General features: G+C 57.8%; 200 protein-coding genes, 5 tRNA genes, 1 pseudogene and 1 riboswitch (1 of these 207 only partly in view). Of the genes and pseudogenes, 94 read left to right on the top strand and 112 right to left on the bottom strand.

Annotation, left to right across the window (positions count from 1 at the left end; translation table 11 throughout):
* Positions 1-184 precede the first annotated feature (184 nt).
* The 4 genes from ACR0DE_RS08370 to ACR0DE_RS08355 are packed head-to-tail and all read right to left on the bottom strand — an operon-like array spanning position 185 to position 3,959.
* On the bottom strand, positions 185-1,219 hold the full coding sequence (locus ACR0DE_RS08370; protein ID WP_170391784.1) for a TRAP transporter substrate-binding protein: 1,035 nt from the start codon (positions 1,217-1,219) through the stop codon (positions 185-187).
* Positions 1,220-1,270: 51 nt separating this feature from the next.
* Entirely contained in the window at positions 1,271-2,590 is a 1,320-nt protein-coding gene (locus ACR0DE_RS08365; protein WP_170391787.1) for a TRAP transporter large permease, read from the bottom strand.
* Complete coding sequence (locus ACR0DE_RS08360; protein WP_480752551.1) at positions 2,587-3,171, bottom strand: TRAP transporter small permease subunit; 585 nt, start codon at positions 3,169-3,171, stop codon at positions 2,587-2,589. Before ACR0DE_RS08360 ends, ACR0DE_RS08365 begins: the two co-directional genes overlap by 4 nt.
* The gene (locus ACR0DE_RS08355; RefSeq protein WP_170420971.1) at positions 3,168-3,959 is read right to left on the bottom strand and encodes an N-formylglutamate amidohydrolase; all 792 of its coding nucleotides are present in this window, start codon (positions 3,957-3,959) and stop codon (positions 3,168-3,170) included. Before ACR0DE_RS08355 ends, ACR0DE_RS08360 begins: the two co-directional genes overlap by 4 nt.
* Positions 3,960-4,087: 128 nt before the next feature.
* Between ACR0DE_RS08355 and ACR0DE_RS08350 the strand changes: the two genes are divergently transcribed.
* Positions 4,088-4,951 (top strand): MurR/RpiR family transcriptional regulator, encoded by an 864-nt coding sequence (locus ACR0DE_RS08350; protein WP_255611699.1) that lies wholly within the window; start codon positions 4,088-4,090, stop codon positions 4,949-4,951.
* Positions 4,952-5,795: 844 nt separating this feature from the next.
* Here ACR0DE_RS08350 and ACR0DE_RS08345 read toward each other — a convergent pair.
* Positions 5,796-6,470 carry a TIGR04283 family arsenosugar biosynthesis glycosyltransferase gene (locus ACR0DE_RS08345; protein ID WP_170401181.1) on the bottom strand — a complete coding sequence of 225 codons (675 nt, stop codon included), beginning with the start codon at positions 6,468-6,470 and terminating at the stop codon, positions 5,796-5,798.
* 73 nt (positions 6,471-6,543) lie between these two features.
* Here ACR0DE_RS08345 and ygfZ point away from each other — a divergent pair, with 73 nt between their 5' ends.
* Together ygfZ and ACR0DE_RS08335 are read left to right on the top strand one after the other, a co-directional pair.
* A complete protein-coding gene (gene ygfZ / locus ACR0DE_RS08340) occupies positions 6,544-7,281 on the top strand; it encodes a CAF17-like 4Fe-4S cluster assembly/insertion protein YgfZ (protein ID WP_480752546.1) in 738 nt (245 codons plus the stop codon).
* A 106-nt stretch (positions 7,282-7,387) separates the two neighbouring features.
* Positions 7,388-8,323, top strand: coding sequence for an ABC transporter transmembrane domain-containing protein (locus ACR0DE_RS08335; protein WP_170391799.1), 936 nt, complete (start codon positions 7,388-7,390; stop codon positions 8,321-8,323).
* 44 nt (positions 8,324-8,367) lie between these two features.
* Here the strand turns inward: ACR0DE_RS08335 and efp are convergent, their stop codons facing one another.
* Entirely contained in the window at positions 8,368-8,931 is a 564-nt protein-coding gene (efp, locus tag ACR0DE_RS08330; protein WP_170391801.1) for an elongation factor P, read from the bottom strand.
* 219 nt (positions 8,932-9,150) lie between these two features.
* On the opposite strand from efp, the gene ACR0DE_RS08325 reads away from it, so the two are divergent.
* Complete coding sequence (locus ACR0DE_RS08325; RefSeq protein WP_008757056.1) at positions 9,151-9,471, top strand: DUF6280 family protein; 321 nt, start codon at positions 9,151-9,153, stop codon at positions 9,469-9,471.
* A gap of 73 nt (positions 9,472-9,544) precedes the next feature.
* Here ACR0DE_RS08325 and ACR0DE_RS08320 read toward each other — a convergent pair whose 3' ends face one another.
* Positions 9,545-10,114 carry a cobalamin biosynthesis protein CobQ gene (locus tag ACR0DE_RS08320; protein ID WP_170391803.1) on the bottom strand — a complete coding sequence of 190 codons (570 nt, stop codon included), beginning with the start codon at positions 10,112-10,114 and terminating at the stop codon, positions 9,545-9,547.
* Between the two features lie 60 nt (positions 10,115-10,174).
* Here ACR0DE_RS08320 and ACR0DE_RS08315 point away from each other — a divergent pair, with 60 nt between their 5' ends.
* The gene (locus ACR0DE_RS08315; protein ID WP_480752544.1) at positions 10,175-11,632 is read left to right on the top strand and encodes a cobyric acid synthase; all 1,458 of its coding nucleotides are present in this window, start codon (positions 10,175-10,177) and stop codon (positions 11,630-11,632) included.
* Between the two features lie 3 nt (positions 11,633-11,635).
* Here the strand turns inward: ACR0DE_RS08315 and ACR0DE_RS08310 are convergent, their stop codons facing one another.
* From ACR0DE_RS08310 to ACR0DE_RS08300, 3 genes are all read right to left on the bottom strand, one after another.
* Complete coding sequence (locus ACR0DE_RS08310; protein WP_480752542.1) at positions 11,636-12,373, bottom strand: hypothetical protein; 738 nt, start codon at positions 12,371-12,373, stop codon at positions 11,636-11,638.
* Between the two features lie 73 nt (positions 12,374-12,446).
* The gene (locus ACR0DE_RS08305) at positions 12,447-13,865 is read right to left on the bottom strand and encodes a TolC family outer membrane protein (protein ID WP_170391809.1); all 1,419 of its coding nucleotides are present in this window, start codon (positions 13,863-13,865) and stop codon (positions 12,447-12,449) included.
* 95 nt (positions 13,866-13,960) lie between these two features.
* Positions 13,961-14,614 carry a protein-L-isoaspartate O-methyltransferase family protein gene (locus ACR0DE_RS08300; RefSeq protein ID WP_170401191.1) on the bottom strand — a complete coding sequence of 218 codons (654 nt, stop codon included), beginning with the start codon at positions 14,612-14,614 and terminating at the stop codon, positions 13,961-13,963.
* Between the two features lie 225 nt (positions 14,615-14,839).
* Between ACR0DE_RS08300 and ACR0DE_RS08295 the strand changes: the two genes are divergently transcribed.
* Positions 14,840-14,913: transfer RNA gene (locus ACR0DE_RS08295), tRNA-Cys, on the top strand.
* A gap of 62 nt (positions 14,914-14,975) precedes the next feature.
* Here ACR0DE_RS08295 and ACR0DE_RS08290 read toward each other — a convergent pair.
* The 14 genes and pseudogenes from ACR0DE_RS08290 to ACR0DE_RS08225 all read right to left on the bottom strand — a co-directional run bounded on the left by ACR0DE_RS08290 (position 14,976) and on the right by ACR0DE_RS08225 (position 40,710).
* Positions 14,976-15,146, bottom strand: a complete 171-nt coding sequence (locus ACR0DE_RS08290) for a hypothetical protein (RefSeq protein ID WP_480752540.1) — start codon at positions 15,144-15,146, stop codon at positions 14,976-14,978.
* Positions 15,147-16,098: 952 nt separating this feature from the next.
* Positions 16,099-16,407 carry a hypothetical protein gene (locus ACR0DE_RS08285; RefSeq protein WP_480752536.1) on the bottom strand — a complete coding sequence of 103 codons (309 nt, stop codon included), beginning with the start codon at positions 16,405-16,407 and terminating at the stop codon, positions 16,099-16,101.
* A 26-nt stretch (positions 16,408-16,433) separates the two neighbouring features.
* Positions 16,434-17,030 carry a M35 family metallo-endopeptidase gene (locus ACR0DE_RS08280; RefSeq protein WP_480752534.1) on the bottom strand — a complete coding sequence of 199 codons (597 nt, stop codon included), beginning with the start codon at positions 17,028-17,030 and terminating at the stop codon, positions 16,434-16,436.
* Positions 17,031-17,356: 326 nt separating this feature from the next.
* Positions 17,357-17,989: a hypothetical protein gene (locus ACR0DE_RS08275; protein ID WP_480752532.1), complete on the bottom strand. Its 633-nt coding sequence runs from the start codon at positions 17,987-17,989 to the stop codon at positions 17,357-17,359.
* A gap of 16 nt (positions 17,990-18,005) precedes the next feature.
* Positions 18,006-18,473, bottom strand: a complete 468-nt coding sequence (locus ACR0DE_RS08270) for a hypothetical protein (RefSeq protein WP_480752528.1) — start codon at positions 18,471-18,473, stop codon at positions 18,006-18,008.
* A 57-nt stretch (positions 18,474-18,530) separates the two neighbouring features.
* Positions 18,531-18,992, bottom strand: a complete 462-nt coding sequence (locus tag ACR0DE_RS08265) for a hypothetical protein (protein ID WP_480752526.1) — start codon at positions 18,990-18,992, stop codon at positions 18,531-18,533.
* Complete coding sequence (locus ACR0DE_RS08260) at positions 18,992-24,688, bottom strand: hypothetical protein (RefSeq protein WP_480752524.1); 5,697 nt, start codon at positions 24,686-24,688, stop codon at positions 18,992-18,994. Before ACR0DE_RS08260 ends, ACR0DE_RS08265 begins: the two co-directional genes overlap by 1 nt.
* Positions 24,688-33,579 carry a hypothetical protein gene (locus ACR0DE_RS08255; RefSeq protein ID WP_480752522.1) on the bottom strand — a complete coding sequence of 2,964 codons (8,892 nt, stop codon included), beginning with the start codon at positions 33,577-33,579 and terminating at the stop codon, positions 24,688-24,690. Before ACR0DE_RS08255 ends, ACR0DE_RS08260 begins: the two co-directional genes overlap by 1 nt.
* 1,415 nt (positions 33,580-34,994) lie before the next feature.
* Positions 34,995-35,279 (bottom strand): annotated as a pseudogene (locus ACR0DE_RS08250) (IS5/IS1182 family transposase); the annotation flags it as partial.
* Between the two features lie 444 nt (positions 35,280-35,723).
* Positions 35,724-36,497, bottom strand: coding sequence for a citryl-CoA lyase (locus tag ACR0DE_RS08245; RefSeq protein ID WP_480752520.1), 774 nt, complete (start codon positions 36,495-36,497; stop codon positions 35,724-35,726).
* Positions 36,494-37,681: a CaiB/BaiF CoA transferase family protein gene (locus ACR0DE_RS08240; RefSeq protein WP_480752518.1), complete on the bottom strand. Its 1,188-nt coding sequence runs from the start codon at positions 37,679-37,681 to the stop codon at positions 36,494-36,496. The genes ACR0DE_RS08245 and ACR0DE_RS08240 overlap by 4 nt, the downstream gene beginning before the upstream one ends.
* Positions 37,671-39,182: a tripartite tricarboxylate transporter permease gene (locus tag ACR0DE_RS08235; RefSeq protein WP_480752516.1), complete on the bottom strand. Its 1,512-nt coding sequence runs from the start codon at positions 39,180-39,182 to the stop codon at positions 37,671-37,673. The genes ACR0DE_RS08240 and ACR0DE_RS08235 overlap by 11 nt, the downstream gene beginning before the upstream one ends.
* Before the next feature lies 1 nt (position 39,183).
* Positions 39,184-39,666 carry a tripartite tricarboxylate transporter TctB family protein gene (locus tag ACR0DE_RS08230; RefSeq protein ID WP_170401217.1) on the bottom strand — a complete coding sequence of 161 codons (483 nt, stop codon included), beginning with the start codon at positions 39,664-39,666 and terminating at the stop codon, positions 39,184-39,186.
* Between the two features lie 66 nt (positions 39,667-39,732).
* Complete coding sequence (locus ACR0DE_RS08225) at positions 39,733-40,710, bottom strand: tripartite tricarboxylate transporter substrate-binding protein (RefSeq protein ID WP_170391824.1); 978 nt, start codon at positions 40,708-40,710, stop codon at positions 39,733-39,735.
* 108 nt (positions 40,711-40,818) lie between these two features.
* On the opposite strand from ACR0DE_RS08225, the gene ACR0DE_RS08220 reads away from it, so the two are divergent.
* The 3 genes from ACR0DE_RS08220 to ACR0DE_RS08210 are packed head-to-tail and all read left to right on the top strand — an operon-like array spanning position 40,819 to position 43,821.
* On the top strand, positions 40,819-41,487 hold the full coding sequence (locus ACR0DE_RS08220) for a response regulator transcription factor (RefSeq protein WP_170420955.1): 669 nt from the start codon (positions 40,819-40,821) through the stop codon (positions 41,485-41,487).
* Positions 41,477-42,844 carry a sensor histidine kinase gene (locus ACR0DE_RS08215; protein ID WP_170563588.1) on the top strand — a complete coding sequence of 456 codons (1,368 nt, stop codon included), beginning with the start codon at positions 41,477-41,479 and terminating at the stop codon, positions 42,842-42,844. Before ACR0DE_RS08220 ends, ACR0DE_RS08215 begins: the two co-directional genes overlap by 11 nt.
* Entirely contained in the window at positions 42,823-43,821 is a 999-nt protein-coding gene (locus ACR0DE_RS08210; protein ID WP_170512179.1) for an ABC transporter substrate-binding protein, read from the top strand. The genes ACR0DE_RS08215 and ACR0DE_RS08210 overlap by 22 nt, the downstream gene beginning before the upstream one ends.
* Before the next feature lie 124 nt (positions 43,822-43,945).
* On the opposite strand, the gene ACR0DE_RS08205 is transcribed toward ACR0DE_RS08210, so the two are convergent.
* From ACR0DE_RS08205 to ACR0DE_RS08195, 3 genes are all read right to left on the bottom strand, one after another.
* A complete protein-coding gene (locus ACR0DE_RS08205; protein ID WP_170735385.1) occupies positions 43,946-44,557 on the bottom strand; it encodes a class I SAM-dependent methyltransferase in 612 nt (203 codons plus the stop codon).
* Positions 44,550-45,557, bottom strand: coding sequence for a glycosyltransferase family 2 protein (locus ACR0DE_RS08200; protein ID WP_480562333.1), 1,008 nt, complete (start codon positions 45,555-45,557; stop codon positions 44,550-44,552). The genes ACR0DE_RS08205 and ACR0DE_RS08200 overlap by 8 nt, the downstream gene beginning before the upstream one ends.
* Before the next feature lie 114 nt (positions 45,558-45,671).
* Positions 45,672-46,658, bottom strand: a complete 987-nt coding sequence (locus ACR0DE_RS08195; RefSeq protein ID WP_480752583.1) for an NAD(P)-dependent oxidoreductase — start codon at positions 46,656-46,658, stop codon at positions 45,672-45,674.
* Between the two features lie 105 nt (positions 46,659-46,763).
* Positions 46,764-46,970: riboswitch (cobalamin riboswitch) on the top strand.
* A gap of 85 nt (positions 46,971-47,055) precedes the next feature.
* Here ACR0DE_RS08195 and ACR0DE_RS08190 point away from each other — a divergent pair.
* From ACR0DE_RS08190 to cobJ, 7 genes are read left to right on the top strand one after another with little or no spacing between them, the layout of a single operon-like run.
* Positions 47,056-47,436 carry a DUF1636 family protein gene (locus ACR0DE_RS08190; RefSeq protein WP_170391837.1) on the top strand — a complete coding sequence of 127 codons (381 nt, stop codon included), beginning with the start codon at positions 47,056-47,058 and terminating at the stop codon, positions 47,434-47,436.
* On the top strand, positions 47,433-48,488 hold the full coding sequence (gene cobW / locus ACR0DE_RS08185) for a cobalamin biosynthesis protein CobW (protein WP_170662098.1): 1,056 nt from the start codon (positions 47,433-47,435) through the stop codon (positions 48,486-48,488). Before ACR0DE_RS08190 ends, cobW begins: the two co-directional genes overlap by 4 nt.
* 5 nt (positions 48,489-48,493) lie before the next feature.
* Positions 48,494-51,787 carry a cobaltochelatase subunit CobN gene (gene cobN / locus ACR0DE_RS08180; RefSeq protein WP_480752513.1) on the top strand — a complete coding sequence of 1,098 codons (3,294 nt, stop codon included), beginning with the start codon at positions 48,494-48,496 and terminating at the stop codon, positions 51,785-51,787.
* Positions 51,784-52,911: a precorrin-3B synthase gene (gene cobG / locus ACR0DE_RS08175; protein WP_480752511.1), complete on the top strand. Its 1,128-nt coding sequence runs from the start codon at positions 51,784-51,786 to the stop codon at positions 52,909-52,911. Before cobN ends, cobG begins: the two co-directional genes overlap by 4 nt.
* Entirely contained in the window at positions 52,911-53,540 is a 630-nt protein-coding gene (locus ACR0DE_RS08170; protein ID WP_170391845.1) for a precorrin-8X methylmutase, read from the top strand. The genes cobG and ACR0DE_RS08170 overlap by 1 nt, the downstream gene beginning before the upstream one ends.
* A complete protein-coding gene (locus ACR0DE_RS08165) occupies positions 53,537-54,265 on the top strand; it encodes a precorrin-2 C(20)-methyltransferase (RefSeq protein WP_170401239.1) in 729 nt (242 codons plus the stop codon). Before ACR0DE_RS08170 ends, ACR0DE_RS08165 begins: the two co-directional genes overlap by 4 nt.
* Positions 54,262-55,020: a precorrin-3B C(17)-methyltransferase gene (gene cobJ, locus ACR0DE_RS08160; protein WP_480752504.1), complete on the top strand. Its 759-nt coding sequence runs from the start codon at positions 54,262-54,264 to the stop codon at positions 55,018-55,020. The genes ACR0DE_RS08165 and cobJ overlap by 4 nt, the downstream gene beginning before the upstream one ends.
* Here the strand turns inward: cobJ and ACR0DE_RS08155 are convergent.
* On the bottom strand, positions 55,017-55,748 hold the full coding sequence (locus ACR0DE_RS08155) for a cobalt-precorrin-6A reductase (RefSeq protein ID WP_170391851.1): 732 nt from the start codon (positions 55,746-55,748) through the stop codon (positions 55,017-55,019). The two genes, cobJ and ACR0DE_RS08155, sit on opposite strands and share 4 nt — an antisense overlap.
* Between ACR0DE_RS08155 and cbiE the strand changes: the two genes are divergently transcribed.
* The 13 genes from cbiE (at position 55,747) to mdoH (ending at position 70,449) form a co-directional block, all read left to right on the top strand.
* Positions 55,747-56,946, top strand: a complete 1,200-nt coding sequence (gene cbiE / locus ACR0DE_RS08150; protein ID WP_480752501.1) for a precorrin-6y C5,15-methyltransferase (decarboxylating) subunit CbiE — start codon at positions 55,747-55,749, stop codon at positions 56,944-56,946. The two genes, ACR0DE_RS08155 and cbiE, sit on opposite strands and share 2 nt — an antisense overlap.
* A complete protein-coding gene (locus ACR0DE_RS08145) occupies positions 56,943-57,311 on the top strand; it encodes a cobalamin biosynthesis protein (protein ID WP_170401248.1) in 369 nt (122 codons plus the stop codon). The genes cbiE and ACR0DE_RS08145 overlap by 4 nt, the downstream gene beginning before the upstream one ends.
* Complete coding sequence (gene cobM / locus ACR0DE_RS08140; protein ID WP_480752496.1) at positions 57,308-58,102, top strand: precorrin-4 C(11)-methyltransferase; 795 nt, start codon at positions 57,308-57,310, stop codon at positions 58,100-58,102. Before ACR0DE_RS08145 ends, cobM begins: the two co-directional genes overlap by 4 nt.
* A complete protein-coding gene (locus ACR0DE_RS08135) occupies positions 58,089-59,411 on the top strand; it encodes a cobyrinic acid a,c-diamide synthase CobB (protein WP_480752494.1) in 1,323 nt (440 codons plus the stop codon). Before cobM ends, ACR0DE_RS08135 begins: the two co-directional genes overlap by 14 nt.
* Positions 59,408-60,136 (top strand): uroporphyrinogen-III C-methyltransferase, encoded by a 729-nt coding sequence (cobA, locus tag ACR0DE_RS08130; RefSeq protein ID WP_170512172.1) that lies wholly within the window; start codon positions 59,408-59,410, stop codon positions 60,134-60,136. The genes ACR0DE_RS08135 and cobA overlap by 4 nt, the downstream gene beginning before the upstream one ends.
* Positions 60,129-60,872 (top strand): precorrin-6A synthase (deacetylating), encoded by a 744-nt coding sequence (cobF, locus tag ACR0DE_RS08125; RefSeq protein ID WP_480752491.1) that lies wholly within the window; start codon positions 60,129-60,131, stop codon positions 60,870-60,872. The genes cobA and cobF overlap by 8 nt, the downstream gene beginning before the upstream one ends.
* 76 nt (positions 60,873-60,948) lie before the next feature.
* Positions 60,949-61,413 (top strand): DUF302 domain-containing protein, encoded by a 465-nt coding sequence (locus ACR0DE_RS08120; RefSeq protein ID WP_170391865.1) that lies wholly within the window; start codon positions 60,949-60,951, stop codon positions 61,411-61,413.
* Between the two features lie 79 nt (positions 61,414-61,492).
* Positions 61,493-63,112 carry a thiamine pyrophosphate-binding protein gene (locus ACR0DE_RS08115; protein WP_480752489.1) on the top strand — a complete coding sequence of 540 codons (1,620 nt, stop codon included), beginning with the start codon at positions 61,493-61,495 and terminating at the stop codon, positions 63,110-63,112.
* Positions 63,099-64,283 carry a CaiB/BaiF CoA transferase family protein gene (locus ACR0DE_RS08110; RefSeq protein WP_480752487.1) on the top strand — a complete coding sequence of 395 codons (1,185 nt, stop codon included), beginning with the start codon at positions 63,099-63,101 and terminating at the stop codon, positions 64,281-64,283. The genes ACR0DE_RS08115 and ACR0DE_RS08110 overlap by 14 nt, the downstream gene beginning before the upstream one ends.
* A gap of 180 nt (positions 64,284-64,463) precedes the next feature.
* Positions 64,464-65,834, top strand: coding sequence for a tetratricopeptide repeat protein (locus ACR0DE_RS08105; RefSeq protein ID WP_480752485.1), 1,371 nt, complete (start codon positions 64,464-64,466; stop codon positions 65,832-65,834).
* Positions 65,835-65,867: 33 nt separating this feature from the next.
* Positions 65,868-67,085: an OpgC family protein gene (locus ACR0DE_RS08100; RefSeq protein ID WP_170594865.1), complete on the top strand. Its 1,218-nt coding sequence runs from the start codon at positions 65,868-65,870 to the stop codon at positions 67,083-67,085.
* Positions 67,082-68,581 carry an OpgD/OpgG family glucan biosynthesis protein gene (locus tag ACR0DE_RS08095; protein ID WP_480752483.1) on the top strand — a complete coding sequence of 500 codons (1,500 nt, stop codon included), beginning with the start codon at positions 67,082-67,084 and terminating at the stop codon, positions 68,579-68,581. The genes ACR0DE_RS08100 and ACR0DE_RS08095 overlap by 4 nt, the downstream gene beginning before the upstream one ends.
* On the top strand, positions 68,578-70,449 hold the full coding sequence (gene mdoH / locus ACR0DE_RS08090) for a glucans biosynthesis glucosyltransferase MdoH (RefSeq protein WP_480752482.1): 1,872 nt from the start codon (positions 68,578-68,580) through the stop codon (positions 70,447-70,449). The genes ACR0DE_RS08095 and mdoH overlap by 4 nt, the downstream gene beginning before the upstream one ends.
* On the opposite strand, the gene ACR0DE_RS08085 is transcribed toward mdoH, so the two are convergent.
* Both ACR0DE_RS08085 and ACR0DE_RS08080 read right to left on the bottom strand, forming a co-directional pair.
* Entirely contained in the window at positions 70,450-71,265 is an 816-nt protein-coding gene (locus ACR0DE_RS08085) for a PHB depolymerase family esterase (protein ID WP_170391879.1), read from the bottom strand.
* Entirely contained in the window at positions 71,262-71,735 is a 474-nt protein-coding gene (locus ACR0DE_RS08080; RefSeq protein ID WP_170635948.1) for a rhodanese-like domain-containing protein, read from the bottom strand. The genes ACR0DE_RS08085 and ACR0DE_RS08080 overlap by 4 nt, the downstream gene beginning before the upstream one ends.
* A 220-nt stretch (positions 71,736-71,955) precedes the next feature.
* On the opposite strand from ACR0DE_RS08080, the gene ACR0DE_RS08075 reads away from it, so the two are divergent.
* From ACR0DE_RS08075 to selD, 7 genes are read left to right on the top strand one after another with little or no spacing between them, the layout of a single operon-like run.
* Complete coding sequence (locus tag ACR0DE_RS08075; RefSeq protein ID WP_480752481.1) at positions 71,956-74,826, top strand: monovalent cation/H+ antiporter subunit A; 2,871 nt, start codon at positions 71,956-71,958, stop codon at positions 74,824-74,826.
* Positions 74,826-75,185: a Na+/H+ antiporter subunit C gene (locus tag ACR0DE_RS08070; RefSeq protein ID WP_170391885.1), complete on the top strand. Its 360-nt coding sequence runs from the start codon at positions 74,826-74,828 to the stop codon at positions 75,183-75,185. Before ACR0DE_RS08075 ends, ACR0DE_RS08070 begins: the two co-directional genes overlap by 1 nt.
* The gene (locus ACR0DE_RS08065) at positions 75,182-76,720 is read left to right on the top strand and encodes a monovalent cation/H+ antiporter subunit D (protein ID WP_170609354.1); all 1,539 of its coding nucleotides are present in this window, start codon (positions 75,182-75,184) and stop codon (positions 76,718-76,720) included. Before ACR0DE_RS08070 ends, ACR0DE_RS08065 begins: the two co-directional genes overlap by 4 nt.
* A complete protein-coding gene (locus ACR0DE_RS08060; RefSeq protein WP_170392908.1) occupies positions 76,720-77,217 on the top strand; it encodes a Na+/H+ antiporter subunit E in 498 nt (165 codons plus the stop codon). Before ACR0DE_RS08065 ends, ACR0DE_RS08060 begins: the two co-directional genes overlap by 1 nt.
* On the top strand, positions 77,214-77,483 hold the full coding sequence (locus ACR0DE_RS08055; RefSeq protein WP_170563653.1) for a K+/H+ antiporter subunit F: 270 nt from the start codon (positions 77,214-77,216) through the stop codon (positions 77,481-77,483). The genes ACR0DE_RS08060 and ACR0DE_RS08055 overlap by 4 nt, the downstream gene beginning before the upstream one ends.
* Positions 77,484-77,490: 7 nt before the next feature.
* A complete protein-coding gene (locus ACR0DE_RS08050) occupies positions 77,491-77,877 on the top strand; it encodes a Na+/H+ antiporter subunit G (protein ID WP_170401276.1) in 387 nt (128 codons plus the stop codon).
* A gap of 5 nt (positions 77,878-77,882) precedes the next feature.
* Complete coding sequence (gene selD / locus ACR0DE_RS08045) at positions 77,883-80,042, top strand: selenide, water dikinase SelD (protein WP_480752480.1); 2,160 nt, start codon at positions 77,883-77,885, stop codon at positions 80,040-80,042.
* Here the strand turns inward: selD and mnmH are convergent.
* A complete protein-coding gene (mnmH, locus tag ACR0DE_RS08040; protein ID WP_480752479.1) occupies positions 80,033-81,085 on the bottom strand; it encodes a tRNA 2-selenouridine(34) synthase MnmH in 1,053 nt (350 codons plus the stop codon). The genes selD and mnmH overlap by 10 nt on opposite strands.
* 151 nt (positions 81,086-81,236) lie before the next feature.
* Between mnmH and ACR0DE_RS08035 the strand changes: the two genes are divergently transcribed.
* A complete protein-coding gene (locus ACR0DE_RS08035) occupies positions 81,237-82,889 on the top strand; it encodes a tetratricopeptide repeat-containing sulfotransferase family protein (protein ID WP_480752478.1) in 1,653 nt (550 codons plus the stop codon).
* A 51-nt stretch (positions 82,890-82,940) separates the two neighbouring features.
* Here ACR0DE_RS08035 and ACR0DE_RS08030 read toward each other — a convergent pair whose 3' ends face one another.
* Entirely contained in the window at positions 82,941-84,518 is a 1,578-nt protein-coding gene (locus ACR0DE_RS08030) for a bifunctional metallophosphatase/5'-nucleotidase (RefSeq protein ID WP_480752477.1), read from the bottom strand.
* Between the two features lie 108 nt (positions 84,519-84,626).
* Here ACR0DE_RS08030 and ACR0DE_RS08025 point away from each other — a divergent pair, with 108 nt between their 5' ends.
* The 4 genes from ACR0DE_RS08025 to arsC are packed head-to-tail and all read left to right on the top strand — an operon-like array spanning position 84,627 to position 86,786.
* A complete protein-coding gene (locus tag ACR0DE_RS08025; protein WP_170401286.1) occupies positions 84,627-84,965 on the top strand; it encodes a DUF952 domain-containing protein in 339 nt (112 codons plus the stop codon).
* On the top strand, positions 84,962-85,393 hold the full coding sequence (locus tag ACR0DE_RS08020; protein WP_170420906.1) for a DUF1330 domain-containing protein: 432 nt from the start codon (positions 84,962-84,964) through the stop codon (positions 85,391-85,393). Before ACR0DE_RS08025 ends, ACR0DE_RS08020 begins: the two co-directional genes overlap by 4 nt.
* Positions 85,390-86,448: a quinone-dependent dihydroorotate dehydrogenase gene (locus tag ACR0DE_RS08015; protein WP_480752476.1), complete on the top strand. Its 1,059-nt coding sequence runs from the start codon at positions 85,390-85,392 to the stop codon at positions 86,446-86,448. Before ACR0DE_RS08020 ends, ACR0DE_RS08015 begins: the two co-directional genes overlap by 4 nt.
* The gene (gene arsC / locus ACR0DE_RS08010) at positions 86,445-86,786 is read left to right on the top strand and encodes an arsenate reductase (glutaredoxin) (protein WP_480752475.1); all 342 of its coding nucleotides are present in this window, start codon (positions 86,445-86,447) and stop codon (positions 86,784-86,786) included. Before ACR0DE_RS08015 ends, arsC begins: the two co-directional genes overlap by 4 nt.
* On the opposite strand, the gene ACR0DE_RS08005 is transcribed toward arsC, so the two are convergent.
* The 3 genes from ACR0DE_RS08005 to ACR0DE_RS07995 are packed head-to-tail and all read right to left on the bottom strand — an operon-like array spanning position 86,783 to position 89,041.
* Positions 86,783-88,099 carry an MATE family efflux transporter gene (locus ACR0DE_RS08005; RefSeq protein WP_480752474.1) on the bottom strand — a complete coding sequence of 439 codons (1,317 nt, stop codon included), beginning with the start codon at positions 88,097-88,099 and terminating at the stop codon, positions 86,783-86,785. The genes arsC and ACR0DE_RS08005 overlap by 4 nt on opposite strands.
* Positions 88,100-88,101: 2 nt before the next feature.
* Positions 88,102-88,620 carry a PaaI family thioesterase gene (locus ACR0DE_RS08000; RefSeq protein WP_170391910.1) on the bottom strand — a complete coding sequence of 173 codons (519 nt, stop codon included), beginning with the start codon at positions 88,618-88,620 and terminating at the stop codon, positions 88,102-88,104.
* A gap of 1 nt (position 88,621) precedes the next feature.
* Positions 88,622-89,041, bottom strand: a complete 420-nt coding sequence (locus tag ACR0DE_RS07995; protein WP_010438901.1) for a PaaI family thioesterase — start codon at positions 89,039-89,041, stop codon at positions 88,622-88,624.
* A 117-nt stretch (positions 89,042-89,158) separates the two neighbouring features.
* Here ACR0DE_RS07995 and ACR0DE_RS07990 point away from each other — a divergent pair, with 117 nt between their 5' ends.
* The 8 genes from ACR0DE_RS07990 to ACR0DE_RS07955 all read left to right on the top strand — a co-directional run bounded on the left by ACR0DE_RS07990 (position 89,159) and on the right by ACR0DE_RS07955 (position 96,763).
* Positions 89,159-89,527, top strand: a complete 369-nt coding sequence (locus ACR0DE_RS07990) for a MerR family transcriptional regulator (RefSeq protein ID WP_170391912.1) — start codon at positions 89,159-89,161, stop codon at positions 89,525-89,527.
* Positions 89,528-89,699: 172 nt separating this feature from the next.
* Positions 89,700-90,101, top strand: a complete 402-nt coding sequence (locus tag ACR0DE_RS07985; protein WP_039536426.1) for a MerR family transcriptional regulator — start codon at positions 89,700-89,702, stop codon at positions 90,099-90,101.
* 38 nt (positions 90,102-90,139) lie between these two features.
* Entirely contained in the window at positions 90,140-91,921 is a 1,782-nt protein-coding gene (locus tag ACR0DE_RS07980) for an acyl-CoA dehydrogenase C-terminal domain-containing protein (protein ID WP_480752473.1), read from the top strand.
* 53 nt (positions 91,922-91,974) lie between these two features.
* Positions 91,975-92,187: a hypothetical protein gene (locus ACR0DE_RS07975; protein ID WP_170391916.1), complete on the top strand. Its 213-nt coding sequence runs from the start codon at positions 91,975-91,977 to the stop codon at positions 92,185-92,187.
* Between the two features lie 31 nt (positions 92,188-92,218).
* Positions 92,219-92,857, top strand: a complete 639-nt coding sequence (locus ACR0DE_RS07970; RefSeq protein WP_170391918.1) for a glutathione S-transferase — start codon at positions 92,219-92,221, stop codon at positions 92,855-92,857.
* Positions 92,858-92,869: 12 nt separating this feature from the next.
* A complete protein-coding gene (locus ACR0DE_RS07965) occupies positions 92,870-94,081 on the top strand; it encodes an acetyl-CoA C-acetyltransferase (RefSeq protein ID WP_480752472.1) in 1,212 nt (403 codons plus the stop codon).
* Positions 94,081-94,569, top strand: a complete 489-nt coding sequence (locus tag ACR0DE_RS07960; RefSeq protein WP_480752471.1) for a cupin domain-containing protein — start codon at positions 94,081-94,083, stop codon at positions 94,567-94,569. The genes ACR0DE_RS07965 and ACR0DE_RS07960 overlap by 1 nt, the downstream gene beginning before the upstream one ends.
* Complete coding sequence (locus tag ACR0DE_RS07955) at positions 94,562-96,763, top strand: 3-hydroxyacyl-CoA dehydrogenase NAD-binding domain-containing protein (protein WP_480752470.1); 2,202 nt, start codon at positions 94,562-94,564, stop codon at positions 96,761-96,763. The genes ACR0DE_RS07960 and ACR0DE_RS07955 overlap by 8 nt, the downstream gene beginning before the upstream one ends.
* Before the next feature lie 53 nt (positions 96,764-96,816).
* Here the strand turns inward: ACR0DE_RS07955 and ACR0DE_RS07950 are convergent, their stop codons facing one another.
* Positions 96,817-97,593, bottom strand: a complete 777-nt coding sequence (locus tag ACR0DE_RS07950) for a Hint domain-containing protein (protein ID WP_480752469.1) — start codon at positions 97,591-97,593, stop codon at positions 96,817-96,819.
* A 209-nt stretch (positions 97,594-97,802) separates the two neighbouring features.
* Positions 97,803-98,741, bottom strand: a complete 939-nt coding sequence (locus ACR0DE_RS07945) for a DMT family transporter (RefSeq protein ID WP_480706668.1) — start codon at positions 98,739-98,741, stop codon at positions 97,803-97,805.
* Between the two features lie 146 nt (positions 98,742-98,887).
* Between ACR0DE_RS07945 and ACR0DE_RS07940 the strand changes: the two genes are divergently transcribed.
* The gene (locus tag ACR0DE_RS07940) at positions 98,888-99,901 is read left to right on the top strand and encodes a hypothetical protein (protein WP_480752468.1); all 1,014 of its coding nucleotides are present in this window, start codon (positions 98,888-98,890) and stop codon (positions 99,899-99,901) included.
* Between the two features lie 3 nt (positions 99,902-99,904).
* Here ACR0DE_RS07940 and upp read toward each other — a convergent pair whose 3' ends face one another.
* From upp to ACR0DE_RS07905, 7 genes are all read right to left on the bottom strand, one after another.
* The gene (gene upp / locus ACR0DE_RS07935) at positions 99,905-100,537 is read right to left on the bottom strand and encodes a uracil phosphoribosyltransferase (protein WP_170391930.1); all 633 of its coding nucleotides are present in this window, start codon (positions 100,535-100,537) and stop codon (positions 99,905-99,907) included.
* The gene (locus ACR0DE_RS07930) at positions 100,534-101,520 is read right to left on the bottom strand and encodes an adenosine deaminase (protein ID WP_170401310.1); all 987 of its coding nucleotides are present in this window, start codon (positions 101,518-101,520) and stop codon (positions 100,534-100,536) included. The genes upp and ACR0DE_RS07930 overlap by 4 nt, the downstream gene beginning before the upstream one ends.
* Positions 101,517-102,728 (bottom strand): phosphopentomutase, encoded by a 1,212-nt coding sequence (locus ACR0DE_RS07925; protein ID WP_480752467.1) that lies wholly within the window; start codon positions 102,726-102,728, stop codon positions 101,517-101,519. Before ACR0DE_RS07925 ends, ACR0DE_RS07930 begins: the two co-directional genes overlap by 4 nt.
* Positions 102,725-104,032, bottom strand: coding sequence for a thymidine phosphorylase (locus ACR0DE_RS07920; protein ID WP_480752581.1), 1,308 nt, complete (start codon positions 104,030-104,032; stop codon positions 102,725-102,727). The genes ACR0DE_RS07925 and ACR0DE_RS07920 overlap by 4 nt, the downstream gene beginning before the upstream one ends.
* A 4-nt stretch (positions 104,033-104,036) precedes the next feature.
* Positions 104,037-104,429: a cytidine deaminase gene (locus ACR0DE_RS07915; protein WP_170391936.1), complete on the bottom strand. Its 393-nt coding sequence runs from the start codon at positions 104,427-104,429 to the stop codon at positions 104,037-104,039.
* Positions 104,430-104,533: 104 nt separating this feature from the next.
* Positions 104,534-105,637, bottom strand: a complete 1,104-nt coding sequence (locus ACR0DE_RS07910) for a cupin domain-containing protein (RefSeq protein ID WP_480752466.1) — start codon at positions 105,635-105,637, stop codon at positions 104,534-104,536.
* On the bottom strand, positions 105,600-106,031 hold the full coding sequence (locus ACR0DE_RS07905) for a hypothetical protein (protein WP_480752465.1): 432 nt from the start codon (positions 106,029-106,031) through the stop codon (positions 105,600-105,602). Before ACR0DE_RS07905 ends, ACR0DE_RS07910 begins: the two co-directional genes overlap by 38 nt.
* A gap of 469 nt (positions 106,032-106,500) precedes the next feature.
* Here ACR0DE_RS07905 and ACR0DE_RS07900 point away from each other — a divergent pair, with 469 nt between their 5' ends.
* The 3 genes from ACR0DE_RS07900 (at position 106,501) to ACR0DE_RS07890 (ending at position 112,571) form a co-directional block, all read left to right on the top strand.
* A complete protein-coding gene (locus tag ACR0DE_RS07900) occupies positions 106,501-108,774 on the top strand; it encodes an NADP-dependent malic enzyme (protein WP_170401318.1) in 2,274 nt (757 codons plus the stop codon).
* Between the two features lie 287 nt (positions 108,775-109,061).
* Entirely contained in the window at positions 109,062-110,951 is a 1,890-nt protein-coding gene (gene prpE, locus ACR0DE_RS07895; RefSeq protein ID WP_480706678.1) for a propionate-CoA ligase PrpE, read from the top strand.
* Positions 110,952-111,131: 180 nt separating this feature from the next.
* On the top strand, positions 111,132-112,571 hold the full coding sequence (locus ACR0DE_RS07890) for an amidase family protein (protein ID WP_480752464.1): 1,440 nt from the start codon (positions 111,132-111,134) through the stop codon (positions 112,569-112,571).
* 271 nt (positions 112,572-112,842) lie between these two features.
* Here the strand turns inward: ACR0DE_RS07890 and ACR0DE_RS07885 are convergent, their stop codons facing one another.
* Positions 112,843-113,604, bottom strand: a complete 762-nt coding sequence (locus tag ACR0DE_RS07885) for an NAD kinase (protein ID WP_480752463.1) — start codon at positions 113,602-113,604, stop codon at positions 112,843-112,845.
* Between the two features lie 168 nt (positions 113,605-113,772).
* On the opposite strand from ACR0DE_RS07885, the gene glyA reads away from it, so the two are divergent.
* Positions 113,773-115,068 (top strand): serine hydroxymethyltransferase, encoded by a 1,296-nt coding sequence (glyA, locus tag ACR0DE_RS07880; protein WP_170648058.1) that lies wholly within the window; start codon positions 113,773-113,775, stop codon positions 115,066-115,068.
* Positions 115,069-115,137: 69 nt separating this feature from the next.
* Here glyA and ACR0DE_RS07875 read toward each other — a convergent pair whose 3' ends face one another.
* Positions 115,138-115,512 carry a hypothetical protein gene (locus tag ACR0DE_RS07875; protein ID WP_170391953.1) on the bottom strand — a complete coding sequence of 125 codons (375 nt, stop codon included), beginning with the start codon at positions 115,510-115,512 and terminating at the stop codon, positions 115,138-115,140.
* An 89-nt stretch (positions 115,513-115,601) separates the two neighbouring features.
* Here ACR0DE_RS07875 and ACR0DE_RS07870 point away from each other — a divergent pair, with 89 nt between their 5' ends.
* Positions 115,602-116,360, top strand: coding sequence for an alpha/beta fold hydrolase (locus tag ACR0DE_RS07870; protein ID WP_480752462.1), 759 nt, complete (start codon positions 115,602-115,604; stop codon positions 116,358-116,360).
* Here ACR0DE_RS07870 and ACR0DE_RS07865 read toward each other — a convergent pair whose 3' ends face one another.
* The 6 genes from ACR0DE_RS07865 to ACR0DE_RS07840 form a co-directional block, all read right to left on the bottom strand.
* Complete coding sequence (locus ACR0DE_RS07865) at positions 116,361-116,546, bottom strand: hypothetical protein (RefSeq protein WP_170391965.1); 186 nt, start codon at positions 116,544-116,546, stop codon at positions 116,361-116,363.
* A gap of 83 nt (positions 116,547-116,629) precedes the next feature.
* A complete protein-coding gene (locus ACR0DE_RS07860) occupies positions 116,630-117,022 on the bottom strand; it encodes a rhodanese-like domain-containing protein (protein ID WP_170420870.1) in 393 nt (130 codons plus the stop codon).
* Between the two features lie 72 nt (positions 117,023-117,094).
* Entirely contained in the window at positions 117,095-118,435 is a 1,341-nt protein-coding gene (locus ACR0DE_RS07855) for an HlyD family type I secretion periplasmic adaptor subunit (protein WP_170391969.1), read from the bottom strand.
* Positions 118,436-118,438: 3 nt separating this feature from the next.
* Positions 118,439-120,745, bottom strand: a complete 2,307-nt coding sequence (locus ACR0DE_RS07850) for a type I secretion system permease/ATPase (RefSeq protein WP_170662023.1) — start codon at positions 120,743-120,745, stop codon at positions 118,439-118,441.
* Between the two features lie 36 nt (positions 120,746-120,781).
* Positions 120,782-122,728 carry a type I secretion protein gene (locus ACR0DE_RS07845; protein ID WP_480752461.1) on the bottom strand — a complete coding sequence of 649 codons (1,947 nt, stop codon included), beginning with the start codon at positions 122,726-122,728 and terminating at the stop codon, positions 120,782-120,784.
* Positions 122,729-122,856: 128 nt separating this feature from the next.
* Positions 122,857-125,304, bottom strand: a complete 2,448-nt coding sequence (locus ACR0DE_RS07840) for a hypothetical protein (RefSeq protein WP_170391975.1) — start codon at positions 125,302-125,304, stop codon at positions 122,857-122,859.
* 613 nt (positions 125,305-125,917) lie between these two features.
* Between ACR0DE_RS07840 and ACR0DE_RS07835 the strand changes: the two genes are divergently transcribed.
* Both ACR0DE_RS07835 and ACR0DE_RS07830 read left to right on the top strand, forming a co-directional pair.
* Positions 125,918-126,679, top strand: a complete 762-nt coding sequence (locus ACR0DE_RS07835) for a helix-turn-helix transcriptional regulator (RefSeq protein ID WP_480752460.1) — start codon at positions 125,918-125,920, stop codon at positions 126,677-126,679.
* Positions 126,672-127,169 (top strand): hypothetical protein, encoded by a 498-nt coding sequence (locus ACR0DE_RS07830; protein ID WP_480752459.1) that lies wholly within the window; start codon positions 126,672-126,674, stop codon positions 127,167-127,169. The genes ACR0DE_RS07835 and ACR0DE_RS07830 overlap by 8 nt, the downstream gene beginning before the upstream one ends.
* An 8-nt stretch (positions 127,170-127,177) precedes the next feature.
* Here ACR0DE_RS07830 and ACR0DE_RS07825 read toward each other — a convergent pair.
* Positions 127,178-127,263: transfer RNA gene (locus tag ACR0DE_RS07825), tRNA-Leu, on the bottom strand.
* 203 nt (positions 127,264-127,466) lie between these two features.
* Here ACR0DE_RS07825 and ACR0DE_RS07820 point away from each other — a divergent pair.
* The 8 genes from ACR0DE_RS07820 to ACR0DE_RS07785 all read left to right on the top strand — a co-directional run bounded on the left by ACR0DE_RS07820 (position 127,467) and on the right by ACR0DE_RS07785 (position 136,731).
* Positions 127,467-128,510: a pyridoxal-phosphate dependent enzyme gene (locus ACR0DE_RS07820; RefSeq protein ID WP_480752458.1), complete on the top strand. Its 1,044-nt coding sequence runs from the start codon at positions 127,467-127,469 to the stop codon at positions 128,508-128,510.
* Positions 128,507-129,652, top strand: coding sequence for a M24 family metallopeptidase (locus ACR0DE_RS07815; RefSeq protein WP_480752457.1), 1,146 nt, complete (start codon positions 128,507-128,509; stop codon positions 129,650-129,652). Before ACR0DE_RS07820 ends, ACR0DE_RS07815 begins: the two co-directional genes overlap by 4 nt.
* Positions 129,649-130,362 carry a maleate cis-trans isomerase family protein gene (locus ACR0DE_RS07810; protein ID WP_170594782.1) on the top strand — a complete coding sequence of 238 codons (714 nt, stop codon included), beginning with the start codon at positions 129,649-129,651 and terminating at the stop codon, positions 130,360-130,362. The genes ACR0DE_RS07815 and ACR0DE_RS07810 overlap by 4 nt, the downstream gene beginning before the upstream one ends.
* Before the next feature lie 132 nt (positions 130,363-130,494).
* A complete protein-coding gene (locus tag ACR0DE_RS07805; protein ID WP_170391997.1) occupies positions 130,495-131,595 on the top strand; it encodes an ABC transporter ATP-binding protein in 1,101 nt (366 codons plus the stop codon).
* A gap of 101 nt (positions 131,596-131,696) precedes the next feature.
* Positions 131,697-132,788 (top strand): extracellular solute-binding protein, encoded by a 1,092-nt coding sequence (locus ACR0DE_RS07800; RefSeq protein ID WP_170391999.1) that lies wholly within the window; start codon positions 131,697-131,699, stop codon positions 132,786-132,788.
* Positions 132,789-132,858: 70 nt separating this feature from the next.
* The gene (locus tag ACR0DE_RS07795) at positions 132,859-134,133 is read left to right on the top strand and encodes an ABC transporter permease (RefSeq protein WP_170392001.1); all 1,275 of its coding nucleotides are present in this window, start codon (positions 132,859-132,861) and stop codon (positions 134,131-134,133) included.
* 5 nt (positions 134,134-134,138) lie between these two features.
* Positions 134,139-135,350 (top strand): ABC transporter permease, encoded by a 1,212-nt coding sequence (locus tag ACR0DE_RS07790; protein WP_170392003.1) that lies wholly within the window; start codon positions 134,139-134,141, stop codon positions 135,348-135,350.
* Positions 135,351-135,510: 160 nt separating this feature from the next.
* Complete coding sequence (locus ACR0DE_RS07785) at positions 135,511-136,731, top strand: aminopeptidase P family protein (protein ID WP_480752456.1); 1,221 nt, start codon at positions 135,511-135,513, stop codon at positions 136,729-136,731.
* Between the two features lie 30 nt (positions 136,732-136,761).
* Here the strand turns inward: ACR0DE_RS07785 and speB are convergent, their stop codons facing one another.
* Positions 136,762-137,733, bottom strand: coding sequence for an agmatinase (gene speB / locus ACR0DE_RS07780; protein ID WP_480752455.1), 972 nt, complete (start codon positions 137,731-137,733; stop codon positions 136,762-136,764).
* A 190-nt stretch (positions 137,734-137,923) separates the two neighbouring features.
* Between speB and ACR0DE_RS07775 the strand changes: the two genes are divergently transcribed.
* Complete coding sequence (locus tag ACR0DE_RS07775) at positions 137,924-139,294, top strand: DUF3179 domain-containing protein (protein WP_480752454.1); 1,371 nt, start codon at positions 137,924-137,926, stop codon at positions 139,292-139,294.
* Here ACR0DE_RS07775 and ACR0DE_RS07770 read toward each other — a convergent pair whose 3' ends face one another.
* The 17 genes from ACR0DE_RS07770 to ACR0DE_RS07690 form a co-directional block, all read right to left on the bottom strand.
* A complete protein-coding gene (locus ACR0DE_RS07770) occupies positions 139,295-140,980 on the bottom strand; it encodes a chloride channel protein (protein WP_170392011.1) in 1,686 nt (561 codons plus the stop codon).
* A gap of 92 nt (positions 140,981-141,072) precedes the next feature.
* The gene (gene recN / locus ACR0DE_RS07765; RefSeq protein WP_480752453.1) at positions 141,073-142,722 is read right to left on the bottom strand and encodes a DNA repair protein RecN; all 1,650 of its coding nucleotides are present in this window, start codon (positions 142,720-142,722) and stop codon (positions 141,073-141,075) included.
* A 36-nt stretch (positions 142,723-142,758) separates the two neighbouring features.
* Positions 142,759-143,622: an outer membrane protein assembly factor BamD gene (locus tag ACR0DE_RS07760; RefSeq protein ID WP_170392015.1), complete on the bottom strand. Its 864-nt coding sequence runs from the start codon at positions 143,620-143,622 to the stop codon at positions 142,759-142,761.
* Positions 143,623-143,748: 126 nt separating this feature from the next.
* On the bottom strand, positions 143,749-144,669 hold the full coding sequence (gene lpxC / locus ACR0DE_RS07755) for a UDP-3-O-acyl-N-acetylglucosamine deacetylase (RefSeq protein ID WP_170401357.1): 921 nt from the start codon (positions 144,667-144,669) through the stop codon (positions 143,749-143,751).
* Positions 144,670-144,883: 214 nt separating this feature from the next.
* A complete protein-coding gene (gene ftsZ / locus ACR0DE_RS07750; RefSeq protein WP_480752452.1) occupies positions 144,884-146,485 on the bottom strand; it encodes a cell division protein FtsZ in 1,602 nt (533 codons plus the stop codon).
* Positions 146,486-146,833: 348 nt separating this feature from the next.
* A complete protein-coding gene (locus tag ACR0DE_RS07745; RefSeq protein WP_480752451.1) occupies positions 146,834-147,253 on the bottom strand; it encodes a hypothetical protein in 420 nt (139 codons plus the stop codon).
* A complete protein-coding gene (gene ftsA / locus ACR0DE_RS07740) occupies positions 147,240-148,574 on the bottom strand; it encodes a cell division protein FtsA (RefSeq protein ID WP_170392023.1) in 1,335 nt (444 codons plus the stop codon). The genes ACR0DE_RS07745 and ftsA overlap by 14 nt, the downstream gene beginning before the upstream one ends.
* 8 nt (positions 148,575-148,582) lie before the next feature.
* On the bottom strand, positions 148,583-149,587 hold the full coding sequence (locus tag ACR0DE_RS07735; RefSeq protein WP_480752450.1) for a cell division protein FtsQ/DivIB: 1,005 nt from the start codon (positions 149,585-149,587) through the stop codon (positions 148,583-148,585).
* Positions 149,575-150,492, bottom strand: a complete 918-nt coding sequence (locus ACR0DE_RS07730) for a D-alanine--D-alanine ligase (RefSeq protein ID WP_480752449.1) — start codon at positions 150,490-150,492, stop codon at positions 149,575-149,577. The genes ACR0DE_RS07735 and ACR0DE_RS07730 overlap by 13 nt, the downstream gene beginning before the upstream one ends.
* A gap of 108 nt (positions 150,493-150,600) precedes the next feature.
* A complete protein-coding gene (gene murB / locus ACR0DE_RS07725) occupies positions 150,601-151,527 on the bottom strand; it encodes a UDP-N-acetylmuramate dehydrogenase (protein ID WP_170563760.1) in 927 nt (308 codons plus the stop codon).
* Positions 151,524-151,817 carry a hypothetical protein gene (locus ACR0DE_RS07720; protein ID WP_170401372.1) on the bottom strand — a complete coding sequence of 98 codons (294 nt, stop codon included), beginning with the start codon at positions 151,815-151,817 and terminating at the stop codon, positions 151,524-151,526. Before ACR0DE_RS07720 ends, murB begins: the two co-directional genes overlap by 4 nt.
* A gap of 23 nt (positions 151,818-151,840) precedes the next feature.
* On the bottom strand, positions 151,841-152,107 hold the full coding sequence (locus ACR0DE_RS07715) for a DUF2484 family protein (RefSeq protein WP_170392032.1): 267 nt from the start codon (positions 152,105-152,107) through the stop codon (positions 151,841-151,843).
* Positions 152,104-152,352 (bottom strand): DUF2484 family protein, encoded by a 249-nt coding sequence (locus tag ACR0DE_RS07710; RefSeq protein ID WP_480752448.1) that lies wholly within the window; start codon positions 152,350-152,352, stop codon positions 152,104-152,106. Before ACR0DE_RS07710 ends, ACR0DE_RS07715 begins: the two co-directional genes overlap by 4 nt.
* Before the next feature lie 4 nt (positions 152,353-152,356).
* Entirely contained in the window at positions 152,357-153,763 is a 1,407-nt protein-coding gene (murC, locus tag ACR0DE_RS07705) for a UDP-N-acetylmuramate--L-alanine ligase (protein ID WP_480752447.1), read from the bottom strand.
* Positions 153,760-154,857 carry a UDP-N-acetylglucosamine--N-acetylmuramyl-(pentapeptide) pyrophosphoryl-undecaprenol N-acetylglucosamine transferase gene (locus tag ACR0DE_RS07700; RefSeq protein ID WP_480752446.1) on the bottom strand — a complete coding sequence of 366 codons (1,098 nt, stop codon included), beginning with the start codon at positions 154,855-154,857 and terminating at the stop codon, positions 153,760-153,762. Before ACR0DE_RS07700 ends, murC begins: the two co-directional genes overlap by 4 nt.
* Positions 154,857-156,020, bottom strand: a complete 1,164-nt coding sequence (gene ftsW, locus ACR0DE_RS07695; RefSeq protein ID WP_170392040.1) for a putative lipid II flippase FtsW — start codon at positions 156,018-156,020, stop codon at positions 154,857-154,859. Before ftsW ends, ACR0DE_RS07700 begins: the two co-directional genes overlap by 1 nt.
* A 252-nt stretch (positions 156,021-156,272) precedes the next feature.
* On the bottom strand, positions 156,273-156,608 hold the full coding sequence (locus tag ACR0DE_RS07690) for a cupin domain-containing protein (RefSeq protein ID WP_170392042.1): 336 nt from the start codon (positions 156,606-156,608) through the stop codon (positions 156,273-156,275).
* Between the two features lie 193 nt (positions 156,609-156,801).
* On the opposite strand from ACR0DE_RS07690, the gene ACR0DE_RS07685 reads away from it, so the two are divergent.
* Positions 156,802-157,980, top strand: a complete 1,179-nt coding sequence (locus ACR0DE_RS07685) for a BaiN/RdsA family NAD(P)/FAD-dependent oxidoreductase (protein ID WP_480752445.1) — start codon at positions 156,802-156,804, stop codon at positions 157,978-157,980.
* Here ACR0DE_RS07685 and ACR0DE_RS07680 read toward each other — a convergent pair.
* The 10 genes from ACR0DE_RS07680 to mraZ all read right to left on the bottom strand — a co-directional run bounded on the left by ACR0DE_RS07680 (position 157,977) and on the right by mraZ (position 168,049).
* Positions 157,977-158,351, bottom strand: a complete 375-nt coding sequence (locus tag ACR0DE_RS07680; protein ID WP_255611713.1) for a glycine zipper family protein — start codon at positions 158,349-158,351, stop codon at positions 157,977-157,979. The genes ACR0DE_RS07685 and ACR0DE_RS07680 overlap by 4 nt on opposite strands.
* Positions 158,352-158,463: 112 nt before the next feature.
* On the bottom strand, positions 158,464-159,858 hold the full coding sequence (murD, locus tag ACR0DE_RS07675) for a UDP-N-acetylmuramoyl-L-alanine--D-glutamate ligase (RefSeq protein ID WP_170564422.1): 1,395 nt from the start codon (positions 159,856-159,858) through the stop codon (positions 158,464-158,466).
* Between the two features lie 13 nt (positions 159,859-159,871).
* Positions 159,872-160,402 (bottom strand): AAA family ATPase, encoded by a 531-nt coding sequence (locus tag ACR0DE_RS07670; protein ID WP_480752444.1) that lies wholly within the window; start codon positions 160,400-160,402, stop codon positions 159,872-159,874.
* Positions 160,399-161,481 carry a phospho-N-acetylmuramoyl-pentapeptide-transferase gene (mraY, locus tag ACR0DE_RS07665; protein WP_480752443.1) on the bottom strand — a complete coding sequence of 361 codons (1,083 nt, stop codon included), beginning with the start codon at positions 161,479-161,481 and terminating at the stop codon, positions 160,399-160,401. Before mraY ends, ACR0DE_RS07670 begins: the two co-directional genes overlap by 4 nt.
* Positions 161,481-162,899: a UDP-N-acetylmuramoyl-tripeptide--D-alanyl-D-alanine ligase gene (locus tag ACR0DE_RS07660; RefSeq protein WP_480752442.1), complete on the bottom strand. Its 1,419-nt coding sequence runs from the start codon at positions 162,897-162,899 to the stop codon at positions 161,481-161,483. The genes mraY and ACR0DE_RS07660 overlap by 1 nt, the downstream gene beginning before the upstream one ends.
* Positions 162,896-164,377 (bottom strand): UDP-N-acetylmuramoyl-L-alanyl-D-glutamate--2,6-diaminopimelate ligase, encoded by a 1,482-nt coding sequence (locus ACR0DE_RS07655; protein ID WP_170420816.1) that lies wholly within the window; start codon positions 164,375-164,377, stop codon positions 162,896-162,898. The genes ACR0DE_RS07660 and ACR0DE_RS07655 overlap by 4 nt, the downstream gene beginning before the upstream one ends.
* A 22-nt stretch (positions 164,378-164,399) precedes the next feature.
* Complete coding sequence (locus ACR0DE_RS07650) at positions 164,400-166,187, bottom strand: peptidoglycan D,D-transpeptidase FtsI family protein (protein ID WP_480752441.1); 1,788 nt, start codon at positions 166,185-166,187, stop codon at positions 164,400-164,402.
* Positions 166,184-166,552 carry a cell division protein FtsL gene (ftsL, locus tag ACR0DE_RS07645; RefSeq protein ID WP_170392057.1) on the bottom strand — a complete coding sequence of 123 codons (369 nt, stop codon included), beginning with the start codon at positions 166,550-166,552 and terminating at the stop codon, positions 166,184-166,186. The genes ACR0DE_RS07650 and ftsL overlap by 4 nt, the downstream gene beginning before the upstream one ends.
* A complete protein-coding gene (gene rsmH, locus ACR0DE_RS07640) occupies positions 166,549-167,541 on the bottom strand; it encodes a 16S rRNA (cytosine(1402)-N(4))-methyltransferase RsmH (protein ID WP_480752579.1) in 993 nt (330 codons plus the stop codon). Before rsmH ends, ftsL begins: the two co-directional genes overlap by 4 nt.
* Before the next feature lie 4 nt (positions 167,542-167,545).
* Positions 167,546-168,049 (bottom strand): division/cell wall cluster transcriptional repressor MraZ, encoded by a 504-nt coding sequence (mraZ, locus tag ACR0DE_RS07635; RefSeq protein WP_170401403.1) that lies wholly within the window; start codon positions 168,047-168,049, stop codon positions 167,546-167,548.
* Positions 168,050-168,946: 897 nt separating this feature from the next.
* Here mraZ and ACR0DE_RS07630 point away from each other — a divergent pair.
* Positions 168,947-169,171 (top strand): DUF1127 domain-containing protein, encoded by a 225-nt coding sequence (locus tag ACR0DE_RS07630; protein WP_480752440.1) that lies wholly within the window; start codon positions 168,947-168,949, stop codon positions 169,169-169,171.
* A gap of 375 nt (positions 169,172-169,546) precedes the next feature.
* Positions 169,547-169,837: a DUF1330 domain-containing protein gene (locus ACR0DE_RS07625; RefSeq protein ID WP_480752439.1), complete on the top strand. Its 291-nt coding sequence runs from the start codon at positions 169,547-169,549 to the stop codon at positions 169,835-169,837.
* A 3-nt stretch (positions 169,838-169,840) separates the two neighbouring features.
* Here the strand turns inward: ACR0DE_RS07625 and ACR0DE_RS07620 are convergent, their stop codons facing one another.
* A complete protein-coding gene (locus ACR0DE_RS07620) occupies positions 169,841-172,237 on the bottom strand; it encodes an ATP-dependent helicase (RefSeq protein WP_480752438.1) in 2,397 nt (798 codons plus the stop codon).
* Positions 172,238-172,530: 293 nt separating this feature from the next.
* Between ACR0DE_RS07620 and ACR0DE_RS07615 the strand changes: the two genes are divergently transcribed.
* The gene (locus ACR0DE_RS07615) at positions 172,531-175,968 is read left to right on the top strand and encodes a pyruvate carboxylase (protein WP_170420808.1); all 3,438 of its coding nucleotides are present in this window, start codon (positions 172,531-172,533) and stop codon (positions 175,966-175,968) included.
* 71 nt (positions 175,969-176,039) lie between these two features.
* Positions 176,040-176,423: an MAPEG family protein gene (locus ACR0DE_RS07610; RefSeq protein ID WP_480752437.1), complete on the top strand. Its 384-nt coding sequence runs from the start codon at positions 176,040-176,042 to the stop codon at positions 176,421-176,423.
* A 6-nt stretch (positions 176,424-176,429) separates the two neighbouring features.
* Here the strand turns inward: ACR0DE_RS07610 and ACR0DE_RS07605 are convergent, their stop codons facing one another.
* Positions 176,430-176,612 carry a hypothetical protein gene (locus ACR0DE_RS07605; RefSeq protein ID WP_480752436.1) on the bottom strand — a complete coding sequence of 61 codons (183 nt, stop codon included), beginning with the start codon at positions 176,610-176,612 and terminating at the stop codon, positions 176,430-176,432.
* A 119-nt stretch (positions 176,613-176,731) separates the two neighbouring features.
* Between ACR0DE_RS07605 and ACR0DE_RS07600 the strand changes: the two genes are divergently transcribed.
* The 3 genes from ACR0DE_RS07600 to ACR0DE_RS07590 all read left to right on the top strand — a co-directional run bounded on the left by ACR0DE_RS07600 (position 176,732) and on the right by ACR0DE_RS07590 (position 177,866).
* Positions 176,732-176,806 (top strand) — tRNA-Gly (locus ACR0DE_RS07600).
* A gap of 33 nt (positions 176,807-176,839) precedes the next feature.
* Positions 176,840-176,914 (top strand) — tRNA-Gly (locus ACR0DE_RS07595).
* An 85-nt stretch (positions 176,915-176,999) separates the two neighbouring features.
* Positions 177,000-177,866 carry a GNAT family N-acetyltransferase gene (locus ACR0DE_RS07590; RefSeq protein ID WP_480752435.1) on the top strand — a complete coding sequence of 289 codons (867 nt, stop codon included), beginning with the start codon at positions 177,000-177,002 and terminating at the stop codon, positions 177,864-177,866.
* Here ACR0DE_RS07590 and ACR0DE_RS07585 read toward each other — a convergent pair.
* Positions 177,863-178,102, bottom strand: a complete 240-nt coding sequence (locus ACR0DE_RS07585) for an Lrp/AsnC family transcriptional regulator (RefSeq protein WP_170325761.1) — start codon at positions 178,100-178,102, stop codon at positions 177,863-177,865. The two genes, ACR0DE_RS07590 and ACR0DE_RS07585, sit on opposite strands and share 4 nt — an antisense overlap.
* A 154-nt stretch (positions 178,103-178,256) precedes the next feature.
* Here ACR0DE_RS07585 and hisB point away from each other — a divergent pair, with 154 nt between their 5' ends.
* Positions 178,257-178,844 (top strand): imidazoleglycerol-phosphate dehydratase HisB, encoded by a 588-nt coding sequence (gene hisB / locus ACR0DE_RS07580; protein WP_480537012.1) that lies wholly within the window; start codon positions 178,257-178,259, stop codon positions 178,842-178,844.
* Positions 178,845-179,483 carry an imidazole glycerol phosphate synthase subunit HisH gene (gene hisH, locus ACR0DE_RS07575; protein WP_170401427.1) on the top strand — a complete coding sequence of 213 codons (639 nt, stop codon included), beginning with the start codon at positions 178,845-178,847 and terminating at the stop codon, positions 179,481-179,483.
* Between the two features lie 3 nt (positions 179,484-179,486).
* On the opposite strand, the gene ACR0DE_RS07570 is transcribed toward hisH, so the two are convergent.
* A complete protein-coding gene (locus ACR0DE_RS07570; protein ID WP_170563813.1) occupies positions 179,487-179,888 on the bottom strand; it encodes a DUF2147 domain-containing protein in 402 nt (133 codons plus the stop codon).
* Between the two features lie 134 nt (positions 179,889-180,022).
* Between ACR0DE_RS07570 and hisA the strand changes: the two genes are divergently transcribed.
* Positions 180,023-180,742, top strand: a complete 720-nt coding sequence (gene hisA, locus ACR0DE_RS07565) for a 1-(5-phosphoribosyl)-5-[(5-phosphoribosylamino)methylideneamino]imidazole-4-carboxamide isomerase (protein ID WP_480752434.1) — start codon at positions 180,023-180,025, stop codon at positions 180,740-180,742.
* Between the two features lies 1 nt (position 180,743).
* Here the strand turns inward: hisA and ACR0DE_RS07560 are convergent, their stop codons facing one another.
* Positions 180,744-181,190, bottom strand: a complete 447-nt coding sequence (locus tag ACR0DE_RS07560; protein ID WP_480439179.1) for a DUF302 domain-containing protein — start codon at positions 181,188-181,190, stop codon at positions 180,744-180,746.
* A gap of 120 nt (positions 181,191-181,310) precedes the next feature.
* Here ACR0DE_RS07560 and hisF point away from each other — a divergent pair, with 120 nt between their 5' ends.
* From hisF to ACR0DE_RS07545, 3 genes are all read left to right on the top strand, one after another.
* Positions 181,311-182,072: an imidazole glycerol phosphate synthase subunit HisF gene (gene hisF / locus ACR0DE_RS07555; RefSeq protein WP_170392081.1), complete on the top strand. Its 762-nt coding sequence runs from the start codon at positions 181,311-181,313 to the stop codon at positions 182,070-182,072.
* Positions 182,069-182,386 (top strand): phosphoribosyl-ATP diphosphatase, encoded by a 318-nt coding sequence (locus ACR0DE_RS07550; RefSeq protein WP_170392083.1) that lies wholly within the window; start codon positions 182,069-182,071, stop codon positions 182,384-182,386. Before hisF ends, ACR0DE_RS07550 begins: the two co-directional genes overlap by 4 nt.
* A 69-nt stretch (positions 182,387-182,455) precedes the next feature.
* Entirely contained in the window at positions 182,456-183,004 is a 549-nt protein-coding gene (locus ACR0DE_RS07545) for a hypothetical protein (RefSeq protein WP_480752433.1), read from the top strand.
* A 53-nt stretch (positions 183,005-183,057) separates the two neighbouring features.
* Here ACR0DE_RS07545 and ACR0DE_RS07540 read toward each other — a convergent pair whose 3' ends face one another.
* The 4 genes from ACR0DE_RS07540 to rlmB all read right to left on the bottom strand — a co-directional run bounded on the left by ACR0DE_RS07540 (position 183,058) and on the right by rlmB (position 185,965).
* Positions 183,058-183,474 (bottom strand): VOC family protein, encoded by a 417-nt coding sequence (locus ACR0DE_RS07540; RefSeq protein WP_480752577.1) that lies wholly within the window; start codon positions 183,472-183,474, stop codon positions 183,058-183,060.
* A gap of 120 nt (positions 183,475-183,594) precedes the next feature.
* The gene (locus ACR0DE_RS07535; protein ID WP_480752432.1) at positions 183,595-184,065 is read right to left on the bottom strand and encodes a CoA-binding protein; all 471 of its coding nucleotides are present in this window, start codon (positions 184,063-184,065) and stop codon (positions 183,595-183,597) included.
* Positions 184,066-184,356: 291 nt separating this feature from the next.
* Positions 184,357-184,728: a YHS domain-containing (seleno)protein gene (locus tag ACR0DE_RS07530; RefSeq protein WP_170735482.1), complete on the bottom strand. Its 372-nt coding sequence runs from the start codon at positions 184,726-184,728 to the stop codon at positions 184,357-184,359.
* 463 nt (positions 184,729-185,191) lie between these two features.
* Positions 185,192-185,965, bottom strand: coding sequence for a 23S rRNA (guanosine(2251)-2'-O)-methyltransferase RlmB (gene rlmB / locus ACR0DE_RS07525; RefSeq protein ID WP_170420794.1), 774 nt, complete (start codon positions 185,963-185,965; stop codon positions 185,192-185,194).
* A gap of 116 nt (positions 185,966-186,081) precedes the next feature.
* On the opposite strand from rlmB, the gene ACR0DE_RS07520 reads away from it, so the two are divergent.
* Positions 186,082-186,165 (top strand) — tRNA-Tyr (locus tag ACR0DE_RS07520).
* A gap of 86 nt (positions 186,166-186,251) precedes the next feature.
* On the opposite strand, the gene ACR0DE_RS07515 is transcribed toward ACR0DE_RS07520, so the two are convergent.
* The 6 genes from ACR0DE_RS07515 to ACR0DE_RS07490 form a co-directional block, all read right to left on the bottom strand.
* Positions 186,252-187,724: an ArnT family glycosyltransferase gene (locus tag ACR0DE_RS07515; RefSeq protein ID WP_480752431.1), complete on the bottom strand. Its 1,473-nt coding sequence runs from the start codon at positions 187,722-187,724 to the stop codon at positions 186,252-186,254.
* 158 nt (positions 187,725-187,882) lie between these two features.
* Positions 187,883-188,419 (bottom strand): DUF2478 domain-containing protein, encoded by a 537-nt coding sequence (locus ACR0DE_RS07510; protein WP_480752430.1) that lies wholly within the window; start codon positions 188,417-188,419, stop codon positions 187,883-187,885.
* A 72-nt stretch (positions 188,420-188,491) separates the two neighbouring features.
* A complete protein-coding gene (locus ACR0DE_RS07505) occupies positions 188,492-189,157 on the bottom strand; it encodes an NnrU family protein (protein ID WP_480752429.1) in 666 nt (221 codons plus the stop codon).
* Between the two features lie 104 nt (positions 189,158-189,261).
* A complete protein-coding gene (locus tag ACR0DE_RS07500) occupies positions 189,262-191,325 on the bottom strand; it encodes an ABC transporter permease subunit (protein WP_170625267.1) in 2,064 nt (687 codons plus the stop codon).
* Positions 191,322-192,371, bottom strand: coding sequence for a betaine/proline/choline family ABC transporter ATP-binding protein (locus tag ACR0DE_RS07495; protein WP_170401466.1), 1,050 nt, complete (start codon positions 192,369-192,371; stop codon positions 191,322-191,324). Before ACR0DE_RS07495 ends, ACR0DE_RS07500 begins: the two co-directional genes overlap by 4 nt.
* Positions 192,372-192,381: 10 nt before the next feature.
* On the bottom strand, positions 192,382-193,332 hold the full coding sequence (locus ACR0DE_RS07490; protein WP_170392106.1) for an ABC transporter substrate-binding protein: 951 nt from the start codon (positions 193,330-193,332) through the stop codon (positions 192,382-192,384).
* A 333-nt stretch (positions 193,333-193,665) separates the two neighbouring features.
* Between ACR0DE_RS07490 and ACR0DE_RS07485 the strand changes: the two genes are divergently transcribed.
* Positions 193,666-194,328: a DNA-3-methyladenine glycosylase I gene (locus tag ACR0DE_RS07485; protein ID WP_170512305.1), complete on the top strand. Its 663-nt coding sequence runs from the start codon at positions 193,666-193,668 to the stop codon at positions 194,326-194,328.
* Between the two features lie 42 nt (positions 194,329-194,370).
* Positions 194,371-195,057, top strand: a complete 687-nt coding sequence (locus tag ACR0DE_RS07480; protein WP_170635994.1) for a hypothetical protein — start codon at positions 194,371-194,373, stop codon at positions 195,055-195,057.
* A gap of 5 nt (positions 195,058-195,062) precedes the next feature.
* Here the strand turns inward: ACR0DE_RS07480 and ACR0DE_RS07475 are convergent, their stop codons facing one another.
* Positions 195,063-195,470, bottom strand: coding sequence for a c-type cytochrome (locus ACR0DE_RS07475; protein WP_170392112.1), 408 nt, complete (start codon positions 195,468-195,470; stop codon positions 195,063-195,065).
* Between the two features lie 97 nt (positions 195,471-195,567).
* Here ACR0DE_RS07475 and ACR0DE_RS07470 point away from each other — a divergent pair, with 97 nt between their 5' ends.
* Positions 195,568-196,005: a DMT family transporter gene (locus ACR0DE_RS07470; RefSeq protein ID WP_170392114.1), complete on the top strand. Its 438-nt coding sequence runs from the start codon at positions 195,568-195,570 to the stop codon at positions 196,003-196,005.
* Here the strand turns inward: ACR0DE_RS07470 and ACR0DE_RS07465 are convergent.
* Both ACR0DE_RS07465 and ACR0DE_RS07460 read right to left on the bottom strand, forming a co-directional pair.
* Positions 195,989-196,675: an ABC transporter ATP-binding protein gene (locus ACR0DE_RS07465; RefSeq protein WP_170594719.1), complete on the bottom strand. Its 687-nt coding sequence runs from the start codon at positions 196,673-196,675 to the stop codon at positions 195,989-195,991. The two genes, ACR0DE_RS07470 and ACR0DE_RS07465, sit on opposite strands and share 17 nt — an antisense overlap.
* Complete coding sequence (locus ACR0DE_RS07460) at positions 196,668-197,954, bottom strand: lipoprotein-releasing ABC transporter permease subunit (RefSeq protein WP_170401484.1); 1,287 nt, start codon at positions 197,952-197,954, stop codon at positions 196,668-196,670. The genes ACR0DE_RS07465 and ACR0DE_RS07460 overlap by 8 nt, the downstream gene beginning before the upstream one ends.
* Positions 197,955-198,346: 392 nt before the next feature.
* On the opposite strand from ACR0DE_RS07460, the gene ACR0DE_RS07455 reads away from it, so the two are divergent.
* The gene (locus ACR0DE_RS07455; protein WP_170401488.1) at positions 198,347-198,703 is read left to right on the top strand and encodes a hypothetical protein; all 357 of its coding nucleotides are present in this window, start codon (positions 198,347-198,349) and stop codon (positions 198,701-198,703) included.
* Between the two features lie 30 nt (positions 198,704-198,733).
* Here ACR0DE_RS07455 and proS read toward each other — a convergent pair whose 3' ends face one another.
* The gene (gene proS / locus ACR0DE_RS07450; RefSeq protein WP_170465087.1) at positions 198,734-200,074 is read right to left on the bottom strand and encodes a proline--tRNA ligase; all 1,341 of its coding nucleotides are present in this window, start codon (positions 200,072-200,074) and stop codon (positions 198,734-198,736) included.
* 132 nt (positions 200,075-200,206) lie between these two features.
* On the opposite strand from proS, the gene ACR0DE_RS07445 reads away from it, so the two are divergent.
* The 5 genes from ACR0DE_RS07445 (at position 200,207) to ACR0DE_RS07425 (ending at position 206,027) form a co-directional block, all read left to right on the top strand.
* Positions 200,207-201,604 (top strand): FAD-dependent oxidoreductase, encoded by a 1,398-nt coding sequence (locus tag ACR0DE_RS07445; protein WP_480752428.1) that lies wholly within the window; start codon positions 200,207-200,209, stop codon positions 201,602-201,604.
* Positions 201,604-202,578, top strand: a complete 975-nt coding sequence (locus ACR0DE_RS07440; protein WP_480752427.1) for an isopenicillin N synthase family dioxygenase — start codon at positions 201,604-201,606, stop codon at positions 202,576-202,578. The genes ACR0DE_RS07445 and ACR0DE_RS07440 overlap by 1 nt, the downstream gene beginning before the upstream one ends.
* A 90-nt stretch (positions 202,579-202,668) precedes the next feature.
* A complete protein-coding gene (locus ACR0DE_RS07435; protein WP_170392915.1) occupies positions 202,669-203,742 on the top strand; it encodes an AI-2E family transporter in 1,074 nt (357 codons plus the stop codon).
* Positions 203,743-204,432, top strand: coding sequence for an HdaA/DnaA family protein (locus ACR0DE_RS07430; protein WP_480752426.1), 690 nt, complete (start codon positions 203,743-203,745; stop codon positions 204,430-204,432).
* Between the two features lie 50 nt (positions 204,433-204,482).
* Positions 204,483-206,027: a Ppx/GppA family phosphatase gene (locus ACR0DE_RS07425; protein ID WP_480752425.1), complete on the top strand. Its 1,545-nt coding sequence runs from the start codon at positions 204,483-204,485 to the stop codon at positions 206,025-206,027.
* On the opposite strand, the gene ACR0DE_RS07420 is transcribed toward ACR0DE_RS07425, so the two are convergent.
* From ACR0DE_RS07420 to ACR0DE_RS07390, 7 genes are all read right to left on the bottom strand, one after another.
* The gene (locus ACR0DE_RS07420) at positions 206,028-206,387 is read right to left on the bottom strand and encodes a hypothetical protein (protein WP_480436234.1); all 360 of its coding nucleotides are present in this window, start codon (positions 206,385-206,387) and stop codon (positions 206,028-206,030) included. It abuts the gene before it with no gap.
* Between the two features lie 49 nt (positions 206,388-206,436).
* On the bottom strand, positions 206,437-207,429 hold the full coding sequence (locus tag ACR0DE_RS07415) for an endonuclease/exonuclease/phosphatase family protein (protein ID WP_480752424.1): 993 nt from the start codon (positions 207,427-207,429) through the stop codon (positions 206,437-206,439).
* Positions 207,430-207,432: 3 nt separating this feature from the next.
* The gene (locus tag ACR0DE_RS07410) at positions 207,433-208,113 is read right to left on the bottom strand and encodes a TerB family tellurite resistance protein (protein ID WP_480752423.1); all 681 of its coding nucleotides are present in this window, start codon (positions 208,111-208,113) and stop codon (positions 207,433-207,435) included.
* Positions 208,114-208,122: 9 nt separating this feature from the next.
* Positions 208,123-208,647 (bottom strand): N-acetyltransferase family protein, encoded by a 525-nt coding sequence (locus ACR0DE_RS07405; RefSeq protein WP_480752422.1) that lies wholly within the window; start codon positions 208,645-208,647, stop codon positions 208,123-208,125.
* Positions 208,644-209,246: a VOC family protein gene (locus ACR0DE_RS07400; protein ID WP_480752421.1), complete on the bottom strand. Its 603-nt coding sequence runs from the start codon at positions 209,244-209,246 to the stop codon at positions 208,644-208,646. The genes ACR0DE_RS07405 and ACR0DE_RS07400 overlap by 4 nt, the downstream gene beginning before the upstream one ends.
* Positions 209,247-209,355: 109 nt before the next feature.
* Positions 209,356-211,482 (bottom strand): methylmalonyl-CoA mutase, encoded by a 2,127-nt coding sequence (gene scpA, locus ACR0DE_RS07395; RefSeq protein WP_170661943.1) that lies wholly within the window; start codon positions 211,480-211,482, stop codon positions 209,356-209,358.
* Positions 211,479-212,294: a hypothetical protein gene (locus ACR0DE_RS07390; protein WP_480601169.1), complete on the bottom strand. Its 816-nt coding sequence runs from the start codon at positions 212,292-212,294 to the stop codon at positions 211,479-211,481. Before ACR0DE_RS07390 ends, scpA begins: the two co-directional genes overlap by 4 nt.
* 170 nt (positions 212,295-212,464) lie before the next feature.
* Here ACR0DE_RS07390 and ACR0DE_RS07385 point away from each other — a divergent pair, with 170 nt between their 5' ends.
* Positions 212,465-212,911 (top strand): DUF4174 domain-containing protein, encoded by a 447-nt coding sequence (locus ACR0DE_RS07385; RefSeq protein WP_480567226.1) that lies wholly within the window; start codon positions 212,465-212,467, stop codon positions 212,909-212,911.
* 76 nt (positions 212,912-212,987) lie between these two features.
* On the opposite strand, the gene ACR0DE_RS07380 is transcribed toward ACR0DE_RS07385, so the two are convergent.
* Both ACR0DE_RS07380 and ACR0DE_RS07375 read right to left on the bottom strand, forming a co-directional pair.
* Positions 212,988-215,033: an acetyl-CoA carboxylase biotin carboxylase subunit gene (locus ACR0DE_RS07380; protein WP_170512365.1), complete on the bottom strand. Its 2,046-nt coding sequence runs from the start codon at positions 215,031-215,033 to the stop codon at positions 212,988-212,990.
* A 117-nt stretch (positions 215,034-215,150) separates the two neighbouring features.
* Positions 215,151-215,354, bottom strand: a complete 204-nt coding sequence (locus ACR0DE_RS07375; protein ID WP_170392147.1) for a hypothetical protein — start codon at positions 215,352-215,354, stop codon at positions 215,151-215,153.
* 650 nt (positions 215,355-216,004) lie between these two features.
* Between ACR0DE_RS07375 and ACR0DE_RS07370 the strand changes: the two genes are divergently transcribed.
* Positions 216,005-217,156 (top strand): DcaP family trimeric outer membrane transporter, encoded by a 1,152-nt coding sequence (locus ACR0DE_RS07370; RefSeq protein ID WP_480752420.1) that lies wholly within the window; start codon positions 216,005-216,007, stop codon positions 217,154-217,156.
* 86 nt (positions 217,157-217,242) lie between these two features.
* On the opposite strand, the gene ACR0DE_RS07365 is transcribed toward ACR0DE_RS07370, so the two are convergent.
* The 3 genes from ACR0DE_RS07365 to ACR0DE_RS07355 all read right to left on the bottom strand — a co-directional run bounded on the left by ACR0DE_RS07365 (position 217,243) and on the right by ACR0DE_RS07355 (position 219,773).
* Positions 217,243-217,596: a hypothetical protein gene (locus ACR0DE_RS07365; protein WP_170392151.1), complete on the bottom strand. Its 354-nt coding sequence runs from the start codon at positions 217,594-217,596 to the stop codon at positions 217,243-217,245.
* Between the two features lie 136 nt (positions 217,597-217,732).
* A complete protein-coding gene (locus ACR0DE_RS07360) occupies positions 217,733-218,212 on the bottom strand; it encodes a DUF6497 family protein (RefSeq protein WP_480752419.1) in 480 nt (159 codons plus the stop codon).
* A 28-nt stretch (positions 218,213-218,240) separates the two neighbouring features.
* Positions 218,241-219,773, bottom strand: coding sequence for an acyl-CoA carboxylase subunit beta (locus ACR0DE_RS07355; protein WP_170392153.1), 1,533 nt, complete (start codon positions 219,771-219,773; stop codon positions 218,241-218,243).
* A gap of 181 nt (positions 219,774-219,954) precedes the next feature.
* Here ACR0DE_RS07355 and ACR0DE_RS07350 point away from each other — a divergent pair, with 181 nt between their 5' ends.
* Positions 219,955-221,160 (top strand): multidrug effflux MFS transporter, encoded by a 1,206-nt coding sequence (locus tag ACR0DE_RS07350; protein WP_480752418.1) that lies wholly within the window; start codon positions 219,955-219,957, stop codon positions 221,158-221,160.
* 64 nt (positions 221,161-221,224) lie between these two features.
* Positions 221,225-222,520 carry the 5' portion of a helix-turn-helix transcriptional regulator gene (locus ACR0DE_RS07345; protein WP_170392156.1) on the top strand. It continues 105 nt past the right edge of the window, so only the first 1,296 of its 1,401 coding nucleotides appear in the window; its start codon is at positions 221,225-221,227; its stop codon lies off the right edge, out of view.

Here is a 222,520-nt window from a genome sequence, read left to right as displayed (position 1 = left end):
CCATCAAACGGCCCTGAAGGTCAACCAAACAAACCAATACCGTATCAATCTCGCCAGACGAAACCTCAGCCTTCAAATGCTCAAATGTCAGCATGCAATACCTCTGTGATATGCGAGAATTTTCGACGAAAATTCTTTGTCCCTGTAACGACCGGCCCGCGAAAGAACGGGCCGGTCAAGTATTTTATCCGTATCGATAGGGCCGCCCGGCCTTGAGCATTTCGGCGTTGTAGCGCTTGAAGATATCCACGACCTTTGCCTTGGTCTCGGATTCCGCAGCAATTTCGTCCCAGAACTTAACAGCAGCTTCTTCAACCGTCGCCCACTCTTCATCCGGGATGGTCGTCAATTGCATCTTGGTACCGTTAACCCGCAGGTTGGCTTCGCCGCCCCAATACCACCACTGGCGGTAGTAGTGCGACTGGTCACAGCAGACCTTGAACAGAGTTTGCAGATCTTCCGGTAGCTCGTTCCAGCGATCCATATTGGCAAAGAAGTGGCCGGCCCAGGCCCCCGAAATGTTGTTGGTTAGGAAGTAGTTAGTCACATCCGCCCAACCCACGGTGTAGTCTTCGGTGATGCCCGACCAGGCAATACCGTCCAACTCGCCGGTTTGAACTGCAACTTCGATGTCTTCCCACGGCAGCGTGACGGGAACAACGCCAAACTGGCTGAGGAACCGGCCTGCTGTCGGGAAGGTGAAGATGCGTTTGCCCTTCATATCCTCCAGCGAATTGATCGGATCCTTGGTCGCAAAGTGACACGGGTCCCACGCGCCGGCGCTGATGTGTTTAACGCCAACCTTCGAATACTCTTCATCCCAGATCTCGTTCAGGCCCCACTGGTTGAACAGCACCGGCACGTCCAGCGAATAGCGCGAAGCGAACGGGAAGTAGCCGCCGAAAACAGTGACTTCGGTGGGCGAGGCCATCGAGTCATCATCCGATTGAACCGCGTCGATGGTTCCCTTCTGCATAGCGCGGAACAGCTCTCCGGTCGGGACCAGTTGATCGGCGTAGAACAGTTCGATCTGCATACGGTCACCGGCGATCTGGTTGAACATCTTGATAGCCGGGTCGATCACATGCTCGGCCAGTGCAGGACCGGCATATGTCTGCATCCGCCATGTGATCGTGCTTTGCGCCAGTGCAGGCGTTGCCAAAGGTGCCGCCGCAACCCCTACCCCCGCAGTTTTCAGAAACTTACGTCTTGTCGTCATGTCAATTTCCTCTCCGTTTAAGTTTGGGTGCCCGTGTGTCGGGCCTTCTGGTTAATTTCCGTAAACATACCCGGGCAGCCACAAGGCGATCTCGGGGAATATCATGATTATTGCGAGCGCCAGGATCATCACCCCGACAAAGGGCACGATTGAGCGGTAAATGTCCCGCAGGCTGATTTCTGGTGGAGCCATTGCGCGCATCAGGAACAGGTTGTAGCCGAAAGGCGGCGTCATATACGCGATCTGGGTGGTGATGGTGTAAAGTACACCGTACCAGATCAGATCGAAACCAAGCGCCCCCACGAGCGGCACATAGAGCGGCGCCACGATGACGAGCATTGCGGTATCGTCCAGGAACGTGCCCATGATGATAAAGCTGAGCTGCATCAGGATCAGGATCAGCCACGGTGACAGCCCCAACTGCTCGGTGAACAGGTTCTCGATGGCCTTGACCGCGCCCAGCCCGTCAAACACCGCGCCGAAGCCCAGCGCCGCAAGGATGATCCACATGAACATGCACGAGATGGCCAATGTTTGCTTGGTACAATCCTCGAAAATCTTCCACGTCATCCGACGTTTGAGGACTGACGCCACAAGCGCCGCCAACGCTCCGATGGCCGAACTTTCTACCAATGAGGTCCAACCATTCACGAACGGCAGCATCATCGCAGCGAAAATCATCAATGGCAGTGCCCCGGCCCAGAGCAGACGGAGTTTCTCGGACCTTGGGACCTCGTGCGCGTCTTCCATCGCTGGTCCCAGATGCGGCTGAAGCCGGCAACGAATCCAGATGTAGAGGATGAACAAAGACGCCATCAGCAGCCCCGGCACAATGCCTGCCAGCCAAAGTTGACCGACGGGTTGCCGCGCGATCATGGCATAAAGCACCAGAACTACCGAGGGCGGCACAAGAATGCCCAAGCTCGACCCGGCCTGAATGACCCCCGTCACCATGGTCTTGTCGTATCCGCGCCGCAGCAGTTCAGGCAGCGCAATCGTCGCCCCGATGGCCATACCTGCCACGCTGAGCCCGTTCATGGCCGAGACCAGCACCATCAGACCGATGGTGCCGATGGCAAGCCCACCGTTCACCGGCCCCATCCAGACGTGGAACATGCGATAGAGGTCATCGGCCAGACGACTTTCGCTCAGGACATAGCCCATGAAGATGAACATCGGCAGGGTCAGCAGCGGGTACCATTTCATCAGCTTCATCGCCGCCGAAAACGGAATGTCCTGCCCGCCTGTCCCCCAGAGCGCCAGTGCCGCAATGGCTGCGACGGCACCAATGGCACCAAAGACGCGCTGCCCGGTGAACAGCATCAGCATCATCGAAGCGAACATGAAGATTGCGATAAATTCCTGGCTCATGCCCGCGCTGCCCCGATCTCTTGCCCGTTGATCCGCGCAATGTCTTTGAAAAATTCTGATATCGCCTGCAGCAGCATCAGGAAGAAGCCGAAGACCATGATCGCCTTGACCGGCCAGATGTATGGCCGCCACGCGGTGGAGGATCGTTCAAGCCGTCCGACCTCTTCGCTGCCGGTCAGAAGGCCTGTGAAATAGGCGACAGGCTCATCACCCCAATAGCCCAGGCTGTACGCCGTGGATCCAAGCCCACCGTAGAACAGTACACCCAGATAAAGGATCAGCAGCAGCACCGTGAAGGCATCGAACCAGGCTTTCCGGCGATGGCTCCAATTATGGTAAAACAGATCCATCCGCACGTTCGAACCCAGTTGGATCGAATACGGCCCCCCCATGATGTAATAAGTCACCATCGCAAACTGCTCCATTTCTAGCGTCCAGAGCGAAGGCAGAAAGAAGGTCTTCGAGATCGAGGACCACAGCAGGATACCCATCATCACGAACAGGCCCCACATCATGACCCGCCCGATCCGGTAGTTCACCGCATCGACTACACGCACATATGCTGACATTGCCTTGATCATTCGCCCACCCCGCTACAGAACGGAGCAATGGTACGATTGATCCACGGGGCCAGACAATCGGCCATGACCCGCTGCTGCTCGGCTGTCTGAATCAGATCATTCCGGATCTCGATCATGACGTTCAACAATCCGTTGGGCGCTGCGTGAAGATCCAAAGTGTGCGCCACCCCGTCTGCCGCCGAATAGGGTTCGTTCAATCGAGTAACCAGGGGCAGCTCGTGCGCGGCGCTGGCCAACATCGCCTTGGCAAAGCGGGCGTCCTGGCCATGCAGCAAACCAAGCTCAACATCGCGCGGTGTTCCGCGGTATATCGGCGTGAAACTATGAACCGTCACCATGAGTTTTAGCGTGCGGTGATGACGGATCAGAACATCCTCTAGCCCTTGGCAAAACGGTACATATACGCCCTCGATCCGCTGCTGACGCGCATTGGCGCTCAGTTCAAGGTTCGCCGGGATCGGTGTGTCTTCACTGCATTCCGGCATAGCATCGGGGGCTTCGGGAGGGCGGTTGCAGTCATAAACCAGCCTCGACACCCCGCCATGCACCAGCACGCCGTTCAACTGCTGGGCCAGTGCCTGTGCAACCGGCAGCGCGCCCGGGTCCCACGCGATATGGCTGCGCAGTGCCTCGGCACTTAGCCCCATGTCCCCCAGTCCGTCCGGGATACGATGCGAGGCGTGTTCGCACACCACCACAACCGAAGGCTCTTCCGGCGCGTCGTCGATGTGAACGACGGGACCGAAATCAGGCTGAGCAGAGGTGAGAGTGGCGCTACGTGATTCCATTTGGAAAAAATTCCACAGAGGTTCTTAACCTGTCAATAAATTTCCTGTATAAAATTCTCCAAGTCAGATTGCATTGTCAAATTTTCCACATAAACATAGGTAGAAAGGGAAAGGAGTATTCCGTGCGAGTGACAGAAAGGCTCCTTGCGCATCGCGAAATGATGACACCGACCGAGCGGCAGTTGGTCAACGTGCTGCTGGATGATTACCCCATGGCAGGGCTTGGCAGCATTACCGAGCTGGCCAGTATCGCCTCGGTTTCCACCGCCACGGTTGCGCGGATGCTTCAGAAAACCGGCTTTGATGGCTATCCGCAGTTTCAGTCCGCGATACGCAGCGAAGTGAAAGAGATGATCTCGGGGCCCGTCGCCAAACGGGATGTCTGGCAGAATGACTTGCCTGAAGAACACATTCTCAACCGCTACTCCCGCCAAGCGCTTGAGAACCAGCGGCGTTCGATTGATGAGGTCGACCCGGATGAGTTTGACAGTTTCTGCCGTATGCTTTGCGATCCCAAACGGCGTGTTTTCATCACCGGCGGACGCATAACCGGGACCCTGGCGCAATATCTCTACCTCCACCTGCAGATGATCCGTCCTGATGTGAAGCTGCTGTCAGACGCAGCGTCGTGGACTCACGATCTGCTCGAAGTGCGCGAAGGCGACGTGCTGGTGGCCTTGGATGTGCGGCGCTATGAGAACACCACTTTGCTGATCGGACAGCTTTGCCATGAACGCGGGGCCGAGGTTGTCCTGCTGACGGATCAATGGCGATCCCCCATCCACCGGCTGGCCAAACACACCTTTGCGGTAAGGATCGCAGTGCCTTCGGCCTGGGATTCCATGACTTCGCTAATGGTGCTATTGGAATGCGCCATTGCCGAAATGCAGGAACGTCTCTGGGACAGTGTCAAGCAGCGCACGGACGAGTTAGAGCAGGCCTTTGACCGGACGAAGCTGTTTCGCAAGTTCGGCCAAAGCTCGGGGTCCTGACGTCAGGTAGCGACGTTTCATAAGGTACAACTGCGCGTGAGCCCTGTTGTCAGATGCTGCGCAGACCGTACACTCCGGCGTATGACATTCATCGCTGAAAACCAATTACCTCTGCTGATACTGGCCTTTATGATCGGCCTGTTTGGCACAGGATTTCTGTTCCGCAAACCTGCAGGGCATCGGGCGTGGAAACTGGCGGATCTGGTCTGGGTCGTATTGGGTGGGATCGGTGCACTGGTCGCCGTGTTGGCCGGGCTTTACACCTCGGACAGTTCGCGGCTGGACCGGCAGATCGACGTTGCTTATGCCGCCACGCTTGCATTCGACCGTGATGCCGCGCGGTTTCGGCTGAGGTTCTGTGACCCCGCTTACGACCCGGATACAGCTGTTTTGTGCGAAAAGGTAGAGTTTCTGTCCGCCTCAACCGCAAGCAATGCCGATTTACCGTTGTTTATCGCGGTCACGAACGAAGTAGCCCCGCTTCAAGGCCTGCATTTTCTATTCGGCCGCACGTCGAGTGATGACATGGATGAGGCCCGCGAGATGGCCGCGAAAGCGGATGCCTTCAGCATCGATCAATTTCTCGTCTTCACATCTCTGGACGATGATACACAAACCGCAATTGACAACATGCGGCGCAAGGTGCCTGCGATTGCTGGTGATTATCTGATCCTGGCCCAAAGCTATGACGATCTGATCGAACAGGTCGGCAAGCTCAAGGATGAATGGGAATATCTGCAGGCGAATGCGCATATTTTGGTACTGCAGATCATTGCCCTATGTCTGGTAAGTTTTGCTGCACCGTTCCGTCTGGGCAAATCCATCGTTGAACTGCGCACCGCCTTCAACGCCGATACGACTGCGCCAGCAGATGCGGATCAGCCCCCAGAAAGTACCGCGCCAGAGTCCAAAGGTTCCGCGCGCCCCGCCGAATCCAACCCTGACGGATATAGCGTTCCGCACTCGTAACCGCGTCTGCTTTCAACAGCACCGGGCGCGGCAAAGCGCGGATCAAGGCGACATCCTCCATCAGTGGCTGATCTGGGAATCCTCCGACAGAGTCATAATCCCTGCGGCGTACCAACAGCCCCTGATCGCCGTAGGGCAAACCAAACACTCTGCTACGCAGGTTGGCCCAACCAGCAACCCAGCGGGCACCAATCCCACTGACGCGAAACCGCAATCGGAAGGCTGCTGGTCTGTGCGAACGCAGATGCTCTGCCACGATGGCGCTCCAGCCTGACTGCAACTCGGTGTCGGCATGCAGGATCAGCAGCCAGTCGCCAGATGCTTTGGCACACCCCCTTTGCAACTGTCCTCCCCTTGACGCCGGACCTGTTACGATCATGGCTCCGGCTTCATCCGCCATCTCAAGTGTTGGGTCATCTGAGCCGCCATCGGTCACGATTAACTCTCGGATCAGGCCTGAATGAAGCCCTTCCATCAAAGCCTGCAGCGTTCCCGGCAGGGAATGCCCCGAATTCAGGGTCGGAATCACGATGCTGATCGGGGCGGACACGTCTGAAACCCTCTGGTCATGGCGGCGCGATTTCCTATATCACGAAGCCAGACGAATTGACGAGGATCAACCCATGTCCAATCGCCGCATTCTGCGCCTGACCGGCAACGATACTGATAGCTTTCTGCAGGGGCTGATCACAAATGACGTGCAGCGGCTGGACGACGGGCTGGTCTACGCCGCCCTTCTGACCCCGCAGGGCAAGTACCTGGCTGACTTCTTTCTCAAACGAGACGGTGAGTCGGTGCTGCTGGATGTGGCCGATGTGCTGGCCGACGGGCTTGCCAAACGACTGACGATGTACAAGCTGCGTGCAGATGTGACCATCGACCAGACCGACCTGAACGTACAACGCGGCACCGACCCCGCGCCCGAAGGCGCCCTACCCGACCCGCGGCATCCTGATCTGGGATGGCGCGCTTATTCTACCGCTCCGGAAGGTGATGATGGTACGGACTGGGATGCTATCCGCGTCCGTCACTGTATCCCCGAAACCAGCATCGAACTGACGCCAGACAGCTATATTCTTGAGTCCGGGTTCGAGGCGCTGAATGGCTTGGACTTCAAGAAGGGCTGCTATGTCGGACAAGAGGTCACCGCGCGCATGAAGCACAAGACTGAGTTGCGCAAAGGACTGCGCGTTGTCGAGATCGCGGGCACCGCTCCGGTCGGGACCGAGATTCACTCCAGTGGTAAACCCGCCGGGGTGTTGTTTACACAGTCTGGCGGAAAGGCGATCGCATACCTTCGGCTGGATCGCGCGGGGGACGAGATGCAGGCAGGTGGCGCGACGCTAAAACTGCCAGGTTGATTTTGTTGCTGAACCGGCACGCCCAATCTTTTGAAACTGTTTGCGTATTTGACGCGGCCGGGCCGCGCGGTATCACTGACTGCAATTGGCCTAACGGGATACGTGCATGTTTCGCCTCTATACCGCGATATGGCGTGTCAGCGCCGGACGGCAAATCATCCTTATTCTGCTGTCATTGGCGGTGGCTGCGCTGGCGGCTGCTCCGCTTGAGTTCCAGCGCGACATCGTCAATCACCTGACATCTGATAGCATCGAAGTGGATCGCCTGCTGTTGCTGGGCGCTGGGATGATGGGCGTCATCCTGTTGAGCCTTACGTTGAAATGGGTGCTCGGGTATCGCTCTGGAACGCTGGGCGAGGACATCATCCGACTGATCCGGGGACGGTTGCTTGCCCGATCAATCGATCTCAGCGAAGAGGGGCAAGACCTTCGTTCGGGCACGATGACAACGGCCGTATCCGCTGAGGCGGAAGAGCTGGGTAAGTTCGCAGGCGGTGCATTTTCTGACCCCGTGGTGCAAATCGGCACATTGATCAGCGTAATCGGCTACATCTCTTCCACCCAACCGGGGCTGGGCTTGATCGCACTTTCCATGATCGTTCCGCAGATTATTATCGTTCTGGCCTCTCAGCGAAAAGTGAACATCTTCGTGGCCGAGCGTGTTCGAATCCTGCGCAGCGCGACCGACCGCTTGACGCACGAGGATATTGAGGCGGCATCGCGAGCGATTGAGAAACAGTTCGACGAGATATTCGAGACCCGCCGCAAGATGTTCATCTGGAAACTCTCGGCCAAGTTCCTGCTGAGTGTCATCAATGGCGCAGGGACTGTTGGGATTCTGATGCTGGGCGGCTGGCTGGTGTTGCAGGGTAAAACCGATGTCGGCACCGTCGTGGCCGCGATAAGCGGTCTCGGACGCATTCAAGGCCCGACCGCTTTCTTGATCGCGTTCTACCGACAGGTCAGCGCCAATCGCATCAAGTACGAACTGATGCTGGAGCTGTTTGGAGATCATCCCGAGCGCTATCGCATTCGGACCTAAAAAAGGGCCGCAGAGCGACCCTTTTGCACCGAACCATCGTCCGCTTACGCGCGTTCGGAATATTCCATGGTCTCGGTATTCACTACGATCATCTCATCCTGCCCGATAAAAGGTGGCACCATGACCTTGACGCCATTGTCCAGAACCGCTGGCTTAAACGAGTTCGCCGCAGTTTGACCCTTCACAACCGGCTCGGTCTCGACGATCTTGCAAGTCACTTTTTGGGGCAGCGTGGCGTTCAGCGCCTCGCTTTCATAAAACTCCACTACGATGGTCATGCCGTCCTGCAGAAACGGGCGGCGCTCACCCAGCAGTTCCGAAGGCAGTTCGATCTGCTCGTAGGTCTCGGAATCCATGAACACCAGCATGCCATCGGATTCGTACAGGAACTGCTGATCCTTCTGCTCAAGGCGCACGCGTTCGACCTTGTCGGCCGAACGGAAGCGTTCGTTCAGCTTTGAGCCATTGCGCAGGTTGCGCAGCTCGACCTGGGCAAAAGCACCGCCTTTGCCGGGCTTTACGTGATCCACTTTGACCGCCGCCCACAGTCCGTCATTATGCTCAAGCACATTGCCGGGGCGAATTTCGTTCCCATTTATCTTGGGCATGACTTAAATCCTTCACAAACGGTTGATGCGTCAGTTCTCGTCCCTATATCTGGCGTGACCACACCTGACAAGACAACGAAACCTAGTGCTGCACCTGCAGCGAGCCATGCAAATGACGCAACGCAACTATGCATTTTAGGTGTATCCGAATCGCATGTAATAGGTCATAAGGACCGTCACGCCGAAAATTGCAAGAGCAAGAAAAACAGGAAAGACGAGATGAGAGATTTCGTTGACGGCACTGCCTTTAACAACGAACAAGGCAATCGTGCACGCAAACTTTTCGCAGCCGTTGTACTGGCTGCTCTGGATGATGCCATCGCCGACGACAAGAAGTATGGCAACGGACCGGAACAAATTGCCCGTTGGGCACGTTCGCGCGATGGGCGCGAAGTACTATCGTGCGCCGGCATCGACCCCAATGAGCGGGTTGTAGGCGGGCTGATGGAATTTGTTGGTCGCGGCGTACGGACGTCTGTCGCCCTGTCCCGCGAAGAAAGCGAACGCCGGAATGCGGCTCAGCAGGCCGAAGCTGCCTGATTGTTCCCCGCATCCGATCGAAAAAACGCGCCCTGACATCGGGGCGCGTTTTTCTTTGGGCTGATTGGTCAGATCAAAAATACATGATCCATTGCCACGCCACCCAAAGCTCGGCCGCCAGTAACAGCGCAAAGAACAGTTTTGCCGAAACCGACAGGCCGCGCTGCCAAAGCACCACATAGGCGGCAATGCAAATCGTCACTGAGATCGGCGCGATCCAAGCTGCATGATGTGTGCTGTCCCAATAGCTGATCGGACTGTGAAAGACCCATGAACTGATCGGCCAGAACTGCGGTCGGCCATCGCCTGCGTGCAATAAGAAATCCATCACCAAATGAAGTATCCCTGCGGATGCGCCAATGGTCAGCAGGTGCCAGCCGCGCCACAGCCCGAGTGCAAGTGCCACTCCCCACAAAATGAACGAGTTATCGATGGCGAATACGGTTTGCCACGCGGGTGAAAAGTAAAGCTGATCAAACACCACCTGTGCCGGGATGTTCAGGATGTGCAGCGAAACGCCGGCCATCAGGTATAGCGACAAATCCGGCAACAAGGACCCAAACAGAGCTGCCCATAGCGTCGCGCCCCGGGCCGGGCGCGCAAAAACAGCAGCACCGATCAAAAGATGCGCAGGCGTATTCATATGGGGCTTTTCCTTTGGCCTTAAATCAGGTCATCTGCGCCCGAGCATAGGAGACAGGCCATGGCGCGGTCCATCATGATTCAAGGCACCGGCAGCAATGTCGGCAAATCGGTTTTGGTGGCCGGGTTGGCCCGCGCCTATACGCGACGCGGGTTGCGCGTGGCTCCGTTCAAGCCGCAGAACATGTCGAACAACGCCGCTGTTACGGAAAACGGCGGCGAAATCGGGCGCGCGCAAGCCCTGCAGGCGCGGGCGGCCAAACGACCGACGCATACGGATATGAACCCAATCCTGCTCAAACCCGAAACTGATACCGGCGCGCAGATCATTCTTCAGGGCCAGCGCGCAGGTACAATGAAGGCGGGCGATTATCGCAAGGACAAGTCTAAGCTGCTGGGGGCGGCTCTGGAAAGCTTTGAAAGGCTTTGCAGCGACGCTGATCTGGTGTTGATCGAAGGCGCGGGTAGTCCGGCAGAAACTAACCTGCGCAAGGGTGACATCGCCAATATGGGATTTGCTTGTGCCGCACAGGTTCCGGTGGTTCTGGTGGGCGACATTCATCGGGGTGGCGTGATCGCTCAGATCATGGGGACGCAAGCCGTCTTGGAGGCCGGGGACCTTGCGATGATCCGGGGCTTTGCGATTAACCGCTTCAAGGGCGATGTCTCCCTGTTCGATGAAGGGCGCGACGATATCGCATCCCGGACCGGCTGGCCCTGCCTGGGCGTGGTGCCCTGGTTCCATGATGCATGGAAGCTGCCGGCAGAAGACATGATGGACATCCGCTCTCATACCGGGGGGGCATGCAAGATCGCTGTGCCTCAGCTTGAGCGGATGGCCAATTTCGACGATCTCGACCCGCTTTCCGCCGAACCAGGCGTTACGGTCGAGATCATCCCAGCAGGCCGCCCCCTGCCCGGAGATGCCGATCTGGTGCTGTTGCCGGGCAGTAAGTCTACAATCGGCGATCTGGCCTATTTCCGGGCGCAGGGTTGGGATATCGACCTTTATGCCCATGTCCGCCGCGGGGGTCATGTTCTGGGCCTGTGCGGGGGTTATCAGATGCTGGGCAAAACCATCTCGGACCCCGATGGCGTCGATGGACGCCCCGGTCAGGTCGAAGGGTTGGGATTGCTGGATGTCAGCACCACAATGGCCGGAGAAAAGCAGGTTATCCTGCGCTCAGCAACCGCCCTGCCCGGTCATGAACCCGTCAGCGGATATGAGATCCACATGGGCCGTACTGATGGCCCGGATTGCGCTCGGGCCTGGCTGCAGATCGAAGGTCGCCCGGAAGGTGCCGCCAGCGCCAATGGGCGCATACGCGGCAGCTATCTGCATGGGATTTTCACCTCGGACACGTTTCGCGCCAGCTATCTGGCAGAACTTGGCGTGACATCGGAAACAGCTTACGAAGACGGCGTCGAACAAGTGCTGGACGACCTTGCCGACCATCTGGAACAGCATATGGATCTGGATCTGCTTCTCGCGATGGCGCAGACGCCACGCACCAGTTAAGCCTCAGTCAGTATCCGCTGAGGCGATCGCCCGCGTGATCTCACGCCGAACCATCTTGCGCAGGTTTTTCGTGATCCGTTCGCCCAGCGCGCCCTGCAGCTCTTCCCGGACGATCTGGGCGACGAGTTCGCGCAATTCCTCTTCTCCGATTGTCACATCGGTCGGCTTCTGTGCCATATCTTCCACCACCTCCGGGTCGCGAATAAATGTGGCTTCGGATTTTGGTTCAGCCGCCTGAGACTGCGCAAAAGCTCTGTCTGCCGGCCATTCAACAGCCTGCGTCTTGGTGCCAGAGTAGTCGTCATCGCTCTCGCCATCGGGCTCCCACTGATCCTCGGTGCGCGCGATAGCAGCTTCCAAAGCTTCAATCTTGGCGCTGAGGCTTCCCGCTAGGTCGCGCTTTGGTGCGTCTGCCTTGGCGTCGACATCACCAGCGCGCACAATATCGCTGGGTTGCAGCCGCATCGGTTCGGCAGGGTTACTTGGCGCATTTGCGGCGTGCTTTGGGGTACTGTCACCCGCGCTATGCTGGGGCATCAGTTTCAAGGGCCCGGCCTTCTTGGCGATCAGCGGTTCATTGCTGACGCGCAGCGCATCCGTTAAAACCAACCGGCCCGGCTTGGCAGCCGGGGCCGTCGGAACAAATATGAATTCTGATTCGTCATGCGCGTCCTCGTCGACCATTCGCTTAACCGACGAAAGAACGTCCTGAATATTGGCGCTTACAACACGATCTGACATTATTTTCTACCGCTCTAACCTAGGCCCGATTGTAGCCAATCTGAGCCAGCGCCACAACAGGTAGCGATGCCCTTTAGTCGCGGCGCAATGCCTTGAGCACTCGATCCAGATCGCGGCTTTGCTTACTGACCTGCGACGGCGCCTTTTTCACGAGGTTGTAATACAGGGTCGGATCATAGATTTGCACTGCAAGACCCAAACGCTCTGCCGTCAACAGCCCCTGGGCCTGCAGCAGTTCATATGCCGCCCGCGACCGCTCGGTCCGGGATGCTACCTCGGCCAATTGCGCGTCCAGCAAATCCTGCTGGGCATTCAGGACGTCCAAGGTCGTCCGTGCACCCAACGTTGCTTCTTCACGAATACCGTCAAACGCCACCTGCGAAGCACGAACCCGTTCTGTTGACGCCCGCAGGCTTGCAGTTGCCGCCTGAAACGCAGCATAGCGATCGGCAACACCTTGTGTGATGTCTTTCTGAACGTTCAGAAGGTTGGCACGCGACGCATCACGAGTTGCCATCGCACGACGCACCGCTGCCGCCAGACCGCCACCGGAATAGATCGGCTGATTGAAGTTCAGTGAGATCGTCGCATCGTTGATGTAATCGTCATTGTCGTAGCTCTCGGTAATGCCCGCATCCGCATTCAGGCTGACATTCGGACCCAGATTTGCACGCTGCTGCTGCACGATCAGGTCCAGCGCACGCACCTGATGCTGTGCGGAAAGAATCGCAGGGTGGTTACGCTGAGCCAAATTCACCGCATCCGCCTCTGAACGCGGCAGGTTGGGCAGCCTTGGCTGGCCAGCCGTCCGCCCAGGTGTCTTGCCAACGGCGTTTACGTATTCAGCCTGAGCAATGCTCAGGTTACCACGTGCGACCGCCAAATCAGCCTGAGAGCTGGCCAATTGTGCCTCGGACAGGGCAACGTCTGTACGTGTAACCTCACCTACTTCAAAGCGATCCTGCGATGCGCGCAGTTCTTCCGCCGACACTTCCACGTTGTTCTGGCGGATCGCGACCGTCTCTTCCTGCAGCAGAACACCCAGATAGGCGTTCGCGGCTCTGATCAGGATTTGTTGTTCAATATCAATAAGAGACTGACGGGTGGATAGCACAGTTTCCTGCGCCGATTGCTTGCCAAGGATGGAAGCGCCACCGTCATAGATCAACTGGCTCAGCGTGAGACCGGAAAAAAAGCTCGAAGGCTCGCGCGTCGTGATCAAGCTGCTCGTGTTGGTGCGCGTGTAATCCCGGCTCACCCGCACGGTCCAGTTGATGATCGGACGCAGCGCTGAGAGCGCAATGGCGACATCTTCATCCGCTGCGCGTAACAAGGCACGGTTCTGCTCAAGCAGGCCGCTGGTGTTATACGCGCCGATGAATGCATCGGTCAGATTATCTGCCCAAACCGACCTTCCGGGCATCACACTTAATGCAACACCAGCAGCCAAAGTCAGGCCTTTGACCAGCTTTCCTGTCGTCGTCCCGCGCATAACTAAGTCCTCTCAAATCGAAATTACGCAACCACCAGCGCAGTTTGCGCCGGTGTTTTCAAGTAATCAAGGCATCAAAATACTTCTATTGCCAACTATAGCGAAAATGCACACTCAGCGCAAAATGCGGGCAAAATCGGTGCGCTAGCATTGAACGCAAATCGCCACGAGACACGGCCTGAGGACTTGAGACCCATACGAACCGTGCCAAGATCACCCTCCATGAACAGGCAAATGATCCGGCCCCCATCCTTGAGTTGATCCAGCAAAGTGTCTGAAAGCTGCTCGACCCCACCCTGAATCATGATCACATCGTAGGGTCCATGCTCAACCGCGCCTTGTTCAAGCGGTCCTTCATGAACAATAGCGTTGTCTACGTCAGCTTCCATCAGAAGCGTCTGAGCTTCAGCCGCCAATGCCGGGTCGGATTCCACGGCCACAACCAACTCTGCCATTCGTGCGGCAATTGCGGTTGAGTAACCCAGCCCCGGAGCGATATCCAGCACCACTTCATCATTGGAAATGTTGACTGCGTCCAACATCTTAGCCAGCGTCCTGGGCTCAAGCAGACAACGTCCATCACCCAACTCGACCAGATCACCAACATAGGCTGCCTCACGTTGCGCATCCGGCACGAAATTTTCGCGCGCAACGCTCAGCATCGCATCAATGATAGGGAACTTGGTCACATCCGAGGGCCTGACCTGAGTATCAACCATCGTAAGGCGCCGGGCTGCGAAATCTGTCATGTGATCGCTCATTCCTTATCAGACTGTTATCTGGCTTTTGCCACATCCGCCTGCCTGCAGCAACGGGCCAGATTGCATTTCCGGGCGCGGCAAAAACGTACCATTGGGGTATTGTCAAATTTCCAAACAAGACAGAAATAATCGCCCTCAAGGCTATGGACGTTCATCCTGAAAGCTGATAGAACGCCCCCCACACCACGGCAAGTTATTGATATTGCTTAAAAAGGCGAGTTGGCGGAGTGGTGACGCAGCGGATTGCAAATCCGTGTACACCGGTTCGATTCCGGTACTCGCCTCCATTTAAAAACAATCACTTAGATCACTCCTTGCCGTGTTTGAGGCCCCGCGTTTACAGGGGCGTTTACATTTTTGCGTCTTGAGACAGTGATTTTGCTCGATTGAGCTTGCGCAAAACTGCATCGCTTTCGTCCGGGCTAACCTGCGCATAATGCTCGATAACCTGCGCCGCGTAGCGAACCGACCACCCCATCAGAACTGCAATTTGGCGCAAAGACAGATCGGCATTCAGCAATCTTGTCGCCGCTGTCCCGCGCGTGTCAGACAGAGTCTTCTCTCTAGCTGGGTGCTGACAGGTGAACGAGACACTTTAGACGAAGCCGCATTTGATTTTTTGCAAGCTTCATTGGTCACCGGAGAGCAATTGCTGGAACGTTCGCAACCTCGAAACGCTAAACAGAAAGCTGAATACCTGATGCTCTTGATCAAACTAAGTCTTAACCAACGCAGCAGCATCAACGAAGAAGATGCCAAAGCTATCCTAAATGTGGGAAAGAACGGAAGAACTCTTTTCACTCTTCAATCGAGCAAGCAGAAATCGACGTCAGTCTCTACCCTCCTGAAGATGCTTCTAGACTTATCATGGCGCAGAAGACCCTACCTATCCGCAAAAAGTTGGAAACATTCAGGTATTATAGCACGTTGCTCCTATTGGTTTGGGCGATCATATTTGTCTCCGGCATCGGAGGCCAATTGGCAAGCCTACTGTCATTTCTTGCATGTTTATGCTCCGGTGTCGCGGCTTGGGCATTCGACGTAGTTCAGCGCAAAACCAATCGTCTGACTTAGATTGGGCAACTTGAGATAAGATTGGGACATAGCCCGAGATTCTCCGATCTCAGACATGTCCAATTTAGATGCGCGGGTTAGGTGTCAGATAGGTTGTAGTGACCGAGGCTCACTTCGGTGAAAACATCCACCGTGTGCCTTCGGTCAACATTCTTGCGCGACGGTGTCAATGGCATTGAGCGTGTAGACACCAAATTTCGAAACGCTCAGTGCCCTTGCGGAGCTAAACTTCGGTAATGGACGGAACCTGAGTTTGCGGGGGAGGGACGATTCCACCATTAATTATATCAGAAATACAGACATAACGCGCACTCTAACTTATGTTAATAGTGCATCAGATGCCTAACCAGGTACCCATCTGGCAGCAAGAGTCACCTGAAGACGCTTGGATCGCCCAATTACTCGACTCCCACAAGCTTCCATATTGGAATTGGGTCGCAGCCACCTCCGCAACACTCGCAATTCGCTGTACCGCGATCACCCTCAGACCCGTCGAACCCAGTATTCTTGAGCACAATGACAGTTCGCGGAGCACCACGCAGCACACCCAGGAGCTTTAGATTACCGTCCCGATCATCGAAGGTTCCGTCATCAACGCACAACTCACCCGAGCCATATGTCGTTTCCCAGTTTCCTGGCCCTTCGCGAACTTCGATCCTTTTTAGTCTCTGGTTAGAGTCCACGATATCGTAGATTAGTGTTGGCACGTTTATACCCTTTCTAAGACGCTATTCTAGTTTATCCCAAACAATAGATCCTCCATGTAGTACTGATAGTTATCCGCGTTTCTACGAGCTTTTCCAGGATCAGAAGTCGCTAAGGCTTGAGCGTCAGCAACCCCATATTCATGATCCACTGTAGGTGCCACCGCCTCAATATGAGTAATCTCATGTAAAATCACACCAGCGAATGAATCTTTGCCCGTCGCACTTTGTTCAAAAAACTCCGGGGCTAAGTAGATATTTCCAGACCCATCTGGAAAATATGCAGCAAGCTCATTCAAACTGAACTCGAGCTCAGGTGAATTCGCAATCGGGCACCAAACATTAGAGATACTGGAGAATGTCTGTGCGAACTCAAAAGTTCTCTTTACCTCCAGCACAGCGTTTTCAGCATTCGTTCCAAACCATCTGGCAAAACGCTGCTCGTCTGCCACATTAGAGAGTGACATTGCATCAATCGACTTCGCAATCCCATCTTGTGCTGTCTTTATCGCTTGTTCAACGATGTTTTGTTGCGCAGCAGAGCACGGGATTTGACTATCAGAAATATCTGACAGCGAAACGGTTGGGATCAAAATGATGCAGGAAAATAAGGCTGTGAACCTCATTGTTCAAGACTCCTCAGGTTAGCTTAGTTCAGGATCGTCTGTTATGAATTACAGGAGGACAAAGATGCCGTTCGCGATAATGCGCCATCTCGTTGAGGTGCCCCCAGTCTCTAATACGTTTGCCTTATTCATTTTCTTTTGTTCCGCTTCAAAGTCAACTGGCGAAAGACCTACGAGATGTTCGTCTGGCTGGCTTCTGGTGACATGGTAAAACCCAAAAGCCAAGGATTGGGCGATCATTATTTATTCTGTATTAAATCAAACTCTTAACACGAACCGAAGTTCTAGGCTTTTGACTGCTCCTCCCCGGTTAATCTAGGATAGCTCTAAGCATCCCCAGGACTCTCGCTTTGGGCGAAAAACAGGTCGTAGAGGAAGACCAGGACGGAAATCCAGGCCGTCAGGGCAAGCGCCGCCAGAATAAGCGGTTCGACAGCCGGATACCAATCAACCGACCCTTGGAGCTTACCCTTCTCGTCGATGAATCCGCCGATCTTGTGGGGTTTCGAGAAGATTTCTGAGAACGGAACGGTATCGAGTGCGGAACCGGGCGACCCTGTCTGCGAACGGAGCCAAACAGGTGCATCCAGGACCTTCCGGGCAAAATGTACAAGTGATAGCGATGGCATGATGATGAAGGCCGTCAGAAAAAAGCGCTGATGCCAGCGCCCGCCCGATGTGGACGTGTCGAGACCTTCCAGCCATACCACCGGCAGCTTTGCGTGCCACGCATCAGCGCCGCTTTGTCGCGCGTAGGCTGTCCCGATGCGGCTGAGCAAAATGGTCAGCACGGCGCAGATCGGTAGGGCCACGAGGGATCCGACGCCCGGCCCATCCTCAATCAAATCGACATCAAAGATCGGGCTTCCACCCTGACTGACAATCCAGGCGTTCGCGGCATAGAAGGCGAGAAGCGCACCCAGAACGCTCCAAAGCTTGCGAAGATGTTCTTGCGTCACTTCAGGCTCCTGCCCATCAGTCGATGTTAAAGGCCACGCAGGCTTCATGCAGGCCTTCCACAATCTCCGCCTTCAACGCTTCTTCGATATCTGCGGAGAAAGCCCGAAGCACGCCGGCTTTCAAGCCACCAAAATCGCTTAGCGTCACGGAGACTGTTGGAACATTGCAGGTATCGAGATGCACGGTCGCAGCTGCTGATATGCGAACCGAGGCGTCGGCCCGCACGAATGCCGCAGAAGACGTTTCGCACGCCAATCGACCTGTGAACGTTGCGTCAACGACATCACCTATGAGCAAGACCGCCGCCTCCTCGACGCTGACGCTCTGAAGTCGGTCGATGCCTATTGAGAACAGGCCTGCATCGAATTTCAATGCGCGACAGGGATTGTCTTCGGCGATCCTTTTCTGAATCACGGTGTTCGAATGAACTGGGGTCAAGCCAAGGGCGGAGAACACCAGGACCACAGCAATCAGAAGTCGCATAACCAGCGCTCCTCTCGATCATATGGCGTGCGCAAGGAACCCAAACTCTTTCCGCCCTTAGCAGTTCGGGTCATTGCACCTTGTCGCGAGGTCGGCGTTTACATCTTCGCCCGCTATATAGTCGGACCTCTCATCGTATTTGGGTTGTCCGTCACAAGCGAAGGCACGCCGTGCATTCACCATCCAGAAATGCGAAATCGTGCCGTCGGACAATCGCGTCTTTGAGATACGTTCGGCATCCGCATCCCATGGAATGGTCTGCCAATCACCGTTTGAAAACACCTCGATTATAGTAAAAGCATCGGGCGACTGGTTGATCCGTGCAACGCACTGAACGCCCAGGTCCAAAAGCGCCACCAGATAGTTTGGGTACTCCTTTAATAGCCGCTCTTTCTTCTCTTTTAGCGTTGCAGGAATACGCTGATCGTCGGTGCACCAGTCAGGACCGGAATTGCAGGAAGCCTGAGCTGCCCCCGCACAGATCAAGGCAACGCAAAATGCGGTTTCAAAAAATCTCATCATTTCCTCCCGTTTGGATATTCATCCGCAACAGTTTCGCAATTGACGTCTTTGCTCACGCCACCAAGCAAGCGCCCCAAATCAAGGCGCGCTGCGTAGCGGGGACCGGCAGGCCGGAAAATGTCAGTATCTGGTGACAGCGCTACGCCTGTGGGAGCCGGCTCGATCGGATAACTGGCAGGCCGAAACCATGGCCGCTCTTCGACGTAAAGCACGAAAGTCTCACCCGGTACCGGCGTTTCAAGAAGACTCATTTCCCGTGTCCAAAGGCTGATCCAGCCAGCCGGGCTGTCATTTGGCACAAGGTATCCTGCATTCGGGCGACCCAGAGGATCAGTGTCGGATTGATCCAAGCGAACTGGCGTCCTCAAGAGAATACCGCCTGGCCCTTGGCGTTCTCGGAAAACCTCATAGTGCAAACGGGGACGGTCATGCAGTCTTTCATGCGCGAACAAAGCGTCGGCCGCTCCTTCCTCCTTGGCATCCAAAACAGACCGATACGCATCTCGGATCTCTTCGCCTTGATCCTCCGACGGGTCGAAAGCCGACTTGCGGCTCAGTGCAGCCGCCCCGAACAAGCTCAGCGTGAGCCCGCCAGAATCGTTCTGAACCACGATCAAATGACGGCTTGCCATGACGTGCGCCCATTGCGTAACCGGTTCCGAGACTCGCAGGTCTTCTTTTGTATTGGGCTGATATCGGACGAGGCCGAAGCGGACCATCGCCTCAGACAGGACGCCAATATCCAGATCGACATCGACATACCATTCCTCAGTCTCGGGATCGAACAATGGTCGATAACACATGAGACCGACGGTCAATGATTTGCCTGGAACCAATGCACCGACCTCGCGCGCCTGTTCCACAGTTGGCATCAATGCATTCGCCAAATACGTCGCTTTGCGTGGATCACCGTCTTCGCGCTCAAGGTCGCGATGAAATGCATCTGGTCCAATGAAAAGACCAGGGCGGTTCGCTCGGCGCACCTGCCCTGCTCGGAACTCTACTCCGAATTTCTCTAACGGCACCTCACAGGCGAGCCCCTGCAACAACTGCTCGTCGTCCTGACCTGCAATCGGATCGAGTCCCATTCGGGACACAAAGCGCCCACCTGGCCCAAGATCATCATCAATGAAATGCGGTAGGTCCGCCTTTGGCCCCAATTTGCCTGTCATGGGGTCTGGGATGGGAACACCATCGTCGCAGAAGGGTGCTGGGTTAGTTTCGTCAAGATTGGGTGGCCAAAGCACAATGCCCAACTGTTCATCCTCGCCGGAAGAGAACCATTCCCGCGAGAGCCTGATACGCGTGACAATCCGACGGGACTGAAGCAAGCCTTTGTTTTTTCCCCTCTCCTCGATACGCCCATGCCAAGCAAAAACCGGTTCGGGCGTGGGCGGGTCGCATTTGGCAGGACGTTTGGTGGCCGGAAGAATGACTTCGGTCCAATCCCCATCCTTGTACGTCACGGCCTGCGGCAGTGTCTCCGACGTTCTGAAAGCACCGCCGCGAACATAATTCGCCGTATCGAGAAAAGCCGCTGTTCGCCCGAAGACGCGCGGTTTGATCAGGAGTTTCCGCGCCTTGTCGTCGGGGAAGACATGCTTGCGAACGACACGCCATTCGTCTGTCGTTTGTTGGTCAGCGAGAAAGAACGGTCGAAGCGGGAGCGTTGCATCCCCGCCCACTGTCTTCTTTATCTCACGCGACAGGTTTTCGACGCGCAAGAGCGGGAAGGTAACCTCGTCATGCTTTGTGACACCCTTGTCATTGATTGCAAAACCGAAAATATCCTTGCCAGTTCGGTAGAAGACACGTCCGTCGTCCAATTCGAAATTCGGCCAGTCCCCGTCGCGTTTCTTGGGAACGCTCCTACCGCGTTTCGGATCATCGAAGGCTGACGCGCCCGGCAGGATCGCCTGTCCTATCAGTTCAAACCCGTCGACCTGATCGAGCCGAAAACTGATCTGACCATCGAGCGCGAATTCAGTCGCGAGGTGATCAATGGCGTCCTTTCCGATCAATTTCCCGTCGGTTTCCAACCGACTACGTACCGGTCGCAGCACACGCATCCGCGCCGTATCAATCTCTGCAACTTTCTCTTCGAACCTAGGTCCATCCCCGCCTGCTGGAATGCTTGGTATAGTTGGCGTTCGGATCGGTCGGTTTACGGCATGTGTCACCCGGATCGAGCGAACGGAGGCAAGTTCCGGCAGCGGGCGCCTTAACATCATCTGATGAAGTTCCTGGGCGAGTGCCTGAAGCGCCACCTTGGGGGGCGTGATCTCTCCGCCCGGTCCGAAAAAACTGGTATCTGGGTCAGGGGTTGACCCGCCGCAAGCAAGACTGGACAAAGCTTCGGCGATAACTGCGGCGTTGCACGCCATCCCGAGCTTTTCCCTAGCCTCCCTCAGGCACTCATCCCCAGTCTTGTCGCCTACGATACGATCAGCGTAGATCGCGAGCGACTGGATCAATGAAAAATTCCGGCAAAGGTCCTCCGCACTCGGAACGGCCCAGCAATCCAGTTCGTAGTCTTCGCCGGGCGGCAAGGACACCACGATGCGCGACAGCAGGCGGTCGACACCGCCCGTCTCGACACGGACTTTCCGACCGGCCAAGAAAAGGCGAATATGGGCTTGTCCGGTTGCAGGTGTGGTCGCCCGCAGCAAGTCAACGACAACCGGCAACATGCGTGGATACCCAGCCTGAGGTTCGACTGCGACCGGAACAGGGTCGCCGACATAGGTACCCTCCGCAGGATGGCGCAGGGCAAACACAAGCTGCGAAGCCATGGGATCGGGGTAGTAGCGTCCGTCTGCTTCGGTAACGGTGACATCCAGAACTGCGTCGCCCGCGCCGTCACTATCGGCGTCGTTAGGATCATACGGATACCGCCGATTGACCAGATAGGCTTCGCTGTTGAAGCCACGCATTATTGCGCTTCCAACCGTCGGGAACCCCCCCTCATCCGTCTTTGACGCGCGCGGGATCAAACCCTGCGGTTTTCGCGAAAATTGTAGCTGATCGAACACGCCATGCCGTGTGGCTTCTTCGAAACTTACCTGCGGCGGCAACAGAATGCGCCGGGCCGACCTTGGTCTTTCCCGGTTGAGCAATTCTTTCAAGGCTGGAGCCCTTCGTTCGTCCCGAGTGAGATCGATCGACCTGACCAACATGTTGAGTGAGTGCTCCGGTCCCATTGGCAGGTTCAGCTTTTGGGCGTCGCCCCGCAGCATCAAAACAGTCGGTACGTCCAGTCGCGACTGACGAAGAAAGCGAAAATATGGCCGTGCGTCATTCTGGTTGGGCGGGTAGGGCGTATCCAACTGATCGTCAGCCAGCGCATTGACAGGAACGGCCGCACCGCCGGAAAACACCTGCCGCATCTTGAAGCGATAGGCGCAGCCATAGCGGAGGGGCGGCGGCAACAACGTATCGTTAAAATCGTCAGAATTCGGCAGGCTGATCGTCCGTCCGAATCGTAAGCCGGCTTCGGAAACGTATCCCGGTCGCGATGCGCTATCGGCCCCCATCGGATCGCCGTTCCATTGTGCGATGGCCTCTTCCATCACCACGTCCACGGGCTGTTTGTTCTCGCCGTCCATCTCGTCTGTCGCGATCAACCGTGCCGGAACGGTCTGCATGGCACTGTCAAGGCTCACGCGCAGTTCACTTTTGAACCGGCCCGCGATCCTTGGCAGCTTCCGATTCACAAAACGCCGGGTATTTGGATCGCCAGAAGTCCCGTAATCGACGACGCGTCCTGTTAACGACCGCCATTCTGTCACGATTTCAGAGCTGCCATCCCTATTCTTGACCGGCACACCTACATCTAACCGTGCACCGACAGTTAGATCAGCAGCGTCTAGGACCAATTGCTTTTGTGCCCCGCAAACGGCGAGATTTGATTTGATCGATGCACCGGCCAGCCTGGCAAGATCACTGCCGGCCGGAAAGTTCACCTCGGACTTAGCAATACTCGCTGCAAGATTGAGCGTGGATTGCTGGAGAACACCGCGGTCTAGCAGGGCGAGGCCGGATGTCTGAAGACTGGACGCCTCGCACAGGTCTTCCCAAAGACCGGCTTTCGCCCATTTCTCGTTGTCCTTGTCACCATCTTTGGTCTTTCTATCCTCGGCGGAGACTGCCAGCATGTTTGCGCGCCTAAGTTGGCGGCGCTGACACTCAAGTTCAGTTGCTGTTCTGATGTCGAGACTGGTGAGGTCATAGCGCAACCGATCCGGTGCTTCAGGGTCAACCGGCACCCCCATGCGAAAATGTCCGTCACGTTCTGGCGACGTCTCCTCGCACTCCCATTCTGTTTCTGAGGCTGGGTAAAACCAACTTCTTGCGCGTTCTAGCTTTGCAAGGGTTAGCGGCAGCGCGCGAAAACTGCGCTCCTCGTCTCCGCAAGAAGGATCGGGACAGGACACAAGGACGAAGCCGTCGTTGACCGCAGGAGTTTTGCCTTCAATCTCATCAAGATCGATACGAACATCGATAGCGAGGCCGAACAGCCGTGCAAGTGCAGGTGTCGACTGCAAGGTGAAGAATGCGCGCTCAGCGGCGGCAAGGACCGGGTTTGCCTCTTCATGAACCCGTTTTGGCGCTTCTCCTGGGGCCGTATCAGCATATTCCGACCAACTGGCGTATGCCGCGATTTCCTCCGCCCTCTCGAACGTGCTCTCGGCGTCATCGCCGGCAACAAACGCTTTCGGCAACTCGACCCCAGATGGACGTGCAGAGCGGACACATTTCTGATCTTCTGCCGCGTCGGCGGCAGACTTTAGCGTTTTGGTCACAGATTTGGACGCGCCGACGACTTTTTCCCGCAAGGCCTTATGTTTCGCGATGGCTGCGTCCCGGCGCTTGGTTTTGACGATTTTTTCAGGAACAATCTCGTCCGTGGGCGGCACATGCGTTTCAGTGAGCGTTTCGGCGAGACGCTTCAAACGGGCTAGTTCCGCAGCGCAACGCACGTCCCCACCTTGCTCCGCTTCCGCATAGGAGATCAGAAGCTCCTCGACCCTTTGGAATTCGATGGAAACCGAAAGGTCCGAATGTGGCACGGCAGCCATCGCTTGCACGGCACGTTCTGCGTTGGGCTCAATCTTGATTTTGAGTTGCCCGTCGTTCCCGTAAAGACGTTCGTCCTTTTTGGTCTGCTCTTCAGCGTTCAACGGCGCAGCGGCTGCTGTCGTTTGGTCCAGAGCAGTCGGATTCGCCGCAGAGCCGCCCAAGGAAGCGTCGATCTGTTTGGCAAGCGCGAGCCATTCGGTTTCATCCCCCTCGAACAAATTTCGAAGCCAGATCCGGCGCAGCTCTTCCAACTCCGTCGCGCTGAATGTGCCGGCAGCGCGCCAGGCGTCTGCTTGTACCTGACAAGATGTCCCACACTTACTGATATCGATTGGCACATTCCCGGAATCGATCCCGAAAATGGCCAGTGGAATCTTGAAATCGCTTCCCGCAAGTTTCTCAAATACATTCTTTGGCCAGCTTTGGAGCGTGTAACCCGTGGGAATATCCCCGCTTTCTCCGGACAGTTCGGGTGTCAGAAGCACCGTGGCGCGAAGGAACCTTCTGCCTCGGGAACGAACAATTCCGTTGGGGACAACCCGCGCGTAAGGGCGCGCGTAGATTGGGGTTGTGTCGACTTCTTTTACAATATTAGTTGCAAAATCACGCGCCATCAGAACAAATCCTCACACTCCATCGTCATGTCATAATATTTGCGGTGATCCCGCCAGTTGCCGTTGGGCGGATCGACCTGCACCTTGATGACCGGGTCCCGAACTGTGACAACTTCGACGAACTCATTTTCGCTTTGGAGCGAAGCAAGCTGCACACCATCATGGAGTGCGCGCCGTAGGGTCCGAAGCGATGGGTGCAGGCTTGCCTGCTGCGTCGGTTGGAATCCCTTTCCTTCCTTTTTCCAGACCTGAACGGAGAACTCGAAGTCCTTGATCCCCATCGAGAATGAGAAGGTGAACACCGCCTCACCCGACATGTCCCCGTTAACCATGCCAAGCCGGACATATAGGGAGGATGAAAAGCTAAATATCCAAATATTCGCACTTCCGCCCGCAAAGAAAGTGCCTGATATTTCAGTGACCTTTCCAACATCCGGCAAAGATGTCTGGCGGACATAGATGCCTGCCATGATTCGTCCCTGACCGGTGAGCGGACCGAAGGCAAAGGCCCCGGCGCCACCGAATTCAAACGATGCCTCGAAGCCAACGATGCCTTTTGTATTGGCCTCGATTGCGAAGAACCCGGAGCCACCATACGGCGCGATCGACACGGTGAAAGGTGAGCGCCTGCGGGAGAGCGAGGCCCCAAACCGCGCGTCCGCCCCATCGAAAGGCAACCGGGCGCTGGCGGTTATCGCAACATTAAAGAACGACGCCGTGCCGATAGATATCGTCGTCGAAGGCAGAGCGTATCCTGCCTTCAAACCCAAAGGTGAGATTGTCGGCTCGATGAAGAAGCCGCTGTCGCTTGAGAGCGTGAAGTAGGAGGCAAGCTGCTGAACGAATTCAAGCTCCTTGCCGATCTCAAAATCCACGAAGTCGACTTTGAATACTGGGTCCCGCCCATCCTCCGTGATAAACCTCGCGCCCGCGAATATCAGTTTCACGGCTTTGAAGTCGCCCACGAGATTGATGTCGAATGGACCAAGCGATCCTACCGCCTTTGCCGAAACAGACGGCGGCGCGAATTGGGGGCCGCCGTTGCCGATGCCGTCCGATACACCTGAGATTGTGTTGGAGAAGTCGATGACGATGGTGGCGTCGACTCGGAACTTGGACTTGTTTCGTGGTTCGAAGATGCCCGCTGTGGCCTTTTTCATATTCTCGGACAGCTCGGTGCCAAAGCCGTAACTCATCTCGATTTTCGATGGCACGAGTTCCAGAATGTGTTCCTCGATCTGGTCACGGACGACGTCGAGCGCAATCTCGTCCAGAAGCTGGCCCTTAAGAAGCTGGCCGAGGACTTCGGCAAGCCCTGTGAAGATCGCAACTGGCGCAGCTTCCCCATCAACCCAGCCTTGAATGAACGCGCGAAGGAACTCTCGATTGGCGGGATCAGAGATGGGTTTGGCAGTTGGTTCGAAAGCCGTCGCCAGTCCGTTGGTTGCCCAGGTCAACCTGTCAGTTGAAATACCGCCGACCACGACTTGCGGTTGCAGTTTGTCGCTCAGATCCTGAAGAAGGCCTTGTTCGTCCTTGATCGCGTCGAGAATGATTTGGCGGAGCGCTACGAGTCCAACGTAGACTTCGTGGACAAGGCCACGCGGTTGCTCTTTGGCACCCGGAGCCGTACCAAGAACACTACCGAGGTTCGGCATGTCTGCGGCTGGCGTGAGGCGTTCCGGCAAGGGGTCAGACGGGTCCAACCCAAGCGAATTTGCCGTAATAGAGTTCGGCAAAACGCCACCGATCGAAGCTCGGGTAAAATCATCGGCACGCGCGTAAATTTCGCCGACCGCATAGCCGAGGATATCTTCGCCGATACTGGCAAGAGATTTCACGGCGGCTTCGATTCCCTCTTCTTCGAGCTTGATGAACGCGTCGGCTTGATCGTTGATCCATTGTGTTGCGGCGGCGACGACCTCCTCGCGCGCGACGGCGGGCAATGCGGTCCGCTCAGCCGACTGGGCGAGATCAGTATCAATGTCTTCAAATATCTTCTGCAGCTCCTTGACTGCCTCGAAGCCGGTCTTGCCTTTGGGATATTTGTCGAGTTCCATCGAAAGGGCTTCCAGCGCCTTTCTGCTATCCTCGGCATCGCCTTTCAGTTTGGTGAAATCGATCTTGTCGATTGTCTCGGCCAGCAATTGCCGCTTGATGACGGCCTCTTGTCCGTTATCGTTTGGCGGTGGACGGAGTGCCTCGATCTCAGCAATGGCCACGTTCAAGGCTGTCTCGACTTCGGCGGCAGTCTTCGCCAACTGAGCGACAATCGGATTCAGAAGCCCGACGAGCCTTGTGGCGGCGTCCTCGGCAATTTGCTCGAACTCCTCCGTCAGGTCCTTGAACTCGTTGACGATGGTCTCCACGCGATTGCCGCCATCATCCTTGTCAAGCTGGATCAGGACGTTGAGACCTTGGACAATTCCGGCAAGTGCCAGAACCTTGTCGATATGGTCTTCCTTCAAGAAATTCCCGATGGCATCGACAATCGACTTGAAGTGAACCACCAGCGATTTGAGGAGTTCCTGCCGCCCTTTCATGAAGCTGTCGATTTGCCGGGTCGCCGGTGCAAGCTTGTTCTCTTTCAGAAGCACGCCGATCTTACAGAAGTCGCCAAGCTGCCCAAGAGCCTGCTGCACACTTGCGTCCAAAGCGTGGACCGCAAGCGCATCGTTATAGAGATCGCAAAACGCCTCTCCCGCCGCATCGCGTGTCTCTGTGAGTTCCCTCTTCAGGACGTTTGCAAAATCGACGAAGCTCTTCACACAGTCCGCAACTTCTTGCTTGCCACTTGGAACGAAGTTCTCGGCCTTGTCGTTCACCTTCTCGGCGATGTCGGCAATGTCGACGTCTTCCAGTTTCTCCAATGTCTCGGCAATATTGCCGTGGGCCTCGTGGATCGTCTTGCAAAGGTCGGGATCACCGCCTGCTGGTGGCGTGATCGAGATCTGTCCGCTCTCGTAGACGCAGAGATTATCCACTTCGGGGTCAAGCGTCAGCTCTTCGATCCGGCAGTATGCGAGCTTCTTGAGGTCGAGAGATTTGCCGATTTTGTCGAGGAGCGTCGTCCACCCGGTGAATGTACAATACTCCTCAACATTGAAATCCAGACGGCCGGTAAAGACTTCAATAAAGGCTATCAATCGGTTGGCCACAACATCGAGCCGCTCGGGTTCATCCTCTATAGTCTTCTTAAGCGCCTGCGCCGCAGTGTATGCGTTCTTCAAGCGCTCAAACTCGGTGCGCCACATCTCGGTCATGGCAGGCGGCAGGTCAGCGTTGATGAACAAGCGCGCGAGGAAGGACCGGCCTTGATCCTGCAAACCGTACATCGCCTTCAGCGAGGCCAGCTGACGGGCAAGGTCATTCGGCAACGTGCCGGCGAATTCCGCCTTCGCGACTACGATGGCTGTGTCGATCCGCCGTTTGAGCGCTTCACCTAGTTTCTTGGCGAGTATGGCGAACTCTTCCTTGAAGACGTCTTCAATCTTCTTCGGTGTCGGTGGTGCAGCGGGAGGCAAGAGCTTTGCAAGCACATTCTCGATGAACTCGCGGACGGCGTCTTGGACGGTCCGTTTGCGCAGCATTAGTGCTTGGCGAATACGCTGCAAAACTGCGTCGTCGACGCCGGTAATGCTGTCCGGGAACGGGATGGCAAACCAGGGGAACGGGTCGTTGGCGCCACCTGGACCGACGATCAGCAGGGCGAGTTCCTGCGGCAGGTTGGACGGATCGAAGGGTCCCAGAATCTCCGCGACGCCATCCGAGATGACTTTGGAGATATCTAGGTTCGCGCCACTGATCAGGTCGACACGGCTGATCAGCGTATCCGCGAATTTCTGAACCGGGTTAGCAGCTGTAACCCTTATCGCATTCAGGAAACGCTGGCCCGCCTCGTAGACCTCCGAACAGGCAAAGGTGAACTCCAGCGGGTCCTCGGTCCCAATAGCCTTGTCGATTGCGGCGCGGAGTGATTGAAGCCCGCGCCAAAGCTCGGGAAAGACCTCTTGAAGCGTCACTGAGGGAATGAGCGTCCCGCTGGCGGATTGCAACTGAGAAAGCCCTGTATCGAGTCCGGCCCAATGTTCCTGAACCGTGTCAAGCGCACCTTTCAGAGGGCGAAGCACCTTGTCTTTAACGAACTCCTGCGCGTTCTGAGCCGCTTCTTCTGCATCTGCGGCTGCGCCGGCCACCTGCCCTGCCCCGTACTGGATCATTTCCGCAAGTTCCGGTGCACCGGTCGACGGGTCTTCGAGAAACTCCTCTGTGATGAATTTGAAGAGGTCCTTGATACTGACGAGACCCAGTATTTTCGCGTCGCTTGAAAACAGGTTCTCATAAAGCTCCCGCGCCTTTCGGAGTGCTTCCGTGACATCGTCTTCAGGGTTTTGGTTAGCCCCCGGAACTGCCGGTACCGCTGCAACCGGTTTGGCCGCAATCTCGGCTTTCGGTGGGACGTTGTATTCCGCGGCAAGGCTTGGGCGTTGGACAGACACGTTGTCGGCGCCGGGCGTCGGGGTTGGGATTATCACCCAGTCATTTTCATCACCGTCGAAGTTCGTGACTGCCCCTTTCGACCTCGAGAGTGCCACGATATGCCCGTCCGGGCGGAACACAGCGCCAGAGTTATCCCCTTTGTCCCCCATGCTTTGCGCTTGTGGTGTCAGAACGCGTAAGAAAAGCTGCATTCCGTTTCCGACTTCTTTGGCCGCCTCGGCAATGGCTGCCAGCGCTTCGCTATTCTCTGTACCTTCCTCACCGGGGCGATAGAGTGGCAAGCCGTTCTTGATGTAGCGGCCGTCGAAACTGGCGATAACCGAGGTGTCGGGGACGCGTCCTGTGAGGCGTTCGTTCTGGCGCAGACGGATGTGACATGTATCAATCGCCGGATAGAACGGAGGCTGGTCTACACCCTGCAAGACAGGCGTGAACCGGAAACTGGTGTTGCGGAAGTCCACGTTCCTAATATCGGCGTTCGCGTCGTCGCCCTTGCGCTCACGCGGCACGGACCGCTCACGACCTTCGGCCATCAGCGTCCAGGCATTTGTCTCGATACTTGCGGAGCCACTCTCAAGCTCCGGCGCGTACCGCATTTTTGCGCCGCCAAACCGCAAAGTTCGCATATGTTTGATCGGATTTATGACATCGGAGCGCGTCGGAACGTCACCATCAGCCGGGGTAACGTCGGTCGGTTTCAACTTCACGTCCGGTGTTTCAATCTCATTGTAACGTCGAACCAGAATTTCCAGTGCGGCTTCGTCGTTGGCGGCTGTATTATCGACGAAGATCAGCGGCAGATCGGCAAACTGCCCGCCGATATTCATTTCAAACCGCACCTCAGTTCCCGGAAGCGCCGTCAAGCTGGGCCAGAAGGCGAGTCCAGGCCGAGGTCCGATATCAACACGCCCGCCGCCTTCATACGGGTCGGCAATATCAGGGGTGACGGTGGTCAGAAGCGTGACTTGATCGGCAGGGAAGGCTCTTCCATCATTCGCCTGCCCCACCGCTGGGTAGACCTTTTCCGGCTTCGTGCACCGTACGAACATACGCTGCCGAAGATAGGCGCGAATTTGTTCCGGTTGCAGCCGATCTCGATAGAAGGTCCGCTCGGTTACCTTGACGAGAGCGGCTCTGTGACCAAGCGGGAACAGAAATCCTTTGTAGACCACTTCAGTCGAGACATCCCTCCCTAGAGCGGTCCATTGTGTCCACTTTTCCACCGTGAGGGCATCGAACAGTGCGCCACCGTCCAACCGTCTCGCAGAGACCGGCGGAACGAAAGAGGTGTCGGCGCGCAAGGACCCGCCAAGGCTTGTCAGCGCCAGTTCGGTGACATTGAGTGTAGGCGGGATGTAAATCGCGGAACCTGGCAAAAGGTCGCCCAGGACGTGGCGAGGGTCCGGTTCGCTTTGACCAGAATTCGCAACAAGCTCACCCGTCGCCTTTCGTCGTCCGGTTACAGGGAGACCGAAGGCCGAGCTCAGCACGACGAGTTGGTGCCGGTCATTCGCGGACAGTGCCGCACGGAAAGCGCGTGCACGTTTGAGGATCTGCTTCTCCTGATCGACCGTCAGCCCGAGGCGGACGCACATGCGTCGGACGATGTCGGGCAACACCGCAGGCTTTTCCTCCGCCGAGGCAGCAAGAACAGCGGCGCAATAGGTTTCGTCGCTGGCGTAATCACCAGGTTCTATCTTCGTCGTTTTTTTGGGGTCGATTTCGAGTTCTTTGAACTCGTCTGAATTGATCGCTCGTGCACGCTCCATCAAATGTCTCGGGCCTATGCCTTCGGCATGGGTTTCCGCGCGCATCAACATCCAGGGGGCAATATTGCCGGCTGGAGGCGGGCCATACCCCGGCAATCGCGCGTAAGAAACATCGAGGTTTCTGCCAGCATCGTCGGCGGCCCCGGTCCATAAGAAACTCGATCGAAAGTCCGGAGATGCCACAGCTCGGATGCCTGGATCAATACCGCCCGTGAAAAGGCGCGCGCTGAACAACGGACGTAAATCACAATTCGGATCAACGCGTGAAATTTTGTCCGCTGATACAGGTATGTCAGAATAGACCGAGTTGAAAACACGCTTCCGAGATAGAAAAACTGCGCGATCAGATGGCGACAGGATCAATCGGGCGGGAAGTTCAATGCTCGTCTCAAGCGCCTGAGGTGAGCGCATGACACCGCGGACATCTTCAAGCCGGTCAAGCGAATTGACGTTTACTCGGAACCCGAGCGCGTCCAGTTTCGCCCCAGCGGACAGGTCCTCCGTTCGCTCACTTCGCGGATCAAGGCGACCACCGGTTCCGGGCTTCCAAACGGTTGCCGCACGGCGGGTCACTGCAAGCTCCATGGACGCCCAGTTCGTCAGTGCAGACAGGGAGAAATCCATCCGCGACTTGCCGAGTTGATTCTCCTCATCGACAGGCTGGTCGAGGCGAGAATGCGTCACACGCTCAACGGCGACGCTGTCACGACAGGTGATCTTGAACGCCAGTCGCGACGGCTCGGAGACACGCGCTTCGGCAAGACCGCCCGGAGACACTGAACCGGCCAAACGGGCGGCAATGCGCCCTATTAGCGTGGCATCGGCATTCAAAAGATGCCCGGAAATATCCTTTGCCCATGCGCGACTTGGAACGGCGCTTGGCGTGGGCTTTACGCTCAGGTCGACAAAACTGAAATTGAGCGCGAACTCAATGTTTTGCGTTTCCAGAGGCAGTGCGGCGGTTTGCTCAAGCTCCTTGATCGCCTCCTCACGCCAAAACTCGCGAACCAGCGCGTAACGCGGCACGGCAGATGCAATCTGCCGTTCCAGCGCCATGGCCGCGTCAAAATCAGTGCTGAACGCTTGGGTCTCGCGGGTCTTTTGGAATGACAAAATGCGATTGGCCGCGACACGCGCTTCGTGCAACAGTTTCTGTAGCGCGGCACTTACATCAGTATTCTTGATTGTCCTCGCCACTTCGCGCGCGATGGCAGATGCCTGCGGGTCCATCGCGAGATCGCCTATGTAGGTCAGTTGATCCTCCGGCATTTGCCGCTTTGTTAGGACAGTCTTGAACCCGAGGTCGACGGTTGCCCCGTCGTTGAAAGCCTGGGCGGTTGTGCGAAAACGATCGGCAAAAACCTCCATTTCGCCGTGCTTGTCTTTCGCAATCTTGCGTTTGAGCACCTCCTTTCGGAAGCTGATGCGTTTGTCGATACGAAGACGCGACAGTGCCAGCAAAACGTCGTCTGTGACGAACGGATCGATTTCCTTGCAGCCGTCAAGACTTGAGCAGGTGGGCGTGTATGCGGACCAATCCCAAGCGTCCCCGTCCGGGATAAGCTGGAGAAGCTCTGCCTCCTTTTCTGCTTCACTGACAGGGTCTTCGCGAGCGACGTCCGGGGGATTTGGATCCTTTGGATGGAAGAAGGCTTGCTCCAGAAGGTGTTGAGGCGGAAACTCGACAACCAACGTCGGACGATTGTCGAGAATGTCGGGGGATCTCGCATTCTCTCCCGGTCGTGCAATCACCATGCACTCGTTGGTGAGCCCCACGATCTCATGCGCGTCTCCGACGAACTCGAGCGCAAGCCCCGCAAACCGAAAGTTCAGGTTTAAGAGGTCCCAGGCCCGGGCGGCCTTCAGCTTCGCCAGGCTCAAATCGATCCGGCACCACGCGCCGTCGGCCGTCGCGCCCCGGTCGAGAACATAGTAGCTGCCACCAATCGGCTCCGAAAACCCGCTGCGGTGGTAGAGAAGTTGGAAAGCAGCATGTTCAAATGTCAGTCGACTGAAGTGCGCGTCCTTGAGCGCAAAGCCGGCTTCTATCAGTTCCAGCGCAATCTCAGCCCATTCCAGAGTGACTCTAGAAGTTGTGCCCGACCCGGTCGCAAACATTGAATATCGCACCGGCAGGCCTGCGCGATCCCGGAAAATTGATCCGTAAGCGGGACCCTCGGAGGGAACGTCACTCGCGGGTGGAGTGTCAACGATCAGCGAACCGAGCGGCGTTTCAAGTCTACGGGCCCTACGCGCACTATGCGTGGCACCGAACGTAACATCATTGCGGAACAAGAAGGGATCGCGGGTCGGACGGTCGCTGCTCCGAAGTCGAGAGATCCGTCGCAAAGCGCCGGACAGGCCAGGCAACGGACCCACGGCGTCCACTCCTATCGACAGATCGGTCGTCCAGTCCCCCAAGACATAAAGCGTGGCTTCGCGCGGCATTTTGGATTGAACGGTTTCGCCATCGCGTTCGTCTGCTCGCAAAACAATCTCGTCGTATGGCTGGCCGGCGTCTCGTGACTTCGGGTCGATTTGATTCTTTGGATCGATTTGGTACGTAAGTCCGATCTTTGGCAAAGCACCGGAGCCAAAGGTGAGCTTGCGTGTCTCGCCCACCTCTCGCTCCGGCTCTGAGAATTTGCCAAGCGCAACGACCGCGCCGCCTGGCACACCATCAAGACTGGCCTCCAACCGCCGCAAATCAGATGCTGGGACCGGGTCATTCGTTATTGGCCGCGTGACACTTGTCGAAGGCAGAGCCCAACCCATTTGCAACGTCGAAAATCGCAAATCAGAGTGACCGGCAGCAAGGGGAGCTGTCCCAAGGTCCCGCTCCTCAAGGGACCAATCGCCATCGGCCCAGAGGCCAACTTGCAAGGACGCACGTGACGATACCAGCCTGTTGAATACTCGGCGCATCGTTCCGTTGATGCGCGTCCTACTGACATCTTGAATTAGCTTCACGCTGCGGCGTGCAAACGACCGCAGGTCTACGAAACCGCCGGTTGTTAACGCATTCAAGCCAAACTGGCTTCCGGTTCGCCCCGTTGACCAGAAGTCTGTCAGGGCACGAACGCGCCAGCAAAGTCGACCGCCGATACGTTCTCGTTTGAATCTGAACTGCACAAACCGATTAAAATCACGTGCAAACCTGACGTTCCTGACACTGAGAAGGTGTTCCCGGCCATCATCTATGCTATCTGCAGAAACGGCATCGAGTTGGAAAAAGGCTTCCGGACCATATCGAAGGGAGTCAAGCTCCCACAGAAACTCTCTCTCTCTCGACGCGGCAAACTCATTCAGGAACCTTTGCTTTTCGTGGCGTAGTTTGACGGCCTCATCCTTGGTTGCCGTCTTTAGAAGCTCATCTTTGGCATCCGCTTGTCGTTTAGCTTCGAGATTGCCAAGTTCGGCATAGACACGGACAAAACGCCGGTCGTCAGATCGCTCAAAGAATAGTCCGATGTCATCAAGATCATCGCCTCTCGTAGCCAAAGCCGGGGCAGCAGTTATCGCTAGGCTAGAACCCAGAAACGTACGGCGGGAAATTTTGCACCAGTTGGTCCAGGATGCTATCTGACCTTCTTCAATAAATTCTTCATTTTTCAGAAACTCGTCCTTCAACAATTCCTCCACAAAAAAGCATTGTCTAAATTTCCGCGTACAATCAAAAAACTAGAAAAATCGTTCAAAATTCTGATAGACATTTCTACGGTTCTATATTGTGCGCGAAAAAACGCACCATAGAGAAGTCTCTGTAGGAGGCCCCCTTTCTCAACCCTCAGATTTCACCTTTGCGGTTACTAAAGGATCGCTTGAACTGATCTGACGGTACGAAGCAAGAACTCCTTTCGTCAATATTTTTGTTGGAGGTTTTACAAGGCGTTGGCGCCTAAGTTGCTGAATTAAATATGATAAATACCCCTCTTTTTCAATTTTTCTTAACCACATAGAGACGATGAATATCGAATCACATGGGCTTTGTTGCACAAATCCGGGTGTGAACGGACTGCCCCTTTCCCCGGACGGAGTTATCCTTCGAGCATGGTGAGAGGTATGCCAAGAGCGGTGTAACGGTTGAGCACTGTGATCCGAACATAGAGCTCAGCGACTTGCCGATCGAAGTCGCGGACCATGAGGTGTTGGCCAAGCAGTTTGACGCAGTTCATCTTTGTCTCAGCGCGGCTTCTTCGGTGATATCCGGTCAATTTTCGCCACAATGCTCGCCCGAGATATTTGCAGGCTCTAACTGCTTCGTTGCGCGCTATTGCGCCCGCCCTGGTTGGCTTCCAAAGTTGGGCATTTTCTCGGAAGGGGCGAAGCTCGCTCATGTCGCTCATGTCGCTCATGTCGCACCTCCCGCAAAACTGGTCGCAGTATCAGGTTCACAAGATGTTCTCGCATTGTCCTGATACCATTTTACACCTAACCTATTGTTTTTCAATAATAGCGAGACGACTTGCAAATCCGTGTACACCGGTTCGATTCCGGTACTCGCCTCCAATTCACTCTAGATCATTGACTTAGGGCGATTACGTTTTCCGCCTTGTGCGCATTTTCCTGGAAAACGACAACACGCTATGCCGGTCCTACCTGTGTCAGCTGCGACGTCATTTCTCCCAAATTATCCAGCTCCTGTACTACGCAGTTCTAGACGGTGTTGGCTGAAAAGCGAAGGCGCTGGCGACAAACTATGTCGCTGTGTTTCAGAATCTGGATAAAAGGAATCCGAAGCCATGAGGAACGACAGGCGGCATAACTCAACTTCCATTGCGTAGATATGTCCAGCGATAGTGGGGCGGCGTAGGACCTTTGTTGCGTCCGCCTTGCTGGGTTTGCTCCCAGGCATGGGCCAGAATACCGACCGACCGCGAAAGGCAAAACAAACCTCGTGCCAATGGAGGGGCAAAGCCTAGCTCTGCATAGATCACTGCCGTGACACCATCGATATTCATCGGCACCGGCTTGCCTTTCCGGCGCATCAGGTCGGTTTCCACGGCTTGCCCGACTTTCATGAACCGACCCTCGCAGGCGTCCTGTTCGACTGCATCAGCAACCAGGGCCATCAGCCGGGGTGCGCGCGGGTCCGTCGGTGTATGGAACCGATGCCCGAAACCCGGCAGTATCTTCCCGCGTTCGGCAATCCAGTCGTCCAATGCCTGTTCTGGGCCTTCGGCATGGGCGTCTACAAAGTGATAAAGCTCCATCGCCTGCTCGCCGGCACCACCATGGATGTCACCCAGCATGTTAACAGCACTCGCCATCGCGTTGTTAAGAGACAGCCCGCAGGTCACCGCCATTCGTGCAGCCGCGATCGAGGGGGCTTGCGGGCCGTGATCCACGGCGGCGACCAAAGCGGCCTCGAACAATCGAGCCTGCGCAGGTGTCGGTCTATCACCCCGCACCATCAACCAGATCATTTCAGCGAAACCCAGATTGCCGATCAGGTCTTGAATCGGCTGGCCACGCAGTTCAATGCGTCCGGGCTCCATATCGATGATGGCGGTGCGCCACCAATCGGCAACATCGCTCATATCACCCTCTCATGTCGCAACGTTTCGATCTCTGCGTCCGACAGTCCAAGCTCGGCCCAAATCGAGAGGTTGTCGGCCCCAAGATCCGGTGGTGCGGATCGTGGCATGCAGCGTGCGCCATCAATGACCACTGGGCTGCCCGCAAGGCGTAAACTCTCTCCGTGCGCCGACAGAGTTCCAATCAGCCCGCGACCTGAGAGTTGGTCGTCGGACAAAGCCTGCGGCACCGTCATCACCGGCCCGGCCGGTACACCCAACGCATTCAACTCTTGGACCCAATCACTGGCTGGACGGGTAGAAAGAGTGCGTTCCAGTTCTTGGCGCAATTCATGCCGGTTGGTCTTGCGATCCTCGCGGGTTAGGTAGTCCGGATGCATCAAAAGGTCGGCGCGGCCCAGATGTTGGGCGAGCGCATGCCATTGTTCGTCGCGATTGGCGGCGATATTTATAGGGTTGTCGGATGTGGCGAAAGTTCCGGACGGGGCCGACGTTGTGTTTTCGTTCCCATGCGGCGCAGGAGTCACGCCACCGACCAGATAGTTGGACACCACCCACCCCATGGTCGAAACCACCGCCTCGCTCATTGCGACATCAACGAATGCCCCGCGCGGGTTGGCATTCAAGGCCGCGCTTATGGCAAAGGCCGCCGTCATCCCGCCGACGGTATCTGCCAGAGGATAGCCAACCCGGTAAGGCGCGGTATCCGACGCACCTGTGATTGACATGACACCGCTGATCCCCTGCACGATCTGGTCATAGGCCGGATCGTCCCGGCGTGGTCCATCCTGACCAAACCCGCTGATGGCACAATAAATCAGTCTGGGGTTCTCGGCGCGCAGAACCTGATACCCCAGCCCAAGCCGGTCCATCACGCCGGGCCGGAAGTTCTCGACCAGCACATCGGCAGTCTTGACCAGCCGCTTGAGCAGAGCCTTTCCCCGATCAGCCTTCATATCCAAAGTCACGGATTTCTTGTCTGCATTCTGCGCCAGAAAGCTGATGCCCATGCCGGCCTTGTTCCGATCAGGATCCGCCCCCAGCACACGGGCCAGATCTCCGCTGCCGGGGCGTTCGACTTTGATCACTTCGGCCCCCATCAGGGCCAGTTGGTAGCAACAATACGGCCCGGCCAGGACATTAGTCAGGTCAAGAACCCGGATGCCTGAAAGTGGCTCAGTCGCCATCGGCCACGCCTGCCGCTCGCGCCTTGGCGCGACGTGCGCGGTAACTGGGCAACAGCACCAGAAGGAGGGCAATCACCAACAGGCCCAGCGTCATCGGACGTTCCCAGATAAAGGCGATGCCGTCATACAGCTGCATGGAGCGGGCAAAGTTATCCTCCATCATGCCACCAAGGATGAAACCGATCAGCAGCGGTGCCAGAGGGTAATCGGCAAATTTCAGTGCTGTGGCGCAGACGCCGAAGCCGACCAATATCAGCAGTTCCGTGGCATTGTTCTGCCCGATATAGGCCCCCATGAGGGTGAAGAACAAAATGAACGGAATCAGATAGTTGCGCGGTACTGCAAGCACCTTGGCGATATAGGGGATCAACGGCAGATTCAGGATCAGCAGCACCAGATTGCCAATGAACATCGACATGATGACAGCCCAGAATACCTGTGGCTCGTCGATCATCAGGCGCGGACCCGGTGTCACATTCAGCGCGATCAGTGCGCCCAACAAAATGGCCGTAGTTCCGGAACCTGGAATGCCGAGCGTCAGCAACGGAACAAAGGAACCGGTACAGGCAGCATTGTTAGCTGTCTCGGGTGCTGCCAGACCTTTGATCGAGCCTTTGCCGAACTCTTCCTGCTCTTCTTTCGGGGCAATATTGCGTTCAACCGCATAGCCAAGGAAACTGGCAATCGTTGCCCCCGCCCCCGGAAGCACACCGATAAAGAAACCCTGCACAGATTGGCGACCAACCACCGGAGCGATGGCCTTTGCCTCGGATCCTGTGATGCGCAGGTCCTTGATTTCGCCTTCGTCGCCTTGCAGGTCCTTGGGTTTGAGAACCAGAAACAGCGCTTCGGGCAGGGCAAACATCGCCATTGCAAGCGTGATGAAACCAAAGCCGGACTGCAGATCCATGATCCCCATCGTGAAACGCGGCAAGTTGAACAGCGCGCCCTCGCCGACGGTGGCCATGATCAGCCCGAGAATGGTCATGACAATTGCCTTGGCCACCTGCCCGGTTCCCGCAAAAGCGGCGATGGCGGACAGACCCACTACCATCAAGGCAAAGTACTCAGCCGAGTGGAACAGCAGTGCGACCGAGGATAATGCAGGCGCAAAGATCATCAGCAGCAGCGCGCCTATCGTACCCCCGGCGAAACTGGCGATAGCGGCAACTGTGAGCGCCTTCCCGGCTTTGCCCTGACGAGCCATCGGATAGCCGTCGAAGCTTGAGGCCACGGTTCCCGCGACCCCCGGCGCGTTCAGAAGAATGGAAGATGTCGAGCCACCAAAGATCGCGCCGTAATAGACACCGGCAAGCAGGATCAATGCGGCGGACGGATCGCCCATCGAAATGGCGACCGGAATCATAATGGCGATGATCGACATCGGCCCAAGACCGGGCAGCATGCCGATGAATGTACCAATCAGACAGCCCGCTATGACCATCAACAAGTTTTGGATGGAGAATGCCGTTTGTAGGCCGATCAACAATCCTTCAAGCATGTCAGCCTCCGAAAACGCCCGGCAAGGGTCGCATGTAGATGCCAAGAACCTCTTGCACGAGGTACCAGACTGAACCTGTAGCGATTACGGCAACCGGCAGCATGACGTGCCATTTGCGTTCGCCCAGAATGAAAGAACCGAGGATCAGGAACCCGGATGTCGAGATCAGAAATCCAACCGGACGTAGGCACAGCGCATAGGCAACCATCAAAGCCAGCAACAGCAGCGCCTGGCCCAAGTGATATTCGCCCAGCCTCCGATAATCGATATCAGCCTCTTTGGGCTCAGCCTTTTCAAATCCCAGCAGAATAATCGTTGTGGCAATTATCCCCAAAATCGACAGCACCTTGGGAAAGGTGCTCGGCCAAATGGGGTTGCGCTGCATGAAGGGGGGCAGACTGCCATCCATCGTGAACCAGGCGGTGTAGCCATATGTCAGGCATATGCCCAGCAAAACGAGCGCGATCCAGCGATCCAGCGCCATGTTTCCCCCTCCTTTGATTTATTGTTGGTTGAGGCAGAGCGGTTGCCCGCTCTGCCCGAGGTATCCTTACAGGAAACCCAACTTTTTCATCAGATCGCCGATCTGCTTTTCCTGCTGTTCCAGGAACGATTGGAAATCAGCACCCGAGTTGTGGATGTTCACCCAACCGTTACGGGCGCGGACCTCTTCCCATTCAGGTGTGTCATACATCTTGGCGATGGCTTCTTGATAAGCGACCAGCTTGTCCTCTGGCAGACCAGGAGCAGCAAAGAACCCACGCCAGTTCACGAAAGTTGTGTCGATGCCCTGCTCTTTCATGGTCTGCGCATCAGGGGCTGCATCCACGCGCTCTTCCGCGGTGACGCCAATGATCTTCACCTCACCCGCATTCGCCAGATCGACAGCCTCCGAGAAACCGGTCGACAGCGCGGCAATCTCACCGGACAGAAGCGCGGCCATCGCTTTGCCACCTGCATCATAGGGGATGTACTTCACGCCCAAAGCGTCCTTGCCTGCCGCTTCCATAACCATCGCCGCGACCAGATGGTCCATCCCACCCGGCACAGAACCGCCGCCGATGGCCGTTGTACTTGGATCGGCGTCATACGCGGCTAGCAGGTCCGCCATTGAATTGATGGGGCTGTCTTTGCCCACAACAATCGCCGCGTAATCACCGATCGTGCCCGAGACCAGTGTCAGGTCGCGGAAATTGTGCGGGAACACTCCGGTCAGAGAGCGGATCACGATCGGGGTCGAGTTGACCATGAGCGTGCCGTGGTTGCTGTCGGCGTTTTCGATCAGATATCCGATGGCTTTACCACCGCCGCCGCCCGACATGTTTTCGTAGGATGCAGTTCCCACGAGACCCGCATTCGTCAGCGCCTCACCTGTGCCACGGGCAGTGCCGTCCCAGCCGCCCCCTGCGCCACCGGGGATCAGAAAGTGGATGCTATCTACGACCTCTTCAGCGAAAGTCGGTCCAGCCAGACCAATAGCGGTCACAGCCGCGATCAGGGCGCGACGGCCCAGTTTGATTGTCGTCATGAATTCCTCCCGTTTGACAACCGGCCGCAGTGCGGCTCAGATTATTCGAAACCTAAACACATCAACCTGACATCAACCTGTCATGGGTGAAATTACTATTGGATCCCGATGAAATTCCTCTTGGTCGAAGACAATCTGGACCTCGCCAATGCCATAAGCTCGCGCATGCGGCTTGACGGGCATGTGGTTGATCACGCAGAGAAAATAGAAGATGCTGTGGCCTTTGTTGAAATCGATGAGTATGACCTGATCCTGCTGGACATCATGCTTCCCGACGGGGACGGGCGCGATTTCCTCAAACGGCATCGCGCCAGCCATCTGGACACACCTGTCATCGTTCTGACCGCCCGCAGTCAAGTGTCGGATCGAATCGGCTCACTCGATCTTGGGGCGGACGATTATGTCACCAAGCCCTTCGACCATGCCGAACTTGAGGCGCGCTGCCGCGCAGTGCTGAGACGCAAATCCGGCAAGACCAAAACGACGATTGAAATTGGCGGCGTCGTCTTTGATCCGGTTGCGGGTCATTTGACGGTGGGCGACGACATCGTCTCGCTTCGCAACCGCGAACTGCGCTTGTTGGAACTGCTGATCAACGCCCCCGGTCAGGTGTTTTCTAAGCAGAAGCTGGCGGACCGGTTGTTCTCCTACGACGACAATGTTTCGGACAATGCCATCGAGGTGTATGTTGGACGACTGCGTAAGCATCTGGAAAAATCGGACCTCAGGATCACAACGTTGCGCGGTTTGGGCTACAGGCTGGATCATGGCAATTAATCCAAATGTTTCCGGATCACTGCGAAACCGTCTTGCGCTAACGCTAATCGGCGGTGCCGCGATTCTGGCCCTCGTGCTGTTCTTTGCTGTCCGCGACTATGCAGTTCAGGTTGCCCAGCAAGGTCAGGACAACATTCTGGGTGCCTCAGTCACCTCGATCCTCGATGCCGCGGCGCTGCGTGGAGGCGAGCTTGAAGTCGATATCCCCTATGCCGCCTTTTCAATGCTGAGCACGCCGTCGGACGACCGAGTGTTTTATGCGATCTTTCAGGATGGCGAGTTCCTGTCCGGCTACGAAGACCTGACCCCAACTCAAGGACCCGCTGATGGAAAGTGGACCTTTCGCTTCGGTGAGGTGCGCGGTGAAAACGTTCGTCAGGTCAGTGCCAGCCGCACACTGGTTGGGCTGGGAAATCAGACAGAAATCGAAGTGGCCTTGGGACAGACCCAAGATGCGCTGTCGGAGACGCTGGATCAAATCTCACGCAATGCCGGCCTTTTGGGATTGGGGTTCTTTGTGCTTGCGGCTGTATTGTCCTTCTGGGTGAGTTCGGCCACCATCGGCCAGCTCGACAGATTAACGACATCCGTCACCCGTCGGGGACCGCAAGATCTCAGCCCATTCAAAAAACCAGTACCGCGTGAAATGGCGCCTTTGGTGTCATCGCTGAATTCGCTGATGGGACGCCTGGACCAGTCTCTCAGCCAATCCGAGGACTTTATCGCCGAGGCCGCCCATAGGGTCCGCACCCCGCTGGCAACGGTCAGGTCTTATGCCGAGGCGACGCTGCAACGGGTCGAGAGAGAAGACAACCGCGAGGCGTTACGATCAATGATGCGCGCCATCGACGAAAGCTCTAGGGCTGCGGGGCAACTACTGGATCACGCCATGATCACATTCCGCGCCGACCATCTGGAGCGCGAGGATATCGATCTGGTGACTCTGATCCGTGAGCTTGTCCAGCGCTTGACGCCCATCGCTGAAATGAAAGACCTTTCGCTTGCTTTGAGCGGCGATCCGCAGGTCATGTATTCGGGCGACCCCATCCTCATCCAAAATGCGGTGCGGAACATGGTAGACAATGCGCTTAAATATGCGCCAGCGGACAGTACCGTAGTCATCGATGTCGCAGGGTCACCCACAGCCCGGATCACGGTCAGTGACCAGGGGCCAGGCTTTCCGCCAGATGAAATCGAAACGCTCACAAGACGTTTCGAACGTGGTCAGAACGCGGCGGGAACCATCGGATCGGGCCTCGGGCTAACCATTGCCCAGGACGTCGCGGTCGCCCATGGCGGCACGCTGGTACTGTCAAACAAAGCGGAGGGCGGCGCATGCGTTATCTTGTCACTCTGATCCTGTGCCTGTTCGCCAGCGGCGCAGGGGCTCAGGATTGGGAAGACCGACAAATATTCAACGAAAGTGCCGACGGCCCCCGACTGCGGGTCATTTCCAGCACCGATACCGCCCTGTTTGCGCCGCTGATCGAGGATTTCGTCGCCCAGAATCCAGCGATATCGGTCGAATATCTGGTGACCGGCACGGCCGATATCGACCGACGCGTCCGAGCCACGCCAGAAGCGTTCGACGTTGTCGTTTCCAGCGCGATGGACCTGCAACTGAAGCTCGCGAATGACGGATATGCGCTGGCGCTTAACGATCTTCCGCACCCCCCTTGGGCGCAATGGCATCAAAGCCTGTTCGCCTTCACTTCGGAACCCGCAACCATCGTTGTCAACCGCACCGCGTTCGAAGGACAACCAATGCCGCAAACGCGGCAGGAACTGATCGAAGCGCTGCGCGCCCGCCCGGATGATTTTCGGGGCAAAGTCGGCACTTATGACGTGCGCCAGTCGGGATTGGGCTATTTGTTCGCGACGCAGGACGCCCGCGCCTCGGAAACCTATTGGCGCTTGATGGAGGTTTTGGGCGGCCTGGACGTGCGGCTGTATTGTTGTTCGGGCGACATGATTAACGACCTGGCGGATGGTACAATCGCGGTGGCCTACAACGTGCTTGGCAGTTATGCGGCGGTACGAACAGAAGGAAAGGATGCCCTTCAGATCATTCTGCCTTCGGATTTTCAGACGACGATGATGCGAACCGCCATGGTAACTGGCAAAAGCCGCTTGCCGGAGGAAGCGGAAACCTTTGTCCGGCACTTGACCACGCTGAATCCGGAATCAATGGCAGCACTGCCACTTCTGGACACGCAGGATTCCACGACCGAAAGCGCAGCGATAGCGCTGGACCCTGCGCTGTTGACGTTCCTCGATACGCTGAAGCGCAGAAAGTTCCTGTCTGCCTGGGAAAGTGCCGCTATTCAAAGATGATCGGACTTAGACATCAACCCTATCCGTCATCGCTGAACTTGTTGCTTAACTCTGTTGACGCTGGAAGACATCAGCCAGCCCAGGTTACTTCGCACGAATCTATAATCAGAAAAATGATCTCGGCTCAAAGTTTCTCGACGGCCACTTGCGCCCCCATGATGGCCTTGAGCCGCAGCCCCGCAGAATGTGCCCCGAGGAATTCGTGGAACGCACGCATCACGTCATCTTTCCACCACCCTCGCCTGTGATAATCGTCAAGCATGATTACGCCGCCTTCGATCATCTTGGGCAGCAAAGCATCCAGATCCGTTTTTACGCCCTCGTAGGAATGGTCGCCGTCCAAATAGGCAAACCCGATGCTTTGATCTTCAAACAGACTCAGCGCCGGTTGCGAATAGTCGCGAATGATCGAAATTTGCCCCTTGGCAATCTCGGTGCTGTATTTGCCCGTCACTGCCTCGTAAATTCGATCCATATCCTTTTGCGAGCGCGCTCCGGCAAGCGAAGCACCGCCATCCGGGTCTTGCTGTACTTGCCAGGGATCGATGAGGCACAATTTCGAGGGCTGTAGCTCTTCCAGCAGAATCCGCGAAAATTCGCCCTTCCAAACGCCAATTTCAACGCTCAGCCGTCCATGCGGCATGGTCTTGAGCATTTCGCGCCGCAGGGAATCCTTCCGCTCGCGCTGCTCAGCTTGCTTCTTGCGGCGATCCTCAGCAGATACAGCTTCACCCATAGACGTCTTCTCCGGTTGAGGAATTTTGCAACGCTTCAACCAGATCAACCCAATCCGGTCTGGCTCTCAATTCTTCGGCTTTCGACCTGTGCCACTCACATGCTTTATGATGAAGGTCTGCCAATTGCGGATCTGCCATCATCTCAGCTTTGATGTCGTGCATAGCCGGCATGTGTTCCAGAATTGAGCGATCCTCAACATCATTGTGGTTCATCATGAGCCAGTATTTGAGCCCTTGATCCTGCCCCACATGATTGGTGCGCCCACGGTCGCGCTTGACTAAAAAGCTATCAGTGCTGCGCACAGCATAATGATGAATGCGCGCGAATTCATGGCTGAAACCACGCCATGCTTTCCATTTCACTTGGTCTGCTGGGTAGAGGTTCCCGCCCGAATCCCGCCACAACACGCCTTCGTATGGCGCGTCAGGGTTCGGTGCATCTTCTGGATTGATCCTGGGACGATGGGCGCGAAAACGGCTGAATTTTCCGTTGTTGCGGAACAGCGTTTTGAACCCTTTGGTCCGGTGATGCGGATAGCCGTCTTCGGTGGCGGCCAGAAAGAAAGTCTCAGGTACAGGTCGATCAACGAAATCGTTCTGACCCGCGTTTCCGAACATGCGCCAGCAGATCGAGATCGCGTCCGCCACGCCGCTGGCCTCAACGAGGCTTCTTATATCACTATTGGGCAAACGGATATTGATATACTCGTCCACATCCAAACTGAGAATCCAATCCGAAGACAGATAGCTTGGGTGGTTCCGCGCAAGCGAAAATGCACGAACCTGCGGCGCGGCGCGCGGACCCAGTCTGTTTCGTTGGTGGTGAGCCCAGCCAAGCACTTGCAACCGTTCGCCCATGGCATCGGTACCATCAGCGCAATCATTGGTATAAATCAGAATGTCATCAAAACCGATTGCGTGGTTGTAGGCCACCCAATCGATCATGAAAGGCCCTTCGTTTTTCATCGTTGTTACGATGAGAAAGGTCTCATTCGTCATAAGTTGTTCTCTTGCCTGTGCCGGTGTCGGACTCCTGTCGACCTATTTAGAATAGCACCAGAATTTTGTCCAACCAGGTCGCCAGACAGCCGCAATGCTTGCCGATTAATCGATCTACCGATTCTGCGGGATCACCTCATAACCCGGTTCTTCTGGCTCGTCGTCCAGCATCTCGGTTGGGAACCCTGGCGCTTGGATCTCCAGTCCGGTCGCGTCCTCTAGCCGCCTGATGATGTTCGGGGACAGTTCACGCTCACCATATCGCGCGATGCCATCTTCGAAAATCTTGATCATCAATGGGTTTATCTCAAGGGGAACTCCGGCACGGTCGGCGACCTCCTGAAACAGACCGATATCTTTTTTCACCAGGTCCATGGTGAAGGAAATATCGCGCGAGCCGTTCAGGATGACCTGACTTTCGGTCTCGTGCACGAAGGATGTGCCTGACGATATCTTGATCGCCTCATAGGTGGTTCCAAGGTCCATGCCGGCGGCCTTGGCTGTCACCAATGCCTCGGCGCAGGTGATCAGGTTGGCGGTAGCCAGATAATTGGTCAACACCTTTAGAACAGAGGCCGAGCCCAGATCGCCCGTGTGCAAAATGCGCCGCCCCATGGTGGTCAGGAATGGCAGGATACGTTCAAAAGTCTCACGATCACAGCCTGCGAAGATCGAGATATTACCCGTCGCTGCCCGGTGACATCCGCCCGAAACCGGGCAATCCACCGCTGCGCCGCCTCGTTCGATGACCATTGCGCCAAGGCGTTTGACTTCGGCTTCGTCGGTGGTCGACATTTCCATCCAGATTTTGCCAGGGCCGACCTCTGGCAACATTTCCTGCATCACCGCATCCGAGGCCGCAGGAGAAGGCAAACAGGTTATCACCGCATCGCAATCACGCATCAGCTGCGCCGGACTTTCGGCGGCTTTGGCACCTTTGGCGACGAATTCGGTCACCAGATCCGGGCTCAGGTCATGAACCGTCAGATCGATACCGTTTCGTAGCAGCGATCCAGATAGCTTGCCCCCTACATTCCCCAGCCCGATAAACCCTACCTTCATGCGCGGTATCCTCCTGTTCGCATCTTGCTGCCATGCCAGCACGTCGTTGCAGAAGTATCATGCCGCCCAGCGACCCCGACAGGTCGCTTTTTATCCGCTTTTTCACGGATCGGCGCGACTCGCTTGACAAGCAACCCTGCCCTGCCGCATGTCCCTTTCGTTGGTGTCTGCGAGAGCAGATGAAAAGGGAATGCGTCAGCGGTTTTTGCCGTCAAACGCAGCCGCCCCCGCGACCGTGACCGGAGAGGGTGCCCAAAGCCACTGGCAGTATGGCCGGGAAGGCGGGACATCCGACAGAGGCCTCCTCTGACATCCGCAAGCCGGGAGACCTGCCAACGCCCGAAGATGAAACCGGACGGGGTGTTCCGGTGTGGGGCTGTGATCGGCCCGCATGAAACCCCGTCCCCCACGAAGAGGATTTGGGGGGATGAGAGACATGACCGAGACCGCACCGGTCGAACTGCTGGTTTGCACTACCTGCCGTCGTGGGCTGCCTGTCGAGGATGACGCCCAGCGCCCCGGCACGTTGCTGCACAAGGCGCTTGAACAGGCGGGCCTGCCCGAAGGCATTACATTGAAAGCTGTGGAATGCCTGTCGAATTGCGATGAAGGCTGCTCGATCGTGCTACGCGGAGGACCGGATCGCTGGACTTTCGTGTATGAGCATCTGAACGAGATCGACCATGTTGAAACCATCGTCGAAGGCGCAGCCAAATACCTCGCCACCGAGGACGGTTTGGTCAAATGGCGTGAACGTCCTGAACATTTCCGCAAAAACTGTGCGGCCCGCATTCCCCCGATTGGAGCCCTGAAATGAGCAATCTTGAGAAACTCCCCGTCACTGTGATCACCGGCTTTTTGGGCTCGGGCAAAACCACTTTGGTGCGACACCTGATGCAGAACCCGCAGGGCAAGCGTCTGGCGGTGGTCGTCAACGAATTCGGCGATGTCGGCGTCGATGGCGATATCCTGAAGTCCTGCGCCATTCCTGATTGCCCCGCAGAAAACATCATGGAACTGGCCAATGGTTGCATCTGCTGCACCGTGGCCGATGATTTCATCCCGACCATTGAAGCCCTGATGGCACTAGAGCCGCGCCCCGATCACATCCTGATCGAAACCTCCGGTCTTGCCCTGCCAAAACCCCTGCTGAAGGCGTTCGACTGGCCCGATATCCGCTCGAAAATCACCGTCGATGGCGTGATTGCTCTGGCCGATGCCGAGGCTGTGGCCGCTGGTCGGTTTGCTCCGAATGTCGAGGCGGTGGATGCGCAACGCATGGCAGATGACTCGATTGATCATGAAACTCCCTTGTCCGAGGTGTTCGAGGATCAGATTTCCTGCGCCGACATCATTCTGCTGACCAAGCCCGATCTGGCTGGCCCGGAAGGCGTTGCGAAAGCGAAAGAGATCATCGCCGCCGAAGCGCCCCGCCCCCTGCCCGTAGTCGAAGTGGCTGAGGGTGCCGTGGACGTCCGCGTCGTGCTGGGTCTAGAAGCCGCGGCCGAGGATGACATGGACGCGCGTCCCAGCCATCACGACGGCCATCACGATCACGAGCATGACGATTTCGAAAGCATCATCGTTGAACTGCCCGAGCAAACCGATCCGATTGATCTGGTCGCCAAGATTGAACGATTGGCCAACGAGTTGAATATCCTGCGCGTCAAAGGCTATGCCGCCGTTCAGGGCAAGCCCATGCGCCTACTGGTTCAGGCCGTCGGTGCGCGCGTACGTCACCAATATGACCGCCCGTGGGAGCCCGGCGAAGACCGTCGCTCGCGCCTTGTGGTCATTGCCGAGCATGACGATATCAAAGAGGCCGAGATCCGGGATATCCTCGTGGGTGTAACCGAGGCTGCCGAGTAAGACCTATGCACGTCGTCTTCCGCGAAAGCCATGGGCTCGAAGAAACCGAGACCCCGACCGATCTGGGCCAGAGCCCGGCGGATTTGGTGGTGCTGTCCTTTTCCGACAGTGACCTTGGCGCTTTCGCGGCGGGATGGCATCGTGGAGGTGGGCCTGAAGGACGCATGCCAACGATGCGGCTGGCCAATCTGACGGCGCTGAAGCATCCCCTCTCAGTCGACACCTATGTCGAGCAGACACTGGAGGGCGCAAAGGGCATCCTGATCCGTCTGATCGGTGGAGTGCCCTATTGGGCCTACGGCTTGCAGCAGGTTCTGGCGCTGGCGCAGGCCAAAGGGATTGCACTGGCCGTACTGCCCGCAGACGGTCGCGAGGATACGCGGCTGGATGATTACTCTACCCTGCCTGTCTCGACCCTGCGGCGGCTGGCGCATCTGTGCGACACCGGCGGTGAGGTCGCGGCGCAGGCCGCTCTGGCGCAGATGGCACTGGCTGCGGGGTTGTATGCAGGTCCGGTCATGGGCGCCAAGACCATCCCCGAATGCGGTGCCTGGTGCCCAGATCACGGCGTGATCCCTGCAGAAAACGCTCTGCCCGGTGATGCGAAACGTATCATCGTAACCTTCTATCGTGCTTATCTGACCTCGGCGGACACAGCCCCAATCGCAGCGCTGATCCGCAGCTTGCGCGCGCGAGGTTTTGAGGCCGTCGGCCTGTTTGCCCCGTCGCTCAAAGCACCAAATGCCGCCGATTGGCTGAGCGAGACTATTGTGGCGCTGAAGCCTTCGGCGATCGTCAACGCCACCTCATTCTCAGGCAAGGGCGCATCAGGCACCTCACCTCTCGATGTGGCAGAGGTGCCGGTCTTTCAGGTGGCGCTGGCCACCTCACGCCGCAAAGCGTGGGCCGAAGCGGAACGTGGCCTTTCACCAGCTGATCTTGCCATGCATGTGGTCCTTCCGGAAGTGGACGGGCGGATCAACGCGGGCATCGTATCCTTCAAAGAGCCGGGCAAACGCGACCCGCATCTCGAATATTCTCGCTTCGCTCATCGGGCTGAACCCGAACGGATCGAAGCCATCATCAACCGCATCTCCGGCTGGCTGAACCTTCACGACAAACCCAGAGCGGAGCAGGTTCCGGCGCTGGTACTATCGACCTATCCCGGCAAAGACTGGCAGATGGCACATGCAGTGGGTCTGGATGCGCTGGCCTCGGCCGAGGCAATGTTGCTCGACCTGCAAGGCGACGGGTATGACACCGCGCCTGCCGAGCCAATTGCTGAAACTCTTCTTGATGCCCGGATTTCATGGCCGCTAGAGGATTATCAGGCGGCGCTGGCGGCGCTACCGGAAACACTCCGCGCCGATCTCAATAAGGTTTGGGGCACTCCCGAAGACGACCCTGCTTTCACAAACGGCGCATTCCACTTCACTGCGCTGCGTCGCGGAAAGGCTCTGATCGCGCTGCAGCCCGAGCGCGGCACACCCGAACTGCGCGATGACGACTATCACGATCTGTCGCGCACACCGCGCCACGCCTACGTCGCCTTTTACTTGTGGCTGCGCAAAGGATTGGGCGCGGATGCGCTGATCCATATCGGCGCGCATGGCACGCTGGAATGGTTGCCGGGAAAATCAGTCGCCTTGTGCAACGAATGTTGGCCCGAGGCGTTAATCGGCGATCTGCCGGTGATCTACCCCTTCATAGTCAACGACCCCGGCGAGGCCGCGCAGGCCAAGCGTCGGATCGGGGCGGTTACGTTGGGCCATATCCCACCCCCGATGAAGGAAAGCGGCACACCAGATCGCATGGTGCGGCTGGAATCGCTGTTGGACGAGTTCTCGAACGCGGACGGGCTAGACCCCAAACGCCGCGATCGCCTGCAGGAAGATATCCGGGACGAGGCGCAGGCGATCGGGCTGGAAAGCGATCTTGGCCTCGATCAGGCCACCTGTACCGCCGAGGCGATCACGCGCATTGACCGATTTGTCTGCGACATCAAGGAAAGCCAGTTCGGTGATGGGCTGCATATCTATGGGCGCGTCCCCGATGAGACGGGCAATTTCGACGCTGCCCCCTCAGCCCAAGCTGAACGCTCTGCCCTGCTTGACGCTTTAGCGGGCAAACGGATCGAGGCCGGGCCGTCCGGATCCCCCTATCGCGGGCGTACGGATGTTTTGCCGACCGGGCGGAATCTATATACGACCGACCCGCGCTCGGTTCCCACGCGCGCGGCCTATACACAAGGCGTCAAGCTCGCCGAAGAGCTGGTTCGGCGGCATCTGCAGGAAGAAGGCGACTACCCCAAGGGCTTGATCGTCGATCTATGGGGTTCGGCCACTATGCGCACAGCGGGCGAGGAATTCGCCATGGCGCTGCATCTGCTGGGGGTGAAGCCGGTTTGGGATAAAGGGTCTGAGCGGGTCTCGGGCATCGAAGTGTTGCCGATCACCGATCTCAGCCGCCCGCGTCTGGACGTAACACTGCGCGTCTCTGGACTGTTTCGGGACGTGTTCCCGACGCTTTCAGCGCTGTACGGTCAGGCTGTCCGCGCATTGACCAAACGAGATGAAGCACCCGACTGGAATCCTTACGCCGGTCAGGAGCCTGCGGCGCGGGTCTATGGGCCAGCCCCCGGCAGCTATGGTCTGAACATGACTCATCTGTCCGTAACCTATACGGATGAGGCACGCGTGCAAGCGGGTGAGGCTTGGCTTGATGCCAGTTCCTTCGCTTTGGAAGGCGAGCATATAGCGCAAGATAAGGACGGCATCTCTCAGCGCGTCGCCAATGCCGACAGCTTTGTGCACCTACAGGACCTGACCGAAACCGATCTGCTGCTGGCCAACGACTATGCCACGCACGAGGCCGGATTTGCCGCCGCCAAGAAAATCACCGGCGGTACCGCACAGCTCTATCATCTGGACAATACCAACCCGGACAACCCGCGCGCCCGTACCCTGCCCGAGGAAATCAGCCGCGTCGTCTATGCCCGCGCCGCCAACCCGGGCTGGATTGCCGGAATGCAGCGGCACGGGTTTCGGGGTGCCGCTGAAATCGCGGCGACGCTGGATCATATGGCATCTTTCGCGCATCTGTCCGGCACAGTCGCACCGCATCTGTTCGATCTGTACCACGACGCCACGCTGGGCAATGAAGAGGTCGACGCCTTCCTGCAACAGGCAAACCCGCAAGCACATCAGGCCATGCAGGATCGGTTCCGGGCACTGCTGGAGGCAGGGCTATGGCATACCCGCCGGAACTCGATCCGCGCCGACCTGGAGGGGTTGGGATGAGTGCGCCCATCGTGCAGGGCTGGTGCCCCGGTGCCCATCGCCCGATGATGTCCGGTGATGGGCTGGTCGTGCGTGTGCGCCCTCGGCTGGCGCGCCTGGATGCCCAACAGGCGATAGGGCTGTGCGAATTGGCGGAACGGTTCGGCAATGGCACGATCGACCTTACCAACCGCGCCAACCTTCAGCTGCGTGGAGCAAAGGAAACCGACCATCAATCCTTGTTGGCCGCGCTTTCCTCGCTGAACCTGCTGGACGCCGAACCCGGAATCGAAATTCGCCGCAACATTCTGGTCTCGCCACTCTATGAAGCCGGTGATCTGACCGCTCGGCTGACACAGGAATTGATCCAGCGTCTGGCCGAGCTTCCGGATTTACCTGCCAAGTTCGGCTTTGCCATCGACACAGGTTCCGAGCGTTTATTGGCCGATGACTCGGCGGATATCCGGCTTGAACTCGGTTCGGGCAGCCTGATCCTGCGCGCGGACGGGGCCGAAACCGGGCGAGTGGTGTCGGAAGCTCAAGCCATCGACCAAGTGATCGCGTTGGCGAAGTGGTTTGCGCAAACCCACACAACCGAGACCCGCCGCATGGCGCGGACCGTTGCCACATATGGTTTGCCCAACGAGTGGCAAGGCAGCGCGCCCGGCCCCATTGGCGTGCCTCTTCAACCGGGAGCCTGCGTGCAGGGGACACTCTATGGCGCTGCCTTTGGGCAGCTACCGGCGCGGCAACTCCATTTGCTGATCGAAAACAGCAACGCCACTGCCCTGCGGGTCACACCATGGCGGCTGTTCCTGTTGGAAGGCGGGGCGGCGATACCCGCCCTTGACTTTGTCACAGATGGCACCGACCCGCTGAGAACAACCGACGCCTGCCCCGGCGCGCCATACTGCCCGCAGGCGCAGGTCGAAACCCGCGGTGTGGCGCGCGCCCTGGCCGCGCGCGTTGCAGGCAGCCTGCATGTATCGGGCTGCGCCAAGGGATGCGCCCGAATGGGTCCGGCCGATGTCACTTTGGTTGGCAATTCCGGACGATTTGACCTTGTCAAACAAGGCCGTGCGGGGGATGAGCCCTGCCAACGCGGCCTGACCGAAGAAACACTCATGACCATGGACTTCACCTGATGCCCTATGAATACGAAACCGACGGCGCGGCGATCTACAAGCAGAGCTTTGCCACCATCCGATCCGAGGCTGATCTGGCCCGGTTCGATGCCGATGAAGAACAGGTCGCCGTTCGGATGATCCACGCCGCAGGGATGGTCGGGCTGGAAGAGTTCGTCCATTTCTCGGACGGTTTTGTCTCGGCAGCGCGTTCCGCGCTGGAAAATGGCGCGCCGATCCTGTGTGATGCCCGCATGGTCAGCGAAGGCGTCACCCGCTTTCGCCTGCCCGCTGATAACGAAGTGATCTGCACCCTGCATGACGAGCGCGTGCGCCCTCTGGCTGCCGAAATGAGCAACACGCGCTCTGCCGCCGCGCTAGAGCTGTGGCGTCCGCATCTGGAAGGAGCACTGGTCGCGATCGGTAACGCCCCTACCGCGCTTTTCCACCTGCTGAACATGTTGGAAGATCCCGACTGCCCACGCCCCGCTGCCATTATCGGCTGCCCGGTGGGCTTCGTCGGAGCGGTCGAGTCCAAGGATGCCTTGTGGGAAGCGCAGCCCGTACCCTCCTGCATCGTCAAAGGCCGTTTGGGAGGCAGTGCGATCACAGTTGCTGCCATCAATGCTATCGCGAGCCGCACGGAATGAGCGGGGGTAAAATATACGGCGTGGGCCTCGGCCCCGGCGATCCGGACCTGATGAGTGTCCGTGCGGACCGCCTGCTGCGCAATGCCCGCCATGTGGCGTTTTTTCGCAAACCTGGCCGCACAGGTCAGGCCCGCAAGATCGTCAATGGAATGATCCCCGGCGACGCCATCGAGTTTCCAATGGAGTACCCGGTAACCACCGAAATCCCGGTGACGGATCCAAGGTATAATGAACTCCTTTCGGTGTTTTACGAAGACTGTGCCGCACATCTGAAGTCGCTTACCGAAAATGGTGAGGATGTAGTGGTCCTGTGCGAAGGCGATCCGTTCTTCTATGGATCATTTATGCACCTTTACAATCGACTACGAGACATATCTGAAGTCGAAGTCGTACCTGCCATAACCGGCATGTCCGGCGCCTGGACCGCAACCGGTGACCCGATAACTTGGGGCGACGATGTCCTCACGGTTCTTGTTGGAACCTTGCCCGAGGATACTCTGACTGAACGCATGACCCAGACCGACGCGCTGGTTGTCATGAAGATCGGGCGGAACTTCGACAAGGTAAAGCGCGCGCTGAAACAGGCCGGGCTGTATGACCGCGCGTGGATCGTCGAATACGCTCAGATGCCGAACCAACGGGTCTGCAAACTGTCTGATAATTGCGAAGGAATCACGCCCTATTTCTCAATCATACTGGTTCATGGACAGGGACGCCGACCATGAGCGGTTGGGTCAAGATCGCTGGCCTTGGGCCTGGAAACGAAGCACTGGTCACTCCCGAAGTCACTGCCGCGCTGGCAGAAGCGACGGACGTGGTTGGTTACATCCCTTATGTTGCTCGGGTGGCCGAGCGAGAGGGGTTGACCCTGCACGCCAGCGATAACCGGGTCGAGATCGACCGCTCTCGGCACGCTTTGCAAATGGCGGCCGGCGGTAAACGCGTCGTTGTAGTCTCGTCAGGGGATCCCGGCGTGTTTGCAATGGCCGCTGCGGTGTTTGAAGCGCTTGAAAACGGGCCGAAAGACTGGCGTGACATACAGATCGACGTGCTGCCGGGGATCACTGCGATGCTGGCGGCTTCGGCCCGCGCTGGGGCGCCGTTAGGGCATGATTTCTGCGCCATCAACCTGAGCGACAACCTGAAGCCATGGCCACTGATCGAAAAGCGCCTCCGACTTGCCGCGCAGGGCGATTTCGCCATGGCGTTCTATAACCCTCGCTCGAAGTCTCGACCGGAAGGGTTTGAAAAAACGCTGGAAATCCTGCGGGAGGAATGTGAGCCGGAACGCCTGATCCTGTTCGCACGCGCTGTATCCCGCGAGGATGAGGCTTTGCGGATTTCAACTCTGGAAGAAGCCACGGCAGATATGGCGGACATGCAGACCGTCGTCATCGTCGGCTCGTCCCTGACCCGCATAGTCGAGCGCAACAGCGCCCCGATCGTCTACACCCCGAGATTCACGCTGGCCAAGGATTAAGTATGCGCCAGCCAGTCCAAGACCTGCGTGACATTTGCCAACTCGGTCCGCTTCGGCAGGGTCGGACGGTCTATCATCAGAACCGGCAAGCCCAGCGCCCTGGCGGCATCCAGTTTGGCCCGCGCGCCGGTGCCACCCGCATTCTTGGATACAATCAATTGCGTATGGTGACGTTCCATCAAGGCCCGGTCCTCTTCAACAGAAAACGGGCCCCGCGAAACGATCACATCGCTTTTCGGAAGCGGCAATGCGTCCGGATCGTCTACAAGCCGCAAAAGATAGTGATGCTGAGGTTGGGCTGCGAAGTCATGAAGATGCATGCGGCCAACTGCCAGGAAGACGCGGCGGGCTGGACCGGCCAGAGCTTCAACCGCACCTTCAATATCCGGTACGTGCTGCCAGTTGTCCCCGTCTTGCGCGACCCAAGCAGGTCGCGTCAAAGCGGCCAAGGGCGTTGCGCCCCCCGCACAGGCTTCCACCGCATTTCGGCTCATCTGTGCCGCAAAGGGATGAGTCGCATCGACAACATGGCTGACGCCGTGCTCGTGAATGTACCGCGCCAGTCCCGCTGCACCACCAAACCCGCCCACGCGCATCGGCACGGGTTGCGAGCGCGGGTTATCGACACGTCCAGCGTAGGAATATGTAGCGGGAATGCCTTGATCGGCAACCGATTTTGCCAGAGCATTCGCCTCGGTCGTGCCACCAAGAATCAGGAGGTTGGGCATGTCTGAAACTCCGTGGTTGACCGTTCTGGGTTTGGGCGAAGATGGACTGGATGGCCTGTCCCCTGCAAGCCGTCAAGTGCTGGACCGCGCTGAGATTGTCATGGGTCCGACACGCCACCTGTCGTTGATCCCAGACAGCGCGGCGGAACGGATTGAATGGCCGGTCCCATTTGCCGATGGCCTGCCAATTCTGACCGCATTGCGCGGTCGGCAAACCGTTGTGCTGGCCTCGGGTGATCCGTTCTGGTTCGGGGCCGGGTCCGTTATCGCGCGTAATTTCGAAACGAACGAATGGATCGCCCTACCCGGCCAGTCGACCTTTTCGCTTGCTGCTGCGCGGCTTGGTTGGCCGCTTGAAAACACGTTGACCTTCGGGCTACATGCCGCGCCTCTGACGCGCCTTCGCCCTCACTTGGCACCCGGCCTGCGCGCGATTCTCTTGCTGCGCGACGGCAAAGCCGTAGCCGAGCTTGCGACCTATCTGGGCAAAACCGATTTTGCGGATTGTACTCTGCACGTCATGGAAGCGCTCGGTGGCCCCCGTGAACGCGCGCGCAGCGTGTCGCTGACCGAGGCGTTGCTTGGAACCTTCGAACATCCGGTTTGTGTCGGTCTTGATGTCGCGGGTACTGGGCGTGCCTTTCCCAAAGCCTCGGGAAAGCCCGATGACATCTTTGAAACCGACGGCCAGATCACCAAGCGCCCCATTCGCGCGCTAACCCTGTCGGCGCTTGCCCCTCAGCGGGGTGAGCATCTGTGGGATATTGGCGGCGGCACCGGTTCGATCAGCATCGAATGGCTGATGTGCGATCCGACGCTAACTGCAACGACTATCGAGCCGCGTGCTGATCGGGCCGAACGCATTCGCCGCAATGCCAATACGTTAGGGCAGGATCGGTTGTGCGTTGTGCACGGTTCTGCACCAGAGTCGTTGGCTGATCTTGACCGACCCGATGTGGTGTTCATCGGTGGCGGTCTGAGTGCGGATCTGCTGAACTGGCTACACGCTAATCTTCAGGCCGGCACGCGGCTGATCGCCAACGCGGTGACATTGGAAAGCGAAGCGTTACTAGCTGAATGGCACGACAAGCTCGGCGGAGACCTGCTGCGCATCGAACTGGCGCAGGCAGCTGCGCTTGGTCCACGGCGAGGCTGGAAATCTGCCTACCCAGTGGTGCAGTGGAGCCTCACGTTATGATCGTCGCGGGGTTAGGTTTCTCATCCTCTGCTACGCTGGCCAGTCTTCGTGCCGCTTTCGAGCTTGCCTCGACAGGAAAAACTGTCGATGCCCTTGCGACCGTTGCGGACAAGGACGGACACGCCGCACTTGCCGCGCTTGCAGAAGCAACTGAGCTGCCGATACATTTCATTCCGGCAAATGATCTTGCCGAACAACGCACACTTACTTGCTCAACCCGCAGTCGCGCCACATATGGCACCGGCAGCGTGGCCGAAGCATCCGCTCTTGCTGCCGCCGGACATGGCGCGCGGCTGATTTCACCCAGACAAATCTCGGACGACCGGCTTGCAACCTGCGCCGTCGCCATCGGAGGACAGACATGACCGTTCATTTCATCGGCGCCGGACCGGGCGCCGCCGACCTGCTGACCCTGCGCGGGCGCGATATCATCGCCTCCTGCCCGGTGTGCCTCTATGCGGGTTCATTGGTACCCGAGGAAATTCTAGGCCACTGCCCCGAAGGCGCGAAGATCGTAAACACCGCACCCATGGATCTGGATCAGATCATGGCCGAAATCGAAGCAGCGCATAAAGCTGGACAGGACGTGGCGCGGCTGCATTCCGGGGACCTCTCGGTCTGGTCGGCGATGGGTGAGCAAATCAGACGTCTGAAAGAGATGGGTGTCCCGGTCAGCGTCACGCCCGGTGTACCCTCGTTTGCGGCTGCGGCTGCAGCGCTCGGGACCGAGCTGACACTGCCCGGTCTGGCGCAATCAGTGGTCTTGACCCGCACGCCCGGGCGTGCGTCTTCGATGCCGGAAGGCGAGACACTGAAAAACTTCGCTAAAACAGGTGCGACTTTGGCTATCCACCTTTCGATCGGAAATCTGGATAACGTCATCGCCGACCTGACACCTGCCTATGGGGCAGACTGCCCGGTCGCCGTGGTCTACCGCGCTAGTTGGCCGGATGAGAAGATCATCCGCGCAACGCTTGCCACGTTGAAGGAGGCACTGGACAACAGCATCTCGCGCACCGCACTGATCATGGTTGGTCCGGCGCTTGCAGGTGAAGGGTTTGACGAAAGCTGTCTGTATTCCAAGACATATGACCGCCGCTATCGCCCTCAAAGCGCCGACAGTCCGTGGTCGAGCTGGAGCCATGGTGATGACTAACCCACCGGGAATACTGATTTCCGCTCCGTCGTCGGGTACAGGCAAGACCACAGTCATGCTGGGATTGCTCCGCGCGCTGGCCGAGGACGGCTTGACCGTGCAACCGTTCAAAAGCGGGCCGGACTATATAGATCCGGCGTTTCACCGCGCTGCAGCGGGCCGAGCCTCGTTCAATCTGGATAGCTGGGCGATGGGAGAGCCACTGCTAACCGCGATCTCAGAGCAGGCAACCGGAGCAGATATCGTGGTGGCCGAGGGCTCGATGGGTCTGTTTGATGGTGTCGCCAAACCCGGAGAGCTGGGGCATGGGTCGAGCGCTGAAACGGCGCTGCGCATGGGATGGCCGGTCGTTCTGGTCCTGGATGTCGGAGGACAGGCGCAATCGGCGGCGGCGACCGCGCTTGGCTTTCGGATGTATAACCCCGATCTACCTTTTGCCGGGGTGATCCTGAACCGCTGTGCCAGCCCAAGACATGAGCGGCTGACGCGGCTGGGCATGGAACGGGCTGGATTGCCGGTTCTGGGCGTTCTTCCGCGCCGAGGTGATCTGACTCTGCCCGAAAGACATCTAGGCCTGATCCAGGCGGTTGAGCATCCGGATCTGGAAACGGCAATCGCCGGATATGCCGCATTCCTGCGTGAACATGTCGATCTGGATGCGATCAAACGGGCGGCCTCATCAGGCCCTGCTGGGCCATCGTCAGCAGCGCTGCCGCGACCCCCGGCGCAGCGGATCGCACTGGCCCGTGATGCAGCGTTTTCATTTACCTACCCGCATCTGCTGGAAGGGTGGCGCAGCGCCGGTGCAGAAATACTGCCCTTTTCCCCACTGGCAAACGAAGCGCCAACTGCAGACGCTGAACTGGTCTGGCTACCGGGGGGCTATCCCGAGCTGCACGCAGGAACATTGGCGGCAGCAGATACCTTCTTGACGGGGCTGCGCAAACACGCGGAAACGCGGCCCGTGCATGGTGAATGCGGGGGCTATATGGCATTGGGGGAAGTTCTGGTCGACAAGGAAGGCGCGCCACATCAGATGGCGGGGTTGTTGGGTCTGCAAACCTCATACCAAAAGCGCAAATTCAACCTTGGCTATCGTAGGGCTGAACTTTTGGCGTCGATGCCTGGCTTTGCCAAGGGTACCGCCTTGCGCGGACATGAGTTCCACTATTCCTCGATCATCGAACAACCTGACGCTCCTCTTGCGCGAGTCTTCGATGCCGAGGGGGCCGAAGGCCCTCAGACAGGATCGCGACGTGGCAATGTCACCGGCACATTTTTCCATCTTATTGCAGAGGCCTCGGCATGACCGGTTTTGTCTCTTTCATTGGCTCCGGTCCGGGTGATCCGGAGCTACTAACGCTCAAGGCCGTAGACCGGATGCAGAAGGCCGATGCGGTGCTGTTTGATGATCTCAGCAGCGGCCCGATCCTGACCCATGCGCGTGACGATGCTGATCTGGTTGGTGTTGGCAAACGCGCCGGTCGCCCTTCGCCAAAGCAGGATCACGTCAGCCGATTGTTGGTGGAGTATGCGCAGACCGGTCAGCAGGTGGTACGCCTGAAATCCGGTGATGGAGGATTGTTCGGTCGACTGGAGGAAGAATTGGTCGCGTTGCAGGCAGCCGGCATCAAATATGAGATCATTCCCGGCATCCCCTCTGCCGTCGCGGCGGCAGCTGCCGCTGGTATTCCTCTGACCCGACGCCTGACTGCACGTCGTGTTCAATTCGTCACCGGGCATGACGTAAGTGGCAAATTGCCGACCGATCTGAACCTTCCCGCCCTGGCTGATGCTAGCGCGACGACGGTCGTATTTATGGGCAAGCGCACTTTTCCCTTGCTGGTCGAAGCCCTGAGCGCGCATGGCTTGCCTTTGGACACGCCTGCTTTGATGGCCGAATCTGTTTCAACTCCCGAGCAATCCTTGGAGCGCTCCACAATCGGAGACCTGTCCGACAAGCTGCGATCCGAGGTTGGAACCGCCCCGGCCCTGATCCTGTATGGCCCGCTGGCAGAGTTCGAAGATGTTTGAACTGATTCTGATCGGAATCGGCACGGGTAATCCCGACCACCTGACCTTTCAGGGGGCGAAGGCGATCAGATCAGCGGACCTGATCCTGATTCCGCGAAAAGGAGAGAACAAAGCCGATCTGGCCGGTTTGCGCGAAGACATCATCACGCAGGTCACCGACAAACCTGCACGGATCGCCTATTTCGACGTTCCCAAACGCCGGGCAGATGACGGTTATCTCCGAGGCGTCGATGAATGGCACGACGCAATTGCCCTGCGCTGGCACGAGGCGATTTCAGCCTACCCGGACGCGCAGAAGGTGGCGTTGCTGATCTGGGGTGATCCGTCGCTGTATGACAGTTCGCTAAGAATTGCAGCGCGGCTGGACCCGCAACCGCGAGTCCAGGTTGTGCCGGGAATCACAGCGTTACAGGCATTGACTGCAGCCCATGCGATCCCGATCAATGATCTGGGCGCGCCCTATGTCGTGACCACAGGCCGTCGCATCCGCGATGATGGATGGCCTGAAACGGCGTCGAAAGTGGCCGTAATGCTGGATGGCGAATGCTCGTTCCAGAGCCTGAAGATGACCGATTATGACATCTGGTGGGGGGCATATGTGGGCATGAAAGAAGAGATTCTGATCAAAGGCCCATTGGCGGATGTGGCGCAAGACATTCTGGATACCCGCGCGCAGGCCCGTTCTGATCACGGCTGGATCATGGATATCTATCTGCTGAAGAAACGTGCGACCTGACGCGCGCACAGGATTGTGAGCCCCGTTTCAGCGCTTTTCTGTCATCAATTCCCCAGTCAACAGGAAGGGAAAGAACATGAGGGCGCTTTGGGCTGCGATCTGCCTGCTGGCGATGCCTGCTTGGGCCAACGGCATCGAACCTCTTACTGGATGGGCGGTTTACTCCAGCGGAAAAAGCTATGAGACCCTCGTGGATGACACAAAAGCCGCGGTAAAGGAAAACGGCCTGATCGTTGTGACACAGGCCGGGCCGACCAAAGCGGCGGCCTCGCGCGGTATCAGCATTCCGGGCAACCGGGTGATTGGCGCATTCAACAACGATTACGCGGTTCGTGTTCTTGAAACCTCGACCAACGCGATGATCGAAGCGCCCATCCGCTTCTACGTAACCGAGAACGAGGACGGCACTGCAACCCTTTCTTACAAGACACCAAGCTTCGTCTTTGCCCCTTACGCAGACGAGGGCGGAGACGCTCTGCGCGAGATTGCCATAGAATTGGACGCAAAGTTTCAGGCCGTAGCGGAAAACGCCGTCAAATAGTCACACTGACGTGAACCTGCTTGCGTCCGGACGCGTCCTCCGCAATCTGCTGGCAGATAACTTTGTCGGAGCTTGATTAATGCAGGACTTGTCTCCCCGCGCTGCGGATTTGTTGGCACAACGCCTTTTCGAGGCCGGATGCCGCCATGCGTTCGGAATGCCCGGCGGCGAGGTTCTGACATTGGTGGATGCGCTGGAAAGCGCGGGCATTGCTTTCCACCTTGCAAAACACGAAAACTCTGCAGGTTTCATGGCCGAAGCGGTCCACCATCGCGATGGTGCACCTGCAATCCTCGTGGCCACACTCGGGCCCGGAGCGATGAACGGGATCAATGTGGTCGCCAACGCCCTGCAGGATCGGGTGCCGATGATCGTGCTGACCGGATGCGTCGACGCGGATGAGGCGTTGACCTACACCCATCAAGTGATGGATCACGCGCAAGTCTATCGCTCGATCACCAAAGGCAGCTTTATGCTGACGGCCGACGGGGCCGATATCATCGCCGACAAGGCGGTATCGCTTGCCAACCAAGCGCGCCCCGGCCCGGTACACATCGATGTGCCTATCTCGGTGGCCGATACGCGCGTATCAGGGGTTAAACGTCGTCGACTGGCAAAAGTTGCTCCTGTCGCGCCTGGCGCGGAATGTCTGGAAAAGGCCCGCCGCTGGGTGGCCGAGGCTGAGCGACCTTTGGCGATCATCGGTCTTGATGTTCTTTACGACGACTCGCGCTGTGTGGTGCGAGCATTTCTAGAGCATTTCAACATTCCCTTTCTCACCACCTACAAGGCCAAGGGGGTGGTGCCCGAGGATCATCCACTCTGCCTGGGCGGGGCGGGTTTGTCTCCGCTGGCCGATAAGCACCTAGTCCCGCTGGTGGAACAGGCTGATCTGGTACTGTGTTTGGGATATGACCCTATCGAGATGCGCCCCGGCTGGCGCGAGATATGGGACCCAGAAACCAAGCGCGTGATCGACATATCAGCCGTGGTGAACGATCATTACATGCATCAGGCTGGGCTAAATCTGGTCGCCGACACCGGCGCAACGCTTGAGGCCATTGCCAAGGGCAACCCTGCCGGCAAGACCTGGCCGAATGGTGAGCCTGAACAGGTCAAGGCGGCGCTGGCGAATGCTTTTCCGACAGATGAAGACTGGGGACCGGCGGCGATCATCGCAGAAACTCGTGCCGTTCTGCCACCCGAGACCCTCGCCACGGCCGACAGCGGCGCGCATCGCATTCTGCTCAGTCAGATGTGGGAGTGTTCGGAGGCACGAGGGTTGATCCAGTCCTCGGCGCTCTGCACCATGGGGTGTGCCGTTCCGATGGCGATCGGTCTGAAATTGGCCGAACCGGATCGCCCCGTGATCAGCTTTTCTGGCGATGCCGGCTTTCTGATGGTTGCCGGAGAGCTGTCGACTGCCGCCGAATTGGGTGGCAACCCAACTTTTCTGGTCTTTGTCGATGCCAGCCTTGCGCTGATCGAACTGAAACAGCGCCAGCGCCAGATGGGCAATCGCGGAGTGGACTTTGACCGCCATGACTTTGCGGCTTTAGGCCGCGCATTCGGCGGTTATGGTCACACAGTTCGTAGCCGCGACGATTTGCGGGCTGCATTGGATCAGGCGTTGAAAGCAGACAAGTTCACTGTCATTGCTGCGGAAATTGACCGTGGAGGATATGATGGCCGCATCTGAAGGACCGCTGAAAGGCGTCAAGGTACTGGACCTGTCTCGCATTCTGGCAGGACCCACTTGTACGCAGTTGTTGGGCGACCTTGGCGCTACCGTCATCAAAATCGAAAACCCGGCGACCGGTGGTGATGATACGCGGCAATGGGGCCCTCCTTACGCCGAGGATGCGGATGGCAACCGCTCAGACCTGAGCGCATATTTCATGTCCTCCAACCGTAACAAGAAATCGGTCGCATTGGATATCGCAACACCCGAAGGACAGGCAGAAGTCCGACGCCTAGCCTCGCACGCTGATATTCTGATCGAGAATTTCAAACCCGGTGGACTGGCGAAATACGGGCTCGACTACGCAACCTTGTCCAATGAGTTTCCTGACCTCGTCTACTGTTCGATCTCAGGCTACGGGCAGACAGGCCCAAACTCATCGAAGCCCGGATATGATCTTATGGCGCAAGGATATGGCGGGATCATGTCTCTGACCGGAGACGCCGACGGCGCGCCGATGAAAGTAGGCGTCGGAATTGCTGACGTGATGTGTGGTATGTATGCCTGCGTTGGTATTCTGGCTGCGCTGCGTCATCGCGACATGACTGGCGAGGGTCAGCAGATCGATCTGGCGCTGGTGGATGCACAGATCGCTTGGCTGATAAATGAGGGCGTGAATTATCTGACCTCGGGCGAAGTGCCTCAGCGGCGCGGCAACGGGCATCCCAATATTGTGCCTTACGAGGTCTATCAGACGGCGGATGGGCACGTGATTCTGGCCGTTGGAAATGACAGTCAGTTCAAAAGATTTTGCAGCTTCATCGAAAAGCCAGAGCTTGCCGACGATCCCCGATTTGCCACCAACCCGGCCCGTCTTGAAAATAGGGATGCGTTGAATGCGATCCTGCGCCCGGCAGTTCAGGCGCTGGATACAGGCAGCGTTATCGCGGGGCTTGAAGACCTGAAAGTCCCTGTTGGCCCGGTGCGGACGCTCGATCAGGTTTTTGCCTCGGATCAGGTCGCTGCCCGCCAGATGCAGATCTCGATGCAAGCTGAGCCTGGCGAGGTGCAACTGATCGGGAATCCCCTGAACCTGTCACGCACACCTGTAACATATCGCAGCGCACCACCGGTCTGTGGGGCTGACACACAGGCTGTTCTGAACGCGGAGAATCCCTTCGAAGATTGAAACACTCTGCCCGTTTAGGCGGCAAGTTGCTGAAACATGCCCTTGAATCGGCGGTTTTTTTCGCGTTTCTCACACACGGGATTTCACCAATTCGAGAGCAGGGTCGATACTGTTACGACCCGGCTGCACACTCTGTTACATCGAACAGTGTAGAACGTCGCAATCAGATTGGACCCGAGTATGAAACAAGACGTCTTTGGACAGATGAACACCCTGAACCAGCCCGCAAGCGTCGAGGCATGGGATGGTGTTCTCCTTGGGTTCATGGCGCATGCCGCTGTCACACCGCAACATCTGGGCAAGGTTCTGGAGCTTGAGCCGGACTTTGCGCTGGGCCATGCCGTCAAGGGGCTGTTCATGGTTCTGCTGGGCCGGCGCGAGATGATCGTGGTCGCTGCCGAAGCGCTGAGTGCCGCGAATGCAGCAATGGAGCGTCAGCCAGTTTCAGCCCGGGAAAGGCTATATGCCGAGGCGCTGGGTTTGTATATGGCCGACCTTCCATCACAGGCCGTTCAGAAATTTGAAGAGATTCTGCGAGCGCACCCAACTGATACTTTGGCCATGAAGCTCAGCCATGCGACGCGTTTCGTTCTGGGCGATGCTGCGGGGATGCGTCGGTCGATCGAACGGGTGATGCCAGCGTATGAACCCGACCACGCCGGACGTGGATACTTGCTGGGATGCCACTCGTTCGCGCTGGAGGAAACCGGCGCCTACGAGAAAGCCGAAATCGCCGGTCGTCAGGCCCTATGGATGGTTTCGGACGACGCCTGGGGATTGCACGCTGTAGCGCACGTGCACGAGATGACGGGCAACGCGCAGCTGGGACTGGACTGGCTCGCGGGACGTGAGGACGCTTGGGCGCATTGCAACAATTTCCGCTATCATGTCTGGTGGCACAAGGCGCTGATGCATCTGGATTTGGGGCAAGTCGATCAAGTTATAGCGCTTTACGATCATCACATCCGCCAGGACAAAACCGACGACTATCGCGATATCTCGAATGCAACCTCGCTGCTGTCCCGGCTAGAGCTTGAGGGCGTTGATGTTGGCAACCGCTGGGAAGAACTGGCCGATCTCAGCGCAGCCCGAACCGAAGACGGATGCTTGATCTTCGCCGATCTTCACTACTTGCTGGCATTGACCGGGGACAATCGTTCGGAGGCTACGGCAAATATGCTGCAGCGTATTCAAAATGACGCCCAGCGCAATCAGGGTGACACGCCGATCCGCATGTCCGACCCGGGCATTGCCGCCGCCAAGGGGCTTGAGGCCTTTGGAGAAGGCCTTTACGGTCAAGCCTTTGATTTTCTTTCAAATGCCCGGGGTGGGATGCAACTGGCGGGTGGCAGCCACGCCCAACGTGATGTATTCGAGCGTATCACCATTGATTCCGGCCTGCGCGCTGGCCGCCTGGATGCTGTCGAGCGCATCCTGGACGACCGCCGCGCCAAACGTGCCGGGGGAGAGGACAATTACGCCCTCGCCCGCCGAGAATTGATCGAGGCCGCACGCGACAGCGGCGACGCACAAAGCGTCCCCGCCGAATAACAACAATAAAAGACCAAGAAGGACAGAAACCGTATGGCGACCGCATCGCCCGCTTCTGATTTTGCTCCGGTGGCGTCTCAGGTCGCCGCCCCCGCCGCTACGCGCGATCCGCGGTTGGATTTCTATCGCGGCATCGCGATGTTCATCATCCTGATTGCCCATATTCCGAACGATCCGTGGGCCAAATGGATACCTGCCCGCTTTGGCTTTTCGGACGCAACCGAGATCTTCGTATTCTGTTCAGGCATGGCTTCGGCAATTGCTTTTGGGGGGGCGTTCATGCGCAAAGGCTGGTGGATGGGCACCGCACGCGTGAGCTTTCGCATCTGGCAGGTCTACTGGGCGCATATCTGCCTGTTCTTCTTTGTCGCGATGACAATGGCGGCCCTGAACCAGAGTGGGCTGTTCGAGAAAAACTATATCTCCTCTCTCAATCTACAGCATTTCTTCAACGATCCGGCGTCACAGATCGTCGGACTGTTCACCCTGACCTATGTGCCGAACTACTTCGATATTCTACCGATGTATCTGGTGGTACTGGCGATGATGCCCCTGTTTATGGGGCTATATCGTATCGGATTCTGGGCGGTCGCCATGGCCTCGGTCACGATCTGGCTCGTTGCACAATTCGACTACCTTGACCTGCCGGCCGAGCCCTGGTCAGAGCGCCAGTGGTTCTTCAACCCATTCGGGTGGCAATTGCTGTTCTTCACCGGCTTTGCGTTCATGCGAGGTTGGATTCCAGCGCCGCCGGTGTCGAAAACTCTGATCTGGGCGGCAGCATTGTTTTTGATCTTCTCGATGCCGTTCGGCTCGTGGAAGGTATTCACTTGGATCAATGCAGCAGCCCCTGATCTGGCTGATGAGATTCGCAAGGTCTGGCCAGTGACCAAAGAATTTCGCGACAAGACCGACTTTGGTCTATTCCGATATCTGCATTTTCTGTCGCTTGCCTATCTGGGTTGGGTTATCGCCGGTGAGCATGGCCGTCGCCTGATAGCGACCGGTCATGGGGCAGCCGCAAAGGTCTGGCAGTTCCTGCTGACCATCATCACCAAAGTGGGTCAGCAATCGCTCGCGGTGTTCGTATTTTCTATGGCAGCAGCACGACTTATCGGCGTCGGACTGGACCTGAGTGGGCGGGATGTTGCCAGTGTGTTCATCGCCAACATGATTGGCTTTGCCATGATCATCGGCGTGGCTTATCTGGCCGCCTGGTTCAAGTCACAACCTTGGAAATCAAAGAAATGAACTTTACACGTCGCGCTTTTCTCGCCTCATCAACCGCTCTGGCCTTCGCCCCAGCGGCATATGCCACAGGTGGAGAGACCCCGTTCAGCCGAGACGACGTCATCGCAATGGCCCGCGACCTGGCCAGCCGCGATTATGCAGAGCGTGAGATGGTTCCGCAGGAGTGGCAGGACCTGACGTATCAGCAATACCGTTCAATCCGGTTCCGGCTGGATCGCGCGCTGTGGTACGAGACCGAGACGCCCTTCAACGTCGATTTTTTCACGCCGGGCCTGTATTTTCCACGCACAGTGAAAGTATCGACCGTCGAGGACGGTATGACCAAGCCGGTCGCCTTTGATCTAGCCATGTTTGATAAGTCTGAAGACGTACCTGAGCTGCCCATTGACGACACGCTGGGCTTTTCAGGTCTACGCCTGCGTACTGAGATGCACCGTCCTGGCGAGACAGACGAGTTCTGCGTTTGGCAAGGGGCCAGCTATTTCCGCGCCATCGGTTTGCACGAAGTCTATGGCCTTTCGGCCAGAGGGCTCGCCTTGAAGACCGGCGATCCAGATGGCGAGGAATTCCCCGAGTTCATTCGTTTCTGGTTGGAGCGTCCAGAACCGGATCAACGTAACATGGTCGTTCATGCGCTCATGGACAGCCCAAGCGTTACAGGGGCCTATCGCTTCCACGTTACCGCCGGTTCAGATTGCGTGATGGATATTGAAGCCACCCTGTTCCCACGTACCGAACTGCCCCATGTCGGTATCGCGCCCGGCACATCTATGTTCCTGTTCGATCAGACTAATCACAGCCGTTTCGATGATTTTCGCCCCGAAGTGCACGACAGTGACGGGTTGATGATCCGCAACGGCGCAGGAGAGGTTCTGTGGCGCCCGCTTGCGAACCCGACTCGCCTGCAGATCTCGTCTTTTGTCGACACAAACCCCCGCGGCTTTGGCCTGATGCAACGCAAGCGCAAGTTCTCGGACTATGCGGATCTTGAAGCCAATTATCACAAACGCCCAAGCTTGTGGGTCGAACCCAGCGAAGACTGGGGTAAAGGCACTGTCACGCTTGTCGAAATCCCAGCGGATCAGGAGATTTATGACAACATCGTCGCCTATTGGCGCCCGATGGAACCCTACGCAGCAGGCAGCCAGATTGATCTGTCCTATCGCCTGATCTGGGGCGAGGAACCGCAGCACACCCCTATGGCCCGCGTGATCAACACCGCGATGGGCGACAACACGTTCGGCGAGGGCCGTTTGGCTGTGATTGATTTCGAAGCCAGTGAGCTGCTTGACGATCCCGAGGCCATCACGGTGTTTGTCGACTCGCCCCATGCCGAAACTTCAGAAGGCGTTCTGCAGCGTAACCCAGACACGGGCGGGTTGCGGCTGGCGTTCTCATTCGAACCAGGCGAACGCAACCACGTGGAACTGCGCGCGCAGTTGCTGAAAGACAAACAACCAGCCTCTGAAGTCTGGCTTTACCGTTGGACCATATGAACCGCGATCTTCATATCATGCCGCCCGAGGCCCCTCTAGCGATGCCAGCCCAGAACTTTGCGCAGGGATTCCGCGATGCGCAGGTACCTGCCGGGGGTCGAAATCCCTCTGTCGGGTTTTGGCGCGCGCTGGTCTTCTCACCTGCCATGGCGGCGGCTTTGGGTCTGCTCTGGGTCATGTCCGACTGGTTCAGCGCCGAAGGGATTAATCTGGTCGAAGGTATCCTGCTGACGCTAATCTCGTTCAATTTCTTCTGGATTTCTTTCACGGTCTGCACCGTGCTGCTGGGCATGGTCTCGCTGTCCCGGCAAGAGCAGCCAAAGCGTGAAGGACGCTCGCAACCGTTGCGCGTGGCGCTTTTGACGCCTGTCTATAACGAGGTGCCGTGGAACGTGCTCGGCAACGCCCGCACGATGCTGGAAGACCTGCAGAAACGCGGTGGTCAGCACCACTATGCCATGTTCATTTTATCCGACACGCGCGACCCCGAGATCGCCGCGCAGGAACAGGCCAGCGTTGAGGCGTTGCGGACCACGCTGGCACCGGGGCTTGAACTCTATTACCGCCGCCGCCCCCAGAATACGGATCGCAAGGTCGGTAATATTGCCGATTGGGTCAGCCGCTGGGGCGCGGACTGGGACGCGATGTTGGTGCTGGATGCCGACAGCCTGATGACGGGTCGCGCGATCTCGCGTCTGACCGATGCGCTAGCCCGCGATCCCGGCGCAGGCCTGATCCAAAGCTATCCGCAGCTTATTGGCGCGCAATCGGTCTTTGCCCGGATGCAGCAGTTTGCCAACGGCGTCTATGGTATTGCCTTTGCCGAAGGCCTCGCGCGCTGGTGCGGGCAAGAAGGCAATTATTGGGGCCACAACGCCATCATTCGCACCTGTGCATTTGCTTCTAGCGCAGGTCTGCCCAAGTTGCGGTCGCTCAACGGACAAGACAAACTGATCATGAGCCACGATTTCGTCGAGGCAGGATTGCTGCGCCGCGCAGGATGGGCCGTGCGCTTTCTGCCGCGCATACGCGGATCATATGAGGAAACACCCCCAACCCTCATTGACCACGCAATGCGCGATCGCCGCTGGTGTCAGGGCAACCTGCAGCACCTGAAACTGCTGGGTTCGACCGGCTTCCGCGCAGTCTCGCGGTTCCATATGTTCCACGGTGCGGTCGGATATCTGATGTCGCCGTTATGGTTCGCACTTTTGGTGATGTGGGCCTTGATCGGTCAGGGCAAGGACGCCTCGGTCCTGCATTACTTCAGCCCGGACAATCCGCTGTTCCCGCAATGGCCAGAAATGTCCGAAACACGCCATGTGCTGATCATTCTGGTGATGTATGCGATGCTATTGGCACCCAAGGTTTTGGGCGTCGCTGCTCTGCCCCTCAGCGGTGTGCGCTATTCCGATTTCGGCGGAACGCGGAAATTCTTCACTTCATTTCTGTCCGAAGTCATCCTGTCGATCCTCTATGCCCCTATACTTATGGTGCAGCAGATGATTGCAGTGTTCCGCACCACGTTGGGCATTCAAAAGGGCTGGTCCCCGCAAGCGCGCGATGGTGGCAGCTACGGGCTGCGCACGCTGATCCTATGCCACAGCCTTGAGACTATCATCGGCGTCGCGCTTAGCGTTGGCATCCTCGCCGGTCTGGTCTCGGTCTGGCTGGCCCCGATTGCGATCAGCCTGGCACTGGCGATCCCATTGTCTGCGCTCAGCGGCGTATCGGCAGGCACCGCGCGCCGTATGGTTGGTATGCGCGAAGATGTCAGTGAGCCTGCAATTACACGCTCAGCCCGGCGCTATCGCGATGAGTTGAAGCGATTGATCGAAGGCAAAGGCGTGATCACACCGGCGGAATGATCACCCGCCGGGCAAGCCTTCGTACCAGTCTACCATCATATCAGCCCAGCCGTTTGGCACCGTATGGCCGCCCGGGAACAGAGCAAATTCCAAGGCGCTACCTTCGGCACATCCCATCCAGTTGCGACGCATAAACTGGCCCGTGGTAGAAAACCCGCTGGGCTTGGTATCGGCACACTCATTGGCGACCCGCCAGATTTCCAATCCGGCAAAGATATCGCCCTGGTGGAAACGGCCTCCGCCCAAAAGGCGGCCCTCCAGCGGCACCACATTGTCCGTCCAACCATGGGTGTGGAACATGCGTACCGGACCATCACAGCTTTCGGGATGTGGCCGCCAGAACCCGCCTGAAACCGGGACATAAGCAGAAAATGAATCCGGCGCAGCGCAGGCGAGGTAATAAACCATGAACGCGCCAGCCGAGAAGCCGCCCAGCACCACGCGATCCGGGTCGATATCAAACCGGTCGGCAGCGTCCTGCACTACTTCACGAAGAAACGCGGGTTCATCCCGACCTTCCCAACCGGGAAAGAAGTTCCAGCTTTTTCGGCCGTTTCTCTCGGACCCTTCCGGTGCCATCACCGCGTAGCCGCGCGCCAGCAGTGGCTCGACCATGGATCGGTTCTTGAGCGTACCGGTGGCGCTGCCGCCATAGCCGTGCAGGAACACAACCAGCGGAGGGTTCTCCGCTTTCGGCAGTTCGATGTGATATCCGCCTGATGCGGTTTCGCACATCCCCTCGGTATCGCCACAAGCCGCAAGGCCGGGTTGCCCGGCAAAAACAAAGCACGCGGCCAACCAGTGTCTGACACTCATCCCTTTTCCTCTTCATAAGCGTTGACAGGCAACCTAGCCCGCACCCAACCGGGCCCCGCCGCAGAACCCAGCATGCCCTCGGGCACGTCGATGATATTGGTAAATCCAGCCTCGGTCAGTCGATTGCTTAATCGGGCCGAGCGCACCCCGCGTGCACAGATCAGTGCGACAGGTGCAGATCGGTCCCCCCCGAGCAGGTGGTCCAGCGCCTGCACAAAATCCTCGCGGCGCATGTCGAGCGGATACGCCCCTTCGGCAACCCCGGTCGCCCGCCATTCGCGTGGGGTTCGGATATCGATAAGATGGATCGTGCCGTCGAGAACCTGTTGATGGGCCGTGGCCACCGCAATCTGACCACCAGCATAGGCCTGCGGGATCAACCGGTATTCGCGGATTGCGAAACCCGCTGCAATGGCGGCCCCTCCGCCCAATAGGACCCATCTGCGGGTTCGGCCTTTCCCTTCTGCCATGCGGCACTCTCCTGCATTGTCAGATCGGTATTATCATATGGCAATTCGCGACGCTTTCAGGAAATCCAACCCTCAGATCAAGTTCGCGTCATAGTTACACAGGTAGATCACGTCCAATATGTGCGCTTTAGGACCTTTCGGAACCTTGCAATTTCCGGACAGTCAATAAATTATCCCTAGCAATTCAGTCATATTGACCGCACAGACCGGAGTATCGCACTTGTCCCTATTCCTTATCGCGGCCCTTCCCTTCCTCGGAGCTGTCTTTCCGGCCCTCCTGATCCGGGCAGGACGAAACGCAGCAGCATCAGCGGCTGGGTTGACCACCTTCCTCGCGTTGATGGGATTGCTGATCCACATTCCCAGCGTCATGCGCGGTGATGTTGTGACCGCGCGGTTCGACTGGATACCCGGGCTTGGACTAAACGCGAACTTCATGCTGGACGGCCTGGGTTTTTTGTTCGCCCTGCTGATCCTGGGCATCGGTCTTCTGATCATCCTCTACGCACGATTCTACTTGTCGCGCGAGGATCCGATGGGGCAGTTCTATACCTGCCTGCTGCTGTTTCAGGGCGCGATGGTGGGAATTGTTCTGTCTGACAATATCCTGCTTCTGCTAATATTCTGGGAACTTACGTCGCTCAGTTCATTCTTGCTGATTGGTTATTGGAAGCACCTGCCCGAGGGTCGTCAAGGCGCGCGTATGGCTTTGGCCGTGACCGGTTCGGGCGGGCTGGCGATGATCGCAGGGATGCTTATCCTCGGCAATATCGTGGGATCTTATGACCTGAGTGTCATTCTGCAGAACAAAGAGCTGATCCAGTCCTCGCCGTACTACCTTCCTGCGCTGATCCTGATCTTGCTTGGCTGTTTCACCAAATCGGCGCAATTCCCGTTCCATTTCTGGCTGCCGCACGCGATGGCGGCACCGACGCCGGTGTCGGCCTATCTGCACTCGGCCACAATGGTGAAGGCAGGCCTGTTCCTGATGGCCCGGATGTGGCCGGTTCTGGCGGGTACGGATGCGTGGTTCTACATCGTCGCCACTACCGGTTTGATCACCATGCTGCTGGGTGCCGTGATTGCGCTGTTCAAGGATGACCTAAAGGCGCTGTTGGCGTTTTCGACGGTGTCCCATCTGGGTCTCGTGACGATGCTACTGGGCTTTGGCACGACGATCGCCGCTGTTGCAGCCGTCTTCCACATCATCAACCACGCGACGTTCAAGGCGGCCTTGTTCATGACCGCCGGGATCGTGGACCACGAGACCGGCACACGCGATGTCAAACGGCTGGGTGGTTTGCGGCATCTGATGCCGATCACGTTTACTATCGGCACCATCGCTGCCCTGTCGATGGCCGGTCTGCCACCGCTGAATGGCTTCCTCTCGAAAGAGATGATGCTGGAAGAGACAGTCCACACGACTTGGCTTAACTCGCCTTACTTGGTACCCGGCTTGGCGCTTTTGGCTGCGCTATTTTCAGCGGCCTACTCCTTTCGCTTTGTCAGCCATGTCTTCCTTGGGCCCGAGCGGGACGATTACCCCGCGCATCCGCATGACCCGCCTGTCGGTCTTTGGTTGGCGCCGGCGTTCCTTGTGGTGCTGGTTGTCCTGATCGGTCTTTATTCCGCAGCCATCGTTGGCCCGCTTGTCGCGGTTGTCTCCAGCGCGGTGATCGGGGGCGAGAAGCTGCCTTATTACTCGCTGAAACTGTGGCACGGCTTTACACCTGCGCTTTACATGTCGGTGGTCGCGACGCTGGGAGGCCTGTTCCTGCTGTCGTTGCACAAACGCGGCGACCAGATATGGAACGCCCTGCCCCGGCCCGAGGCAAAGGTGATCTTCGAGGCAATCATCGACGCGCTGACCCGTCTCAGCCGCTGGATTACGGACGAGCTGCATAATGGTGTGCTCAGCCGGTATGCGATCATCTTCGTGGCTTTTGTCGTTGGGCTTGGCTACTACGCCTACACCACCGGCACCATTGGCGTTGAAACACGCGTACCGCTTGAGGCTCAGGTCATCCCGATCATCGGCTGGATCTGTCTGGTGGGTGCGACGCTGGCGATCATGTGGTTCCACCGCAACCGTCTGCTGTCACTGGTGTTGATCGGGGTGGTTGGCCTGATCGTTTCGATGGCATTCAACTACCTTTCTGCCCCCGATCTGGCGCTGACACAGATTTCGGTCGAAGTGGTGACGATGATCCTGCTGTTGTTGTCGCTGAACTTTCTGCCGACCGACACACCCTGGGACAGCAGCGCGGCACGGCGTTGGCGTGATGCGGCAATTTCGGTGGTTGCCGGGATCGGCTCAGGCGCTTTGATCTATGCGCTGATGATGCGGGATTTTGCTTTCCCAACGATCTCGGAATTCCATCTGGCCAATTCGTACAAGGGTGGCGGTGGCACCAACGTCGTGAACGTGATCCTCGTCGACTTCCGGGGTTTTGATACCTTTGGCGAGATCATCGTGCTGGGCATCGCAGCCCTGATCATCTACGCCCTGACCGAAGCAGTGCTGAGCACCAATGTGCGCAGTTACCTGCTGAACCGTAAACCACATTGGCCGCAGTCGGGTGACTCTCACCCATTGATGATGGTGGTCGTCACCCGCGTGATGATGCCCATCGCATTGATGGTCGGGGCCTATATCTTCTTCCGAGGCCACAACCAGCCCGGCGGCGGCTTCATCGCAGGCCTCATCGTCGCGATCGCCTTCCTGATGCAATATATGGCCAGCGGCTATACCTGGGCGATTGAACGGCAGCGGTTCTACTATCACGGCACCATCGGTTGGGGCGTTCTGATCGCCGCTGCCACTGGTCTGGGTGCATGGTTCAATGAACGCCCGTTCCTGACCAGCGATTTCGGTTATATCCACTGGCCCCCGCTGGAAGAATTCGAATGGGCCACCGCGATTCTGTTCGATACCGGCGTCTTCCTTGCGGTACTGGGCGCTGTGATGCTGGCGCTCGACAGCCTGTCGCGCTTCGCGTGGCAGCCGGGAATGGCACAAGAATTCCCGATGGATATCAACCCGCTGCGGGATAGCCCTCAGGATGAAGATAACGAGAAGGAGCAGGCCTGATGGAAGCGCTCGTAGCCTCTGCAGTCGGCGTCATGACCGCCGCCGGGATATTTCTGATCCTGCGCCGTCGTACATTCCCAGTCATTCTGGGCCTGTCCCTGATCACCTATGCGGTGAACGTGTTCCTATTCGCCACCGGGCGGCTGGCGCTGAACGCACCTGCCGTTCTGAACAAATATGAAGATGTCCCCTATACCGACCCGCTACCGCAGGCGCTGGTGTTGACGGCCATCGTGATCTCATTCGGGATGACGGCGGTGATCGTGATGATCTCGCTGTCCGCCTATCTGTCCTCGAAGGATGACCATATCGATATGAGCGCAAGCGATAGCGTGGACGCACCGGGAGAAGACGCATGAACCATTGGATCGTCGCGCCGATCGTCCTGCCCGCGATCCTGGCCCCGTTTATCATTATGGTGTTGCGATATCATTTGGACCTTCAACGCATCTTCTCGGTCGCCGGCGTCGTGGGATTGCTGGGTATCGCCTTGACCATTACCGCCCAGGCATCGGGTGGCGAGGTTCAGGTCTATGAGCTCGGCAATTGGCCCGCACCGTTCGGCATCGTAATGGTGTTGGACAAACTTTCGGCCATGATGGTGTTGTTGACGGCCCTGCTGGCCCTGCCGGTTGTCCTTTATGCCATCGGCTCTGGCTGGGATGAGAGAGGCAAACACTTCCATGCTCTACTCCATTTTCAGCTAATGGGTGTCTGCGGTGCTTTTCTCACCGGCGACGCCTTCAACCTCTTTGTGTTTTTCGAGGTCCTGCTGATTGCCTCTTACGGCCTCATGACGCATGCAGGTGGCGCAGTGCGGTTGAAGGCCGGTGTTCAGTACGTCGCCTATAACCTGCTCGGCTCGACCTTGTTCCTGTTTGCCTTGGGCACGATCTATGCTGTGACCGGCACGCTCAACATGGCTGATCTGGCCGTTCGCGTGGCCGATATCCCACCCGAAGACACCGCCTTGCTGCGGGTTGGAGCAGTCTTGCTATTACTGGTTTTCTGTATCAAGGCTGCAGTCTTGCCACTGCATTTCTGGCTTCCTGCAAGCTACGCAAATGCACCGCTGCCCGTTGCGGCGCTGTTCGCGATCATGACCAAAGTCGGTGCTTATTCGATCCTGCGGGTCTATACGCTGGTCTTTGGGCCCGATGTAGCCGCAACCGAAGGGCTAGTCGGTAGTTGGCTACAACCTGCAGCACTGCTGACATTGGCCGTTGGCGCTATTGGCATTCTGGGCTCGCAACATATCGCGCGAATGGTGGCCTTTTGCGCCATCGCATCGATGGGCACATTGCTGATTGCGATCTCGTTGTTTAGCGAGGCCGCGACGGCGGCAGCGCTCTACTATATCTTCCATTCGACGCTGGCGACGGCCCTGCTGTTCCTTGTCGCGGACATGGTAATGGAGCGCCGTGGCGGAGCCATAGCCCCTTCGAGGCCGATGCCGCAATCCGGTCTGATCTCAGCCCTGTTCTTTGTCGGCGCCATCGCGATGGCTGGCATGCCGCCACTATCGGGCTTTGTGGGCAAGCTGCTGGTACTGGACGCCTCACGTGGCGCGCCCGATGCAAATGCGGTCTGGGCCGTGATCTTGATCGGGTCGTTCGTCACAATCGTGGGTCTGGCCCGCGCGGGAACGCTGATCTTCTGGAAAAGTCACGACGCCCAACATAATGTGACGCCTGAGCCAACCGAAGAAGCCGGCCTACCAACCGCCCCCGAGCCCTATCCGGGCCTCGCCTTTACTTCGGTGTTCGGGGCAGTTCTGGGACTTGTGCTGCTGACGCTATTTGCAGGTCCGGCGCTGCAATATGCCAGCAACACGGCGGTGCAACTGTTCGCGCCGGAAGATTACATTTCGGCCGTGCTGGGAGGGGAAGAATGATGAAGCTTCTGCACCGTATATTTCCGCATCCCCATCTGACCGCACTACTTACACTGGTGTGGGTGTTTCTGGCAAACACCGGGTCTTTGAACTCGGTGGTCTTTGGCCTGCTATTGGGAATCATCATTCCGTTTATCACTCAGCCCTATTGGCCGGATCGCCCGAAACTGCGCAATTGGCCGATGGTGGCGGAATACATGTTGGTAGTCTTATGGGATATCGTGATGGCCAATATCGCGGTGGCCCGGATCATCCTGTTCAAGCGCGATGCCGACCGCCAGCCAAGCTTTGTCAGCGTCCCGCTGGAACTGCGCACGCCCGAGGCCATCACAGTTCTGGCCGGAACCATCACCATGACCCCTGGCACCGTCAGTTGCGATTTGTCCGCACAAGGGCACTACCTGCTGGTTCATTGTCTGGATGCACCGAACCCCGAAGAGGTGCGCGACCAGATCAAACAACGCTATGAGCGCCGCCTGAAGGAGATTTTCGAATGATCACCTATGCGATCTACTTTGCTTTTGCCTGCTTCGGCGCTGCGATCATGATGTGCTTGTGGCGTATCATTACAGCCGACGGTGTCAGTACCCGTGTTCTGGCCCTAGATACAATGGTGATCAACACCATTGCTCTGCTTATCCTTTACGGCTTGAGTATCGAGACCGAAATCTTCTTTGAATCCGCCATGATCATCGCCATGCTCGGCTTTGTCTCAACCGTGGCTTATGCGCGCTTTATGCTGCGTGGCAATATCATCGAATGAGCGTGGCATGACCTTTATCTTCGAACTGCTCATCGCATTCTTCCTGATCGTATCGGGCATTTTCGGCTTTGTCGGATCATTCGGCATGATCAAGCTGAAAGACCCCATGTCCCGCCTACACGCACCCACCAAGGCAACTACGCTGGGCGTGGGCGGCGTCCTGCTAGCCTCGATCGCGCATTCGGTTTTGCTTGAGGGCAAACTGTCGATGCACGAGTTGTTGATCACGCTCTTTCTGTTCCTGACGGCTCCGATCACGGCCCTTTTCATTGCCAAATGGCACATTCATCGCCATGAAAAGCCCAGCGATCTGCCAGACGCAGGCGAGGATGAGCTTTGGGCCACCCACGCGGTCGAACAGGTCGAGGACGTCCCGGACCACAGTACGAACTGAGACCCATGCACACACCTCTGCTGCCCCTAACCCGCGATCTGGTTCTGATAGGCGGAGGACACACGCACGCGCTGCTACTGCGGAAATGGGGCATGAAACCGCTGTCCGGCGCGCGGGTTACGGTGATAAACCCCGGTCCCACCGCACCCTATTCGGGCATGTTGCCAGGATTTGTCGCGGGTCACTATCAGCGGTGGGAGCTTGATATTGATTTGGTGCGTCTGGCCCGCTTTGCCGGTGCTCGGGTGATACTGGGCGCAGTTGAAGGTATCGACCCGGACACACGCCAAATCCATGTGCCCGGACGCCCGCCGGTGGCGTTTGATGTGGCCTCGGTCAATGTCGGGATCACCTCGGATATGCCAGCATTGCCGGGATTCGCCGAGCATGCCGTTCCGGCCAAGCCGCTCGGCCTCTTCGCCGCGCAGTGGCAAAGCTATATTTCAGGGACGGGCCGCGCCTCGGTCGCCGTGATCGGTGGTGGCGTTGCGGGAGTAGAGCTAGTCATGGCGATGGCCCATGCACTGCGTTCCAAAGGACGTGAAGCGCAGGTTACGTTGATCGACAGTGCAACAGCCCTTACAGCGACTGTCCCGAAGGCATCCGCTACCATCCGGCAGGCGATAGCGCACCTGGGGATCGAAGTTCTGGAAAACGCATCAATCCAGAAGATTTCTGCGGGCGAAATCGAGCTAACGGACGGTCGCCAGATACCGGCCGATTTCATCACCGGTGCTGCAGGCGCGCGGCCCTATGAGTGGATATCCAATACCGGCCTCGCGCTGCATGACGGTTTCATCAAGGTTAACGCGTCCCTGCAATCCAGTGATCCGGCGATTTTCGCCGCCGGGGATTGTGCCCATCTGTCCGAGAACCCGCGCCCCAAGGCAGGGGTCTACGCAGTGCGCGAGGCACCAATACTGTATGACAATTTGCGCGCCGCGCTAGGGTCTGGGAGTATGCGGCGTTACGTGCCGCAGAAGGATTACCTGAAACTCATCTCTCTGGGTGGAAAATCCGCACTGGCCGAGCGCTTGGGAACATCATTCAGCGGGCCGCTCATGTGGCAATGGAAAAACCATATCGATCAGAAGTTCATGAACCGGTTCCGTGAACTGCCCCAAATGCCCACCACCGCATTGCCCCGTCATCACGCAGCAGGGCTGCAAGAGGCGTTGGGAGAAAAACCAATGTGCGGCGGGTGTGGTGCAAAGGTGGGTCGAGGCGCTTTGCAGGCCGCATTGCAGGAGTTGCCGCAGCTCGACAGGCCCGACATTACACCCCTGCCCGGTGACGATGCGGCGGTGCTGCTAACCGGTGGCACACGACAGGTTATGACATCGGATCACTTACGCAGCTTCACCAACGATCCCGCCTTGATGACGCGTATCGCCGCTGTCCACGCGCTTGGTGATATCTGGGCAATGGGCGCTCGTCCGCAGGCTGCGACAGCAACGATCATCCTGCCGCGCATGTCAGCTGAGTTGCAGCAGCGCACAATGGCTGAGATCATGCATATTGCCAGCGACGTCATGCACCAAGCCGGGGCTGAGATCGTCGGCGGCCATAGCTCAATGGGTGACGAAATGACCATCGGGTTCACTCTGACCGGGCTCTGTGATGCTGAACCGATCACGCTGGGTGGCGCAAAACCTAATGACGCTTTGATCCTGACAAAGCCGTTGGGCAGCGGTGTTTTGATGGCGGCCGAAATGGCGGGCAAGGCGGAAGGCGCCTGGGTCGCGGCAGCTTTCGCGCAAATGATACAGCCACAAGGTGAGGCGTCCCGCATCCTGAAAAATGCCCATGCGATGACGGATGTCACCGGTTTTGGTCTGGCGGGTCACCTGCAAGGGGTATGCGAAGCGTCTGGCTGCGGGGCAACCCTGTCTTTGGACGCGATTCCAGCTCTGGAAGGTGCGGCAGAGCTCAGTGATCAGGGCATTCGATCTACAATCTACACCGACAACCGTGCCATCGCCCCAGGCCTTCCGACCGGCGGCAAGGCGGATTTATTATTCGATCCTCAGACTGCGGGAGGTCTCTTGGCGGCCGTCGATGCCAACAAAGCCGAGCAAGTATGCTCGGAACTACGCGCCGCCGGTTACCCTGCCGCCCTGATTGGTCACATCGACGCTACATCGGGCCTGCGTGTTCAAAGCTGATCCAGAACATTCTTGATCCGAGCCGCCGTGGCCGACAGCCCGGTATCATCAAGTGACGGTGCCTCAATCTGCGCGATCACCTCGGCACGCTGCGCCTTACGCGATTTGGCATAGGCCGGGTCGTAATGCTGTTCCATCAATGCCTGTGTCAGTCCACGCTTGTCGCCGGCATTGATCAATTCCAGCCAACCAACCACAACCTCATGACCGCGATGAATGCGCAGTGGAGACAATCGATCACGTAGCCGTTCGCTATCCGACAGAATGTCATCGTAGGCAGACACCAGATACGCGGTGCGCGCAGCAATCGGTGCTGTGATCTGGATGCGAGGTGCAGAACACAAGGCCGACCACAGGCTGGGCGGGAGGATCAGGTTTCCGATCTTGGATGATTCTGCTTCAACAACCACCGGACGCGCTGCATCCAGCTCGCCCAAGGAAGCGGCAAGCGCGGATTCAAAGGCTTTCTGACTGGGTTGCCCACCCGGCATTTCGCCCAACAATGAGCCTCGGTGATTGGCCAGCCCTTCAAGGTCCAGCACTTGCGCGCCTTGCGCCTTTAGATGGCCCAACAGGTCTGTCTTGGCCGTCCCGGTATAACCATCCAGCGCGACCAATCGATATGGCAACACTTCATCATAGAGGAACTGCTTTACCAGTCGGCGATAGCTGCGATAGCCGCCTTCAACCACCTCGGCGCGCCAGCCGATTTGTTGCAACATCCAGGTAAATGATCCTGATCGCTGCCCGCCACGCCAGCAATAGACCAGCGGTTTCCAGTCGCCCTCATGATGGCTCAGGTGAGCCTCGATATGGCCTGCCGCGTTGCGAAACACCAGCGCAGCACCCAGCTTGCGGGCCAGAAACGGGCTTTGCTGGACGTAGATAGTACCGACCCGTGCCCGTTCTTCATTGTTCAGAACCGGCAGATTGATAGCGCCCGGCATATGGTCTTCGGCGAACTCAGCCGGGCTACGCACGTCGATAATCGTATCAAACGTGTGGTTGTAGAATTGCTGCAGGCTGGAGACTTTCAAAACCATATCAACGGTCTATCCCGCATGGTGCCGGAAGAAAACCCAAGCCGCTGTTGAAGGTACCAGACCATAATACGGAACAGCCATTGCAAACCATCTTCGCTTGGGTAATGAACCATCGATACTGGTTTCTTATTGGCATGGGACGTGCGCACAAATGGCACAGCAGACCGCAAATTCCCTCAAGAGCAAAGCATTGGCCGATCTGGAGACAGGGAAGTTGCCGCAGGCCTTGAAAAAAGCGCAGCTTGGCATCAAGAAACACCCCAAGGATGCCGATTACCAAGCAATCGCAGGCTTTGTCCTGACCGAGATGAAGCGGTACAAGCAATCCATTCCACACTTCGCTGAAGCATCGCGAATGAAACCGGACGATGCTCAATTTGTCGAAAACCTCGCCAACGCGTTAATGCAGACAGGTCAAATTCCGCGTGCGCTGTCTTATGCCGAGCAGAAACTTGAACGCTTCCCGAATAACAAAGAACTGGTCCGCGTGATTGATGAAATTCAACTCAAGGGACAGAATTGGCGCCTGATCATCGACCATACGACGAAAAAACTGGAAAAAGACCCTGACAATGCAGATTTGCTTTGGTTGCGGGCCCGCGCCTACGGAGAGGTCGGATTCTCCGATCACAGCTCTCAGGACATTGCCCGCGCTTATGGGATCGCACCTGAAAATGAAAAAATCGCATTGTCAAAAGCCGTAGACTTGTATCAATCGGGCGACAAAGAGGGCTCAAAAACCATTTTGCGCGCTGTACTCGAGAGAAACAAGTTTTGCGCGGCGGCACTCTACCAAATGTCTCTAATGGTGGACAATGACCATGCCGAGAGCCTTGCGCGTGCTGTCGACACCGCAATTTCAGAAAGTGATCACGCCAACTCGGTGCTTGAATTCGCAAAGGCGCACTTGATCTCCAAACGTGATGGGCTGTTTTCGGCGCTCCCCCACTTTGCGCGGGCCAATGCCATTCAACACAACGTGAATCCCTATGACAGTACGCAAGAAGAGAAACGGTTCAAAGAAATCAGCGCGTTTTTTCCCCTGAATGTACCCCCTGCGACAGCAGGCGTAAGCGATGGGCCCAAGCCGATATTCGTGGTCGGACAGCCACGATCAGGCACAACACTGATGGAAATGATGCTTAGTTCGGCACCGGATATCGCCGGCTGCGGAGAGCTGACGATTGCAGGTGAATTATCCCAGAAGGTCAGAGAGAGCGGCAAACCGTTTGACGCAGACGCAGCTGCTGAATGTGCAGCAGAGTTTCGCAGGCTGATGCCACCCTTACCCGAAAGTTCGACCGCATTCGTTGACAAGATGCCACATAACTATCAGCGGCTCGGCTTCATATTGTCAGCGTTCCCGAATGCCCGCGTGATCAACATGTTGCGCGATCCAAGGGATGTGGGGCTATCAAAATGGATCAGGCGTTTTCATTCACCGGGTATGCGCTATGCATCCAATCTTGAATCGATTGCCCACTCGGCCAACCTGTACCGGTGCTATCTATCTCATTGGGAAAAGCTGTTCGGTGATCGTATTCTGACGGTTCGATATGAGGACCTGGTAGTCGACCCCAAAACCTGTATCCAGCAAGTCGCCGCCTTCTGCGGTATCGACTGGGATGAGCGGATGATGACCCCTGAGAAAAATACTAGGAAAGTCCGCACCGCCAGCACCGATCAGGTGCGCAAGAAAATCTCAACCGGGTCAATTGGTGGCTGGCAAGAGGTTGCGGATCAAATTCAGCCGATGTTGGATGGGCTGGATCAGGCGTTGTGGCCCGAATACAGGTTCGATTGACCAAAAAAAGGCCGCCCCGAGAGACGGCCTTTTTTTGCTTCTCCGGTCACATCACTTCTGTTTGATGCGCCCGTCCAGATAAGGCTGATACGGGGCGTTCTCGGCTAGATATTCCGCCGTAACATCCGCCAGATCAGGCCCGAAATCATAGGCGTTCTTGTCATCACCCGAGAACACAGAATAACCATCGCCGCCATTGCGGACATAGTTGTTTGTCACCACCAGATATGTCGCAGCTGGATCAATAGCTTCGAAACCGCCATCCTTGGCGACCATGACCTCAACAATCCGGCCCTCATTCGGGGCAACCGATGGATCCCAGGTAAATGTCATTCCTGCCACCTGAGGGAAGCGGCCTTTGACCTCTTCAACTTGGCTCACCCCATTTTCAAGCGCATCGATCACACCCTGACCGCTGATCTCGAAGGTCGAGAGCGTGTTCTGGAACGGCAGAACTGTCAGCACCTCACCCATGGTCACCTCACCCGGATCGATCGAGGCGCGCAGCCCACCCGAGTTCGCAATCGCAATCTGGGCGCCCTGATCGGCAACCCGCGCCAGCATGGCATCCGCAACAAGATTGCCCATCTCACATTCCTGCACGCGACAAACGGACCGGTCGCCTTCAATCGAAGCTGACGCTTCCGCGACAACCTTGTTGCGAATTTCATCCAGCGGAACGGCCAGCTCGGCGATGCGGTCCAGCGCGGCCTGATCCTCGGTCACCGCATTGTCCATGATCAGCGGCTCACCCTCTGCGGATACAACATTTCCGTCATCATCGAATGTCACATTCAATTCACCCAGAAACTTGCCATAGGCATAGGCCTGAACGATCTGCACCCCGTTTACGACGGTAGGGTACGGTCCGGCGGCCTTGTCGGATGTGTTCGAAAGATATGTGTTTGAATGCCCACCCACGATCACGTCAACGCCCGTGGTCTCCTGCGCCACGCGCTGATCGACGACATAGCCTGAGTGGCTGAGAACGATGATCTTGTTCACACCTTCGCCGGTCAGCTTGTCGACCTCAGCCTGAACGGCAGGAACTGGATCAGAGAAGGTGATGTTTGGACCGGGTGACGCGATATCGTGCGTGTCTTCCGGCGTCAGTCCGATCAGACCGATCTTTTCGCCGCCCACTTCGATCACAGCCGATTTCTTGATCTTGTCGGTCAGCAGTTCCTCATCCGCATAATCGGCGTTGGACATCAGCACCGGGAAATCGACCGTGTCGATGAAGCCGCGCAGCACCTCAGGGCCATCGTCGAATTCATGGTTGCCCACAGTCATGGCGTCATAGCCCAGCTTGTTCATGAACTCAGCCGCAACCTTACCCTTGTAGTAGGTATAGAACAGCGAGCCCTGGAACTGGTCGCCCCCATCAACGAGGATCGAGTTATCGGCCCGTCCGCGGGCCTCTTCGACTGCCGTCACAAGGCGCGCCGATCCACCAAAGCACTTGCCTTCGGCATTGTCTTCGTCGCCACAGGCGCTGTCGTACTTGTTGATCGGCTCAAAGCGCGAGTGAAAATCGTTTGTATGCAGAATCGTAAGCTTGTATTCGGCAGCCGCCATACCGGCGCTTAGCCCCAATACCGCAGCCGAAGCCAGAAAACGGGTGAACATCGTGAAACTCCCTATGATTGTTTTGCGCGATGGTGCGCGTTGCGTGGCGAAGAGTCAAAGGGGGAAATCCGGCTTGATTCTACCCGTCGTGCGGGGCATCAGGACTTCATGCTGATTTACAAGATCTTTCGCGCCGATGAATGGGCCAACCTGCAAGCACAAGGGGCTTCGGATGGTGCACCGATTGATGTTTCGGATGGATATGTTCATTTCTCAACCGCAGAACAGGCCGCTGAAACCGCTGCCAAGCACTTTGCCGGGATCGAGGGCCTGACCCTCTTGGCCTGTGATAGCCAAGCAATGGGCGATGATCTGAAATGGGAGGTTTCGCGTGGTGGCGCATTGTTCCCCCATCTCTACCGCCAGATTAAAATGTCGGATGTGGTCTGGTCACGCGATCTGCCCTTTGACGGTCAGGCGCACCAGTTCCCGCAGGAGATGGAATGACCCGCTTCATCGATCCCGAACGCGAACAGTTCGAGGCGTTTAAGGCCCTCGATCGAGACCATCCTATCGAGATGCTCAATCTGGTGAAGTTTCGCGAAACAGCTCAGTATCCGTCCGATCACGCACTGGCCGGCGCACATCTGACCGGCGCACAGGCCTATGGCAAATACGGGTCTGAAACCGCGCCTATCGTCGCCCGCATAGGAGCGTCGATCCTTTGGCGCGGCGCATTTCAGACTATGCTGATCGGTCCACAAAATGAGGCTTGGGATGCTGTGTTCATCGCCCGCTACCCCACCGCCCACGCATTTCTTGAGATGGTGACCGACCCTGCCTATCGCGCCGCGGTGATACACCGGCAGGCCGCCGTTGAAACCTCGCGCCTGATACGTTGCGCGCCGACAGAGGGTGGAGATTCCTTCGGATGAAACTGACCGAAAAACTTGGGCTCGCTGCGCTGCACCGTCTTGACCCGGAAACCGCGCATGGGCTTTCGATCAAGGCCCTGACCTCGGGGCTTGCACCGACGCCTGGGCCGGTCACATCGGACCGGCTGAAGACCCGAGTCGCGGGTCTGGATTTGCCCAACCCCGTCGGACTGGCCGCAGGGTTTGACAAAAATGGTGAAGCACTGTTGCCGCTTTCGCGTGCCGGGTTCGGGTTTATCGAAGTCGGGGCGGTGACACCCCGTCCGCAGCCCGGCAATCCTAAGCCGCGCTTGTTCCGCCTGACCGAAGATCGCGCCGCCATCAACCGCTTTGGCTTCAACAACGAGGGAATGGGGGTCATGGCCGCGCGTCTGGCGCGGCGTCCAAAGGACGCGGTGATCGGGTTGAACCTTGGGGCCAACAAAGACAGTGATGATCGCCCCGGAGACTTCGCAAAAGTGCTTGCCCATTGCGCTGCGCATTTGGACTTTGCCACCGTCAACGTATCCTCGCCCAATACCGAAAAGCTGCGGGATCTGCAGGGCAAAGCGGCGCTAACTTCGTTGCTGAGCGGTGTGATCGAAACCCGAAACGCCCTGCCCCGCCCAATCCCGATCTTCCTGAAAATTGCCCCGGACCTGACCGAGGCCGAATTGCAGGACATCGCCGATGTCGCCCGTGAAACCGGTGTGGACGCGGTGATCGCCACCAACACCACACTGTCTCGCGATGGCCTGCGCAGTGCGCACAAGGATCAGGCCGGAGGCCTGTCCGGCGCGCCGTTATTCGAGAAATCGACGCGGGTGCTGGCGCAGCTCAGCCAGTTGACGGGCGCAGATATCCCGCTGATCGGGGTCGGCGGCATCAGTACCGCAGAACAGGCCTATGCCAAGATCTGCGCCGGAGCGTCCGCAGTGCAGTTCTACACGGCGATGGTCTATGGCGGGATTTCCCTGGCCGTTGACATCGCACAGGGGTTGGACACGCTGCTGGAGCGCGACGGCTTCGATTCGGTCGCGCAAGCGGTGGGCAGTAAACGAGAGGACTGGCTATGATCGAATATTGGCACAATCCGCGCTGTTCCAAATCCCGCGCGGGGTTGGCGTTGCTGCAGGAAAACGGCGCAGATCCTGAGGTGCGCAAATACCTCGAAGACGCGCCCTCGGCCGATGAAATCCGGACGGTTCTGGCCAAGCTGAATATCCCGGCGATCAGCATGATGCGCACCGGAGAGAAAACATTCAAAGAGCTTGGTCTGGCCAAGACCTCGCCCGATGAGGAGCTTGTTCAGGCCATGGCCGACCACCCGATCCTGATCGAGCGTCCGCTGGCCATCGCGGGCGACAAAGCCGCTATCGGACGCCCGCCCGAGAACCTGCTGGACTTGCTTTAGGCGATCTGTGCCTCAAGTCGCGGATAGCGCCAACCAAGCGTAAGACCACGCGCGATGTTCAAGACCATCAGCGCGGCCCAGAGACCATGATTACCCATCGTCGGCACCAGCACGAACAACGCCACCACATACAACGCGACCGACTGGATCATCGCGTTGCGCATATCGCGGGTCCAGGTGGCCCCAATATAGATGCCGTCGAACATCCAGCTTGCCACTCCGATGATCGGTGCCAGAGCGGCCCAGATCAGATATTCGCGTGCCGTCGCCCGAACCTCGGGCGATGTTGACATCAGATCGATCAGCGCGGGCCCTGCCAGATAAAACACCAGCCCAAGCCCGATGGCCCCGCCAACGCCCCACTGCGAAGCCATGACCGACGCGCGCCGGACCTTGCGGCGGTCGCGAGCACCGACGGCTCCTCCGACAAGAGCTTCAGCCGAGAAAGCAAATCCGTCCAAAGCGAACGCGGTGATTTCGAGAAACTGCAATAACACCTGATTGGCCGCCAAATTCACGTCGCCCAGATCGGAACCGACAAACAAAAACGTGGTGAATGCTCCGGTCAACAGAACCGAGCGCACCATGATATCGCCATTCACCTGCATCATCCGGCGCAGCCGTGCGGCATCAAAAATACGCGGCCAATCCCGCCATTGCTTGCCGCCAAACGCATCACCACAAAGCCACAAACCCAGGGCAAGACCCGTCCACTCGGCAATCAGTGTCGCGATGGCAACGCCCTCGACACCCCAGCCCAGGCCAAGCACAAACCATAGATCCAGCGCTATATTCAGCCCATTCATCCATATCTGCAGGATGAATACACCTCGCGTGCGCTCGACTGCGATCAGCCAGCCTGTCACCGCATAAAGGGCAATCGTGGCTGGAGCGCCCCAGATGCGAATCTCCAGATAGGCGCGCGTCAGAGACTCGACTTCGGCGCTGGCGGGCGACAGTGCAAAAGCTCCAAGGAATACCCAAACCTGCGCGGCAATGAAGACCAATCCTGCTGTTCCGCCCAGCAGCAAGCCTCGCATGAGCAACGCTCCGGTTTCTGCAGTGTCACCTGCACCGCGCGCCTGTGCCGCTAGCCCGGTGGTGCCCATCCGCAGAAAGCCGAATATCCAGTAGATCGCCGACAGGATCACCGCACCCATACCCACAGCCCCGATGGGGGCGGCCTGCCCCATCTGACCGACAACGCCGGTATCCACTGCCCCGAGGATCGGTACGGTCGCGTTCGACAGCACGATCGGCAACGCGATTTTCAGGACGCGCCTATGGGTAATGGGCGCTGAGGCGTCCTCCATCTTTAGTCTTTCGATGTCGGAGATTGCGGCATCAGGAAGTGCCCCGTACCTTGCGCAAAGAGTTTGGCGTGATTGTCTTGCCAGGCTTCGACCCGGACAGAGGCATAACGTCGACCCGAGCGATTGATGAAAGCGCGCGCATAGGCGTCTCGCGGCAGGCCAGACCGCAGGTAGTCGACCGTGAAGTCGATGGTTTTGGGAAAGCGGATATTCACGTCAGTCAGGATGTCCTCCGCACCGATCTCACCGCTTTCAATCCTGGGAAACATATGTTCCCAACTCAGCGTGATTACGGCAGTGACTTCCAGAAACGCCGCTGTCACCCCACCGTGGATAGCGGGTAGAAAAGGATTACCGATCAACTTCTCATCGAAATTCAGAACGCCTGTCAGTTCGTCCCCCCGCCGGTCGAATGTTATATTAAGGAACCGAATATACGGCACACCTTCGACCAGCGCGGTCAATGCGGCATCACGGCGTTGCTTGACCACCTGCATAGGTTCTGGGCGAGGTCTTGCCATCTTAGCGACCCTCCACGGTGAAGGCACCTGAAGCGGTGGCAACGGGACGGTCGCTGTCATCATCCGTCGCCGTCGCCCGCACAAAAGCCACGTTGCGCGTGATGTGATAGCAGGTCGCGCGGGTCCGGATACTTTGACCCGGCGTTGCGGCCCGCATGTAATCAATACGCAGATCGATGGTGGCGGTTCCTCCCGGGGCTGAGGGGTGGCTCATCACTGCGGCACCGCAACAGGTATCCAGCATGGCCGACACAGCCCCGCCATGGATCACGCCAGTCCGAGGATCGCCGATCAGTTGCTCGTTATAGGGCATCGAGATTTCAGCCTCGCCCTCTCCGATGTGGGTCAGATCAAGCCCCAAGGCCTTGGCGTGCGGAATCGCCTCGATGAACTGGCGCGCTAAAACTGTCTTATCGACCATGGGGTTGGGTCCTGTCCTTGTACCTGCCCCTTTATGGGCCTGCGTTTACACCAAGGGCAAGCCCACCTGTTGCGCTTGCCGCAACGACGCCCTAGGTTGCTGCCAAGGAGACCCGGAATGTCCGACACCCGTTTGTCATTCAAAGAAATGTGCGCCGAGTTCGACGTGACCCCACGCACCCTGCGCTATTACGAATACATCGAATTGCTGCAGCCTGACCGTGAAGGCAGGTCGCGGTTTTACGGGCCTCGTGAATGCGCCCGGATGAAACTGATCATGCGTGGTCGAAAGTTTGGATTTCCTTTGGAAGAGATTCGCCAGTGGCTGCTGATCTACGAAGATCAGGGCAATCAGGCGCAAATGGCGACCTTTATCGAGATGGCCGATCGTCAAATGGAAGAGCTGCGCCAGCAGCGCGCGCAGTTGGATGAAGCAATGGATGCGCTTCAGCAATTGCGCGATCAGACTGTCGGCCTGCTGAAATAGCCCCTTCCCCTACGGCAAGAAAATTGCCGAAACCCCTGCTTACGCGACTGGATGTTACGTCAACTATTTTGTGACGCAGCGTCCGCATTACGTAAACGTCACTTGTGTGTTGTAAAACGCTCATCGACTGCGCAACTCAGATTGCATGACGCCAGTGATGAGAGTTTGAACCATGACCGAAGATCTGCTGACCATCCGCGAAATGTGCGAGACATATGATGTCACGCCCCGCACATTGCGGTTCTACGAGGCCAAAGAGCTTTTGTTTCCGATCCGCGAGGGCCAAAAGCGCTTGTTCACCAAACGGGATCGTGCACGCCTGAAACTGATCCTGCGCGGCAAGCGCTTTGGCTTCAGCCTCGAAGAGATCCGCCAGCTTCTGGACCTGTACCACGTGGGTGACCAGCAGCTGACCCAGATGTCCCGCACTTATGAAATCGCGTGCGAGCGCCTTGCTGACATGGAATCGCGCCGCGAAGAACTGACGCAGGCCATTGACGAACTGAAAGAGCAGTTGCGCTGGGGCGAAAAGGTTATCGCCTCGATGAAACAGGAAAAGAAGGCCGCCGAATAAGCCCGGCCTTTCGGACATATGAATTAAGGGAGCTTCACATGCCCGTCTATAACGCGCCAACCAAAGATACGCAGTTCATCCTGCACGATGTTCTGAAAGTCTCGCAGTCGGATATCCCCGGCTATGATGAACTGGAGGCCGAGTTTACCGGCGCGGTTCTGGAAGAAGCGGGCAAAGTTGCCACCAATGTGTTGCACCCGCTGAACGTGGTTGGGGACATCGAAGGGTGCCGGTTGGAAAACGGGATTGTGTACACCCCAACAGGTTTCAAAGATGCCTTCGAGCAGATGAAAGAAGGCGGCTGGACTGGCCTCGACATGCCGGAAGAGTATGGCGGCCAGAACATGCCTTATGTGATAGGTACTGCGGTAGGCGAGATGTTCTCGGGCGCGAACCAGGCGTTTGTGATGTATCAGGGCCTGACCCACGGCGCAGCCTCGGCGATCCTCGCGCATGGTTCGGATGAGCAAAAGAACACGTACCTGCCCAACATGGTCAGCTGCGAATGGACCGGCACCATGAACCTGACCGAACCGCATTGCGGTACCGATCTGGGCCTGATGCGCACCAAGGCGGAACCTCAGGGCGACGGTAGCTACAAGATTTCCGGTCAGAAAATCTTTATCTCTGCGGGCGATCACGACATGGCCGACAACATCATTCACCTGGTGCTGGCCAAAATTCCAGGCGGACCCGAGGGCATCAAAGGTGTGTCGCTGTTTATTGTCCCGAAGTTTATCGTGAACGAAGACGGTACTCCGGGCGAGCGTAATGGTGTTTCGGTCGGCAAGATCGAGGAAAAGATGGGCATCCACGGCAATTCGACCTGCGTCATGAACTATGACGAGGCCACCGGCTGGCTGCTGGGCGACGAACACAAAGGCATGCGCGCCATGTTCACGATGATGAACGAAGCGCGTCTGGGTGTGGGCATGCAAGGCCTGTCCCAGGCCGAGGCAGCGTATCAAAACGCCGTCGAATACGCCAAAGACCGCCTGCAGGGCCGCGACGTAACAGGTGTGAAGAACCCGGATGGCCCGGCCGATCCGCTGATCGTGCACCCGGACATCCGCCGCAACCTGATGGATCAGAAAAGCTTCACCGAGGGCGCACGTGCGTTCATCCTGTGGGGCGCGACCATGATCGACAAGGCGCACCGCTCGGGTGACAAGGATGCGGACGGGCTGATCTCGCTGCTGACGCCGGTCATCAAGGGCTTCCTGACGGATGAAGGTTACGACATGACCGTTCAGGCGCAGCAGGTCTATGGCGGCCATGGCTACATCGAAGAATGGGGCATGTCGCAATACACCCGCGACGCCCGCATCGCGATGATCTACGAAGGGGCAAACGGCGTTCAGGCGTTGGATCTTGTTGGCCGGAAGCTGGCGCAGGATGGCGGCAAGCATGTCATGGCGTTCTTTGAGATGGTTAAAACCTTCTGCAAGGAAAATGCCGGCAAGGATGAAGCTTATGACAAAGCGTTCATCGAACCGCTGAAGGCCGCGTCCAAGGACCTGCAAGCCGCTGGCATGTATTTCATGCAGGAAGGCATAAAGAACCCTAACAACGCGCTGTCCGGTTCGTATGACTTCATGCACATGTTTGGTCATGTTTGCCTGGGCCTGATGTGGGCTCAGATGGCGAAAGCCGCTCGCGAAGCGCTGGATGGTGGCGCCTCGGACAAAGAGTTCTATGAGACCAAGATCAATACCGGTCGCTTCTACATGGCCCGTCGCCTGCCCGCGACAGCCATGCATTTGGCGCGCATCCAAACCGGAGCGGACACGGTAATGGCGTTGGACGCAGCGAACTTCTGATCTCAGTGTGGGCTCGGGCGTCGTAGCCCGAACCCACCCTTGGAGGAGACAAGATGCCAAAACGCTTTCGCCTGACCCGCCGCTTTCCCGTCGCCATGACCGAGGATGGCTATCGCAAACTCCGCGGTTTCGCGCGAGAGGCGGGATTGGATGAAGGTGAGGCTTTGTCGTTCCTGTTCGAGAATTTCAATAGCGTGATTGATCACGAGAACCTGACGCACAGATTGCGCATCTTCAACTCCGAGCTGGACGCAAGAAAGCGCTGAACGCGCAATACGCCTTGGGAGGGGCGCCCAAATGACCATCAAACTGCATTGCTTCGGTGAAAGCGGAAACAGCTACAAAGCCGCTCTGGCGCTTGAGATGTCGGGTCTGGAGTGGGAAGCGGTCTTTGTCGACTTTTTCAACGGCGCAACGCGCACCCCTGAATTCCGGGCCGAAGTGAACGAAATGGGCGAAGCACCCGTACTGGTAGATGGCGATTTTCGCACCAGCCAGTCCGGAGCAATTCAGGCCTATGTCACCGAGAAATCCGGAAAATTCGGCGGCAAGGATCGTGACGAAAATTACGAGATTTTCAGATGGGTTCTTTGGGACAACCACAAGCTTAGCTCGATGGCCGGACTGACTCGTTTTCTGATCAACTTCCTGCCCGAAAAGCACCGCAATCCGGATGTTATCGCGTTCAATCAGGGTCGCCTCAAGGCTGCTTATCAGACACTGAACGCCCATCTTGAAGGCCGCGACTGGATCGTTGGTGGCGGCGTGACCAATGCTGATATCAGCTGCTGCGGCTACCTCTATTACCCCGAACCATTTGGCTTTGATCGCGCCGATTGGCCCAACATCGATGCTTGGCTGACGCGCCTTAGCGAACAGCCCGGTTGGAAACACCCCTACGACCTGATGCCCGGCAACCCGTCGGATCGAGCTTAAGGAGAAGACCCCATGACCGAAGCCTATATCTATGACGCCCTGCGCACCCCGCGCGGCAAGGGCCGCAAGGATGGCAGCCTGCACGAGGTAACCTCGGTGCGCCTGTCTGCCCTGACCCTGAACGCGATGAAAGAACGGAACAATCTGGAAGGCCACGCCGTCGAGGACGTGATCTGGGGCAACGTCACGCAGGTGATGGAGCAAGGCGGCTGTCTGGCGCGCTCGGCAGTTCTGGCTTCGGATCTAGATGAAGCGATCCCCGGTCTGGCGATCAACCGTTTCTGCGCCTCGGGCATGGAAGCTGTGAACTTGGCGGCAAACCAGGTCAAAGGCGGCGCGGGTGAAGCCTATATCGCAGGCGGTGTCGAGATGATGGGCCGGGTGGCCATGGGCAGCGATGGTGCGGCGATTGCCGTTGACCCGTCGTTGGCGATGGAAACCTATTTTGTGCCGCAAGGTATCTCGGCCGACATCATCGCAACCGAATATGGGTTCAGCCGCGATGATGCCGATGCTCTGGCCGTTGAATCCCAAAAACGCGCAGCAGCGGCTTGGGAAGACAACCGGTTTGAAAAGTCGGTGATCACCATCAAAGATCAGAACGGTCTGATCATTCTGGACCGCGACGAGTACATGCGTCCCGGCACAGACATGCAGTCGCTTGGCGCGCTGAACCCGTCTTTCGCAATGATGGGTGAGCAAATGCCGGGCTTCGACAAGGTGGCGATGATCAAATACCCGCATCTTGAGCGGATCAACCACATACACCACGCGGGCAACAGCTCGGGCATCGTGGACGGTGCGGCCGCTGTGCTGATCGGTAATAAGGAGTTCGGTGAGAAATACGGCCTTAAGCCGCGTGCCCGCATCAAAGCGACCGCGAAGATCGGCACTGATCCGACCATAATGCTGACCGGTCCGGTTCCGGTGACTGAGAAAATTCTGGCCGACAACGGAATGAAAATCGGCGATCTGGACCTGTTTGAAGTCAACGAAGCCTTCGCCTCGGTCGTGCTTCGGTTCCAGCAGGCGTTTGATGTTGATCCGGCGCTGGTTAACGTCAACGGCGGCTCGATCGCGATGGGTCACCCGCTGGGTGCAACCGGCGCGATGATTATCGGCACGCTGCTGGACGAGCTGGAGCGTCAGGACAAGGAAACCGGTCTGGCCACACTCTGCATCGCATCCGGTATGGGTGCGGCAACAATTATCGAGCGCGTCTGATGCCCAAACTGGATCTTTCTCAGATACCGTTCAAAGGCGGTTCATCTTATCCCGGCAAGTTAGCCGAGGCCACCGCGGGTCGTTTTGTCCAGCGCGTCGGAGATGCAGGCGGGCTGACCCAATACGGGGTCAACATCGTACGTTTGGAGCCCTCGGGGCTATCCTCGCTGCGCCATTACCACATGGAGCAGGACGAGTTTGCCATCATGCTCAGCGGCAAATGCATGCTGATCGATGATGATGGCGAGCATGAGATGCTGCCCGGTGACTGCGCCGCTTGGCCTGCAGGTGAGGCCAATGGCCATCACCTTGTGAACAAAACCGACACGCCCGCAACCTTTCTGGTGGTGGGCACCCGGACCCCGACCGAGACCGGCTATTACAGCGATTTAGATATGATGGTGAAAGATGATGAGAACGGATTCTCTTTCACTCGCAAGGATGGCAGCCCGCTGACGGCTGACCAGATTGGAGATGACAATGACTGATTTCACCCTCAGCAAAGACGCCGATGGCGTCGCCTTCATCACCTGGGACGTTCCCGGCAAATCCATGAACGTCCTGTCGCGCGAGGCCTTCACTCTGGTCGGTGATCTGATCGATCAGGCGCTGGCGGATGATGAGATCAAGGGCATCGTTATCACCAGTGGAAAAGAAGGGTCGTTTGCAGGCGGCATGGACTTGAGCACGCTCGCCACGATCCGACAGGAGGCCGGCGACGAACCCGCGCAGGCACTGTTCGATTTCGTCATGAGTGGCCATAACATCCTACGTCGGCTGGAACTGGCAGGCATGGACCCCAAGTCCAAAAAAGGCGGCAAGCCGGTCGCCTGTGCCATCAACGGCACCTGTGCCGGGATTGGTACCGAGATCGCATTGGCCTGTCATCACCGTGTGATGACCAGCAATCCGAAATCCAAGATCGGCCTGCCTGAGATTCTGCTGGGTATCTTCCCCGGTGGAGGCGGCACCATGCGCTACAGCCGTATGGTCGGCGCAATGGCGGCGGCACCCGTCTTGCTTGAAGGCAAGATGATGGACCCGAAGAAGGCCAAAGGCGCACAACTGATCGACGCGGTGGCGGATGATCCGGTTGCGGCGGCCAAGGAATGGGTACTGAACGCCAAGGAAGCCGATCTGGTAAAGCCGTGGGATGCCAAGGGCTACAAGATGCCCGGCGGCGCTCCCTACCACCCCGCCGGTTTCATGACCTTCGTGGGCGCAAGCGCCATGGTGAACGGCAAGACCCAAGGTGCCTTCCCGGCAGCCAAGGCTCTACTGAGTTCGATCTATGAAGGCGCGCTGGTTGACTTCGACACCGCCTTGAAGATTGAGGCGCGCTGGTTCACCAATGTGCTCATGAACCCGTCCTCGTCGGCGATGATCCGGTCGCTGTTTCTGAACAAGGAGGCGCTGGAGAAAGGCGCAGTGCGACCCAAGGATGTACCCGATCAGCGGGTCAAGAAAGTCGGCGTTCTGGGCGCGGGTATGATGGGTGCCGGTATCGCGTTAGTCTCGGCACAGGCCGGGATGGAGGTTGTGTTGATCGACCGCGATCAGGAGGCCGCCGACAAGGGCAAGGCCTATAGCGCAAACTATATGGATAAGGGGATCAAACGCGGCAAAGCGACGGCTGAGAAGAAAGAAGCCCTGTTGGCCCGTATCACCGCCACGCCCGATCTGGAGCACCTGAAAGGCTGCGACCTGATCATCGAAGCGGTGTTCGAAGACCCCAGCGTCAAGGCTGAAATGACCAAGAAGGTCGAGGCGATCATTCCCGAGGATTGCATCTTTGCGTCGAACACCTCGACCCTACCGATCACAGATCTGGCCAGGGCAAGCGTACGGCCCGAGCAATTCATTGGCATCCACTTCTTCTCACCGGTCGAGAAGATGTTCCTGGTCGAAATCATCAAAGGCAAGGAAACCGGTGATCGTGCTGTCGCCAAGGCGCTGGACTATGTGCGCCAAATCCGCAAGACACCGATCGTGGTCAATGACGCGCGCTTCTTCTACGCCAACCGCTGCATTATTCCTTACATCAACGAAGGTCTGCGGATGATCACCGAAGGCGTCAGCCCTGTTCTGATCGACAATGCGGCGCGTCAGTTGGGCTTCCCCGTAGGACCCATTCAGCTGAACGACGAAACCTCGATTGACCTGGGGGCCAAGATCGCCCGCGCTACTAAGGCAGCTATGGGCAACGCTTACCCGGAAAATCCGGGCGATGATCTGATCTTTTGGATGGAAGAACAAGGTCGTCTGGGTCGCAAGGCCAATGCAGGATTCTTCGACTATGACGACAAGGGCAAACGCGTCGAGTATTGGAAGGGCCTGCAGGACAAATACCCACATGCCGCAAACCAGCCCGACCTGATCGAAGTGCAGGAACGTCTGATGTTCGCGCAGGTTCTGGAAGCCGTCCGTTCGCTGGAAGAAGGTGTTCTGGAAGATATCCGCGAGGGCGACGTGGGTGCGATCCTTGGCTGGGGCTTTGCCCCGTGGTCCGGTGGCCCGCTCAGCTGGCTGGACATCATTGGTACGCCCTACGCCGCCGAGCGCTGCGATCAACTGACCGAAGCCTATGGTGAGCGCTTTGCCTGCCCGCCATTGCTGCGCGAGATGGCGGAAAAAGGTCAGAGCTTCTATGGCCGCTTCGACCCAGAAGCACAGGCTGCCTGAACAAAGACAGCAGGCGCATGAGCCCATGCGCCTGCTTCATACTCAAACACCTACTATTGCAGCTGCCATTCAGGCCGCAGGAATAGCGCAGGCATATTGGGCCGCCCCGGTCGCCCGGGTCGACGTACGCCCAATGCCGGTCGGATCGGGAAAATTGGCTCTTGCGGAATGGGTGCAGGTAACGCAGCCAACGGGTTGGTTAAAGCCGAAAGGTTCCCTTTGCCGGTCACGGCCTCGATCAGAAGATCGGCGTGTTCAGCATCCGCGACTTCATAAAACTCCGGGTTTCGACTTGACCCGGTATTCATGCGACCGGACGGGCAATAAGCCTGAAATCCGCCCTCGATAAAAACCAGCTCATCCTCGTCAAAGAATAATGACGTGACATCGAAGGACTGCGCAGGTGTGCTGGACTCAATACGCCCCACCCCGCTGAGCGTTCGAGCTGGAATGATCGAAACCCCCTCGATTCCAACACCAAGCTTGCCTTGATCCAACGCCATACCTTGTTCCGGCATCAGCCAAACAGGACGCCCATTGTATGCTGCTCGGGATGGCACAAGAACCGGCAAATGCTCGGGCCTGCGCTCGTCTCCCGCCACCACGATCCGGTCAACGCAAATGCGCCTCAATTCTTTGAACCCATGGTCCCGTGTCCGCACCAGATCGCCTGCAACCAGTCTTTCGACCCGTTTCCAGCCCCCTGTTGTGGACACTTTGGTTCCGTGCAGCAATCCTCCACGACGCGCTGATGCGGCCTGTCCCACAAAGGCCTGTCGGCCTTTCACTTCACGTTTCGAATACCCCGAAACACTCACTAACTCTAACACGTGCCGTCCCCCTGTTGGCACCTTCAAACAACTCAGAAGGTCTTTGAGTTGTGCCTCAATTGGACTTAGTTTTGCCACATTTGAGGCCAAATTAGGTCAGTTTCGCCGCAATTTACTGGTTTTGAATAAACAAATCAGTATTCCGAACGGGCTTTGATCTGCATCTCGAAACGATGCTAAGAGGGATACAAGCCGATTCTATTCCGTTCTTACTGCGCCGCCTGCTGTAGCGAGGATAACCGCCGCTCCCGCCACCCAAGCAGCACTCCGGCAGAGGCGATCATGCCAATGCCGATGATTTGCATCTGCCCGACGGACTGCCCAAACGCCACCCAGGCAAAGAGCGGGCCAAATATCATGACCGAGTATTCAAAGACTGCGACATATGATGGCTCACCCAGTTGATAGGCTTTGATCAGCATGAAAACGGCAATTGTTGAGCCCACGGCCTGAACCACAACCCAAGGCAACGCGTCTTGCATCGGCCAAACCCAACCGCGCATCGCGAAGCCATCCGGCCCGACTGGCACGCCAACCGGAAACAGGGCAAGCCAGATCAGTCCGATCGCCCCTGCAAGCCCCAGCGTGACAACCATCGCCGCAAGCAGCGCAACAGTGCTTTCGTCGGAACAGTGGGTGCGCGTTACAACAGCGCTGAGTGCGTAAAAGAAGCCACCAGCGACTGGCAGCAGCGTCTTTACATCAAACGATGTCGGGTCCGGTTGCAATACGCACAGAATTCCCGAAAACCCCAATAAAACAGCCACGATCCGCCAGGGACCTATGCGCTGTTTCAACAAAAGGGCCGAAATCAACAGCACGAATATCGGCGATGTGAATAACCCGGCAAGCGCCTGAGCGATGGGCATCAATGCCAGCGCGCTGAAATAGAAGAGCATCGCCAGCGTGATCAACACGCTGCGCACCGCGACGACACCAATCCGCCGGGGCCTCAAGGTGCCCAAACCCAATATCGACAACACCGCGATCAGCGGCAGCATCAGTAAGGCGCGACTTAGGTGAAACTGCCAAAGCCCCACGCTCTCGGCCACGCGGATCACGAAATTGTCGATCACGCCGATAATGGACATGGCCGCAACCATCAGCAACGACGCCATGATTGAATGGGTTTGTTGTTGTGACTGCATCCGCGCCTCTGCCCTTAATCAGCCCGTTCTGGCCGAAACTTACCGGCACACTCAGCACATTTCACAAACACTGCGCAACAGGTTTGCGCCGCTGGTTTTCGCCATGCTAAGCTTGGCGCAAAATAATATTCGAGCAGCATTACCCGATGACCGCACTCAAACAGTACCAGCGGATCGAAGCCACCGGTCTGTGGCGTCCCTCGCCCGATGAGCAACGGCGCGAAGTAGTCGTATCGATTGGTGAAGCCACTCTGACGATTTCTGACTTCAATGACAGCGCGCTGACCCATTGGTCGCTGGCGGCGCTAGAGCGACAAAACCCCGGAACCTACCCTGCAATATTCAATCCCGACGGCGATCCCGGCGAAACACTGGAGCTTGCAGAATCTGAAACCACAATGATCGAAGCAATTGACCGGCTGCAGCGCGCCATCGACCGTGCCAGACCACATCCCGGACGGCTGCGTTGGCTCAGCGTTGCAGGGGTTGTTCTGGCGGTCTTGGCAGTGCTTTTGTTTTGGCTACCCAGCGCACTGCAGCGCCATGTTGTTTCGGTAGTGCCAGAGGTCAAGCAACAAGAAATCGGCGATGCAATCCTGCAGCGGATCGAAAGGGTATCAGGCAAGGCTTGCTCTTCGCCTGATGCGCAAGCGTCGCTGGATCAGCTGGCGCGCCGCACCGGTGTCCGCCAAATCGTGATCCTACCAGCAGGTCTGCCTGACAGCCTGAGCCTGCCGGGTGGAACCGTACTGCTAAACCGGGCACTGGTCGAAGATTATGAAGACCCAGCCGTTGCCGCCGGATACATCATAGCCGCGCGTGCGCGGGCAACTCAGCAGGAGCCGCTGGACGATCTGTTGGACCGCACAGGCCCGAGTGCCGCATTTCGGTTGCTGACCACCGGCGAACTGACGCCCGAGATCGTGGACACCTACACCGAGCAGGTTCTATCCGGTCCACAGCCGCAGCTAAGCGATGACGTGCTGCTCGCGGTTTTTGCACAGACCGCACTGCCCTCGACCCCATACGCCTATGCGCTTGATATCACAGGCGAGTCCGTTCTTGGATTGATCGAAGCCGACCCGATGGCGGGTCGTACTTTGGAACAGGTACTGCCCGACCGCGATTGGGTCCGGCTACAGAATATCTGCGGGCAATAGCACCTATTTGGTCCCGAACATCCGGTCGCCAGCGTCACCTAGTCCAGGCATAATGTAACCCTTTGAGTTCAGCTCACGATCCAGCGCGGCCGTGACGATTTTGACATCTGGGTGCGCCTCTTTCATGCGCGCGACGCCCTCGGGGGCAGCCAGCAGGCATAGAAAGCGGATATCTTTCGCCCCCTGCTCTTTCAGCAAATCAATGGCCGCAGCCGAGCTGTTGCCGGTTGCCAGCATCGGATCAACAGCAATGACCAAACGGTCCGTCAAACCCTCGGGAGCTTTGAAATAGTATTGGACCGGCTTCAGCGTCTCTTCATCCCGATAAAGCCCCACGAACCCCACTCGGGCAGAGGGGATAAGCTCCAGCACGCCGTCCAGCATCCCGTTTCCGGCCCGCAGGATCGATACCAGCGCCAATTTCTTGCCCGCCAGAATGGGAGCGTCCATTTCTTCCATCGGGGTTTCGATATGGCGGGTGGTCAGCGGCATCTCGCGGGTGACCTCATAAGCCAGCAAAAGCGTGATCTCGCGCAGCAACTGCCGGAACACAGCGGTTGAGGTGCCTTTGTCCCGCATGAGCGTCAATTTGTGCTGCACCAGTGGGTGGTCGACGACGGTCAGGTGATCGCTCATGATGTCTCCAGTCTTTTCTTGACCCGCGCGCGGGTCTCTTCATCGCAAAAGGCCGCGTTCAGGGCTGTTTCATTCAGGGCAGCAAAATCTTCGGCTTGCCAGCCGAACGCTGCATTCAGCATCTCATATTCGCGCCGCATCGTGGTATGAAAAAACGGCGGATCGTCAGTGGATACCGTGACGTTGACGCCTGCATCACGCAATTTAGCGATGGGATGTGCGGCAAAATCAGGAAACAGGCCCAGTACCACGTTTGAACCCGGGCAGACCTCAAGCGTTATGCCCCGGTCAACTAACTCGTACACAAGATCCGGGTCTTCGATGGCGCGAACGCCATGGCCTATGCGCTCGACCCCCAAATCACGGACAGCATCCCGAACACTCTCTGGACCGCCAAATTCACCGGCATGGGTCGTCAATCGCAACCCAGCCTCGCGCGCGCAGTCAAAGGCCCATTTGAAATCGCCCTGCGTTCCGACGGATTCGTTGCCGCCCATACCAAATCCGGTAATCCAGTCACCTGCGGTTTCAGCCGCACAATGGGCGCTGGCCTTGGCTTGCTCGGGTCCAAAATGGCGCACGCAAGTGATGACACCACGCAGGGTGATCCCGAATTTGCGCTCGGCCTCGTCTGCGGCGTCCTGAATCGCAGTCAGGTAATCCTTCCATGCATGCAAATCGCCACCGCCGCAGAAATCCGGGCTAAGGAATGTTTCGGAATACACCACACCATTCGCGGCGCTCTCTTCCAGAATGGCCAGCGTCAGGCGGCGGAAATCTTCAGGTGTTTTCAGCACCTCGCACGCAGCCTCATAAACGCTAAGGAAATGGGCAAAGTCGCGGAAATCATAAGAGCCGTCGGGTTTGAATATCCCGCTCAGGTCCACTCGTTTCTCATGGGCCAGTTGGCGTATGAAGCTAGGCGGAGCGGCGCCTTCATGGTGCAAATGTAATTCGATCTTAGGCAGGTCAGCGACTGTCATATAAAAGTCCTTCCCGGCCCTTGCACCGGTATGTTCAGGTGGTGCGCGATACTGGCGGCGATATCGGCAAAGTTCACGGGACCGATCTCGCCCATGCCCTGCCCTGCGATCAGCACGGGCACTTGTTCACGGGTGTGGTCAGTGCCGCTCCAACTGGGGTCGTTGCCGTGGTCTGCGGTCAATAGCATCAGATCACCGGGGCGCAGTTTTTGTAGGATCGCGCCAATTTCACGATCGAACCATTCCAGCGCACGGGCATAGCCGCTGATATCGCGCCGATGGCCATACAGACTGTCGAACTCGACAAAGTTTGCAAATGTCAGACTGCCCTCTTCCGCCTCATCAACGAGGTCCGAAAGGTGGTGCATCAACTCTGCGTCCGAACCCTTTAGCAGCGTGTCGATCCCCTGCATTGAAAATATATCGCCAATCTTGCCCACCGCATGCACACGGCGACCGGCATCCTGTGCCCAATTCGTAAGAACGGGTTCAGGTGGAACGATGGCAAAATCCTTGCGGTTGGTTGTCCGGGTGAACCCCTTTTCGGGCGTTCCGACAAACGGCCGGGCGATAACGCGGCCCACTTTCATCTCGTGCAATCGAGGCGCAAGGGTGCGGCACATATCCAGCAGGCGGTCGAGCCCAAAGCTGTCTTCATGGGCGGCAATCTGGAATACGCTATCGGCAGACGTGTAGCAGATCGGCCAGCCGGTACGTATATGCTCGGCCCCCAGTTCTGAGATGATCGTCGTCCCCGAGGCATGGCGATTGCCCAAAATACCGTCGGTCCCTGCGGCCTTGGCAGCGGCTATACTTAGGGTTTCGGGAAATGCGGGTCGGGTGTCCGGGAAATAGTGCCAATCCCATGGCACTGGCAAACCTGCCAGTTCCCAATGCCCCGAAGGCGTATCCTTGCCGGGTGAGTGTTCGCGGGCGCAACCCCAAAGCCCCGTGGGCGCAGCCTCAAGCCCCGGCGTCGGTACGCCCGAGGCCAGACGGGTCGCCGCCCCCAGCCCCAAGGCATCCAGGTTGGGCAGTTGCAACGGTCCGCTCCGCCCTTCTTCCGCGCGCCCCTCGGCACAAGCTTGTGCTATGTGGGCCACTGTGTTCGCGCCCGTATCAGGTTTGGACCCGTTGAAAAAACGATCGGCATCCGGCGCGCCGCCGATACCCACCGAGTCCATCACCACCAGGAAAGCGCGGCTCATGCGCTGATCCTTTCATGGATTTGAGGCGGTTGTACTACCGGTTCGTCACTCAGCGAAATAGCATCCAGTACCACCGCCGCAGCCCTTTGCGCCGCATCTTCCCGCCCCGCATGAACAACCGCCAACGGAGCGCCTTTGGTCACCTTATCTCCGACCCTCAGAATGCCCGACAAGCCAACCGCCGGATCAATCTCATCGCTCTCGATCTGGCGCCCACCGCCTAGGGCCACGACTGCGAGGCCCAGCGCCTCGCCATCAATAGACGAGATATATCCGCCAAGCGGAGCATGAACTTCCCGGATCACATTGGCCTCCGGCAAAAACCGATCCCATGTGTCAACGAAATGCACCGGTCCACCCACGGCAGCCATCATGCGTCCGAACCGTTCGGCTGCACGACCATCGCGGATCACTTGGGTTATTCTGGTGTTCCCTTCCTCTGCCGTTGCGCACATACCGGCATCCGCCATGAGAACGCCCCCCAACTCGGCCGAGATTTCCGCCAAAGGTGATCCCTGCCCGCTGGTCAAAGCTTTCATCACCTCGGCCACTTCCAGCGCATTGCCAAGTGCGGAAGCGAGGGGCTGGCTCATGTCGGTGATCACTGCGGATGTACGGCAACCAGCGGCATTAGCCGTTTCGGTCAAGGCCTGCGCCAAATTGCGTGCCTCATCGAGTGTCTTCATGAACGCGCCGCTGCCCACCTTAACGTCCAGAACCAACGCATCCGGGCTAGCCGCCAGCTTCTTGGACAGGATTGATGCCGTAATCAGGTCAAGGCTCTCCACCGTCGCCGTCACATCGCGCACCGCATACAGCCGCTTGTCCGCAGGGGCGATCTGGCCCGTTGCCCCCACGATGGCTGCCCCGGTGTCTTTCAGCACTTGCGTCAGTCGCGCCTGCCCGATCTGAGTGGTCACTCCCGGTATGGCCTCGAGCTTGTCCAGAGTGCCCCCGGTATGGCCCAGACCACGCCCCGAGATCATCGGCACATACGCCCCGCATTCCGCCAAAGCCGGGGCAAGCAGCAGGCTGACGCAATCGCCGATCCCACCGGTCGAATGCTTATCGACCACCGGCCCGTCCAAATCCCACGTCAGCACCTCGCCGCTGTCGCGCATGGCAACAGTCAGATCAGCCCGCCCATTGGCCCCCAGACCGCCCATACAGACAGCCATCGCAAAGGCCCCGGCCTGCGCGTCACTGACGCCACCATCGGCCAGGCCTTGCGCGAACCACATTAGTTCGTCACCAGATGGCACCTCCTGACGGCGAAGTTTGGCGATGATCGAGCGCGCATCCATGAAGTCAGACATCCTCCATATGCGACGCGTCGAACGCACCGGGCAATAGATCGGCAATCGTGGTTTTGGTTTCCAGACCATCAACCGTCGCCATCGTAACGACCACATCCCCATTGCCGAATTCGGCCAGTTTCTGACGGCATCCACCACATGGGGGCACCGGCTGCGGGCTGCTGGCGACCACGTAGACCTCGGTCAGTTCTTTTTCACCAGCGGCGACCATTGCCGCGATTGCCCCGGCCTCGGCGCACGTACCTTCGGGGTAAGCAATATTTTCGACATTGCAGCCAAAATAGATCACACCTGAACTGGACCGGATCGCCGCCCCGACCTTGAAATTCGAATAAGGCGCGTGGGCATTTTCCCGAACGGCCAAAGCTGCATCTTTCAAAGACATGGCGAATCCCAATTTTTGATCATCTGGTCAGAATATCATACCCTACTGGAAAGCGACGGGGGAATTGAAGCCCCCTTGACGCCATTATCCACTTCTTCTTGGCCCTAACCCAACGTCGTGTTGAAGGTCCCCGGCAAAGTCACCTCAAGCAGTTCCACATCCTGCGAGGGGTCTGACAGCCGTGTTCGCATTCCCGGCGGGATGACGAAGGCATCGCCCTGTTCCAACCGATAGGGCTCCCGCCCTTCACCCTCAAGAGTCACCTCGCCGGTCATCACGAAGGTAAAGTGTATGTCGGTGTCGTGGCTGGCCCATTGAGGGTTACCCTCGCCCCGGCGCACGACCTGAACGCCCGCCACGCCTTTGGTATTCTCGGCAATCGTCGTGTCACGGCAGATGTAACCGGGCAAGCGGAATGGCAACCAGTCGCCATCATTGGCTTGATTGTAAACGAACCGCTGCCCATCCCATTCCCGATCCGGACGGAAATGCGGGGTGGGCAGTTCCATCTCATGATCAATCTCCGTGACATGCTCGGCTGGGACACCAATCTCGATCACCTGAACGTTGTCTGACGCTTCCAGCACGCGGTGGCGGATTTCAGGCGGCTGAATAAAGCAATCGCCTGCCGTCAGGCGCATCTTGTCGCCCTGATCTTCGTAGACCACATCGACCCAGCCGTGGATGCAGAAGATCAGCTGAAATCCGACTTTGTGGAAATGCACCATATCGGGCACAGGACCGCCATCTGGGATACGTATATGGCTGGCGATAATCGATCCGCCCAGCCGGTCCGGCACGAGATCGCGATAATGCATCCCTGCCCGTCCAATGATCCACGGCGCCTGATCCTTGAGCCTACGGACAACAAAAGAGTGGACCGTATCCGGCATGATCAGCGGCGGGTTCAACTCGTCAATCTCGATCCGGGTGCCGTTTGGGGCTACAAGACTTCGTTGACCTTCTGCAAAACCATCTGGATCGGATGTCAGAATGCGCAACGTTCCCGCCGCTTCAGCTGCATCTTTCTCGATCCGCAAGCGCAGACCGTGACCAGAGAACACGGCAACCCGAGGGTCATCTGCCGGATAGATCATATCCATCCGCATCCCCAGTACCTTGGTATAAAACGGGATATCGTTGCGCAGTTCCTGCGTCGGCAGTCGGATTTCAGCGCGCGTGAGGGAGTCGCCGGTATTGCTGGTCATTCTGTTTCTCTTCGGATTTTGGTTTTGGCCATCCGATCAGAACAGCAGCCAAAATGCCAATCGAAAAGTACATCTCCAGCGTTTCTTCCATCACAAACAAACGTGTAACCATCGCAACCGAAAGGTATTCGTCGAACAATCCGCTGATTTCCTCAAGAAGCTGAGCCAGCACCGCAACACTTCCGGCCAGGAAAAAAATCATCAGAAAAGGCGCGCGGATTTTAATTGCCTTAATTCCGTTCGGTATCCCATGCCAGAGCAAACCACCAATGACGATCGCAGCCAAAACGATCCTTACTGCAGTCACATCAAGCAATAAATCAACCCAGTTTAGCACCACGAAAGGCGCGCTGCCTTCTGTGTACACCTCCGCCTCCAATTCGCGCTCGGCCAACAGCAGGCAGACCACCGCGATGTAAAGCCGCGAGACGCCTCGGAAGCGTACCAACGCGACCAAACCGGCAGCCAGTAACGCAGAGGCCGATATCGTCTCAATCAACCCGCCTTCTTGGATGAAAGTTGCTGCCGGTTGGTGCCAAATCACAACTACGCAAAGAAATGAAACCGCCGAAACAAGCACAACAAAGAAGACATTCCGATTGGCACCAATCCTGATTGAAGGGTTGGCAAATTGCGCACTAGCACAAGCTTTGTCTTCATGACGCATGATAAGGTCCGCCGCTTCTGGTGTCCGTCAGGTTCCCCGGAATTGGCTGTACATAAAAACGATGCAGCAACTCTCAACCAACGTTTCGTTAACGTATCCGTGAGGCCTGTCTCTGACTGCGGTCCGAGGCGACATAGCCAAGCGCTGAGAAATAGTTTAACCATCAAACGAATATTGGAACGGAGTTGTATTACCGATGTCTGACACACCGAACCTGAGACAGGCCGCGCTTGACTATCATGCGCATCCAAAGCCCGGAAAGCTTGAGATCAAGGCAACCAAACCAATGGCAAATGGTCGGGACCTTGCGCGGGCATATTCGCCAGGCGTCGCCGAAGCCAGTCTTGAGATAAAGGACAACGCCGCCAATGCTGAGAAATACACGGCCCGCGGCAATCTTGTTGCAGTTGTGTCAAACGGCACCGCAGTTCTGGGCCTTGGGAATATAGGCGCATTGGCCTCGAAACCGGTGATGGAAGGCAAGGCCGTCCTGTTCAAAAAGTTCGCAGGCATCGATTGCTTTGATATCGAGGTGGATCAGCCTGACCCAGAAAAGCTGGCAGATATCGTCTGTGCTCTGGAGCCCACATTTGGCGCGATCAACCTTGAAGATATCAAGGCACCGGATTGTTTTATTGTCGAAAAACTGTGCCGGGAACGGATGAACATCCCGGTGTTTCATGACGATCAGCACGGCACGGCAATCGTTGTTGGTGCCGCAGCTAAAAACGCCCTGTATGTGGCAGGAAAGAGCTTCGAGGATATCAAAGTAGTTTCGACCGGCGGCGGTGCTGCCGGGATCGCCTGCCTCAGCATGTTGGTGAAGCTCGGCGTCAAACGCGAGAATATCTGGCTCTGTGACATTCACGGGCTGGTCTATGAAGGCCGCGCCGAGGATATGAACCCGCACAAAGACCAGTTTGCACAGAAAACCGATCTGCGCACTCTGGATGATGTGATCGGAGGTGCCGATCTGTTTCTGGGTTTGAGCGGACCAAATGTGCTCAAGCCTGAGATGGTCGAGAAGATGGCCAAGACCCCGATCATCTTTGCGCTGGCCAACCCCACTCCGGAAATCCTGCCACAGGCGGCGCGCGAAGTTGCCCCCGACGCGATCATTGCGACCGGTCGCAGCGATTTTCCGAACCAAGTGAACAATGTGTTGTGCTTCCCGTTTATCTTCCGAGGTGCCCTGGACGTAGGTGCGACTGAAATAAACGACGAGATGCAGATCGCCTGCGTCGACGGCATCGCCGACATGGCCCGCGCGACGACGAGCGCTGAAGCCGCGGCGGCCTATAAGGGTGAGCAGCTGACTTTTGGTCCAGATTACCTGATCCCAAAACCCTTTGACCCGCGCCTAGTGGGGGTCGTTTCGTCATCGGTTGCACAGGCGGCTATGAAGAGCGGGGTCGCAAAACGACCCATTGATGACCTCGAGGCCTACAAAGAGCGCCTGAACCAGACCGTGTTCAAATCTGCACTGTTGATGCGGCCAGTGTTCGAAGCCGCAGCCGTCGCATCGCGTAGAATTGTCTTCGCAGAAGGCGAGGACGAGCGTGTTTTAAGGGCTGCGCAAGCGATATTGGAAGAAACCACGGAAACCCCGATCCTGATCGGGCGACCGGACGTGATCAGCGCACGGTGCGAAAGGCTAGGCCTGACAGTACGACCGGGGCAGGATTTTCAGATCGTGAACCCTCAGGACGATCCCCGTTACTACGATTATTGGAATTCGTACCATCAAATAATGCAGCGTCGGGGCGTCACTCCGGATCTGGCCAAGGCCATCATGCGCACAAACAACACCGCCATTGCAGCAATCATGGTGCATCGCGGTGAGGCGGACAGCATGATCTGTGGCACTTTTGGTGAGTATCGCTGGCATCTTAACTATGTCGAACAGGTTCTGGATGATGGCGATTTGCGCCCGCATGGCGCGCTTTCGCTGATGATTCTGGAAGATGGCCCTCTGTTCATTGCAGACACGCATGTAAGACAATTGCCGACACCAGAAGAACTTGCCGAATCCACCATTGGAGCTGCTCGTCACGTGCGGCGGTTCGGGTTGGAACCCAAGATCGCATTTTGTTCGCAATCGCAATTCGGCAATCAGGCCGAGGGATCAGGCAAGCGGCTGCGGGCTGCGCTTGAGATTCTCGATTCCGAGCCACGCGACTTCAGCTATGAAGGCGAGATGAACCTTGATCTGGCTTTGGATCCTGAATTGCGTGCACGTATCTTCCCGAACTCGCGTTTGGAAGGCTCTGCAAATGTCCTGATCTTCGCCCATGCGGATGCGGCAAGCGGTGTGCGCAATATCCTGAAGATGAAAGCGGACGGGCTTGAGGTAGGTCCAATCCTCATGGGAATGGGAAACAAGGCGCATATCGTAACGCCCTCGATTACGGCCAGGGGACTGCTGAACATGGCGGCCATCGCAGGTACGCCAGTCGCGCACTACGGATAAGCCCAGCGCCTATATCATTACGTATACATGACCGGGCACCAGATTAGGTGCCCGGTTTGATTCTGTTAGCGCCAGAACATTTGCAGCAATAAATTTGCAGATTTGCAAATCTTTGCGTGTGACACTCAGAAATCTGCTCAGATCAGAGGATTTGCAAAAATTTGCAAGCCAAACTGCAAGGTTCTGCAAAGATTTTGCGATAAACTGACGCGCCGTTATGCGCATCGCTTGCTCGAAACATCCACGATGCCTAACACATAGCTCAAGGAATTTGGGAGGAGGCCATCATGGCATATCAGGACGTCTACGAGAGCTGGAAGAACGACCCCGAAGCATTCTGGATGGATGCAGCCAAGGGGATCGATTGGGTTCAAGCGCCCAGCAAAGCTCTGTTTGACGACAATGCGCCTCTTTACGAATGGTTCAGCGATGCCAAGGTAAATACCTGCTGGAACGCCGTTGATCGCCACGTGGAAAATGGTCGTGGTGAGCAAACCGCGATCATCTATGACAGCCCCATTACTCATACCAAACGCGAAATCTCATACGTCGAGTTACGCAATCGGGTTGCTAATCTGGCTGGCGCGCTCCGTGCAAAAGGTATCGAGAAAGGTGACCGCGTCATCATCTACATGCCTATGATCCCCGAAGCGCTGGAGGCAATGCTGGCTTGCGCCCGGCTAGGAGCAGTGCATTCAGTGGTATTCGGCGGCTTTGCCAGCAACGAACTGGCCGTACGTATCGACGATGCGAAACCCAAGGCGATCATCGCTGCCTCATGCGGGATGGAGCCGGGACGCGTTGTGCACTACAAACCTCTGCTGGATGGCGCGATCGATCTGGCCGCCCACAAACCCGAATTTTGCGTAATATTCCAGCGCGAGCAGGAAGTCGCACAACTAATCGAGGGGCGCGACGTCAACTGGCACGGTTTCCAATACGGTACCGAGCCCGCAGAATGTGTACCAGTCAGCGGCAATGATCCAGCCTATATCCTCTATACATCCGGCACCACTGGTGCGCCCAAAGGCGTCGTGCGCCCGACTGCCGGCCATCTGGTCGCACTGAACTGGACGATGAAAAACATCTACAATGTCGATCCTGGAGATGTGTTCTGGGCGGCTTCGGATGTCGGCTGGGTCGTTGGCCATTCCTATATCTGTTATGCCCCGCTGATCCACGGCAACACGACGATTGTTTTTGAAGGCAAGCCCGTCGGAACACCTGACGCCGGAACTTTCTGGCGCGTGATATCCGAACACAAGGTCAAAAGCTTCTTCACCGCCCCAACCGCCATTCGTGCCGTAAAACGCGAAGACCCAAGCGCAGAATTGATGGCGAATTACGATCTATCCTGCCTTAAGGCTCTGTATCTTGCAGGAGAGAGGGCTGATCCAGATACGATCATCTGGGCGCAGGATGCGCTGAAAGTTCCGGTCATCGATCATTGGTGGCAAACCGAAACTGGCTGGACCATCGCTGGCAACCCGCTCGGAATCGAAGAGCTTCCGGTCAAGCTGGGATCACCTGCCAAGCCTATGCCGGGCTATGACGTTCAGATTCTGGACGAGGGCGGCCATCCTATGAAACCGGGCGAGTTGGGCGCGATCGCAGTCAAGCTCCCGCTTCCGCCAGGCACATTGCCAAACCTGTGGAATGCCGAGGCGCGCTTCAGAAAATCCTACCTTGAGCATTTTCCCGGCTATTACGAAACCGGTGATGCGGGCATGATCGACGAAGATGGGTATCTCTATATCATGGCCCGTACCGATGACGTGATCAACGTCGCCGGGCACCGACTTTCGACGGGCGGGATGGAAGAGGTGTTGGCCGCTCACCCCGATGTGGCAGAATGCGCTGTGATTGGGGTATCTGATCAACTGAAAGGCCAGATGCCTGTCGGTTTCCTGTGTCTGAATGCCGGTTCCGATCGGAATCACGCGGAGGTGGTAACCGATGTGGTCCAGATGGTTCGTGACAAAATCGGCCCAGTCGCTGCGTTCAAGAAAGCAGTGGTGGTGGATCGTCTGCCCAAGACACGCTCGGGCAAGATCCTGCGTGGTACGATGGTGTCGATCGCGGATGGCAAGGCGTATAAAATGCCTGCCACAATCGATGACCCAGCAATTCTGGACGAGATCACGGTGGCCCTGCAAACTATCGGCTACGCGCAGTAATTTCACGGTACGATCAAGCGGAGCGCCTTACGGCGCAACCGATTTGCGCTGTCGCGCGTGTGCGAGGCTCTGCCTCGCGCTCCGAGATATTTTTGGCCAGATGAAGGTTGGATCTGTTTTGCGATTGCGGGGCTTGTCATTGGGTCCTCCTCACCTCAGTTTGAGGTGAGGAGGACGAGCATGACACAGGGCGATATCTGGCGTTTTGATGCAACAGAATTGGCTGCGCTGACCCAAGCTGGCGAGTTGAGCACAGAAGAGGTGATCAGTGATGCATTGGAGCGGATGCATCAGGTAAATCCCTCGCTGAATGCTGTCGTGGACGATCTGGGCACAGAAGCGTTAGAGCGTGCATCTGCGCTTGATCAGGCGCGCCGCAAAGGTGCCTCGATTGGGCCGCTGCACGGCGTACCGGTGACCATCAAAGTGAATGTCGACCAGAAGAACCATGCCACAACAAATGGTGTGGTTGCCTTGAAGGATGTCATTGCCCCTGATGACGCCCCGGTGGTTTCAAACTTGCACAATGCGGGGGCCATTTTCATCGGGCGGACCAACACGCCCGAATTCTCGTTCCGCGCTGACACGGATAATCCACTTCATGGGCGCACGCACAATCCTTGGGGCCGCCATATCTCGCCCGGTGGGTCGTCCGGGGGCGCGGGGGCTGCGGTCATGGCGGGCATCGGCGCACTGGCTCATGGCAACGATATCGGAGGTAGCTTGCGGTTCCCTGCTGCAGCCAATGGTGCGGTTACAGTGAAACCGGGGCTGGGCCGCGTACCGGCCTGGAACCCCAGCCAGAATGCAGAACGCGGGATGCTGGCACAATCGATGTCGGTACAGGGCTTGATCACAAGAAGCGCAAAGGACCTGCACCTTTCGATGCCCAGCCTGATCGCCCCGGACGCCCGCGACCCCTTCCATGTGCCAATGCCTTGGCGCGGCGCGGGGCCGGATGTCCCAATCAAAGTTGCGTTCACCAAAAATACGTTCGAATACGCTTTGCACCCCGAAGTGGACAAAGCGCTAAGTACCGCTCGGGAGGCGCTGGTAGATGCCGGATATATAGTTGAAGACATTGATCCGCCGGATGTGTTCGAATGCGGGCGCATCGGCTATCGCGCGCTGATGGGTGAAGTGCTGACGTTGATGAAAAACGATATCGAGGCAGCCGGGTCTCAAACCATCCGTGATATTTTCGAGGTTTATTTTCAGGAGTTTCCTCCGATCGTAGGCGACGAACTGATTCAGGCGTTGGCGCAACGCAGCCATTATGCGCGCCAATGGTCGCTATTCATGCAGAAATATCCTTTGGTCCTGTCTCCATTCCTGCCGCAGCCGTTCTTTAAACCTGATCGCGATACCGAAGGTGCCGAAGGCGTTCATGAGGTGTTAGGATGCGCGGTCTATTCTTATGCGATGAATTTCCTCGGGCTGCCCGCCGCCAGCGTTCCCGCGCGCTTGGCCGAATTGCCGAATGGGCCGCAACCGATCAATGTTCAGATTGCTGCTCGACGCTGGCGTGAGGATATGGCGGTGGATGCAGCGGTCGCGATCGAAGCGCGTGTGGGGCAGATGGCTCCGATTCTGTGGGATCGAATGAGCGCGCAAACCTGAGACATCGTCACTCAGGCCTCACAAATGAAATAGACCCCGGGATTTTGTCCCGGGGTCCGCATACTAAAATATGCCCGGATTAAGATGACGAGCGTAGCACCACCCACCCTCGCCAGCGCGAAAACTGCGCAACCATTCGAAAACACCTTTAGATGGCCACTCACTTCCACCTCGGCGTGTTCTCCGGGCAACTTGAAGTTAACAAACCCTTATCGCGTTGCATGTGAACTGGTTCACACAAGCGGTGGAAAAATGATCAACACGCTGAGATTTAAGTAAATTGTTCAGAGATCAACCGTTCTTCCAGGCCGTGGCCAGGGTCAAATAGAATACGATGCTGGATCGCAATCTCAGACCTGATCTCGACCCAAGCGATATCCGGAAACGATATGGAGTCGGCCGCAACGATAACCGGGCGTTTGTCAGCCTCGATCACATCGAATCTGACTTTCGCAACTTTCGGCAGCAAGGCGCCACGCCACCGCCGGGGGCGAAACGCGGCGATTGGCGTCAATGCCAGAACGTCCGCGCCAATGGGTACAATGGGTCCGTGAGCGGAATAGTTATATGCGGTTGAACCCGCCGGCGTGGCAAGCAATGCACCATCACACACGAGTTCGGCCATACGTACCCGCCCATCCACGCTGATCCGCAGCCGCGCTGCCTGCGGCCCCGCGCGAAGCAGCGAAATCTCGTTGATTGCAAGTGCTTGGTGCTTTTGGCCCGCCTGGTCCATTGCAGTCATCGCCAGTGGATTGATGACTTCTTCCTCTGCCTCTGCTAGCCGGGCCATCAGATCAACTTCGGCATATTCGTTCATCAGAAACCCGATGGTACCGCGATTCATTCCGTAAACCGGCTTGTCCAAGTGCTGGACGCCCTGCAATGTCTGAAGCATGAAGCCATCACCACCCAGCGCCACCACAACATCTGCGTCTCTCGGCGCTGCATTTCCGTAGCGCGCGACAAGCGCATCCCGGGCGGTCTGCGCAACCTTGGCATCGCTGGCCAGAAAGGCGATTCTCTTTGTCATGTTTTATAGTTTCCAGTGCTGCACATTTGGTTCCGAAACAAACATACCTTTCCGCAATAGGCCAGAGTTGACGCCATAGAGGGCCATTTCGTCGCTTTACAACCTTTCTGACACACGTCGTTTCCGATAGGAAATCCGCCAGATACACCCTAGCCATGCGGAGCGCACATGAACGCCAATCTTCGTGACAACGGATTTTTCACCCAGTCCCTCGCGGATCGTGACCCCGAGCTGTTCGGCTCGATCACATCTGAATTGGGCCGCCAGCGCGACGAGATCGAACTGATCGCCTCGGAGAACATCGTCTCTGCCGCCGTGATGGAGGCGCAGGGCTCGGTCATGACCAACAAATATGCCGAAGGTTATCCGGGCCGCCGGTACTATGGCGGTTGTCAGTTCGTCGACATTGCCGAGAACCTGGCTATCGACCGTGCCAAGCAGTTGTTTGGGTGTGAGTTTGCCAACGTCCAACCGAATTCGGGATCGCAGGCGAACCAAGGTGTATTTCAGGCGCTGATCAAGCCCGGTGACACCATTCTAGGAATGTCGCTGGATGCAGGTGGTCACCTGACCCATGGTGCGGCGCCGAACCAGTCGGGCAAGTGGTTCAACGCGGTACATTATGGCGTGCGCAAGCAGGACAACCTGATCGACTATGATCAGATCGAAGTGCTGGCAAAGGAACATAACCCCAAGCTGATCATCGCCGGAGGCTCGGCCATCCCGCGCGTCATCGATTTTGCCCGCATGCGTGAAATCGCCGATATGGTCGGCGCCTATCTGCATGTGGACATGGCCCATATCGCCGGTCTGGTTGCCGCAGGCGCGCACCCTTCGCCCTTCCCGCATGCGCATGTGGCCACCACCACCACGCATAAAACCCTGCGCGGCCCGCGCGGCGGCATGATCCTGACCAATGATGAAGCGATTGCCAAAAAGGTAAACTCGGCCATCTTCCCGGGCATTCAGGGTGGCCCACTGATGCATGTGATTGCTGGCAAGGCCGTTGCCTTTGGCGAGGCACTGCGTCCTGAGTTCAAGGACTATATCAAGCAGGTCGTTGTGAATGCGCAGGCCCTTTCAGATCAGCTGATCAAGGGTGGCCTGGACACTGTGACCCACGGCACCGATACCCATGTGGTTCTTGTCGACCTGCGCCCCAAAGGCGTTAAAGGCAACGCAACCGAGAAAGCTTTGGGGCGGGCACATATCACCTGCAACAAGAACGGTGTGCCGTTCGACCCCGAAAAGCCGACGATCACCAGCGGTATCCGTCTGGGCTCGCCCGCCGGAACCACCCGCGGTTTTGGTGAGGCCGAGTTCCGCCAGATCGCAGACTGGATCATCGAAGTGGTCGACGGTCTGGCCGCAAATGGCGAAGACGGAAACGGTGCGGTCGAAGCCAAAGTCAAAGCCGAAGTCGCCGAACTTTGCGCGCGCTACCCGCTTTATCCGAATCTCTGATCCAATACGGATCTTAGAACAGAAAACGGCGCCCTGATCGGCGCCGTTTTTCTTTGAGGCGTGCAGCGGTCAGATATACCCGCGCCATCGTAGTACGAACACAGCCAACGCCGCCAACACGATCAGGCCCAACGCAAGCGAACCAAGAAAGCTCAGGAACCATCCCCAACGTCGATCTGCCAGATTGATCGCGTTCAGGTGGCCTTGCACCTCGTCCGACGCTTTTTCGAGCCGGGGCATATCCAAAACCATCCGCAGTTTGGGATGCTCGGCCATCTGCTCGGCCTCTGCCAGAACCAAGGCCTGTTTATAGACCTTGCGCGGCAAACGCCGCTTTGCGCGCCGGACCGAGGCAATCAGGGTCTTGTCTTTCACGCCAAGCTTTTTACGCAGCAACCGAATGGTCTCTGCGATCCGGGTCTGGATATCGATTTCCTGTGTCATTGGCGCCTCCTGACGGGACAATGTAGCCGCGCGTCACACCGGCGACAATGGGGCTGGTTGTTCCGCGCGGTGACGCGTATCACAGAAGCATGCTGAATACGATCATCCATGGCGACCCGACCGATCATCCGCCCCTGCTGATAGCGCATGGCCTCTATGGTTCGGCGCGCAACTGGGGAGTCATTGCGCGGCGACTGTCGGACGAAAGACAGGTGATCGCCGTCGATATGCGCAATCACGCCTACAGCTTTTGGGATGCTCAGCATGGCTACCCGGAATTGGCGCATGATCTGGCAAAGGTCATCGACAGCGTTGGCGGCATCGCCGATATCGTCGGGCATTCCATGGGTGGAAAAGCTTCGATGGTGCTGGCGCTGGAATATGGCGAGCTGGTGCGCAAGCTGGTCGTCGCAGACATCGCACCAGTGGCATACAGCCACAGCCAGATTCAATTCATCGAGGCAATGCGGGCGGTCGATATGTCCCGCGTTCAGCGTCGTTCAGATGCCGAAGCACAGCTGGCCGATCTGGGCGTCGAAAAGGCGCTGCAGAGCTTTTTTACGCAGTCTTTGGATGTTGAGGGAGGCCGCTGGCGGCTGAACCTAGATGTACTGGCCAGCGAAATGCCAAAGATCATGGGCTTCCCCGAGATTTCGACCCATTGGGACGGCCCTGCTCTGTTCCTGTCCGGCGCAGCATCAGATTATGTGCAGCCCGAACACCGAGAGCAGATTCGCACCCTGTTTCCTGCAGCTCGCTTCGCCAAAATTCCCGGTGCGGGGCACTGGCTGCACGCCGAGAAACCCCGCGAATTCGAAGCTGCAGTCAGGACCTTCTTTAACGCTTAATCAAGCGCCTTGATACAGGCGTTTTGCCACCAGCCACGACACCGGCGCGGCAACAACCGCCCCTGCTGCTGCGGCGGAAACGATGGCCATCCAGGTCACCATTCCAACCGCTAGGACCGCAATCACGGCAGAACCCGCGATGGCTGTGGCGATCAAAGAATAAAGCGTGGCTGCTAGGCGTATCATGGCCAGTATCCTGTGTTTAAGCTTCTGGCCTTTACATTACAGCAACGGAATATGTGTGACTTTGATTTGGGTCAGATATGTAGCTACATCCCGCGATCCATTGGCCCGGTCGCCTCGCCGCCGCCATTCACCCAATCCGCAAACCCGCCCAGATTGTAGACGTGTAAATACCCCATATCCTTAAGCAGTTTCCCAGCCAGCGCCGCCCTGCCACCCGATGCACAATGCAGGATGATCACCCGGTCCTTGCGCAGTTCCGCGTCATGGGAAGGCAGCTCGGGATCGGCTCGAAACTCCAACATCCCGCGCGGGATATGATGCGAGCCGACCGCGCGCCCTGTCCTTTCAAGTTCAGGCGCATCGCGAATATCCAACAACAAGGCACCCTGCCCGATCAGTTCTTTGGCCCGGCTGGCATCGATACGCTCAACCACCGCGTTTGCAGCTTGCATCATGTCTTTGACCGTCAATGGCATTTGCGCCCCTCCAGGAAATGAATCCGTGAAAGGCTAACATGCAGAAAATTGAAGGTGTAGACACTCAGGCGCTTAATGTTCGCGGAAAGCACGCGACATACTGTCAACCACCGGCTTGGCGATATAGGCCGCAAAGGTGCGTTCCTCGGTCTGGATCATGATCTCGGCGGGCATTCCGGGTGTCGGCACGAAGCCCCGCACGCGACCCATCTCTTCCGTGGTCAGAGAAATGCGCGCCAGATAGACCTCTTGCGGCATACCGGCAGAATCCTCGACAAGCGAGTCAGCCGAGACGTAATAGACCTCGCCCTCAAGCACTGGGGTTGTCCGTTGATTGAGCGCGACTAGGCGCACCGTCGCGATCTGCCCGGTGACCACGCTGTCGATCTCGGTACGCGGGATCTGCGCTTCGATGATCAATGGCGCATCGGCGGGCAGAATCTCAGCAATCTGTTCGCCAGTTTCGATCACCCCGCCCGGCGTGTGGTGATGAAGTCGCACCACTGTGCCTGTCACCGGAGCACGCACAACGGCACGGGCCAGAACGCTACGGGCCTGACGGGCTTTTTCACGCACACTTTCAAGATCGGCTTCAATAACGCCCAACTCGTCCAGCGCAGCCTCGCGGTAGGCTGAGCGGGTGCGCAGAATCTGCTCTTCATACTTCAGCAGCATCTGGTTTACCTCAGCCGTTTCTGCGCGCAAACGCGCCAGTTGACCTTCGGCTTCGGCCTGCACCCGGCGGATCGTGTTCAGATCACCTTTGCGCACTAATCCTTTTTCAAACAACGAATATTTGGTCTCGTATTCTTCCTCGAGAATCTCTGATCGCCTTTCCATGCTGACCAATTGTGCTTCAAATCCTGACGCACGAATTTTCAACGCCTCCATGTTGCGCTGCAGCAAAGCAATATCGTTCAGCAGCGTCTTTCGCGATACATCAAAGCTGAGTTTCTGATTGTCGAGGATCGTCATGACCTCGACGTCGTCCGATGCTTCGATCAATCCGGGCGAAAACACGAGGGTTTCCTGTTCGCTATGCTCAGCCAGCAACCGTTCGGTCATGGCTTGAAGGCGAAGTTTGCGAATGAATAATTCGCGTTCACTCGCCTCGGCCGAGGTCTGATCCAAAGTCATCATGATCTGTCCGGCTTGAACAGATTCACCTTCCGAGACCAGAATGTTCTCGATGATACCGCCTTCCAAATGCTGCACGATCTTGTTGCGGCCGGTCGCGACAAAGCTGCCTTGCGCGATGACTGCAGCGGCCAGAGGTGCACGGAAGGACCAGACGCCAAAGCCGCCAAAACAGACAATAAGCATGATAAAGCCAATCACGATGAATTTGGTGATCGAGCGCGGAACCTCAGAGTACCAAAGACCGCCTTCATCGGTGCGTGCCACGTCGTTCATCGCTTAATCCCCCTTGCCCTGTATTTCGGGCGGTTGCTGGCGCGGCCCGTTGAGCTGTTCCAGCACCTGTTCGCGCTGCCCGAACAGCGCCACGCGCCCATCGGTCAGCAGCATGATCTTGTCGACAACATTCAACAGAGTCGGCTTTTGCGTAATCACTACAACGGTGATCTTGCTTTCCTTTGCTTGCTGAATCGCGCGCGCAAGCGCCTTGTCACCTGCCACGTCGAGGTTCGAATTCGGCTCATCCAGAACAACCAAACGCGGGTTGCCGAAGAAGGCACGCGCCAAAGCAATACGCTGCTTCTGGCCACCTGAGAGAGGTGAGCCGTCGGCGGCCACAACAGTCTCATACCCCTGCGGCAGCGTTGCGATCATATTGTGCACGTCGGCCAAAACGGCAGCATCGTGGATCTGCTCATCCGTGGCATCGGCACGCATCCGGCCAATATTGTCTTTGATGCTGCCGGGGAACAGCTGTACGTCTTGCGGCAGATAGCCAATATTTTCGCCAAACTGGCGGGGATCCCAGTTGCGGATATCCATCAGGTCCAGCCGCACACTGCCCGAGGTCGGCAGGATCGAACCCACCAGCGTTTTACCAAGTGTCGTTTTGCCTGCGCCTGAATTCCCGATGATCGCCAGAGTTTCACCAGGGTTCAGCGCAAAGGTAATCCCGTTCAGAACCACCCGCTTGGTGCCGCCTGGGACATATAGCAGGCGTTCGACATCCAACCGCCCCTCAGGTCGTGGTAGGCGCAGTTTTTCATATTGCAGGGCCGAGTTCGACAGCAGAGCCTTGATCCGCCCAAAAGCGCCGCGCGTAAGCAGGAAGGTATTCCAACCCTCGATTGATCCTTCGATCGGCGCGAAAGCCCGCCCCGCGATGATCGAGGCGGCGATGACCATACCGCCGGTAATTTCACCTTGAAGGGCCAGAAAGGCGCCCCAGCCCAGAATGCCGATCTGCGTCAAAAGACGGACGGCACGTGAAATGGCCGCGAAGATCACGTTACGATCCTGCGCCTTGACCTGCCATGTCAGCGATTGTGCGGTGTCACGCCCCCAGATGCGCACTGCCTCGGGGATCATCGCTAAAGCGTTGATGATCTGACTGTTGCGCGACATTGAATCCAGATGCTGGTTCGCCAGGGATTGCGCCTGGTTGGCCTTTGCAAAGGGCTTGGCGGTCATTTTCTGGTTGATCAGCGCGATAATCATCAGGATCACAGCGGTCGTCACCACAATCATGCCAAGTTGCGGGTGCACTAGAAAAATCATCAGTATGAATAGCGGTGCAAATGGTACATCCAGAAATGAGATCAGAGTGCCCGAGACCAGAAAGCCCCGCACCTGTTGCAGATCCCCAAGTGTCTGATATTCGCGTCCGTTGCCGTGCAGCGAGGCATGGGCCGCAGCGCTAAGAACCGGGGCCCCAAGACGGGCGGCGACCTCGACCGCTGTACGCATCAGCATGAACCGACGAACGGCATCAAATGCGGCTTGAAAAATGACTGCTCCGGCAACGATTGCCGTCAGCATGATCAACGTATCCAGCGAGCGACTAGTCAGAACCCGGTCACTGATCTGAAACAGGTAGATCGGGATCGCTAGGATCAGGACGTTGGTCGCGCAGGTCAGTACCAGCACGAAGGCCAGATTGCGCCAAATCGCGCGCAGTGAGGTACGCAGCGTCTTCTGGAAATCTTCAGGCGGCGTGCGTTTGTGGAATGTTTGGGGTGGCCCCTTGCCATCGCCACCACCCGTCCCCGGGCGCAGCAAGGGTTGGTTGGCCTTGGCCTCGATCGTGGTGCCCATGCGGTCTTTACCATCCGACGGCGCAGAGGGGGTCATGCGTGCAGTCGATTGGTCGGCGGTTTCACAATCGGGGGCTTCGGTATCGGCCACCCCAGTGTCGCCACCCGCAGGATCCTTATCTTGCGCGGGCCGCGACGACGCGCGCCGAAGGGGAGAACCAGCGCGCGGTTGTGATGTTTGATCCAACTGCTCTGCCTGGGTCTGCCCCGGATTATCCGGTTGTGTCGTCGCCTGAGGCGCTTCTGATTGCCGCGATCGTTTCGCGGGCCCGGCAACCGGGGTGTCACTTGCTTCCGGGGTCTCTGGTTTGCTTTCGGGTTCCGCCAGTTGCATATCACTTGTCAAACGCAGGCGGGACGCTGTTTTTGCAAGTTTACTTTCATTTGGTTTTGCTACCCGATTTCGGGGTTCCAGGGTCAATGGGCCTCCGCCTCCGTGCCGGTCCAATGGACTTGCAAAACGGGTGCGGCGCGACGAAAAAACGATCGACATAAACTAACCTTCCGGTCACTCGTAAATCAGGAAATATTAGGCCAGCATGGTCTGCAGGCCATCGGAGGAATTCGCCATTTCGCTTGGCGTGAGATCGTTACCGTTAGGCCCAATGCCATTGTCGTGACCTGGCATACCCGCCTCTTCCATGATGGCGGCGATTGCCTCGTTGGTCATCTCGGCGATGTCCTCATTCGTGGGCATGTCAAGCAGGCTTGCCTGATGCAGTAGCAGGTCAGAAAATGCCCCATCCTGAGCCATAACAACCGAATCCACGCCGGCCTTGGTTACATTGGCGGCGTTCAGCATCGCATTGCTGCCTGCCAGAACCTCGGTCTCGTCCGCGTGGGGACCATTCAGATATACGTCATCCTGATCGGCAAGCATCGTCGATTGCTCGGCCACGTTGACCTGAACCAGCGATCCATCGATCTTGAGGACCCGCATCTGCTCCATGCCAGCAAACATCGGATCGTTCATTAGCGCCTCTTCCAGCGCTGCCATGTCGTCCTCGCCCATGGTCATGGCGTCGGCCATGGAGTCGTGCATCGCCTGATACGTATCTTCGCCTTCTTTCTTGAGAGAAACCTCGTTCATAACCAGGTTCTCGTCCGATCCATCGATGGGTCCGGGCAATCCGCCCATCACCACATCGTCATCCAATAATACGTGCGTCTGGACAAACGCATCGACCGATATCATGTCACCTTCGATCATGATCAGGTCATAATAACTGCCAAGTTGAAGAATATTGGTGACATCAATCAACTCGTTGTCGCCTAATGCGTACAGCGTGGTCGTCGCGTTAATCTCGGTATCAATATGATCGATATCCGTTGCGTCGATGTCCTGCTTGACAAAATTAGCAACGATCAGGTCGGTCGTAATCCAATCAACATGCACATATGCCGGGGCATCGTCTTCACTTGAACCTGTCTTAAGCCAAGGGGCTGAGTTGCCTTCGACCTCGATCGTCGACGAGTGCACCACATTGGTGCCCGAGCCGCCATTCGTGCCCTTGTCTGTGTCAGATACAACGGCGACCTGGCTCACCATGGCCAGTTCGATTGCTTTTCCACCGACCGCAATATAAGGCGCATCGACCCAGGCCACAGTTGCGTTCAACTCGTTGATCGCAAGGTTGCCGCCTGCGATCACCGTGTGACCTTCGGCAAATTCGTCTTCCTCGTCCTGAGCCCATTCTGCGGGCATCATATCGGGTGTTTCGTCGTCCTCTTCCTCGTCCGGTCTATGATGCGCAGGCAGAAGATCTTCCCATTCCGGGGCTTCGTCCACATACTCACCATTGACGATCACGCCCATCGCGTCTTCGCCGTGGAACTGATAAACAACCGCGCCTTCAACTTCGACATTGATCGGGGCCAACATCGCTTCGGCCAAAGACTCGACGTATTCAACCGACAAGTAGTCCGAGATCGAGAACGAGGGCACGGCAAACGCGTGCATCGATGCTGCGACCTGCGCAGCCGCCTCGGCCAATGCGATCAACTGATCGACATCGCGGAAATCTCCCTCGCCGACAACGTCATTGTCGCGTAGGAAAATCGTCTGGAACGTGTAGGTCACAGCAGACCCGATAAGCTCTGTCACAATCTCCAGCTGCTGCTCGATCACAAACGTTGCACCTAGGCCGGTTGTCGCTTCGGGTAACGGCGGACCGTCTGCGAGTGGTGGTTCAAGTACAACGACCGTTTCAAATTCAGGGCCGTCGGTTGGGGGTGGAAGTTCAGGAGTGGCGGGGGGGGTGTCAAACCGATAGGAAAGCGGACCATATTTGCCTGGGTCCAATTCAAGATCTGCCTTGATCCGGGTCTTTGCGGGTTCTTCCAGTTCGTCCAGTTCCGCCTTGCGCCGCATGGCGGTGAACTCTTCGTACTGATCCCTCAACCGGGCTTTTTCAATCGTAAGATCAAAAGATCCAATAAAGTGTGCAATCTTTTCGGTAACACTATCGAATGACATTTCGATGATCCCTTACCCCCTTGCCGACTAAAATTTCCGGTTCGGGATTTGCTGGGCCGAGGCCACATTACGCGGCCCCGGCGATTTCATTGAACGGGGGCCGATAATGCGGCCCCCGCGAATTGGTCTTAGACCTCGGTGTCGTCGCTCGAATAAGTCGAGGTCATCGAACCGCCAACCATGGTCGTATCGACCGAGTTACCAAGCACGTTGGCACCCTGTACGATCGATTGGTTGAACGCGTTCGTATCGACGACTGCTGCTGCGGATGCATAAGACTCGCCGTTGACGATACCATCGCCACCATTATCCGAACCCCAGGTACCGCCATTACCGCCAGCACCACCGGCACCCGAATATGCACCGGATGCTTCACCACCGGTGTTCATTGCACCTGTGGTTGCACCACCAGTAGACGAGCCCATGACGTCGCCGCTGGTACCGCCAGTCGATGCCGCTGCACCACCGGCACCGCCGTCACCTGACATCGCAGTACCTGTTGCATCACCTGAAGCCATCGAGTCCGCATCATTATCGGACGAAGCATCTCCACCGTATCCGGCAATCGCTTCGGCAAGGCTTTCGGCATAACCATCGTTGGCTGAATCGGCCCATGCTTCAGAGTCACCGCCGTTTCCGGCTTCGTTGGTTGCGTCAGCTGAACCAGCACCGCTTCCGGCCGAGCTTGCCTCGGGGTTGGCCGTACCGCCAGCGCCACCAGTACCTTCGGCCGATGCCATTCCATCGCCGCTGGCGTCTGCTGATCCATTACTTGTGTTGGTACCACCATTACCACCAGAACCGTCAACGTCCTGATCATTGTCGGCAGAGCCATCGATATCACCAGGTGACTGCGTGATTACAGGGCCGGCAGCATCTTGGTCACCAACACCTTGCGCATCCGCATCCGTGTCAACGTAGCCGCCGCCTGCACCACCGGTTCCTGTACCGCCAGCACCCGGTCCGCCAGTACCTGTGCCACCAGTACCAGTACCTCCAGTACCCGTACCACCAGTACCTGTACCGCCAGTACCCGTACCGCCGGTACCTGCACCACCAGTACCACCGTCTCCGCCGGTACCGTTCGAGTTACCAGCTGCTGCAGCTTCTTCGTCTCCGTCAGGATCTTCCTCTTCCACAAGGAGTACCGGGAATGGGAAGGCTTCTTCTACCGAGCCGGAATCTCCGCCGGTGCCGTCGCCACCATTGGCATTGCCACCGGAGCCTTCGCCACCAGTGCCTTCACCGCCTGAGCCTTCACCGCCTGAGCCTTCACCGCCTGAGCCTTCGCCCCCTGAGCCTTCGCCGCCGGAGCCTTCGCCGCCGGAACCGCTACCGCCATCGGCATCATTCCAGCCCATCGCGCCAGCGCCAGCCAAACCCAAACCAATATTGCCTCCAGAGGAAGACTCGTTGGCTTCGTTGGTTCCGTCGCTAGAGTTGTCTGCCGAACCATCGTTATCGGCATCACCAGCGCCACCATCGGCACCGTCGTTGGAAGCATCGGTGCCTGCCAGACCAAGGCCAGCAGCTAATGCCCCAGATGTATTGTCACCACCGTCTGCATCGCCATCGGCGTTCGCTCCGGACAAACCAAGACCAAGACCAAGGCCAATCGATCCGGCATTACCACCGTTACCACCAGTCGAGTCACTATCGGAACTCGCTTCGCCGTGGTTGTCGGCATTGGACTCGCTGTCTGCTGCGCCGCCTTCGCCGCCGGTGCTGTCACCGTCTGCGCTGGCACTCGAATGACCAAGACCCAGGCTTGCGTTATAGGTATCACCCGAAGATGCGCCATCTCCACCTGTCGCAGCGCTATCAGCATTTCCTGAATGACCACCAAAGGCCAGCGAATGGCTGCCATTGGTGTCGCCATAGGCTTCACCACCATAGCTCATGCCGCCATCGCCAGAGGAGCCACCGTCGTTGTTTACGTCGATACCATCTTCAGCATAGGCTTCACCGCCGTTGGCGTCACCGCTTTGTGTGAAATCACCTGAATTCTCGACACTTGCTGTACCCAAACTGTCATTGTCTTCCAGGCTGGCAAACTGCTGGTTGATCGACGCGAAATCATTTCCGGGCCCGTCTTGCGAGATATCAATATTGACGTCGTCGCCGGGATCGTAGTTTACATCGTCACCGGCAGTAATAACGTCGCCGACATCACCTTCAACGTCCTCAATATCAACGTCGACTTTGTCATCGTCGCGCGGAATCCACTCTCCGCCGCCGAAGTCAATATCTACGGTCGCGGTATTGGTGTTGCTGTCGTCACCGCCATTGGTCTGTGAGTTGCTGTCGTTACCACCATTGGTGTTGCTGTCGTTACCACCATTGGTGTTGCTGTCGTTACCACCATTGGTGTTGCTGTCGTTACCACCATTGGTGTTGCTGTCGTTACCACCATTGGTGTTGCTGTCGTCGCCCTGCTGTTGTTGCTGCTGCTGTTGCTGTTGGTTCAAATCTTCAACAGCCATCTCTTCTTCTTCCAGCTGCGGTTCGTCTACAACAGGATCCTGATCGTCGATAACTTCTTGGACATCGGTGATTGGAGCTAATCTGCGTTCCATTATGAGTTCCACTTTTACTGAAGCACCAGACCGCCATTCATCTACAAAGCGGTAACAGGCGCGGTTTGAAACAGACTTTGCGCGCAACGTGTCAATCTGGACACTCGCGCGGCCGTGAAGGTCTTCTTTTTGGTTTGCCCCCCTTTCTCGGCTAAGCCGATTCCATGACCACGGAGAATTCGCAGAAATACGCGGACCGCAGGCACGTCAGGTCTAAGATCACTTCACAAATTGAAGCTTGGGCATGGTTGCAGCGATAAGGGGATGTGCATAGCTGGCCGAAAGGGCTATTTTCCGTAATTAGCTGTTTAATATATATATTTTTCGAAATCTGGCGTATTTCGCACCAGATTTGCCTCAGAAACAATCATGCGCAAACATATAGGATTATTAACCCTGAAATTTCATAAAGTTACGCTAAAACTATATACGAAAAACCTGATCAAAGGTTCTAGTACGCGGTATTGCGGAACCCGCCTTTGGTTGCTGAAACACGTACTTTCAGCTATGATAAGGTACTATTTGAGTTCAAAGTTAATGTTTCGCGCCACCCAGTTCTGTGCCCGATTTAAAGTTTCAGAGGGCGGCGTTTGTATTAGTGGGGGGAAGATCAATGAATATTTCATTGCAAGAAGACGCCCGTGATCAGATTGAATATCCCGAAGAGCTGTCGATCATTTTTATCGGCAAGGAATTGTTCTACTCGAACCAAACCCTGAGAAGTGTTCAAAGCGAATTCGGCGTTCGCGCGTCAAGATATGAAAGCCTTGACGACCTGCTTTCCGAGAGTGGGAACTCAGTTCCCTCCGAGCGCATCATTGTCGTGGATCAGATGATGCTCGAAGATCTGTTGGCGCGGCCCGCTGATTACTCCCGGCTCGCCGAGACAGGATGTCTGGCCTTCGCCTATCGCAAGAAAAGTCCGGCCCGGGTTCTGTTCGAACGCTGGGATCGTACCCGTTTCGGCAGTGTCGGGTATTTGCCAATGAACGTGGCGCCGGATGTTTGGCGCGCAATACTGCGCCTTCTGATGCACGAAGAGCTGCACCTGCCCTGCTTTCTGGCCGACAGCATGACCGCAACACAAAGTGCGCCAGGCACACCTATCGAAAAACAGCCTGCAACCAGAACCCGGTCGCCTGACAAACTGTTGCGATACTCAAAGCTGACGCGCCGCGAAAAGCAAGTCTTGAGGCTGGTATCGCAAGGCAAGAGCAACAAGACCATTGCGTCGAACCTGGGCATCACCGAACACACCGTCAAACTGCATATGCACAATGTCTCGGGCAAGATCGATGTGAGCAACCGGACTGAAGCTGCGCATTTCTACTTTGAGGTCGCGCCGAACGAAGCGCGCAACGCGCCCGTTGGATGAGGCATTCGAAACCCGGTTCGACCGGCTCATTCTGTTGGTGGGTCGGCTCAACTATATGTGGACAAACACGGAAAGCCTGCTGATCCACCTGATCGCAGGTCTGACCGGGGCCAATAAAGATGTTGCGGTCATCATATTCCTGACGCTTAACACCACACGTGCCCGTATCGATCTGGTCGAACGTCTCGCCAAGATGGAGGGTCGCCTCCGTGAAATCCGCGATCCGATTCTCGAACACACCCAGCGGTTGTCGCGCCTGTCCTCTATTCGAAACAAGTACAATCACTGCATCTATTCTTTCGATCAGGAAAGCGGAAATCCAAAGACCATCCTGATGCGCATTGCTGATCGCAAGACCGACATCAAACTTGGTCGCGAAGACACAGTTGACGACAAAGCAATGAAAGAAATCGAGGATGTTGTCACTCAGCTCTCGAATGCCAACAGGGATATCTGGAAATTGATCACCCAACTGGGTTTCCCTGTCTGAGATGGTGCTGGTGCGGGCGGTGGGACTCGAACCCACACGGCACTAAGGCCTTCGGATTTTAAGTCCGATATGTCTACCATTCCATCACGCCCGCACATCATCGTCGGAGTTTTGTCTCACCGCGCCGATGTCGTGTGCAGACACTTACAACCAACCAAAACGATTGAAAAGATACTCATTCATCAGATCCAGGGATGCATGCAGAACATGAACACAATCCTGCTGAATCAAGGCCGAGCTTGACAGCCTTCGGCCAATTCGTTCACGTCGGCGCAACACAAGATCAGGGAGCGAGCGATGAAACTAGTCAGTAACCCGTTTCGAGGTGGTTCTAAGCTTTCGGATCAGGCCCCTTATCCCTCCGTAGAGACAGATGGGTTGGGCCGGCATCGATTCTTCTGCCCTGACTTTGTCGAAACGCCCCTTGTGAATGCATCGGCGCTGGCACCCGTCGCGAATCTCTGGGTTAAAGATGAGCGAAGCCGTATGGGCCTGGGATCGTTCAAAGCGCTGGGTGCGGCTTATGTGATCGCCTGCGAAGCGAATGACATCTCGGTCACGCCAGATGGTAACACGCTCAAAGGGCGCACCTATGTTACGGCAAGCGCAGGCAATCACGGGATGAGCATGGCCGCGGGCGCGCGCACTTTCGGAGCTGATGCAGTTGTCTACATCGCAGAAACAGTTCCAGAAAGCTTTGCAGATCGCCTGCGCGCTCAAAACGCACAAGTGGTCCGGGCGGGTGCTGATTACGCCGCCAGCATGGAAGCAGCCAGTCAGGCGGCGCAGGACAATGGCTGGACTTTGCTCTCGGACAGTTCCTGGGAGGGGTATACTGAACTACCGTACTTGCTGATGGAAGGGTATCTGCAAATGGCGGTCGAAGCCGCCGAGCAATGTACTGAGGCACCAACGCACGTTCTTCTGCAAGCCGGTGTTGGCGGCATGGCCGGAGCCGTCGCTGCCTATGCGCGGGTCGTTTGGGGAGATGCTCCGCAGATCATTGTTGTCGAGCCAACCTCTGCCCCGGCGCTGCAGGCCAGTATCGAAGCGGGGCATTGTGTGTTTGCTGACGGGCCCGACAGCATCATGGGGCGACTGGATTGCAAAGAGCCCTCGCTGATCGCCTTGAACGGCTTGGCCCGAGATGCCGATCTGTTTCTGACAATCGAGGATGACACTGTCGAAGCACAGCTTCCGGCCATGGCGAAGGCCGGGTTGGAAACCAGCGCCTCGGGCGGTGCTGGCATTGCGGCCGTTCTGAACGACGCGATCCGTAGTGAACTGGGTATTGGACCGAATTCCAAAGTGCTCTGCATCTTGAGCGAGCAACCTGCATGAGAGGTTTCGCACCAGAGGAATTCGCGACCCGCGTTGCGCGCGCCCAGCATCGGATGCAAGAAACCGGTCTATCGGCCCTGTTGCTTACGACTGAGCCCCAGCTTCGCTATTTCACAGGTTATCTGACCCGTTTCTGGGAAAGCCCAACGCGGCCTTGGTTTCTGATCGTTCCGATTTCTGGCAAGCCGGTTGCAGTAATCCCATCCATCGGTGCTGCATTGATGGCACAGACATGGATCGACGACATTCGAACCTGGAGTGCACCCGACCTTGAAGATGATGGGGTATCCCTGCTGGCCGATACACTGAGAGGGTTGACGCCTGAAAACGCCTCAATCGGCTGCCCCGACGGGCATGAGACCCATGTAAGGATGCCACTGGCCGATCTAAGGCATCTCGAATCCGCAATTGGAGCGCGCCAAATTACGGGTGACCATGGCATCCTGCGGGCGCTGCGGATGGTGAAATCTGACGCCGAGATCGCAAAGATTCGAACTGCCTGTCAGATTGGTGCCCACGCCTTTGCACGAGTGCCCGAGATTGCCTCAGCTGGGACACCGCTGGATCAGATATTTCGAAACTTTCAGAGACTCTGCCTTGAAGAGGGTGCCGACTGGGTGCCCTATCTGGCCGGAGGGGCCGAGCAAGGCGGGTACTCGGATGTAATCTCACCCGCGACGCAGACCCCGCTTCGTATAGGCGATGTGCTGATGCTCGACACCGGCCTCGTCCACGATGGCTATTTTTGCGACTATGATCGCAATTGGTCCGTCGGCCCAGCGAGCAAGGCAGTACGCGATGCACATGCCAGATTGGTCGAGGCTTCGGATGCAGCGTTTGATCAAGCCCGCCCAGGCGTGACAGCTTCTCAGCTATTTCATACGATGAACACAATACTTACCGATGGCAGCGCGGGTACCGATGCCGGGAGACTGGGCCACGGGTTAGGAATGTCGTTGACCGAATGGCCTTCGCTTATTCCCGATGATCATACTGAACTGCAACCGGGAATGGTTTTGACGCTTGAACCGGGTATTGCGGTCGATGGCAAAATTCTCGTGCACGAAGAAAACATCCTGATAACCGAAGGCGCGCCCGAATTCCTCAGCCCCCGGATAGGACCGGAGATTGCCGAGATATGAGCACGTTGCCGTACACACTGGATCCTGACGATCCCTCGGCCGTACCAATGGGGCTGATCGTTTTACAGACTGACGAGACAATCGAACCTGAGTTTCGTAGCCTTTTTATCGATGACAAAAGCCCTCTTTATGTCAGCCGCATTCCCAGCGGGGCCGAGGTTAACACCGACACGCTGGCGCAGATGGAGACCGACTTGCCTGCAGCGGCTGATCTGCTGCCAAAGGCGCGGCCCTATCGAGTTGTTGGCTATGGATGTACGTCAGCCAGTTCGGTTATCGGCTCGGATCGGGTTGAGCAGATGGTCATGCAGACCTGTAATACAGCGACCGTCACCAACCCGTTGCGGGCAGCCTCCGCCTGCGCGAGACATTTGGGCGTCTCAAAATTTGCACTGCTGTCGCCTTACATTGAAGAAGTAAACACTCCGTTGCGACGCGCGTTTGCAGAACAAGGCATCTCGATGGATGTGTTTGGCACTTTTGGCGAATCCGAAGAAGCCAAAGTTGTGCGGATCTCAACCGATTCCGTGGTCGATGCCGCCGTGCGACTGGGAAGAGATTCAACAGTCGACGCCGTATTCCTTAGTTGTACGAACCTTCGGACACTGACGGCTATCCCAAGGATCGAAGCGCAGATCGGCAAGCCTGTCCTGTCAAGCAACCAGAGTTTGGCCTGGCATATGAAACAACTGAACGTGTCGCAAAATTAGGCAAATGCGGCGTTTACGCGACTCCAATTGCTTTACGGGCTTGCGACCATTTGTTAGCCTCGTCATCAATGCACGAGAAGATCAATGAGGCTCGGACCAACCGGGTAATCATTTGACGCAACAGGGGGTCTTGTGACCGACACAAATAGCGACGCCGCGTTTGTTGAATTTCAACGCGTTCAAAAGTCTTATGATGGCGAGAACCTCGTCGTCAAAGATCTCAACCTGGCAATGCCAAAGGGCGAATTCCTGACCATGCTCGGGCCGTCCGGATCAGGTAAGACGACCTGCCTGATGATGCTTGCCGGATTCGAAACCGCCACACATGGCGAGATTCTTCTGGATGGAAAACCCATCAACAATATCCCTCCGCACAAACGTGGCATCGGGATGGTGTTCCAGAACTACGCTCTGTTCCCGCATATGACTGTAGCCGAGAACCTTTCGTTCCCGCTGGAAGTCCGCAAGCTGGGTAAGTCCGAGCGCGAGGAGAAGGTCAAGCGCGCGCTAGACATGGTGCAGATGGGTGCCTTCGGCAATCGTCGCCCCGCGCAGTTGTCGGGTGGTCAGCAGCAACGGATCGCACTGGCACGTGCGCTGGTTTTCGAGCCCGAACTGGTGTTGATGGACGAACCGCTGGGTGCGTTGGACAAACAACTACGCGAGCATATGCAGTTCGAAATCACCCGTCTGGCGCATGAACTGGGCATCACCACCGTCTACGTGACCCACGATCAGACCGAAGCTCTGACGATGTCCGACCGCGTGGCAGTGTTTGACGATGGTCGCATTCAGCAATTGGCCCCGCCGGATCAACTTTATGAAGAGCCCGAAAACAGCTTCGTCGCACAATTTATCGGTGAAAACAATACGCTAGAAGGCGTTGTTAAATCGATAGACGGTGACACTTGCCTTGTACAGCTGGATGACGGTTCGGAAATTGATGCAGTTCCGATCAACGTGCACAATCCGGGTGAGCGCACCAAGGTCTCGATCCGGCCCGAGCGTGTGGAATTCAACAAGGACCGTCTGCATGCCGATGCGCATACGCTGAAAGCCACGGTCAAGGAATTCATCTATATGGGCGACGTGTTCCGCTTCCGCATGTCGGTGGCGGGCAATGACGAATTCATTGTCAAAACACGGAATGCCCCCGACGCCATTCGCCTGCAACCGGGGCAGGAAATCGAAATCGGATGGTTGGCACAGGATTGTCGTGCGCTCGACGCATAGACCAAGCCGCGCGATACAAACGTGGTTTACCGAGGGACCAGCTGGCGAAAACCCGTGCGTCAGCTGACCAAACAACAAACGGGAAGTACTGGGAGTAACACATGAAAACTACCAAAACACTGCTGACAGCAGCTGCTATTGCGACAGCGGCTGGCGGCGTTTCCGCCGAAGAGATGACCATCGTCTCGTGGGGCGGCGCCTATTCCAAATCGCAGCTCAAGGCTTATCACGAGCCCTATTCGGAGAAGACCGGCGTCACCATCCTGAACGATGACAGCTCGAACGAGGCCGTCGCCAAACTGCGCGCGATGAACGAAGCGGGCAACATCACATGGGACGTGGTTGATGTGGTTGCGGCGGACGCGATCCGCCTCTGCGACGAAGGTCTGGCACTTGAGATCGATTTCGACACTCAACTAGCCCCTGCCCCCGATGGCACGCCTGCCTCCGAAGATTTCGGTGACCTTCTGGTCAGCGACTGCTTTATCCCGCAGATCGTCTATTCAACCACCTTCGGTTATCGCACCGATCTGGTCGGTGATACTCCGCCAACCGACATCTGCGCAGTATTCGATCTTGAAGCCTATCCCGGCAAGCGCTCGCTGGAAAAGCGCCCGATCAACAACATGGAATGGGCGTTGCTGTGTGACGGCGTTGCAAAAGACGACGTCTACGACGTTCTGGCCACTGCTGAAGGTCAAGACCAGGCACTGGCCAAACTGGATACCATCAAGGACAGTGTCGTCTGGTGGTCTGCCGGTGCCGACACGCCACAATTGCTGGCTGATGGTGAAGTTGTCATGGGTTCGACCTATAACGGTCGCCTGTTCAGCGTGATCGAAGAGCAAAAGCAGCCGGTAGCGATGCTGTGGGATGCTCAGGTATTCGATCTTGATGGCTGGATCATTCCGGCTGGCCTGAGCGAAGAGCGTCAACAGCGCGCGCTGGACTACATCATGTTCGCAACTGATACGCAGCGTCTGGCAGATCAGGCCAAGTACATCTCGTACGGCCCGGCTCGTGCCTCCTCTGCACCGCTGGTGGGTCAGCACGCCGATCTGGGCATCGACATGGCACCACACATGCCGACCGATCCGGAAAACGCCAAGAACACGTTCCTGTACAACTACGAGTTCTGGGCGGATTACCGCGACGATATCGACGCCAAATTCCAGGCTTGGCTGGCGCAATAAGCGTCTGATTTCCTGAGATTGTCGGGGGCGGCCTATCGCCCCCGACCCCAAAAATACCCAAGGGGTAACGATGACTGACGCCACCCAAAATACTGGTCCCATGCTGGCCGCGGACGGCACGCCACTCAAGCAATCGCTGGCCCGGTCTCTGCGACGGCAAAAGCTGCGGGCCCTGATGCTGGTCGCCCCACTGCTGCTGTTCGTCATGTTCTCGTTCATCGTGCCTATTGCGGCGATGCTGTTCCGATCCGTGGAAAACAGCATCGTACAAGAGACACTGCCCTTGACGGTCGAAGCATTGCAAAGCTGGGATGAAACCAGCGGCGAGTTGCCCGACGAGGCCGTTTATGACGCCTTTGTCCGCGACATGGTCGTGGCCGTCGATAACAAGACACACACCCGGCTGGGTTCGCGTCTGAACTATGAAGAGACAGGCATGTCTTCGATGTTCCGCCGCTCGGGTCGGAAAATGGGTAAGCTGGACCCCGAAACCGATGGGCCGTTCAAAGACCAGGTCATCGAGATTCACGACGGCTGGGGTGAACCGCAGACTTGGGCGGTTATCAAGACGCATTCGCCCGCTGTCACCAATGGCTATTTTCTGAACGCTGTGGACATGCGCCGCACGCCCGAGGGCGCGCAGGCGCAGCCCGAGGACAAGCAGATCCTGATCAAGCTGTTCGGGCGCACTTTGTTCATGTCGCTGGTGATCACCGCGTCCTGTATCCTGCTGGCCTATCCGGTCAGTTATTTGCTGGCAACACTTCCGATGCGGGTGTCGAACCTGCTGATGATCCTCGTGTTGTTGCCCTTCTGGACGTCATTGTTGGTGCGAACCTCGGCGTGGAAGGTGATGTTGCAGCAACAGGGCGTGATCAATGAAACATTGGTCTGGCTGGGACTGGTCGCCGACGACGCCAGGCTGGTGATCATCAACAACCAGATCGGCACGATCATAGCTATGACGCATATCCTGCTGCCGTTCATGATCCTGCCAATGTATTCGGTGATGCAGACCATACCGCCCTCGTACACCCGCGCCGCAAAATCCATGGGCGCGACCAACTGGACGACATTCTGGCGCATCTACTTCCCGCAATCCATTCCTGGCATTGGCGCGGGCTCAATCCTCGTGTTCATTCTGGCGATCGGCTACTACATCACGCCTGAAATCGTTGGCGGCACCAAAGGTGTCTTTATTTCGAACCGGATTGCCTATCACATCTCGTCCTCACTGAACTGGGGGCTGGCCGCGGCATTGGGCACGATCCTTCTGGGCGTCGTACTGCTGCTCTACTGGTGCTACGACAAGATTGTCGGCATTGATAACGTGAAGCTGGGATAATCGACATGGCCGCACTTACTCCGATATCCCGCAAACCTTTGTCCATGGTTTTGCCAAGCGTTGCGCTGGCAGGCGCCTTCGCCGGTATCTTTGTCGGCGCGGGCAATGGCTCGGTCTTCCTCGGCATCATTGGCGGTGCAGCCTTGATCGCCGCTGTGGCCTGGGTCTACATCACGATACTCAAGAACGAAAAACTGGCACGATGGATCAATATCCTTGGCTTTGGCATCGTCGGTTTTCTGTTCTCTGGCCCAATGGGCGGCGTTCTGGGCCTGTTGGGTGGATGGTTCTTCGTCTGGTTTATCTTTTGGCTGTACGAAGGTCGATATCGCCAAAAACTGTTGCCCTATCTGACCGCGAAACAAGTGTTCTATCACTACTTGTTCCGGGTGATCTGCGGCGCGATCTTCGTGTTCCTGATCACCCCGATCCTCGTGGTTTTGCCGCTTTCGTTCAACGCGCAGGACTTCTTTACCTTCACGCCAGAAATGCTGCGGCTCGACCCGGAAGGGTACTCGCTCAAGCACTACCGCGATTTCTTCACCAACAATGAATGGCAGCGCAGCTTCAAGAACTCACTCATCATTGCTCCAATTGCGACGATCATCTCGGTCTCGCTGGGCACGCTGGCGGCCATTGGCCTCAGCCAGAGCCACGTTCCAGGCCGCCGCGCCATCATGGGCATCCTGATCTCGCCAATGATCGTGCCGCTGATCATTTCAGCCACAGGCATGTTCTTCTTCTACAGCGATATCGGCCGCTTCATGGAGGGAACACTGGGCATGAACAAGAATTTTGTGGGCTATGTGAAAGTGATCCTCGCTCACGCCGTTCTGGGTATTCCATTCGTCATCATCACCGTGACCGCAACGCTAGTGGGCTTTGACCGCTCGCTGACGCGGGCGGCTGCGAATATGGGCGCGGGTCCGGTGCGGACATTCTTCAAGATTCAGATGCCCTTGATCCTGCCGGGTGTGATCTCAGGCGGCCTGTTTGCCTTCATCACCTCATTCGACGAGGTGGTCGTGGTACTGTTTGTCGGCTCGGCTAGCCAAAAAACGCTGCCATGGCAGATGTTCACCGGCCTGCGCGAACAGATCAGCCCGACCATTCTGGCGGTGGCCACGATCCTCGTGGTGATCTCGATTGCGCTGCTGACCACGGTCGAGCTGCTGCGCCGTCGGTCCGAGCGCCTGCGAGGCCTTTCCCCCGCTTGACGCAGGCCTAGGTCTGATCTAACGATTCACCTGTTCATCCCAGCCGCGATGGCGTCGCGGACGCACTGGGATGATCGGCTCTCGGACCCCGAGACCGCCTGTCCTGAACGCCGGGACAAGTGGCCGGGTTTGCCGCCCGGCAATGATGAGAGACCAAGTCATGACAGACACAACAAAACGCCCCGAATTCTTCACCTGCCACAATGGCGACAAGGCGCCCCTGCCGTTCAGCAAGGGCGAATACGACCGCCGCCTTGGCGCCCTGCGCGCAATCATGGCCAAGCATGACATCCCCGCCGTCCTGCTGACCTCGATGCAGAACATCGCCTATTATTCCGGCTTTCTGTACTGCTCTTTCGGCCGCTCCTACGGCTGCGTGGTAACACAGGACGCTTGCACCACTGTCTCGGCAAACATCGACGCGGGCCAACCGTGGCGGCGCTCGGTTGAAGACAACGTCATCTACACCGACTGGAAGCGCGACAATTACTGGCGCGCAGTGGCCAGCCTGATCGGCGGGGCCAAACGGATCGGGGTCGAAGGCGACCACATGACATTGGCGGCGCGCAACACGGCGCTGGACATGCTGGGCGGACCGGAACTGATCGATATCGCACCTGACACGATGTTTGCCCGCATGGTGAAATCCGCAGAAGAGATCGAGCTGATCAAAGGCGGCGCGCGCACCGCTGACGTGGGTGGGGCCGCCATTCACGCAGCTATCCGTGAAGGCGCCACCGAGATCGAGATCGCCATGGCTGGACGCGACGCGATGGAAGAGGAAATCGCCCGCGCCTACCCGGATGCCGAATACCGCGACACATGGGTCTGGTTCCAGTCGGCGCTTAACACCGACGGCGCACATAACCCGGTGACTAAACGCGCGCTGCAAAAGGGCGATATCCTGTCGCTGAACACCTTCCCGATGATCTCGGGCTACTACACCGCGCTGGAACGCACGCTGTTCCTGGGCGAACCCGACGCCGACAGCCTGCGCCTGTGGAAGGCCAATGTCGCGGCGCACGAACTGGGCCTGAGCCTGATCAAACCCGGCGCGACCTGCTCGGGCATCACGGCTGAGATCAACCGCTTCTTCGCGGATGAGGGCCTGCTGCAATACCGCTCGTTCGGGTATGGCCATTCCTTCGGCATCCTCAGCCACTATTACGGGCGCGAGGCCGGTCTGGAGCTGCGCGAAGATATCGACACGGTGCTGGAACCCGGCATGGTCGTCTCGATCGAGCCGATGCTGTGGATCCCCGAAGGCCAGCCCGGCGCGGGCGGCTATCGTGAACACGATATCCTTGTGGTTGGTGAAGACGGGGCCGAGAACATCACCGGCTTCCCCTATGGTCCCGGCCACAACATCATCGATGCATGAAAAAACGGGTGGGGCGACAAGCCCCACCTTCTACCGCTGGGCTCGTTCGTGAAAGATGAAGCCCAGAAAGTTCAGCAATAGCTGCGCCGCCAGAATTTGGGTACTTTCCGTCGGATCGTAAGCAGGCGCGACTTCGACCAGATCGATGCCCACAACATCCCCGCGTTTGGCCAGACCCTGTAGAATTTCCAGTACATCGTAGTAGAGAAACCCGCCATGGCTGGGCGTACCTGTGCCCGCCGCGATTGAAGGGCAAAAAGCGTCGATATCTATCGTTACGTAATACCGTGCCCCCTGCGGGATACGCGCCAGCACTGCCTCGGACCCCAGTTTGCGCACCTGCCGCACAGACAGGATGTCCGACCCGCGCGCACGGGCGTCGTCATAGCCTTCCTTCGCGGTGGATGAGACATTGCGGATGCCCAGCTGCGTCATGCCTGAGACATAGTCTTTCTCAATCGCCCGCCGCATCGGGTTGCCATGTCCGGCGGTCACTCCGTGGCGTTCATCGACAAAATCCAGATGCGCGTCGATCTGCACCACATGGATCGGGCCGTTCTGCGCGCAATCCTCGGCGAAGGCATTGATACAGGGGATGTTGATCGAATGGTCCCCGCCAATTGTCACCGGCAAGGCCCCTGCTTTCAGGATCTTGCCCACCCCCAAGGCGATATTCGCATGGCTCTCGTCGGTCTTGGTATGGATAATATCCGCATCCCCCAGATCAACGATCCGCACCGAGCCATCCAGATAGGTTGCGTCATCTTCGTGATCATAAGCCCCAGCGTGGCCGAAACTGAACAGGGTCGAGGCTTCGCGCACGGCCCGAGGTCCAAACCGCGCCCCCGGTCGCCATTGGGTCCCGAAATCGAAGGGCGCGCCGAGAACGGCGATATCCGCCTCTATCTCATCCCAATTCTCAACATATGGAGATTTGGCGAAGGTTGAGATGCCGACAAAAGGCAGGTTTAGTCGCCCCGCCTTATAACCATGGTCTTGCATGGGTATTTCCTTTTTCATTGCCACTGTCACGTTCGATGACATCAATCGCAGCAGCATCTTGTGCTCAGGATGGACCAATGTCGAGATGCCCGGCGTGCAGCTTCAGAATTTCGAGCCACTCACGCGAGTGTTGCGTGTATGTGATCTGCTTTGCAGGCAAGATCGAATATGAACCCGATCGGAGGATGCCATGTCGATTCCACGTCGCAGCTTTGTCGGCCTGTTGGGGGCAAGCGCTGTAGCCCCTCGCGCTCTTTGGGCGCAGGATGACCCTGTCTACGATGCCGTACGTTCAACTTTGTATGGCAGTCGGACCGATTTCGAAGCCGGGATGGCGTTCCTGACCGAGCGCGGCAACCCGGACGTTGTGCCCGCGCTTCTGACGGCGATGCGCTATGGTAGACGGCGAGAGCGAGACATTGCCAAAGTCATGGAAGCGTTGAGCGGCGCGCGCCACGGCACAGACTGGTTCGAATGGATGCTATGGCAAGAACGGAACGCTCAGATTGTACCTCATCCATCTTTGATACCGTTCAAACGCGAAGTTCTTTTGGGCATCGATCAGAACTTCGATGTGTTCCTGAAACCCGAATATTTGCAACGCGACAACATGAAGATTCGGCTGGAAGAGATCAGTTGGGGTGGTGTGCTCAAGGACGGTATCCCTTCGCTGGACAATCCCAAGCTGATCCCTGCGGCGCGGGCGGACTACATGAAAGACGACGATCTGGTCTTTGGCGTCTCGATCAACGGCGATGTACGCGCTTATCCGCTGCGCATCATGGGCTGGCACGAGATGTTCAACGAGGTGGTCGGAGGCGTTCCGGTAGCACTGGCCTATTGTACGTTGTGCGGATCGGGGATTTTGTTTGAAAGGCAGGTCGAGGGGCGGCGGAAGCCGTTTGTATTTGGCTCGTCCGGGTTCCTGTATCGGTCGAACAAATTGATGTTCGACCGTGAGACGCATTCGTTATGGAACCAGTACACAGGTAAGCCCGTGGTCGGACCGCTGGTCAACAGTGGGATCGAGCTGAAGCAGCGTCCTGTGGTGATCACCCGCTGGGACAGCTGGAAGGCGTCGCATCCAGATACGCAGGTGCTGTCGCTCAGCACCGGTCATCGGCGCAACTATGGCTCGGGCGTTGTGTATCGCGATTATTTTGCCTCACCCGATCTGATGTTCCCGGCCTTGGTCGATCAAAGTCGGCATCGCCAGAAGGACTACGTGTTCGCCGTGCGCCAGTTCGGCGCGGCGCGGGCGTGGCCGTTGGACGCGTTCAAGGGCAAGCCGGTGATCAACGATGCGATTGGCGGGCGGGCACTGATGCTGATGGGCGACCCGGACAAGCGCAGCGTGCGCGCCTACGAGCGTGGATCGCGCCAGTTCCGCGCGACCACCGATGGCGGGCTGCTGGACGAAACGGGCAACAAGTGGCGCGTCACCGAAGAGGCACTGATTGGCCCGGATGGCGCAGAGTTGCCGCGCGTCGCGGGACATATCTCGTATTGGTTTGCCTGGGACAATTATCTGGGCGACACAGCCAGCGTTTACGGACGCTGATCAAGAATGTTCCTCGGCCGCTGTGGCGGCCAGCGCGCGGTTGTAAGCTTTCAGCGCGTCGATGTGATAGAGCGCGCCAACGGGGTTTTCACAGCCGTCCTTGTCGATGATCACCACCGGGATGCAAGGGATGTCATCGCGGTCGAAATATGGCATCGCGGCCTCAAGCGTGGCGCTGGCCTTGACGCATAGGCCTTGTTCGATCAATGCCTGCGCGTCTTCCTTGGAGATCGAACGCGCGTCCCCCAGCGGGCGCATCACCGCGCCTGCCCGCAACATTGCCAGCAGGTACGCCTGCGGCCCGGCGGCCAAGTGCACATTGCGTCGTTCCAGCTGGGTCAGGAAGAAGGACCGGTCCACAAGGCGCGAGGCCAGCGCAGTGGACATCGAGACCGAAACCATCACGGCGAGGCCGATCTGCCAGTCTCCGGTCAATTCAAACACGATGAGCGTGGTTGAGATTGGTGCGCCCAGCACCGCGGCAGCCACCGCGCCCATCCCGGCAAAGGCATAGAGCGTATGGGTGCCTGACACATCTGGCAGTAATCCGGTGGCGATCAGGCCGAAGGCCAACCCGGTCAGCGCTCCGATCATCAATGAAGGGGAAAACACACCACCACCCATGCGACCGCCCATGGTAATCGCCACTGCGACGGTTTTGATGACCGCGAACAGGATCGCGGTCGTCAGCACGAGGTCCCCGGTCAAGGCACGGATCGTGGTTTCGTATCCCACGCCGATGATGTGCGGAAACCAGACCGCCAACAGGCCGAGCATCGCGCCCGAAACACCGGGGCGCAGCCAGCGCGGCAGAGACAAACGGTTTTGAATATGCGTGCCGATATCCTCGGCGAAGAAGATCGATCGCATCAGCAGCAGCGAGACCAGCCCGCAAATCAGGCCTAGGATCAGGAAGGCGGGCAGCTCGACATAGAATTGCAACGACCCGGGCGTATCCAGCGTGAATTCGGTCACGTCACCATAAGCCAGCCGGTTGATCACGGTCCCCGCGACCGAGGCGATGACAATGGGCGCAAAGGCATGAACGGCGAAGTGGCGCAGCACAACCTCAAGCGCAAATAAAGCACCGGCGATGGGGGCGTTGAAACTGGCCGAAACTGCAGCGGCCACAGCGCAACCCAATAGGTCGCGCCCGGTGATGCCGTCGGCGTGGATACGGTCGCTGACCCAAGTCGAGATGACCCCGGCCATATGCACAACAGGTCCTTCCCGCCCCGTGGATCCGCCTGAGCTGAGCGTGATCAGCGAAGCGAAAAAAGATGCGATACCGGCCTTCTTTTCGACCCGTCCATCAGTGATGGCCGCACCCTCGATCACATCAGCTACCGAACGCACACGGCCATCATCGGTATACCTGTTCAGGATGATCCCGACGACCAACCCGCCGACCACAGGTGTAAGGAAAATCCAGAGCCAATGCAGCTTCTCAGCATGGCTGTGCAGGAATAGGATATCTTCGGTGTTGTAGAGATAAGCCTGCAACGACGAGATCGCCATCCGGAATCCCAGCGCCATGAAGCCTGCAGCGATCCCGATGACCAGAGCAATAAACCAGAACTGAATCTGGCTGGGGCCACGATGAAGCATTACCCGCCATGCATCCCGCAGCGCCGAGAGGGCTTGATTGAGCTGATTGCGCAGCACGGTGCGGGTCGATTGGGTCATTGGCCCTCGTTGGGGTGGTCGCCTGACCCTTAGTAAGCCACGCGCGCGCCTTAGAAAAGTCGGTTCACGACAAGATGCTCACAGAATGCGCGTCATGCATCCAATAGGGCACGGGCAGCGGCACGTGCCTCATCCGTAATGGTGTCGCCTGCGACCATCCGGGCGATTTCGTCGACGCGGTCGGGGTCGGCCAGCGGGATCACGGTGGACAGGGTCTGATCGCCGGTGACCTGTTTCTGCACCCGCCAGTGATGCGCCGCCCGTGCGGCCACTTGCGGCGAGTGAGTGACGACCAGCACCTGCCCGCCCTGCGCGAGTGCGGCCAGACGGCGGCCCACCGCGTCCGCCGTGGCACCGCCGACACCGCGGTCAATCTCGTCAAAGATCATCGTGCGGGCACTGTCTTCGCCCGTTAGGCAGACCTTAAGCGCCAGCAGAAAGCGGCTGAGTTCGCCGCCCGAGGCGATTTTGTTGAGCGGCCCTGACGGCGCCCCCGGGTTGGTGGCGACGGTGAAGGCCACCGCGTCGGTGCCTTCGGGGCCTGCGTCGGTCGCGGTGATCTCGGTCCGGAACACGGCGCGTTCCATTTTCAGGGGCGCGAGTTCAGCCATCACTGCGGTGTCCAACGCACTGGCGGCCTTACGGCGCGTTTCGCCGAGTGCGGTGGCCGCGTTGTCATACGCAGCTTGTGCCGCGTCCACAGCAGCGCGTTTGTTGCTGAGGTCGGCGTCACCTGCATCCAGCCGGTTCAGGCGGTCGCGCAAGGTATCGGCGAAGGTGCCCAGATCATCGGGGGCCACATCGTGTTTCCGTGCCAGCGCGCGAATGGCAAAGAGGCGTTCCTCGGCCTGTTCCAGTTCCGCTGGGTTAAAATCGAGCGCTTGCAGACAGGCGTTGACCCCATCCTGCGCCTCGCCCAGTTCGATCAGGGCGCGACCCAGCGCTGCAATGGGGCCTTCCAACTGGCCACCCGCATTGTCCGACACGCCTTCCAGCCAGCGCACGGCATCGGCCATCGCGCCCTCGGCCCCGTCGCCGTCCAGCAAGGCAAAGGCACGGGCCACGTCATCGCGAATCCGCTCGGCCCCTTGCATCATGCGGCGGCGGGCGTCGAGATCTGCATCCTCGCCCGGCTGCGGGTCAAGCTGATCCAACTCGGCAACGGAATGACGCAGGAACTCTTCTTCGGCACGCATAGCCTCCAGCGCTGCCTCAGTCTGCGCCAGAGCTTTGCGGGCGATGGACATCTGGCCCCATGCGGCACGCACGGCGGCCAACTGATCCCCTGCCCCGGCAAAGGCATCCAGCATGGCGCGATGCCCGCGTGGGTTCAGCAGGCCTCGGTCATCATGTTGACCGTGCAGTTCGATCAGAGTATCCGACAGCGCCCGTAACACTTCGCCCGAACAACGGCGGTCATTGACCCATGCAGTCTTACGTCCCTCGGCCGTGTTGACGCGGCGCAGGATCAACTCCTCGCCACCGGGCAGACCCGCCTCGGCCAGAATCGAATGGGCAGGGTGGTCGTCAGGCAGTTCAAACTCGGCCACAACTTCGCCCTGTGCGGCCCCCTGACGAACCAGCTCGGCGCGCCCTCGCCAGCCCAGCACAAAGCCCAGCGAATCCAGCAAGATCGACTTGCCCGCGCCGGTTTCACCGGTCAAAGCATTCAAGCCCGGCTGAAACGTCAACTCCAGCCGGTCGATGATCAGCATGTCGCGGATATCAAGGGCGCGCAGCATCGGGTCTTTAGCGTCCCAAGCCTTTAGCCATGGCCGTTACAACCACTCACCCTTGACGGTCTGGCGATAGATCGTGCTGAGCCAATTGTTACCTCGGCTCTTTAGATCGAGACCACGCGACGTCAGCAACGTGTACCCCGCGTCGTACCATTCCGAGGACTGATAGTTGTAACCCAGAATCGCACCCGCGGTCTGCGCCTCGTCCACCAGTCCCAGCGCCAGATACGCCTCGATCAGGCGATAGAGCGCCTCGGCGGTATGAGATGTGGTCTGAAAATCTTCGACCACCACGCGGAATCGGTTGATCGCCGCAGTGAAGTGATCCTGACGCAGATAATAGCGCCCGATCTCCATCTCTTTGCCAGCCAGATGGTCGAAGGCAAGGTCGAACTTCAGTACGGCAGATGTGGCATACTCACTGTCTGGGTAGACTTCGATCACCGTGCGCAGGGCCTGCAGTGCCTGAAAGGTCAGCCCCTGATCACGGCCAACTTCGTCGATCTGATCATAGTAGCTGAGCGCCAGAAGATACTGGGCATAGGCGGCGTCTTCGTCAGTGGGATAGAAATCGATATATCGCTGCGCGGCGGCGCGGCTTTCTTCATAGTTCTGGTCCGAATGGAATGAGAACGCCTGCATGATCAGCGCACGTTTCGCCCAATCGGAATAAGGATAAAGCCGCTCTACTTCAGAGAAATACCAAGCCGCGTCGTCCGAGCGATTCTGCGACAGCTCGTATTCACCGCGGGTGTAAATCTGTTCAGGCGTGAAACCTTCGAGGTTTTGGCTGCGGTCTGCCCCACGGTTACCAAACAGACCTCCGGCATTGCCACATGCCGTCAAAGTTGCTGCCAGAAGAAGCGCACCTGCGATTCTGACTGCCGCTTTGCTGCCAACCATTCCGCCCATCCTTGTCGTCTACTTAGCGGGAATTACCCCTGATCGGGCCTCGGTCTAGCACATAAAATTCCAGTGCAAAACGCCTTATCCACCCTCATGGCGCAAATGTCGTCAGAGTTGATCAGATCACGCAACCTGCGGGATTTCGCTTCGCACAAGGCCCTGGCCGGGCAGACGCGCGGCTTGTTCAGGGGTACAAAGGATGGGTCGCACAGCGCCCGGTGTTTCGAACAGTTTGCGCAGCAATGTGTTGGTCATCGAATGCCCCGACTTCTCGCCGACAAAGCGCCCCAGAATCGGACCGCCTGCAAGATAGAGATCACCCAGAGCGTCCAGCATTTTGTGGCGCACCGCTTCATCCGTGTGACGGAAGCCACCCGGGGTCAGGACTTCGTCGCCCTGTACGACTACGGCATTGTCCAATGTGCCGCCCAAGGCCAATCCGTTTTCACGCATCGCTTCGACATCTGTGCGGCGGCAAAACGTGCGACTGTCGCAGAGTTCACGCGCAAACGAACCATTGCGCATGTCCAAAACCTTTGTCTGGCTTCCAATGGCGTCATCTTCGAAATCGATGTGAAACTCGATCTCCAGACCTTCCGCAGGCGCGATCGATGCCTTTGCGCCCTCTCGTTCAACAGAGACGGGCTTAAGCACCTCATAAGCTAGTACCGGACTAGCCTGACGGCGAACGCCTTTGGCCATGATGCCCTGAACAAAGGCCACGGACGAGCCATCCATGATCGGGACTTCGGGACCATCGATTTCAATCAGTGCATTATGCACACCACATCCGGCAAGTGCCGCCATGATGTGTTCCACAGTCGATACCGACACATTCGCATCGTTAACCAATCGTGTGCAAAGAGGCGTCCGCTCAACAACGTCATAGATTGCGGGGATCAACGCATTGCCCAGCTCGATATCAGTCCGTTTGAACCAGATTCCATGACCTGCCGCTGCAGGCTTCAGAACCATCGTCGCAGGCTTGCCGCTATGCAGCCCAGTGCCCACAAACGTGACTGAAGATTTGAGCGTATGTTGCAATGTGAGCCTCGGTGAGTTGTGTCCAGCCTATCAGGGGCTGTGTTGCACCCTCAACTAAGGAAGCGGGCGTTAAGGCTCAACTCACCTTTTGCAACCGAATGAAACATGAATGTGACACATCGGCAAATCCCTGCTTACACCAGCTCAACACTTTGTGTTTCCACAAAAAAGGGCCGCGCGATGGCGGCCCTTCGGGATGATTTTGTTACCGCGATCAGTTGGCCTGACGCCGTAGGAAGGCGGGAATTTCGATGCGCTCCTGATCAGGATCGGCTTCATCCTGAACAGGTGCCGTTGCGTCAACCGACCGCATCACAGGCTGTTGGCGTACCGGTTGAGCGGGCGTATCGGCCGCATGGCCGGTCATCCGGTCAATCAATCGGTTGAAGCCAAAACGCGGGCGATCCTCGGTCGCTTGCTGCGGCTGAGGGGCCGGTTCGCGAGGTGCCTCAGGCGTCGGACGCAGCCGGTTCGAAGGTACTTTCTGAACTGCGGCCTGCAACCGCTGCATCGCTTCCGGAGACGGTGTACCGGGGGTCTGGGCACGCGGTGCGTCGTAGGAGTCGACTGTCTCTTCGACTTCGGGTTGCTGTTCGAACTGCGCCACCTGAGGCTGATAGGCGGGCGGAGGCAGCCCGTCATCGTCCTGCTCGGCAGCGGGTTGTTCGTCTTGCCAGCCTTCATTGAACTCGACATCTTCGATGGACTCGAAGAGCGTGGGCGCAATGTTGTCCTCAGCCGGGGCCTCATCTGCAGCGATTTGTTCAGGCGTGGAGTCTTCTGCCGAAACCGTGCGTGTCAGCGGAGCCGACATCGAACGGCGGGCGACCGGTACATCTTCGGTTTTCTCGCTGGCATCGATACCGGTGGCAACGACTGAAACGCGCATGCCGCCTTCCATTTCGGTGTCCAGGGTCGAACCGACAATGATATTGGCCTCCGGGTCCACTTCCTCGCGGATGCGGTTGGCGGCCTCGTCCAGTTCGAACAAGGTCAGATCGTGCGCACCGGTGATGTTGATTAGCACACCCTTGGCACCCTTGAGGCTGATTTCGTCCAACAGCGGGTTGGCAATGGCCTTCTCGGCTGCCTGAATGGCGCGATCTTCACCGGTCGCTTCGCCTGTGCCCATCATCGCCTTGCCCATCTCGTCCATCACGGCACGAACGTCGGCGAAGTCGAGGTTGATCAGACCCGGTCGCACCATCAGGTCGGTTACGCCTTTGACGCCCTGATACAGGACATCGTCGGCCATCGAGAACGCCTCGGTAAACGTTGTCTTTTCGTTGGCCAGACGGAACAGGTTCTGGTTCGGAATGATGATCAGCGTGTCAACGACTTTCTGCAGCGCATCAACGCCGTCTTCGGCCTGACGCATACGCTTGGCGCCTTCGAACTGGAAGGGCTTGGTGACAACGCCAACGGTCAGGACACCCAGCTCCCGCGCTGCCTGCGCGATGATCGGGGCTGCGCCGGTGCCTGTGCCGCCACCCATGCCGGCGGTGATAAAGCACATATGCGCACCCGCCAGATGATCCACGATCTGCTCGATGCTTTCTTCAGCTGCTGCAGCACCCACGGTCGGACGCGCACCTGCACCTAACCCTTCGGTGACTTTGACGCCCAGCTGCACCCGCGCCGACGAACGGCTTTGCTGCAGCGCCTGTGCGTCTGTGTTGGCGACGACAAATTCTACGCCGTCCAACTGTTTTTCAATCATGTTGTCGACAGCATTGCCCCCAGCGCCGCCAACGCCAAATACGGTAATCCGAGGCTTGAGTTCGTCGTGCCCGGGCATCGAAAGATTTAATGTCATGCTCTGTCCGCCTGTTTTTTATGTTGCCGCAAAATGCGGTTTTTCTGACCTATCCACAGTCGATTTTACTGTGTCATTTCGGAAACGTCACCAGAAAAATCGCACGAATCCACAAAATATGGAGGAAATAAGGCAGCAAACAGCGGCATTTCGCTGTCACCGCGACATGTTGCGGCGAAAGGCTCATGCGCCACTACACACGGAAAGACCCCACCCGCCTTGAGGGGATGCGAAAACTCATAGTCACTCGTTTGGTCGCGGAAAACTGCTCAATGTCCTGCCGCTGGGCCTCTGCCGGGCCTTGAACCTTATTTTGCGGCAATTTGGCAGTTGCCGCAACTGATTTCTTTAGCCTACCGGGGCACTTGAGCAATTCAGGCCATCTTCAGAGATGCTACGGACCTCTTGCATTTCGCTGCCGACGAAGCGCGCCAGCCGCACCATCAACCGGTCATTGTACAGGTAGGGCCACCAGCAGACTGGCAGGCCATCGGGCGCATCATCGTACAGAAAACAGATCTGGCCATTTGGCGTGGTGATCTGGCCATAGACACAGCCCCGCCCCTCCATCCGCCAGACCGAGAGAGTCGGGCTGAGAAATTCCTCAGTTCCGACCAACATACCGCTTCGGATTTCATGGAAGGTGATCGTTTTGCCAACGACGGCGCTCAGAAACGCCTCTGGCGTAATCAGGGTTTGAGCCGGGGCCGCAGCGGGCCCAAGGGCCGCGCCAACGGCTGCACCACGCAGGGCATTACCAATTGTCACGGAACCAGCGCACGGCGCGCTTGAACGGGCGCGCGGCATAGGTGTCGACCGGGATCTCAAAATCCCACCATTCGTCCTGAGGATGCGCCGCAAACAGGCTAAGCCCCACTGCCGAAGAAAAACCGGGCCCGGTCGCGGATTGCGGCAGGCCATGAACACGCAGCGGGCGGCCCAAACGAACACGCTGACCCAGAATCCGGCTGGCAAGCCCGTCTAGCCCCATGATCTGGCTGCCACCACCAGTCAGAACGATCTGCTGGCTTGGCAGGTGGTCGAAACCGGCAGCGTCCAGACGAGTACGCACCTCTTCGAGGATCTCCTCGACGCGGGGGCGCATGATGCCGATCAACTCGGCACGGCTGACGGTACGGCGGTCATGCTCCCAATCGCCAGTATCGCCACCGATGTCGATCAGGTCGCGATCATCGGCTCCGGTCGCGTGAACGCCGCCGTTAAAGGTCTTGATCCGTTCGGCCACCGCTGCGGGCACGCCGAGGCCCATCGAAATGTCGCTGGTCACGTGATCCCCGCCCATGCGCACGCAATCGGCATAGATCATGTGTTTCTTCATGAAGATCGAGATGCTGGTGGTGCCGCCGCCCAGATCGATACAGGCCGCGCCCAACTCCTGTTCGTCCTCGACCAATGCGGAAATGCCCGAGACATAGGCCGAGTTCGCAATCCCCGCCAGCTCCAGATCGCAGCGCTTGATACAGCGGACGATGTTCTGGATCGCCACCGCATCGACGGTTAGCATGTGCATATCCACTGCAAGGCTCTGCCCCAACTGCCCACGCGGATCGATTAGTCCCGAGCGGTTGTCGAGCGCGAAATTCACCGGTTGCGCATGCAGTACCTCGCGCCCTTCGCCGTAATCGGGCACGTCGCAGGCGTTCAGGACACGACCGACCTCGGCTTCGGTAACCAATTGGCCTTCCAGATCAACCTGCGCATCCAGCCCGTAGGAACGCGGGTTCGCCCCTGAGAAGGATGCAATCACGTGATCGACGCGGATATCGGCCATCTTCTGCGCCGCCTGCAGCGCGGTGCGGATGGCGCGCTCGGTTTCCTGCATCGCGGTAACCTCGCCGAACTGCACCCCGCGCGAACGGGTGGTCGCAGCGCCAATGACCCGGAAACCGGTTTGTCCGGCCATCGAGCCGATCGAGTTATCCTCGGACAACCGCCCCGTCCCGTCGAAGCGCAATACAAGGCAAGCGATTTTGGAGCTGCCCACATCCAGAATGGCGACGACGCCGCGTTGCATTGCCTGTCGGCGCATCTGCCGCATGGCGCGTTGGGACTGATAAAGATCGGTCATCATGGTCGTTACTGCCCGCTACTCACATCTACTTTTGTGTTCCACCAGTCTTCGCTGGCCGTTTTGTTCATTCGGATGGTCGGTCGCTGCCCCAGTCGCATGTCGACCACGGCCACGTCACGTTCCAGAAGGTCCTGAACCTCGTTCACCGCCAACACACGTTCCAGCGCGCGCGCCGGACGTTCGGTCGGCAACATGATGCGCTGGTTGCGATCCAGCACCAGATCCCAGCGCCGTTCGCCAACGCGCACCAAACCGCGAACGCGGTCGCCCAAGCTGCGGGCAGCGGTCAGGATTTGCAGCGCCTCGGGGACATGTTTGTTCGCGCCCTTCCCTGCGATCAGTGGCAGGGCTGCGTGTTCGGCGCGTGCTGAAATACGGTCAACATGGGCTCCGGTTTCATCCAATAGCTCGATCCCGTCTCGGGTGCGCCAGACGATGACCGGCTGGCGTTCGACCACGTCAACCTGAAGAATCCCGCCAGGGCGTATGCGTACGGTTGCCGATTTCACCGGGTCAAGCCCGGTGATGGTGTCGCGGATCAACTCCACATCCAGATCCCACGAACTGAGCGGGAAATCGAGCGGCACGATCTCGCGGATATCCTCAGACAGTGCGGTTCCTGCCCCGTCGATGGCCATCAGGTTGACCATGAATTCGGGGCGCTCCTGGATCGAGGTCTTGATGTCGGCGATATAGGTGCTGACCGCCTCACGACGTTCTTCGGCGGCAAAGAAGCCACCCACCAAACCAACGACGGTCAGAACCGGCAGGCCAATTTTTAGCCCGCGCCGGATGCCGGGGGTGAGCATCCAGCGCTGAAAGCGGTAGCTGAGGCGCGAGGGCGCGGGGTCCACGTTGCGCGCGCGGCCAAAAAGACGCGCCCCGCGCAAATGCAGCTTAGGTTCGGTTTTGGGCTCGGGCCTTGGCGCGGCGGTGAAATCGGCATCCGGCCCCGCCAACGGTTTGGTCCGGTGAATCACCGGCGCGCGGGTGGCGGTCAGCGGTCGCATGAGGCGTCCTCCACCATCCAGGCGCAGAGCTGGCCGAAACTGATGCCAAGATGCTCGGCCTGTTCGGGTACCAGCGAAGTCGGCGTCATGCCAGGCTGGGTGTTGGTTTCCAGCAGAAACAACCCGTCGGCACCCTTGCTGTCATCCCAGCGGTAATCGGTGCGGGACACGCCGCGACACCCCAGCGCATTATGCGCCTTAACCGCATAGTCCATGCAGCGGTCAAAGATATCCTGCGGGATCTCGGCGGGCAGCACATGCCACGAGCCGCCGGGCTTGTACTTGGCATCATAATCGTACCAACCGCCATCGGTCATGATCTCGGTCACCGTCAGGGCGCGATCGCCCATCACGGTCACGGTCAGTTCACGGCCCGCGACGTATTTCTCGACCATCACCTGATCAGGCATCGCCTCGTCCAGTTGCGGCGGGCCGTTGGCATTTTCATGCACGATATAGATGCCGACGCTGGAACCTTCGTTGTTGGGCTTGGCCACATAGGGCGGCTCCATCACATGGACCTCGACCACCTCGACCTTGGGAACGATCAGGCTGGGTACGATGGGTAATCCTTCGGCGGCGTAGACCTCTTTGCTGCGTTGCTTGTCCATTGCAAGGGCCGAAGCCAGCACACCGGAATGCGTGTAAGGAATGCGCATCCATTCCAGTAGCCCCTGCACACAGCCATCCTCGCCCCAGCGTCCATGCAGGGCGTTGAACACCACATCGGGTTGGATATCGGTAAGGCGCGCAGCAAGGTCCGGACCTGCGTCCAGTTCGACCACTTCAAAGCCTTCTCCCACAAGGGCGGCTGCGCATTCGCGCCCAGAGCTGAGAGACACCTCGCGTTCCGCCGAGGGGCCGCCCATCAACACCGCCACTTTGGGGTTTGTCCTGCTCGACATACCCAATGTGCGCCTCAATGTCCCCGGACCTTATGTGGTGGTCCGTACTGCGTTTATGCCTTTGATCCGTCGTCCTAATTTGCCTGTTATGGTCTGACGGTCGGGGCTTTATTCTTCCAGCGGATCACCGACCCGCATGATTTCCCACTCTAGCGTGATGCCGCTTGTTTCGTAAACCTTTTTTCGCACCTCTTCGCCCAGACCTTCGAGGTCTGCGGCGGTGGCGTCGCCTGTATTGATCATGAAATTCGAGTGTTTGGGACTCATCTGCGCGCCACCTTTTGTGGCCCCGCGCATACCCGCGTCATCGATCACTTTCCACGCCTTGAGGTCATGCACATCGTCCGCTCGCCCAGTCGACGAGAACCCGGCTGGATTACGGAAGGTAGACCCGGCGCTGCGGTCCTTGGTGGGTTGAGTTTCGTCGCGCTTTTTTAGCTGCGCCTCCATGCGAGCGTGCAGCTCAGCTGGATCGCCCGAGGGGCCTTGAAACGTCGCCGAGATCAGCACCGCGCCTTCGGGCAGGTCGGACTGGCGATAGCGGAAGCTGAGGTCTTGCGGGGTCAGGTCCACGATCTCTCCGGCGCGGGTGACCACGGTAGCCTTTTGCAGCACATCCGCCGTATAGCTGCCGTAACAGCCCGCGTTCATGCGCACGGCCCCGCCGATCGAGCCTGGTATCGTGCGCAGGAAAGTCAGGTCCACACCTCCATCCGCTGCTTTACGCGCCACATGCGCATCCAGCGCGGCGGCACCCGCGCTGACGGTATTGCCGTCGACCGAGATACCATTGAACCCGCGCCCCAATCGGATCACCACCGCCCGCAGACCACCATCACGGACGATCAGATTGGATCCGACACCCATAGGAAAGATGGGAACATCCGCAGGCAGATCACGCAGAAACGACTGAAGGTCTTGGGTATCGGCGGGTTGAAACAGATAATCCGCAGGTCCGCCGACGCGCAGCCAGGTGAGTTCGGAAAGAGAGCGCGCCGCGGACAAGCGGCCACGGACGTCGGGCAGTTCGCTCATGCGCCTTCCCGCGATGCAAGGCTGCGCCCGCCTACTCCACCCATGATCACCGCAAACAGGAAGGGCAGGACCGCACCGGTCAGCCAGACGAAGGGTCCGAACGCCTGTTCTTCTTCTCCTGTCCCGACACCGGCCAGCACTATGATCAGTACCAGACCAAGGGCCGAGGTCAGCCCGATCAGCCACAGCAGTGCCTTGAGGCCGATCCAGCGCGCGGCGACAAAACCCGCAAGCGTCCCGAGGATCAGGGTAATCAGCGGCAAATAGGCGAAAGTGGCGATGTCGACCATGGGGGCCTCCTGAAAATGGCCAGTTACTTGTTCGCCGCCTTCATGCCCTGCATTTTCGCCTTTGTCCAACGGGTGAGGTAAATCACCGGCCAGCGCAGTACTGACATACCTGCCGCCAGAACCAGCAGCCCGATCCATGGACCATTTTCATAGGTGACATAGCCTAGGATAGGGACGCCAACGGCGATCAGGAAATAGGCGCGCCGCCAATGGTTGTCCTTGCTGGGCAACATCGCCAACACGTTGGCGACAACACCCCACAGACCGGCAAGCGCAATCGACCAGTTCATTCCGACACCTCTTTACCCGTCCACTTGCGCCAGTAGTAGCGGATCGGGTTGCGGTACATCGAAACAAAACCGCCAGCAGCCAGGACTCCGACGAACCAGCCATAGTCTAAACTCAGCCACAGAATCAGAGCAGGCGCGCTGGCAAACAGTACAACACCCGGTGCGAATTGCAGGTGCATCGGCAGCATCGCCACAATGGTGGAAGCGAAGACCCAGACGCAGGCGAGTATGAGCGATAGCGCCACGAGGTTAGCTCGCTTTGGCGATTAACCGGTCAGGCAAACCGTTGGCCCAGGTACTGATCGTACCTGCGCCGAGGCAGACAACCATATCGCCCGGGCGGGCCTGTTCACGGACAAGGCGGGCCAGGTCTTCTTCGTTCAAGATCGCGCGCGCGTGGCGGTGGCCGTGGCGGATCAGGCCCTGCACAAGATCGTCACGGCTGGCACCTTCGATCGGATCTTCGCCTGCAGCAAAGACCTCCGCGATAGCGACCACGTCGGCGTCGTTGAAGCAGGTGCAGAAATCGTCGAACAGGTCGGACAGGCGGGAATAGCGGTGAGGCTGGTGGACGGCGATGACGCGGCCCTCGGTGGCCTGACGTGCGGCCTTGAGAACGGCGGCGATTTCGACCGGATGGTGGCCGTAATCGTCGATGATAGTGACGCCGTCAATTTCTCCAACCTTCGTGAAACGGCGGTTGACGCCGCCGAAATTGGCCAGCGCGTCGCGGATTTCACTGGCCTTCATGCCCAGATGACGGGCCACGGCCACGGCGCTCAGCGCGTTAGAGACATTGTGGTCGCCGGGCATTGGCAAGGTGCAGCCTTCGATCACCTTGTCTTCATGGCGTAGGTGGATGTCGAAATGGGCGACGCCACCCTTATAGGTTAGGTTTTCGGCCCGCACATCGGCCTGTGCGTTGAATCCATAGGTGCGCACACGACGGTCCGAGATGCGACCGACCAGAGCCTGCACCTCGGCATGATCTGTGCAGCAGACGGCCAGGCCATAAAACGGCAGGTTCGAGACGAACTCGTAAAACCCGTCCCGCAGCTTATCGAAATCGCCCCAATGCTCCATGTGTTCAGGGTCGATATTGGTGACGATGGCTATGGTTGCAGGTAGGCGATTGAATGAGCCGTCGCTCTCATCCGCTTCAACCACCATCCATTCACCCTGCCCCATGCGGGCGTTGCTGCCATAGGCGTGGATGATGCCGCCATTGATGACAGTGGGGTCGAAATCGCCCGCGACCATTAGTTCCGCCATCATAGTGGTTGTTGTGGTCTTACCGTGAGTTCCGGCGATGGCAATGTTCGAGCGCAGGCGCATGAGTTCCGCCAGCATGTCGGCGCGACGGACGACGGGCAGGCCCTGCGCGCGTGCCTCGTCCAGTTCCGGGTTCCCCGGTTTGATCGCAGTTGAGACCACGACCACGGCGGCGTTCTGCAAGTTCTCGGAACGCTGGCCTTCGAAAATCTCAGCACCCAGCCCAGCCAGCCGGTCAGTAATCTTCGAGGTTTTCAGGTCCGAACCTTGTACACGGTAGCCAAGATTCAAAAGCACCTCTGCGATACCCGACATCCCGATCCCACCGATGCCCACGAAGTGGATCGGTCCAACGTCCTGCGGCAGTTTGGTTGCTGGATTCATGAGGTCTCCTTCTGCGCCAGTTGCTCGACAAGGGCGACCAGACGCTCGGTGGCGTCCGGTGCCCCGACCGATAGCGCGGCATGGGCCATTTGCTGTGCGGCTTCGGGGTTGGTGAGAACCGTGGTCATTTGCTGTGTCAGCGCGGGAACGTCAAGGGCGTTTTCGGGGATCATGATCGCCCCACCTGCCTGAACCAACCCACGCGCGTTGGCTGTTTGATGATCTCCGGCAGCCGTGGCAAGCGGGATCAAAATCGACGGACGGCCAATCACGGAAATGTCGGCAATACTGGAGGCACCCGACCGGCTGACAACCAGCTGCGCGTCGGACATGCGGCGAGGTACGTCATCAAAGAAAGGCTGTACATCGGCGCGTATGCCGTGATCGGCGTAAAAGGCCCTGACCCGTTCACCATCCTCATCGCGGGCCTGATGCGAGACGCGGATGTACCCGCGCAGATATTCAGGCAGCGCAGCGATGGCCCCCGGCACCACGTCACTGAGGATACGTGCGCCCTGTGAGCCGCCCATCACCAGGACGGACATCGGGTACTCCCCAGGCGGGATATAGGGGGCAGCAGCGCGTTCAAGAACGGAGGCGCGAACCGGGTTACCAGTGTGTATGCCCTTGGACCCTTCAGGCAGATCGGTGGGCCAGACACCACAGGCCACTTGAGCCACACGCGTGGCAAACAGTTGGTTTACCCGGCCCAGAACGCCATTTTGTTCATGGATCATACGCGGCAGCTTCAGCAGGATGGCCGCGCCCAGCGCCGGTATCGACGGATAGCCGCCAAAGCCCACCAACACATCCGGCTTGTCACGCATCATCTGCGCAGCCATGCTAGTGACTCCAGCAGCAATCTTGGGTCCAACCAACATCTTGGCCGCTAATCCGCCTCGGGCGAAGGTGGCCGAGGATGCCTCGACAATCTCGACGTCTGCGGGGAACGCGCCGGTATAGCGCGCTCCGCGCGGGTCGGTGGACAGGCGCACACGCCAGCCTTTCTGTAGCATCGCCTCGGCCAACGCCTGCGCGGGGAACATGTGGCCCCCGGTGCCACCTGCTGCGACTAGTAGATAAGGTTTGCCCATCAGCCTCGTCCACGCAGAATGTCGCCCAGCTCGCCCTGCGGGCGGGTTCGGGTGAAGGCCAGCAACATGCCAACCGCGATGCCGCCAGCAATCAGAGACGATCCGCCATAACTGACAAACGGCAGCGTCATGCCCTTGGCGGGCAGAAGACGCACGGCGACGCCCATGTTGATCATAGCCTGCACGCCAAACATGCAGGCCAGACCAGTGCCAGCCAGACGGATGAACATGTCGCGTTCGCGCATCAGCCGCAGCAGCGAACGCACAACGATCAGCGAGTACAGCGCGATGATAATCAGCACCAGAATCAGCCCGTATTCTTCGGCCGCGACCGCGATGATGAAATCCGTATGCGCATCAGGCAGAGACCACTTGACCTGCCCCTCACCCACGCCGACGCCGAACAGACCGCCTTCGCGGATAGCATTGGTGGCATACCCAAGCTGGGTGGTCGGATCGAGTTCCTGATTAAGGAAACCATCGATACGACGGGCAAAGTGCTCGGAATTGGAATAGGCAAACATGCCGCCCAGAACGACCGCCCCGGCCATGCCGACCAGCAATAGCATCGGGGCTCCGGCGACAAAATACATCACACCCCAACCAAAAAGGATCAGGCAGGCCTGCCCGAAATCGGGCTGCATCACCAGCATTGCCACGATGGACATACACAGTGCAAAGGACCACAACCGCCCCGGCGGGCCATTGATTTCCTGTGATGCGGCCAGCAGCCATGCGGCCACCACGACAAAACCGGGCTTGAGGAACTCGGATGGCTGCAACGAGGCAAAACCCAGCGAATACCAGCGCACCGCGCCTTTGCCAAAGTCTGTACCGAAGACCGGCAGGAAGGCCAGCGCCACGAACGAGGCCAGAAAGCCCAGAATCGCCAGCCGCCGCACCAGTGTCGGCGACATCATTGAGGTCAGCAGCATCGCGACCAGCGCCAGCCCGCCAAAGATCGCCTGACGTTCTACATAGTGGAAAGGATCGAACCCGTTACGCCCCGCCAGTGGCGGCGACGAGGCCAGCCCAAGCAAAAGCCCGATGACAAACAGGATCAGAACGCAGGACATCGTCCAGCGATCAATCGTTCGCCACCACTTCGGAAGAATCGGTTCTCCGCGCTGGTCCTGGACCGCGCCATACACCATCTCAGTCATGAGATACCGCCACTATCTGCCTCGTTAACGTCCCGTTTTCGGGATCTGATTGAGAGTCTACAGGGATTTTTACATTTGGGCTAGCAGAATGACAGGCAGAACTGGAATTCCGGAACGATGAGCCGCCGTTGACAAACGCGCATGCATTCAAGCAGCGCATGCTGCCTGTTCTGATCGACGGCCCGTTGAGGCTCGGTTTGAGTTCATCCAAATATCAACCGCGCCCAACGTCATTGTTCAAAAAGTAAATCGTCAGTCTTTGATGGGGTATCTGTCAGGCTCTTCAAACACATCGATCACTCGGGAACCCGCCTTGATGCGCCCGCCATGCTCCACTCCGGCTGGGATAGAATAGCTGTCGCCGGGCAGATAAACTTTCGTCTCTCCGCCAATGGTGAGTTCAATTTCTCCTTCCACCACCGTACCCCATTGGGCACCATGTGAATGTAGTGGGAGTTCCATTTCTTTAAGAAAAGTAAAAAAGGCGACCAAACCAGCATCAGATCGAATGACTGCCGTCTGCACGACGTCTTCGGGAAATGGCACGTCTAGTCTTGGAAAGTCTGTAATGAAGTTTGGAAAGCGCATATTTTTATCCCTTTAAATGGATCTACCGGCAAGCATTAGCACAGAGCCTAGCATGTCAGGATGTACTACGACTAAAAATCCACATACCATATGGCACAAACCCAAGTGCCGCTGAGAAATTCTGTGGGCCAAACCCACACCGTTTTTGGTCTGCGCTCTTGCCATCGCTCACAATCCACGCCATGCGCAGCATATGGATTTCGAGACGATCATCCTCGGTGCTGGCGCGGCTGGCATGATGTGCGCAGCCCATTGCGGTGGCCAGGCGCTGGTGATCGACCATGCAAAAGCTCCCGGAGAAAAGATCCGCATCTCGGGTGGTGGACGATGCAATTTCACCAATATGTATGCGGGACCGGGCAATTTCCTGTCTCAGAATCCGCATTTCAGCAAATCAGCGCTGGCGCGATATACACAGTGGGACTTCATCGAACTGGTCGATCGCCATGGCATTGCATGGCATGAAAAAACGCTTGGGCAATTGTTCTGCGACGGGTCTTCGAAACAGATCGTCCAGATGCTGCTGAATGAAATGGTCAAGGCCGAGGCCGAGCTCTGGGTGCAGACGTCGCTGCGCAACTTGCGCAAAACCGAAAGCGGTTTCGCTTTGGATGTCGAACGCGATGGCAAGCACATCCCTCTGACCTGTCGCAATCTGGTTCTGGCCACGGGTGGCAAATCGATCCCCAAAATGGGCGCGACGGGGTTGGCCTATGACATCGCGCAGCAATTCGGGCTGCAGATAACCGAGACACGAGCGGCGCTGGTGCCGTTCACCTTCTCGGACGGTCGGTTCAAGGATTTGTCCGGCGTCTCCCTGCCCGCTCGACTATCAAACGAGCGCACCAGTTTCGACGAGGCTTTGTTGTTCACCCATCGCGGGTTGAGCGGTCCTTCGGTGCTGCAATTGTCTTCGTACTGGCGCGAGGGTGAGGCAATATGGGTCAACCTGATCCCCGATTTGCCTTTATACGATCTGCTTCGCGATCAGCGGCAGGCTGTTGGGCGCAAGGCGCTGACCACCGAATTGGCACACCACCTGCCCACGCGTCTGGTGGAATACCTCGCACACCATATCCCGATGAAGGGCAATCTTGCGGATCAGTCCGACACGGCGCTGTCGGAACTGATCGCCGCATTGTCCAACTGGCGGCTTGCGCCGTCGGGCACCGAGGGCTATCGCACCGCCGAGGTCACTCTGGGCGGGATCGACACTGACGGGCTGTCGTCCAAAACGATGGAGGCCAGGGATGTCCCCGGCCTCTATGTCATTGGTGAAGCGGTGGATGTCACCGGCTGGCTTGGCGGTTACAACTTCCAATGGGCGTGGTCCTCGGGCCACGCCGCCGGAAGTGCCATCGCAAGCCGTTAGCCTACGACGTTGTAACCCCGTCCGCGCATACAGTTGCGCACGATGACTTCCTTGTTCTGGTTCTTGTTGATCACGTCAGCACCTGCACCAACCAACGCACCGGCAACGGCGGCGCGACCCAGGTTGTCGCTGCTGTCCTGAACGATGCCGGTGACGGCTGCAGCACCTGCGGCGCCGATTGCGGCATTACCTGCGGTCGATCCGTCAACGCTGGCCTGCGAGGCTGCAAGTTGCTGGCACTGATACAGGTCCGAGTTGTAGTTCGGGCCTACTGGGCCATCGATCACGGGCTGATAGTTGGCCCCGGTATTGGTGCAAGCCGCAGCAGCCAGCAGCGCTGGAACGACCAGAAGAAGTTTACGGTTTGGCATATTCATGACCTCGTGTTGAATTTCCTGAAGGCAAAAACCAATGCAGGCAGTGCGTCAAGCAGATAGGCCCACAGCTTCGCCGAACCGGCGATCTATTGCAAACGCATTGCTTTCAGAGGCGTTTTTTAACCTGAACCACGAAGTCATCGCCACGTTGTTCGAAGTTGTCATACTGGTCGAAACTGGCCGCAGCAGGTGCCAATAGAACGGTTTCACCGGGCTGCGCATCGGCCATGGCCTGCATAACCGCCGCTTCCATAGTGGTGCAGACTTGCGCATCGGCCTGCAACTGCATTGCAAAGCTCGCCGCCTCACGCCCGATGACGTAGGCCTTGATTACGTGGTCCCCTGCCCCGTTCAGCGCCTCAAGCCCGCCTTCTTTCTCAAGCCCGCCACAGATCCAACGTATCTTCTTGAACGCGCTCAAGGCTTTGAGGGCGCTATCTACGTTGGTGGCTTTCGAGTCATTCACATAGGTCACGCCGTCCGCCTCGGCGATGATCTGACTGCGGTGCGGCAGACCCGGGAAGCTGTGCAGCGCGTCTTCGATCACGCGCGGAGCAAGGCCCAGCGAACGGCAGGCGGCATAGGCGGCGCAGGCGTTCTGGTGATTATGCGCACCGGGCAGGCCCTTGATCTCACGCAGGTCGATCGATCCGGCCTGTCGGCCCTTGCGGTATTCCGACAGGAAACCCTTGCGGGCAAAGACCTGCCAACCCGACCCGGTCAGCTTGCGCGCCACCGAGACGCGGATCACCCGGTCATCCGACGGCCCCTCGGCCAGTTGCCCGGCCAGAAACGCGCCCTCGGCCTCATCTATCCCGATCACGGCGCGGTCTGGGCCTCCTTCGGCGAACAGGCGACGTTTGGCGGCAAAGTAACCACCCATTCCACCATGTCGATCCAAGTGATCAGGTGAAAGATTGGTGAAAACCGCCACATCCGGCGTCAGTGCGCGGGCCAGTTCGGTCTGGTAGCTCGATAGCTCCAGTACCACGACCGATCCATCGCCACCTGGGTCGATGTCCAGCACGCCGCGCCCAATGTTACCCGCCAGTTGTGAGTCGCGCCCGGCCTCGGTCAGGATATGTTGGATCAACGCAGCGGTGGTTGATTTGCCATTCGATCCCGTCACCGCGATGACGCGCGGTGGGATGTCGTAGTTGTTCCATTCAGGGCCTGCGAAAGAGCGAAAGAACAGACCTATGTCATTGTCGACCGGAACTCCGGCTTCCAACGCAGCGGCCACAACCGGGTTCGGCGCGGGGTAGAGATGAGGGATGCCGGGCGAGACAATTAGTGCGGCAATATCGTCAAACGCCCCGTGGCGGCGCAGATCGACACACGAGAATCCCTCGACCTCTGCCGCTTCACGCGCGGCGGGGTTGTCATCCCAGCAGATCGGCTCAGCCCTGCCAGCGCGCAGCGCTCGTGCGGTGGTCAGACCCGACCGACCTAACCCCAGAACCGCTACTTTCTGCCCTGAAAACCCTTTGACCGGGATCATTGCCATACACCTTCTATCCGAGCCGTTCTTCCAGCCAGTCCGCCCGCCAAGCGACTGGCCCTTTTGGAACGTTTTCTATTACGAACCCATAGTCTGGTAACCGGTCGCACAATGCATCGTATTCCGCAATAGCTGCGGCCAAGTTGTGCCGCCGGTCATCATTCTGTTCGAATATCTCAGGCCAAGGAGGAAAGAGAAACACGCATGGGTCGTAGCCCAAGTGCAGTATCTGTTCACGCACTTTGGTCTCCAACGGAGTACCGGTTCGATCAAACCAAATCAGCGCGTCCAATGCCGAACGATCAAATAGCACAAGATCATCTTTGGCATTGCTGAAGTCAGATATCGCAAGTTCAATGATCCTGCGGCAGAATACCTCGGAGTTGACCCAAGGCAGAGCGCGACCACCACCTTGTCTTTCCTCGGCAATGACACGACGACCCGGCTCGGAAACTGTTGAATATCCGCGTCGGGCCATCTCCTCCAGCAGTGTTGATTTGCCACCACCGGAGCATCCAGAAAGCACGATGCAACGCGGGCTCATCTGACTTTCAGCGTCGCCAGCCCGATCATCGCTAAGATCAGTGAAATGATCCAGAACCGGATCACGATGGTGGGTTCAGCCCAGCCCTTTTTCTCATAATGGTGATGGATCGGCGCCATCAGGAACACGCGCTTTCCGGTCCGTTTGAAATATAGAACCTGGATGATCACACTTAAAGCTTCAACCACGAACAGCCCGCCCACGACTGCCAATACCAACTCGTGTTTGGTAGCCACGGCAATCGCGCCCAGCGCACCACCCAGAGCCAGTGATCCGGTATCACCCATGAAAACCGCCGCCGGAGGGGCGTTGTACCACAAGAATCCCAGCCCCGCACCAAACAGCGCTGAAGTGAAGATGAAGATTTCACCGGTGCCAGGCACATAGTGAACATCAAGATACTCGGTGAAGTCGACCCGCCCAACCGCATAGGCAATCACACCAAGGGTCGAGGCCGCGATCATCGCGGGCATGATCGCCAGCCCGTCCAGACCATCTGTCAGGTTCACCGCGTTGGCCGCACCCACAATGACGATCACCGCAAAGGGGATATAGAAAAGGCCAAGATTGATCAGCGTATCCTTGAACACCGGCAGAGCCAGTTGGTTTTGCAAATCGCTGGGATGGTGCAGCGTCGCCCAGAGTGACGCCAGCACGGCGATGATGATCCCCAGCGCCAATCGCATTTTACCGGAAACGCCCTTGGTGTTCTGCTTTGAGACCTTGGCATAATCGTCCGCAAAGCCGATGGCCGCATAGGCCAGCGTCACGAACAGTACCATCCAGACATATGGATTGTCCCAGCGCGCCCAGATCAGGGTCGAGGTGACCAGCGCACCCACGATCAGCAGCCCGCCCATGGTAGGGGTTCCAGCCTTGGACAGATGCGCTTCGGGGCTGTCATCGCGGATCGGTTGACCTTTGCCTTGCCGTTTGCGCAATACGTTGATCAAGGGTTTTCCGAACAAAAACCCAAAGATCAGCGCAGTCAGAAAGGCGCCCCCTGCCCGGAAGGTGATATAGCGGAAGAGGTTCCAGAAATCCCCTCCGTCCGACAGGGCGGTTAACCAATAGAGCATTACAAAACCTTTCTCACAATACGGCGGCTCTCTGGCGCGCTGCCATGCCCCATTTGCCGCAGATCGTCAACGATCTGCGCCAGAGCCATGCTGAGAGAGCCCTTGGCCATCACTACATCGCCGCTACGGATCAATTCCGGCAGATGGGCGGCCATCTCATCGCTGGTTTCCGTCCACAACCCGCGCTTGCCCTCGGGCAGAGCCTGATGCAGCGCTTGCATCAACGGGCCGATGCAATGAACCTGATCGACATGCGCCATCGCAGGCACCTCGGCCATGGCGGCGTGCATCGCCTGCTCTTGCGCACCAAGCTCTTTCATGTCGCCCAGAAACGCGATCTTGCGTTTGCCCGCCGACGCAGACAGCACGTCGAGAGCGGCCTCCATCGAGGTTGGATTGGCGTTGTAGCTGTCATCGAGCAGTTCAATCTGCCCGCCATCTGGCAGCGCGATCACCTCGCGCACACCGCGCCCTTTGACCGGAGACCAGCCGCGCAGACCGGCAATCGCCTGATCCAGATCGACCCCCAGCGCGACACAGGCCGCCAGAGCGCCCAGCGCATTCATAGCAAAGTGAGTTCCCGCGGATTGGACATCGAATGTGATGTCTGCGCCGCCGACAATACCGTGTCCCCGCACCGAGTCAGGGCCTTGGAGCACGTTGGTCAGCGCATAGTCCCGCGCCTTGTGGCCAAATTCGACGATCCTTGCACCATGCGCAGCGGCGCAGTCGCGCAAGATGCCCGCGTGTTCGATATCGGCGTTGACGATAGCGGTGCCGCCCTCGGCCAGCCCGTCGAAGATCGCAGCCTTTTCAAAAGCAATACCCGCAACCGAGTCGAAGGCTTCGAGGTGGACGGCGGCTACTGTGGTCACCAGCCCCACATGCGGTTGCGCCTGACGCGCCAGCGGAGCGATTTCGCCCGGATGATTCATGCCGATCTCGATCACCGCGAACTCGGTGTCGCGCGGCATTCGCGCCAGCGTCAAAGGCACGCCCCAATGGTTATTGTAGCTGGCGACGCTGGCATGAGTTTTGCCTTGCGTCTCCAGAATGCTGGCCAGCATTTCCTTGGTCGAGGTTTTACCCACGCTGCCAGTCACCCCCACCACGCGCGCACCTGTCCGGGCGCGAGCCGCCTGCCCCAACGCCTCTAGACCCGTCTGCACATCGTCGACGATCAACAGCGGTGCATCTTCGGGCACGCCTTCGGGAATATGCGACACAAGCGCTGCGCCTGCGCCTTTTTCAAGCGCTTGGGCGACGAAATCATGGCCGTCGCGAGCAGCCTTCAACGCAACGAACAGGTCACCCGGCTGCAGGGTGCGCGTGTCGATGGAGACGCCGTTCACCTGCCAATCGGTGGTGGCGCGCCCGTTGGTGGCCTCTGCGGCCTCGGCTGCGGTCCAGAGCGTCATGCGACCCTCCCGTCCAGCGCGGCAACGCTGATACTGGCCTGTTCCACATCGTCAAAGGGCAGGACCTGATCTCCGACGATCTGGCCGGTTTCGTGTCCCTTGCCCGCAATCAGCAGAGCGTCGCCCGGTTGCAGCGCGTCGATGCCGCGCAGGATGGCCTCGGCCCGGTCGCCGACTTCCGTGGCTTCGGGTGCGCCCAACATGACAGCACCGCGGATGGTGGCCGGGTCTTCGCTGCGCGGGTTGTCATCGGTAACAAAGACCACATCGGCGTTTTCAGCAGCGGCCCGCCCCATCAATGGGCGTTTAGTGGCGTCTCGGTCACCACCTGCACCAACAATGGCGATCAGACGTCCCATGACATGCGGGCGCATCGCCTTCAGTGCAGTGGCCACGGCATCCGGCGTATGCGCGTAATCGACAAACACCGCCGCGCCGTTGTCGCGGGTGGCAGCCAGCTGCATCCGTCCGCGCACGGTGATCAGGTGCGGCAAGGTTTCGAACACGCGGTCGGGGTCCTCGCCCGCCGCGATGACCAATCCGCAAGCCAGCAAAACGTTCTCGGCCTGAAAGCCGCCGATCAGATTCAGGCGGGTTTGATAGGCCTTGCCTTTCCATGAAAAGCGCAAATCCTGCCCGGTCGCGTCAAAGCGTTGATTCAGAAGACAAAGATCAGAACCCTCAGGGCCTACGGTGATGATATTCTGGCCGCGTGCCTCGGCGATCTTGCGCATCTCGGCACCCTTGGGATCGCTAAGGTTGACCACAGCGACCCCGTCTTCGGGCAGCACACGATCAAACAGACCCGCCTTGGCTGCGAAATAAGCTTCGAACGTGTCGTGATAGTCCAGATGATCCTGCGTGAAATTCGAGAACCCGGCAGCGGTCAGATGCACCCCGTCCAAGCGACGCTGTTCAAGCCCGTGCGAGGAGGCCTCCATCGCCGCATGGGTCACGCCATTTTCGGCAGCTTCGGCGAGACAGCGGTGCAGAGTGACCGGCTCGGGTGTTGTATGGGCCAGCGGCGCAGTCCATGCGCCCTCGACCCCAGTGGTGCCCAGGTTGACGGCGGCAAGTCCAAGCTCGGTCCAGATCTGGCGGACGAAACTGGCGACCGAGGTTTTTCCATTGGTGCCGGTGACCGCCACGATAGTCTGCGGTTGCGCGCCAAACCAAAGGGCGGCGGCCCCTGCCAGTGCCTGACGGGGGTCTTCCGTGACGATCAGCGCAGCATCGGATGCGGCCAGTTCGTCGGTGGCGATCTCGGCCCCTTTCGCGTCCGTCAGGATCGCGGCGGCCCCCATGCGCAAGGCGTATTGGATGAAGTCTCCACCATGGACTCGGGTGCCGGGAAGGGCTGCAAAGAGGAAACCGTCTTTGACCTCGCGGCTGTCAACAGCCAGACCGGTGATTTCGGGATTGGCCCCTCCCCGTGCGGTCAGGGCCAGTTCGCTGAGTTTCTTTGACCGATTGCCCATGACCCACCTTTCGCTGGACAGCCTAATTTGAGGTCAGCGTTATAGCAGCGCGCGCCTCAGGCTCAAGCCGGGGTCTGAGACCCAATAGCGGCGCCACCCGTCCAATCAGTTCGGCAGCAACGGGAACGGCAGTCCAACCCGCCGTGCGGCGCTTTTCGCCATAGGCCACGATGGACGGTTCATCCAGCGTGACGATTAGCACATATTTCGGATCATAAGCCGGGAAGATGGTGGCGAAGGTGGCAATCACCTTGTCCTCATAGTACCCGCCACGCGGCTTGGGTTTATCGGCAGTACCGGTTTTTCCCGCCACGTCGTACCCTTTGACATCACCAAAGCTGGCGGTGCCATCCGTGACCACTTTGCGTAGCATATTTTGCGCCTGCTTGGCGGTGTTTTCGGACATCACGCGAGGACCGTATTGCGGGCCATTGCGGCGCAAGATCGTGGGGCTGACATAGTACCCGCCATTGGCAATCGCTGCGTAACCAGCGGCCAGATGCATGGGGCTGGTCGAAAGGCCGTGGCCATAAGAAATCGTCACGGTGCTCAACTCACCCCATTTCTTGGGCTTGAGCGGTTGCCCGCCCTTGGCCTCGACAATCTCGAATGGGGTTGGGTCGAACATGCCTAGCGCGTTCAGAAAATCCTGTTGCCGGTCGGCCCCGATTTGCAAGGCCAGCCGCCCGGTGCCTCGGTTCGAGCTGTACTTGATTACATCCGAGACACTGATCTCACCATAATTCTTGCCGTTAAACTCGCCAATCGGGAAGCGCCCGATTTTCATTGGGCCGGAAGTGTCAATGATGGTGTTGGATTTCACCAGACCTAGCTGCACCGCCTGCGCGGCGGTGAAGATTTTGAACACCGAACCCAGCTCATAGACACCCTGTACGTAGCGATTGAACAGCGGGCTGTCCGAGGGATCGAAGCCCGAGGTCGGCGGGCGCGGACGGTCATTGGGGTCAAAAGACGGCAACGACGCGGCCGAGACGACCTCGCCCGTATGGGCGTTCATCAGAACCGCCGAGGCTCCTTTGGCGTTCATGATCTTCATGCCGCCATATAGCACCTGTTCTACCGCCGCTTGAACGGTCAGATCCAGCGACAGTTGCAGCGGCTTGTTGCCGTTGGCCGGGTCGCGCAGATAGCCGTCGAACTGTTTTTCGACGCCAGCTACGCCGATCACCTCAGCTGCGCTGACACCTTCGCGGCCAAAGCCCGAGCCGCCCAGAATATGCGCCGCGAGTCTGCCATTGGGATATAGCCGCATTTCGCGCGGGCCGAACAGGATGCCGGGATCTCCGATGTCATGCACCGCCTGCTTCTGCTCGGGCGAGATGCGCTTCTTGATCCACAGGAATTTTCGCTTACCGGTGAAGTCTTTGACCAAACGCTCTTTTTCCAGATCAGGGAAAATAGCGACCAGTTGCTCGGCTGCGGCGATCGGGTCAATCATCAGCGGTGGCTGCGCATAGACAGAATAGGTGTCCAGATTGGTCGCCAGAATACGGCCTTCGCGATCCACGATATTGGCGCGTTGCATGGCGATGGAGGCCCCCGGCGCACTTGCCAATGGTTCTTGCGCCTCGGATGTCGCCAGAACGCCCATACGAAAGCCTACGACCGAAAAGGCGCAAAAGAAGAAAAGACCCAACACCAACAGGCGGCCCTCGGCGCGTGCCCGGGCGCGGTCTTTCATGTCTTCGTGGCGTTTGCGGATGTTCTCTCGTTCAATCGCCCTGGGGTTTTCACCCTTTGCACGGGCGTCGAGGATACGGGCCAGAGGGCGAAGTGGTGTACGGGTCATGGAACCTGCACCTCGATCAGTGCCTGAATGTCAGTGACGTCCTGTATTTCAAGCGGGTCGACGATGGGCAGATCCGGGTCCTCGCCATAGGAAATCTGATCGGCGCGACCAAACTGCTCAGCCCGCAGAGGCAGCAAGCTGAGACGTTCGAAATTCAAGTCCGCCAGCTCACGCAAACGATCAGGCCGGTTTAGATAGGCCCATTCGGCATTCAGCACGGCGAGTCGCGCCTGCGCCATACCGATCTGGCCTTGCAGCGACTGCGTTTCCTTCAGCACCTGCTGCGTGCGGTAGTTCTCTTGATAAGCCCAAAGCGCCAACCCGAACACGGACAGTGCAGTCAACACATACAGAATACTCTTCATCTTGCCCTTCCCCCCAATTGCGGCATGCCGATGGCCCGGGCCTCAATTTTCCCTGCCGGGGCATCCGTTCTTTTCGCGACACGCAATTTTGCAGAGCGTGCACGTGGGTTTTCTTCAAGTTCCTGCTCATCCGGCCCAACGGCCTTGCGGGTCTTGAGTGTGAATTGCGGCTTCTCCTGCTCCATCTCAGGCGCATAACGGTTGGCGCGTCCGGTTTTGCCCGCGCGCGATTGGAAGAACCGCTTCACCATCCGGTCTTCTATGGAATGGAAAGTCACAACGGCCAGTTGCCCCCCCGGCTTCAAAGCGCGCTCGGCGGCCATAAGCCCCTGAAACAGTTCTTGGTATTCTGCGTTCACCGCGATCCGTAGCCCCTGAAAGCTGCGCGTCGCCGGGTGCGATTGGCCCGGTTTGGGGCGCGGCAGGCAGGATTCGATAATCTCGACCAGCCGCAGAGTTGTTGTGATCGGTTCTTCGGCCCGCGCCTTGACGATGGCCTTTGCTATACGACGACTGGCGCGTTCCTCACCGAAATGGAACAGGATGTCGGCCAATTGCGTCTCGGTTGCCGTATTCACCAGATCAGCTGCGCTTTCACCGTCCTGGCTCATCCGCATGTCGAGCGGGCCATCTTTCATGAAGGAAAAACCGCGTTCAGCCCGATCCAACTGCATGGATGAGACACCAAGATCCAGCACCACGCCGTCCAAATCCTGTGCATATTCATCCATACGAGAGAACACGCCCTGCTGCATCACCAACCGATCACCGTATTCCCCAGCCCAGTTAGCGGCCATTTCAAATGCCAGTGGGTCGCGATCGACGCTAATGACTTTCTCGGCCCCGGCCTCCAGCAACGCACGAGTATAGCCGCCTGCGCCGAATGTGCCGTCCAGCCAGGCACCGGATACCGGCGCCACAGCGGCCAGCAACGGGCGCAGCAGTACGGGGATATGAGGTTTGTCCGATGAGGTCTGAGCGCCGGCCATGCCGTCACCCATCCCCGATGCCATCGAGATACTGCATCGGATCGAAGTCATCTGGCAGATCGTCCAGCCATTCCTCGGTGGTGGCCAGTTCTTCGGCCTCGTATGTCTCGGGCTTCCAGATCTGGAAGGTATCACCGGCAGCGATAAAGAACGCCTCGTTCTCAAGGTCGATCTTGTTGCGCAGCTTTGCGGGCAGCACCAAACGACCCGTTTCGTCCACATTGGTCGGGAAGGACTGACCGTGGAACATCCGCTGAAGCATCCGACGCTGCATCGAGCCACGTGGCAGCGCATCGATCTTGGCATCCACCTCGTCGATCGCTTCCATGGTGTAACATTCAAGGTATTTGCGGCGGTGGTCGCCATAGACAATCACGAGTTCAGGATTGTCACCGGGTTGCCAGCTGGGGTCCGAGGCCTCAAGCACACGACGAAACGAGGCCGGGATCGAGACCCTGCCCTTCGTATCCACCTTATGCTGGCTTTCGCCTCTAAACCTGCGCGCCAAGACGACTGTCCCTTTCGCTTGCGCCCCACCTCAAAATTCACGTTCCCCCGGAAGTAAAACGGCGGGTTGATCTGCTGCCACTGATCAACCCGCCGCATTGACCCGCTTTGCGGGATGTCCAGCTGCGCGCGCCACCTGGGGGGATGTCTGCTCGCCCGCGCGCCGGATCTGTTAAGTGATGAAAGCGAGATGCCTGTATGAAACCTGTTTTTGTATTTTTGGTTCGGGGTCGTTTGGCGCCCCTCAACTGTCCTCGCCCTCATCGGGTACATAAGGGATGCCATGGGAATTCATGGAAATCAATAGGAAATTTGCATAGAGAGGCCTGATGCAGACTTCAGATCAAGACTAATGCAATCGATACTTGGATCAAATACGCCACAAATTGTGCCCCAGGTGCTTACTGACACTAAATATGTAAGAATTGACGCCTAAATTATTCCTCCCATGAATTCCCAATAATTTTCAGAATTATGGATCATTTGGCGCAGATACCCATTCTTGGCAGCCGAAGAGGACGAATCACGGTCCCCTTACAGGCCATTCCCATAGGTGACCCATGCTTTCCCATAGCACCTTCACCCCAGGCGCCGGACCTGCGGTGAGAAGATTTGCCCCTCTTGAGTTGACACAACATGCCCAAACAAACACCAATTCCGCTCAATAGATAAGCGGTCACCATCACAGGTCTGGACACACGAAACGTCAACCACACGTGAAAACCAGTATTTTAAAGACAATTATTGGGGCGTACCGGATTATCCTGCCAATCCATGCATTTGCTGCATAGCAGCATTGACGACGCGAACTATTGTGCAATCGCAGCATTTGCCTATCTTCAGTCTCAAGCAAACGCCGGACGATACCGGCAACAGTAAGAATGAACGGATCATGAAGATGGCAGTCGCAAGCACACAAACAGCCCTGAAAGGCACACCGGCATATGGAATCTCAACGCTGGTTGAGACCGTAAAAACCCGGGTTGCTCGTTATCGCCTGTACCGTCAGACAGTCAACGAATTGTCGGGACTGTCAGATCGGGAATTGGCTGATCTTGGCTTGCACCGCTCGATGATCCGCCGGCTGGCCCAACAGGCCACCGAAGAGCAGATCGCGCGGTAAGCGCAACAAGAACACCGAGATCAGGTCCGTCTTCCTCCCTTTCGGACCTGTATTTCAGCGGCAGCGTCTCTCCTCCTCCCTGACGTTGCCGCACCTAATACCGGCCCTGACCGCCGGAACCTGATACATCGGGGCTCTCCTCCTCCCTGCCTCGATGTTGAAAGCGCGCGGCGACGTCTTCCTCCTCCCTGACGTCGCCGCGTCTTCCTCATACCGGGATCAAACCCGGGTTCGGATACATCGGGGCTTCCTCCTCCCTGCCCTGATGTAGAAAAGAACGGCGGTTCCCCTCCTCCTCCCTGGGAACCGCCGTTTTTCGTTTTTTTGCGCACAAGATGTAGGCTGGGGTCGTGAACGCTTTGTCAGGAGTCTCCCATGACCGCTTATTTCATCGCCCAGATTTCCATTCATGACCCGGATGGGTACCAGAAATACCTCGAAGGATTCATGCCGATCTTTGACCGGCATGGCGGAAGGCTTCTGACCGTATCCTCAAAACCCGTTGAAGTGATCGAAGGCAGTTGGGAAGAAGATGGTATCGTCCTGATGGAGTTTCCGGATATGGCTGCCGCAAACGCGTGGAAGGACGATCCGGACTATGTCGAATTAGCCAAGATCAGGCAAAAAACGGCGACGGCGAATCTTGTGCTGGTCGAAGGGTTGTGAGCGTCAGAACGGCACGTCATCCTTGTTGGTCAGAAAGCGCGAGACCACTTTCTTGACCCCTGCCTTGTCGAAATCGACCTCGACTTTATCGCCTTCGATGCCGATCACTGCGCCATAGCCGAATTTCTGGTGAAACACTCGCTCGCCCAGCGTAAAGCTGGCCACGGCTGTCGCATCAATCACAGTATTCCGGCTTTCTTTTGGCTGAGACATGCCATATTGCCCCTGCCGCGCCTGCATCCGCTTCCAGCCCGGAGAGTTATAGACATTCGCCTCGGCTGCGCGGGTTTCGATCCCGGCTGCCTGCTGACCACCCCCATAGAGCCCCGGAGGTGTCAGCACTTCCACATGATCTTCGGGCAACTCATCAATGAACCGGGACGGCATCGAATTCTGCCATTGTCCGAACACCCGTCGGTTGGCTGCAAAGGAAATCGTACAGACTTCTTCTGCACGGGTAATACCGACATAGGCCAGCCTTCGTTCTTCTTCGAGGCCTTTGAGACCGGATTCGTCCATCGAACGCTGAGAGGGGAACAATCCATCCTCCCACCCCGGAAGGAAAACCGCGGGAAACTCCAGCCCCTTGGCCGCGTGCAGCGTCATGATCGAGACTTTGGCCCCGTCGCTGTCCTGCTCGTTATCCATCACCAGACTGACATGCTCCAGAAACCCTTGCAGGTTTTCGAAATTGTCCAGCTGATTGACCAGTTCTTTTAGGTTTTCCAGCCGCCCCGGCGCCTCGGGCGTCTTTTCGTTCTGCCAATGCGCGGTATAGCCGGATTCGTCCAAGACGATCTGCGCCAGCTCGATATGCGTATGCTCGGGCGCGCCGTATCGGATCGGTGAAACACCGTCATCAATCACCGTATCATCGTCCACCTCGATCCGAGGCCCACGCGTCATTGCATTCCACCGCGCCAACCCGTCGATCAGTTCGCGCAGCGCCTTGCCACCCTTGCCCTTGATCAGGCTGTTATCGACCGCGATCCGCGCGCCTTCGACCAAAGACATGCCATTCTCGCGCGCCACAACCTGAATCGTCTGCTGCGCTTTGTCGCCGAGGCCGCGTTTGGGCGTGTTTACGATCCGCTCGAACGCCAGATCATCCTCGGGGCTGACCACCAGCCGGAAATAGGCCATGGCATCGCGAATCTCCATCCGCTCGTAGAATCGCGGGCCGCCGATCACCTTGTAAGGCAGACCGATGGTCAAAAACCGATCCTCAAACGCCCGCATCTGGTGCGAGGCGCGCACGAGGATTGCCATCTCATCAAGGTTCATCGGCCGCACACCGCGCGTGCCACCTTGCATAGCGTCGATCTCTTCCCCGATCCAACGCGCTTCTTCCTCGCCATCCCAATGGCCGATCAGACGGACCTTTTCACCCTCTTCGCGGTAGGTCCAAAGCTCTTTGCCCAAGCGGCTTTCATTGCCACGAATGACGTTGGACGCAGCGGCCAGAATATGCGGGGTCGAGCGGTAGTTCTGTTCCAGCCGGACCACGAAGGCGCCAGGGAAGTCCTTTTCGAACCGCAGAATGTTGCCCACCTCGGCCCCGCGCCAGCCATAGATCGACTGGTCATCATCACCAACGCAGCAGATGTTCTTGTGCCCCCCGGCCAGCAGGCGCAGCCAGAGATACTGAGCGACGTTGGTATCCTGATACTCGTCCACAAGGATGTAGCGGAACCAGCGTTGATATTGTTCCAGCACATCCGGGTGGGTTTGGAAAATCGTGACCATGTGCAGCAACAGGTCGCCGAAATCCACCGCATTCAGCTCGCGTAGGCGGGTCTGGTATTGGGCATAAAGCTCGATGCCCTTGTGATTATAGGCCCCCGCATCCGCAGCAGGCACCTTGTCGGGCGTCAGCGCTCGGTTTTTCCAGTCATCGATGATCCCGGCCAGCATCCGAGCGGGCCAGCGCTTGTCGTCAATGTTGGCGGCTTGAGTAAGCTGTTTCAGCAGCCGTTTCTGATCGTCAGTGTCCAAAATTGTGAAGTTCGATTTCAGATCGACCAGTTCCGCATGGCGACGCAGCAGCTTGACGCAAATTGCGTGGAAGGTGCCAAGCCACGGCATCCCCTCAGCGGGTCGGCCCAGCATCCGCCCTACCCGCTCTTTCATCTCTCGCGCGGCCTTATTGGTGAAGGTCACCGCCAGAATCTCATTCTCACGCACCCTATGTGTCCTGAGCAGATGGGTGATCCGAGCGGTCAGAGCTTTTGTTTTGCCCGTGCCCGCACCAGCCAACATCAGCACCGGACCATCCAGCCGCTCAACCGCTTCGCGCTGCGCCGGGTTGAGATCGTTGAGGTACTCAGCCGAGGTCGCAGGCATCGCCCGCGCCGACAACGATGCGCCTTCGAAGGCGTCCATTTCGTCAAAACTGCTCATGCCGGTAAACTACGCCGGATGGGCGCGGAGGGAAAGGGTTTGTTCACGGCTTGTTCGCTCAAATCAAATAGAATCATCCCTCCAAAGGGCGCAGCGAAGATATTCGGGGAAACGGGCATAATCTGCTCTTTTCTACGAGGGATTGATGCCGCAATGCAGCATGTGCAATAAGTTTGCGCAAAAGGGCGGCGTTTGCGAGCGTTAACATGCCGGTTCTACCCAGAACTACATATGTACGTGGCCGTATTGTCCGCCTATGCACAAGGCCACAGCCATTAAGACCGGGACCTGAAATGACAGACTTCAAGAAAATCCTGATTGCCAATCGCGGCGAGATTGCCATCCGTGTGATGCGGGCAGCCAACGAGATGGGCAAGCGCACCGTCGCGGTCTTCGCCGAGGAGGACAAGTTGGGCCTGCACCGGTTCAAGGCGGATGAGGCCTATCGCATTGGCGCAGATCTGGGACCGGTTGCAGCGTATCTGTCGATTGACGAGATCATCCGGGTGGCTAAAGAAAGCGGCGCAGATGCGATCCACCCCGGTTACGGTTTGCTGTCCGAAAACCCGGATTTCGTGGATGCCTGCGTTCAGAACGGTATCACCTTCATCGGACCCAAGGCCGAGACCATGCGCGCGCTTGGCGACAAGGCCAGCGCTCGGAAAGTGGCGATTGCCGCCGACGTTCCGGTTATCCCGGCGACCGAGGTGTTGGGTGACGACATGGCAGCCATCAAGGCCGAGGCAGCCGAGATCGGCTATCCGCTGATGCTGAAAGCGTCTTGGGGCGGTGGCGGACGCGGGATGCGCCCGATCCTGTCCGAGGATGAGCTGGAAGAGAAAGTGCTGGAAGGCCGCCGCGAAGCCGAGGCCGCCTTTGGCAACGGTGAGGGCTATCTGGAAAAGATGATCACCCGTGCCCGCCATGTTGAGGTACAGATTCTCGGCGATAAGCACGGTGAGATCTACCACCTCTATGAACGCGATTGTTCGGTCCAGCGCCGCAACCAGAAGGTCGTGGAACGCGCGCCTGCCCCGTACCTGACTGAAGAACAGCGCGCCGAAATCTGCGAGCTGGGCCGCCGTATCTGCGCCCATGTGAACTATGAATGCGCGGGCACCGTCGAGTTCCTGATGGATATGAACACCGGCAAGTTCTATTTCATCGAAGTGAACCCGCGCGTGCAGGTGGAACACACCGTCACCGAGGAAGTCACCGGCATCGACATCGTGCAGGCTCAGATCCTGATCGCCGAGGGCAAGACCCTGACCGAGGCCACCGGCAAGGCCACGCAGTCCGACATTCGCCTGAACGGCCACGCGCTGCAGACCCGCGTGACCACCGAGGACCCACTAAACAACTTCATCCCCGACTATGGCCGCATCACCGCCTATCGCTCGGCCACCGGCATGGGCATCCGCCTGGATGGCGGCACCGCTTATGCAGGCGGGGTGATCACGCGGTATTATGACTCTCTGCTGACCAAGGTGACCGCTTGGGCCCCAACGCCAGAAAAGGCGATTGCGCGGATGGACCGTGCGCTGCGGGAATTCCGTGTGCGCGGTGTTTCCACCAACATCGCATTTGTCGAAAACCTGCTAAAGCACCCGACTTTCCTGTCGAATGAATACACCACGAAATTCATCGATGAGACACCGGACCTGTTCCAGTTCAAGAAGCGCCGCGACCGGGGCACCAAGGTTCTGAACTATATCGCCGACATCACTGTGAACGGGCATCCCGAAACTAAGGATCGCCCGATGCCGCGCCCCGACCTGAAAGAGGCCAGGCCCCCCGCGCCCAAGGCCGAACCGCAGATGGGCACCCGCAACCTGCTGGAGCAAAAAGGCCCGCAGGCGGTGGCTGACTGGATGAAGGCGCAGCGTCAGCTGCTGATCACCGACACCACCATGCGCGACGGGCACCAGTCGCTGCTGGCAACCCGGATGCGCTCGATCGATATGATCAAAGTAGCACCTAGCTATGCTGCGAACTTGCCGCAGCTATTCAGCGTCGAATGCTGGGGCGGTGCAACCTTCGATGTCGCCTATCGCTTCCTGCAGGAATGCCCTTGGCAGCGCCTGCGTGATCTGCGTGAGGCGATGCCAAACCTGATGACCCAGATGCTGCTGCGCGGGGCGAACGGGGTTGGCTATACCAACTATCCCGATAACGTGGTGCAGGAGTTTGTGCGTCAGGCGGCCAAGGGTGTCGACGTGTTCCGCGTGTTCGATTCGCTGAACTGGGTCGAGAACATGCGCGTCGCCATGGATGCGGTGATCGAGAACAACAAGATCTGTGAAGGCACCGTTTGCTATACCGGCGATATTCTGGACCCGGACCGCGCTAAGTATGACCTCAAATACTATGTCGGCATGGCCAAGGAACTGCGTGACGCGGGCGCACATGTGCTGGGTCTGAAGGATATGGCGGGGCTTCTGAAACCGGCCTCCGCCAAGATCCTGATCCGGGCGCTGAAGGAAGAGGTCGGGCTGCCGATCCATTTCCACACGCACGACACCGCAGGCATTGCAAGCGCCACCATTCTGGCCGCCTCCGAGGCCGGCGTGGACGCGGTGGATTGCGCGATGGACAGTTTCAGCGGCAACACCTCTCAGGCAACGCTCGGCACCGTGGTCGAGGCGTTGCGCCATACCGAGCGTGACACCGGACTAGACATCAAAGCCATCCGTGAAATCAGCGATTACTTCGAGGCAGTGCGCGGCCAGTACGCGGCCTTCGAGTCCAGCCTGCAGGCCCCGGCCTCCGAGGTGTATCTGCACGAAATGCCTGGTGGTCAGTTTACCAACCTCAAGGCACAGGCGCGTTCGCTTGGACTGGAAGAACGCTGGCACGAGGTTGCTCAGATGTATGCGGACGTGAACCAGATGTTCGGCGATATCGTCAAGGTGACGCCGTCGTCCAAGGTGGTCGGTGATATGGCGTTGATGATGGTCAGCCAGAACATGACCCGTGCGCAGGTCGAAGACCCGAACACTGATGTCGCCTTCCCCGACTCGGTGGTGGACATGATGCGCGGCAATCTGGGTCAGCCTCCGGGCGGGTTCCCCGATACCATCATCCAGAAGGTCCTGAAGGACGAGGCCCCCAACACCGAACGCCCCGGCAAGCATGTCGAAGCGGTCGATCTCGAGGCCACCCGCGCCGATTTGTCCAAACAGCTTGAGGGCAAAGAGATCGATGACGAGGACCTGAACGGATATCTGATGTATCCCAAGGTGTTCCTCGACTATATGGGCCGTCACCGCACCTATGGCCCGGTCCGTACCCTCCCCACGCGTACCTTCTTTTACGGCATGGAGCCGGGCGAGGAGATCACCGCCGAGATCGACCCAGGCAAGACGCTGGAGATTCGCTGTCAGGCCATCGGCGAGACGGACGAGAATGGCGAGGTTCGCGTGTTCTTCGAACTCAACGGTCAGCCCCGCGTGATCCGCGTGCCGAACCGTTTGGTGAAAGCATCAACCGCTCAGCGGCCAAAGGCCGAAGTTGGTAACCCCAACCATATCGGCGCGCCAATGCCGGGTGTCGTTGCAACTGTTGCCGCTGTCACAGGTCAAGAAGTCAAAGAAGGCGATCTGCTGCTGACCATCGAAGCGATGAAGATGGAAACAGGTATCCACGCCGAGCGCGACGCTGTGGTCAAGGCCGTTCACGTCCAGCCCGGAGGTCAAATCGACGCCAAGGATCTGCTGGTCGAACTGGAATAACCGGTTTAGCCTTCTAAGCTAATAAGGGCCGTTCGGGGAACCGGGCGGCCCTTTCAACATCAGGAGGCCGCATGCTGACCATCACCCCGATCTACGCCGCGTTGATCGCATTTCTGTACGTCGCACTCAGCGTGAATGTCATTCGGCAACGCCGGACGGGCAAAATATCGGTCGGGGATCATGGCGACAAGGCCATGATCAAGGCAATGCGAACGCATGCGAACTGCGCCGAATACGCTCCCTTTGCTTTGCTGCTTATCGCCATGGTCGAACTGCAAGATGCTGGCGACTGGCTTGTGAACCTGCTGGGGATGTTACTTTTGGCGGGCAGGCTTCTGCACGCTTATGGTTTTGGCAAGACCCCACAGATCATCATCCTGCGCCAGATCGGAATGGGTCTGACCTTTACGGCCATATTGCTGGCGGCCATGGCGAATCTTGTTCTGGCTGTATGAGAACGTTTAGCCCGTCAAAACCTGCGTCTCGATCAAAGGAGCATGCGGGAGGCTAGGCTGCGCCTCTGCCAGTGTTTGATCGCTCTGACTGTAGATCACGGTGGTAAGAACAATCAGCGCCGCCAATGCCGCCATTTTAATGTCTGCAATATCTTTCATTTCCTCTGCCCAATCCCTTATTTCGTTCATTGCTATATCTCTTGAACACCGCAGCCCCGAATTTCCGTCGAAAGATTTTTTGCTGTTTTTTGTGTTTTTCCGCTTGCAGCCTCGTGTGGGAATTTATACATCCCTCCTCACTCAACGGCGCGGGCGTAGCTCAGGGGTAGAGCATAACCTTGCCAAGGTTAGGGTCGGGCGTTCGAATCGCCTCGCCCGCTCCATTGAGAGGTCTACGGACCATGTAAGTATCTGATGCGGGCGTAGCTCAGGGGTAGAGCATAACCTTGCCAAGGTTAGGGTCGGGCGTTCGAATCGCCTCGCCCGCTCCAGATACCAAACTCTCCGAACATGCTGGTTCTTTCGCGATTGCTGCGGCATCTTTGCTGCACATGAAATTACGACGGAGATGCGGATATGCCCGATTACTTCATTCGCGCCTTAACAGCAGACGAACTTCAAACCGCTGTAGATTGGGCGGGACAGGAAGGCTGGAACCCCGGGCTGCACGACGCGGTCTGTTTTCGCAGTTCGGACCCCGAAGGATTCAAGGGCGGTTTCCTGGACGGCCAGATGATCGCGTCCGCATCCGCCGTGAACTACGATGATGCCTACGCGTTCCTAGGCTTCTACATCGTGCGACCCGAGTATCGCGGCTCGGGATACGGATTGCAGGTCGCCGAAGCGGTCAAGGCACATTGCCAGGATCGTAACATGGGCATGGATGGTGTGGTCGAACAGCAGGACAACTATCGGAAATTCGGCTTTGAACTGGCGTATGACAATTATCGATTCGCGGGCACCGTCGGCGGCATCCTGGATGCCCTGGGTCGCGTGGAGGACACTCGGGTTCGTCCGATCAACGCACTAACCGATGATCTAAAGTCGTATGACCGAGGCCTGTTCCCCGCCGCGCGCGACACGTTCTTGCGCGGCTGGTTGGAGGCACCCAGCCACGTTTCGCGGGTGTTTGAGGAAAATGGGCGGATCAAAGGCTATGCAACGTTGCGGCGCTGCCTGAGCGGGTACAAGGTCGGGCCTCTGTTTGCCAACAATCCACAAATCGCGCAGGCGCTTTTGGTTTCCCTTCTGACGACGCTCCCCGCCGATCAGGCAAAGGCCGAGGTATTCATCGACAAGCCTAATCCAAACGCACAAGCCATGGCATTGGCCCAACAGTTGGGGCTGACCAAGGTTTTTGAAACGGGGCGCATGTATTCCAGTCACGCGCCAGACATCGACCTTGACCGGATATATGGCATCTCGACGTTTGAACTGGGCTAGAACGCCTTGAACGTCATCGTGGTCAGCGAGCGTTCGATATTGGGAATCACCAGCAGGTTTTCGTTGATGAAGTGGCCCACATCCTCGGTTTCGGGGATGTAGAGCTTCAGCAGCAGGTCGTATTCGCCGCTCGTGGAATAAAGTTCGGAATGGATTTCACGCAGCGCGATCTCTTCGGCGACTTTGTAAGTGGTACCGGGTTTGCAACGGATCTGAATGAAAACGCAGGTGGACATGGGCCGGGCCTTGTTGGTTCGTGTTGCCCGCAGGCTGGCACGGGCCGCGTCCGGGTGCAATCCCCTGCAACAGTTTGCGACGAAGGCTTAAAGCGGTCTGGATAGGTCGCCCATCCGGGTCTATAAGCGCGCCTGTAGCAAAAGGAATTCGCCCATGCGCAGCGCTAAGATCAGCCGTCAGACCGCCGAAACCGAGATTTCGGTCGAGGTCAATCTGGACGGCACCGGCCAGTATGACAACCAGACCGGCGTCGGGTTCTTTGACCACATGCTGGATCAATTGGCGCGGCATTCGCTGATCAACATGACGATCCGTGCCAAGGGTGATTACCACATCGACGACCACCACACGGTCGAAGACACCGGGATTGCGCTGGGTCAGGCACTGACGCAGGCGCTAGGGGATAAGAAGGGTATTCGTCGCTATGGCGAATGCCATCTGCCCATGGATGACGCACAGGTGCGCTGTGCGTTGGATCTGTCGGGCCGCCCGTTCCTGATCTGGAATGTGGACCTGCCGACGCAAAAGATCGGCACGTTCGACACCGAGCTGGTGCGCGAGTTCTTTCAGGCGCTCAGCACCCATGGCGGGATCACCCTGCATATTGATCAGTTGCATGGCTTCAACAGCCACCACATTGCCGAGGCCGCCTTCAAGGCCGTTGCCCGTGCTTTGCGCGATGCGGTCGAAACCGACCCACGCAAGGCGGATGCGATTCCCTCGACTAAGGGCGCGCTGTAGATGCTGACAGCCATCATTGACTACGAGAGCGGTAACCTGCACTCGGCGGAGAAGGCGTTTCAACGGATGGCCCGCGAACTGGATGCGGGCGAGGTCGTCGTGACATCGGATGCAGATGTTGTCGCGCGGGCTGATCGATTGGTTCTGCCCGGTGATGGCGCTTTCCCGGCATGCGCCGCCGAGTTGCGCGGCCACAAAGGCATCTATGACGCTATGGTAGAAGCCGTCGAGCAGAAAGGCCGCCCGTTTCTGGGCATCTGCGTCGGAATGCAGCTGATGGCGACCAAGGGCCATGAATATGCTGAGACCGACGGTCTGGGCTGGGTCGCAGGTGATGTTGTGAAGATCGAGCCCTCGGACAGCGCGCTCAAGGTGCCACATATGGGCTGGAACGATCTGATTCTGGAAAGCGACCATCCGGTCTTTGACGGGATAAAATCAGGCGATCACGCCTATTTTGTGCACTCCTACCACTTCCGGGTGATGGATCCGGCGCAACGGCTGGCCTATGTGGACTACGGGCAAGAGGTCACGGCCGTGATTGGCCGCGACACTATGGTTGGGATGCAGTTTCACCCTGAGAAAAGCCAAGACGTTGGCCTGCGGATGATCGGCAATTTCCTGACCTGGAAGCCCTGAGATTTACTGAACCCGTGTCCAGACCTGACCCCGGCAGACCAGACCCCCAACGGCACATCCCTTAACGGTCAGTTTGTTCTGGCTGTCCAGCGTCATTTTCGAGCTATAGGTTTTGTCGCGATCCGGGGCCCAGATTTTGCCGTCGTCATAGCTGCCGTTGCCCTCGGGGATCATGTCCCAGATGATCTGCTTGCCAAGGTTTTCGTACTCCAGCTGTTGGTTACCTTGGGCATCAAATGCGCTGTCGATAGTGCCGCAGATGGCGCTGCCACATTCCGAAATCGACACATGCAAATAGCCGCCCGTGTCACCCGGAGCGGTCTTCCACAGCCCGTCTACCGGATCGGCAGCAAAGGCGGTGGTGGCCATCGCAGCGAAGACCGCTGCAAGAGAATATGTCTTCATGGTTATCTCCCTGTCTTTCCGGTCAGTCTGACCTGCCGTTCGGCACCGGGCAAGAATGACTTAGCGTCGCGTTGCGCCCCTGCCCTGCCTGTGCGATATCTCGCGCGTGTAACAGTGATATAGGGCCGCCCGACATGATCCTCTACCCCGCCATCGATCTGAAAGACGGCAACGCCGTGCGCCTGCTGCGTGGTGAAATGGATAAGGCGACGGTCTTTAACGAAGACCCTGCTGCGCAGGCCCGCGCCTTTGTCGAGGCTGGTTGCGAGTGGCTGCATCTGGTTGATCTGAACGGTGCTTTTGCCGGGGAGCCTGTTAATGCGGCACCCGTTGAGGCAATTCTGAAAGCCTGTGACGTGCCCGCTCAGTTGGGTGGTGGTATCCGGGACATGGCCACAATCGAGACCTGGATCGAAAAAGGTCTGGCGCGGGTGATTCTGGGCACCGTTGCAGTCGAAAACCCTAATCTCGTGCGCGAAGCTGCCAAAGCCTTTCCTGGCAAAGTCGCCGTCGGAATCGACGCCCGCGACGGCATGGTTGCCACCAAAGGTTGGGCCGAAGAGACCAACGTTCAAGTAACTGATCTGGCGCACAGTTTCGAGGACGCTGGCGTGGCAGCGATCATCTATACAGACATCAACCGCGACGGTGCGATGCAGGGTCCGAATATCGAAGCCACGGCGGCGCTCGCGCAGGCGGTTTCGATTCCGGTGATTGCCTCGGGCGGTGTCAGCTCGCTGGACGACCTGATCGCCCTGCGCGATTGTGGCGTCGAGTTGAACGGCGCGATCTCTGGCCGCGCGCTATATGATGGCGCGATTGACCTGAAAGAGGCCATTCGCGCCCTGAACTGAGTTATTGAGCAGCGGCGGCGGTCAGTTTCGCCAAAGCGCCGCGCATCTTTTCGATGACGGGGGATTTCTCTACTTCGTCGAGCTCGTCCATCGTCTCTTTCGGATCTTCATAAGCCAGCCAGACCTGTCCGTTTGCGTCTTCGTAGGCCTGCACCTTCAGCGGCAAGAACAGCCCCGCGCGCGGGTCGATCTGCATGGCGGGAGTGCCCAGAGCCGGGTTGCCGAAAATCAGCACCTGATTGGCCGGGATCGGCGTTCCGACCTTTTCCGCCCCCGCCGCGTGATCCACGCGGGCAAACACGGTGGCGCCCGCATTACCCACGGCGGCTTCCAGCGCGTCCAGCGCCTCGGCCACGGATTTGTTGGTTTCCACTTTGATGATGTCGTCAGCCATGGCGGACAGGGCGCCTCCGAATGTGAGAATTGAAGCCAAAAGAAGTTGTCGCATCTGCGTAATCCTTTTCATAAATTTCACCCCTAATTTCCATGGCTTCGCGACAGATCACAATCACAAGTCTGGCATCGGCGGGGCTTTGCCGGTACAGGTGCCCCGAGCAAAGGAAAGCCCATGCTGAAAACCCGCATCATTCCCTGTTTGGATGTCGCCGATGGCCGTGTGGTCAAAGGTGTGAATTTCGTTGGCCTGCGCGATGCTGGTGACCCCGTGGAATCGGCCAAGGCATACGACGCCGCCGGAGCGGATGAGATCTGCTTTCTGGACATCCATGCGACGCATGAGAACCGCGGCACGATGTTCGATGTGGTCCAACGCACGGCAGAGCAGTGCTTTGTGCCTCTGACTGTAGGTGGTGGCGTACGCACCAAAGATGACGTGCGGGCGCTGTTGCTGGCGGGGGCTGATAAGGTCAGCTTTAACTCGGCCGCCGTCGCGAATCCGGACGTCATCGCCGAAGCAGCGGACCAGTTCGGCAGCCAGTGCATTGTCTGTGCCATTGACGCCAAGACAGTCAGCCCCGGCAAGTGGGAGATTTTCACCCATGGCGGACGCAAACCAACAGGTATCGACGCCGTTGAATTTGCCAAAACCGTCGTCGCCAAGGGCGCAGGTGAAATCCTGCTAACCTCGATGGATCGCGATGGCACCAAGGCCGGGTTCAACCTGCCCCTGACCCGAGCGATCAGTGACGCGGTGGAAGTGCCGGTCATCGCCAGCGGGGGCGTAGGCAATCTGGACCATCTTGTCGAAGGTGTGACCAAAGGTGGGGCCAGCGCGGTGCTTGCCGCCTCGATCTTCCATTTCGGCGAATACACCATCCACGAGGCCAAAGAGCATATGGCCGCCGCTGGCATACCGATGAGGCTGACATGAGTATTTTGCACGATCTGGCGGCTACGATTGAGGCCCGTAAAGGGGCAGATCCAGACAGCAGCTGGACCGCCAAGCTGTTGGCCAAAGGTCCCGAGAAATGTGCCGAGAAATTCGGCGAAGAAGCCATTGAAGCAATCATCGAAGCCGCCAAAGGGGACAGGGGAAAACTGACCTCCGAGGCGGCTGATGTGCTTTATCACCTGCTAGTGATGCTGGCTGCGCGCGATGTTGCGCTGGATGATGTGCTGGGCGAACTGGCCCGTCGACAGGGCACCAGCGGCATCACGGAAAAGGCATCCCGACCAAAAGACTAAGCGGGTTTCGTGCGATGACCCGGCCCGCTATACTGCGGCTTCGGGTGCATTGAGGCAAAGGACGCGCAGATGATCAGAGCTTTGGTGTTCGCGGCAGCGCTTGCCACCCTCGCGGCCTGTGCCACCCCTCCCCCGTCTTCCGGAGATGAGGTCCAGCGGCTGGCGGCTGAAATCCAAAGCCTCGGCCCCGATATCGACCCAGCAGAAGCCACCCGCGCCGCCCGCATCGCCTATGCCTATACTGCGCAACTGGCGCAGGAATACGAGATCACCGACCCTCCGCTTATCCACAACGCCAAGGTCAACAAGGGTCTGCGTCCGCGTGGTCTGTGCTGGCACTGGGCTGAAGATATTGAGCGGCGACTGGATCAGGAGCAGTTCCGCACTCTGGAAATGCACCGCGCTATCGCCAATGCGGATAATCCGTTCCGCATCGACCACAGCACCGCCATCATCAGCCGCAAGGGAGAGAGCATGTACGAAGGCGTTGTCTTGGATCCCTGGCGCTATGGCGGAGTGCTATTCTGGTCGCCCCTGGTTGAGGACACCCGTTACGAGTGGGTTCCACGCGAAGTGGTTCTGGAAAAGCGGCGACAAGAACAAGCATCCAGCCCGTGAGACTGAGCTTCTGCGGGCAGCGATCGAAGCGCCACAGCGACCCGACGAAAGCGTTACCCGTCGCGCCCCGGCTCGTTTGGATTGCTGGAAAACAGCGCGATTTTGTTGCCCTGAGGATCGCGCAGATAGCCGACATAGAAATTCGGACCATACGAGGCGCGAAAGCCCGGCTGGCCTTCGTCAGACCCGCCTGCGGCAAGCGCAGCGGCGTGAAGGTCGCGAACCTGCTGTTGGGTGCGCGCCTCAAACGCCACCATGGACCCGTTGCCAGCCGAAGCCGCGCCTCCATCAAAGGGTGATTTTACGTAGAACTCGGGCTGAACCGGGGATTGCCCCGGCGGCACTGGCAGCGCATAGCTCAAGTCTCCGTGATACCGCTCCATCGCATAACCAAGCGCGGGCAGGAACGCCGAATAAAACCGCTCAGCGCGCGTGATATCGTCAACACCAACAGTCACATAAGCAATCATTCCGCATGGTCCTGTCATATTGGTTTGCTGAATGGGTATAGGTCAATTGGACCTCCCCCTCAACAAATGCACCATTTCTGTTCAATTCAGGCCGGGGCGTAGACACAAATGTCAGGGCTGTCACAGCTTGGACGAGATCACTCCAGTCGCAAACCCACCCATACGCAGTTCGCCAAACAGGCGCTGATATTCGATCTTGGGGCAGCGGTTCATGACTACGTCGATATCGCGGGCCTGCGCTTTGGCAGCGGCCTCGGCATGCTCAACTCCGATCTGCATCCAGATGGTGCGCAAGTCGGGAAACGCATCCAGCGCCTCGTCGACAATGGGTGGCACAGCCTCGGAACGGCGAAAGATGTCAACCATATCGACGGGCTCGGGAATATCGGACAGCGAAGCCTGCACCGTCTGGCCAAACAGCATCTTGCCTGCATGGCCCGGATTGACCGGAATCACCCGATAGCCCTTGAGCGACAGATAACGCGCCACGTAATAGCTGGGCCGCACCGGGTTCATTGAAACCCCAACCACCGCAACCACTTTGGTGCGCCTAAGGATTTGGGTCAGAACATCGTCGGAGTATTCATTCATGAGCATACCATAAGCAAGCGCATGCAAAGAAAAAAGCGCCCAGGAAACTCCTGAGCGCCAGTTGTTGGAACGAGGGACAGTGAAATGACCCGCGGCAGTTCCATTCCGCGGTCACTGTGACATTTAAGCATGAGTTTTCTAAAAAAAAGAGGTCGCGCGCATTTTTGTGATGACACATCACAAAAGGCGGAATGCCGCCGAATGAAACCGTGCGCATTTCCTTCGGCGATCATGGTCAGAACGGCTCGTTACATAAGCCGCGCGCCGATCTTAAGCCAAGAGCAATAGGCTTTATTGGTAAAGAACCGCAGGCCAATGCCCCTCGGCCTCGCGGATGTAATTGGTGACATCGCGTTCCCAGATACGTTCGATCGCTTCCGAGTGGGTCAGATATAACCGCCCATCCACAATCTGCCATGCCTTGGGATCGGTACTGCTTAGCAGACCTTTCGCCATCGCATAGGCGCAGTAACCACCAAACTGCGGGGCATAGGCGCGCGGATTGCGTTCAAATCGATCGCGATTTTCCTCTGACGCAAACCGCCAAATCGCACCCTTCCACATCAGCGCTATGTCGGGCTGACCCAACTCTGGTGCTCCAGCCTTGAAATAAGAAACCGCATCATAGCCTGAGACCGCCATCCCATCGTCCACGTAGAACATGGGCATTTCCTGCGCACCGACGACAGAGGCAAACGGGGTACAAGAGAGACTGATCAAGAAGGAACGTCGAGACAACATAGGTGATTCACTGGATTGCGGTTAGAGGGCTTAAAGATGCATATTTCAAACCGTATCTGAAACCCCCATGACGCCGATGTGAACGGGCGTGCGGTTGTTAATCGAAAACGTCTTCGATCACCTCCCAGGCTTCGTCCAACACCTTTGAGAACAGACCCCGCTTTTTCTTCTTTTTGTATTTTTTGTGCTTCTGTGCCGGCTGGTAACTTTTGATCGGCCGATCTGCCAGTTTGGCTTTTGGCACCATCTTGAGATTATGCAGGGGTGCGCCGCAGCTTGCGCAACTCAGCTCGTGCTGTTGCTTTCCCCGAAGAACCAATGCGGCACGGGTACCGCAATAGCAGCAGGTGGCAATTTTATGTGGAGTGGATATGGGGGCCTCCTGTCATCTGGGTTTGGATGCATATAGTGCGATAGCCGCGGCATTTGAGACGTTTAGAGAACCAAATCCCCCCGCCGCGTCAATTTTTACCAATTGATCGACGGTTTCTTTGGTTTTCTGCCGCAACCCAGGCCCCTCGGCCCCAAGCACCAGCGCCACCGGGCGATCACGCTTGTCACCCAGCGTGGCTTCTATCGTCTGTTCGGCCTCACCATCCAGACCCAGGACTAAATACCCCATGTTCTGCAGCTCGATGATCGTATCGGCCAAATTGCGCACGCGTAGATAGGGTTGTCGTTCCAACGCGCCGCTGGCAGTTTTTGCCAAAGCGCCGGTCTCGGGCGCTGAATGGTGGCGGGTGCCAATGACGGCGCTGGCGCCCAGCACTTCTGCCGAGCGTAGAATCGCCCCGACGTTATGTGGGTCTGTCACCCGGTCCAGCAGCAGCACACGTGGGTTTTCCTGCCCGATACAATTCTCGGCAAGCCCACCCCATTCCAGCGGCTTGACCTCAAGTGCCGCGCCCTGATGAACCGATCCCGGATCAATCGGTGCGGTGAATTTTCGCGGATCAACGATCTCGGGTACAATCTCCGCAAATTCAATAGCTTCCAGCAGTTTGTCGCGGGCATTGCGCGTCACAATCAGGCGCAGCTTCTGCCGTTTCGAGTTCATCAGCGCGTCGCGTACGGCGTGTAAACCGAACAGCCAGACGGTTTCTGCCGCAGCCGCTTTGCGCGCCTGTTCCTTCTCAACGACCCACTTTGGTTTCTTCATGATACGGGCCTCCGGGCCGGGAATTCGGTTTCCTGCGTCAAAGCGGTATTTTCCTGTTGACGCCCTTTAGACGCGCTAGTAATCACGCCTCCACGTCAGGTGCAACGCCTGACAGTGGGCGACAGGCCGCAAGGTGTGGCAGGGGACTGTAACTCCCTCGCGGAGACGCACGCCTGGTTCGATTCCAGGGTCGCCCACCACTTACTCACCGAAAAAATTGAGCCATTCGTTCAGGCCGATATCTGGGTGATAGCAACGTTCGATGTCAACTTCCATGGTCCCCGCGCTATTGCGACACAGGTCCAAATGACAGCGTCATCTCTTCGTTGTTGTCAAAGCGGTATGGCGCAACCAAGGTTTTCACCTGTGCTGGGTCGACGTCCTTCGGGACATTTCGAGCCGATTCCCAAACCCGAAGAGCAGCATTTGGCGCGCGCGGGTCCCGATCGCTGTAAACAGGCTGATCGGGCGCAAAATAGGCCATGTTTCCGGAAATCCAATTGTCAGCAACAATTGCACTTTCGGGCGTTGTTTGCGCGATTATCTCAGAGGTCAAAGTAGCGAAAGGGGCCGCGCGTTTGGCATCTCCGGCCAGATTGTGATGCAGCATCGCCAGTCCGATAAACACCGCTAGAACGGCACTGACCTGAGCAAATCGCTTTACGCCTTTACGACCTGCATTCGGTAACAACCACAAACACAGTACGGGGCCGGCATAAATCAATATCGGTTGCAGCCAGCGATCCTTCACGTTGGTGCTTCCGCTCACAAGCACTACAGCCGCCAGAAGTATCAAGGCCCAGACCAGAGTACGCGTCATCAATCGCCTCAGATCATCGCCTTTGGCGGCCACCCCTTGCCTGAGATAGATCGACCAAAGGACGCCCAGTACGATCAGCAAGAGCGATACAAACCCAGCCGACGCCAAGGCCAGCTCAACCAAGCCTTGCAGCGCGATCAATGTGGTTGGGCCATCGCTGCTCATGTCCAACTTGCGCGCGCTTGCAAATGCGTGTTCGGGATTGTTCAGAACCCATAGCATCGGTGGTGTGACAAGCAATGCGGCGACACCCAACGAAAGCAGCAGTCGAGGCGACCAGAGAGGCTTGCGCGTCTCAGATGCACTGAAAGCCGCCAGCAACATGGCCAGCAGCGCGATCGCATAGTTGTATTTTGACAAACTTCCCATTGCCACGACTACGCCCAGCAAGACGAATCCCCAAGTCGTCGGTTTGCGAATTAGCCCCCAAATCACCGCGAAGGTCAGAACCGAGCAGAGATTGGCGAGAACGGTATGCGTCAGCGCGCGTTGCGCCTCCCAACTAAACTGATAGAGCATCAGAAGTGACAGGACCGACAGCCCTGCCCACAGTGGCGCATGACGGGTTCGTATGGTCAGGTACAGCGTGACAACCGTCGCCAGCAGCATCCCGTTCTTCAGCAGTGACAGCCCTAATATGCCGGGACCGGTGATCTGAAAGATGCCCCATTGCAGCCAGGCATAAAGTGGCAGTTGCGGGCCGTAGCCCCATTCCAAGCGGCGCGCATCAAGAAGTATCTCAGCCTCATCCAGACCAAGCGCGCCGCCGGTTGCAACTCGCAATACGACATGAAGCAGAAAGTAAGCCGTGACTATGCTTAACCAGAAGCGATCTGTCGACATCAACCCATCGAGACGGGATTGCTTCGCTGCCGGGTCATCGACCCCGCAAGCGGCTTCCAGAGATCGCTCATCTGAGACGCACTGATCTTCGATCATGGATAAGCCCATTTCGTCGGCACTCGCCCAGGATACCTGGCCGCCGGATTGCAACTTTGACCGAAGCTAGACCCGATGTGTGGGCTCAAGTCCACCATTTTTGAGGCAGTTGGGCGCGTGAAACAATGCGCGCAGCTCAGCAGATGGATGCCTGGGCTTCAGCCGCCAGATGCCGCGGCGTGTTGCACGTCGGTTTGGGATATTTTGTCAAACCACTCAGTCAGGCTGCTGACATCGGGGCCGAGCGCCTCGGCTATGCCGCCGGCGAATTCCTGAAACTTTTCAATATTCAACTGATTGACGCCCACCAAGACGGGAATTTCACGCTCTAGTGCGTCGGCGACAATAGGGCGAAAGCCCCGCCCGTCCGCCTCGTGCTTTCCGAACTTGTTGATGATCAGCAATTGAGGGCCATCCTCAAGCGACCGCGTCACGAGGCCGACGGCCCGTTCCAATTCAGCCGGATCCAGACGGCAACCCCGAGCGTTCTTGCCAAGAGATTGTGAGATGCGAATGGTTTCCCCGGTCGGCATGACTTTCAGATCCATATCGCATTTATATCCGTCGGCACATTCGGTGTTGGTCTGCACAACCCCGGCAATCGGTGTTCCGGCCTGCACAAGACCATCCGCAAATTCGCTAAGCAGGCGATCGGTTGCGCCGCGATCGGTTGTCGTAACATAGGCCAGATGCATTTTTTGGACCTCAAAGTTCAATTGGTGACTTTTCAGATAGCACGCGTCGGCTTGTCCGACCACCTTCATCCATTAAGGCAACGGAGAAAGCCCGATCACCGATGCGTGCAGGTGGAGGAGAACCGCGTAAGAAGCCAAAGCAGTCAACCAGACCCAAAGGCTGGGCCAAGGGCGGGGCGCGCTGAGTGACAGGCGCGCGGTATTGCGGGAAAGGCGTACCCACTGCGTCCCCAAATTGCGCGCGGTGCGGTGATCAATGAGCGCCATGCCCATCACCGCAAAGCCAGCAAACAAGCCGAACAAGATGACATGCGACAGGCTTCCATTGACCAACAGATGTGCCAAAGCCCATAGCATCAACGCAACAAGGATCGGATGACGAGTCATGCGCAGGATTCCTGGGTTTTCGGGATCGAACGGACGGTGCCCCAACCCTCCGAACGAAAATGGATTCTGGATCGACAGGCCCGCAATGGCCAACCAGCAGACTATAGGCATGACCAGCAAAGGCACCCAGCGAAAGATCGGAAGCGGCGGGATCACTTCGACATAGGGTGCATTTGCGGCGGCGATGATCAACCAGGCCAAAACTGCTAGCGAAATCATTGAATAGCTGGCGAAATATGCGCGCTTTCCCATCGTGCCGATCAGCCAGCCGCGCACTGCGGGGCGCGCTGGAATCATGTGGCTAAGAAGGAATGTGGCAAGTGCTGCGAGGAAGAGGCCCCAACCAGTCATCGTAATCTCCGAACGTGTTGCGCCCGGTTTAGGCCGTGACAGCGCGCTGGTCTTTGTCCGAAATCAAGTGAGGGCAAAGGGGCGGTTACCCGCCCCTTTCCTGTTTATAGGCCCAGCGCCTTGCGGCGTTCCTCGGCAAAGCCCTGCACCATGCGGTCGGCGATCAGGGCAAGAATGGCCATGGCGGCACCGGCCGAGATGCCAAGCCCCACATCCGCCTGCCCCAGCGCCAGATAAATCGACTGGCCCAGACCGGTTGTCCCGATCAGTGCCGCTATCACCAGCATGGCGAAGGCATAGAGGATGGTCTGGTTCAGCCCCAGTAGGATGGTCGGTGCGGCATAGGGCGCGCGGACGTCGCGCATGATCTGCCACTCGGTCGCGCCGCTGGAGATTGCGGCTTCCATCATTTCCTCGGGTGTATTGACCAGCCCGTGTCGCGTGTAGCGGATCATCGGGACGATGGCGTAGGCGCAGATCGCCAGGAAGGCCGAGAACTCACCGATCTGAAACACCATCAGAACCGGGATCAGGAACACAAACAGTGGGATCGTCTGCAGCATATCACAGATCGGGCGAACCACTTTCCAGACCGGCCCCCAAACTGCGCTGGCAAGGCCGATCAGCCCTCCGACCACTGCGCAGGAAAACACTGCGGCACCGCTGAGGTAGAGCGACAGGAGTGCCCGCTCCCACAGGCCTGAAACGAGGATGGTACACAGCAGCCCAACCGACAGCGCCGCAAGACGCCAGCCACCCGCGACCCAACCCAGCGCAGCTGCGCCCGTCAGGACAAACGGCCAAGGCAGGTTTGATATGCCGGTTTCCAGCATGCCGATCAGGATAAGAACGATCAGACCGCCGGTCAGATGCCCGCGCCACGCCATCAGCAGAGCGATAGCCGCACCGGCGGCGAACAGACCCCAGCTCATGCTCGGGGTCCACTGGAACCCCCAGGTGAACGGTAGTACAGCCTGGTCCAGACCGATCCGCAAGGGCAACAACACATAGAACAGAGAATTGTTCTTGAGTGCGTCCAGCCAAGGCCCGTTAGCCTGCGTAAATGAGGTCAGGCCGGTGTCAATCGCCTCGGCCATCGGGTCCAGAACTGTAAGGTCAGACGGGTTCGGCAACCGGGACCAGAAGGCAGCGGTAAACAGCACTGCAAAGCCCAGCATCGCCCAGACAACGCGGCTGTCATATCGCTTGCGCTCGGTCGCCAAAGTGCCGCTCATCCGGTCGATGATCACTGCGAAGACAACGATGACCAAACCGGCCATGAGGGATTCACCGAACTGCGCCTTGCGCATGGTTAACAGAACTTCCCAGCCGATGTCGTTGAAGCCGCCGATGACGGCGGCGATGATCACCATCGACAGCGCGGCCATGAGGCATTGGTTCACACCAACCATGATCTGAGTCGTGGCAGCAGGAATTTCGACCTGAAAGAGCTGCTGCCAGCGCGTCCCACCGGACATGATCGCAGCTTCTTTGATTTCGGGCTCTACCCGTTCCAGCCCCAGCATAACGTTGCGAGCCATAGGTGGCGCGGCGTAGATGGCCGAGGCGATCAGGCCAACCACCGGACCGAAGCCAAACAGAAGCAGCAGCGGCGTCAGATAGGCAAAGGTCGGCACCGTCTGCATGATATCGAGCACGGCCTGAACAAAGGCCTTCACACGTGGCACTTCATTGGCAAGAATACCGATAGCCCCGCCCATAATCAGCGCCACGGGGACAGATACGGCGACAAGGGCCAGCGTATTCATGCTCTCGGCCCAATAGCCTGAAGCCAGAACGAAGCTGAGGCCAAAGAACCCCAGCGCCGCCATCGGCAGACCGCCCAGATACCAACCCAGCGCAGTGACGACCCCAATCAAGATCGGCCAGGGCGTGCTGCCAAGCACGTAGTTTGCAGCATTCATCGGATAAGTCATCAGGTCCGAAAACAACCGCATCGCCGGTTTAATGCCATTCAGAAACCAGTCGAGAAACGCACCAACCCATTGCGTTGCAGGCAGTTCCCATTCTTTGGGCCATGTGACCAGCCATGGGGCGACGCCTTCCAGCGCAAGGCAAACCGCGCCAACGACAAGGGTAATCAGCGCGGCCTGCGTCCCAGCCGTCAGGCGGGCCTGCCGCGCGGGGATATCCGTCACAGCGGTCATGCTTCATCCACCTGCAAAGCTGCGGCGAGATCGGACGGATGAACCGTACCGACAATATTGCCGTCTGCATCGCGGACGGGCACGGGTTCATACAGCTCCATGCAATGTGCGAGCGCTGCGTCGAGCGTCATGGATGTGGTCAAGCCCGGATCATCCGGCCCACGCTCAGCATCATCACGCATGACCGAAGCAACCTTGGCATGCTGGCCTTTGGCCACGTCCTTAGAAAATTCGCGCACGTAGTCGTCTACCGGACGCAGCACGATATCCGTCGGCGTGCCGATCTGAACGATCTTGCCGTCGCGCATAATGGCGATGCGGTCGGCCAGTTTCAGCGCCTCTTGAATGTCGTGAGTGATAAAGACGATGGATTTCTTCAACGTCGCCTGGATGCGTAGGAATTCATCCTGCAGCTGGCGGCGGATCAAAGGATCAAGGGCCGAGAACGGCTCGTCCAGAAACCAGATATCGGGATTCACCGCAAGGCTGCGCGCGATCCCCACGCGTTGGCGTTGACCACCCGAAAGCTGCCGAGGAAAGCTATCTTCGCGGCCTTCCAGGCCGACCAGCGAGATTACTTCCTGCGCACGCGCCAAACGTTCCTTTTTGCCGACGCCTTGCACACGTAGCGGATAAGCCACGTTTTCAGCCACGGTCATATGAGGGAACAGGCCAAAATGCTGGAAAACCATGCCCAGCTTCTTGCGCCTTAGTTCAGTCAGGGTTTTCTTCGATGCACCGATGACATTCTCGCCATCCACACGGATCTCGCCGCCCGTACCGGGCAGAAGTTGCGAAATGCAACGAATCAGCGTCGATTTGCCCGAGCCGGACAGACCCATGATGACAAAAAGCTCGCCTTCTTTGACCTCGAAATTGGCATCCTGAACAGCAGGGATAAACCCCAGTTCGCGCAAATCGGCGGCGGCTTTGTCAGCGTCACTCCCTGACCGAGACAGCGCGTCGGTCAGAGCTTTGTCGGCACCTTGGCCAAACACCTGCCAGAGATTCTGGCAGGCGATGGCTGGCGTATTCGCTTCAGTCACTTAAGCGGACTCACTGCGTTGCCGCGTCAACGACGGGGCGCCATTTGTCTTCATTCTCGGCCATCCATGCCGCGACGACTTCTTCGACCGCGCCACCATCTACGTCGATCGCCCCCATCATTGGCTGCTGGTCTTCGACCGAAAGCTGATAGTTAGTCAGGATTTCATAGGCAGCGGGCCACTTGTCTGCCATGCCGCTCCAACCGGCCTTGAAGATACGTGACGGCGAGAAATCGCAATCATTCACTGCGTTGGGGTTCGGGCCCCAAGACGGATCGTTAAAGCACGCCTCTTCGCCTGCAGGCAGTTCGACAAACTGTACGTCATATGCCGACATCGCCCAATGTGGCTGCCAGAAGGTGATCAGCAACGGCGACTTGCGCTCGGTCGAGGCGCGCAATTCGGCGATCAAAGCGCCCTCGGAACCCGCGGGGACCGCTTTGAACGGCAATTCAAGACCGGTCATACGATCCGCGCCGGGCGTTCCCCAATCCGCTGGGTAATCGACCAGACGGCCACCGGGCAGAGTTTCAGCCGTAGCAAAAACTTGCGCACACTCTTTCAGCGCTTCCCACGCAGGCAGGCCCGGGCAGAGCTCCGCCACATGTGCCGGGTAGGCAATGCCTTCCTTGGCATCAAGCCCCAGATCGCCGATTTCAACAACGGTGCCTTCGTCGATCTTCTTGGCATATTCGTCGGACACGTTGGACGACCAGATTTCCAATGTCGCGTCAATGTCCCCATCGGCCAACGCCTGGAACTGATTCATCATCCCGGCGGTCACGTATTCTACATTATAACCGGCGGCCTTCAGCATCTCACCTGCCACATGGGTGGTCACATGTTGACCGGTCCATTCGTTGATCGCCAGCTTGATCGGTTCATCGACCGCGCCCATATCTGCGGCATGGGCCGCCCCGGCCACTGCGATAGCCAAAAAGCTTACGCTTAGCTTTTTCATAACAACAACTCCCTGTTTTTTACGTTTGCCCCATGGCGATATCGAGCCCGCCCAGGATCATTTGTGGTCACAGCACATTTCGCAACATGCACAAGTTTAGCCGAAAAAGGAAAGGGAACAGTTGTTCCGGGTCCGACGCGCTTCATCAAGCGTGAAAACACGACCCATCCCTGCTGCTCCACTCGGCAATACACACACTTAACACCGTCAGTTCGGAACCGTCAAAGATATTGATTGACTAGTCAATATAAAACACGCGCTTCATCTCAAGATCTGATTTGCCTTGTCAAATCTTCTTAATAAGGCGCATCTGGATAAGGGAGGGTCTGGGAAATGCGTCACTTTGAAAAGATCTACCAGATATCGGCTGATCGCCACGGCGGCCCCGCCGAACTGGAAAGCAAGCTAAGCAAGCCTAAACCGATCGCCGAATTGGTGGCGATGTCAGATGATCGCTGGTTATCGATTATTACGAAAACCGTGTTCCAGGCAGGGTTTAACTGGAAAGTGATCGAATCGAAGTGGGACGGATTCGAAACGGCATTTGACGGCTTCGACATTGGACGCTGCGCATTCATGGATGACGAGAAATTCGACGCACTGCTGCAGGACACCCGCATTGTCCGCAACGGAACCAAGATTGCCACAGTGCGCGACAATGCCGCGTTTCTGCTGGAACTCCGCGCGGAAGGTGGCGTCGGGCAAATTCTGGGCGGGTGGCCATCACAGGATTATGTCGGCTTGCTACAGATGCTCGCCAAGCGCGGATCGCGGCTTGGCGGTGCTTCGGCGCAGTATGCTATGCGATTTGCCGGTCGGGACAGCTTTATTCTGTCCCAAGATGTAACAGCTCGTCTGATCGCTGAGGGCGTTATCGACAAACCTGCAACCTCCAAAAAAGCAATGGCCGCGGTGCAGGCCGCGTTCAATACATGGATGGGACAATCCGGGCGATCGCTGACGGAAATCAGCCGGGTTCTGGCGATGAGCCTTTGAAAACGACTTGCAGCGCCGAGCTGCCGCATTAGGCTTAATGCCATGATCCGCCCCCTGTTGATTTCATTGCTGTTTCTATTTGTAGCCTGTGGTCGACCTCTAACCGATCACGAGCGCGCATTTGTCAGTAAAATCCACGGAGACACATTGAATCTGGATCGTGTGCGATTGGTAGAGGGTGCCCCCGTCGCAGCGGTTACATTTACCCGCAAAGCCCGCCCTCGGGTTGCCTGCCGTGAACGAATCTTACCACCTGTCAAAGAGGAAACCGTGACCGGCAAACCCGCGGGCGTTGCGCTGTTCAATCATGTATACTTCACGAAGGACTGGTATCTGGACGACTACATGAGCCAGTACCCCGATCAGGTGAACCTGATCGGGGCAATGTTGCTTGCGCATGAATTAACCCATGTCTGGCAGTGGCAAAATCGCAAGACAACTGGTTATCACCCGTTCCGCGCTGCGGCAGAGCATGGCCGGAAGGACGATCCTTACCTGTTCGACCTTGATACTTCGCCCGATTTTCTGGCCTATGGCTACGAACAGCAGGGCGCCATCGTCGAGGAATATGTTTGCTGCCGGGCGCTCGACCCCGACGCACCTCGAACCAAGCGCCTGCACGATATGCTAAGCGCGCAATTCGAAGTCTCGAAATTGCCCGGTAACAGGCGTGAAAGCTCCGTCCTGATACCCTGGGCGGGCGCAGAGATTAATGGCATCTGTCGCTGAGCTTGTTAGTTTACTTGCAGGGTCTTCAGGTAAGCCACTAGATCCACGATTGGCTTACTGGTCAGGATTGGCTGCCCTTCCGGCGTTTTGATCGCGGTGTCGTTACCTTCGAAATAGGGGCCATAAACCGGCATCGGGCTGCCATGGCTGACCAACGGTTCGCGCCCGTCAATCCGCGCCACGACGCGCGCTGTCGGAAATACACCATTTGCATCGGCCAGCGTTCTCAGGTTTGTTGGCTGGATCACCAGCACCCCGGCCATTGGCCCATGCCCCGTTGCATCCAACCCATGACAGGTAGCGCAATAGTGCTGATACAGCTCGGCCCCGGTCTCCACGTCCTGAGCTGAAGAGGCCTGTGGTATCATGGTAAGTACAGTCAGCGCGCCCGCGCCAAGTATTGATCGGATCATCACTTTTCTCCCTCCTGCTTGGCAAATCGAGACTTGCCGGGAGTTCTCGCTGGCGCAATGATCCAGATCAACGAAATAGGCGCAGGGACAAAAGGCAATGACACAATACGCAGCCATCATGCTGGCCGCCGGGATCGGCGTTCCCATCCTCGCCGCGCTGAACGCCGCATTAGGCAAGTTGATCGGCTCACCCAATGCGGCCGCCGTCATCCTGTTCGCGATCGCGTTTGTCGCTTCAGCGCTGGCGCTGTTGGTACTCGGTGGATCCGATGCCTTTGCCAAACTCACCCAAGCCCCCAAACATCTGCTGCTGGGCGGCGTATTAATCGCCTTCTATGTGCTATCAATCACCCATGTGGCCCCACATTTTGGCGTGGGCAATGCGGTGTTTTTCGTCTTGCTCGGCCAGTTGATCAGCACAGCTGCGATTGACCATTTCGGTCTGTTCGGCGCTCAGGTTACGCCGCTGACATTCATGCGGGCAGGAGGCATTACGGTGATGGCAATCGGGGTCGCAATCACTCAGCTGGCCTGAGCACGCCACCCTCCAGCCGCAACATCCGGTCCATCCGCGCCGCCAGATCAAGGTTATGCGTCGCGATCAGCGCCGAAAGCCCCTCATCCCGGACCAGCGCCATAAGGGCCGCAAACACCTGATCCGAGGTATCGGGGTCCAGATTGCCGGTTGGCTCATCCGCCAGCAGCACACGTGGCTGATTTGCCAGTGCCCGGCAGAAGGCCACGCGCTGTTGTTCTCCGCCCGACAAGGCTGCTGGCCGGTGATCTGCGCGCGGAGCGACGCCAACGCGATCAAGTAACTGCATCGCACGGGCTTGCGCTACTTTCTCGGAAGCACCGTTTGCCAGTTGCGGCAACACGATGTTCTCCAGCGCCGTAAACTCAGGCAACAGATGGTGGAACTGATAGACGAAGCCAACATCGCGCCGACGGATCGCTGTGCGCGTGCGATCCCCTTTGCCCGTCGCGCCCTGCCCCGCGACTTCGACTTCGCCTGTATCCGGGGTATCCAGCAGGCCCGCGATATGCAGTAGGGTCGACTTGCCCGCCCCGGATGGCGCAACCAGTGCCACAGCCTCACCCGCGCGCAGCTCCAGATCGGCACCGCGCAGAACCTGCACCTCTCCTGGGGTGCCTTGCAGATAGGTCTTGGTCAGACCGCTGAGCCTCAAGGTCACATCACTCATAGCGCAGCGCCTCAACCGGGTTCAGCCGCGCTGCGCGACGAGCCGGGAAATAGGTGACAAGGAAAGACAGGCCAAGTGACAGCCCTATCGCTTTCATGACGTCAGACAGGTGCAATTCGGCGGGCAATGCGTAGATGCCGCGAATGGACGGGTCCCAGACGCCGCCACCCATGACGTAGTTCACGAAGGAAAAAATCGGATCGATATAGATAGCGAAGAGGCAGCCCAGTACGACGCCCATCGCTGTTCCGATGATTCCCGTAAAGGCCCCGCAAATGAAGAACACCCGCAGCACTGATCCTTCGCTGAGCCCGATGGTGCGTAAGATACCGATGTCGCGCCCTTTGTTCTTCACCAGCATGATCAACCCCGAGACGATGTTCATTGCAGCAATCAGCACGAGGATCGACAGGATGATGAACATCACATTGTCTTCGACCTCCAGCGCCCGCAGGAATCCTCCAGAGGCATCCTGCCAAGTCCATATCTGGCTGCGCTCACCTGCGGCCTCAAGTATCGGAATCAGGATCGGGGTCAGCTCTTCGGGGCGCTCGACCATCACTTCGATCTCGTCCGCCACGCCTTCACGGTTGAAGAAGCTTTGCGCCTCGGCAAACGGCATGTAGACGCGCGTGCGGTCGATGTCATAGCGCCCGGCAGAAAAGACATAGACCACCTCATAAGCGTTCACGCGGGGAGATGTGCCAAATGCGGTTTTGACACCGTTGGGCGAGGTCAGTTTGACCCGATCCCCCACCGTCGCCCCGATGGCCCGCGCCACGCCCGAGCCGATGGCGATGCCGTCCGGGAACCGGGACAGGTCACCATAGGCCTCTTCGCTTTCTGCAATACCGGGCAACTCGGCCAGATCGTCGGGACGAATGCCAAAGACCTGCACGCCTGAACTGCGGTCCGCATTGGTGATCAGCACCTGCCCTTTGACAAGCGGTGCTGCCCGTTCGACCCCCGGCACCTGCGCGATCCGCTCGGCCATTTCATCGAATTCCGTGATGGTGCGGTCTAGCCGCCCCTGCGCATCGATTTCTCCGGCGGAATACACCGTGACATGTGCGTTGGCCCCAAGAATAGTGCCCACGAATTCTGACCGGAATCCGGACCGAACAGCCAGCGTCGCGATCAGAGCGAACACAGCGAGCGTAATCCCGATCAGCGAGATCCAGGTCATCACGCTAACGCCCCCTTCGGCCCTACGGGCACGGAGGTATCGCCAGGCGATTTTCCATTCGAAAGGGGCAAAGGGCGGGGGAGATTTGGCCATTTCTGCCTCGGGTTCAGATTTTTCGCGACCCTTTCGACATTTCGCCGGATGGTCAAGCCAGTTATCGTGCGGACACCGGTTCGGCGTTACTGCGCCCGATAAAGGGGCGAAAAGAACAGTTTGAAACGAATCATTTGCCCCAAGCGCCAAATCATCACCGGCAACGCGAGAAATCACTGGCCGCAAATTATACCAATGGTTGTGAACCCCTTCACAGACAAGGGCTTATTGTTTCAGTTATGAAGTCAATGTGAGATATCAGCACCCGACTGAGTCACAATCGCAACATTCAGGTGCGAAATATTGTTTCACAAATTGATTAGTGTGAGAAACTTTGTCACCCTACTTGTGTGGGGGACACATTTTAAGAGTTTAAGGGCGGAGGCACGCTCATGGGTATTCAAGAACATATGGAAGGCACGGGCCCGATTACTGCCCGTTCAGCAGCAACAGAACTGGATTGCGAAAGCGCCGCATTGTTGCGGGCAGCGATCAGGCCAGTTTTCACAAGCGCAGCAAGCTGGGCCGGTTTGGCCGACATACTGCGGGACAAAGGCTATCGCCTTGCTTTCCGGCAGGGGCGGCTGTGCATCACGGATCGCGCCACTGACGAACGCGTCTGTGGATTGCGGTTTCTGGGCTTCGAACTGGCGGAACTTGTACGCCGCTTTGGTCGCCCGATCGTGGTCGCACGCGGCAGCGAAGCGGACGGCGATTTCCTGACCGCACGTCCGACCTCAGCTTCCTGAGCTAAACCGCCGAAGGTTGCACCGCCTTGTTCAGGCGATGCCCTCATAGATTTCTGCGATCTTGGTGACGGCCGCTTCGGGGCTGAGTTCCTCACTTTCGCCGGTACGGCGGCTGGTGAGTTCGACCACACCGTTCTTCAGACCACGCGGGCCCACTGTGATGCGCCACGGCAGACCGATCAGGTCCATGGTGGCAAACTTGCCCCCTGCCCGTTCATTCCGATCATCATAAAGCGGCTCAAGCCCCAACGCAGTCAACGCGCTGTAGAGTTTATCGCACGCCGCGTCCGCCTCTTCATCACCTTGCTTCAAGTTCACAATGCCGCAATGGAATGGAGTCACGCCTTCGGGCCAAATGATGCCCTTATCGTCATGGCTGGCTTCGATGATCGCACCGATCAGGCGGCTAACGCCGATGCCGTGGCTGCCCATATGCACCGGAACCGGCTTGCCATCGGGGCCTTGCACAGTCGCTCCAAGAGCTTCGGAATACTGGGTGCCAAAATAAAAGATCTGCCCCACTTCGATACCACGCGCCACGCGGCGGCGGTTTTCGGGGATTTGGTCAAACAGGGCTTCGTCGTGGGTTTCGTCCGTTCGGGCGTATTTAGAAGTGAACTCTTCGAGGATCGCCTGACACTGTTCGCGGTTATCATAGTCGATCTCACGATCGCCGAAGGTCAGATCGGTGACCGCGCTGTCATAAAAGACCTCGGATTCGCCAGTATCGGCCAGTACGAGGAACTCATGCGTGTAGTCACCGCCGATAGGTCCAGAATCAGCGCGCATCGGGATGGCTTGCAGACCCATCCGCTCATAAGTACGCAGATAGCTGACCAAGTGGCGGTTATAGGCGTGCAGCGCGTCTTCTTTGGTCAGATCGAAATTGTATCCGTCCTTCATGTAGAACTCGCGCCCCCGCATCACGCCGAAACGTGGGCGGATTTCATCGCGGAACTTCCACTGAATCTGATAGAGCGTCAGCGGAAGGTCTTTGTAGCTGCTCACGTGGCCGCGGAAGATGTCGGTCACCAGTTCCTCGGCGGTTGGCGTGTACAGCATATCGCGACCGTGGCGGTCCTGCATGCGCAGCATTTCCTGGCCATAATCGTCATAACGACCGGATTCGCGCCACAGGTCGGCTGATTGCAGAATCGGCATCTGGATCGCGATGTGCCCAGCCCGCGCCTGTTCTTCATGCACAATGTTCTCCAGCTTGCGCAGAACCTTGAAGCCCAATGGCAACCAAGAATAAATCCCGGCGGCGGCCTGTTTGATCATCCCGGCACGCAGCATCAGCCGGTGGCTGACGATCTGAGCCTCCGAGGGGTTTTCCTTAAGAACGGGCAGAAAGTAACGGCTGAGGCGCATAACGTAACCTTACGGGTGAGAATTTCGCTGCAAGGTGATTATTCCAAAGCCTAGCCGGGGGCAATCGCACATCGGTGTTTTGCGACCCATGCGCAGTCGGTTTTTTGATTGACCGCAACGCCGAGGTTTTCAATGTTGGCGCAAACGTTCAACCGCGAGGCAGCAATGCAAACAATCACCGAACCCGCCCGCCAGATCCCCGTTGTTCACCAGACCGACGTATTGGTTGTCGGCTCGGGCCCCGCTGGATTGTCAGCAGCGCTGGCTGCCGCACGCGCTGGGGCCGAAGTTTCCTTGATGGATAGATTCGGTTGCATGGGTGGGAATATTACGGCAGTCGGCGTCGAAGGCTTTGCCTGGTATCGCCACGAACAAACTGTCGAGGCCGGAGGCATCGGCATGGAGTTCGAAACCCGCGCCAAAGAGATGGGTGCAGCAGTGCCTGAAAGCCAATCGCTCAGCTACGAACTGGACAGCGAGGGCTTCAAGCTGGTGGCCGACAAGCTGGTTGAAGAGGCTGGCGTCCATCCGATGTTGCACCGGCAATTCGTTGCTCCAATCATGGAAGGGGATCGCATCACTGGGGTGATTGCCGAATCCAAAGCGGGGCGTGAGGCGATCTTGGCCAAGGTTGTCATCGACGCCACCGGGGATGCAGATGTAGCGCATCGCGCGGGCGCCCCGACGCACAAGACGCCGCGTGAGGACATGATGGCGGCTTCGGTGATGTTCCATCTGGCCGGTGTCGACAAACGGGCCTTTATTGAAGGTGTCAAAGCCGACCCGCAGACCTATAAGGACTGGGGTGGCGGTGGCGAATGGAATATCGAAACCTCGGGCAAAGAGGACGACATGTTCTCGCCCTTCGTCAAGAAACCCTTCCAGCAGGCGATTGATGAGGGCCTGATACCGGCTCATTTGAACACGATCGCGGGGACCTGGGGGGCGATGCACGATACCGGAGAACTGACCTATATGAACCTGATTCATATGGACCAGATCGATGGAACCGACCCCGACAGCCTGACCTTTGGTGAAATCGAAGGCCGCCGACAGGCGATGCTGGCCATTGATGCCCTCCGCCGTTTCATGCCGGGGTGCGAAAACGCACGTCTACGCAATTTCGGAATGACCATCGGCATTCGGGATACGCGCAAGATCGATGCCGTCTACAACATGACCGAAACCGATGCCCGACATCAGGGCCGGTTCGAGGATTCCATCGGTATCTACCCTGAATTCATCGATGGCTACGGCATTCTGATCTTGCCGACCACGGGGCGATATATGCAGATTCCGTATCGCTCGATGCTTCCCAAAGGGATCAAGGGCCTGTTGGTTGCGGGCCGGTCCCATGGCGCGGATCGGGTCGCTCACGCCGCAACGCGCAACATGTCCTGCTGCGCGGTCATGGGGCAAGGCGCGGGAATTGCTGCGGCGTTATCCTTGAAAAGCAATCAAGATCTCGACAGCATGAACCTTGTTCCTGTGCATCAGGAACTGGAACGACAAGGCGTGAGAATTAACTGATGGAGCGTATTCCAACCATTGATATCAGCCCGCTGACTGATCCTTCTGGTCCGCTGTATCAAGCAACGGTCGCGCAGATCATGGATGCCTGCACCAGCATCGGGTTTCTGTCGATCACAGGGACAGGCATCGCGCCTGAGCACATCGAGCAGGTGCGCGAGTGTGTCAGTGCGATCTTTGATATCGACGAGGCCCGAAAATGGGATCAGGCCATCACCCGCGAAAACTATCGTGGGTACATTCCGATGGGGTTCTTCACGCCCAATGACGGCTCGGGCGCGGCGGATAAGTACGAAGGGTACAAGCTGCATTTCGAAGCAGCCGAAGATGCGCCGATCCGGGTTGAATGCGCACTTTACGGCCCGAATATCTGGCCCCGAGAAGTGCCCCAGGCCCGCGCGGTAATACTGGATTACTGGCTACAGCTTGATGGCGTAACAGATCTTTTGCTGGGTGCATTGGAAGTGGGGTTAAAAATCCCGCCCAACACACTACGCGACGCCTTCCGTGACCCGATGACCAACATGACCCTGCTACACTATCCGCCACAATCCCCGGATGAGCGTGGCTATGGAATTCATCCGCATAAGGACACCGACGCGCTGACAATAATCGCTCCCGATCCGGTCGGAGGACTTGAGGTGCAGACCCGCACCGGCGGCTGGATCACACCGGACTGCCCGCCCGGCGGCTTCGTGGTCAATATCGGCGACATGCTGGAACTGTGGTCGGGCGGGCGGTTGAAATCGACCCCGCATCGCGTGGTTAATCGATCCGGGCGTGAACGCTATTCCTTCCCTTATTTCGCCGTTCCGCGCCACGATGTGGTGGTTGCGCCACTGCTGCCTGCCCTGTCCGGCTTTGATCGCCCGAAGGTACATTGCGGACACTGGTCGGCGGAAATCTGGCGCACCAACTGGCCTGATGAAATGGCCACAGGTGAGACACCGGAACTGGGTACTCTGACAGACTAGGGTATAAAAATCGCGCGCCATGAACCGCTTGCATCGCCGGGCGTCATGGGCCAAGAACACGGCAATGCTGTGCAAACGAGGGATTGCGCCATGGCCTTGCCGGTGAAGGATCAGCTTAGATACTGGGGCATTGCCGCCGCTGTTTTCGTGCTGCTTTTGTACCTGTTGGGCGATGTCTTGCTGCCCTTTGTGATCGGTGGTGCGATTGCATATTTCCTTGACCCCGTTGCGGACCGCCTGGAAACACTCGGCCTTTCGCGCATGGCTGCGACCGGGATCATTACCGTTGTCGGCGTGTTTGGTTTTGTTTTGATGATTCTTATGGTTGTGCCCGCGTTGATCACACAGCTACTGGATCTGATTGATGTTTTGCCAAGCCTTTTTAAAGAACTGCGCGCCTTTATTGAGAAACAATTCCCGGCTTTGCTCGATCGCGAATCAAATACCCACCAGATGCTGGTGTCATTTGGCGAGACGCTGAAATCAAAAACCGGCGATGTGCTGCAAACCGTTCTGGCCTCATTGGGTTCAGCGATAAATGTCGTCGTCCTGCTGGTTATCGTACCGGTTGTAGCGGTTTACCTGCTGATGGATTGGGATCGCATGATCACCCGGATCGGAGAGCTCTTGCCCCGTGATCACGCCCCCACGATCAAACGACTTGCTGGTGAAATCGACGCCGTTCTTGCCTCATTCGTGCGTGGAATGGGTACCGTCTGCCTGATCCTCGGCACCTACTATGCTGTCGCATTGATGCTGGTCGGTCTGCAATTCGGCCTGATCGTCGGCTTCATTGCAGGACTGGTAACCTTCATCCCCTATTTGGGCGCCCTGATCGGAGGCACCTTGGCCATAGGCCTGGCCCTGTTTCAGTTCTGGGGGGACTGGGCACATATCGGTTTGGTCGCCGGTATTTTTGCTATCGGACAGGTGACCGAGGGCAACTTCCTGACACCCAAACTCGTCGGTAGTTCGGTGGGCCTGCACCCGGTCTGGCTACTGCTGGCCTTGTCGGTCTTCGGCGCGCTGTTCGGCTTTGTCGGAATGCTGATCGCAGTACCTGTAGCGGCTGCCTTGGGCGTGCTGGCACGGTTTGCGACCGAGCAGTATCTGCACAGCCGCCTATATACCGGGCTTGAAGGGCTCAATCAGGAAGACGAATAAATGGCCATGCAGCTCAGCTTTGATCTGCCGTCCAAGACTGCCTTGGGCCGCGAAGACTTTTTCGTCTCGCCTGCTAATGCGCTAGCTGTTGCGATGATCTCTGCCACCTCATGGCCTGGCAACAAACTGGCGCTGAGCGGCCCTGCAGGATCGGGCAAGACCCATCTGGCGCATGTCTGGGCCGGCGAGACCGGCGGTCGAATCGTACAAGCCGCCGCGCTTCGATATGACGACGTGCCGGACCTGGCGCGCGGTCCGGTGGCGGTCGAAGATGTGCCGGTAATCGCGGCGGACGTCGAACAGCAGAAAACTCTGTTCCATTTGCACAATCTGGTTCTGGCCGAGGGCCACGCCTTGCTGATGACCGGGCGCACGACGCCGAAACTGTGGCATCTGCCGCTGGCCGATCTGCAAAGCCGGGCCGAAGGTGCGCATCATGTGTCGCTTGAAGGGCCGGACGATGCGTTGCTGGGCGCAGTGCTGGCGAAGCTATTCACCGACCGGCAGCTCAATCCGGGGCCTGATGTCATAGCCTATCTGGTCAAGCACATGAATCGAAGCTTTGAAACCGCCGCCCGCGTGGTCGAACAGCTGGACGAAATTGCGCTGACCGAAAAACGCGACATCACCCGTGCGCTGGCGGTGCGTCTATTGAACACAGAAGCCGAACAATCGGATGCCTGCAATTGACCGGACAAGGGTGATCTCGCATCCTGTCGCGCAAAAGACCTGGGGACACCATGACCAAGATTGCCGAGACTGATTTCCCGGATCACGGGCTGTTCGGAAGGCCGCTGTTCGAAGATCCGGGCGCCCGTGCACTTTCCCGGGTCGGGGTTGTCGATATCGGATCGAACTCGGTCCGGATGGTGATTTTTGACGGTGCGGCGCGCTCACCGGCCTATTTCTACAATGAAAAGGTGATGTGCGAACTGGGCGCCGGCCTGTCAGAGACCGGCCGACTGAACCCTGAAGGTCGCAAACGGGCGCTGGCTGCCTTGCACAGGTTTCAGCATCTTGCCAGAGACCTCGGCCTGCCCGCCCTGCACGCGGTCGCCACCGCTGCGGTGCGCGAGGCCAGCGATGGACCGGATTTCTGCGCGCAGGCAAAAGCCGAAACCGGCCTGATCATCAACGTTGTCGATGGCGAGGAAGAAGCACGGCTCTCAGCTCAGGGCGTGCTGCTGGGTTGGCCCGGAGCTTATGGGCTGATCTGCGACATCGGTGGCTCGTCCGTCGAACTCGCTGAGATCGGAGGCGGCATGGTCGGACGTCGCATGACTTCGCCCCTGGGGCCGCTCAAGCTGCGCGATATCAAAGGCGGTCGCCGAGCGCGTAAGGAGCATATCAAGAAGACGCTGGAAGAGATGCGCGACCGGATGGGCCCTCAACGTGATCGGCTGTTTCTGGTCGGCGGCAGCTGGCGCGCCTTCGCACGTCTGGACATGCTGCGCCGAGGCTATCCGCTGAACGTGCTGCACGAATACCGCATGACACAAAGTCAGGTACGCGAGACCATCAAGTTCATCGAACAGAATGATCCTGATGAATTGCGCGCATTGGCCGGTGTGTCGGGATCGCGTATGGCATTGATCCCCTATGCAATGGATGTGCTTTCACGCCTGATCCGCACGTTCAAACCAAAGGACATCGCGATTTCAAGCTACGGCATCCGCGAAGGATTGCTGTATGAACAGATGCCGCAACGCCTGCGCGACCGAGATCCTTTGATCGAAGCCTGCCGGTTTGCCGAAGCGAAAGACGCGCGCTTGCCCGGTTTCGGCAAACACCTGTTCGATTTTGTCATGCCCTTGTTCCGTTCGGCGCCGGAACCGATGCTGCGCCTGATCAAGGCAGCTTGTCTGCTGCATGACGTCAGTTGGCGTGCGCATCCAGATTACCGGGCCGAGGCCTGTTTCGAATATGTCACCCGCGCCAACATGAGCGGGATCAAACACTCCGAGCGGATCTTTATCGGGCTCGCTTTGCAACACCGATATCGCAACAAACGCGAAGGGAGCCGCTTTACCGAGCTTTACGAACTGCTCGACGAACGCGGCCAGGAACAAGCCGAAATCCTGGGCAAAGCACTACGGTTCGGAGCGATGCTTTGGATGCAGCACGACGCAACCATGGGCAAGATGCGTTACTATCCCAAAAAACAAAAGCTAGAACTGCGTCTGCCCAAATCGGCAGGCGCATTGTTCAACGAAGTCGCCGAGGCCCGTTTTAACTCGTTGGCCGGCGCGCTGAAATCAGAACCCAAAGTGATCATTCGGGGATAATCAGATATCGGTATAACCGTTAGAAGTCTCTTCTTCCGGCACAACTTCTTCGGGCTGATCTTTGGGCTTCTTGCGGATGATAATGTCGCCGTTTGGTAACATCTCGGGCGATTCATACGCGCTCCAATCCTGCACCTGAGCAGCCAACTCAGCCAGCGCCGGACCCATTTCCCGCATGAAAGACTGCAAAGCCGGACCAAATTGGTCCGCAAATCCACGCAGGTCTTCGATCGTGGGCTCCATCTCTTGCCGCAAGCCTTCCAGAAACAACTCGGCACCCCGCTCCATCAGCGACTTACCCGAATCGTCCTGTGCTTGGGCAGGCAGGGCCAAGGCAGTACAAATAGCGCTGATCAGCATGAGACGTAGCATAGCTTGAATATAAGCGAGCGTGCCGAGTGTTGAAAGGTCAGAGGTCGATATCCAACGTCACCGGGAAGTGGTCGGATGCGGTTAGCAAGGCATCCCTCAGCTCGGGGTTGCCCCAGCAGGCGGCATCGCGAAACGGATGCCAGATGCGCCAGTTCGGGTGGTGGGCGCGCAAATCCTCGCTAATCATGATGTAGTCCAACAACGCCTCAAGATACCGTCCCTCATTAGGCCGCGCAAATCGTGCAGTTGCTGGGACAGAACCGGGGCGCAGTTCCAATGCCCTTGCTGCATGAGGATCATAGAGCCCCGCCTGCAACAATATCTCGACCGACGATCGACCGAAGAGGTGTTCGAACTCGTCCAGCCCGGGTCCGTCATTGAGATCGCCCAGCAAAATCACCGGCTCTCGCTCCGTCAAATGATGTCGGACCCGTCGACCCAGCCATACCGCCTGCGCCAACTGCTTACGGCGATTGGCAATCGAAATTCGTATCATCTCATCCCGCGATGTAGCGCCATGGGGCGCTTTGGACTTCAGATGCGCCCCGATCAGTCGAAACTCCTGCCCTGAGGTTGTTTGGATCGCCAATTCCATCGGAGGCTTTGAAAACCGCACAAGATCCTCGGTCGCATCCACATCCAGGTCGATCCGGAACTCGGCATCGAAACGCGGCGCGTTCTCAGCCTCCCTTGCGTCGTGTTTGGCTGTAAGAATTTCGGGATCATAAAGCAGGGCCAATTCCTGATGTGTATCATTGGGAAATCCCATGATTGCATGGCTTGTACGCAGACCGAACGCCTCGGAAAATCGCTGCAAGGCACGGACGGTATTCTGAGACTTGCCTGTGTTGGGGGCTTCGACGATCAGCATCGCATCGGCATCAATCGCCGTCAGCACCTTTGCGATCGCCTCAACCTGCCGGGCCTTGGTCACATCGTGACGCCCTGACCAGCTGTCATCGACAATCAGGCTGTCATTGCGATCAAACAGGTTGGCGAACCATTCGATATTGTAGGTCGCCAACCGCACGGATCAGACCCGAGCGCCGTTGATTTCATCCCAGGCGCGGTTGATATCGATCATCTTTTTCTCGGCCAGCCGCACCGCCTCTTCCGGAACGCCGCGTGCCAACATCGCATCGGGATGAGTTTCTCGCACCAGTTGCCGCCAAACCTTGCGAATTTCGGTCAGAGGAGCGTCGCGGGGAACGCCCAGAACAGTATAGGGGTCTTTCGGCGCATCCGGTACGAAACGAGCGCGCAGGGCCATGAACTGAGCGTCGGTCTGGCCGAAAATGCGGCTGACTTCTTCCAAAAACTCGTTTTCGTTCGGGTGGTAGAACCCGTCCGCCATGGCAATGTGAAACAGCCCTTCCATCAAATCGCACAGGGTGGTGCTATCTTCGGCGAACATGCGGGCAATCCGGCGGGCATAGTCCTGATATCCAGCAACGTCTGTCCGTGCCATGTCAAAGACCTTGGCCGCCCCGTCTTCATCTTCGGGCGCGATCTGGAACACTTCACGGAAAGCCGTCACCTCATCCCGCGTCACCTGACCGTCGGCCTTGGCCATCTTGGCGCCAAGCGCCACGACAGCAATCGCAAAGGCCACCGAACGTTCTGGCTGCGTTCGCAGTTTCTCAAACACCGCAGTCAGGCTTTCGCCCTGGGCAAGCGCATTCAGCGCGTCGGCTATTCTGGACCAGATCGACATGGGCGCACCCTAGCGTGCCTTGTCACGACTGTCAGGTGCGACAGATGACTGCGGGCCGAGTATTTTCTGCATCAGGACAAGATCCAGCCGCTGCCCCCATTTGAACCCCACTTCAGGCATGCGTCCCACCTGCTTGAAGCCAATTGCCTTATGGAAGGCGATGGCTGCGGGGTTGGCCGATGAAATGCCCGCCACCAAGACATGCACGTTATCCTCCCGCGCGATGGCTTCAAGAGCCTCCATCAACGAACGGCCAACATGCTGGCCTCTGGCTTCGGGTGCCAACTGTATCGAATGTTCGCGGCACTGCGCATATCCCGGTCCCGAGCGGAAGGCGCCATAGGTCGCAAACCCCTCGACGGCACCACTGCGCTCGGCGACGAGAAAAGCAGGGCCTTTGGTTTCGATCTCTGCGGCCACGCTTTCTACGCTGCGTTCATCGTTGGTGAACGTGATAAGCGTATCTCTGATGATCGCGTTTGCGATCGCCCTAATCGCAGGTGCATCTTGGGTTCTGGCCTGCCGGATGTTCATTCCAGCACGCGCAACCCGTGCGGTGTTTCGAATTCAGCGCGCAATGCAGCCGGGCCGCTGTCAAACGCGACATACTCCAACGCCCCCAAACCTTTGGCTAAGTCGATTGCATCCGGATGGCACACAATCAGGCGGCGTAACCGGCAGCCACTGTCCTGAAGCATTTGCGCCGGATGCAGATCACCCTGCCACTCGATAAGCGCCGGAAAGAGGTTGTCAAATGGCAGACGTCCACTTGGGGGGACTGCCATACGCCAGCGCAGCGCGCCTCGGTTCAGATCGATAGGTTGTCCGACGCCGTCAGGGAAAACGGTCAGTGACGCTTCGATATCCGGAACCCGGCAAATCCAGTTGGTCAGGCGGGGTGATCCGGTGAACCGGTCCAGATCGAACCAGCGCGTCCTTTGCGGTTTGGAGGCTTCGGGGTCGATCGCAATCGCCTCCAGATAGAGCCCATCCCGCAAGCCCAGAAGTCGATTATACGTTCCGAATTTTTCGTGCTTGCCGCCGTCCCGAAGCCGTACGCCCAGCGCCTGTTCGATATGGTCAGAAGCTTCTTCAAGCGTTTCGCCCGCAACAGCCAGATGATCCAGTAACATGAAGACGCCTCCTGATGACAAACGACCAGACCATTTGGGTCTGGTCGCATGTTTTCCGCAAAGGGGCGAAATCACAAGATTTTTCGTACGAAAAATCTTGGCGCTGGCGTCAAGTTTTGGCTTCGCCGATCAAACGCAAGATGTCTTGTGCCGCTTCAGGGATGTTCGTTCCCGGACCAAAGATCGCCTTCACACCGTGATCGTAAAGGAACTGGTAATCCTGTTGCGGAATGACCCCACCGCAGATGACTATGATGTCTTCAGCCCCTGCCTTTTTCAGTTCCTCAACCAACTGAGGCGCCAATGTCTTATGCCCCGCAGCCTGCGAAGAGATCCCGATCACATGCACATCATTGTCCACCGCGTCCTGTGCGGCTTCTGCAGGTGTCTGGAACAGAGGGCCGACATCTACGTCAAACCCGATATCAGCAAAAGCAGTGGCGATCACCTTGGCCCCTCGATCGTGGCCGTCTTGCCCCATCTTGACCACCAGCAGACGCGGGCGACGCCCCTCGGCCTTGGCGAATTCTTCTATGGAATTCTGAATCGCGGCAAAACCTTCGTCACCCTCGTAGGCCGCACCGTAAACACCGGCCAGGGTCTTCACTTCGGCACGGTGGCGACCGAACTCTTTCTCCATTGCCATGCTGATCTCTCCTACGGATGCGCGGGCTCGGGCGGCCTCGACGGCGGCGGCCAGCAGGTTGCCTCCCTCGCGGGCGGTTGTTGTCAGGGCGTCCAGCGCCTGTTGGCAAGCCGCCTCGTCGCGCGTTGCACGGATACGCTCCAGCCGCGCGACCTGAGCTTCACGCACGGCCACGTTATCGACGTCCAGAATATCGATCGGGTCTTCTTGCTCTTTGCGATACTTGTTGACCCCAACGATGACCTCTTCGCCCCGGTCGATCATGGCCTGACGGCGCGCAGCGCTTTCCTCGATCCGCAGCTTGGGCATGCCACTGGCAACGGCTTTGGTCATACCGCCCATTTCCTCGACCTCTTCCATAAGAGCCCAGGCTTTTTCGACCAGCTCGTTGGTCAGGCTTTCGACGTAGTAAGAGCCCGCCAGCGGATCGACCACATCAGTCACGCCGGTTTCCTCTTGCAACACCAGCTGCGTGTTTCGCGCGATACGTGCCGAGAAATCGGTTGGCAGCGCGATCGCCTCGTCCAGTGCGTTGGTATGCAGCGACTGTGTGCCGCCCAGAACCGCGCTCATGGCCTCATAGGCGGTGCGGACCACATTGTTATAGGGGTCCTGTTCCTGCAGCGACACGCCCGAGGTCTGGCAATGAGTTCGCAGCATTTTCGACCGTTCGGATTTCGCCCCGAACTCGGTCATTACCCGATGCCAAAGGGTGCGCGCAGCGCGTAGTTTGGCGATCTCCATGAAGAAATTCATACCGATGGCAAAGAAGAACGACAGACGACCCGCGAACTTATCCACGTCCATGCCCGATTCCGTCGCGGCGCGCACATATTCGCGCCCGTCGGCCAGCGTATAAGCCAGTTCCTGCACCAGGTTCGCCCCCGCCTCTTGCATGTGATAGCCCGAGATCGAGATCGAGTTAAACTTGGGCATCTCATTCGAAGTGTAATCGATGATATCCGAGATGATCTTCATCGAAGGCTCGGGCGGGTAGATATAGGTGTTACGCACCATAAACTCTTTCAGAATGTCGTTCTGAATGGTGCCCGAGAGCACGGCCTTGTCATGCCCCTGCTCTTCACCTGCAACGATGAAGCTGGCCAGAACCGGGATCACTGCCCCGTTCATCGTCATTGAGACTGAAACCTTGTCCAGCGGGATACCGTCGAACAGGATTTTCATATCCTCAACGCTGTCGATGGCCACACCGGCCTTGCCGACATCGCCCACCACACGGGGATGGTCACTGTCATACCCCCGGTGAGTCGCCAGATCGAAGGCGACCGAGACACCTTGCTGGCCGGCCGCCAGATTGCGGCGGTAAAATGCATTCGATTCTTCAGCCGTCGAGAAGCCTGCATATTGACGGATCGTCCAAGGGCGCCCTGCATACATTGTCGCCTTTACGCCGCGCGTAAACGGACCGAAGCCCGGAAGCGAGCCCATATGCGGCAGATCAGCCGTGTCTTCCTGAGTATAAAGCGGTTTGACGTCGATGCCTTCCAGCGTCTCTTTGGTCAGATCGCCCAAAGGTCGGCCGCGCAGCTCTTTTTCAGCCAGCACCTGCCAGTCGTTGGTGTCGGTCATGTCGATTTCCTCTGTTCAATTCTGGTTTCGGCGGGGGCGACCCCGCGTGCATTGCTATCTGTCCGGCAGATCAGTTCAGCCCTCCCATCGGCGCCCGAGGCAAGCCATTCCAGATCATTGGCATAATCAGCCCAAAGCTGCATCGCCTGTTCAGCGGTCAGACCATGGGGCGCGGGTTTGGGCGCAGCATTCAACGCAAGGCCATCGCTGAATTCGGGCGCGGTGCGACCCGTCAGCGCCTGAAGCTGCGCCTGTTGATGACCCGCAAATTCCTCAAACGGCAAAACGAGCAATGGGACGCCCGGGAAGGCTTGGCTAATGTCGGTGATGACGTCTCGCCAGCTCCGCTTGCTTTGCGCGATGCGTGTCCACTTTGTGGGCTCTATTGGGGCGCTGCCACGTTTGAACTTATAGGCGGCCACGGAAGACCAATACATATCCAACGCGCGTATATTCAAAGCAATTTTAGTGACTCTTCCATCAAATGCCCTTGCCAAAAACTGCCCACGTTCCTGCATACCTGGATAGAGCGAGGCAAAGGCAATATTGCGCTCCATCGAGCCCACGAAATTCTCTTGGCTGACCAATAGCTGCGTCGCGCCGTCTTGCTGACATGCGTCCAACTCGCGGCGTAATCCATCACAGACCTCAGGCGTCAATTTATTCAAGCTGTTGAGGCCATTGGAGCGTGTTCGCTCCGGCCCCCAATACGCCAGACCTTGATCTGCAAGGAGCTGCACGTTCCGGCTCAGATAGTTCTGGAAACTGGTGCTTGCACATCGATGTGCGCCGCAATGCAGGATCACTTCCATCGGCCTACTCTCCCAACGCGAAGGCCGCGGGAGCGGCGCGTTTTGTAGGCAAATTGATAAGTACGCATGGGTGGGTGCGGCGTCCACGAAGCAAATTTTTGGTGATCACACGCATTTCGTCAGTCGCATTCGCCCCAGCAGAGGCTATATTCATCACAACAGGAGGCCTCATGACACGCACGCTTGCCTTTGTTTTCTCGGCACTATTCCCGTTGGCCGCCTTGGCCGCCGACGCGACTGCCCCTGCGGATGACAGCTTTGTTCGTCCAGTAGCTGACAACGATCTAAGCGATTTTCTCTGGACGCATCGCCCGATCGTCGTTTTTGCCGATACCCCGGCAGACCCAAGATTCCAGCAACAGATTGACATGTTACTCGAAGGCGAGGACGCAATGCGGGATCGCGACGTGATTGTCTTGACCGATACTGATCCGGCGGCGCGATCATCGATCCGATCAAAACTGCGACCACGTGGTTTCCAGATGGTGTTTGTCGACAAGGATGGTGTCGTCAAACTGCGCAAACCCAGCCCATGGAGCGTGCGTGAGATTGGCCGATCCATTGACAAGACGCCTTTGCGCGAACGCGAAATCCGCGAACGACGTGAGGGCGGCTGAGCACCTGCGACATGCCTCAAGATCCCGACGGAAGCCGCTGGGAACCTTGAAAGATATGTCGCAGGTGCGCGCATCATCACTCGAACTCGATGATCACATCGTCAACGGCCAGACTGTCGCCGGGGCCCGCGTTGATCTTGGAGACAACGCCCTTTTTCTCGGCGCGCAGGATGTTCTCCATCTTCATCGCCTCAACGGTACAAAGTGCCTGACCTTCCTGCACCTCCTGACCTACTTCCACATCAATCTTCACGATCAAGCCCGGCATTGGGCAGAGCAGCATTTTCGATGTATCAGGCGGCAGCTTCTCGGGCATCAGGCGGGCCAGTTCGGCCTGACGTGGGGTGCGCACATGTACCTTGAGGTCAGCCCCTCGGTTTCGGATACGGAACCCGCCCGATATCTTTCCAACCTTCAAGACCAACGGGCTGCCATCCACGTCCAACACCGCAAGTTGGTCACCCGGCGTCCAGTCAGAGGACACACGCAGAGCTGACCCGTCTTTGAATTTGACAGTCGCGCCCTGTTTGTCAGCCTTAACCTTGACGCTGAAATCCTGCCCTTGCAGAGCGACATTCCAACGTTTGCCGACTTTCCGTTCATGGTTGTCCATCCGGCCCGATACGCGGGTGCGACGGATTTCGGCAACCCGGTGCATGGCAGCGCACGAGGCTGCGATACGGCGCAAATCCTCTTCGGGAAGGTCGACGCCTTCGAACCCGTCCGGATACTCCTCGGCGATGAAAGCGGTCGTCATGTCACCACTTACAAATTTCGGGTGATCCATGACCGCTGACAGGAATGGCAAGTTGTGACCGATGCCTTCGACTTCGAAACTGTCCAGCGCCACGCGCATCGCCTCAATCGCCTGTTCGCGGGTCGGTGCCCAGGTACACAGCTTGGCGATCATCGGGTCGTAATACATGCTGATCTCGCCGCCCTCATAGACGCCGGTATCGTTACGCACAGCGCTATCCCCTTTAGGCGCATCACCTTGCCATTTGTCATTCACAAGCAGCGGGCCGGCTGCGACCTCCTGCGGCGGGCGATAACGGGTAAGGCGGCCAATCGAGGGCAAGAAGCCACGATACGGGTCCTCTGCATAAAGACGGTTTTCAATCGCCCAGCCTGTCAGGGTGACGTCATCCTGCGTGATCGACAGTTTTTCACCAGCGGCCACACGGATCATCTGTTCGACAAGATCGACACCAGTGATCAGTTCGGTCACCGGGTGTTCCACCTGCAGGCGGGTGTTCATTTCGAGGAAGTAGAAGTTCTTTTCGCCATCCACGATGAACTCGACCGTACCGGCGCTGGCATAGTTCACAGCCTTGGCCAACGCGACCGCCTGTTCGCCCATCGCCTTGCGGGTTTCAGGGTCAAGGAACGGCGATGGCGCCTCTTCCACAACTTTCTGGTTCCGGCGCTGGATCGAGCATTCGCGTTCCCCGAGATAGATGCCATTGCCGTGACTGTCACAGAGCACCTGAATCTCGATGTGGCGCGGCTGAGTCACAAATTTCTCGATGAAAATCCGGTCGTCGCCGAAGGAGTTCGCGGCCTCGTTCTTGGATGACTGGAAACCTTCCCGCGCCTCTTCGTCATTCCACGCAATCCGCATGCCCTTGCCACCGCCGCCAGCGCTGGCCTTGATCATCACCGGATAGCCAATGTCGTTCGAAATCTTCACCGCCTCATCGGCGTCTTCGATCAGGCCCATGTAACCGGGCACCGTCGAAACCCCGGCCTCCTGCGCGATCTTCTTCGAGGTGATCTTGTCCCCCATGCTTTCGATCGCACCGACCGGGGGGCCGACAAAGGCGACGCCTTCGGCATCCAGCGCCTCGGCGAATTTGGAGTTCTCGGACAGAAAGCCATAACCGGGGTGGACCGCCTGCGCGCCGCTTTTACGGATGGCATCCATCACCTTGTCGATGACGATGTATGACTGGTTGGCGGGCGGCGGGCCGATATGCACGGCCTCATCCGCCATTGAAACATGCAGGGCGTTCTTGTCAGCATCTGAATAGATGGCAACCGTGCCGATGCCCATCTTGCGGGCGGTCTTGATGACCCGGCAGGCAATCTCGCCCCGGTTTGCGATCAGGATCTTGTTGAACATGGAACGTCCTTTGGCTTGATGTTCTGGAAACGCAAAACGCCGCCGCGGGGCGTTGACCCCACGACGGCGTGATGCGCAATGACGGACGGGACTTTTCCAGCCCCGTTAAATTCAGCTTTAGTTACAGTTGTTCTGGGTCTTGCAGTAAAGCACGTTGCCCGCAGCCCCGACTGCCGCCCCAAGCAGCGGATCTGCACTGAGGACCGCTGCCCCCAGAGCCCCCGCACCGCCGCCAAGGATCGCCTGTTCGCCGGTCGAGCCACCGCAGGCCGCCAAACCCGCGCAGGTTGCCAACGCAAGGGAAATTCGTTTGATTCGCATGGTTTCTGCCCTTCTAGATTTTTTGCAGTCTTTGAGAGCAGATGCCGATTTCGCGCCTTGTTATGCAATAACACGGACCACAAACTTGCGAATTGCGCAGGTTTTTGCCGCTTTTTGTCCAAACCTGACAAAAAGAAAACCGCGGACAGAACTCTGTGGGGAACACAAGCCTGCCCGCGGAAGGAAGGGGTACGGAATAGTAGGTGCTTGTGCGACGCAGGCAAAGTAGAGCCGCACGGCCCAATCACTGTGCACAGCACAATTCTGGCCGCCAACCAGTTATTGTTTCCATCTGAGATTCCGGCTGAAACCTGCCCATCCAGCGCGGCACCACGCAGATTTGCGCCGACGTCGTAATCGCCCGGACAGCGACGACTACGTCTGAAATCCGTCACGTTCCAGTTACAATTCGAAGACTTGTAGCGAGGCAGTGCGCGAGGCACCTCACGCAACATCACTACAAACTCACGCAAAAATCCTTCCGGTGACAGTAACTTAGATTCCGGTTTCACCGCAGCGTGAAACGTCACATGTCTACCGACACTTTTGCTTGAAAAATTGAGAGCATCTTCTCTCAACTTGGTGATTTCCCAAGAATTCAGTTGCGTGGAACGGTGCCCCTGCACACTCGCACACAAGGAACTATCCATATGATAACAAAGGGTAAAACCGCCATCCTGCTTGCTGCCAGCGCGCTTTCCGTGACCGGTATGCAAGCCTTGGCGCAAGATGCACAAACTCAGGCTGAACTGGATGCACTGCGCGCCCGGGTCGAAGCGCTGGAATCCTCCAATCCCGGGTCTGGTACTGGGGATCTGCAGATCGGCAACACCACTCTGGACGTCTACGGTTATGTCAAAGCCGACTTCTTCTATGACTTCGAATACGATCAGGGCGACACCGCATTCGTAAACGTGATTGGTGAACCCTCGGCCGAGACAGATGGTACGTTTGGCGCCACAGTCCGTCAGTCTCGTATCGGGCTGCGCACCAGCACGCCTTCGGGAATCGGTGACATTCAGGGCCAGATCGAAGTCGATGCCTTCGGCTCGGACGGAACCGCCGAATTCCGAATTCGTCATGCCAATATCCGAATTGGGGAACAATGGCTGATCGGACAATACTGGACCAATTTCCAACCTCTGGACACCTACCCGACCTCGGTGGAATTTAACGGGCCGGTCGGGATCGCTTTCGCGCGCGTACCGCAGGTGCGCTACACCAACAATATCGGATCGAATACCACCTTCGCCGTTTCCGTTGAAGAAAACGTCGGCGGCTCGGATTCGGATGATCCCGTGCTGACTGGTTCGGTCGAATACAACGATGGCAAATACATCGCTCGTGCCTCGGCGCTCTACGGCAAGGCGCAATCCGGCGACGTCGAGGTCGATCAGACCGGTTTCTCTTTGTCGGGCTCGATCCGACCGTGGGAAGGTGGGTTGTTTCAGGTCAACTATGTCAACGGCGAGGCACTTGGCCCCTACCTGATCGGCTTGGGTGACGCAGTCGTCGGGGGTCAGGCCAACGATGTTGATGGCTACACCATCGAATTCCGTCAGGACCTGAGTTCCAAATGGAACGTCGGCATCGCCTATGGTAAGGAAGACTACGACCTGCCTACATCGACCGGTACTTTGTCGTTCACCGAGCTTGAGACGATCCACGTCAATGCCTTTTACAAGGCGACAGACAACCTGACGCTCAGCGCCGAATACATCTATGGAGAGCGGAACGATACAATTTCCGGCGACACATTCGACGGCAATCGTGTCCAGTTGGCCGCGCAACTCAACTTCTGATGAAAACAGCCTACCCTGCCCATTAGCGGGCAGGGTTCCAGTGTCACTGATCATCTGAGTGTTATGTGCGGCAGCCCCGGTCACAATCAGCGCACTCCGTCGAACACGTCAGGGAAAGATTGGCGCGCGGCGTCCAGATTGATCACCAGCAGAGCATCATAGCTTGCAGGATCAAACGGGTCTTCGGCGGCGACAACCTCGCGCCCGAACAGCCAACTTAGACGGCCTGCGTCCAGATTGCCCCGCTCAAAGGGCTGATCACCAAAGTGCGCCCATAACGCCTCGATAAACGCGACATCTGCGCGCTTGTCGGCGGGTTTGCGATCGCGAAAGCGTTCTCGCTGGGTCAGCGGCGTAACGCCCTTGGGATTGGCCCGCCGAATGGTGAACTGGAAGTCTGTTCCGGGCAAACGTCCGGGGAAACCGCGATGTTTCAGCATTGCGAAACCTCAACGGACAAGTTCCAGATATGGCAGGCCATCGGACATGCCTGCGGGATTGAAGTGATCATGCGAACCTCCAGAGCTGCATCACTGTATCGGGACACTCTGAGACCGTGAAATTGTTGGTTCATGGTCAGAGCCCCTCCCAGATACACCGGGATTGATCCAGCCGGTAGGCTTCGAAGAACTGCGTTGCGTCAGGTTCGGAGGTGCCGAACGCCACCGGTCTGTCCGAAAACGAAATCACGATCCGGGCAGGCTGCAATTCGTGCTGGGCCACGTAAGGCACCGCCAGTGTTTCACACAAATGCTCCATGTCGACTACGGCGACATCATATGTGATACGACCTGCAGTCGATCCGATCTTGGGTGCAATGAACCGAAACCGCACCCAAAGCTCACCCGGATTGGTGTCCAGAAGCACATCGCTAAGCTCGACCGGTTGACCCGATGGCACGGGCAGCAGGTTTGAGGCCAGCGCCGAACCTACTCCGACCAGCAACGTAAAAACCCCGGTGCATCCCCGGATCCGCCAGCGGCGGCTTCCTTCCTCCGGGGGAGCGCGCAGAGCTGTTGCAACCTGCGCGGTCTTATGTCCGGTCAATCGGGGCATTTACGGCTCGGGCCTCCTCGGCGGGCATTTACAGCGGGATATTGTCGTGCTTTTTCCAAGGGTTCTTCAGTTGCTTGCCGCGCAGGCTCGCAAATGCACGTGATACACGGCGGCGGGTCGATTGTGGCATGATCACCTCATCAATGAAGCCGCGCTCGGCCGCAACGAAGGGATTTGCGAACCGGTCCTCATAGTCCTGAGTGTGTTGTGCGATCTTATCGGAATCGCCGAGATCGGCGCGGTGGATGATTTCGGTCGCGCCCTTTGCACCCATCACCGCGATCTCAGCCGTGGGCCACGCATAGTTGAAATCGCCGCGCAGGTGTTTGGAGGCCATAACATCATACGCGCCACCGTAGGCCTTACGCGTGATTACGGTGACCTTTGGCACGGTCGCTTCGCCATAAGCAAATAGCAGTTTCGCGCCGTGCTTGATCACGCCGCCATACTCCTGCGAAGTGCCCGGCAGAAAGCCCGGAACATCAACAAGCGTCAGGATCGGGATTTCAAAGCAATCACAGAACCGCACGAACCGGGCCGCTTTTCGGGAACTATCGATGTCCAAACATCCTGCCAATACCATGGGTTGGTTGGCCACGACGCCCACGGTCTGCCCTTCAAGCCGGATAAAACCGGTGATGATGTTCTTAGCGTAGTCTTCCTGAATCTCGTAAAAATCACCCTCATCCGCCACTTTGGTGATCAGTTCCTTCATGTCGTACGGCGTGTTCGGATTGTCCGGGATCAGCGTATCCAGCGATGTCTCGACCCTGTCAGGGCTGTCAAAAAACGGACGAACTGGCGGTTTCTCGCGATTGTTGAGCGGAAGGAAGTCGACAAGACGGCGCACCTCGGCCAGGGCCTCCACATCGTTTTCAAACGCACCATCAGCGACCGAAGACTTTTTGGTGTGGGTTGAAGCCCCGCCCAATTCCTCTGCCGTCACGACCTCATTGGTGACGGTCTTCACAACGTCTGGGCCGGTTACGAACATGTACGAGGTGTCTTTGACCATGAATATGAAGTCGGTCATCGCAGGACTGTAAACCGCACCACCTGCACACGGCCCCATTATCACGCTAATCTGTGGCACGACGCCTGAGGCCATGATGTTACGCTGGAACACCTCAGCATATCCGGCCAATGAAGCGACGCCCTCCTGAATCCGCGCCCCGCCCGAGTCGTTGATCCCGATCACCGGCGCTCCGTTTTGAACTGCCATATCCATGATCTTGCAAATCTTCTGCGCATGGGTTTCTGACAGCGAGCCACCGAATACGGTGAAATCCTGGCTGAAGACGTAGACCATTCGACCATTGATTGTACCCCAGCCTGTGACCACCCCGTCACCAGCAGGCTTTTGTTTCTCCATTCCGAAATCAGTGCAGCGATGGCTGACAAACATGTCAAACTCTTCAAAGCTGCCTTCGTCTACCAGCAACTCGATCCGTTCGCGTGCCGTCAGCTTTCCGCGGGCGTGTTGCGAGTCGATGCGTTTTTGCCCACCACCCAATCGCGCGTTGTTGCGACGGCCTTCGAGCTCGGAAAGGATGTCTTTCATGTCGGTAGTCTCCCAAGAGAATTTGCGCGACCATAACGATTTGGGATCGGCGGCCAAAGAAGTTTTCGGCAAATTTGCAAATATTTGGCAACACTATTTGAGATAACTGCAAATTTGTTAATTAACACAACAAGCCAAACTGCCGATGGCATTTCGCGCGATCAGGGTCTAAAGGTAAACCATGCAGTTCAGTTCACCCTCTGTCAGCCGCACGCCCCCCACGCTTGCAACACTCGTTTTGTTGTCAGGATTGTCGGCGCTGAGCATGAATCTGTATCTGCCCAGCCTTCCCTTTATGGCGACGTATTTTCAGACTGATTACAAGGTGATGCAGCTTTCGATCGCGCTTTATCTTCTGGTCAACGCGGCACTGCAAATCTTAATAGGACCCATCGCCGATAAGGCCGGACGTCGGCCTGTACTGCTGTGGGGACTCGCCCTTTTTTTGCTGGCAACGCTGGGGTGTATATACGCCCCAAATGTCGAGACCTTTCTGGCCTTCAGAATGTTTCAGGCCGTCATTGTCGTTGGTATTGTCTTAAGTCGTGCGGCTGTGCGGGACATGTACGAACAGGACCAGGCTGCTTCGATGCTCGGATATGTCACCATGGGGATGGCAGTCGTTCCGATGATCGGCCCTGCTGTCGGCGGGCTTCTCGAAGAAACTTTTGGCTGGAAAGCCAATTTCTGGCTGCCTTTCGCTCTTGCGGCGCTGGCGCTGGTGCTGACCTACCAAGACTTTGGCGAAACCGCGGCCGCAAGCGGCAAAACACTGATGCAGCAATTTCGCGAATACCCTGAACTGCTGAAATCGCCCCGCTTCTGGGGCTATTCCCTGTCCTCGGCTTTCTCTTCAGGTGCGTTCTTTGCCTATCTCGGGGGCGCACCCTTTATCGGGACCGAAGTGTTCGGCATGACAGCCGCCGAGGTCGGCATCTACTTTGGTGCGCCTGCGATTGGCTATTTCTTCGGCAACTTCATCAGCGGTCGATTCTCGGTTCGCTTCGGCGTCAACCAAATGGTGCGCTGGGGATGCTGGCTGAATGCAATTGGCGTGGCCCTATCAGCTTTGTTGTTCCTAGTGGATTTGGGAACGGCGCTCAGCTTCTTTGGCCTGATGACCTTCGTCGGGTTGGGTAACGGCATGGCGATCCCAAATGCAACCGCCGGATCGCTTTCGGTCCGCCCGCATCTGGCGGCCACTGCCTCTGGTTTGAGCGGTGCGATCATGTTGGGCGGCGGCGCGGCACTCAGCGCATTGGCAGGCGCATTGCTGACGCATGAGACAGGCGCGATGCCTCTGCTTTGGCTGATGCTGGCAACCGCCGCCCTGGCAATCTGCGCGATCAGCGTTGTTATCTGGCGCGAACGGCAATTGGGTCTGTAGACGGCTTGCGCGATAGGGTTTGCAAAGTTAGCCTGCAGATTCAGTAAAGCTGCAAAGAACCGCCATGGCCACTCAGAAACTATACGCTGGCGCCAAGCTGCGCGAAATGCGCACACGCCTGACCCTCACGCAGAAGGATTTCGCCGCAAAACTGGGCGTTTCACTGCCCTATTTGAACCAGATGGAGAATAACAACCGGCCGATTTCGACGACCGTTGTTCTGGCACTAGCGCAAGAGTTTGGTATGGATGTGACCGAACTCAGCACAGGGGATAGCGAACGATTGGTTTCGGATATGCGCGAAGCACTGGCCGATCCGGTGTTCGCCGAAACGGCGCCCCCTCTGGCTGATCTCAGGCTCACCGCTTCAAATGCGCCCGCGCTTGCACGCGCGTTCATCGAGTTACACCGCGCCTATCGCCAGACCCATGAACGCCTCGCCTCGCTCGACGAGGCATTGGGCCGCGAGGATGCCCGTATTCAGGCCAGCCCATGGGAAGAGGTGCGCGATTTCTTTCACTACTGCGACAATTATATTGACGCCGTTGACCGCGCCGCCGAACGCTTCGCCAGCCGTGCCGATGAAACCAGCGATATTCGGCAAGTCGCCCTGAACAGCCTGTCAGAACGCGGCATTCACGTCACTTTCGCCGACACAGAAACCTTACGCAGCTACAATGCTGGTGACAAAACCCTGCGCCTTTCCTCGCGCGCCGCACCACAAACGCAGGTCTTCCAACTGCTGTTGCAGGTGGCGTTGATCAGTCAGGATAAGCTGCTTGAAGCAACGCTAGATTTCGCCCGTTTCCAAAGCGATGAGGCCCGAGCCATCGCCAAGATTGGCCTCGCCAACTATTTTGCCGGGGCTTCGCTGATGCCTTACGGCGCTTTCCTATCCGCAGCGCAGGACTATCGGCACGATTTGGAGCTGCTCAGCAACCGGTTCGGGGCGTCGATTGAACAGGTGGCGCACCGCCTGTCCACGCTACAGCGCCCCGGTGCAAAAGGAATTCCCTTCTTCTTCGTCCGCGTGGATCAGGCGGGCACAATCACTAAACGACATTCAGCCACGCGGCTTCAATTCGCCCGCTTCGGCGGTGCTTGCCCACTCTGGAATGTCCACCGGGCATTTGAGACCCCGGGTCATTTCCTGCAACAGCTAGCCGAGACACCGGATGGCGTCCGCTATATCTCATTGGCTCGTGATGTTTCAAAATCCGGAGGCTCGTTCGGTGCTCCTGTCCGCCGCTATGCCATCGCCTTGGGATGTGAGGTTCGTCATGCCGAAGCATTGGTCTACGCCGATAATCTCGACATAAACAATGCGAGCGCCTACGAGCCCATCGGCATATCCTGTCGC

The sequence above is a fragment of the Ruegeria sp. C10 genome (assembly GCF_056537805.1).
Note: the sequence above shows the minus strand (reverse complement) of the source record. Positions and strands in the feature narration are given on the sequence as shown.

Bases quoted from the DNA above. Each gene is read 5' to 3' on its own strand.
- ACR0DE_RS08370 (WP_170391784.1), bottom strand. From the start codon at position 1,219: ATGACGACAAGACGTAAGTTTCTGAAAACTGCGGGGGTAGGGGTTGCG.
- ACR0DE_RS08365 (WP_170391787.1), bottom strand. From the start codon at position 2,590: ATGAGCCAGGAATTTATCGCAATCTTCATGTTCGCTTCGATGATGCTG.
- ACR0DE_RS08360 (WP_480752551.1), bottom strand. From the start codon at position 3,171: ATGATCAAGGCAATGTCAGCATATGTGCGTGTAGTCGATGCGGTGAAC.
- ACR0DE_RS08355 (WP_170420971.1), bottom strand. From the start codon at position 3,959: ATGGAATCACGTAGCGCCACTCTCACCTCTGCTCAGCCTGATTTCGGT.
- ygfZ (WP_480752546.1), top strand. From the start codon at position 6,544: ATGTCCAATCGCCGCATTCTGCGCCTGACCGGCAACGATACTGATAGC.
- ACR0DE_RS08335 (WP_170391799.1), top strand. From the start codon at position 7,388: ATGTTTCGCCTCTATACCGCGATATGGCGTGTCAGCGCCGGACGGCAA.
- efp (WP_170391801.1), bottom strand. From the start codon at position 8,931: ATGCCCAAGATAAATGGGAACGAAATTCGCCCCGGCAATGTGCTTGAG.
- ACR0DE_RS08325 (WP_008757056.1), top strand. From the start codon at position 9,151: ATGAGAGATTTCGTTGACGGCACTGCCTTTAACAACGAACAAGGCAAT.
- ACR0DE_RS08320 (WP_170391803.1), bottom strand. From the start codon at position 10,114: ATGAATACGCCTGCGCATCTTTTGATCGGTGCTGCTGTTTTTGCGCGC.
- ACR0DE_RS08315 (WP_480752544.1), top strand. From the start codon at position 10,175: ATGGCGCGGTCCATCATGATTCAAGGCACCGGCAGCAATGTCGGCAAA.
- ACR0DE_RS08310 (WP_480752542.1), bottom strand. From the start codon at position 12,373: ATGTCAGATCGTGTTGTAAGCGCCAATATTCAGGACGTTCTTTCGTCG.
- ACR0DE_RS08305 (WP_170391809.1), bottom strand. From the start codon at position 13,865: ATGCGCGGGACGACGACAGGAAAGCTGGTCAAAGGCCTGACTTTGGCT.
- ACR0DE_RS08300 (WP_170401191.1), bottom strand. From the start codon at position 14,614: ATGACAGATTTCGCAGCCCGGCGCCTTACGATGGTTGATACTCAGGTC.
- ACR0DE_RS08280 (WP_480752534.1), bottom strand. From the start codon at position 17,030: ATGAGGTTCACAGCCTTATTTTCCTGCATCATTTTGATCCCAACCGTT.
- ACR0DE_RS08270 (WP_480752528.1), bottom strand. From the start codon at position 18,473: ATGCGACTTCTGATTGCTGTGGTCCTGGTGTTCTCCGCCCTTGGCTTG.
- ACR0DE_RS08265 (WP_480752526.1), bottom strand. From the start codon at position 18,992: ATGAGATTTTTTGAAACCGCATTTTGCGTTGCCTTGATCTGTGCGGGG.
- ACR0DE_RS08260 (WP_480752524.1), bottom strand. From the start codon at position 24,688: ATGGCGCGTGATTTTGCAACTAATATTGTAAAAGAAGTCGACACAACC.
- ACR0DE_RS08245 (WP_480752520.1), bottom strand. From the start codon at position 36,497: ATGAGCGATGTTGCCGATTGGTGGCGCACCGCCATCATCGATATGGAG.
- ACR0DE_RS08240 (WP_480752518.1), bottom strand. From the start codon at position 37,681: ATGGCGACTGAGCCACTTTCAGGCATCCGGGTTCTTGACCTGACTAAT.
- ACR0DE_RS08235 (WP_480752516.1), bottom strand. From the start codon at position 39,182: ATGCTTGAAGGATTGTTGATCGGCCTACAAACGGCATTCTCCATCCAA.
- ACR0DE_RS08230 (WP_170401217.1), bottom strand. From the start codon at position 39,666: ATGGCGCTGGATCGCTGGATCGCGCTCGTTTTGCTGGGCATATGCCTG.
- ACR0DE_RS08225 (WP_170391824.1), bottom strand. From the start codon at position 40,710: ATGACGACAATCAAACTGGGCCGTCGCGCCCTGATCGCGGCTGTGACC.
- ACR0DE_RS08220 (WP_170420955.1), top strand. From the start codon at position 40,819: ATGAAATTCCTCTTGGTCGAAGACAATCTGGACCTCGCCAATGCCATA.
- ACR0DE_RS08215 (WP_170563588.1), top strand. From the start codon at position 41,477: ATGGCAATTAATCCAAATGTTTCCGGATCACTGCGAAACCGTCTTGCG.
- ACR0DE_RS08210 (WP_170512179.1), top strand. From the start codon at position 42,823: ATGCGTTATCTTGTCACTCTGATCCTGTGCCTGTTCGCCAGCGGCGCA.
- ACR0DE_RS08205 (WP_170735385.1), bottom strand. From the start codon at position 44,557: ATGGGTGAAGCTGTATCTGCTGAGGATCGCCGCAAGAAGCAAGCTGAG.
- ACR0DE_RS08200 (WP_480562333.1), bottom strand. From the start codon at position 45,557: ATGACGAATGAGACCTTTCTCATCGTAACAACGATGAAAAACGAAGGG.
- ACR0DE_RS08190 (WP_170391837.1), top strand. From the start codon at position 47,056: ATGACCGAGACCGCACCGGTCGAACTGCTGGTTTGCACTACCTGCCGT.
- cobW (WP_170662098.1), top strand. From the start codon at position 47,433: ATGAGCAATCTTGAGAAACTCCCCGTCACTGTGATCACCGGCTTTTTG.
- cobN (WP_480752513.1), top strand. From the start codon at position 48,494: ATGCACGTCGTCTTCCGCGAAAGCCATGGGCTCGAAGAAACCGAGACC.
- cobG (WP_480752511.1), top strand. From the start codon at position 51,784: ATGAGTGCGCCCATCGTGCAGGGCTGGTGCCCCGGTGCCCATCGCCCG.
- ACR0DE_RS08170 (WP_170391845.1), top strand. From the start codon at position 52,911: ATGCCCTATGAATACGAAACCGACGGCGCGGCGATCTACAAGCAGAGC.
- ACR0DE_RS08165 (WP_170401239.1), top strand. From the start codon at position 53,537: ATGAGCGGGGGTAAAATATACGGCGTGGGCCTCGGCCCCGGCGATCCG.
- cobJ (WP_480752504.1), top strand. From the start codon at position 54,262: ATGAGCGGTTGGGTCAAGATCGCTGGCCTTGGGCCTGGAAACGAAGCA.
- cbiE (WP_480752501.1), top strand. From the start codon at position 55,747: ATGTCTGAAACTCCGTGGTTGACCGTTCTGGGTTTGGGCGAAGATGGA.
- ACR0DE_RS08155 (WP_170391851.1), bottom strand. From the start codon at position 55,748: ATGCCCAACCTCCTGATTCTTGGTGGCACGACCGAGGCGAATGCTCTG.
- ACR0DE_RS08145 (WP_170401248.1), top strand. From the start codon at position 56,943: ATGATCGTCGCGGGGTTAGGTTTCTCATCCTCTGCTACGCTGGCCAGT.
- cobM (WP_480752496.1), top strand. From the start codon at position 57,308: ATGACCGTTCATTTCATCGGCGCCGGACCGGGCGCCGCCGACCTGCTG.
- ACR0DE_RS08135 (WP_480752494.1), top strand. From the start codon at position 58,089: ATGGTGATGACTAACCCACCGGGAATACTGATTTCCGCTCCGTCGTCG.
- cobA (WP_170512172.1), top strand. From the start codon at position 59,408: ATGACCGGTTTTGTCTCTTTCATTGGCTCCGGTCCGGGTGATCCGGAG.
- cobF (WP_480752491.1), top strand. From the start codon at position 60,129: ATGTTTGAACTGATTCTGATCGGAATCGGCACGGGTAATCCCGACCAC.
- ACR0DE_RS08120 (WP_170391865.1), top strand. From the start codon at position 60,949: ATGAGGGCGCTTTGGGCTGCGATCTGCCTGCTGGCGATGCCTGCTTGG.
- ACR0DE_RS08115 (WP_480752489.1), top strand. From the start codon at position 61,493: ATGCAGGACTTGTCTCCCCGCGCTGCGGATTTGTTGGCACAACGCCTT.
- ACR0DE_RS08110 (WP_480752487.1), top strand. From the start codon at position 63,099: ATGGCCGCATCTGAAGGACCGCTGAAAGGCGTCAAGGTACTGGACCTG.
- ACR0DE_RS08105 (WP_480752485.1), top strand. From the start codon at position 64,464: ATGAAACAAGACGTCTTTGGACAGATGAACACCCTGAACCAGCCCGCA.
- ACR0DE_RS08100 (WP_170594865.1), top strand. From the start codon at position 65,868: ATGGCGACCGCATCGCCCGCTTCTGATTTTGCTCCGGTGGCGTCTCAG.
- ACR0DE_RS08095 (WP_480752483.1), top strand. From the start codon at position 67,082: ATGAACTTTACACGTCGCGCTTTTCTCGCCTCATCAACCGCTCTGGCC.
- mdoH (WP_480752482.1), top strand. From the start codon at position 68,578: ATGAACCGCGATCTTCATATCATGCCGCCCGAGGCCCCTCTAGCGATG.
- ACR0DE_RS08085 (WP_170391879.1), bottom strand. From the start codon at position 71,265: ATGAGTGTCAGACACTGGTTGGCCGCGTGCTTTGTTTTTGCCGGGCAA.
- ACR0DE_RS08080 (WP_170635948.1), bottom strand. From the start codon at position 71,735: ATGGCAGAAGGGAAAGGCCGAACCCGCAGATGGGTCCTATTGGGCGGA.
- ACR0DE_RS08070 (WP_170391885.1), top strand. From the start codon at position 74,826: ATGGAAGCGCTCGTAGCCTCTGCAGTCGGCGTCATGACCGCCGCCGGG.
- ACR0DE_RS08065 (WP_170609354.1), top strand. From the start codon at position 75,182: ATGAACCATTGGATCGTCGCGCCGATCGTCCTGCCCGCGATCCTGGCC.
- ACR0DE_RS08060 (WP_170392908.1), top strand. From the start codon at position 76,720: ATGAAGCTTCTGCACCGTATATTTCCGCATCCCCATCTGACCGCACTA.
- ACR0DE_RS08055 (WP_170563653.1), top strand. From the start codon at position 77,214: ATGATCACCTATGCGATCTACTTTGCTTTTGCCTGCTTCGGCGCTGCG.
- ACR0DE_RS08050 (WP_170401276.1), top strand. From the start codon at position 77,491: ATGACCTTTATCTTCGAACTGCTCATCGCATTCTTCCTGATCGTATCG.
- selD (WP_480752480.1), top strand. From the start codon at position 77,883: ATGCACACACCTCTGCTGCCCCTAACCCGCGATCTGGTTCTGATAGGC.
- mnmH (WP_480752479.1), bottom strand. From the start codon at position 81,085: ATGGTTTTGAAAGTCTCCAGCCTGCAGCAATTCTACAACCACACGTTT.
- ACR0DE_RS08035 (WP_480752478.1), top strand. From the start codon at position 81,237: ATGGCACAGCAGACCGCAAATTCCCTCAAGAGCAAAGCATTGGCCGAT.
- ACR0DE_RS08030 (WP_480752477.1), bottom strand. From the start codon at position 84,518: ATGTTCACCCGTTTTCTGGCTTCGGCTGCGGTATTGGGGCTAAGCGCC.
- ACR0DE_RS08025 (WP_170401286.1), top strand. From the start codon at position 84,627: ATGCTGATTTACAAGATCTTTCGCGCCGATGAATGGGCCAACCTGCAA.
- ACR0DE_RS08020 (WP_170420906.1), top strand. From the start codon at position 84,962: ATGACCCGCTTCATCGATCCCGAACGCGAACAGTTCGAGGCGTTTAAG.
- ACR0DE_RS08015 (WP_480752476.1), top strand. From the start codon at position 85,390: ATGAAACTGACCGAAAAACTTGGGCTCGCTGCGCTGCACCGTCTTGAC.
- arsC (WP_480752475.1), top strand. From the start codon at position 86,445: ATGATCGAATATTGGCACAATCCGCGCTGTTCCAAATCCCGCGCGGGG.
- ACR0DE_RS08005 (WP_480752474.1), bottom strand. From the start codon at position 88,099: ATGGAGGACGCCTCAGCGCCCATTACCCATAGGCGCGTCCTGAAAATC.
- ACR0DE_RS08000 (WP_170391910.1), bottom strand. From the start codon at position 88,620: ATGGCAAGACCTCGCCCAGAACCTATGCAGGTGGTCAAGCAACGCCGT.
- ACR0DE_RS07995 (WP_010438901.1), bottom strand. From the start codon at position 89,041: ATGGTCGATAAGACAGTTTTAGCGCGCCAGTTCATCGAGGCGATTCCG.
- ACR0DE_RS07990 (WP_170391912.1), top strand. From the start codon at position 89,159: ATGTCCGACACCCGTTTGTCATTCAAAGAAATGTGCGCCGAGTTCGAC.
- ACR0DE_RS07985 (WP_039536426.1), top strand. From the start codon at position 89,700: ATGACCGAAGATCTGCTGACCATCCGCGAAATGTGCGAGACATATGAT.
- ACR0DE_RS07980 (WP_480752473.1), top strand. From the start codon at position 90,140: ATGCCCGTCTATAACGCGCCAACCAAAGATACGCAGTTCATCCTGCAC.
- ACR0DE_RS07975 (WP_170391916.1), top strand. From the start codon at position 91,975: ATGCCAAAACGCTTTCGCCTGACCCGCCGCTTTCCCGTCGCCATGACC.
- ACR0DE_RS07970 (WP_170391918.1), top strand. From the start codon at position 92,219: ATGACCATCAAACTGCATTGCTTCGGTGAAAGCGGAAACAGCTACAAA.
- ACR0DE_RS07965 (WP_480752472.1), top strand. From the start codon at position 92,870: ATGACCGAAGCCTATATCTATGACGCCCTGCGCACCCCGCGCGGCAAG.
- ACR0DE_RS07960 (WP_480752471.1), top strand. From the start codon at position 94,081: ATGCCCAAACTGGATCTTTCTCAGATACCGTTCAAAGGCGGTTCATCT.
- ACR0DE_RS07955 (WP_480752470.1), top strand. From the start codon at position 94,562: ATGACTGATTTCACCCTCAGCAAAGACGCCGATGGCGTCGCCTTCATC.
- ACR0DE_RS07945 (WP_480706668.1), bottom strand. From the start codon at position 98,741: ATGCAGTCACAACAACAAACCCATTCAATCATGGCGTCGTTGCTGATG.
- ACR0DE_RS07940 (WP_480752468.1), top strand. From the start codon at position 98,888: ATGACCGCACTCAAACAGTACCAGCGGATCGAAGCCACCGGTCTGTGG.
- upp (WP_170391930.1), bottom strand. From the start codon at position 100,537: ATGAGCGATCACCTGACCGTCGTCGACCACCCACTGGTGCAGCACAAA.
- ACR0DE_RS07930 (WP_170401310.1), bottom strand. From the start codon at position 101,520: ATGACAGTCGCTGACCTGCCTAAGATCGAATTACATTTGCACCATGAA.
- ACR0DE_RS07925 (WP_480752467.1), bottom strand. From the start codon at position 102,728: ATGAGCCGCGCTTTCCTGGTGGTGATGGACTCGGTGGGTATCGGCGGC.
- ACR0DE_RS07920 (WP_480752581.1), bottom strand. From the start codon at position 104,032: ATGGATGCGCGCTCGATCATCGCCAAACTTCGCCGTCAGGAGGTGCCA.
- ACR0DE_RS07915 (WP_170391936.1), bottom strand. From the start codon at position 104,429: ATGTCTTTGAAAGATGCAGCTTTGGCCGTTCGGGAAAATGCCCACGCG.
- ACR0DE_RS07910 (WP_480752466.1), bottom strand. From the start codon at position 105,637: ATGACCAGCAATACCGGCGACTCCCTCACGCGCGCTGAAATCCGACTG.
- ACR0DE_RS07900 (WP_170401318.1), top strand. From the start codon at position 106,501: ATGTCTGACACACCGAACCTGAGACAGGCCGCGCTTGACTATCATGCG.
- prpE (WP_480706678.1), top strand. From the start codon at position 109,062: ATGGCATATCAGGACGTCTACGAGAGCTGGAAGAACGACCCCGAAGCA.
- ACR0DE_RS07890 (WP_480752464.1), top strand. From the start codon at position 111,132: ATGACACAGGGCGATATCTGGCGTTTTGATGCAACAGAATTGGCTGCG.
- ACR0DE_RS07885 (WP_480752463.1), bottom strand. From the start codon at position 113,604: ATGACAAAGAGAATCGCCTTTCTGGCCAGCGATGCCAAGGTTGCGCAG.
- glyA (WP_170648058.1), top strand. From the start codon at position 113,773: ATGAACGCCAATCTTCGTGACAACGGATTTTTCACCCAGTCCCTCGCG.
- ACR0DE_RS07875 (WP_170391953.1), bottom strand. From the start codon at position 115,512: ATGACACAGGAAATCGATATCCAGACCCGGATCGCAGAGACCATTCGG.
- ACR0DE_RS07870 (WP_480752462.1), top strand. From the start codon at position 115,602: ATGCTGAATACGATCATCCATGGCGACCCGACCGATCATCCGCCCCTG.
- ACR0DE_RS07865 (WP_170391965.1), bottom strand. From the start codon at position 116,546: ATGATACGCCTAGCAGCCACGCTTTATTCTTTGATCGCCACAGCCATC.
- ACR0DE_RS07860 (WP_170420870.1), bottom strand. From the start codon at position 117,022: ATGCCATTGACGGTCAAAGACATGATGCAAGCTGCAAACGCGGTGGTT.
- ACR0DE_RS07855 (WP_170391969.1), bottom strand. From the start codon at position 118,435: ATGAACGACGTGGCACGCACCGATGAAGGCGGTCTTTGGTACTCTGAG.
- ACR0DE_RS07850 (WP_170662023.1), bottom strand. From the start codon at position 120,745: ATGTCGATCGTTTTTTCGTCGCGCCGCACCCGTTTTGCAAGTCCATTG.
- ACR0DE_RS07845 (WP_480752461.1), bottom strand. From the start codon at position 122,728: ATGTCATTCGATAGTGTTACCGAAAAGATTGCACACTTTATTGGATCT.
- ACR0DE_RS07840 (WP_170391975.1), bottom strand. From the start codon at position 125,304: ATGGAACGCAGATTAGCTCCAATCACCGATGTCCAAGAAGTTATCGAC.
- ACR0DE_RS07835 (WP_480752460.1), top strand. From the start codon at position 125,918: ATGAATATTTCATTGCAAGAAGACGCCCGTGATCAGATTGAATATCCC.
- ACR0DE_RS07820 (WP_480752458.1), top strand. From the start codon at position 127,467: ATGAAACTAGTCAGTAACCCGTTTCGAGGTGGTTCTAAGCTTTCGGAT.
- ACR0DE_RS07815 (WP_480752457.1), top strand. From the start codon at position 128,507: ATGAGAGGTTTCGCACCAGAGGAATTCGCGACCCGCGTTGCGCGCGCC.
- ACR0DE_RS07810 (WP_170594782.1), top strand. From the start codon at position 129,649: ATGAGCACGTTGCCGTACACACTGGATCCTGACGATCCCTCGGCCGTA.
- ACR0DE_RS07800 (WP_170391999.1), top strand. From the start codon at position 131,697: ATGAAAACTACCAAAACACTGCTGACAGCAGCTGCTATTGCGACAGCG.
- ACR0DE_RS07795 (WP_170392001.1), top strand. From the start codon at position 132,859: ATGACTGACGCCACCCAAAATACTGGTCCCATGCTGGCCGCGGACGGC.
- ACR0DE_RS07790 (WP_170392003.1), top strand. From the start codon at position 134,139: ATGGCCGCACTTACTCCGATATCCCGCAAACCTTTGTCCATGGTTTTG.
- ACR0DE_RS07785 (WP_480752456.1), top strand. From the start codon at position 135,511: ATGACAGACACAACAAAACGCCCCGAATTCTTCACCTGCCACAATGGC.
- speB (WP_480752455.1), bottom strand. From the start codon at position 137,733: ATGCAAGACCATGGTTATAAGGCGGGGCGACTAAACCTGCCTTTTGTC.
- ACR0DE_RS07775 (WP_480752454.1), top strand. From the start codon at position 137,924: ATGTCGATTCCACGTCGCAGCTTTGTCGGCCTGTTGGGGGCAAGCGCT.
- ACR0DE_RS07770 (WP_170392011.1), bottom strand. From the start codon at position 140,980: ATGACCCAATCGACCCGCACCGTGCTGCGCAATCAGCTCAATCAAGCC.
- recN (WP_480752453.1), bottom strand. From the start codon at position 142,722: ATGCTGCGCGCCCTTGATATCCGCGACATGCTGATCATCGACCGGCTG.
- ACR0DE_RS07760 (WP_170392015.1), bottom strand. From the start codon at position 143,622: ATGGTTGGCAGCAAAGCGGCAGTCAGAATCGCAGGTGCGCTTCTTCTG.
- ftsZ (WP_480752452.1), bottom strand. From the start codon at position 146,485: ATGACATTAAATCTTTCGATGCCCGGGCACGACGAACTCAAGCCTCGG.
- ftsA (WP_170392023.1), bottom strand. From the start codon at position 148,574: ATGACCGATCTTTATCAGTCCCAACGCGCCATGCGGCAGATGCGCCGA.
- ACR0DE_RS07735 (WP_480752450.1), bottom strand. From the start codon at position 149,587: ATGCGACCGCTGACCGCCACCCGCGCGCCGGTGATTCACCGGACCAAA.
- ACR0DE_RS07730 (WP_480752449.1), bottom strand. From the start codon at position 150,492: ATGTCGAGCAGGACAAACCCCAAAGTGGCGGTGTTGATGGGCGGCCCC.
- murB (WP_170563760.1), bottom strand. From the start codon at position 151,527: ATGAGCGAACTGCCCGACGTCCGTGGCCGCTTGTCCGCGGCGCGCTCT.
- ACR0DE_RS07720 (WP_170401372.1), bottom strand. From the start codon at position 151,817: ATGGTCGACATCGCCACTTTCGCCTATTTGCCGCTGATTACCCTGATC.
- ACR0DE_RS07715 (WP_170392032.1), bottom strand. From the start codon at position 152,107: ATGAACTGGTCGATTGCGCTTGCCGGTCTGTGGGGTGTTGTCGCCAAC.
- murC (WP_480752447.1), bottom strand. From the start codon at position 153,763: ATGAATCCAGCAACCAAACTGCCGCAGGACGTTGGACCGATCCACTTC.
- ACR0DE_RS07700 (WP_480752446.1), bottom strand. From the start codon at position 154,857: ATGGGCAAACCTTATCTACTAGTCGCAGCAGGTGGCACCGGGGGCCAC.
- ftsW (WP_170392040.1), bottom strand. From the start codon at position 156,020: ATGACTGAGATGGTGTATGGCGCGGTCCAGGACCAGCGCGGAGAACCG.
- ACR0DE_RS07690 (WP_170392042.1), bottom strand. From the start codon at position 156,608: ATGCGCTTTCCAAACTTCATTACAGACTTTCCAAGACTAGACGTGCCA.
- ACR0DE_RS07685 (WP_480752445.1), top strand. From the start codon at position 156,802: ATGGATTTCGAGACGATCATCCTCGGTGCTGGCGCGGCTGGCATGATG.
- ACR0DE_RS07680 (WP_255611713.1), bottom strand. From the start codon at position 158,351: ATGCCAAACCGTAAACTTCTTCTGGTCGTTCCAGCGCTGCTGGCTGCT.
- murD (WP_170564422.1), bottom strand. From the start codon at position 159,858: ATGATCCCGGTCAAAGGGTTTTCAGGGCAGAAAGTAGCGGTTCTGGGG.
- ACR0DE_RS07670 (WP_480752444.1), bottom strand. From the start codon at position 160,402: ATGAGCCCGCGTTGCATCGTGCTTTCTGGATGCTCCGGTGGTGGCAAA.
- mraY (WP_480752443.1), bottom strand. From the start codon at position 161,481: ATGCTCTATTGGTTAACCGCCCTGTCGGACGGAGGGGATTTCTGGAAC.
- ACR0DE_RS07660 (WP_480752442.1), bottom strand. From the start codon at position 162,899: ATGACGCTCTGGACCGCAGCCGAGGCCGCAGAGGCCACCAACGGGCGC.
- ACR0DE_RS07655 (WP_170420816.1), bottom strand. From the start codon at position 164,377: ATGGGCAATCGGTCAAAGAAACTCAGCGAACTGGCCCTGACCGCACGG.
- ACR0DE_RS07650 (WP_480752441.1), bottom strand. From the start codon at position 166,187: ATGACCCGTACACCACTTCGCCCTCTGGCCCGTATCCTCGACGCCCGT.
- ftsL (WP_170392057.1), bottom strand. From the start codon at position 166,552: ATGAAGAGTATTCTGTATGTGTTGACTGCACTGTCCGTGTTCGGGTTG.
- rsmH (WP_480752579.1), bottom strand. From the start codon at position 167,541: ATGGCCGGCGCTCAGACCTCATCGGACAAACCTCATATCCCCGTACTG.
- ACR0DE_RS07630 (WP_480752440.1), top strand. From the start codon at position 168,947: ATGGCAGTCGCAAGCACACAAACAGCCCTGAAAGGCACACCGGCATAT.
- ACR0DE_RS07625 (WP_480752439.1), top strand. From the start codon at position 169,547: ATGACCGCTTATTTCATCGCCCAGATTTCCATTCATGACCCGGATGGG.
- ACR0DE_RS07620 (WP_480752438.1), bottom strand. From the start codon at position 172,237: ATGAGCAGTTTTGACGAAATGGACGCCTTCGAAGGCGCATCGTTGTCG.
- ACR0DE_RS07615 (WP_170420808.1), top strand. From the start codon at position 172,531: ATGACAGACTTCAAGAAAATCCTGATTGCCAATCGCGGCGAGATTGCC.
- ACR0DE_RS07610 (WP_480752437.1), top strand. From the start codon at position 176,040: ATGCTGACCATCACCCCGATCTACGCCGCGTTGATCGCATTTCTGTAC.
- ACR0DE_RS07605 (WP_480752436.1), bottom strand. From the start codon at position 176,612: ATGAACGAAATAAGGGATTGGGCAGAGGAAATGAAAGATATTGCAGAC.
- ACR0DE_RS07590 (WP_480752435.1), top strand. From the start codon at position 177,000: ATGCCCGATTACTTCATTCGCGCCTTAACAGCAGACGAACTTCAAACC.
- ACR0DE_RS07585 (WP_170325761.1), bottom strand. From the start codon at position 178,102: ATGTCCACCTGCGTTTTCATTCAGATCCGTTGCAAACCCGGTACCACT.
- hisB (WP_480537012.1), top strand. From the start codon at position 178,257: ATGCGCAGCGCTAAGATCAGCCGTCAGACCGCCGAAACCGAGATTTCG.
- hisH (WP_170401427.1), top strand. From the start codon at position 178,845: ATGCTGACAGCCATCATTGACTACGAGAGCGGTAACCTGCACTCGGCG.
- ACR0DE_RS07570 (WP_170563813.1), bottom strand. From the start codon at position 179,888: ATGAAGACATATTCTCTTGCAGCGGTCTTCGCTGCGATGGCCACCACC.
- hisA (WP_480752434.1), top strand. From the start codon at position 180,023: ATGATCCTCTACCCCGCCATCGATCTGAAAGACGGCAACGCCGTGCGC.
- ACR0DE_RS07560 (WP_480439179.1), bottom strand. From the start codon at position 181,190: ATGCGACAACTTCTTTTGGCTTCAATTCTCACATTCGGAGGCGCCCTG.
- hisF (WP_170392081.1), top strand. From the start codon at position 181,311: ATGCTGAAAACCCGCATCATTCCCTGTTTGGATGTCGCCGATGGCCGT.
- ACR0DE_RS07550 (WP_170392083.1), top strand. From the start codon at position 182,069: ATGAGTATTTTGCACGATCTGGCGGCTACGATTGAGGCCCGTAAAGGG.
- ACR0DE_RS07545 (WP_480752433.1), top strand. From the start codon at position 182,456: ATGATCAGAGCTTTGGTGTTCGCGGCAGCGCTTGCCACCCTCGCGGCC.
- ACR0DE_RS07540 (WP_480752577.1), bottom strand. From the start codon at position 183,474: ATGATTGCTTATGTGACTGTTGGTGTTGACGATATCACGCGCGCTGAG.
- ACR0DE_RS07535 (WP_480752432.1), bottom strand. From the start codon at position 184,065: ATGAATGAATACTCCGACGATGTTCTGACCCAAATCCTTAGGCGCACC.
- ACR0DE_RS07530 (WP_170735482.1), bottom strand. From the start codon at position 184,728: ATGTTCTACGTGGACGATGGGATGGCGGTCTCAGGCTATGATGCGGTT.
- rlmB (WP_170420794.1), bottom strand. From the start codon at position 185,965: ATGAAGAAACCAAAGTGGGTCGTTGAGAAGGAACAGGCGCGCAAAGCG.
- ACR0DE_RS07515 (WP_480752431.1), bottom strand. From the start codon at position 187,724: ATGATCGAAGATCAGTGCGTCTCAGATGAGCGATCTCTGGAAGCCGCT.
- ACR0DE_RS07510 (WP_480752430.1), bottom strand. From the start codon at position 188,419: ATGCATCTGGCCTATGTTACGACAACCGATCGCGGCGCAACCGATCGC.
- ACR0DE_RS07505 (WP_480752429.1), bottom strand. From the start codon at position 189,157: ATGACTGGTTGGGGCCTCTTCCTCGCAGCACTTGCCACATTCCTTCTT.
- ACR0DE_RS07500 (WP_170625267.1), bottom strand. From the start codon at position 191,325: ATGACCGCTGTGACGGATATCCCCGCGCGGCAGGCCCGCCTGACGGCT.
- ACR0DE_RS07490 (WP_170392106.1), bottom strand. From the start codon at position 193,332: ATGAAAAAGCTAAGCGTAAGCTTTTTGGCTATCGCAGTGGCCGGGGCG.
- ACR0DE_RS07485 (WP_170512305.1), top strand. From the start codon at position 193,666: ATGCGTCACTTTGAAAAGATCTACCAGATATCGGCTGATCGCCACGGC.
- ACR0DE_RS07480 (WP_170635994.1), top strand. From the start codon at position 194,371: ATGATCCGCCCCCTGTTGATTTCATTGCTGTTTCTATTTGTAGCCTGT.
- ACR0DE_RS07475 (WP_170392112.1), bottom strand. From the start codon at position 195,470: ATGATCCGATCAATACTTGGCGCGGGCGCGCTGACTGTACTTACCATG.
- ACR0DE_RS07470 (WP_170392114.1), top strand. From the start codon at position 195,568: ATGACACAATACGCAGCCATCATGCTGGCCGCCGGGATCGGCGTTCCC.
- ACR0DE_RS07465 (WP_170594719.1), bottom strand. From the start codon at position 196,675: ATGAGTGATGTGACCTTGAGGCTCAGCGGTCTGACCAAGACCTATCTG.
- ACR0DE_RS07460 (WP_170401484.1), bottom strand. From the start codon at position 197,954: ATGGCCAAATCTCCCCCGCCCTTTGCCCCTTTCGAATGGAAAATCGCC.
- ACR0DE_RS07455 (WP_170401488.1), top strand. From the start codon at position 198,347: ATGGGTATTCAAGAACATATGGAAGGCACGGGCCCGATTACTGCCCGT.
- proS (WP_170465087.1), bottom strand. From the start codon at position 200,074: ATGCGCCTCAGCCGTTACTTTCTGCCCGTTCTTAAGGAAAACCCCTCG.
- ACR0DE_RS07445 (WP_480752428.1), top strand. From the start codon at position 200,207: ATGTTGGCGCAAACGTTCAACCGCGAGGCAGCAATGCAAACAATCACC.
- ACR0DE_RS07440 (WP_480752427.1), top strand. From the start codon at position 201,604: ATGGAGCGTATTCCAACCATTGATATCAGCCCGCTGACTGATCCTTCT.
- ACR0DE_RS07435 (WP_170392915.1), top strand. From the start codon at position 202,669: ATGGCCTTGCCGGTGAAGGATCAGCTTAGATACTGGGGCATTGCCGCC.
- ACR0DE_RS07430 (WP_480752426.1), top strand. From the start codon at position 203,743: ATGGCCATGCAGCTCAGCTTTGATCTGCCGTCCAAGACTGCCTTGGGC.
- ACR0DE_RS07425 (WP_480752425.1), top strand. From the start codon at position 204,483: ATGACCAAGATTGCCGAGACTGATTTCCCGGATCACGGGCTGTTCGGA.
- ACR0DE_RS07420 (WP_480436234.1), bottom strand. From the start codon at position 206,387: ATGCTGATCAGCGCTATTTGTACTGCCTTGGCCCTGCCTGCCCAAGCA.
- ACR0DE_RS07410 (WP_480752423.1), bottom strand. From the start codon at position 208,113: ATGTCGATCTGGTCCAGAATAGCCGACGCGCTGAATGCGCTTGCCCAG.
- ACR0DE_RS07405 (WP_480752422.1), bottom strand. From the start codon at position 208,647: ATGAACATCCGGCAGGCCAGAACCCAAGATGCACCTGCGATTAGGGCG.
- ACR0DE_RS07400 (WP_480752421.1), bottom strand. From the start codon at position 209,246: ATGTTACTGGATCATCTGGCTGTTGCGGGCGAAACGCTTGAAGAAGCT.
- scpA (WP_170661943.1), bottom strand. From the start codon at position 211,482: ATGACCGACACCAACGACTGGCAGGTGCTGGCTGAAAAAGAGCTGCGC.
- ACR0DE_RS07390 (WP_480601169.1), bottom strand. From the start codon at position 212,294: ATGGAAGTGATCCTGCATTGCGGCGCACATCGATGTGCAAGCACCAGT.
- ACR0DE_RS07385 (WP_480567226.1), top strand. From the start codon at position 212,465: ATGACACGCACGCTTGCCTTTGTTTTCTCGGCACTATTCCCGTTGGCC.
- ACR0DE_RS07380 (WP_170512365.1), bottom strand. From the start codon at position 215,033: ATGTTCAACAAGATCCTGATCGCAAACCGGGGCGAGATTGCCTGCCGG.
- ACR0DE_RS07375 (WP_170392147.1), bottom strand. From the start codon at position 215,354: ATGCGAATCAAACGAATTTCCCTTGCGTTGGCAACCTGCGCGGGTTTG.
- ACR0DE_RS07370 (WP_480752420.1), top strand. From the start codon at position 216,005: ATGATAACAAAGGGTAAAACCGCCATCCTGCTTGCTGCCAGCGCGCTT.
- ACR0DE_RS07365 (WP_170392151.1), bottom strand. From the start codon at position 217,596: ATGCTGAAACATCGCGGTTTCCCCGGACGTTTGCCCGGAACAGACTTC.
- ACR0DE_RS07360 (WP_480752419.1), bottom strand. From the start codon at position 218,212: ATGCCCCGATTGACCGGACATAAGACCGCGCAGGTTGCAACAGCTCTG.
- ACR0DE_RS07355 (WP_170392153.1), bottom strand. From the start codon at position 219,773: ATGAAAGACATCCTTTCCGAGCTCGAAGGCCGTCGCAACAACGCGCGA.
- ACR0DE_RS07350 (WP_480752418.1), top strand. From the start codon at position 219,955: ATGCAGTTCAGTTCACCCTCTGTCAGCCGCACGCCCCCCACGCTTGCA.